The sequence below is a fragment of the Mitsuaria sp. BK041 genome (assembly GCF_014193085.1).
In the GTDB taxonomy this organism is placed as follows: Bacteria; Pseudomonadota; Gammaproteobacteria; order Burkholderiales; family Burkholderiaceae_C; genus Roseateles.
Genome location: NZ_JACHYT010000001.1, coordinates 1392844 through 1616685 on the forward strand (window position 1 = coordinate 1392844; position 223842 = coordinate 1616685).

General features: G+C 69.9%; 196 protein-coding genes, 1 tRNA gene and 1 pseudogene (1 of these 198 only partly in view). 104 read left to right on the forward strand and 94 right to left on the reverse strand.

Annotated elements, in window-relative coordinates; translation table 11 throughout:
* Positions 1–832: the 3' portion of a CobD/CbiB family protein gene (locus FHT38_RS06100; RefSeq protein WP_091723506.1), read on the forward strand. Its footprint begins 158 nt before the window's first position; 832 of the gene's 990 nt are visible here — the last part of the coding sequence; its start codon lies beyond the left edge, outside the window; it ends in the stop codon at positions 830–832.
* Positions 833–839: 7 nt separating this feature from the next.
* On the opposite strand, the gene FHT38_RS06105 is transcribed toward FHT38_RS06100, so the two are convergent.
* From FHT38_RS06105 to FHT38_RS06115, 3 genes are read right to left on the reverse strand one after another with little or no spacing between them, the layout of a single operon-like run.
* Positions 840–1643, reverse strand: a complete 804-nt coding sequence (locus tag FHT38_RS06105; RefSeq protein ID WP_091723509.1) for an SDR family NAD(P)-dependent oxidoreductase — start codon at positions 1641–1643, stop codon at positions 840–842.
* Positions 1644–1679: 36 nt separating this feature from the next.
* Positions 1680–2345 (reverse strand): RluA family pseudouridine synthase, encoded by a 666-nt coding sequence (locus FHT38_RS06110; protein WP_183490677.1) that lies wholly within the window; start codon positions 2343–2345, stop codon positions 1680–1682.
* A gap of 32 nt (positions 2346–2377) precedes the next feature.
* Positions 2378–2854 carry a tyrosine-protein phosphatase gene (locus FHT38_RS06115; protein WP_183490679.1) on the reverse strand — a complete coding sequence of 159 codons (477 nt, stop codon included), beginning with the start codon at positions 2852–2854 and terminating at the stop codon, positions 2378–2380.
* A 112-nt stretch (positions 2855–2966) separates the two neighbouring features.
* Between FHT38_RS06115 and FHT38_RS25260 the strand changes: the two are divergent.
* From FHT38_RS25260 to FHT38_RS06130, 4 genes and pseudogenes are all read left to right on the forward strand, one after another.
* Positions 2967–3371, forward strand: a pseudogene (locus tag FHT38_RS25260) (VOC family protein); the annotation flags it as partial.
* Positions 3372–3839: 468 nt separating this feature from the next.
* Positions 3840–4289, forward strand: a complete 450-nt coding sequence (locus FHT38_RS25265) for a questin oxidase family protein (RefSeq protein WP_255488748.1) — start codon at positions 3840–3842, stop codon at positions 4287–4289.
* Positions 4286–5539 (forward strand): MFS transporter, encoded by a 1254-nt coding sequence (locus tag FHT38_RS06125; protein ID WP_183478655.1) that lies wholly within the window; start codon positions 4286–4288, stop codon positions 5537–5539. The genes FHT38_RS25265 and FHT38_RS06125 overlap by 4 nt, the downstream gene beginning before the upstream one ends.
* Positions 5536–6282: a metalloregulator ArsR/SmtB family transcription factor gene (locus tag FHT38_RS06130; protein ID WP_183490683.1), complete on the forward strand. Its 747-nt coding sequence runs from the start codon at positions 5536–5538 to the stop codon at positions 6280–6282. The genes FHT38_RS06125 and FHT38_RS06130 overlap by 4 nt, the downstream gene beginning before the upstream one ends.
* Positions 6283–6317: 35 nt before the next feature.
* On the opposite strand, the gene FHT38_RS06135 is transcribed toward FHT38_RS06130, so the two are convergent.
* The gene (locus FHT38_RS06135) at positions 6318–6872 is read right to left on the reverse strand and encodes a thioesterase family protein (protein WP_183490685.1); all 555 of its coding nucleotides are present in this window, start codon (positions 6870–6872) and stop codon (positions 6318–6320) included.
* A gap of 126 nt (positions 6873–6998) precedes the next feature.
* Between FHT38_RS06135 and FHT38_RS06140 the strand changes: the two genes are divergently transcribed.
* From FHT38_RS06140 to FHT38_RS06160, 5 genes are all read left to right on the forward strand, one after another.
* Positions 6999–7550, forward strand: a complete 552-nt coding sequence (locus FHT38_RS06140) for a YbaK/EbsC family protein (RefSeq protein ID WP_183490687.1) — start codon at positions 6999–7001, stop codon at positions 7548–7550.
* Positions 7547–7828, forward strand: coding sequence for a DUF1289 domain-containing protein (locus FHT38_RS06145; protein WP_183490690.1), 282 nt, complete (start codon positions 7547–7549; stop codon positions 7826–7828). Before FHT38_RS06140 ends, FHT38_RS06145 begins: the two co-directional genes overlap by 4 nt.
* Before the next feature lie 111 nt (positions 7829–7939).
* A complete protein-coding gene (locus tag FHT38_RS06150) occupies positions 7940–8581 on the forward strand; it encodes a 2-hydroxychromene-2-carboxylate isomerase (RefSeq protein ID WP_183490691.1) in 642 nt (213 codons plus the stop codon).
* Between the two features lie 207 nt (positions 8582–8788).
* Positions 8789–10471, forward strand: a complete 1683-nt coding sequence (locus FHT38_RS06155; RefSeq protein ID WP_217648391.1) for an MFS transporter — start codon at positions 8789–8791, stop codon at positions 10469–10471.
* 256 nt (positions 10472–10727) lie between these two features.
* Entirely contained in the window at positions 10728–10949 is a 222-nt protein-coding gene (locus FHT38_RS06160; protein ID WP_147241729.1) for a hypothetical protein, read from the forward strand.
* Between the two features lie 49 nt (positions 10950–10998).
* On the opposite strand, the gene FHT38_RS06165 is transcribed toward FHT38_RS06160, so the two are convergent.
* The gene (locus tag FHT38_RS06165; protein ID WP_183478660.1) at positions 10999–12552 is read right to left on the reverse strand and encodes an ATP-binding protein; all 1554 of its coding nucleotides are present in this window, start codon (positions 12550–12552) and stop codon (positions 10999–11001) included.
* A gap of 67 nt (positions 12553–12619) precedes the next feature.
* On the reverse strand, positions 12620–13645 hold the full coding sequence (locus tag FHT38_RS06170; protein WP_183490693.1) for a GGDEF domain-containing protein: 1026 nt from the start codon (positions 13643–13645) through the stop codon (positions 12620–12622).
* Positions 13646–13991: 346 nt separating this feature from the next.
* Here FHT38_RS06170 and FHT38_RS06175 point away from each other — a divergent pair, with 346 nt between their 5' ends.
* The 3 genes from FHT38_RS06175 to FHT38_RS06185 all read left to right on the forward strand — a co-directional run bounded on the left by FHT38_RS06175 (position 13992) and on the right by FHT38_RS06185 (position 16262).
* A complete protein-coding gene (locus FHT38_RS06175; protein ID WP_183490695.1) occupies positions 13992–14927 on the forward strand; it encodes a DMT family transporter in 936 nt (311 codons plus the stop codon).
* 78 nt (positions 14928–15005) lie between these two features.
* Positions 15006–15794, forward strand: coding sequence for an SDR family oxidoreductase (locus FHT38_RS06180; protein WP_183490697.1), 789 nt, complete (start codon positions 15006–15008; stop codon positions 15792–15794).
* A 195-nt stretch (positions 15795–15989) separates the two neighbouring features.
* On the forward strand, positions 15990–16262 hold the full coding sequence (locus FHT38_RS06185) for a hypothetical protein (protein WP_183490699.1): 273 nt from the start codon (positions 15990–15992) through the stop codon (positions 16260–16262).
* Positions 16263–16283: 21 nt separating this feature from the next.
* Here FHT38_RS06185 and FHT38_RS06190 read toward each other — a convergent pair whose 3' ends face one another.
* Positions 16284–17201, reverse strand: coding sequence for a DMT family transporter (locus tag FHT38_RS06190; protein ID WP_183490701.1), 918 nt, complete (start codon positions 17199–17201; stop codon positions 16284–16286).
* 95 nt (positions 17202–17296) lie between these two features.
* Between FHT38_RS06190 and FHT38_RS06195 the strand changes: the two genes are divergently transcribed.
* Positions 17297–18280: a quinone oxidoreductase gene (locus tag FHT38_RS06195; RefSeq protein WP_147240877.1), complete on the forward strand. Its 984-nt coding sequence runs from the start codon at positions 17297–17299 to the stop codon at positions 18278–18280.
* On the opposite strand, the gene FHT38_RS06200 is transcribed toward FHT38_RS06195, so the two are convergent.
* Complete coding sequence (locus tag FHT38_RS06200; RefSeq protein WP_183490703.1) at positions 18260–20047, reverse strand: ATP-binding protein; 1788 nt, start codon at positions 20045–20047, stop codon at positions 18260–18262. The genes FHT38_RS06195 and FHT38_RS06200 overlap by 21 nt on opposite strands.
* Positions 20048–20376: 329 nt before the next feature.
* Positions 20377–20874, reverse strand: a complete 498-nt coding sequence (gene lspA, locus FHT38_RS06205) for a signal peptidase II (protein WP_091723555.1) — start codon at positions 20872–20874, stop codon at positions 20377–20379.
* A gap of 98 nt (positions 20875–20972) precedes the next feature.
* Between lspA and FHT38_RS06210 the strand changes: the two genes are divergently transcribed.
* The 6 genes from FHT38_RS06210 (at position 20973) to FHT38_RS06235 (ending at position 28505) form a co-directional block, all read left to right on the forward strand.
* Positions 20973–22391 carry a cache domain-containing protein gene (locus tag FHT38_RS06210; RefSeq protein ID WP_147240879.1) on the forward strand — a complete coding sequence of 473 codons (1419 nt, stop codon included), beginning with the start codon at positions 20973–20975 and terminating at the stop codon, positions 22389–22391.
* Positions 22388–23056 carry a response regulator transcription factor gene (locus tag FHT38_RS06215; protein WP_147240880.1) on the forward strand — a complete coding sequence of 223 codons (669 nt, stop codon included), beginning with the start codon at positions 22388–22390 and terminating at the stop codon, positions 23054–23056. Before FHT38_RS06210 ends, FHT38_RS06215 begins: the two co-directional genes overlap by 4 nt.
* Positions 23057–23250: 194 nt before the next feature.
* Positions 23251–25329, forward strand: a complete 2079-nt coding sequence (locus tag FHT38_RS06220) for a carbon starvation CstA family protein (protein ID WP_183490705.1) — start codon at positions 23251–23253, stop codon at positions 25327–25329.
* A gap of 49 nt (positions 25330–25378) precedes the next feature.
* Entirely contained in the window at positions 25379–25561 is a 183-nt protein-coding gene (locus tag FHT38_RS06225; RefSeq protein ID WP_091725110.1) for a YbdD/YjiX family protein, read from the forward strand.
* A gap of 225 nt (positions 25562–25786) precedes the next feature.
* Positions 25787–26605, forward strand: coding sequence for a hydroxypyruvate isomerase family protein (locus FHT38_RS06230; protein WP_183490707.1), 819 nt, complete (start codon positions 25787–25789; stop codon positions 26603–26605).
* Positions 26606–26723: 118 nt separating this feature from the next.
* Entirely contained in the window at positions 26724–28505 is a 1782-nt protein-coding gene (locus FHT38_RS06235; protein ID WP_183490709.1) for a serine protease, read from the forward strand.
* Positions 28506–28616: 111 nt separating this feature from the next.
* Here FHT38_RS06235 and ileS read toward each other — a convergent pair whose 3' ends face one another.
* From ileS to FHT38_RS06275, 8 genes are all read right to left on the reverse strand, one after another.
* Positions 28617–31460, reverse strand: a complete 2844-nt coding sequence (ileS, locus tag FHT38_RS06240; RefSeq protein ID WP_183490710.1) for an isoleucine--tRNA ligase — start codon at positions 31458–31460, stop codon at positions 28617–28619.
* A gap of 133 nt (positions 31461–31593) precedes the next feature.
* The gene (locus tag FHT38_RS06245; RefSeq protein WP_147240883.1) at positions 31594–32649 is read right to left on the reverse strand and encodes a bifunctional riboflavin kinase/FAD synthetase; all 1056 of its coding nucleotides are present in this window, start codon (positions 32647–32649) and stop codon (positions 31594–31596) included.
* A gap of 34 nt (positions 32650–32683) precedes the next feature.
* Complete coding sequence (locus FHT38_RS06250) at positions 32684–34594, reverse strand: ATP-binding protein (protein WP_183490712.1); 1911 nt, start codon at positions 34592–34594, stop codon at positions 32684–32686.
* A gap of 196 nt (positions 34595–34790) precedes the next feature.
* Positions 34791–35588 (reverse strand): pseudouridine synthase, encoded by a 798-nt coding sequence (locus FHT38_RS06255; protein ID WP_183490714.1) that lies wholly within the window; start codon positions 35586–35588, stop codon positions 34791–34793.
* A gap of 51 nt (positions 35589–35639) precedes the next feature.
* Positions 35640–36602, reverse strand: a complete 963-nt coding sequence (locus FHT38_RS06260; RefSeq protein ID WP_183490716.1) for a P1 family peptidase — start codon at positions 36600–36602, stop codon at positions 35640–35642.
* Positions 36599–37186, reverse strand: a complete 588-nt coding sequence (locus tag FHT38_RS06265) for a DUF3617 domain-containing protein (RefSeq protein ID WP_183490718.1) — start codon at positions 37184–37186, stop codon at positions 36599–36601. The genes FHT38_RS06260 and FHT38_RS06265 overlap by 4 nt, the downstream gene beginning before the upstream one ends.
* A 70-nt stretch (positions 37187–37256) precedes the next feature.
* Positions 37257–38378, reverse strand: a complete 1122-nt coding sequence (locus FHT38_RS06270; protein ID WP_183478676.1) for an acyl-CoA dehydrogenase family protein — start codon at positions 38376–38378, stop codon at positions 37257–37259.
* A gap of 15 nt (positions 38379–38393) precedes the next feature.
* On the reverse strand, positions 38394–39584 hold the full coding sequence (locus FHT38_RS06275; RefSeq protein ID WP_091723586.1) for an acyl-CoA dehydrogenase family protein: 1191 nt from the start codon (positions 39582–39584) through the stop codon (positions 38394–38396).
* A gap of 197 nt (positions 39585–39781) precedes the next feature.
* On the opposite strand from FHT38_RS06275, the gene FHT38_RS06280 reads away from it, so the two are divergent.
* From FHT38_RS06280 to FHT38_RS06295, 4 genes are all read left to right on the forward strand, one after another.
* Positions 39782–40822 carry an isoaspartyl peptidase/L-asparaginase family protein gene (locus FHT38_RS06280; RefSeq protein WP_183490720.1) on the forward strand — a complete coding sequence of 347 codons (1041 nt, stop codon included), beginning with the start codon at positions 39782–39784 and terminating at the stop codon, positions 40820–40822.
* A 23-nt stretch (positions 40823–40845) separates the two neighbouring features.
* Positions 40846–41754, forward strand: a complete 909-nt coding sequence (locus FHT38_RS06285) for a DMT family transporter (protein ID WP_183490722.1) — start codon at positions 40846–40848, stop codon at positions 41752–41754.
* A complete protein-coding gene (locus tag FHT38_RS06290) occupies positions 41751–42857 on the forward strand; it encodes an enoyl-CoA hydratase/isomerase family protein (RefSeq protein ID WP_183490724.1) in 1107 nt (368 codons plus the stop codon). Before FHT38_RS06285 ends, FHT38_RS06290 begins: the two co-directional genes overlap by 4 nt.
* A gap of 184 nt (positions 42858–43041) precedes the next feature.
* Positions 43042–43278, forward strand: coding sequence for a hypothetical protein (locus tag FHT38_RS06295; protein ID WP_183490726.1), 237 nt, complete (start codon positions 43042–43044; stop codon positions 43276–43278).
* A gap of 39 nt (positions 43279–43317) precedes the next feature.
* Here FHT38_RS06295 and FHT38_RS06300 read toward each other — a convergent pair whose 3' ends face one another.
* The gene (locus FHT38_RS06300) at positions 43318–45831 is read right to left on the reverse strand and encodes a penicillin acylase family protein (protein WP_183490728.1); all 2514 of its coding nucleotides are present in this window, start codon (positions 45829–45831) and stop codon (positions 43318–43320) included.
* Between the two features lie 156 nt (positions 45832–45987).
* Between FHT38_RS06300 and FHT38_RS06305 the strand changes: the two genes are divergently transcribed.
* The 3 genes from FHT38_RS06305 to FHT38_RS06315 all read left to right on the forward strand — a co-directional run bounded on the left by FHT38_RS06305 (position 45988) and on the right by FHT38_RS06315 (position 48310).
* Positions 45988–46347: a DUF3649 domain-containing protein gene (locus FHT38_RS06305; protein WP_091723602.1), complete on the forward strand. Its 360-nt coding sequence runs from the start codon at positions 45988–45990 to the stop codon at positions 46345–46347.
* 92 nt (positions 46348–46439) lie between these two features.
* Entirely contained in the window at positions 46440–48035 is a 1596-nt protein-coding gene (locus FHT38_RS06310) for a PepSY domain-containing protein (RefSeq protein WP_255488615.1), read from the forward strand.
* Positions 48032–48310, forward strand: coding sequence for a DUF3325 domain-containing protein (locus FHT38_RS06315; protein WP_091723607.1), 279 nt, complete (start codon positions 48032–48034; stop codon positions 48308–48310). Before FHT38_RS06310 ends, FHT38_RS06315 begins: the two co-directional genes overlap by 4 nt.
* Before the next feature lie 33 nt (positions 48311–48343).
* Here FHT38_RS06315 and FHT38_RS06320 read toward each other — a convergent pair whose 3' ends face one another.
* Positions 48344–48958, reverse strand: a complete 615-nt coding sequence (locus FHT38_RS06320; RefSeq protein ID WP_183490732.1) for a hypothetical protein — start codon at positions 48956–48958, stop codon at positions 48344–48346.
* On the opposite strand from FHT38_RS06320, the gene FHT38_RS06325 reads away from it, so the two are divergent.
* The 3 genes from FHT38_RS06325 to FHT38_RS06335 are packed head-to-tail and all read left to right on the forward strand — an operon-like array spanning position 48936 to position 51171.
* Positions 48936–49508, forward strand: a complete 573-nt coding sequence (locus FHT38_RS06325; protein ID WP_183490734.1) for a hypothetical protein — start codon at positions 48936–48938, stop codon at positions 49506–49508. The genes FHT38_RS06320 and FHT38_RS06325 overlap by 23 nt on opposite strands.
* A gap of 9 nt (positions 49509–49517) precedes the next feature.
* A complete protein-coding gene (gene dusA, locus FHT38_RS06330) occupies positions 49518–50564 on the forward strand; it encodes a tRNA dihydrouridine(20/20a) synthase DusA (protein WP_091723615.1) in 1047 nt (348 codons plus the stop codon).
* Between the two features lie 25 nt (positions 50565–50589).
* On the forward strand, positions 50590–51171 hold the full coding sequence (locus FHT38_RS06335; protein WP_091723618.1) for a methylated-DNA--[protein]-cysteine S-methyltransferase: 582 nt from the start codon (positions 50590–50592) through the stop codon (positions 51169–51171).
* Between the two features lie 225 nt (positions 51172–51396).
* On the opposite strand, the gene FHT38_RS06340 is transcribed toward FHT38_RS06335, so the two are convergent.
* The 6 genes from FHT38_RS06340 to FHT38_RS06365 form a co-directional block, all read right to left on the reverse strand.
* Entirely contained in the window at positions 51397–52413 is a 1017-nt protein-coding gene (locus FHT38_RS06340) for a recombination-associated protein RdgC (protein ID WP_183490736.1), read from the reverse strand.
* Positions 52414–52600: 187 nt separating this feature from the next.
* Positions 52601–53290, reverse strand: a complete 690-nt coding sequence (locus FHT38_RS06345) for a DsbA family oxidoreductase (RefSeq protein WP_183490738.1) — start codon at positions 53288–53290, stop codon at positions 52601–52603.
* A 22-nt stretch (positions 53291–53312) separates the two neighbouring features.
* On the reverse strand, positions 53313–54308 hold the full coding sequence (locus tag FHT38_RS06350) for a succinylglutamate desuccinylase/aspartoacylase family protein (protein ID WP_183490740.1): 996 nt from the start codon (positions 54306–54308) through the stop codon (positions 53313–53315).
* 125 nt (positions 54309–54433) lie between these two features.
* Positions 54434–55372 carry a PIG-L deacetylase family protein gene (locus FHT38_RS06355; RefSeq protein ID WP_183490742.1) on the reverse strand — a complete coding sequence of 313 codons (939 nt, stop codon included), beginning with the start codon at positions 55370–55372 and terminating at the stop codon, positions 54434–54436.
* 103 nt (positions 55373–55475) lie between these two features.
* Positions 55476–56516, reverse strand: coding sequence for a DMT family transporter (locus FHT38_RS06360; RefSeq protein WP_141225246.1), 1041 nt, complete (start codon positions 56514–56516; stop codon positions 55476–55478).
* Positions 56517–56569: 53 nt separating this feature from the next.
* The gene (locus FHT38_RS06365; protein ID WP_183490744.1) at positions 56570–57889 is read right to left on the reverse strand and encodes an aspartate aminotransferase family protein; all 1320 of its coding nucleotides are present in this window, start codon (positions 57887–57889) and stop codon (positions 56570–56572) included.
* 157 nt (positions 57890–58046) lie between these two features.
* On the opposite strand from FHT38_RS06365, the gene FHT38_RS06370 reads away from it, so the two are divergent.
* Positions 58047–58520: an Lrp/AsnC family transcriptional regulator gene (locus tag FHT38_RS06370; protein ID WP_147240108.1), complete on the forward strand. Its 474-nt coding sequence runs from the start codon at positions 58047–58049 to the stop codon at positions 58518–58520.
* A gap of 16 nt (positions 58521–58536) precedes the next feature.
* On the opposite strand, the gene FHT38_RS06375 is transcribed toward FHT38_RS06370, so the two are convergent.
* Positions 58537–59430: a DMT family transporter gene (locus tag FHT38_RS06375; RefSeq protein ID WP_147240107.1), complete on the reverse strand. Its 894-nt coding sequence runs from the start codon at positions 59428–59430 to the stop codon at positions 58537–58539.
* Positions 59431–59487: 57 nt separating this feature from the next.
* Positions 59488–60366, reverse strand: coding sequence for a ferritin-like domain-containing protein (locus FHT38_RS06380; protein ID WP_091723642.1), 879 nt, complete (start codon positions 60364–60366; stop codon positions 59488–59490).
* A gap of 29 nt (positions 60367–60395) precedes the next feature.
* Between FHT38_RS06380 and FHT38_RS06385 the strand changes: the two genes are divergently transcribed.
* Positions 60396–60965 (forward strand): gamma carbonic anhydrase family protein, encoded by a 570-nt coding sequence (locus FHT38_RS06385; RefSeq protein ID WP_147240105.1) that lies wholly within the window; start codon positions 60396–60398, stop codon positions 60963–60965.
* The gene (locus FHT38_RS06390) at positions 60962–61942 is read left to right on the forward strand and encodes an Hsp33 family molecular chaperone HslO (RefSeq protein WP_091723647.1); all 981 of its coding nucleotides are present in this window, start codon (positions 60962–60964) and stop codon (positions 61940–61942) included. The genes FHT38_RS06385 and FHT38_RS06390 overlap by 4 nt, the downstream gene beginning before the upstream one ends.
* Before the next feature lie 3 nt (positions 61943–61945).
* Here the strand turns inward: FHT38_RS06390 and FHT38_RS06395 are convergent, their stop codons facing one another.
* From FHT38_RS06395 to FHT38_RS06440, 10 genes are all read right to left on the reverse strand, one after another.
* Positions 61946–63715, reverse strand: a complete 1770-nt coding sequence (locus FHT38_RS06395; protein ID WP_183490746.1) for a bifunctional UDP-sugar hydrolase/5'-nucleotidase — start codon at positions 63713–63715, stop codon at positions 61946–61948.
* 103 nt (positions 63716–63818) lie between these two features.
* Positions 63819–64490 (reverse strand): AAA family ATPase, encoded by a 672-nt coding sequence (locus FHT38_RS06400; RefSeq protein ID WP_183490748.1) that lies wholly within the window; start codon positions 64488–64490, stop codon positions 63819–63821.
* A 40-nt stretch (positions 64491–64530) separates the two neighbouring features.
* Positions 64531–65196, reverse strand: a complete 666-nt coding sequence (pnuC, locus tag FHT38_RS06405) for a nicotinamide riboside transporter PnuC (RefSeq protein ID WP_091725116.1) — start codon at positions 65194–65196, stop codon at positions 64531–64533.
* Positions 65197–65225: 29 nt separating this feature from the next.
* The gene (gene ftsB, locus FHT38_RS06410; RefSeq protein ID WP_091723656.1) at positions 65226–65495 is read right to left on the reverse strand and encodes a cell division protein FtsB; all 270 of its coding nucleotides are present in this window, start codon (positions 65493–65495) and stop codon (positions 65226–65228) included.
* A 182-nt stretch (positions 65496–65677) separates the two neighbouring features.
* Entirely contained in the window at positions 65678–66964 is a 1287-nt protein-coding gene (gene eno / locus FHT38_RS06415) for a phosphopyruvate hydratase (RefSeq protein ID WP_091723658.1), read from the reverse strand.
* A 183-nt stretch (positions 66965–67147) separates the two neighbouring features.
* Positions 67148–67435: a DUF1330 domain-containing protein gene (locus FHT38_RS06420; protein ID WP_183490750.1), complete on the reverse strand. Its 288-nt coding sequence runs from the start codon at positions 67433–67435 to the stop codon at positions 67148–67150.
* Positions 67436–67498: 63 nt separating this feature from the next.
* Entirely contained in the window at positions 67499–69175 is a 1677-nt protein-coding gene (locus FHT38_RS06425) for a CTP synthase (protein ID WP_091723663.1), read from the reverse strand.
* Between the two features lie 71 nt (positions 69176–69246).
* A complete protein-coding gene (locus FHT38_RS06430; RefSeq protein WP_091723666.1) occupies positions 69247–70074 on the reverse strand; it encodes an alpha/beta fold hydrolase in 828 nt (275 codons plus the stop codon).
* Between the two features lie 36 nt (positions 70075–70110).
* Positions 70111–72711 carry a DNA mismatch repair protein MutS gene (gene mutS, locus FHT38_RS06435; protein WP_255488616.1) on the reverse strand — a complete coding sequence of 867 codons (2601 nt, stop codon included), beginning with the start codon at positions 72709–72711 and terminating at the stop codon, positions 70111–70113.
* Positions 72712–72951: 240 nt separating this feature from the next.
* Entirely contained in the window at positions 72952–73911 is a 960-nt protein-coding gene (locus tag FHT38_RS06440) for an inositol monophosphatase family protein (RefSeq protein WP_091723668.1), read from the reverse strand.
* A gap of 122 nt (positions 73912–74033) precedes the next feature.
* Between FHT38_RS06440 and FHT38_RS06445 the strand changes: the two genes are divergently transcribed.
* On the forward strand, positions 74034–74900 hold the full coding sequence (locus FHT38_RS06445) for an RNA methyltransferase (RefSeq protein WP_183490752.1): 867 nt from the start codon (positions 74034–74036) through the stop codon (positions 74898–74900).
* A gap of 109 nt (positions 74901–75009) precedes the next feature.
* On the forward strand, positions 75010–75777 hold the full coding sequence (cysE, locus tag FHT38_RS06450) for a serine O-acetyltransferase (RefSeq protein ID WP_091723672.1): 768 nt from the start codon (positions 75010–75012) through the stop codon (positions 75775–75777).
* 62 nt (positions 75778–75839) lie between these two features.
* On the opposite strand, the gene FHT38_RS06455 is transcribed toward cysE, so the two are convergent.
* The 3 genes from FHT38_RS06455 to yjgA all read right to left on the reverse strand — a co-directional run bounded on the left by FHT38_RS06455 (position 75840) and on the right by yjgA (position 77647).
* A complete protein-coding gene (locus tag FHT38_RS06455; RefSeq protein WP_091723675.1) occupies positions 75840–76343 on the reverse strand; it encodes a peptidylprolyl isomerase in 504 nt (167 codons plus the stop codon).
* A gap of 85 nt (positions 76344–76428) precedes the next feature.
* Positions 76429–77043, reverse strand: coding sequence for a molybdopterin adenylyltransferase (mog, locus tag FHT38_RS06460; protein ID WP_091723678.1), 615 nt, complete (start codon positions 77041–77043; stop codon positions 76429–76431).
* A complete protein-coding gene (yjgA, locus tag FHT38_RS06465; protein WP_147240269.1) occupies positions 77036–77647 on the reverse strand; it encodes a ribosome biogenesis factor YjgA in 612 nt (203 codons plus the stop codon). The genes mog and yjgA overlap by 8 nt, the downstream gene beginning before the upstream one ends.
* Positions 77648–77768: 121 nt before the next feature.
* On the opposite strand from yjgA, the gene pmbA reads away from it, so the two are divergent.
* On the forward strand, positions 77769–79136 hold the full coding sequence (gene pmbA, locus FHT38_RS06470) for a metalloprotease PmbA (protein ID WP_091723683.1): 1368 nt from the start codon (positions 77769–77771) through the stop codon (positions 79134–79136).
* A gap of 191 nt (positions 79137–79327) precedes the next feature.
* A complete protein-coding gene (locus FHT38_RS06475) occupies positions 79328–80410 on the forward strand; it encodes a TRAP transporter substrate-binding protein (protein WP_091723686.1) in 1083 nt (360 codons plus the stop codon).
* A gap of 396 nt (positions 80411–80806) precedes the next feature.
* On the opposite strand, the gene FHT38_RS06480 is transcribed toward FHT38_RS06475, so the two are convergent.
* The 4 genes from FHT38_RS06480 to FHT38_RS06495 all read right to left on the reverse strand — a co-directional run bounded on the left by FHT38_RS06480 (position 80807) and on the right by FHT38_RS06495 (position 82908).
* Positions 80807–81157: an RNA-binding protein gene (locus FHT38_RS06480; protein WP_183490754.1), complete on the reverse strand. Its 351-nt coding sequence runs from the start codon at positions 81155–81157 to the stop codon at positions 80807–80809.
* 121 nt (positions 81158–81278) lie between these two features.
* Positions 81279–81488 carry a hypothetical protein gene (locus FHT38_RS06485; RefSeq protein ID WP_183490756.1) on the reverse strand — a complete coding sequence of 70 codons (210 nt, stop codon included), beginning with the start codon at positions 81486–81488 and terminating at the stop codon, positions 81279–81281.
* A 134-nt stretch (positions 81489–81622) separates the two neighbouring features.
* Positions 81623–82597, reverse strand: a complete 975-nt coding sequence (locus tag FHT38_RS06490) for a PHB depolymerase family esterase (RefSeq protein ID WP_183490759.1) — start codon at positions 82595–82597, stop codon at positions 81623–81625.
* Positions 82598–82674: 77 nt separating this feature from the next.
* Positions 82675–82908, reverse strand: a complete 234-nt coding sequence (locus FHT38_RS06495; protein WP_183490760.1) for a hypothetical protein — start codon at positions 82906–82908, stop codon at positions 82675–82677.
* 303 nt (positions 82909–83211) lie between these two features.
* Between FHT38_RS06495 and FHT38_RS06500 the strand changes: the two genes are divergently transcribed.
* Positions 83212–83553 (forward strand): hypothetical protein, encoded by a 342-nt coding sequence (locus tag FHT38_RS06500; RefSeq protein ID WP_183490762.1) that lies wholly within the window; start codon positions 83212–83214, stop codon positions 83551–83553.
* Between the two features lie 103 nt (positions 83554–83656).
* Here the strand turns inward: FHT38_RS06500 and FHT38_RS06505 are convergent, their stop codons facing one another.
* Both FHT38_RS06505 and FHT38_RS06510 read right to left on the reverse strand, forming a co-directional pair.
* Positions 83657–84487 (reverse strand): serine protease, encoded by an 831-nt coding sequence (locus tag FHT38_RS06505; RefSeq protein ID WP_255488617.1) that lies wholly within the window; start codon positions 84485–84487, stop codon positions 83657–83659.
* The gene (locus FHT38_RS06510; protein WP_183490764.1) at positions 84477–84773 is read right to left on the reverse strand and encodes a CrpP-related protein; all 297 of its coding nucleotides are present in this window, start codon (positions 84771–84773) and stop codon (positions 84477–84479) included. Before FHT38_RS06510 ends, FHT38_RS06505 begins: the two co-directional genes overlap by 11 nt.
* Positions 84774–84986: 213 nt before the next feature.
* On the opposite strand from FHT38_RS06510, the gene FHT38_RS06515 reads away from it, so the two are divergent.
* The 5 genes from FHT38_RS06515 to FHT38_RS06535 all read left to right on the forward strand — a co-directional run bounded on the left by FHT38_RS06515 (position 84987) and on the right by FHT38_RS06535 (position 87497).
* A complete protein-coding gene (locus tag FHT38_RS06515; protein WP_183490766.1) occupies positions 84987–85220 on the forward strand; it encodes a hypothetical protein in 234 nt (77 codons plus the stop codon).
* A gap of 118 nt (positions 85221–85338) precedes the next feature.
* A complete protein-coding gene (locus FHT38_RS06520; RefSeq protein ID WP_183490768.1) occupies positions 85339–85572 on the forward strand; it encodes a hypothetical protein in 234 nt (77 codons plus the stop codon).
* 35 nt (positions 85573–85607) lie between these two features.
* Entirely contained in the window at positions 85608–85856 is a 249-nt protein-coding gene (locus FHT38_RS06525) for a hypothetical protein (RefSeq protein WP_183482776.1), read from the forward strand.
* A 115-nt stretch (positions 85857–85971) separates the two neighbouring features.
* Positions 85972–86346 (forward strand): response regulator, encoded by a 375-nt coding sequence (locus FHT38_RS06530; protein ID WP_183490771.1) that lies wholly within the window; start codon positions 85972–85974, stop codon positions 86344–86346.
* Positions 86343–87497, forward strand: a complete 1155-nt coding sequence (locus FHT38_RS06535; RefSeq protein ID WP_183490773.1) for a PAS domain-containing sensor histidine kinase — start codon at positions 86343–86345, stop codon at positions 87495–87497. Before FHT38_RS06530 ends, FHT38_RS06535 begins: the two co-directional genes overlap by 4 nt.
* A gap of 198 nt (positions 87498–87695) precedes the next feature.
* Here FHT38_RS06535 and FHT38_RS06540 read toward each other — a convergent pair whose 3' ends face one another.
* Genes FHT38_RS06540 through FHT38_RS06555 form a run of 4 tightly spaced genes read right to left on the reverse strand, consistent with a single transcriptional unit; the run spans position 87696 to position 93262 of the window.
* Complete coding sequence (locus FHT38_RS06540) at positions 87696–89720, reverse strand: hybrid sensor histidine kinase/response regulator (RefSeq protein WP_183490775.1); 2025 nt, start codon at positions 89718–89720, stop codon at positions 87696–87698.
* Between the two features lie 4 nt (positions 89721–89724).
* Complete coding sequence (locus FHT38_RS06545) at positions 89725–90183, reverse strand: response regulator (RefSeq protein ID WP_183490777.1); 459 nt, start codon at positions 90181–90183, stop codon at positions 89725–89727.
* An 11-nt stretch (positions 90184–90194) separates the two neighbouring features.
* A complete protein-coding gene (locus FHT38_RS06550) occupies positions 90195–92558 on the reverse strand; it encodes an ATP-binding protein (protein ID WP_183490779.1) in 2364 nt (787 codons plus the stop codon).
* A complete protein-coding gene (locus FHT38_RS06555; RefSeq protein ID WP_175538208.1) occupies positions 92555–93262 on the reverse strand; it encodes a biliverdin-producing heme oxygenase in 708 nt (235 codons plus the stop codon). Before FHT38_RS06555 ends, FHT38_RS06550 begins: the two co-directional genes overlap by 4 nt.
* A 292-nt stretch (positions 93263–93554) precedes the next feature.
* On the opposite strand from FHT38_RS06555, the gene FHT38_RS06560 reads away from it, so the two are divergent.
* Complete coding sequence (locus FHT38_RS06560; RefSeq protein ID WP_175538209.1) at positions 93555–93929, forward strand: response regulator; 375 nt, start codon at positions 93555–93557, stop codon at positions 93927–93929.
* Between the two features lie 319 nt (positions 93930–94248).
* Here FHT38_RS06560 and FHT38_RS06565 read toward each other — a convergent pair whose 3' ends face one another.
* Together FHT38_RS06565 and FHT38_RS06570 are read right to left on the reverse strand one after the other, a co-directional pair.
* Positions 94249–95589 (reverse strand): sigma-54 dependent transcriptional regulator, encoded by a 1341-nt coding sequence (locus FHT38_RS06565; protein WP_091723698.1) that lies wholly within the window; start codon positions 95587–95589, stop codon positions 94249–94251.
* Positions 95582–97474, reverse strand: a complete 1893-nt coding sequence (locus tag FHT38_RS06570; RefSeq protein ID WP_183490781.1) for an ATP-binding protein — start codon at positions 97472–97474, stop codon at positions 95582–95584. Before FHT38_RS06570 ends, FHT38_RS06565 begins: the two co-directional genes overlap by 8 nt.
* Before the next feature lie 283 nt (positions 97475–97757).
* Between FHT38_RS06570 and FHT38_RS06575 the strand changes: the two genes are divergently transcribed.
* From FHT38_RS06575 to FHT38_RS06590, 4 genes are read left to right on the forward strand one after another with little or no spacing between them, the layout of a single operon-like run.
* On the forward strand, positions 97758–98681 hold the full coding sequence (locus FHT38_RS06575; protein ID WP_091723702.1) for a branched-chain amino acid ABC transporter permease: 924 nt from the start codon (positions 97758–97760) through the stop codon (positions 98679–98681).
* A 10-nt stretch (positions 98682–98691) separates the two neighbouring features.
* Complete coding sequence (locus FHT38_RS06580) at positions 98692–99816, forward strand: ABC transporter permease subunit (RefSeq protein WP_183478700.1); 1125 nt, start codon at positions 98692–98694, stop codon at positions 99814–99816.
* A 22-nt stretch (positions 99817–99838) separates the two neighbouring features.
* Entirely contained in the window at positions 99839–100630 is a 792-nt protein-coding gene (locus FHT38_RS06585; protein ID WP_091723707.1) for an ABC transporter ATP-binding protein, read from the forward strand.
* A gap of 24 nt (positions 100631–100654) precedes the next feature.
* Positions 100655–101371 (forward strand): ABC transporter ATP-binding protein, encoded by a 717-nt coding sequence (locus FHT38_RS06590; protein WP_147242487.1) that lies wholly within the window; start codon positions 100655–100657, stop codon positions 101369–101371.
* A 112-nt stretch (positions 101372–101483) separates the two neighbouring features.
* Here the strand turns inward: FHT38_RS06590 and FHT38_RS06595 are convergent, their stop codons facing one another.
* The 3 genes from FHT38_RS06595 to FHT38_RS06605 form a co-directional block, all read right to left on the reverse strand.
* Entirely contained in the window at positions 101484–102077 is a 594-nt protein-coding gene (locus FHT38_RS06595; protein ID WP_091723711.1) for an N-acetyltransferase, read from the reverse strand.
* A 145-nt stretch (positions 102078–102222) separates the two neighbouring features.
* Positions 102223–103206: an alpha/beta fold hydrolase gene (locus tag FHT38_RS06600; RefSeq protein WP_183490783.1), complete on the reverse strand. Its 984-nt coding sequence runs from the start codon at positions 103204–103206 to the stop codon at positions 102223–102225.
* 159 nt (positions 103207–103365) lie between these two features.
* The gene (locus FHT38_RS06605) at positions 103366–103854 is read right to left on the reverse strand and encodes a MarR family winged helix-turn-helix transcriptional regulator (protein ID WP_091723715.1); all 489 of its coding nucleotides are present in this window, start codon (positions 103852–103854) and stop codon (positions 103366–103368) included.
* Between the two features lie 108 nt (positions 103855–103962).
* On the opposite strand from FHT38_RS06605, the gene FHT38_RS06610 reads away from it, so the two are divergent.
* The gene (locus FHT38_RS06610; RefSeq protein ID WP_183490785.1) at positions 103963–105012 is read left to right on the forward strand and encodes an SRPBCC family protein; all 1050 of its coding nucleotides are present in this window, start codon (positions 103963–103965) and stop codon (positions 105010–105012) included.
* A 151-nt stretch (positions 105013–105163) separates the two neighbouring features.
* Entirely contained in the window at positions 105164–106243 is a 1080-nt protein-coding gene (locus FHT38_RS06615; protein WP_183490786.1) for a substrate-binding domain-containing protein, read from the forward strand.
* A 12-nt stretch (positions 106244–106255) separates the two neighbouring features.
* On the opposite strand, the gene FHT38_RS06620 is transcribed toward FHT38_RS06615, so the two are convergent.
* The 3 genes from FHT38_RS06620 to FHT38_RS06630 all read right to left on the reverse strand — a co-directional run bounded on the left by FHT38_RS06620 (position 106256) and on the right by FHT38_RS06630 (position 109938).
* Entirely contained in the window at positions 106256–107155 is a 900-nt protein-coding gene (locus tag FHT38_RS06620) for a class I SAM-dependent methyltransferase (protein ID WP_183490788.1), read from the reverse strand.
* 107 nt (positions 107156–107262) lie between these two features.
* The gene (locus FHT38_RS06625) at positions 107263–109458 is read right to left on the reverse strand and encodes a TonB-dependent receptor (RefSeq protein WP_183490790.1); all 2196 of its coding nucleotides are present in this window, start codon (positions 109456–109458) and stop codon (positions 107263–107265) included.
* Between the two features lie 108 nt (positions 109459–109566).
* A complete protein-coding gene (locus FHT38_RS06630; RefSeq protein WP_183490792.1) occupies positions 109567–109938 on the reverse strand; it encodes a hypothetical protein in 372 nt (123 codons plus the stop codon).
* Between the two features lie 189 nt (positions 109939–110127).
* Between FHT38_RS06630 and FHT38_RS06635 the strand changes: the two genes are divergently transcribed.
* From FHT38_RS06635 to FHT38_RS06650, 4 genes are all read left to right on the forward strand, one after another.
* Complete coding sequence (locus tag FHT38_RS06635) at positions 110128–111870, forward strand: Hsp70 family protein (RefSeq protein WP_183490794.1); 1743 nt, start codon at positions 110128–110130, stop codon at positions 111868–111870.
* Positions 111870–113414, forward strand: coding sequence for a hypothetical protein (locus tag FHT38_RS06640; protein ID WP_183490796.1), 1545 nt, complete (start codon positions 111870–111872; stop codon positions 113412–113414). The genes FHT38_RS06635 and FHT38_RS06640 overlap by 1 nt, the downstream gene beginning before the upstream one ends.
* A gap of 158 nt (positions 113415–113572) precedes the next feature.
* Positions 113573–114274 (forward strand): signal peptidase I, encoded by a 702-nt coding sequence (gene lepB, locus FHT38_RS06645; RefSeq protein ID WP_183490798.1) that lies wholly within the window; start codon positions 113573–113575, stop codon positions 114272–114274.
* A 117-nt stretch (positions 114275–114391) separates the two neighbouring features.
* Positions 114392–115102: a glutathione S-transferase N-terminal domain-containing protein gene (locus FHT38_RS06650; RefSeq protein WP_183490800.1), complete on the forward strand. Its 711-nt coding sequence runs from the start codon at positions 114392–114394 to the stop codon at positions 115100–115102.
* Between the two features lie 71 nt (positions 115103–115173).
* Here FHT38_RS06650 and FHT38_RS06655 read toward each other — a convergent pair whose 3' ends face one another.
* The 4 genes from FHT38_RS06655 to FHT38_RS06670 are packed head-to-tail and all read right to left on the reverse strand — an operon-like array spanning position 115174 to position 119507.
* The gene (locus FHT38_RS06655) at positions 115174–115416 is read right to left on the reverse strand and encodes a SlyX family protein (protein ID WP_091723743.1); all 243 of its coding nucleotides are present in this window, start codon (positions 115414–115416) and stop codon (positions 115174–115176) included.
* A complete protein-coding gene (locus FHT38_RS06660) occupies positions 115413–117266 on the reverse strand; it encodes a DUF885 domain-containing protein (RefSeq protein ID WP_183490802.1) in 1854 nt (617 codons plus the stop codon). Before FHT38_RS06660 ends, FHT38_RS06655 begins: the two co-directional genes overlap by 4 nt.
* Positions 117267–117316: 50 nt before the next feature.
* Complete coding sequence (locus tag FHT38_RS06665) at positions 117317–119182, reverse strand: ferrous iron transporter B (protein WP_183490803.1); 1866 nt, start codon at positions 119180–119182, stop codon at positions 117317–117319.
* Entirely contained in the window at positions 119175–119507 is a 333-nt protein-coding gene (locus tag FHT38_RS06670) for a FeoA family protein (protein WP_183490805.1), read from the reverse strand. Before FHT38_RS06670 ends, FHT38_RS06665 begins: the two co-directional genes overlap by 8 nt.
* Before the next feature lie 310 nt (positions 119508–119817).
* Between FHT38_RS06670 and FHT38_RS06675 the strand changes: the two genes are divergently transcribed.
* From FHT38_RS06675 to dut, 11 genes are all read left to right on the forward strand, one after another.
* On the forward strand, positions 119818–120822 hold the full coding sequence (locus FHT38_RS06675) for a BMP family protein (protein WP_255488618.1): 1005 nt from the start codon (positions 119818–119820) through the stop codon (positions 120820–120822).
* A 25-nt stretch (positions 120823–120847) separates the two neighbouring features.
* The gene (locus tag FHT38_RS06680) at positions 120848–122443 is read left to right on the forward strand and encodes an ABC transporter ATP-binding protein (protein WP_147242224.1); all 1596 of its coding nucleotides are present in this window, start codon (positions 120848–120850) and stop codon (positions 122441–122443) included.
* Positions 122440–123573, forward strand: a complete 1134-nt coding sequence (locus tag FHT38_RS06685) for an ABC transporter permease (RefSeq protein WP_183478729.1) — start codon at positions 122440–122442, stop codon at positions 123571–123573. The genes FHT38_RS06680 and FHT38_RS06685 overlap by 4 nt, the downstream gene beginning before the upstream one ends.
* Positions 123566–124531: an ABC transporter permease gene (locus FHT38_RS06690; protein WP_183490807.1), complete on the forward strand. Its 966-nt coding sequence runs from the start codon at positions 123566–123568 to the stop codon at positions 124529–124531. The genes FHT38_RS06685 and FHT38_RS06690 overlap by 8 nt, the downstream gene beginning before the upstream one ends.
* A gap of 2 nt (positions 124532–124533) precedes the next feature.
* Positions 124534–124977: a cytidine deaminase gene (locus FHT38_RS06695; protein ID WP_183490809.1), complete on the forward strand. Its 444-nt coding sequence runs from the start codon at positions 124534–124536 to the stop codon at positions 124975–124977.
* 38 nt (positions 124978–125015) lie between these two features.
* On the forward strand, positions 125016–125873 hold the full coding sequence (locus FHT38_RS06700) for a purine-nucleoside phosphorylase (RefSeq protein WP_255488619.1): 858 nt from the start codon (positions 125016–125018) through the stop codon (positions 125871–125873).
* A 155-nt stretch (positions 125874–126028) separates the two neighbouring features.
* The gene (gene deoC / locus FHT38_RS06705) at positions 126029–126793 is read left to right on the forward strand and encodes a deoxyribose-phosphate aldolase (protein ID WP_091723764.1); all 765 of its coding nucleotides are present in this window, start codon (positions 126029–126031) and stop codon (positions 126791–126793) included.
* A gap of 166 nt (positions 126794–126959) precedes the next feature.
* Complete coding sequence (deoA, locus tag FHT38_RS06710; protein ID WP_183492408.1) at positions 126960–128279, forward strand: thymidine phosphorylase; 1320 nt, start codon at positions 126960–126962, stop codon at positions 128277–128279.
* A gap of 54 nt (positions 128280–128333) precedes the next feature.
* The gene (trmB, locus tag FHT38_RS06715; protein ID WP_183490811.1) at positions 128334–129095 is read left to right on the forward strand and encodes a tRNA (guanosine(46)-N7)-methyltransferase TrmB; all 762 of its coding nucleotides are present in this window, start codon (positions 128334–128336) and stop codon (positions 129093–129095) included.
* A gap of 125 nt (positions 129096–129220) precedes the next feature.
* Positions 129221–130450 (forward strand): bifunctional phosphopantothenoylcysteine decarboxylase/phosphopantothenate--cysteine ligase CoaBC, encoded by a 1230-nt coding sequence (coaBC, locus tag FHT38_RS06720; protein ID WP_183490813.1) that lies wholly within the window; start codon positions 129221–129223, stop codon positions 130448–130450.
* 128 nt (positions 130451–130578) lie between these two features.
* Positions 130579–131028, forward strand: coding sequence for a dUTP diphosphatase (gene dut, locus FHT38_RS06725; protein WP_183490815.1), 450 nt, complete (start codon positions 130579–130581; stop codon positions 131026–131028).
* Between the two features lie 140 nt (positions 131029–131168).
* Here the strand turns inward: dut and FHT38_RS06730 are convergent, their stop codons facing one another.
* Positions 131169–134546: an amidohydrolase family protein gene (locus tag FHT38_RS06730; protein ID WP_183490817.1), complete on the reverse strand. Its 3378-nt coding sequence runs from the start codon at positions 134544–134546 to the stop codon at positions 131169–131171.
* A gap of 259 nt (positions 134547–134805) precedes the next feature.
* On the opposite strand from FHT38_RS06730, the gene FHT38_RS06735 reads away from it, so the two are divergent.
* From FHT38_RS06735 to FHT38_RS06755, 5 genes are all read left to right on the forward strand, one after another.
* A complete protein-coding gene (locus FHT38_RS06735; RefSeq protein WP_183490819.1) occupies positions 134806–136956 on the forward strand; it encodes a peptidase domain-containing ABC transporter in 2151 nt (716 codons plus the stop codon).
* Between the two features lie 31 nt (positions 136957–136987).
* Positions 136988–138334, forward strand: coding sequence for an HlyD family type I secretion periplasmic adaptor subunit (locus FHT38_RS06740; protein ID WP_255488751.1), 1347 nt, complete (start codon positions 136988–136990; stop codon positions 138332–138334).
* A 98-nt stretch (positions 138335–138432) separates the two neighbouring features.
* Positions 138433–139233: a hypothetical protein gene (locus tag FHT38_RS06745; protein WP_183490823.1), complete on the forward strand. Its 801-nt coding sequence runs from the start codon at positions 138433–138435 to the stop codon at positions 139231–139233.
* A 10-nt stretch (positions 139234–139243) separates the two neighbouring features.
* Positions 139244–139876, forward strand: coding sequence for a hypothetical protein (locus FHT38_RS06750; protein ID WP_183490825.1), 633 nt, complete (start codon positions 139244–139246; stop codon positions 139874–139876).
* 127 nt (positions 139877–140003) lie between these two features.
* Positions 140004–141173 (forward strand): JmjC domain-containing protein, encoded by a 1170-nt coding sequence (locus tag FHT38_RS06755; protein ID WP_183490827.1) that lies wholly within the window; start codon positions 140004–140006, stop codon positions 141171–141173.
* Between the two features lie 60 nt (positions 141174–141233).
* Here the strand turns inward: FHT38_RS06755 and FHT38_RS06760 are convergent, their stop codons facing one another.
* Both FHT38_RS06760 and fusA read right to left on the reverse strand, forming a co-directional pair.
* Complete coding sequence (locus FHT38_RS06760; protein ID WP_255488620.1) at positions 141234–141611, reverse strand: hypothetical protein; 378 nt, start codon at positions 141609–141611, stop codon at positions 141234–141236.
* 101 nt (positions 141612–141712) lie between these two features.
* A complete protein-coding gene (gene fusA / locus FHT38_RS06765; protein ID WP_091723779.1) occupies positions 141713–143815 on the reverse strand; it encodes an elongation factor G in 2103 nt (700 codons plus the stop codon).
* A 358-nt stretch (positions 143816–144173) separates the two neighbouring features.
* Here fusA and FHT38_RS06770 point away from each other — a divergent pair, with 358 nt between their 5' ends.
* The gene (locus FHT38_RS06770; RefSeq protein WP_091723783.1) at positions 144174–144422 is read left to right on the forward strand and encodes a hypothetical protein; all 249 of its coding nucleotides are present in this window, start codon (positions 144174–144176) and stop codon (positions 144420–144422) included.
* A gap of 148 nt (positions 144423–144570) precedes the next feature.
* Entirely contained in the window at positions 144571–148575 is a 4005-nt protein-coding gene (purL, locus tag FHT38_RS06775; protein ID WP_183490829.1) for a phosphoribosylformylglycinamidine synthase, read from the forward strand.
* 268 nt (positions 148576–148843) lie between these two features.
* On the opposite strand, the gene FHT38_RS06780 is transcribed toward purL, so the two are convergent.
* The 4 genes from FHT38_RS06780 to FHT38_RS06795 form a co-directional block, all read right to left on the reverse strand.
* A complete protein-coding gene (locus FHT38_RS06780) occupies positions 148844–149836 on the reverse strand; it encodes an LLM class flavin-dependent oxidoreductase (protein ID WP_147241601.1) in 993 nt (330 codons plus the stop codon).
* Between the two features lie 78 nt (positions 149837–149914).
* Complete coding sequence (locus tag FHT38_RS06785; RefSeq protein WP_183490831.1) at positions 149915–150976, reverse strand: S1C family serine protease; 1062 nt, start codon at positions 150974–150976, stop codon at positions 149915–149917.
* Positions 150977–151184: 208 nt separating this feature from the next.
* On the reverse strand, positions 151185–152357 hold the full coding sequence (locus FHT38_RS06790) for a two-component system response regulator (RefSeq protein ID WP_183490833.1): 1173 nt from the start codon (positions 152355–152357) through the stop codon (positions 151185–151187).
* Complete coding sequence (locus tag FHT38_RS06795) at positions 152354–156079, reverse strand: response regulator (RefSeq protein ID WP_255488621.1); 3726 nt, start codon at positions 156077–156079, stop codon at positions 152354–152356. Before FHT38_RS06795 ends, FHT38_RS06790 begins: the two co-directional genes overlap by 4 nt.
* Before the next feature lie 242 nt (positions 156080–156321).
* Here FHT38_RS06795 and FHT38_RS06800 point away from each other — a divergent pair, with 242 nt between their 5' ends.
* The 4 genes from FHT38_RS06800 to pdeM are packed head-to-tail and all read left to right on the forward strand — an operon-like array spanning position 156322 to position 162588.
* The gene (locus FHT38_RS06800) at positions 156322–157473 is read left to right on the forward strand and encodes a ligase-associated DNA damage response exonuclease (RefSeq protein ID WP_183490835.1); all 1152 of its coding nucleotides are present in this window, start codon (positions 156322–156324) and stop codon (positions 157471–157473) included.
* Positions 157470–159224, forward strand: coding sequence for an ATP-dependent DNA ligase (locus FHT38_RS06805; RefSeq protein WP_183490837.1), 1755 nt, complete (start codon positions 157470–157472; stop codon positions 159222–159224). The genes FHT38_RS06800 and FHT38_RS06805 overlap by 4 nt, the downstream gene beginning before the upstream one ends.
* Positions 159221–161908, forward strand: a complete 2688-nt coding sequence (locus FHT38_RS06810; protein ID WP_183490839.1) for a ligase-associated DNA damage response DEXH box helicase — start codon at positions 159221–159223, stop codon at positions 161906–161908. The genes FHT38_RS06805 and FHT38_RS06810 overlap by 4 nt, the downstream gene beginning before the upstream one ends.
* Positions 161905–162588 carry a ligase-associated DNA damage response endonuclease PdeM gene (gene pdeM / locus FHT38_RS06815; protein ID WP_183490841.1) on the forward strand — a complete coding sequence of 228 codons (684 nt, stop codon included), beginning with the start codon at positions 161905–161907 and terminating at the stop codon, positions 162586–162588. Before FHT38_RS06810 ends, pdeM begins: the two co-directional genes overlap by 4 nt.
* Positions 162589–162702: 114 nt before the next feature.
* Here pdeM and FHT38_RS06820 read toward each other — a convergent pair whose 3' ends face one another.
* Positions 162703–162939: a hypothetical protein gene (locus FHT38_RS06820; RefSeq protein WP_091723810.1), complete on the reverse strand. Its 237-nt coding sequence runs from the start codon at positions 162937–162939 to the stop codon at positions 162703–162705.
* Positions 162940–163093: 154 nt separating this feature from the next.
* Between FHT38_RS06820 and FHT38_RS06825 the strand changes: the two genes are divergently transcribed.
* A complete protein-coding gene (locus tag FHT38_RS06825) occupies positions 163094–165223 on the forward strand; it encodes a hypothetical protein (RefSeq protein ID WP_255488622.1) in 2130 nt (709 codons plus the stop codon).
* 34 nt (positions 165224–165257) lie between these two features.
* Here FHT38_RS06825 and FHT38_RS06830 read toward each other — a convergent pair whose 3' ends face one another.
* The 7 genes from FHT38_RS06830 to FHT38_RS06860 form a co-directional block, all read right to left on the reverse strand.
* Positions 165258–165806, reverse strand: coding sequence for an MgtC/SapB family protein (locus FHT38_RS06830; protein WP_183478763.1), 549 nt, complete (start codon positions 165804–165806; stop codon positions 165258–165260).
* Positions 165803–167797: an ABC transporter ATP-binding protein/permease gene (locus FHT38_RS06835; protein ID WP_183490845.1), complete on the reverse strand. Its 1995-nt coding sequence runs from the start codon at positions 167795–167797 to the stop codon at positions 165803–165805. The genes FHT38_RS06830 and FHT38_RS06835 overlap by 4 nt, the downstream gene beginning before the upstream one ends.
* Before the next feature lie 121 nt (positions 167798–167918).
* A complete protein-coding gene (locus tag FHT38_RS06840; RefSeq protein WP_183490847.1) occupies positions 167919–168395 on the reverse strand; it encodes a hypothetical protein in 477 nt (158 codons plus the stop codon).
* A 221-nt stretch (positions 168396–168616) separates the two neighbouring features.
* Positions 168617–169792 (reverse strand): FAD-dependent oxidoreductase, encoded by a 1176-nt coding sequence (locus FHT38_RS06845; protein WP_183490849.1) that lies wholly within the window; start codon positions 169790–169792, stop codon positions 168617–168619.
* A 90-nt stretch (positions 169793–169882) separates the two neighbouring features.
* A complete protein-coding gene (locus FHT38_RS06850; protein WP_183490851.1) occupies positions 169883–170968 on the reverse strand; it encodes a serine hydrolase in 1086 nt (361 codons plus the stop codon).
* A 62-nt stretch (positions 170969–171030) separates the two neighbouring features.
* Positions 171031–171597: a hypothetical protein gene (locus FHT38_RS06855; RefSeq protein WP_183490853.1), complete on the reverse strand. Its 567-nt coding sequence runs from the start codon at positions 171595–171597 to the stop codon at positions 171031–171033.
* A gap of 216 nt (positions 171598–171813) precedes the next feature.
* Positions 171814–173904, reverse strand: coding sequence for an ATP-dependent helicase (locus tag FHT38_RS06860; protein ID WP_183490855.1), 2091 nt, complete (start codon positions 173902–173904; stop codon positions 171814–171816).
* A 103-nt stretch (positions 173905–174007) separates the two neighbouring features.
* On the opposite strand from FHT38_RS06860, the gene FHT38_RS06865 reads away from it, so the two are divergent.
* Complete coding sequence (locus FHT38_RS06865; protein WP_183490857.1) at positions 174008–174835, forward strand: hypothetical protein; 828 nt, start codon at positions 174008–174010, stop codon at positions 174833–174835.
* A gap of 29 nt (positions 174836–174864) precedes the next feature.
* Here FHT38_RS06865 and FHT38_RS06870 read toward each other — a convergent pair whose 3' ends face one another.
* The 7 genes from FHT38_RS06870 to FHT38_RS06900 form a co-directional block, all read right to left on the reverse strand.
* Positions 174865–175932 (reverse strand): ABC transporter ATP-binding protein, encoded by a 1068-nt coding sequence (locus FHT38_RS06870; protein ID WP_183490859.1) that lies wholly within the window; start codon positions 175930–175932, stop codon positions 174865–174867.
* 13 nt (positions 175933–175945) lie between these two features.
* Entirely contained in the window at positions 175946–176833 is an 888-nt protein-coding gene (locus FHT38_RS06875) for a carbohydrate ABC transporter permease (protein WP_183490860.1), read from the reverse strand.
* Positions 176834–176858: 25 nt separating this feature from the next.
* Entirely contained in the window at positions 176859–177737 is an 879-nt protein-coding gene (locus FHT38_RS06880; protein ID WP_183490862.1) for a carbohydrate ABC transporter permease, read from the reverse strand.
* A 223-nt stretch (positions 177738–177960) separates the two neighbouring features.
* On the reverse strand, positions 177961–179214 hold the full coding sequence (locus FHT38_RS06885) for an ABC transporter substrate-binding protein (RefSeq protein ID WP_183490865.1): 1254 nt from the start codon (positions 179212–179214) through the stop codon (positions 177961–177963).
* A gap of 94 nt (positions 179215–179308) precedes the next feature.
* Positions 179309–180514, reverse strand: coding sequence for a carbohydrate porin (locus tag FHT38_RS06890; RefSeq protein ID WP_183490867.1), 1206 nt, complete (start codon positions 180512–180514; stop codon positions 179309–179311).
* Positions 180515–180776: 262 nt separating this feature from the next.
* Positions 180777–182276, reverse strand: a complete 1500-nt coding sequence (locus tag FHT38_RS06895; RefSeq protein WP_183490869.1) for a sensor histidine kinase — start codon at positions 182274–182276, stop codon at positions 180777–180779.
* Between the two features lie 61 nt (positions 182277–182337).
* Positions 182338–183024, reverse strand: a complete 687-nt coding sequence (locus FHT38_RS06900) for a response regulator transcription factor (RefSeq protein ID WP_091723842.1) — start codon at positions 183022–183024, stop codon at positions 182338–182340.
* A gap of 167 nt (positions 183025–183191) precedes the next feature.
* Between FHT38_RS06900 and FHT38_RS06905 the strand changes: the two genes are divergently transcribed.
* From FHT38_RS06905 to FHT38_RS06975, 15 genes are all read left to right on the forward strand, one after another.
* Positions 183192–183410 carry a hypothetical protein gene (locus FHT38_RS06905; RefSeq protein WP_091723845.1) on the forward strand — a complete coding sequence of 73 codons (219 nt, stop codon included), beginning with the start codon at positions 183192–183194 and terminating at the stop codon, positions 183408–183410.
* Positions 183411–183506: 96 nt separating this feature from the next.
* Positions 183507–184757, forward strand: coding sequence for an acyl-CoA dehydrogenase family protein (locus FHT38_RS06910; protein ID WP_183490871.1), 1251 nt, complete (start codon positions 183507–183509; stop codon positions 184755–184757).
* Between the two features lie 11 nt (positions 184758–184768).
* The gene (locus tag FHT38_RS06915) at positions 184769–185614 is read left to right on the forward strand and encodes a methionine ABC transporter ATP-binding protein (protein ID WP_255488623.1); all 846 of its coding nucleotides are present in this window, start codon (positions 184769–184771) and stop codon (positions 185612–185614) included.
* Positions 185607–186281 carry a methionine ABC transporter permease gene (locus FHT38_RS06920; protein WP_091723853.1) on the forward strand — a complete coding sequence of 225 codons (675 nt, stop codon included), beginning with the start codon at positions 185607–185609 and terminating at the stop codon, positions 186279–186281. The genes FHT38_RS06915 and FHT38_RS06920 overlap by 8 nt, the downstream gene beginning before the upstream one ends.
* 68 nt (positions 186282–186349) lie before the next feature.
* Positions 186350–187159 carry a MetQ/NlpA family ABC transporter substrate-binding protein gene (locus FHT38_RS06925; protein WP_091723855.1) on the forward strand — a complete coding sequence of 270 codons (810 nt, stop codon included), beginning with the start codon at positions 186350–186352 and terminating at the stop codon, positions 187157–187159.
* The gene (locus tag FHT38_RS06930; RefSeq protein ID WP_183490875.1) at positions 187156–188727 is read left to right on the forward strand and encodes an LLM class flavin-dependent oxidoreductase; all 1572 of its coding nucleotides are present in this window, start codon (positions 187156–187158) and stop codon (positions 188725–188727) included. Before FHT38_RS06925 ends, FHT38_RS06930 begins: the two co-directional genes overlap by 4 nt.
* Positions 188724–189752, forward strand: coding sequence for an aliphatic sulfonate ABC transporter substrate-binding protein (locus FHT38_RS06935; protein ID WP_183490877.1), 1029 nt, complete (start codon positions 188724–188726; stop codon positions 189750–189752). The genes FHT38_RS06930 and FHT38_RS06935 overlap by 4 nt, the downstream gene beginning before the upstream one ends.
* Before the next feature lie 20 nt (positions 189753–189772).
* Entirely contained in the window at positions 189773–190669 is an 897-nt protein-coding gene (locus tag FHT38_RS06940) for an ABC transporter permease (protein WP_183490879.1), read from the forward strand.
* On the forward strand, positions 190666–191466 hold the full coding sequence (locus tag FHT38_RS06945; protein ID WP_183490881.1) for an ABC transporter ATP-binding protein: 801 nt from the start codon (positions 190666–190668) through the stop codon (positions 191464–191466). The genes FHT38_RS06940 and FHT38_RS06945 overlap by 4 nt, the downstream gene beginning before the upstream one ends.
* 170 nt (positions 191467–191636) lie before the next feature.
* Positions 191637–192206, forward strand: coding sequence for an NADPH-dependent FMN reductase (ssuE, locus tag FHT38_RS06950; RefSeq protein ID WP_183490883.1), 570 nt, complete (start codon positions 191637–191639; stop codon positions 192204–192206).
* Between the two features lie 52 nt (positions 192207–192258).
* A complete protein-coding gene (locus FHT38_RS06955; protein ID WP_183490885.1) occupies positions 192259–193254 on the forward strand; it encodes a sulfonate ABC transporter substrate-binding protein in 996 nt (331 codons plus the stop codon).
* A gap of 26 nt (positions 193255–193280) precedes the next feature.
* Entirely contained in the window at positions 193281–194462 is a 1182-nt protein-coding gene (gene ssuD / locus FHT38_RS06960) for an FMNH2-dependent alkanesulfonate monooxygenase (protein ID WP_183490887.1), read from the forward strand.
* 1 nt (position 194463) lies between these two features.
* Positions 194464–195342: an aliphatic sulfonate ABC transporter permease SsuC gene (gene ssuC, locus FHT38_RS06965; RefSeq protein ID WP_183490889.1), complete on the forward strand. Its 879-nt coding sequence runs from the start codon at positions 194464–194466 to the stop codon at positions 195340–195342.
* A gap of 13 nt (positions 195343–195355) precedes the next feature.
* A complete protein-coding gene (locus FHT38_RS06970) occupies positions 195356–196258 on the forward strand; it encodes an ATP-binding cassette domain-containing protein (protein ID WP_183492411.1) in 903 nt (300 codons plus the stop codon).
* Positions 196259–196451: 193 nt separating this feature from the next.
* Positions 196452–197783, forward strand: a complete 1332-nt coding sequence (locus tag FHT38_RS06975) for a DUF4010 domain-containing protein (RefSeq protein ID WP_183490891.1) — start codon at positions 196452–196454, stop codon at positions 197781–197783.
* A 52-nt stretch (positions 197784–197835) separates the two neighbouring features.
* Here FHT38_RS06975 and FHT38_RS06980 read toward each other — a convergent pair whose 3' ends face one another.
* The 4 genes from FHT38_RS06980 to FHT38_RS06995 form a co-directional block, all read right to left on the reverse strand.
* A complete protein-coding gene (locus FHT38_RS06980; protein WP_183490893.1) occupies positions 197836–198966 on the reverse strand; it encodes an alpha/beta hydrolase in 1131 nt (376 codons plus the stop codon).
* Between the two features lie 72 nt (positions 198967–199038).
* Positions 199039–200007, reverse strand: a complete 969-nt coding sequence (locus FHT38_RS06985; RefSeq protein WP_310737353.1) for a lysylphosphatidylglycerol synthase domain-containing protein — start codon at positions 200005–200007, stop codon at positions 199039–199041.
* Positions 200004–201356: a cardiolipin synthase ClsB gene (gene clsB, locus FHT38_RS06990; protein WP_183490897.1), complete on the reverse strand. Its 1353-nt coding sequence runs from the start codon at positions 201354–201356 to the stop codon at positions 200004–200006. Before clsB ends, FHT38_RS06985 begins: the two co-directional genes overlap by 4 nt.
* Positions 201353–202090, reverse strand: a complete 738-nt coding sequence (locus FHT38_RS06995; protein ID WP_091723885.1) for an endonuclease/exonuclease/phosphatase family protein — start codon at positions 202088–202090, stop codon at positions 201353–201355. The genes clsB and FHT38_RS06995 overlap by 4 nt, the downstream gene beginning before the upstream one ends.
* A 626-nt stretch (positions 202091–202716) precedes the next feature.
* Between FHT38_RS06995 and FHT38_RS07000 the strand changes: the two genes are divergently transcribed.
* From FHT38_RS07000 to FHT38_RS07010, 3 genes are read left to right on the forward strand one after another with little or no spacing between them, the layout of a single operon-like run.
* Positions 202717–204132 (forward strand): HD domain-containing phosphohydrolase, encoded by a 1416-nt coding sequence (locus FHT38_RS07000; protein WP_183490899.1) that lies wholly within the window; start codon positions 202717–202719, stop codon positions 204130–204132.
* Positions 204125–204688 (forward strand): response regulator, encoded by a 564-nt coding sequence (locus FHT38_RS07005; protein WP_091723890.1) that lies wholly within the window; start codon positions 204125–204127, stop codon positions 204686–204688. The genes FHT38_RS07000 and FHT38_RS07005 overlap by 8 nt, the downstream gene beginning before the upstream one ends.
* A complete protein-coding gene (locus FHT38_RS07010; protein ID WP_183490901.1) occupies positions 204685–206862 on the forward strand; it encodes a PAS domain S-box protein in 2178 nt (725 codons plus the stop codon). The genes FHT38_RS07005 and FHT38_RS07010 overlap by 4 nt, the downstream gene beginning before the upstream one ends.
* Positions 206863–207033: 171 nt before the next feature.
* Here FHT38_RS07010 and FHT38_RS07015 read toward each other — a convergent pair whose 3' ends face one another.
* Together FHT38_RS07015 and FHT38_RS07020 are read right to left on the reverse strand one after the other, a co-directional pair.
* Positions 207034–208740 (reverse strand): jacalin-like lectin, encoded by a 1707-nt coding sequence (locus tag FHT38_RS07015; protein WP_183490903.1) that lies wholly within the window; start codon positions 208738–208740, stop codon positions 207034–207036.
* Between the two features lie 135 nt (positions 208741–208875).
* Positions 208876–209370, reverse strand: a complete 495-nt coding sequence (locus tag FHT38_RS07020) for a heme-binding protein (RefSeq protein ID WP_091723902.1) — start codon at positions 209368–209370, stop codon at positions 208876–208878.
* Between the two features lie 171 nt (positions 209371–209541).
* Here FHT38_RS07020 and FHT38_RS07025 point away from each other — a divergent pair, with 171 nt between their 5' ends.
* The 5 genes from FHT38_RS07025 (at position 209542) to FHT38_RS07045 (ending at position 217115) form a co-directional block, all read left to right on the forward strand.
* Complete coding sequence (locus FHT38_RS07025; protein WP_183490905.1) at positions 209542–211056, forward strand: ATP-binding protein; 1515 nt, start codon at positions 209542–209544, stop codon at positions 211054–211056.
* Positions 211046–211672 (forward strand): response regulator transcription factor, encoded by a 627-nt coding sequence (locus FHT38_RS07030; protein WP_183490907.1) that lies wholly within the window; start codon positions 211046–211048, stop codon positions 211670–211672. Before FHT38_RS07025 ends, FHT38_RS07030 begins: the two co-directional genes overlap by 11 nt.
* A 191-nt stretch (positions 211673–211863) precedes the next feature.
* On the forward strand, positions 211864–214884 hold the full coding sequence (locus tag FHT38_RS07035) for a two-component regulator propeller domain-containing protein (protein ID WP_183490909.1): 3021 nt from the start codon (positions 211864–211866) through the stop codon (positions 214882–214884).
* A gap of 303 nt (positions 214885–215187) precedes the next feature.
* Entirely contained in the window at positions 215188–216222 is a 1035-nt protein-coding gene (locus tag FHT38_RS07040) for a DGQHR domain-containing protein (RefSeq protein ID WP_183490911.1), read from the forward strand.
* 2 nt (positions 216223–216224) lie between these two features.
* Entirely contained in the window at positions 216225–217115 is an 891-nt protein-coding gene (locus FHT38_RS07045) for a hypothetical protein (RefSeq protein ID WP_183490914.1), read from the forward strand.
* 782 nt (positions 217116–217897) lie between these two features.
* Here FHT38_RS07045 and FHT38_RS07050 read toward each other — a convergent pair.
* Positions 217898–219100, reverse strand: coding sequence for a hypothetical protein (locus FHT38_RS07050; protein WP_183490916.1), 1203 nt, complete (start codon positions 219098–219100; stop codon positions 217898–217900).
* 269 nt (positions 219101–219369) lie between these two features.
* Between FHT38_RS07050 and FHT38_RS07055 the strand changes: the two genes are divergently transcribed.
* The 3 genes from FHT38_RS07055 (at position 219370) to FHT38_RS25725 (ending at position 220460) form a co-directional block, all read left to right on the forward strand.
* A complete protein-coding gene (locus tag FHT38_RS07055; RefSeq protein ID WP_183490918.1) occupies positions 219370–219519 on the forward strand; it encodes a transposase in 150 nt (49 codons plus the stop codon).
* 247 nt (positions 219520–219766) lie between these two features.
* Positions 219767–220006 carry a hypothetical protein gene (locus tag FHT38_RS07060; protein ID WP_183490920.1) on the forward strand — a complete coding sequence of 80 codons (240 nt, stop codon included), beginning with the start codon at positions 219767–219769 and terminating at the stop codon, positions 220004–220006.
* Between the two features lie 193 nt (positions 220007–220199).
* Entirely contained in the window at positions 220200–220460 is a 261-nt protein-coding gene (locus FHT38_RS25725) for an integrase core domain-containing protein (protein ID WP_404935695.1), read from the forward strand.
* Between the two features lie 268 nt (positions 220461–220728).
* Here FHT38_RS25725 and FHT38_RS07070 read toward each other — a convergent pair.
* From FHT38_RS07070 to FHT38_RS25730, 3 genes are all read right to left on the reverse strand, one after another.
* A tRNA-Ala gene (locus FHT38_RS07070) sits at positions 220729–220804 on the reverse strand.
* 91 nt (positions 220805–220895) lie between these two features.
* Entirely contained in the window at positions 220896–222374 is a 1479-nt protein-coding gene (locus tag FHT38_RS07075) for a hypothetical protein (RefSeq protein ID WP_183490924.1), read from the reverse strand.
* Positions 222375–222506: 132 nt separating this feature from the next.
* A complete protein-coding gene (locus tag FHT38_RS25730; protein WP_404935696.1) occupies positions 222507–223655 on the reverse strand; it encodes an NlpC/P60 family protein in 1149 nt (382 codons plus the stop codon).
* Between the last annotated feature and the right edge of the window lie 187 nt (positions 223656–223842).

The following is a 223842-nucleotide window of genomic DNA, read 5'->3' on the forward strand; positions in this document are numbered from 1 at the left end:
CACCGTCGTCGGCCCGGCGCTGCTGGTCGGCGCGATCTACGCGCTGGTGCGCCCCTACAGCCTGCTGCTGTCGCTGGCGCTGGACGTGCTGGTGCTCTACCTGACGCTGGGCTTCCGCCAGTTCAGCCACTACTTCACCGACATCCGCGACGCGCTCGAGCGCGGTGACGAGCTCGAGGCCCGTCGCCTGCTGGCCGAGTGGCGCCACCTGGATGCCAGCGAGCTGCCGCGCACCGAGCTGCTGCGGCATGTGCTGGAGCACTCGCTGCTGGCGGCGCACCGGCATGTCTTCGGTGTCTTCTTCTGGTTCGTGCTGTTCTCGACACTGGGCCTGGGGCCGGCCGGCGCGGTGCTGTACCGGATGGCCGAATTCGCCGGCCGCTACTGGGCCTTCAAGAGCCGCACGCTGGACGCGCCGACCAACGAGCGCCTGATGGCGCTGTCGCGCAAGCTGTTCGGCATGATCGACCACATCCCGGCGCGCCTGACGGCGACCGGCTTCGCCATCGTCGGCAACTTCGAAGAGGCGGTGAACGCCTGGCGTCGCGACGCGGCGCTCTGGGCGCATGACAACGAGGGCATCATCCTGGCCTCCGCGGCCGGCGCCGTCGGCGTGCAGCTGGGCGGCAGCGCCGCGCCGGGCGTGACCCCCGACCGCAGCAAGACCTTCGAGTCCGGCGGCGACATGGACGCCACCCGCGCCGAGGGCTCGACCGGCGGCGTGCCGCCGCAGCTGGGCCACCTGCAGAGCGTCGTCGGCCTGGTCTGGCGCTCGGTGGTGCTGTGGATGATGCTGCTGGCGCTGCTGACGCTGGCGAACCTGGTCGGCTGAACGACGCTCAGGCGTCGCGCACGTCGGCGAGCACCTGCTGGCCGAAGTCGTCGCGCGCCAGGAAACGCAGCACGCGCGTCGCGGTGTCCTCGGCGCTGACGAGCTGGCCCTCGGCCTTGAACGCGGCGAAGCGGTCGCGGTCCGGGAACTTCGACGCATCGCCACCGCGCAGCTGCGCCTGCATGTCGGTGTCGATGATGCCTGGCGCCAGTGACACGACACGCGCCGCCCGCTCGCCCTGCGCGGCCTTGTGTTCCTCGTCCAGCGCCATCGCGCGGCTGAGGTTGTCCATGCCGGCCTTGGCCGCGCAGTACAGGGCGCTGCCGGCCATCGCGCGGCGACCCAACCCGGACGAGATGTTCAGCACCTTGCGCGCCGCCGGCCAGTCGCGCGTGGCGTCGAGGAAGGCGGCGCTCAGCAGCACCGTGGCCTCCAGGCCGACGCGCAGCGCGGCGGACAGCACCTCCAGCGATTCCCCGTCGATCGGTCCCGGCGGCGTGACGACACCGGCGTTGTTGATCAGCGTGGCCGAGCGCCAGTCGCGCGGCTGCGTGCGCAGCCAGTCGGCCAGGTGCCGCGCGATCGCCAGCGGCGCGGACAGGTCCGCCTGCCATTGCTGCAGCGGCAGGCCGCGCTCGTGGGCGAAGCGCTCCAGCGCCTCGCTGCGCCCGCGGGCGATGCCGACCACCAGGTGACCGGCCGCTAGCGACTGGCGCGCCAGCGCTTCGCCCAGGCCGCGGGAACTGCCGGTGATCACGGTGAGGGCGGTGGGGGCGTTCGGGACGCCGGGGGCGTCGGGGGAAGGGGACATGACGAGGACTCCTGGGTCGGACGGCGCAAGGGGCGCTCAGAACGCGGGGGGCGAATGCAGCGACAGCGGCGGCGCGTCGAGCACCGCCGGCAAGCGCAGGTCCCGCGCGTGCAGCAGCAGGCGCGGCGCGCGGGCAAGGATCTCGGGCGGCGCGTACAGCGCGTCGCCGAGGATGGGGTGGCCGGCGGCCAGCAGGTGCACGCGCAGTTGGTGCGAGCGCCCGGTGACCGGCTCCAGCTCGACGCGTGTGGTGCCCGCGGCGAGGTCGCGATGCAGCACCCGCACCCGTGTGAGGCTGGGTTTGCCGCGCTCGGCATCGACCATCTGGCGCGGCCGGTTGGGCCAGTCGACGATCAGCGGCAGGTCGATCTCGAACGCATCGCGCGCGACCAGGCCGTGCACCACGGCCTCGTAGCGCTTGTCGACGAGCCGGGCCGCGAAGGCCTCGCTGAGCGCACGCTGCATCGCCTCGCCGCGGGCGAAGACGATCAGCCCGGAGGTCGACTGGTCCAGTCGATGGACGATCAACGCATCGGGCCAGCGCGCCGCGACACGGGCCCAGGCGCAATCCTGCTTGTCCTCGCCGCGACCCGGCACCGACAGCAGGCCCGACGGCTTGTCGACGACGACACGATGGTCGTCCGCGTGCAGCAACTGCGGGTCGAGGTGGGCGAAGGCCGAGGGCGAGGGCAAGGGCGACATGAGGGGAATCGGGACGCCGGTTCCGGCGCGCGTCAGAACTGGTGGATCCAGCCGGACTGCAGCGCCGATTGGGGATTCGATCCAGCGGCGCTGACCGCGGCGAGCGCTTCCGCCGCCGGCATGCCCAGGCGCTTGAGCACGCAGGCCGCCATCGTGCCGGTGCGGCCCATGCCGGCGGCGCAATGCAGCAGCGCGCGGTCGCCCATGCGCAGGCCCTGCGCGATCTGCTCCACCCCTTGCCGGAAGGCGGCGGCATCCGCGGCGAGGCCGAAGTCGCGCATCGGCACATGCAGCCAGCGGAACGGCATCCGGCCCTGCGCGACCGCCTTGTGATACGCCGGCGACAACTCGGCCACCTCCTCCAGCGGATTGAGGCAGACCAGCATGTCGAGCCGGTTCAGCCGCGCCTCGTCGAGGAAGGCGCTCCAGGGCTCGCGGCGGCCCGGCATCGACTGCAGCCAGAGCCGGCCGGGGACGTCATCGGGAAGGGGCAGGGGTCGGAAAGCCATGGGCGCGATTGTCGGGTCTCCCTGCGGTGAAGAGTGTTAATAAACAAACTGTTTATTAAATCGATGAGCGGCGCGATCATGGCGCAACGACAGCAAGCACAAGGAGCTCGCCATGATCAAGATCCAGGGCCTCGACCACCTCGTCCTGCGGGTGCGGGACCTGTCCGCCTCGCTGCACTTCTACGTGGACCTGCTTGGCTGCACGGTCGAGCGCCGCCAGGACGCGATCGGCCTGGTGCAGCTGCGCGCCGGCGCGCAGCTGATCGACCTCGTGCCGCTGGACGGCAAGCTCGGCAGCGCCGGGGGCGCGGGGCCGGGCGCGGAGGGGCGCAACGTCGACCACTTCTGCCTGCGGGTCGAGTCGCTGGACGAGCCCGCGCTGCGCCGCTGGCTGACCGAACGCGGCGTGCGCGTCGATGCCTACGGCTCGCGCTACGGTGCCGAGGGCGACGGCCCGTCGCTGTACCTGTTCGATCCGGACGACAACGAGCTCGAGCTCAAGGGGCCGCCCTGGCCGGCGGGCCTGCACGAGGCGCTGGACCAGTCGGTCCGTTTCGGCCCGATGTACGGCACCGAGGCGATGCCGCTGTTCAACCACCTGCCGATGGCGCTGGGCGCGTTGGCGCGGCTCGGCGCGCCGCGCGCGGCGTTGCAGCGGCAGATCGACCACTGGGCGCCGCTGTCGCGCCCCGCCGTGGCGGACGACACGCCCGTCCCGACGGTGGAGGAGGCCTTGCTGCGCGTGCTGGACGCGCCCGAGGCGCAGGCCTTCCATGTCGCGATCCGGCTGGCCTACGCGCTGCAGTCGGGGCATGCGAAGGAACTGGACGCGGCGCTGCGGACGACGGTGGGATTGACGTCGCCGCTCGGCGCGCCGGTGCCCTCGGGCCAGGGCAGCGCGCGCCTGCGCGACGTGATCGACGCGGTGCGCGCCGATCCGGCGATGGCCATGCCGGCGATGCCGGGCAGCCTGATCACGACCCGCATGCAGCACGCGGCGGCGCTGCCCGGCTTCGCCGCCTACGTCGAGCGTCCGCGCCTGACGCTGGACGACCTGGCCGAGGCCTCGCTGGCGGTCTACCTGGCGCGGCACCAGTTCGCCGCCTTGCACCTGGTGACCGGCACCCATGCGCTGCGGGTGCTGCTGGCGGCGGTGGCCTCGCGCGGTCTGGTCGTCGACGAAGGCCAGGTCCTGCGCAGCGTCTGGCGCGCCTGGCTGGGCACCTACCTGTCGGACCAGCGGCCGGCGCCGGCCTGGGCGCTGGTGCATGCGGGCAGCGCGTCCGAGGACGACTGGACGCGCGAGCTGCCCGCGCTGCAAGGGTCCATGAACGACCACCGCATCAAGGTCGCCGACGCCGCCCGCGAGGAGTGGCGCCATCGCGGCTGGCCCGGCTATGCCTTGTGCCTGCGCCGGGAAGGGGCCGCACAATGAGCGCCGTGCTGTCCTCGTCCGCGTCCCCTTCCGCCTCACCGGCGCCGCTGCGCCATCCGCACCTGCTGCTCTGGGCCGTCTGCGCGCTCGCGCTGATGAGCACCGCCGGCGTCGCGCTGCCGTATCCCATCCTGGCGCCGATCTTCGTCGGCGGACCGGTGGATGACTTCACCCACTTCCTCGGCCTGCGGCCCGAGCTGTTGATGGGCCTGGCGCTGGCCGTGAATCCCGCCGGCATCCTGGTCGGCAGCCTGTTCGTGGGGCCGATGTCCGACCGCTACGGGCGCCGCCGCGTGCTCGGCATCACCATCACCGCGACGCTGGTCGGCTACGGGTTGAGCGCCTTCGCGCTGGCCTCGCGGGACTATCCGCTGTTCGTGCTGTCGCGCTTCGCGACCGGGCTGACCGAGGGCAATGTGGCGGTGGTGCGGGCGCTGCTGGCCGACTGGCATCCGCAGCTGGAGCGCACCCGCAGCTTCGCCTGGCTCAACGCGAGCCTCTACATCGGCTGGCTGGTCGGCCCGCTGCTGGGTGGCCTGACGCTGCCCTGGGGCGAGGCGGTGCCCTTCATCGTCGCCGCGGTCGTGCTGGTGCCCTGCCTGGTGCTGCTGGGCCTGGGGCTGCCGGACGACCGGCCGGCGGCGCGGCCGCAGGGCGGCCTGCTGGCGGCGATGCGGCGCCAGCAGTCGCTGGGGCTGGTGGTGCAGGACCCGGTGCTGCGGCATCTCGCGCTGCTGCAGCTGGCCTACACGCTGGGGGTCAATGCGCTGTACGAGTTCGCGCCGTTGTGGATGCTGCAGCAGGCCGGGCTGGGCAGCCGAGGGATCGCGCTGGTCACGGCGGTGCAGTGCGCCGCGATGACCGCGGCCAGCCTCTTCGCGGCCCGCATCGGCTCGGGGCCGACGCCGCTGCATCGCGCGGCGCGCTTCGCGGTGGTGGCGGCGATCGGGCTGCTGGCGCTGAGCCTGGCGCCGTCGTGGCTGGGGCTGGCGCTGATCCCGCTGCTGGGCGTGCCGCTGTCGTTCTACAACGCGCTGATGCCGGCGTGGATGTCGGAGCGCTTCGCCGCGCATGGCCAGGGCCGCGTGATGGGGCTGCTGACGACGGTGTTCTGCCTGTCCAACACGCTGATCGCGCTGATCGGCGGCGCGCTCGGGATGCTCTCGGCGCGCTGGATCATGCTGCTGGGCGGTGCGACCTGCCTGCTGGCGGCGATCGGTTTCATCCGCTTCGCGAGGCGCCATTCATGAGCCAGGGCAACGAGGACCGGCTGCTGTTCGAGCTCAAGAGCCGCGGCCCGCAGCCGGCAGCCGCGCTGGCGGCGGCGCTGGCGATCACGCCGATGGGCGCGCACAAGCTGCTTGCGCGGCTCCAGGAGCAGGGGCTGGTCGATGCGCGCGACGAGCGCCGCGACATGCGGCTGTTCGGCGAGGGCGTGGAGGAGGGCGAGGGCATGGCCGGGACCCTTCGCGGCGTTGAGGGCAGCGGCACCGACGAGCCGGGCGCCGCGCCGCGGCCGGGGCGGCCGCGCAAGCTCTGGGCCCTGACGGAGGCCGGGCACGGCCGCTTTCCTGATCGACATGCCGACCTGACGCTGCAACTGATCCAGCAGGCGCGTGCGGTGTTCGGCGACGCGGGGCTGGACCAGCTGATCTCCGCCCGCGAGCGCGACAGCGAGCAACGCTATCGCGCCGCGCTCGCGCGCTGCCGCACGACCGGCGACAAGGTCCGGGAGCTCGCCCGGCTGCGTGCGGAGGAGGGCTACATGGCGCGCGCCGAGCGCGCGGGCCGCGACTGGCTGCTGGTGGAGGACCACTGCCCCATCTGCGCCGCGGCGCGGAGCTGCCAGGGCTTCTGCCGCTCGGAACTGGCGCTGTTCCAGCGCTGCCTGGGACCGGCGCTCGCGGTCGAGCGCACCGAGCACCTGCTCGCCGGCGCGCGGCGCTGCGCGTATCGGATCAAGGCGGTCAAGGAAGAGGTCGCGGCGGATTGATCCGAGGACTGCCACGGCAGTCCTCGAATCGGTGTTCACGACACGATGTACGCCGCCGCTCCGGCGGCCAGCAGCCGCCCCTGTTCATCGGTGAAGGCCATGCGCGTGTTGGCGACGCGGCTGCCCAGCCGCATGACCTCGGCCTCGCAGCGGAAGACGGCGCCGATGGCCGGGCGCAGGTAGTCCACGCGCAGGTCGATCGTGCCGAGCTTGGCGAAGCGCTGCAGCCGCTGCTGCGGCGCCTCGTCGAGGTGGCGCGCGCCGGTGGCGGCCATCACCGCCAGACCGCCCATCGCGTCCAGCGTCGCGCTGATCACGCCGCCGTGGAGCCGGTTGTGGGCGTAGTGGCCCACCAGATCCGGCCGCATCCGGATGTGGGCCCGCACGATCTCATGCTGCAGCTCGTCGACCTTCAGCCCCAGCACCTGGTTGAAGGTGATCAGCCGCTCGAAGATCTCGCACAGCGCCTCGGTGAACTCCGGCTCGAACGGGCTCTTCACGCCAGTCGGCGCGGCGCCCGGGTCGTCGTGGATCGCGTCGGACGCGGTCCCGGCGGGGCCGGCCTTCGATTCATGCTTCGCATCGGTCATGAGCGCGGACCATAGCGCAAGCCCGCCCGCCGCAGGAGAGCGCTCCCCCTAGCCGCGCCTGACGCCGAGGTGACACGGCGACCCCGGCCCGCATCGGGTCGTTGACGCTTCGGCACAATGCGCGCCATGAGTGACCTGAGCGACTCCACTTCCCCCGCGACGTCCGCCGATGCCGGCACGGCCCGCCCCGACGGCTTCCAGCGCGTGTGTGCCGCCTTGCGCGCCCTGTCCCACGAGCACGAGCCGCGCTGGCTCGAGGTCTCGGCCCGCAGCTCGCAGGAAGCGGCCGACGCGCTGGGCGTGGCGCTGGGCCAGATCGCCAAGAGCGTCGTGTTCCGGCGCAAGGCCGACGACGCGGCCGTGCTGGTGATCGCCTCGGGCGACAAGCGCGTCGACGAGCGCAAGCTCGAGGCCCACACCGGCAAGCTCGGCCGTGCCGATGCCGACTACGTGAAGGCGCGCACCGGCTTCTCGATCGGCGGCGTGTCGCCGCTGGGCTTCCAGCCGAGCTACGCCGCCGACGGCGACCCCGCGCCGCCGCTGCTCTTCATCGACCAGGAACTGTTCCGCTTCGATGCCATCTGGGCCGCGGCCGGGCATCCGAATGGCGTGTTCCTGATGTCGCCGCCGCAGCTCGTGGCGCTGACCGGCGCGCCGGTGATCGAGGTGACGCAATGACCGCCCCGACCGCGCTGCCAGCGGGCGTCGACGCCCCGGTCACCGCCGAGAACGCGCGGCGCACGCCGGAAGGGCGGGTGGCCTCGCCCTGCATCAACATCTGCAAGATGCATGAACCCACCGCGCTGTGCCGCGGCTGCGCGCGCACGATCCCCGAGATCGCCGGCTGGAGCAAGTCCGACGACGCGGACCGGATCCGGCTGCTCAACCTGTTGCCGCAGCGCCGCGCGCTGCTGGCCGCGCACGGCGCGCTCGCGACCGAGCCGCCGCGCGGCTGATTCCGCGGGCCGCCGCGCCCGCGCGCTCCCCGATCCGCGCCCGCGCCGCCAGCGACGGGCCCTCGATCCCCACGACGGCGACCGGCATCGGCGCCAGCAGGAGACCTGACCGTGCACACGATCGACTTCTACTTCGACCCGATCTCCCCGTACGCCGCGCTGGCCTTCGAGCGCCTGCCCGAGGCGCTGGCCGGGCGCAGCGTGGCGGTGCGCTACCTGCCGATCGTGTTCGGCGCGATGCTCAAGTCGCTCGATCACAAGGGCCCGGCCGAGATCCCCGGCAAGCGCGACTGGACCTACCGCCAGGTGCTGTGGCAGGGCCACCGGCTCGGCGTGCCGCTCGATCTGCCGGCGGCGCATCCGTTCAACCCGCTGCCGCTGCTGCGGCTGCTCTGGGCCACCGCACCGGCCGGACAGACGCCGGGCCGCCACGCCGTCGAGCAGGTGCTGCGCCACGTCTGGCGCGGCGGCCAGGACGCGGCCGACCCGGCGCGCCTGGCGGCGCTGGCGGCGGAACTCGCGCCCCAGCGCGATCCGGCGTCCGACGAGGTCAAGGCCGCGCTGCGCGAGGCCACCGACGCCGCCCTGGCGCGCGGCGTCTTCGGCGTGCCGACGATGGCCGTCGCCGACAAGCTGTTCTGGGGCCTGGACGCGATGGACATGGTGACCGCGTACCTCGACGGCGACGCCTGGTTCGACGGCCCCGCCTGGACGGCCGCGGCGACGCTGCCGGTGGGGGTCCGGCGCAGCTGATTCGAGCTAGCAAACATGGGTAGGGACATACCCTTTGATGCGGCGCACAGGCTTCGAAATTCCGCATCGAGAAATCCCGACTCCGGGTTACGCCGGAGTTTGTCAGCCTGAGGCAAGGATGCCGTCAGAAACGGGTCAGAGCGCGCTCGGATAGTCCCGCCCCAAGGGCCATCGGTCGATGGTTCTGGGAATCGAGGAGACAACCCCATGGCAACTGCAAGCGCAGTGACCACCAATGCGCCGATGACAGCGGAGGAGAAGAAGGTCATCTTCGCCTCGTCGCTGGGTACGGTGTTCGAGTGGTACGACTTCTACCTGTACGGCTCGCTCGCCGCGATCATCGGCAAGCAGTTCTTCACCGGCCTGGATCCCACGGCCCAGTTCATCGCCTCGCTGATGGCCTTCGCCGCCGGCTTCATCGTGCGTCCGTTCGGCGCGCTGGTGTTCGGCCGCCTGGGCGACATGATCGGCCGCAAGTACACCTTCCTGGTGACCATCCTGATCATGGGCCTGTCGACCTTCATCGTCGGCGTGCTGCCCACCTATGAAACCATCGGTCCCGCCGCCGCGGTGATCCTGGTCGGCCTGCGCCTGCTGCAAGGCCTGGCGCTGGGCGGCGAGTACGGCGGTGCCGCGACCTACGTCGCCGAGCACGCCCCGCACGGCAAGCGCGGCGCGTACACCTCGTGGATCCAGACCACGGCGACGCTGGGCCTGTTCCTGTCGCTGATCGTCATCCTGGGCACCCGCACGGCGCTCGGCGAGGCGACCTTCGCGGCCTGGGGCTGGCGCATCCCGTTCATCGTCTCCATCCTGCTGCTGGCCATCAGCGTGTGGATCCGGCTGTCGATGAACGAGTCGCCCGCCTTCCAGAAGATGAAGTCCGAGGGCAAGACCTCCAAGGCGCCGCTGTCCGAGTCCTTCGGCCAGTGGAAGAACCTGAAGATCGTGCTGCTGGCGCTGTTCGGCCTGGTCGCCGGCCAGGGCGTGGTCTGGTACACGGGCCAGTTCTACGCGCTGTTCTTCCTGCAGAGCGTGGTCAAGGTCGACCCGGCCGCGGCCAACATCATGGTGGCCGTCGCGCTGCTGATCGGCACGCCGTTCTTCGTCGTGTTCGGCACGCTGTCGGACCGCATCGGCCGCAAGCCCATCATCATGGCCGGCCTGCTGCTGGCGATCCTGACCTACTTCCCGCTGTTCAAGGCGCTGACCAACGCGGCCAACCCGGACCTGGCCAAGGCCCAGGCCACCGCGCAGATCACGCTGACGACCGACCCGGCGCAGTGCTCCTTCCAGGGCAGCCCGGTGGCGCGCGACGTGGACTTCACCACGCCCTGCGACATCGCCAAGCGCGCGCTGGCGCAGGCCGCGGCGAACTATGAGACCGTGCCCGGCGCCGCCGGCTCCGGCCAGGTGAAGGTGGGCGACAAGGTCATCGAGGCGCCCAGCGCCACGCTGACCGCGGGCGGGCACAAGTTCGACGAGGACAGCACCAAGAAGATCGCCGCGTTCAAGAAGGAACTGGGCGAGGCGATGAAGGCGGCCGGTTATCCGTCCAAGGCCGATCCGGCCAAGATCAACACGCCGCTGGTGGTCGCGATCCTGAGCGTGCTGGTGCTGTACGTGACCATGGTCTACGGCCCGATCGCCGCGATGCTGGTCGAGCTGTTCCCGACCCGGATCCGCTACACCTCGATGAGCCTGCCGTACCACATCGGCAACGGCTGGTTCGGCGGCCTGCTGCCGTCGATCAGCTTCGCGATGGTGGCCCAGAACGGCAACATCTATCACGGCCTCTGGTACCCGATCGGCATCGCCGCGCTCACCCTGGTGGTCGGCCTGCTGTTCGTGCGCGAAACCAAGGACGTGGACATCTACGCCCGCGACTGAACGCGCGGCACGGACGAGGGACGCGGCGCGCGGCGCCCGTCCCCTCGACGACCAGGGCGGCCTTCGGGCCGCCCTTTTTCATGGCGCCGGCGGCCGGTCCGGTCGCCCCTGCGATGGCCTTTGCGATCGCCTTTGCGATGGCCCGCATCGGCGCGGCCGAAGCGGCGCTCAGCCTGATGTCAGGCTGGCTTTCCACAATGGCCGCCAACCCGGTCGACCGTCGTGACCGGCAACCTCAAGAAGGAAACTCGCAGCCATGTGGAAACTCGTCCTTGGATTCATCGTCTTCGCCGCGGTGGCCCTGTTCGTGCTGATGAAGAGCGGCGGCAACATCGACCTGACGGGCGAGAAGCACGATGTGACCGGCGGCCACGTCGATCAGGCGGCGAGCGACGCGGCCTCGGCCGCGATCGCGGCGGCGTCCGCCGCGCTGCCCACCCAGGCGGCTTCGGCGGCCGCGTCGGGCGCTTCGCAGTAAACGTAGGCGGCGTCGGCGACGTCCGCGACGTCCGCGAACGGAGGACGGATCAGGCGATCCGTTCCTCGCCGGTGGCGCGCAGCGGCGCGTCGACCGGCAGGCGCATCACCATGCGCGTGCCTTCCTCGGGCTGCGAGATCACCTCGATCTGCCCGCCCAGCACATTCGTCACGATGTTGTGGACGATGTGCATGCCCAGGCCCGAGCCGCCCTTGCCGAGCTTGGTCGTGAAGAACGGATCGAAGATGCGCCGCACGACCGAGGCGTCCATGCCGCGCCCGTCGTCGCTGACGCTGAGCTCCACCTGGCCGTCGTCGAGCCGGTGGCAGCTGACGGTCACCTGGCCGCGCTCGCTGCCCTCGAAGGCATGCACCAGCGCATTCATCAGCAGGTTGGTCAGCACCTGGCCGAGCGCGCCGGGATAGCTGTTCATGCGCAGGTCTTCCCGCAGCTCGGTGACGATGCGCAAGGGCGTGTGCTTGAAGCTGGGCTCGACCATGACAAGCACGTCCTCGACCACCTGGCTCAGCTCGAAGTCGCGGCGCGTGTCGCTGGTCTGGTCGATGGCGACCTGCTTGAAGTCGCGCACCAGGTCGGCGGCCTTCTGCACGTTGCGGTGCAGGATGTCCTGGCCGCGGCGCGTGTCCTTGACGAGTTCCTCGAGCTGGCTGCGGCGCATCGGCGTGTTGTCGGCCAGCATGCGGTCGAGCTTGTTCCAGCGGTCCTCCAGCGCGGAGACCACGGTCAGCGCGTTGCCCAGCGGCGTGTTCAGCTCATGCGCGACGCCGGCCACCAGGCGGCCCAGCGAAGCGAGCTTCTCCGACTCCACCAGCTCGCGCTGCGCGGTCTTGAGGTTGGCCAGCGCCTGCGTCAGCTCGGCGTTGGCCTCGGTCAGCTGCGCGGTGCGCTGCGCCACCTGGTCCTCGAGCGTGCTGGCATGGCCGCGCAGGTCGTCGAAGGCCTTGAGCAGCGCCAGCCGCATGCGCTCCATCGCCTTGCCGACGCGCGCGATCTCGTCCTCGCCGCCGAGCTCCAGCGGCTTGTCGAGCTGGCCGGAGGCCAGTTCGTCGGCCGCGCCGGACAGGCGATCGATCGGGCGCAGCACGCGGCGCTGCATGACGACCAGGATCAGCGCCAGCGACACCGTCAGCGTCAGCAGGCTGCGCCACAGCGCGTTCCACAGGTCGGCGCGCTTGCGCGCCATCAGCGGCTCGGCGCTCATGACGACGGTGAGCTTGGCGATCTCGCGGCCGTCGCGCATCACCGTGCGGGTCTCGCTGAGCGTCATCGCGTCGTCGGGCGAGCCGCGGTGGAACTCGACGAAGGCCTGCTGGGCGGAGTTCTCGGTCACGACGACCGAGACGAAGCGCGGGTCCTCCACTTGCGCCTTGACCATGGGTTCGGCCAGGTCGGGCGAGACCTGCCAGATCGGCTCGGCCAGCGACAGCGCCAGCACCTCCGACACGCGCGACAGGTCGCGCTGCAGGTCCTCCATCACGACGCGGCGGCTGAGCTGCTGCTCGTACAGCAGCACGCCGCCGGTCGGCAGGGCCAGGCCCACCAGCAGCGCCAGGATCACGGCGCTGCGCAACGAAGTCTTCATCAGGGCCACGTCCGTCCCTCTGTCCCACCCTTGTGACGGCCGATGATACGCACCGGGGAAGGCGGCCTCATGCGGCGAAACGCTCATCCGCGGCCAGCACGGTGACCCGGTTGCGGCCCTGCGCGCGGGATGAGCGCAGCGCCTGGTCGGCGCGGCCGAGGAAGTCGCGCGCCGTCTCGCCGTCGCCCAGCTGCGTGACGCCCAGCGAGAGGCTGAGCCGGCGCTCCGCGTCCGCCTGCAGCTGCCCGACGCCGTGCCGCAGCTGCTCGGCCAGGGTGTAGGCCTCGTGCAGGCCGGCGCCCGGGATCAGCAGCGCGAACCCGTCGTCTTCCAGGCGCGCGGCCAAGTGGTGGCTCTGCGCGATGCTGCGCACCGTGTTGGCGACCTGGCGCAGCGCCTCGTCCAGGCGCGCCGGGCCGAGGCGCTCGCGCAGGGCGGCGAAGTCGTCCACGTCGCCGAGCAGCAGGCAGGGCGCGGTCGGCGTGCCGGCCTCGGGGCAACGCACGCAGTCGGCCAGGGCGCGGTCGAAGCCGCGGCGGTTGCTCAGCCCGGTGAGCGGATCCAGCAGTGCCTCGCTGCGGGCGCGGTGGACCTCCTGGCGCAGCGTGGCCACCTCCTGGCGGCTGGCCTCCAGGCGAGTCGCCAGGCTGTCGACCGCGTGGCGCATGTCCCGCGTGCCCTGCAGCGCGGCGGCCAGCACCGCCACGTGCTGGCCCGGCGCGGCCTCGCGCAGCGCGCGCTCCCAGCCCTGCAGCGCGCGTGCGTAGTGCTGCACCTGCTGGCCGGCCTGGTCGGTGCAGTCGGACACGCCGCGCAGCACCTCGCCGACGTCCCGCGCCAGCGTCGCGGCCATCTGCTCGTCCAGCTCGGCGATGTGCCGGCGATAGAGCGCCCAGGTCTGCGGCTCGTCCAGCGTCGCGCCGTCCTGGGTGAGGTTCATCAGTTCGCGGCTCAGCGCGCCGTTCATCGCGGTCACGTGCTCGTACCAGACCGCGTAGGTGACGGGGTGCAGCGCCGCGCGCTGCCTCGACATCAGCGGCAAGGCGGCGCGCAGCGCCTGCGCGCTGGCGGCGATGCTCTCGGTGTATCTCATGCAGGGTCCCTCTCAGGTCCGAGGCCTTGTCGCGCCCGTCGGCGCGCTGCCCCTTGTCGTTGCCATCCCCACGGCGCTCCCGCTCGATGGCGGCAGGCGCTTCCGGTCATCGGCGTGCGGGGGCAGGTCTTGAGCACGCCACCGCACGGCGGCGGCAGGCGGCACAACTATTCACGCGGGAAGGGACAGGGGAGGGGACACGAGCGCGGCGCGCGTGGCACCAGCGGCTCGGCGAGGGCGAAGGGCGAGGACGACGGGCGCGGTGCGGACAGGGACGAACGGCTGGCAATCATCCATTGCCCCTTCGCGAAAGCGGGGCCGGCCTCGATTCCTAGAATCGTCCGCCATGAGCAGTCCCACACCGGCGGTCCCGGTCGCCCGTCCCGATCCCCACGGCGCGCGCGCGCCGCTGCCGGGCCTGATGCTGGCCGTCGGCGGCGCGATCGGCTTCTCCGGCAAGGCCATCATCGTGAAGCTCGCCTACCGCCATGGCGTCGACGCGATCACGCTGCTGATGCTGCGCATGCTGCTGGCGCTGCCGCTGTTCCTCGCGCTGGCCTGGTGGGCCGGCCGCGGCAAGCCCGCGCTGACGGGGCGCGAGAAGCTCGCGGTGCTGGGCCTGGGCTTCAGCGGCTACTACCTGGCCAGCTTCCTGGACTTCGCCGGCCTGGCCTACGTCAGCGCCAGCTTCGAGCGCCTCATCCTCTACCTCAACCCGACCCTGGTGCTGCTGCTGTCGTGGGCGATGTTCGGTCGCCGCGTGACGCTGCGCCAGGCCGGCGCGCTCGCCGTGAGCTACGCCGGCGTGCTGCTGGTGTTCGGGCATGAGCTCCAGGTCGCGGGCGCCAACGTGTGGCTCGGCGGCGCGTTGGTCTTCGGCAGCGCGGTGTCCTATGCGCTCTATCTGGTCTACAGCGGGGAATGGGTCCAGCGCCTCGGTGCGATGAGGCTCACCGGCCTGGCGACCTCGGTGGCCTGCGGCTTCTGCATCGCGCAGTTCCTGCTGACGCGGCCGGTGTCGGGTCTGGCGGAACTGGCGCCGGCGGTGTGGTGGCTGTCGGCGCTGAACGCGCTGGCCTGCACCTTCGCGCCGGTGCTGATGGTGATGATGGCCATCGAGCGCCTGGGGGCGGGTGTCGCCGCGCAGACCGGCATGGTGGGGCCCATGTCCACGATATTGATGGGCGTGCTCATCCTCGACGAGCCGCTCACCGGCTGGGTCGTCGCGGGCACGGTGCTGGTGCTGGGCGGCGTGTGGCTGCTGGCGCGCCAGCGTCGGTGACTCTCTTCCCCTCTCCTCTTGGGGAGAGGAAGTTCTCGGCACAATCGCGCCGGCATCGATACGACGACGGAGATCGACATGGACTTGGGACTTTCGGGCAAGTGGGCCCTGATATGCGCGGCCTCGAAGGGCCTGGGCGCGGGCTGCGCCGAGGCGCTGGCCGCTGAGGGCGTCAATGTGGTGATCACCGCGCGCGGCGAGGAAGCCCTGCAGGCGCAGGCCGCGCGGCTGCGCGCGATCAACCCGGCCGTGCAGGTCGTGGCCGTCGCGGGCGACATCGCCACCGAGGCCGGCCGCGCCGCCGCGCTGGCCGCGGCGCCGCGCGTCGACATCCTGGTCAACAACGCCGGCGGTCCGCCGCCCGGGGATTTCCGCGACTGGGACCGCGAACAGTGGCTCGCCGCGCTGGACGCCAACATGCTGACGCCGATCGCGCTGATCAAGGCGACGGTCGACCAGATGGCCGATCGCGGCTTCGGCCGCATCGTCAACATCACCTCCGGCGCGGTGAAGGCGCCGATCGACGTGCTGGGGCTGTCCAACGGCGCCCGCTCCGGCCTGACCGGCTTCGTCGCGGGCATCGCGCGCCAGCCGCGCATCGCCGGCCGCAACGTCACGATCAACAACCTGCTGCCGGGCGCCTTCGATACCGAACGCCTGCAGAAGACCCTGGCCGCCGGCGCGCAGAAGTCCGGCCAGCCGATCGACGACGTGCGCGCCAAGCGCATGGGCGCGATCCCGGCCCAGCGCTTCGGCAGCGCCGCGGAGTTCGGCGCGATCTGCGCGCTGATGTGCTCGGCCCACGCCGGCTACCTGACCGGGCAGAACATCCTGCTGGACGGCGGTGCCTATCCGGGCACCTTCTGAAGCGGGAGTGATTCGGCCCCGTCTGGAGCGGGGGGCCGCGTATCGAGTGGCGGACTAGCAAGCCATTGCTAGTCGCCCACCTAGAGAGGTGGGTAGATCGCGCATTTGGCGCATGAAGGGGATGGAACCGATCCGGTCGGCGCCGAAGAATGGCCCGGTCGTCACCACCCCGCCTTTCGGCGTCGGATCGTCCCCATGCCCCCCGACCGGATCGAGATCGTCGAGCGCATTGAATGCGTCGAACGCGTCGAGCGTGTCGAACGCATCGTGCGTTTGGAGCGCGTCGAGCGCCGCGCGCGCGTCGGTGCCGGCGATGCGATCGGCAGGTCGACGCGCCTGATGGGGCGAGCGGAGCGGGACGTCGTCGACGTCGAAGCGCGGGACGTGAGCGCGGTGCCCCGTGAACCGGCCCGGACGGCGCCGCGCGGTCTGGTCCTCAACGGCGTGTGGGTGCCGCTGGCGCCGTGACGCCGCGAGCGGCTTCCGACTTCAGCGCCGGCCCGAGGACACCACGATCCCCGCCGCGATCAGCGCGAAGGCCGCGCCGTGGAACCAGGCCGGCCATTCGCCCAGCAGCGCCGCCGACATCAGCGCCGCGAACACCGGCGTCAGGTTGCCGAAGAAGGCGGCCAGCGTCGGCCCCGCTTGCGCGACGCCCAGCCCCCAGCAGCGGTAGGCGATCAGCGACGGCCCGACCGCCACGTAGACCAGTGCCGCCGCCATCGGCCAGCCCCAGCGCACCGGGGGCACGCCGATGGCCTGCTCCGCGCCGGCCGAGGCCCAGCTGAAGACCAGCCCGAACAGCATCTGCGCCATCAGCAGCGCGGACCAGTCCCAGTCGGGCCGGCGCTCGCCCTGCATGTGGGCGGGCGGCCGCGCCAGCAGCCAGCTGTAGAAGGCCCAGGTCAGCACGGCCAGCAGCATCAGCAGGTCGCCCCGCACGAACTGCACCTGCGCCAGGCGATCCAGGTGCCCGCGCGAGATCACCAGCGCGACGCCGCCGAGCGACAGCAGCGCCCCGGCGAGCTGGCGGCGCGTCGGCCAGACGCGATAGAGCAGCGCGCCCACCGCCAGCATCCACACCGGCAGGCTGGCGGCGATCAGCGTCACGTTGAGCGCGGTGGAGCTGTGCAGCGCCTGGTACTGCAGCGCGTTGTAGCAGCCCATGCCCAGCAGCCCGGTCAGCGCGAAGTAGCCCCAGCGGGCCCGCAGCGGGGCCAGGTCTTGCAGCAGCGCGCGCGCCGGGCGGGCGATCAGCAGCAGCAGGGCGAAGGCCAGCGTCCAGCGCATCGCGTTGAGCAGCAGCGGCGGCACCAGCGGGCCGACCGAGCGCCCGACCACGGCGTTGCCGGCCCACAGCAGCGGGGGCAGGGTCAGCATCAGGGCCAGGCGTGGGGTCAAGCTCATCGCGGCGATGCGCGTCGGTCGGGAGGCTGGCACGATAGCCGCAATCGACGCGTCGGGCGACGCGCGAGCGACATCCCCCCATGAGGAGAACCCCGATGAGCGACAGAGCCGTGCGCATCTCGCAAGCTGGTGGACCGGAAGTCCTGACGATCGAGCCGGTCCAGGTCGGCGACCCCGGCCCGGGCGAGATCCGCATCCGCCACGCGGCCTGCGGCCTGAACTACATCGACATCTACCACCGCAGCGGCGTCTATCCGCTGCCCTTGCCCAGCGGCCTGGGCATGGAAGGCGCGGGCATCGTCGAGGCGGTGGGCGAGGGCGTCACCCACCTGCGCCCCGGTGACCGCGCCGCGTATGCGAGCCAGCCCATCGGCGCCTACGCGACCGCGCGCGTGATGCCGGCCCGCTGCGTCGTGAAGCTGCCGGACTTCCTGAGCTTCGAGCAGGGCGCCGCGATGATGCTCAAGGGCATGACGGTGCAGTACCTGTTGCGCCGCACGCTGCCGCAGGGCGGCTTGCAGCCGGGCGACCACGTGCTCTTCCACGCGGCGGCGGGCGGCGTCGGGCTGATCGCCTGCCAATGGGCCAAGGCGCTGGGGCTGCGGCTGATCGCCACCGCCGGCAGCGACGCCAAGTGCCGCCTGGCGCTCGACCACGGCGCCGAGTTCGCGATCAACTACGCGACCGAGAACTTCGCCGAGCGGGTCAAGGAGATCACCGGCGGCCGCGGCGTGAAGGTGGTCTACGACTCGGTCGGCGCCTCCACCTGGGAAGGCTCGCTGGCCAGCCTGCGGCCGTTCGGGCTGATGGTGAGCTTCGGCAATGCCTCGGGCGTGGTCCCGCCGGTGGCGCTGGGCGCGCTGTCGGCCAAGGCGCTGTACCTCACGCGGCCCTCGCTGTTCGTGCACCTCGATTCGCTCGAGACCACGCAGGAGATCGCCGGCGACCTGTTCGCCGCGGTCGAGCGCGGCGCGGTGCGGATCGAGGTCGAGCAGCGTTATCCGTTCGACGAGGTCCAGCGCGCCCATCGCGAGCTGGAGGCCCGCACGACCACCGGCTCAGGCGTGCTGCTGGTTTGAACCGGACGCGGTGATCGGGCCGTCGAGGTCGGCGGCCACCGTCTCCGCGTCGAGCAGCGCCTCGTTGGCGCTGCGCTCGTCCCGCGCGTCGGTCCGCGTCGGTGTCAGCGTGGCCCGGCGCTTGTCCGCGAGCGCCTGCGGACCGCCCGCGTCGGTGACGACGCGGCGCGGCGGCGGCAGCTCGTCGAGCCCCGCCGGCACGGTGTCCGCGCCGAAGTCGGTGGCGGTCTCGTCGTCGAGCGCCCCGGCGGTCGTCTCGTGGACATCGACGTCCACGGTCTCGGTGCGCAGCACCTCGTCCAGCACCAGCGGCTGCGAGACCTTGACCTCGAAGCTGAAGCAGGAACCGGCGCCGGGCTGGCTTTCCACCTGCACCTCGCCGCCCATCAGCTCGACCAGGCGCTTGACGATGGTCAGGCCCAGGCCGGTGCCGCCGTAGCGGCGCGTGATGCTGCCGTCGGCCTGCGTGAAGGGGCTGAAGATCTGCGCGATCTGCTCGCGCGTCATGCCGATGCCGGTGTCATGCACCGCGATGCGCAGCCGCAGCGGGCCGGCGTGGAGCGGCTCGTCGGCGTCGATGCGCTGGATGTCGACGCGGACCTCGCCGCGCTCGGTGAACTTGAGCGCATTGCCGACCAGGTTCACCAGGATCTGGCGCAGCCGCAGCGCATCGCCCAGCAGGTGCTGCGGCACGCCGGGCTGCACCCGCGCATGCAGTTGCAGGCCCTTCTCGTGCGCCTGCAGCAGCAGCGGATGCAGCGCCTCGCGCAGGCAGTCGTGCAGGCTGAACGGGGCCTGGTCGATGATCACGCGGCCGGCCTCGATCTTCGCGATGTCCAGCAGGTCGTTGATGATGACCATCAGGCCCTTGGCCGAGCTGTGCGCGAGTTCGATGAACTTGCGCTGGCGCTCGTTGAGCTCGGTCTGCAGCACCAGCTCGGTCAGGCCCAGCACGCCATTCATGGGCGTGCGGATCTCGTGGCTCATGTTGGCCAGGAAGGAGCTCTTGGCCTGGCTGGCGGCCTCGGCGGCTTCGCGCGCGGCCTCCAGCTGCGCCTGCGTCGCCTTGAAGTCGCCGATGTCGCGGGCGTTGAGCTGCAGCACCACCTCGCCGCTGACGGGATCGCGCATCGGTCGCGCGTCGACGGCATGCCAGCGTCGGCCGTTGGCGGTGTTGATCTCGAGTTCGGCGCCGAAGGTCTGGCCGCCACGCACCTGCGCCATGATGCGGCGCGCCAGGTCGGGCTCGGGGAAGATGGCGCTGAAGTCGGTCGCGCCGATGGTCTTGCGCAGGCCGTTGAAGCACATCGCCGCGGCCGGGTTGCGCATCAGCACGCTGCCGTCTCGCAGCGAGAACACGGCGATGCGCACCGAGGTGTGCTGCAGCGCCTCGACGCCGCGCAGCAGGCTCTTGTCGACGCCGCTCACCAGCGAGTCGGCGGCGAACAGCATCACCTGGCGCTTGTCGGGGGTGCGGATGCCGCGGGAGACCAGCATCACCGTGGTGGGCTGGCCCTTGGGGTAGAGCGTCCACTGCTCGCGCACGAGCTTGCCCTGGGTGTGGTCGGCGGCGGTCACGGCCAGCCGCTCGGCCACCGAGGGGCTCATGTCGCTGAGGTCGCGGGAGAGGAACTCCTCGGCGTTGTCCGCCCGCCAGAAGGCCAGCGCCGCGGCGTTGGCCCACAGGTTGCGCTGACGCTCCTGGTCGTAGACCCACATGGGCACATCGAGCCAGTCATAGTGGGTCAGGCAGGAGAAGTCGAGCATGGGGGCGAGGCCCTGTTCTGGTTACGTTTGGTCGCAGCGGATTGTCGCCGCCGGCCGTGTCCTGTCCATGGTCGCGATGTCCACTTCGTCACGTCCCCCGCGCGGCCGTGCGCGGCCCCGCGCCAGTGCGTGAAGAGCGCCCGCCGTCGCGTCGCGCGCGCACTGCCGCGGCGCTCGCCGGATGGCGGGCCGATGTCGCCCGGTGGAGTCCCTCCGAGCCGCGCATGCGTGACGCGGCCCTCGATGTCGACAAGGCTACGCAGGCGGGCGCCGGAACGCCAGCCTCGTTTCTCCGGAGGAACCCTGGGGTGGAGGGGGCAGGGCGCGGATCAGCCGCGCTTGACGCGGCGCAGCTCGTCCCAGATCAGCAGGACGGCGCCGATGGTGATGGCGCTGTCGGCGATGTTGAACGACGGGTAGTACCAGCCGGCCCAGTGCAGCTGGATGAAGTCGACGACGTAGCCATGCAGCAGCCGGTCGACGATGTTGCCCACCGCGCCGCCCAGGATCAGGCTGAGGGCCCAGGCGAACTGGGTCTGGTGGCCGTGGCGGCGCAGCATCCAGATGATGAAGACCGCGGCGGCCACGCCCAGGCCGACGAAGAACCAGCGCTGCCAGCCCGAGGCGCCGGCCAGGAAGCTGAAGGCCGCGCCGGTGTTGTGGACCCGCACCAGGTTGAAGAAGGGCAGGACGTAGTGGCTGTCCCCGTACTGGAAGCTGTGCAGGATCAGGACCTTGGTGAACTGATCGGCCACGATCACCAGCAGGGCGATGGCCAGCCACTGGATCAGGCGGTTGTTCGACGAGGACGGGGACTTGGTGGCCATGGCTGCTGCGGGAGGGAAGGCGCGGGCGCGAAACCCGCAACTGTAGCGTCCGCCACGGGCGCGCCGTGCGGCTACAGTGCGGGCCCGAAGAGGACCCGATGAGACTCCGCCTGAAGATCCTGCTGCTGGCGCTGCTGCCGCTGGTTGCCTCGCTGCTGCTGATCGCGGTGGCGGTGCGCCAGCAGGAGCGCGAGCTGCTCCAGCGCGAGCATGCCGCCGTGCAGCGCGCCTACATGGACGCCCGCCGCGACGAGCTGCGCCATTACGTCGAGCTGGCCGTGAGCACGCTGCAGCCGCTGTACGAGCGCTCGCCCGCGCTGGCCGCCCGGACCAGCGACGCCGACGTCGAGCGCGACAAGCGCGAGGCGCTGCGGCTGCTGTCCGCGCTGGACTACGGCGAGGACGGCTACTTCTTCGTCTATGACCTGCAGGGCCGGGTGCTGATGCATTCGCGGCAGCCGGAACTGGTCGGGCGCAACCTCTGGGGCCTGCGCGACGCGCAAGGGCGGCCGACCATCCAGCAGCTGGTCGCGCAGGCCAAGGCCGGCGGCGGTTATGTCGACTACGAATGGCGCAAGCCGTCCAGCGGCGAGCGCGCGCCCAAGCTCGGTTACGTCGTGGCGATGGAGCGCTGGAACTGGATGCTGGGCACGGGGCTCTACCTGGACGGCATCCGCGCGACGCTGGAGCAGCTCGACCGGGAGGCGCAGGCCAACATCGCCCGCACGATGTGGGGCATCGCGGCGATCGCGCTCTTCGGCGTGGCGCTGATCAGCGCCTGCGCGCTGGCGCTCAACCTCAGCGAGCACCGCCAGTCCGAGGCCAAGCTGCGAGCGCTGGCGCACGAGGTGGTGCGCTCGCAGGAGGAAGAGCGGGCCCACCTCTCGCGCGAGCTGCACGACGGCGTCAGCCAGACGCTGGTGTCGACCAAGCTGCTGATCGAATCGGCGCAGCAGGCCGGCTCGACCGCGCTGCTGCCCCGCGCGCTGGAGCGCCTGAATGCCAGCCTGACCGAGGTCCGCGGCCTCTCGCACCGGCTGCGGCCGGCGCTGCTGGACACACTCGGCCTGCCGGCCGCGCTCGAACACCTGGCGCGCGAATTCGACGAGGGCGGCGCGGTGCCGGTCTCGATGCGCGTGTCGGGCGAGCCGCGCGAATTGCCGGAGCTGCTCAACACGGTGCTGTTCCGGGTCGCGCAGGAGGCGCTGACGAACGTGGCCAAGCATGCGGGCGCGGCGCGGGTCGAGATGGCGCTCGAGTTCGCGCCCGAGGATCCGCGCGGCGAGCCCGGCGGCGTCCTGCTGCGGGTGCTCGACGACGGGGACGGCTTCGACCCCGAGGCGGCCGAGCGCGCCGATCCCCGGCTGGGCATCGGCCTGCGCAACATGCGCGAGCGCATGGCCTCGGTCGGCGGCGCGCTGGACCTGCAGACCAGCCCGGGACACGGCACCCAGATCGAGGCGCTGGTGAGCGCCGCGGCGATCCGGCGTCTGGCGCGCGACAATCCCGCCCCATGAGCCCCGAGCGCCTCTCCGCCCCCGGCACGGCCACGCCCGTGCGCCTCCTGCTGGTCGACGACCATCCGCTGGTGCGCGAGGGCGTGCGCTCGCGGCTGCAGGGCGAGCCGCGCTACCTCGTCGTCGGCGAGGCCGGCAACGCGGAGGAGGCCATGATGATGCTCATCGCCACGCAGCCCGAGGTCGTGCTGCTGGACGTCGGCCTGAAGGGGCACAACGGCATCCAGCTGGCGCAGACCATGCTGGAGCGCGCGCCCGAGCTGCGCGTGCTGATGTACAGCATGTACGACAACCCCGAGTACGTGCAGCGCGCGCTGCAGGCCGGCGCCCGCGGCTACGTGCTCAAGGACGCGCCGGCCGGCGAGATCGTCGCCGCCATCGACGCCGTGGCGGCGGGCGGCACCTTCCTCAGCCCGGGCGTGTCCAAGCGGATGTTCCGCAGCCAGCAGCCGCGGCCCATCCTCTCGCCGCGCGAGAGCGAAATCCTCTCCGCGCTCGGCCGCGGCGAATCGAGCAAGCAGATCGCCAAGGCGCTCGACCTCTCCGTGAGGACCGTCGAGACGCACCGCCAGAACATCAAGCGCAAGCTCGAGCTCGAGGGCCAGGCCGAGCTGATCCGCTACGCGGTCGAGCACGCCCGCGGCCCGCATCGCGACGAGGTCTGACGGGCTGCGCGGGCCTCGCCCCGAGGGGCGATCGCCGCGCCGCCGAGGGTTTCCACTTAAGCGCTCCTACGCCGGTGGACTAGTCCGCTCGACGGATGTGGGGAAGCGCACGGGCATGGAAACTGCCGCGGCAAACAGAGCTCGCGTGCCAGGTCCCACTCGTCCGTCGGTGCGCGCCCAATAAGGAGACATCGATGTCGAACTTGAGTCGCCACCTCGCCTGGGCGGGCGTGGCCATCCTCGGGGCGTTCGCCCTGGCCACCGTGGCGCTCGCCAACGGAGAAGCGGTGAGCGCCCTGTGGGTCGTCGTCGCCGCGATCTGCGTGTACCTCATCGGCTACCGCTACTACAGCCTCTTCCTGGCGACCAAGGTCCTGGGCCTGGACCCGACCCGCCAGACGCCCGCCTGGAAGTACAACGACGGGCTGGACTTCGTCCCGACCCACAAGTACGTCCTGTACGGCCATCACTTCGCCGCCATCGCCGGCGCGGGCCCGCTGGTCGGCCCCGTGCTCGCGGCGCAGATGGGTTACCTGCCGGGCCTGCTGTGGATCCTGGCCGGCGTGATCTTCGCCGGCGCGGTGCAGGACTTCATCGTGCTGTTCATCTCCACGCGCCGCGACGGCCGCTCGCTGGGCGACCTCGTCAAGCAGGAGATGGGCACGGTGCCCGGCGTCATCGCGCTGTTCGGCGCGTTCATGATCATGATCATCATCCTGGCGGTGCTGGCGCTGATCGTGGTGAAGGCGCTGGCGCACTCGCCCTGGGGCACCTTCACCGTCGCGGCGACGATCCCGGTCGCGCTGTTCATGGGTGTGTACCTGCGCTTCATCCGTCCGGGCCGCATCGGCGAGGTCTCCGTCATCGGCTTCGTGCTGCTGATGCTGGCGATCGTCGCCGGCCAGTGGGTGCATGAGAGCCCGACCTGGGCGCCGATGTTCACCTACGACGGCAAGGTGCTGACGTGGATGCTGATCGGCTACGGCTTCGTCGCCGCCTGCATCCCGGTGTGGCTGCTGCTGGCGCCGCGCGACTACCTCTCCACCTTCCTGAAGATCGGCACGATCATCGCGCTGGCGATCGGCATCGTGGTCGTCGCCCCGCCGATGCAGATGCCGTCCTTCACCCAGTTCGCGGCCGGCAACGGCCCGGTCTGGTCGGGCAACCTGTTCCCCTTCCTGTTCATCACCATCGCCTGCGGCGCGGTGTCGGGCTTCCATGCGCTGATCAGCTCGGGCACCACGCCCAAGATGCTGGACAACGAGGTCAACGCGCGCTTCATCGGCTACGGCGGCATGCTGGCCGAATCCTTCGTGGCGGTGATGGCGCTGGTGGCGGCCTCGTGCATCGAGCCGGGCGTCTACTTCGCGATGAACAGCCCGGCCGCGCTGGTCGGCAGCACGCCCGAGACGGTGGCGGCGACGCTCTCCACCTGGGGCTTCGTGATCACGCCGGAGATGCTGGTGCAGACCGCCAAGGACGTCGGCGAGAACACCATCCTGGCGCGCGCCGGTGGCGCTCCGACGCTGGCGGTGGGCATGGCGCACATCCTGCATCAGGTCGTGGGTGGCAAGGCGATGATGGCCTTCTGGTACCACTTCGCGATCCTGTTCGAGGCGCTCTTCATCCTGACCGCGGTCGACGCCGGCACCCGCGCGGGCCGCTTCATGCTGCAGGACCTGCTGGGCACCTTCGTGCCGGCGCTCAAGCGCACCGAATCGCTGCCGGCCAACCTGATCGCCACGGGCCTGTGCGTGTCGGCCTGGGGCTACTTCCTGTACCAGGGCGTGGTGGATCCGCTGGGCGGCATCAACACCTTGTGGCCGCTGTTCGGCATTGCCAACCAGATGCTGGCGGCGGTGGCGCTGCTGCTGGGCACGGTGGTGCTGTTCAAGATGAAGAAGGACCGTCACGCGTGGACCACGATCGTGCCGGCGGCCTGGCTGCTGGTGTGCACGATGACGGCGGGCTGGCAGAAGATCTTCAGTGCCGATCCGAAGGTGGGCTTCCTGGCGCATGCCTCGAAGTACGCTGACTCCCTGGCGGCGGGCAAGGTCCTGGCGCCGGCCAAGAGCCTGGAGGCGATGGAGCGGGTGATCTTCAATGACCGGCTGGATGCTGCGCTGTGCGGCCTTTTCATGTTCGTCGTGATCAGCGTGCTGGTGTACAGCGTGAAGGCGGTGCTGAAGGCGCGTGCCGAGCGCAAGCCCACGGTGCAGGAGACGCCGTTCGAGCGCATGCCTGAGGGCGCGGTGGCGGGCGGCCATGCTTAAGCAGGTGGCTGCGGACGCCGCGCAGGCGGCGTTGTCCGCTGCGTCGGACATGCTGCAGGCGGGCCGCTACATGGCCCGTGGCGTGCGTCAGCAGCTGATTGGCGCGGACTATGGTGCCTACCTGGCGCACATGGCGCGCACGCATCCTGACGATGAGCCCCTGAGCTACGAGGCCTTCTTCCTCGAGCGCCAGGAGGCTCGCTACAGCGCCCGCACGGGCCGCTGCTGCTGACGCCAACGCCCGACGCACTTTTCCAGAACGGCCCTTCGGGGCCGTTCCTCGTGGAGTGGGCGCAGAACTGCCCGAGGCCGGCGGCGGAGCCCGCTTCCATAACTGACCAGGCGCGTTCTGTTTGAGCGTCGCGAGCCGAAGGTGAGCAGAGCGAGTTGAGCGCCGAAAGCGGGCTCCGCCGCCGGCCTCGGGCAGTTTTGCGCGGGCTCGGTGACACTACGCCGCATGCCTCGATTCGCTGCCAACCTTGGATTCCTGTACCAGGATATCCCGTTCCTCGACCGTTTCTCTGCTGCAGCCCGCGACGGGTTTGCGGCAGTGGAGTGCTTGTTCCCGTATGACATGCCGGCTGCTGAGTTGCGAGCCCGGGCGGATGCGGCGGGTGTTGAGGTCGTGTTGATCAATGCGCCGCCGGGCGACTGGGCGGCGGGTGAGCGTGGTTTGGCGTCGCTGGCGGGGCGGGAGGCTGACTTTCGAGATTCGATCGAGCGCGGGCTGGATTACGCGAGCCGGGTGGGGGCGCCGCGGTTGCACGTGCTGGCGGGGGTGTTGCCGCCGGATGTTTCGCGCGATGCCGCGCTCGCGCGCTACGAGGCGAGTCTGCGCTGGGCTGCCGAGCAGGGTGCGCGCGCGGGCGTGACGCTGATGATCGAGCCCATCAATCCGCACGACATGCCGGGCTACCTGCTGCAGCGGCAGGAGGAGGCGCATGCGATCGTCGATCGCATTGGCGCGGCGCATCTGAGGGTCCAGATGGACCTGTACCACTGCGCGCGTGTCGAGGGGGATGTGGTCGCGCAGGTGCGGCGCTGGCTGCCGACGGGTCGTGTCGCGCATTGCCAGATCGCCGGCATGCCGGGCCGGCATGAGCCGGACGTGGGCTCGCTGGACTGGCGCGGCGCGCTGGCTGCAATCGACGAGATCGCGGCGGCCACCGGCTGGGACGGCTGGATCGGCTGCGAGTACCGGCCGCGGCGGGGCGATGTCGCAGGTGGCACCTCCGACGGTTTGGTCTGGATGCGAGGGTTGAGTAGCAAGGATTGATGGCCAGACCCACCTAACGAGGTCGGCGCCTGAGCCGCCACGACCTCCAATAGCGATCCCGGTTTAGAAGGGGTCTCAACACGATCGCTGCCTCTCTCCAAGAGCACAGGCAGCGACGATGACCCCCAGGATCAAACGAGCGGCGATCGCGATCGCCACGGCAGCGGCGGCCACCAAGGCCCTCGCCATCGGTATCAACGAACAGCGGTTCGAGGCCCTCGGTGGCCGGCTCGACGAGCCGCTGTCCTTCCTGCACCTGGTGCAGACCCCCCTGGAGCGGGAGAGCCTCCAGCCCAGGTTCCGCAACGTGGGTCAGTTGCGCTTTCCCGGCACCGACCGCGACTGCACCGCGACCTGGCTCGGCGAAGACGAGCAGCATGCCTTCGTCATGACCGCGGCGCATTGCGTGGCCAGTGATTTCCGGCACGCCCCCTGGGCCCGGTCCCTGGGGCCGGTGACGTTGAGCAGCCGTCTCCCGTCGAGGCATGAAGGGCGAGGCCTGGCCTTCATCCCGATGCCGCGCCCGTCGCAGGACGGCGACGCGGTCGAGCAGGACGGCAGCGCCAGCGACAGCGACCTGGCGATCCTGCGGCTGCCGCGCCGGACGGCTCGCCCGCTGGCGTCGGAAACGCCGCCATTGCTCGACGACCTCGACGACGACCCCGTCGCCAGCGCCCATCCCGTGGGGGCAGTCACCGAGTTCGTCGGTTATGGCGCCTGGCATGTCGGCACCCGGTCGATTGACCGCGCCGGGCGCCTCTGGGCCCGTGCGCCCGGCCGCGCGACCGGGCGCGCGCGGCAGCGGTTCACCGTCGGCTATCAGCCGACCGGCGACACCGATCGCTGGTTCACGCTGACCTCGGGCGACAGCGGCGGTGCCTTCTGGCAGGCGCGCTGGGGTTACTGGCATGTCGTCGCCACGGCGAGCGCCCGTGACAAGGGCTGGCGTGGCTCGGAAGGCCCTCGCATGGCGGCGCTCGTCCACTGGGTGAAAGGCGTCTTCCCCGGCATCCGCACCTTGAGCGACCGCCTCAGCGTCGGCGCCGGCGCCCCGTTCGTTTCCCGCGATCACTCGGAAGACGTCTCGAGCGGCACGGTGGTCTATCTCGTGCCGGCGCAGACCGGGGCCACCGGGCCTGCCGAGCCCGCCACTTCCGGCGCCTCGGGCTACAGCGTCATCCAGGCCGTCGTGGAGGACGAACTGACGCGCCACCGGGCCGAGATCCGTCTGCGCGGCCAGCGCGAGACCGGTTGCGGCTGGGCCTCGCGGATGGAGGACGACACCACGTGCGGCGAGCGGCGGGGCGCCCGCCTGACGGTGTCCTTCCATGCGGAAGACAACCCCGGACTGATGCGAGGCAGCTATGTCGGCCAGATCGAGATCGAGGCGGTCGGCACGAGCGACGGGCGTTATCGCGAGCGCTTCCCGCTGCGGTTGCGGATCGGGCACCTGACCGCAGGCACCGTCACGGCGAGCCGTGGCTACGAGTCGCCGGATCTGGCGGGGCTGCTTTCCGCGCAAGACGGCTCGCCAGTGCGTGTCGCGCTGCCCGTCCAGGCGCGTGCGCATCGCGATGGGGAGGCGTCCGGCGGCGTGCAGCCCTCGAGTCGCGTCATCGTCACGGTGAGGGATGTGCTGGAAGGCCGGGACCGAACCCTCGTGCTGCGCGCGTTCCGGCGGCCGGCGACTGCCGGCGCCTGCGCGCCGATGCCGATGGCAGCGACGGTTGATTGCGAGGGGCGCCGGCTGCCTCGTGTGAGCCTGCAGTTCGTCGAGGGCGACAATCCGGGCCTGCCGGCGGGGCTCTATCGGGGACGCGTGTTCCTGGAGGCGCGCGGCGGACCCGGCGGCACACGCCGTGAGCTGATCGGTGTCGGGTTGAACGTCGACACGCTCTGACCCCACGCCGATCCCGAGGGATCGCCCGCGGCGACGCGCCGACCCGCGCGACCATGAGAAAGGCCGCCGGCCCGCAGGGGCTCGGCGGCCTTGCCGTCGATGCGCGCAGGCTCAGGCCACCGTGCGCGTCTCGCCGTCGCCGTGGAGGTTGCTCTCGCAGCGGCCGCAGATCGTGGGATGCGCCGGATTGGCGCCGACGTCCGCGCGGTAGTGCCAGCAGCGCTCGCACTTCTGGTGCGTCGACGGCGTCACGGTGATGCTCAGTTCATCGGCCAGCACCGCGTTCGCGGCCGAGGTGATCAGCACGAACTTCAGGTCGTCGCCCAGGCTGCTCAGCAGCGCCAGGTCCTCGCCGTTCACGCCCAGCGTGATCTCCGCCTGCAGCGACGAGCCGATCGCGCCGGTCGTGCGCACCGCCTCGATCGCCTTGTTCACCGCGTCCCGGACCTCGTGGATGCGGTTCCACTTGGCGATCAGGCCGTCGTCATGCGCGACGCCGAAGGACCAGAAGGTCTCGGTGAAGATCGTGTCGCCGGCCTGCTTGCCGGCGAAGACCTTCCAGGCTTCCTCGGCGGTGAAGCTCAGGAACGGCGCCATCCAGCGCAGCATCGCGTGGGTGATGTGCCACAGCGCCGTCTGCGCCGAACGGCGCGCGGCCGACTTCGGCGCGCTGGTGTACAGGCGGTCCTTCAGCACGTCCAGGTAGAACGCGCCCAGGTCTTCCGAGCAGTAGACCTGCAGCTTGGCCACCACCGGGTGGAACTCGTAGCGCTGGTAATGCGCCAGGATCTCCTCCTGGAACTGCGCGGCGCGCGCCAGCGCATAGCGGTCGGCCTCGAGCAGCTGGTCCATCGGCACGGCGTCGCGGGCGGCGTCGAAGTCCGAGGTGTTGGCCAGCAGGAAGCGCAGCGTGTTGCGGATGCGGCGGTAACCGTCCACCACGCGGTCCAGGATCTTCTTGTCGCCGGCGATGTCGCCCGAATAGTCCGACGCCGCCACCCACAGCCGGATGATCTCGGCGCCCAGCGACTTGCTGGTCTCCTGCGGATCCACGCCGTTGCCCAGCGACTTGCTCATCTTGCGACCCTGGCTGTCCACGGTGAAGCCGTGGGTCAGCAGGCCCTTGTAAGGCGCGCGGCCGTTGAGGGCGCACGAGATCAGCAGCGACGAGTGGAACCAGCCGCGATGCTGGTCATGGCCTTCGAGATAGAGGTCGGCCTCCGGGCCGGTCTCGTGCGCCGCGCCGGCATGCGAGCCCTTGAGCACATGCTGGAAGGTGGAGCCCGAGTCGAACCACACGTCCAGGATGTCCTGGCCCTTCGAGTACTGCTCGGCCTCGGCGCCCAGCCACTCGGCCGGGTCGAGCTTGGACCAGGCCTCGATGCCGCCGGCCTCGACCAATTGCGCGGCGCGCTCGATGAACTCGAGCGTCTTCGGATGCGGCTGGCCGCTGTCCTTGTGCAGGAAGATCGGCAGCGGCACGCCCCAGCTGCGCTGGCGCGAGATGCACCAGTCGGGCCGTCCGGCGATCATGTCGTGCAGCCGGGTGCGGCCGTTCTCCGGATAGAAGCTGGTCTGCTCGATGGCGTCCAGCGCCAGCTGGCGCAGCGTCTTCTCCGCCTTGTCGACGGTGAACACGCCGTCGCCTTCGTCCATGCGCACGAACCACTGCGCCGCGGCGCGGTAGATCACCGGGCTCTTGTGGCGCCAGCAGTGCGGGTAGCTGTGGCTGATCTTGCTCTGGGCCATCAGGCGGCCGGCATCCTGCAGCGCCTGCGCGATGACCGGGTTGGCCTTCCAGATGTGCTGGCCGCCGAACAGCGGCAGCTCGGCCTCATAGACGCCGTTGCCCTGCACCGGGTTCTTGATGTCCTTGAAGGTCATCCCGTGCGCCATGCACGAGTTGAAGTCGTCCACGCCGTAGGCCGGCGCCGAGTGGACCACGCCGGTGCCGTCGTCGGCGGTGGCGTAGTCGGCCAGGTAGACGGGGCTTTCGCGGTCGAAGCCCGGGTGCACGTGCGCCAGCGGGTGCTTGAACTTCAGCAGCTCGAGCGACTTGCCCGGCGTCACGGCGACCTGCCGGCCCTCGATGCCCCAGCGGGCCAGGCACTTCTCGACCAGCGCCTCGGCCACGACGAAGTAGCCGCGCTCGGTGTCCACCAGCGCATAGGGCAGCTCGGGGTTCAGGTTCAGCGCCTGGTTGGCGGGGATGGTCCAGGGCGTGGTCGTCCAGATGACGGTGAACGCGTCCTTGTCGAGCTTCTGCAGGCCGAAGGCCGCCGCCAGCTTGTCCGGCTCGGCGCTCAGGAAGGCCACGTCGACGGCGGGCGACTGCTTGTCGGCGTACTCGATCTCGAATTCGGCCAGCGAGGAACCGCAGTCGAAGCACCAGTACACCGGCTTGAGGCCGCGGTACACGAAGCCGCGCTCGAACAGGCGCTTGAGCACGCGGATCTCGCCGGCCTCGTTCTTGAAGTCCATCGTGCGGTAGGGGTGGTCCCAGTCGCCCAGCACGCCCAGGCGCTTGAAGTCGGCGCGCTGCTGGTCGATCTGTTCGCCGGCGTACTTGCGGCTCTTGGCCTGCACCTCGTCGCGCGGCAGGCCGCGGCCGAAGGTCTTCTCGATCTGGTTCTCGATCGGCAGGCCGTGGCAGTCCCAGCCCGGGATGTAGGCGGCGTCGAAGCCCTCGAGCTGGCGCGCCTTGACGATCATGTCCTTCAGGATCTTGTTGACCGCGTGACCCATGTGGATCTGGCCGTTGGCATAGGGCGGGCCGTCGTGCAGCACGAATTTGGGCTTGCCCTGGCGCGCCACGCGCAGGCGCTGGTAGATGCCCTGGTCCTCCCATTCCTTGACCCAGCCCGGCTCGCGCTTGGGCAGGTCGCCGCGCATGGGGAAGGGCGTGTCGGGCAGGTTGAGCGTCGAGCGGTAGTCGGGCTTGGACGTGTCGGTCATGGCGGGGGCAATCGAAGAGGGCGGACCCCGGCGTGCGCGGGGCGGCGAGGCATGAAGTGAAGGGCGCGGAGGCGGCGAGGTGGGGTGCACAAGGCCGCGCGCCGGCTGAGCGCGGGAGAGGGCGGTCAGCCCTTCAAATTCGGTCGCGGGTGGTCTGACGGCGGACGGCGGCGTGGGTGGCCGCCTGTTGCGCGAAGTAGTCGCGCGCCTGACGGACGTCTTCGCGGATCGCGGCCGTCAACGAATCAAGCCCGTCGAAACGGGCTTCATCGCGCAGTTTTTGGAGGAGTTCCACGCGCACGAGTTTACCGTAGGCCTCCGCGGCCCCCAGGCGGGCGGCCAGGTCCGCCGGCCAGTCCAGCGCGTGGACTTCCAGCAGCACCCGCCCCGCGTCCTCGACGGTGGGGCGCACGCCCAGCGAGGCGACGCCGTCCAGCGCCGGGCCGTCGTCCCCGTCGATGCCATGCACCCGCACCGCGAAGATGCCGTGCGCCGCCGGCTTGTCGTGGTCGAAGCGCAGGTTCAGCGTGCGGAAGCCGTCGCCGCGGCCGGGCGCGGTCTCGGCCAGCTGGCGGCCCAGCTTCTGGCCGTGGATCACATGGCCGGAGATCGCGTACGGCCGCCCCAGCAGCCGCGCCGCGCCGTCCATGTCGCCGGCGGCCAGCGCCTCGCGCACGGCCGAGCTCGACACCCGCAGCCCATGCACCTCGTAGCTCATCATCCGGGCGACGTCGAAGCCCAGCCGCTGCCCGGCGGCGTCCAGGGTCGCGTAGTCGCCCTGGCGCTTGGCGCCGAAACGGAAGTCGTCGCCGACCAGCACGTATTTCGCGCCCAGGCCCTCGACCAGCACCTGCTGGATGAAGTCCTGCGCCGGCAGCGAGGCCAGCGCCTCGTCGAAGCGCAGCACCACGACCTGGTCCACGCCGCAGCGCTCGAGCTCCTGCAGCTTGTCGCGCAGCGTGGCGATGCGCGCCGGCGCCAGTTCGGGCTTGCCGAGCTTGCTGGCGAAGAAGTCGCGCGGATGCGGCTCGAAGGTCAGCACGCAGGTCGGCAGGCCGCGGTGGCGGGCCTCGGACAGCAGCAGCGCCAGCATGGCTTGATGACCGCGGTGGACACCGTCGAAGTTGCCGATCGTCAGCGCGCAGTGCGCCGCGACGCCGGGATGGTGGAAGCCTCGGAAAACGTGCATGGGCCGGGATTATCTGCCGGCCGGGCGCCGCCCGTCAGGCCGCGGCGGCGGCCGGCGGTGCGGCTTGCGCCGAGGGCGAGGCCGCCGGGCCAGGCAGGTGCTGCGTGACGACGGCCAGCAGCTCGTCCATCTCGAACGGCTTCACCAGGTAGCCGTCCATGCCGCTGGCCAGGCAGCGGGCCCGGTCGTCGTCGACGGCGCTGGCGGTCAGCGCGACCACCGGCGTGCGCGGCAGCAGCCGGCGCGCCTCCTCCTGGCGCCAGGCGACGGTGGCCGCATAGCCGTCGAGCTCCGGCATCTGGCAGTCCATCAGCACCAGGTCGAAACGCTGCGCGCGCAGCTGCTCGAGCGCGTCGCGGCCGTGTTCCGCCGGCGTCACGCGCAGGCCGCAGCGCTCCAGCATGGTCGTGGCGACAAGCAGGTTGACCGGGCTGTCGTCGACCAGCAGCACGCGGCCTTCGAGCCGCGGCAGCGGCGCCGCGGTCGAGGCCGCGGGCTCGGTCGATGCGGCGGGCGCGTCCGATCCAGGCAGCGCGGCGGACGGGGCGAGCGCCGTCGAGGACGGCGCCGGGGAGACCACCTGCAGCGGCAGGGTGAACTCGAACACCGAGCCCTGGCCGGGCGCCGATGCGCAGCGCAGGTCGCCGCCCATCGCGCGCGCCAGTTCGCGCGAGATCGTCAGCCCCAGCCCCGCGCCATCGCGGCGCGCGCGGTGGTCGCCGGCGCGGCCGGCCTGCTCGAACGGGGCGAAGATGCGCTCGAGCTGGTCCGCCGGGATGCCGTCGCCGGTGTCCTTGACCGCGAAGCGCAGCAGCGTGCCCGCGCGCATGTCCAGCACCGACGAGACCTCGACGTCGACGCTGCCTCGGTCGGTGAACTTGATCGCGTTGCCGACCAGGTTGTGCAGCACCTGCTGGATGCGCGAGGCATCGCCCATCGCGCGCGCCGGCAGCTGCGGCGCGACGGTCAGCGAGAAGGCCAGGCCCTTGGCGCGCGCCGTCTCGCCCAGCAGGCGGCCGACGTCGCCGGCGACCTCGCGCAGGTCGAAGGGGCGGGCCTCGACGACCAGCTTGCCCGACTCGATGCGCGCCAGGTCCAGGATGTCGTTGACCAGCGTCATCAGGTGGCGGCCGGAGCGGCGCACGATCTCCACCTGCTCGCGCTGCTGCGGGCTGAGCTCGCCGCGCTCCAGCAGCTGGGCCATGCCGATGATGCCGTTCAGCGGCGTGCGGATCTCGTGGCTCATCACCGCGACGAAGCGGCTCTTGCTGCTGCTGGTTTCCTCCGCCGCGTCCAGCGCGAGGCGGCGCTGCTCGGCCAGCCGGGCCTGCTCGAAGCGCAGCCGCAGCAGCTCCAGCGTGCGCGCCTCGATGCGGCGCGACTCGAGCACCGTCAGCAGCCAGAACATCGTCAGCCCACCGGCGCTGAGCCAGCCGGTGGTGCCGCCTTGCAGCGCCAGCCGGATCGCCAGCGGCGCGATCACCAGCGAGGCGAACAGCGCCTGCCCGCGCGCCCAGTGGCCCAGCGACACCATGGTGAAGGCGACCAGGCCGACCAGCGTGGTCATGACCGCGCCGTCGATCTCCGGCAGGTTGGGCGTGGCGAAGAGGGCGCCGATCACGCCCCAGGCCAGGCCGTCCAGCCCCAGGCCGACGAGGTAGCGCCGCTCCCGGCCCGGCGAGGCGCGCTCGACCAGCGGCAGCCGCAGGAAGCTGCGGGCTTCCAGCGCGCGCCAGGCCGAGATGCCCCAGCGCGCCGCCAGCCAGCCGAGCAGGTCCACGGCCGGCAGGTGCGACCACAGCAGCGCCACCGGCAGCAGGCTGAACAGCCCGCCGACGCAGGCCGGCATCGCCACGCGCGCCTGCAGGCTGGTCAGGCGTTCCGCCCGCACCTGCATGGCCACGCTGGCGCCGCCAGGATCCCCGTGATGTTTGATTTCAGGCACTCCCATACGACCCGGCCGTCGAGGATTCCGGCCGACCGCCCTCCAGATCGGTGGCGCCGCTTCGCGGGCGGCGTCCAAGTGGGGCGTTTCTACCGAAGGTCGTGAGCGGCGAGGCTCGGGGACTTCCCGGGGACCGTCCGGTCCTCGTGCGCAGGCGCGGTGCCGGTGGGCGCCTGACGCCCATCCGGCTCGAGGTCTAGGCCGAAGCCGGTCCCGATCCTGATCCCGACGCCGGATCTGTCATCGCCAGTTCGCGTTGGTGCTCGTCGAGCCAGATCCAGCCGCCGGACGGCAGCTCGGCCGGCAGGTCCAGCGCGCCGATGCGCTGGCGGTGCAGCGCCAGCACCCGGTTGCCGACCGCGGCGACCATGCGCTTGGCCTGGTGGTAGCGGCCCTCGGTGAGCGCCATCTGCAGGCGGCCGTCGGGCAGGCGCTCGGCGGACACGGCGCGCACCGGCTCCTCGGCCAGTTTGGGATTGCGCTCCTCCAGCAGCACGCCCTCGACCAGGCGGCGCAGTTGGCCCTCGTCCAGCTCGGCCTTGCAGCTCGCCTGGTAGAGCTTGGGCACGTGGTACTTCGGGCTGGTGAGCTTGTGCTGCAGCGGGCCGTCGTCGGTCAGCAGCAGCAGGCCGGTGGTGTCCTCGTCGAGCCGGCCCACCGGCTGGATGTCGCGGTTGCGCAGCGGCTCGGGCAGCAGCGAGAACACGCTCGGATGGTGGCTGGGCTTGCGCGAGCACTCGTAGCCCGCCGGCTTGTGCAGCAGGATCAGCGCCTTCTCGTGATACGGCCAGGCCTGGCCTTCGACCTCGAAGACCAGACCGGCGGTGTCGAAGGCCTGCCGCGGGTCCTCGATGACCTCGCCGGCGACCGACACCAGGCCGTGCTCGACCAGCGCCGCGCAATGCCGGCGGGTGCCGAAGCCCTGGCTGAAGAGGATCTGCGCGATGGCGACCGGCTTGGCGGCCTTGGCGGGGGTGGGGGAACTCGAACTCATGGGGCGGGATTGTCGCCGCGGCCGCGGGGCCGCCCGCCCTCCGGTCGTCCGTCAGCCCGGCCGGACCGCGTCCACCACGGCCCGGGCCACGACCTCGGCGGCCAGCGCGCCGAGCAATGTCATGTCGCCGTCGACCTCGGCGGCGCCGGTCGCCAGCGCGAACAGCACGTCGCCGTCCATCACCGTGTGCACCGGCTGGATCGCGCGGGCCAGCCCGTCGTGCGCGATCTGCGCCAGCTTGGTCGCCTGGGGCTTGCTCAGGCGGGCATCGGTGGCGATGAGGCCGATCGTCGTCGCGCTGCCTTGCAGCGCGCGGCCGGGACGCTCGCCGTCCAGCAGGGCCTGAACCGTCGAGCAGGCGCGGCCGTCCGGGCCGCGCGGGCCGGCGAGCACCTGGCCGCCGCGCGGGTCGACGACGTCGCCCACCGCGTTCACCACGACCATCGCCGCCAGCGTCACCTCGCCCAGGCGCAGCGAGGCCATGCCCAGGCCGCCGGACATCGCGCGGTCCACGCCCAGCAGCTTGCCCACCGTCGCGCCGGTGCCGGCGCCGACCGGGCCGCGCGCATGCTCGGCCGCGGAGGCCGCATCGCAGGCCGCGCGGCCCGCGGCGGCATCTGGCGCGGTCGCCGCGTCGTGGCGCCACAGGTCGAAGATCACCGCCGCCGGCACGATGGGCACGCGCACCTGGCCGACCGGGAAGCCGTGGCCGCGTTCGGCCAGCCAGCGCATCACGCCGTCCGCGGCCGCCAGGCCGAAGGCGCTGCCGCCGCTCAGCAGCAGCGCGTGGACCTGCTGGACCGTGTTCTCGGGACGCAGCAGGTCGGTCTCGCGCGTCCCGGGCGCGGCGCCGTGCACATCGACGCCGGCGGTCGCGCCGGCCTCGCACAGCACGACGCTGCAGCCGGTGGGCGCCGTCGGATGGGTGTAGTGGCCGAGCTTCAGCCCGGCGACGTCGCACAGGCTGCCGGCGTCGGCGCGCGCGGCGCCGGCGGGGACGACCGGCTCGCTCAAGGCTTGCCGCCCTGACTCGGCGCCTGAGGCTGCGGTTGCGGTTGCGGCTTGAGGCTGCCGCAGTCGGCGCCGAGGTAGCGCGCCTCGCCGGTGGAGCGCAGCACCTCGGTCTTGCCGTCGCGCTGCACGCGGACCTCGCTCCTGGTCCGGTAATGGTCGGTGCCCAGGAACGTGATTTCGTTCGTGCCCTCGGACGCGGGGTTGGTGCAGCGGAAGTTGACCAGCATCCGGTCGCCGGTGCGCTTGCTGTCGTGCTCGCACTTGCCTTCGGTCTTCGGGATGCCGGCGCGGTCCGCCTGTTCCCGCGTCACGCAGGACTTGAGCGTCAGCTCGCCGCCCTGGAAGTTCATGCTGACGCCGTTCTTCGACATCATCGATTCCAGCTGCTTGCGCTGCTCCGGCGGCAGCGCGGCCATCTGCTTCTGCATCTGCTCCATCTGCGCCTGGCGCTGCGGATCGAGCTCGGGCTTCTGCTTGATCTCCCACAGCCCGGGCTTGAAATCCTGGGCGGCGGCGGTCATCGCCGCGCCGGCCAGCAGCAGGCCGGCGAGGAAGGAGGCGGCGGCGGAGGTCGCGTTCGACATGGCGTTCTCCCTGCTGCGAAGGCAGCGAGGCTCGCCGAGTGTAGGGGCCGCCGCCGGGCGGTGTCAGGTGTCAGGCGAAGACGCCGGCCGTGTCCTGCATGCGGCGGCTGACCTCGCCCAGGTGATGCAGCGAATCGCCGTACTGCATCTCCATGAGCGTGAGCCGCTTGAAGTAATGGCTGCCGACATACTCGTCGGTCACGCCGATGCCGCCATGCAGCTGGATGCACTGCTGGCCGACGAAGCGCATCGCCTGGCCGAGCTGCACCTTGGCCTGCGAAACCGCGCGGCGGCGTGCCTCGGCTGGCTCGCCCAGCTTGAGCGTGGCGAAGTAGCTCATCGAGCGCGCCAGCTCCAGCTGCATCTTGATGTCGGCCATGCGATGGCGCAGCGCCTGGAAGCTGGCGATGGCGACGCCGAACTGCTTGCGCGTGTTCAGGTATTCCGCCGTCAGCGCGACGAAGCGGTCCATCGCGCCGACCGCCTCCGCCGCCTGCGCCGCGATGGCGATGTCGACGGCGTGTTCCAGCACCGCAAGGCCACGATCGGGACCGACCAGCAGCGTGGCGGGCGTGTCCTGCAGCGTCAGCTCGGCGGCGCGCGAGCCGTCGTGCAGCGCATAACCGCGCAGCGCGACGCCACTTGCCTCCTTGGCGACCAGGTAGAGCGCGATGCCTGCGTCGGCGCCGCCGGCGCGCGCCGGCACGATGAAGGCGTCGGCCGCGTCACCGGCCGGCACCACGCTCTTCAGGCCGGTGAGCCGGTGATCCGCCGTGGCCAGCGTGTCACAGACCTCGAGCCGGTAGCGCGCGCGACGCTCCTGGTGCGCGAGCACGACCAGCGCCTCGCCGCCCGCGATGCGCGGCAGCCACTCGCCCTGCGCGTCCTCGCCGGACTGCGCCAGCACCGCTGGCGCGACCAGCCCGCCCTGCGCATAGGGCTCCATCACCAGGCCGCGGCCCAGTTCCTCCATGACGACCATCGCCTCGACCGGGCCGAAGCCCAGGCCGCCGTGGGCCTCGGGCACCGCCAGCGCGGTCAGGCCCAGGCCGGCCAGGGCGTTCCAGACCTCGCGCGAGAAGCCGCCCGCGCGCACGATCGCGCGGCGCTGCTCGAAGCCGTAATCCTTGTCGACGTAGCGCCGCACCGCGTCGCGCAGCGAGTTCTGGTCTTCGGTGAAATCGAAATCCATGTCGTGTCTCCTGCCTCAGCCCAGCACGGTCTGCGCGACGATGTTGCGCTGCACCTCGTTGGAGCCGCCGTAGATCGTCGTCTTGCGATAGTTGAAGTAGTGGCTCGCGAGCGGCGCGCAATGGGCCGCGCCGACGTGGTCGCCCTGCCAGCCGGCCTCCATGGCCTCATGGATGAAGGGCGTCGCGTAGGGGCCGGCGGCCAGCATCATCAGCTCGGTGTAGCGCTGCTGGATCTCGCTGCCGCGGATCTTCAACAGGCCCGCCACGTCCAGCGACTGCTTGCCGCTGCTCTCGGCCGAGAGCACGCGCAGCACCATCATCTCCAGCGCGACGATGTCCACCTCCAGCAGCGCGATCTGGTCGCGGAAACGCGCGTCCTCGCGATCGCCGCCGAGCAGCCCTTCGGCCTTGGCGATGCGCTTGAGCCGCTCCAGCTCGCGCTTGGCGCGGTTCACGTCGGCGATGTTGGTGCGCTCGTGCGCGAGCAGGTACTTGGCGTAGGTCCAGCCCTTGTTCTCCTCGCCGACCAGGTTCTCCGCGGGGACCTCGACGTTGTCGAAGAACACCTCGTTCACCTCGTGCTCGCCGTCGAGCATGATGATCGGCCGCACGGTCACGCCGGGCGACTTCATGTCGATCAGCAGGAAGGAGATGCCGGCCTGCGGCTTGACCGAGGCGTCGGTGCGCACGAGGCAGAAGATCCAGTCGCCGTACTGGCCCAGCGTGGTCCAGGTCTTCTGGCCGTTGACGATGTACTTGTCGCCCCGGCGCTCGGCGCGGGTCTTCACCGAGGCCAGGTCCGAGCCCGAGCCCGGTTCGCTGTAGCCCTGGCTCCACCAGACGTCGCCGCTCATGATCCCCGGGAGGTGGCGCTCCTGCTGCTCGCGCGAGCCGAAGGCCATGATCACCGGCGCCACCATCACCGGTCCGAAGGGCACCACGCGCGGCGCGCCGGCCAGGGCGCATTCCTCTTCGAAGAGATGGCGCTGCACCGCGTTCCAGCCCGGCCCGCCGAACTGCCTGGGCCAGGCCCAGCCGTGCCAGCCCTGCTTGCCCAGGATGCGGGCCCAGCGCTGCAGATCGTCCTTGTTCAGGCGCAGCGCGTTGTGCACCTTGTGGCTGATGTCCTGAGGGAGGTGCTCGGCCACCCAGCGGCGGATGTCGGCCCGGAAGGCCTGCTCCTCGGGCGTGAAGTTGAGGTCCATGCGTGTCTCCTGCGGTCTTCGATGTCGGGCCGGCGCTCTGGCGCGTGGTGGGCGCGGTCGGCGCTGTCGGTGAGCTGCGCGGGGTTTTAGCACGAGCGTTCGCTTTTGCCCTGTCCCGACCGGGACAAGCCCAGGGACATGCCCGAGCCGCGCGAGAATGCGCGGCTTCCCGGTTCCCGCTCCGCCGCCGCCACGCCATGACCGCTGCCTTCCCGACCGCCCTGCCGCGCCCCGTGCTCGCCCTCCATGGCGGCGCCGGGACCCTCCGCCGCGACCGCATGAGCGCCGCGATGGAAGCGGCCTACCGCGCCGCGCTGACGGCGATCCTGGCCGACGGTGCCCGGCAGCTCGCGCGCGGCGACGCCGCGATGGACGTCGCGGTCGAGGCGGTGCGCCGGCTCGAGGAGTGCGAGCTGTTCAACGCCGGCAAGGGCGCGGTCTACACCGCCGACGAGCGCCATGAACTGGACGCCAGCGTGATGGACGGGCGCGACCGCGCGGCGGGCGCGGTCGCCGGCGTGACGCGGGTGCGCAACCCGGTGCTCGCGGCGCGAGCGGTGATGGACCACAGCGGCCATGTGCTGCTGATCGGCCCGGCCGCCGAGACCTTCGCGTTCGACCAGGGCCTGGCGCGCGTCGAGCCGACCTGGTTCGGCACGCCGCAGCGCCTGGCGCAGCTGCGGCAGGCGAGGGCGCTCGCACAGGGACAGGTGCTGGATCACGACGGGCAGTCGGCCATGGCGGACGATGCGCCGGCCACCACGCCGGCCACGCCTGGTGCTGCGCCGGAGCCCGGCGGCCCGATCGACGACCGGACCAAGTTCGGCACCGTCGGCGCGGTCGTGCGGGACGCCGCCGGCCACCTGGCCGCCGCGACCTCCACCGGCGGCATGACCAACAAGCGGCCCGGACGCGTGGGCGACTCGCCCATCCCGGGCGCGGGCTGCTATGCCGACGATCGCAGCGTGGCCGTCTCGTGCACCGGCACGGGCGAGGCCTTCATCCGCGCCGCCGCCGCGCACGAGGTCGGCGCGCTCATGCGCATCGGCGGACTGCCGCTGGCCGAGGCCTGCGCGCGCGTCGTCTTCGACGAGCTGCCCCAGGTCGGCGGCGACGGCGGCCTGATCGCCGTCGACGGGCTGGGCAATGTCTGGCTGGGCTTCAACACCGAGGGCATGTACCGCGGCTGGGTCGAGGCCGGCGGCGAGCCGCTCGTGGGCATCTACCGCGACGAATGACGCGCCCGCGCCTGGAACGACCGATGCGCCATCGATCCGCCGTCCTGCTGATGCTGCTGGTGACGCTGCTGTGGAGCAGCGCCGGCGCGGTGTCGCGCCACCTGGACTCGGCGCGCGGCTTCGAGGTGACCTTCTGGCGCAGCGCCTTCAACGCGCTGGCGCTGACGCTGCTGCTGCCGATGCTGCGCGGGCGCGACTACTGGCGCCAGGCGCTGCCGCGGCTGCGGCGCTCGCCGTCGGTGCTGGGCTCGGGCCTGTGCTGGGCGGTGATGTACACCGCCTTCATGCTGGCGCTGACGATGACCGGCGTGGCCAACGTGCTGGTGACGATGGCGCTGGGGCCCTTGCTGACGGCGCTGTTCGCGCGCGTGTTCCTGCATCAGCGCCTGGCGGCGCGGACCTGGGTCGCGATCTGGATCGCGAGCGCCGGCATCGCCTGGATGTTCGCGAGCGAGATGCGCGCCGGCGCCCACGCCTGGCTGGGCATGGGCGTGGCGCTGGCCGTGCCGGTGGCGGCGGCGAGCAACTGGACGCTGCTGCAGGCGCGGGCCGGCGACGGCGCGACGGACCTGCTGCCGGCCGTGTGGCTGGGCGCGATGCTGTCCGCCGCCGCGACGCTGCCGCTGGCCTGGCCCTTCGAGGCCTCCGGCCGCGACCTGCTGCTGCTGGCCGGGCTGGGCGTGTTCCAGCTCGCCGTGCCCTGCCTGATCGTCGTGCGCCTGACGCGGGTGCTGCCGGCGGCGGAGGTGGCGCTGCTGGGCCTGATGGAAGTGCTGCTGGGGGTGCTCTGGGCCTGGCTGATCGCGGGGGAGGCGCCGTCCCCGGCGGCGCTGCTCGGCGGTGTTATGGTGCTGGCCGCGTTGATTGGCAATGAGCTGCTGGGCGCCTGGCGCCGCCCGGCCGCTTCCAAGAGTGGAGAGATGTCGTTGTGATTCCGTCGCTGCAATCCGAAGGACTGGTCCTGGCCGAGGTCAATGGCTGCCTCGGCCTGATCACCTTGAACCGTCCGCAGGCGCTCAACGCGCTGTCGCTGGCCATGATCCGCGACATGACCGTGCTGCTGAGCGCCTGGCGCGACGATCCGCGCATCCAGGCCGTGGCGGTGCTGGGCGCGGGGCGCGAGGGCAAGCCCGCGGCCTTCTGCGCCGGCGGCGACATCCGCTTCTTCCACCAGGCCGCGCTGGCGGGCGACGCCGCGCTGGACGCGTTCTTCACCGAGGAATACGCGCTCAACCACCTGATCCACCAGTTCCCCAAGCCCTACATCGCGCTGATGGACGGCGTGGTGATGGGCGGCGGCATGGGGATCAGCCAGGGCGCCAAGCTGCGGGTGCTGACCGAGCACTCGAAGCTGGCGATGCCCGAGACCAACATCGGCCTGTTCCCGGACGTGGGCGGCGGTTATTTCCTGTCGCGCTGCCCGGGGCACAGCGGCGAATGGCTGGCGCTGACCGGCCAGGTCATCGGCGCGGGCGATGCGATCGAGCTGGGCCTGGGCGACGTGTTCGTGCGCAGCAGCGAGCTGCCGGCGATCATCGCGGCCTTCAAGACCGGCGCGCAGGACAGCGCCGAGCATGTCGTGGCGACGGTGATGGAGCGCGTGGACCTGGCGCCGGTGGCCGAGCACTGGAACGCGCGGGCGCTGATCAACCGCCATTTCTCGGCGGCGTCGGTGCCGGCGCTGTTCGCGTCGCTGGCGGCGGATGCGGATCCCTGGGCGCAGCAGGTGCTGGCGACGCTGGGCAAGCGCTCACCGCTGATGATGGCGGTGACGCTGGAGCAGATCCGGAGGGCGCGCGCGATGAGCCTGGCGGACGACCTGCGCATGGAACGCGACCTGGTGCACCACTGCTTCCACCTGCGGCCCGGCCCGGCCAGCGAGACGGTGGAGGGCGTGCGCGCGCTGGCGGTCGACAAGGACCATGCGCCGAAGTGGAATCCGGCGCGGGTCGAGGACGTGTGCCGTGCCGACGTCGAGGCCTTCTTCCGCAGCCCCTGGCCGGCGGCGGAGCATCCGCTGCGGGCGCTGGACTGAGCGCCCCGGCCGCCGCCGACTGACGCTGCGCTGACGCGCCGGGACGGCCCGTCAGCGCAGGGGGGATGGCCTACTCGTCTGAGTCCCCCCAACGAAACGCTCTTCCGAGGGAATCGACAAACGCGTCTTCGCGCCGAAACTGCTGGCCTTCCCGGGATGAGTCCCGCAAGCAGGAGTTGCAGCGATGACGATGAACGAGCAGTTGGCGCGGGCGCGATCCGTGGTGGCGAATCTGCCGCAGGAAGTCGCCGACACCTTGAACGACGCCGTGCGATCGCGCTGGATCGATCTCGATCTCTGCCGGGACGGTTTTCTCTTCTCGTTCATTGGGCAGGAGGACGAGGGGGCCCTCGCCGAGGGCCCCGAAGTCGCCGGGGACGGCGTTCACGAAGGTGCAATCCATGGGCATCACCACGCATGACCTGCTGGCGCAGGCCAGGGGGACAGCTCTCCGGCGCCGTCACTCGCTGATGGTCTTCGTCACCAAGGCCGGGTCCTTCGTGATGTCAGCCTCGGAGAACGGCATCCGCTGCCACTGTCCCGCGCTGTAGGCGCGCGTGTAGTCGCTGAAGTGCGGGGACGCCGGATCGTCGCTCTGAGAGAAGGTGAGGAAGGTGTAGGCCTCGACGCCCTCACTCGGGAAACGCACCACCTGCATGTAGCTGTTGGCGCTGGTCGCCGTGTTGAGGTCGTAACCGCCCTGGTCGAGCCGGCTGAGCGCGCAGGCCACGGTGAAGTAGCCCTGCGCGCCGCAGCCGCCGAACATCGGGATCTTTTCGGTGCCGCGGGTCGCGAACAGCGTCTCGCCCCGGGTCGCCGTCAGCGCGAAGCCACTGGCCTGCACCCGCAGGATGGCCGCGCCGAAGGCCTGCAGCAGCGTGGACCGCAGCGCGGGATTCAGGTCGCGCGGCGTGCGCAGCGGATCGGCGCTGCTGAAGGGCACCTGGAACAGCGAGGCCTCGGGCACCCGCGACGCGCGGGTCCAGAACTCGTCCCACAGGTGCGCGCCGCGCGAGTCCACCAGCCCCTTGCCATCCCAGGCCTGCAGCGCCGCGCAGGCCTCGGCGGGGTCGACGTTGCGCGCCGGGCTGAAGGTCTCGCCGGTGGCGGAGTCGCCAGTCACCGCGATCGTCGTCGCCGGCGCGCAGAACATCGCCAGCGCCTGGTCCTTGAACAGCTCCGCGGTGAGCGCGCGGCTGTTGATCACCATCGCGCGCACGGTTTCGCTGGTGGCCTTGTTGCCGGCCAGGCCGTCGCTGCCGGCCAGCCGGTCCTGGACCAGCAGGTGCGCCAGCCGCGAGCGGAAGCTGATCGACGCGGTGCCGGCCGGCCCGAGGATGTCCGGATAACCGGTGAGCGGCGCGGCCGCGTTGGCGAGCCAGTAGCTGTCGTTGCTGTTGAGCACGTAGTCGTCACGCAGCAGGCTGGGCATGCGGGAGGTGCCAAGCGCCCCCGGCTGCTTGGAATCGGCATCGGTCTGCCAGTCGCAAATGCTCTGCGATCCGTCGAGCACCGGTGTGCGGGGCAGGGCCGCGCTGAGCGCTGTCGTCAGCGCGGTCGCGCAGCTGCTGAGCTGCGACGGCGCGACGTTGGGCATCGCGCCGATGTCGGCGTACCAGGCCTGAGAGCCGCCCCGGGCCACGGCCACCGTGTTGACCCAGGGGATGGCCGATTCCTCGCGCTGGATGGTCGCCACCTCGTCCAGCGTCCTGGCCTGGCTCCAGCGCAGCCAGACGCGGAACACGCGGAAGTTCTCCGCGTTGATGTCGCGGATCGCGAAGACGGTGTTGCTGTTCCAACCCAGCGCCGCGTTGAGCGCGCCGAGGTTGACGATCGGGCCGTACTGGGACTCGTAGAGCGTGCGCGTGACCGGCGCGACGCTGCCGTCGGCCTGCTTCACCTGCACGGTGATCTCGCGGGCGGTCATCTTCGTCGCGACGCCGTCGCGCAGGTAGCTGGTCGGGTCGCCGGGCACCAGCGTCAGCTGGAACAGGCCGTAGCGCCGCGCCGTCGACACGGTGTGGCTCCAGGCGATGTGGTCGGTGTAGCCGATCTGGATGACGGGCACCGCCAGGAAGGAGGTGCCGGCGACGTCGAGTTCACCCGGAATGGTGAGGTGCGCCTGGTAGAAGCGATCCGGGCCGCGCCAGTACCAGTGGGGATTGCCGAACAGCAGCGGGCTGCCGTCGCCGGTGGCCGCGGTGCCGAAGCCGATCATGTTGCTGCCCACGCCGTCATGGCCGCCGACCTGGAAGGTCGGCAGGCGGTCCATGGCCAGTTGCAGCCGCCCGGAGGGGCGCGCCGCCTTCGTCGCCGTTGCTGTCACCGCAGCCGTCGCCGGACTGGCCGCGGCCGGCGGCGTCGCGTTGGCGATCGGCGCGACGAAGTTGCTGTAGCCCGCCGCGAAGTGCGCCGCGTACAGGCGCCGGAAGACGTCGGTGTCGCTGATCGGCACGACCCAGGCCTCGTTGCGGCAGGCCGCGTGGGCGCCAGACTCGGCGCCGGCCTTGATTTCGCGGACATAGCGGTTGTAGCCGGCGGCGAAACCCGCCACGAGCTGCTTGAGCTTGTCCGGCTGCGCGGCGATGAGCCGCTGCATCACCGCGTCGTTGAGCACGTGCCGGTGATAGAAGTCGGCATCGAGGTTGCGCGGCTGGCCGATGGTGCCCTGGAAAGGGATGGTCGCGTCGGCGCCGAAGTGGCGGGAGCGCTCGCCGCGGAAGGTCAGCATCGAATTGGCGATCGTGCACAGGTCGTCCTGGGCCTGCGCATAACCGTAGCCGTAGCCGGCACCTCCCCAGTCCGGCGCCTTGATGTGCGGCACCCCCATCGTGGTGCGGCGGATTTCCGCGCGGTAGGTGGCGGCGGGCTCGCCGCCGTCGTCGCCGTCGCCGTTGCAGCCGGCCAGCAGCGCGGCCATTCCCAGGGTCAGCGCGAGCAGCGGCCGCCGGCCGCCTCGAACGGAAATTCGCATGTCTTGTCTCCCTTGTGCCTGTCTCGGCCCGGGCGGGTCGGAGCGCCACAAGGATAGGGCGAGGAGCGCCAGTCGAGCCGACCGCACCGCGTTTCCAGGCGTTTCCGCCACTATGATGCGAGGAATTCTCATTTGAGAACTGTTCGCACTGATGACATGAACGTCACCGTCTCACCGACCCCCTCCGCGCGCCGCGTCGGCGCCTCTTCCGCCGGCGGGCTGGCGCGGCTGCGGGCCGTGCTGCCCTTGATCTCGCGCATCGTCGCGGCGGTGGGCGGCGGTTACGCGCTCGCGGCGCTGGCCAGCGTCGCCGTGCTGGCGCTGCCCGTCAGCCGCATCCAGGCCGTCATCGGCGGCATGCTGGGCAGCTTCGCGGTCTACGCGGCCGCGGTCGTGTGGGTCTTCGCGGTGCGCAGCGCCACCCGCGCCTGGATCGGCCTGCTGGTGGCCGCGCTGCCGCTGCTGCCGTTGGCGTGGTCCGTCTGGCATGGCGCCGCGCCGGCCGTCTCGCCATGAGCGCCCCTGACCTTTCCCCTCACGCCACGCCCGACGCCGCCAGCGGTACCGGAGCGCGCGTCCCGCCCGCGCCACGCGGCCTCCGGCAGACGATGTCCGACCTGCACATCTGGACCGGATTGCTGCTCGGCTGGCTCCTGTTCGCGATGTTCCTCACCGGGACCGTCAGCTATTTCAAGGAAGAGCTGTCGCAATGGATGCGGCCCGAGATCGCGCACCAGGCCGACCAGCCGGAAGCGGCCGTCGTGGCGGGACGCATCGCCAAGACGCTGGAGACCGTCGCGCCGGGCACGACCCAGTGGAGCCTGCGCCTGCCCGACGAGCGCCACCCGATCGCGAACGCCTTCTGGCGCGTGCCGCCCAAGGATGGCGCCAAGCGTGCCTTCAAGGACGCCAACTTCGATCCGCAGACCGGCCTCAAGGTCGCGGCCCGCGAGACGCCGGGCGGTGAATTCTTCTACCGCTTCCACTTCCAGTTCCATTACATGCCGGTGGCCTGGGGGCGCTGGCTCGCCGGGCTGGCGGCGATGTTCATGCTGGTGGCCATCGTCAGCGGCGTGATCACCCACAAGAAGATCTTCACCGACTTCTTCACCTTCCGATGGGGGAAGGGCCAGCGGTCCTGGCTGGACGCGCACAACGCGCTGTCGGTGTTCGGGCTGCCCTTTCACCTGATGATCACGTACACCGGGCTGGTGACGCTGATGACGCTCTACATGCCGTGGCCTGAAATGGCCGGCATCGAGTCGCCGGCGATGAAGCGGCAGCTGACCTCGGAGATGAATGCCTTCCTCCAGCCGGCCAAGCCGTCCGGCGAGGCGGCGCCGCTCGCGTCGATCGAGGCGATGGTGCGCGAGGCCGAGCGGCGCTGGGGCCCGGGCAGCGTGGCGCGGGTGACCGCGGCCAATCCGGGCGACGCGGCGGCGCGCGTGGCGATCGCGCGCGGCGAGGGCGGGCGCTTGTCGATGAGCCCCCAGTACCTGCTGTTCGACGGCGTCTCCGGTCGCGTGGTCGAGGAGAAGCAGGGCGTGGGCGCGGCGGCGGAGACGCGGGGCGTGATGTACGGGCTGCACCTGGGGCGCTTCGGCGATGGCGCGACGCGCTGGCTGTATTTCCTCGTCAGCCTGGCCGGCACCGCGATGGTGGGCACTGGCCTGGTGATGTGGACGGTCAAGCGACGCCAGAAGCTGGCCGATCCGGAGCGGCCTCACCTGGGCTTCCGGATCGTGGAGCGGCTCAACATCGCCGCGATCGCCGGCCTGCCGCTGGCGATGGCGGCCATGCTCTGGGCCAACCGCCTGCTGCCGCTGGACCTGTCGCGGCGCGGCGAGTGGGAGATCCACGTCGTCTTCATCGTCTGGGCACTGGCGCTGGCGCATGGGGTGCTGCGGCCGCCCCGGCGCGCCTGGATCGAGCTGTTCGCGCTGGGCGCCGCGGCCCTGGCGCTGCTGCCGGTGCTCAATGCGCTGACGACGGATCGCCCGCTGTGGCGCAGCCTGGCGCAGGGCGACTGGGCCTTCGCCGGCGTCGAGCTCGTGGGACTGGCCTTCGCGGCGCTGCTCGCCGGGCTGGCGAGGCGTGTGGCGCGGCATCGGCTCAAGGGCGCGCGGCCAGGCCGGGCGAGGGCCATCGGAACGCCGGCACGACCAGCGGCCGACACCACCGCGGCGGTGGAGGGCGCGCGATGACGCACTTCGCCAGCCTGCTGATCTGCGTCGGGGCCTTCGCCGCGCTGGCGATGGCGACGGAGCGCGCCCAGCAGGACGTCCTTGAGCGGACGTTGTCGCGAGACGCGACGCGCGCGCTGCGGATCATCGGCTGGGCGCTGCTGCTCGCGAGCCTGGCGGTCGTCGTCGGCGCGCAGGGGTGGGGCCTGGGACTGGTGAGCTACAGCGGCCACACGAGCGTCGCGGCCGGCCTTGTCTTCCTGGGCCTGATCGCGCGTCAGCGGCGCAAGGGCTGAGGGCGACCGGGCGGGCCTTGGGCCGGTGAGGCGTCAGCGAGCCGGTGCCGATGCCGGCGTCGACACCGCCGCCGCAGCGGCGGCGGCCGGCAGCAGCGTGGCGCGGGCCTCGGCCTGGCGCAGGAAGTTGTCGTAGGCGCGGGTGGCGTCGTCGGCGTCGCGGCTGCGCAGCATCATGACCACCGTGCTGTGGCGGGTGAGGGCGGCGAAATATTCCTGCGTCTCCGCGCTCCAGACCAGGCGCACGACCTCGTCACCGAAGCGCTGGCGGCGCAGGGTCTCCACCGCGCTGCCGAAGAAGCGCAGGTCCGGGCCGTCGGAGATCGGCGTCAGCGGCACGGCCGGCAGCAGCGGCTCGGGGAGCGCGGCCTCGGTCATCCGGCCGAGCAGCACCGGGCGCCCGACTTCACCGGCGGCGGCCATGCGCCGGAAACTGTCGAAGCGTCGCCAAGCCTCGGCCTCGTCGGACGACACCAGCGTGCGCCGCAGCTCGCCGTGCTGCAGGACGGCCACGTAGAAGCGCCGAGGCATGGCGTTAGACCAGACCTCGATCGAGACATCGTCGACCTCGACGCGCCGCATCAGCAGCACCGTGCGAGCGGCCAGACGTGCGCGCAGTTCGTCGATGTCCGCAGCCTCGGCGTTCACCGCCGGCGCGGCGGTGGCGACCGTGGAGATGGATGCCGTCGCCGCAGCCGTCGCCGCCAGCGCCGTCGCTGTCGAGGCGGCGCCCGGCTTGGCGATGCCGGTCGACGTCGAGCGTCTGGCGGCCTTCGAGCCCGTCGAGGCCTTCGAAGCCTTCGAGGCTTTCGACGGCTTCGAAGCCTTTGATGTCTTCGGGGCTTTCGGGTCCGTCGACGTCTTCGCGACGCTCGTCGTTTTCGCGACTGGCGCGGCTTTCGAGGTTTTGGGAGTCCGCGTGGACGACGCCGAGTTCCGCTTGGACGACTGGGCGCTGGTGGTCTTCGCGCTGTTCGCCACCTTCGCCGGCACCGCGGTCTCGGTCGCGGCCAGGGCCCGCGGCAGGGGCAGCCACGCCGAGATCAACAGCGCGAGGACGAAGCCGCGGAGACGCCGAAGGCTCCGGAGCGGGCGAGGGGACGGGTACATGAGCGGTCGGCATGGTACGACGGCGGCGTGCTTCCTTGGCAAGGCGGGCGCAGCGCCCGGGCGTGTGGGGATTCGCGCTCCGGGATAATCCGCGCCCATGTCCCCGACGTTCTCCCCTTGGCGCCTGTCCGTCGCTCCCATGCTGGACTGGACGACCGCCGATTGCCGTTTCCTGCATCGGCTGCTGACGCGCCACACGCTGCTCTACACCGAGATGGTGACCACCGGCGCCATCCTGCACGGCGACCAGCCGCGCCACCTCGACTTCAATCCGGAGGAGCATCCGGTCGCGCTGCAGCTGGGTGGCTCCGAGCCGGCCGACCTGGCCGCCTGCGCCCGGCTGGCCGAGCAGTGGGGCTATGACGAGGTCAACCTGAATTGCGGCTGCCCGAGCGAGCGCGTGCAGCGCGGCGCGTTCGGCGCCTGCCTGATGGCCGAGCCGGCGCTGGTCGCCGATGGGGTCAAGGCGATGCGCGATGCCGTCTCCATCCCGGTCACCGTCAAGCACCGCATCGGCATCGACCGGATCGAGAGCTACGACTTCGTGCGGGACTTCGTCGGCCAGGTCGCCGAGGCCGGCTGCGAGGTCTTCATCGTCCATGCGCGCAACGCCTGGCTGCAGGGGCTGTCGCCGAAGGAGAACCGCGACATCCCGCCGCTGCGCTACGAGCTGGTTCATCGGCTCAAGCGCGAGTTCCCGCGGCTGACGATCGCGATCAACGGCGGCTTGAAGTCGGACGACGAGATCGCCGAGCAGCTGAACCATGTCGACGGCGTGATGATCGGCCGCCAGGCGTATCACGAGCCCTGGCAGATGGCGCACTGGGACCAGCGCTTCTTCGGCGAGGCGCAGCCGCGGGTCACGCGCCGCGAGGAGGTCGAGGAGCAGTGGCTGGCCTACCTGGACCGCCAGGTCGCGCTCGGTCGGCCGTGGTCGCAGGCGATGCGCCACGCGCTGGGACTGTGGAACGGCCTGCCCGGCGCGCGCCGCTGGCGCCAGGTGTGGTCCGACCACAAGCTCAAGGCGATGGCGCCGCGCGAGGTGGCCCGCCTCGCCACCGAGGCCCGGCTGCAAGCCGCCGAGATCGCCAGCCAGCATCCGGCGTTCAAGCCGCCCGTCGAGTCCGCTCCTGCCACGGGCTGACCGCGACGCGGATCAGGATCGCGCCATGGCTCCGCAGGTGTTCTTCCATTGCTATCCGACGGTGCTCGGCCACTGCGGCATCGCGTGGACCGAGCGCGGCGTCGTCGGATCGCAGCTGCCGGAGGAGACGCCGTCGCTGACCCGCGATCGCATGTGGGTGCGCTTTCCGGCGGCGCGCGAGGTGGCGGCGTTCGGGGAGTTGCCTGCGGCGGTGCAAGCGGCCTGCGAGGGCGTACGGGCGCTGCTCGCGGGCGAGGCGCGCGACCTGCTCGAGGTCGAGCTCGACGACAGCGCGGTGCCGGCCTTCGATCGCGAGGTGCTGGCGCTGACGCGCCGCATTCCGGTCGGGCAGACGCTGACCTACGGCGAGGTCGCGATGCGGCTGGGCCAGCCCGGCGCGGCGCGCGCCGTCGGCCGCGCGGAGGGGCACAACCCGTTCGCGCCGATCGTGCCCTGCCATCGCGTGATGGGCGCCCCGTCGGCGGGCAAGGCGGCGAACCTCACGGGGTTCTCCGCGGCAGGCGGCGTGGCGACCAAGCTGAAGATCCTGGCGATCGAGGCCCGGGCCACCGGTCAGCAGGCGGGCGAACAGCAGGACCTGTTCTGAGCGGCGTTTCCCTGCGGACCACCGTTCCCGCTTGAGGGAGAGCCCCCTCACCCTAACCCTCTCCCCCTCCGGGGGCGAGGGGATGGCTCGCTGACGAGGGGAAATCTGGTCGAGGGCTGCTCCCTGAGAGTTAACTTGGGAGCGGGCGGCGGACTGCGCGCTGAACACTCCCTCTCCCGCTTGCGGGAGAGGGCAGAGGTGAGGGTCGTCGCAGCGCGCGGTGCCTCAATCCCAGGGCGCCGCTTCGGTGGCCAGGTCCTCATCCTTGGCCGGCGAAGCCGACGCGGGCGCGGGCGCCTTCGCGCCGCCCGGCGCGTGCTCGGCCGCGATCTTGGCCGACTGGCCGATGAAGTCCAGCTCGCCGCCCAGGCCCTCGATCATGTCGGGGATCAGCTGCGCGAGCTCACCGGTCGCCAGCGCCGCGTCCACGTCGAAGGCTTCGTCCTTGGCCGGCTTGTCCCGCCCGTCGAAGACCACGTCCAGGAACTTGATGCCCTTGATCTGCATCGTGTCCGTCAGGGTGAAGGACACGCGCTCCTTCCAGGTCATCGCCAGGCGCGTGGGCATCTTGCCGCTGGTCAGGTGCGCCTTGACCTCGTCGGTGTCCAGGTTGTGGCGGGCGTAGCGCACCGCCGCCTTCATCTCGTCGGCGGCCTTGAGCTCGCAATCGCGGTCGATCACGAAGTCCTTGGGCGGCACGCCGTCCATCAGCCACGCCGCCATGCAGGCGGCCGGCGATTCGGCGCTCTGCAACAGGTGCAGGTTGATCGACGAATCGGCCTTCACCAGCAGCGTGATCAGCTCGTCGGCCTTGCCGATCGAGCCCGCATCCACCATCAGCAGGCCCTGCTTGGGCGAGATCCACACCCGCAGGTGCGATTGCAGCGTGAACGCGCGCGGCAGCAGCTCCAGCGTGGCCTGCTCCTTCATGTCGCGCTGCTGCTTCTTGCCGGGCCGGCGGCCGGTCTCGAGCTCGATCCGCTCGACCATCTCCTCGACCTTCTCCCGCACCACCGAGCCGGGCAGCACCCGCTTCTCCATGCGCAGGCTCAGCAGCCAGTGGCCGTCGATCTCCTCCAGCAGCCGGGCGCCGGGCTCGCCGCGCGGCGGCACCCAGCCGGCAGACAGGGCTTCCGTGGCGCCGCAGGGCGCGAAACGCTCGTTCTCGAGGGCGTCCTCGAGCTTCTCGGCATTGGGCTGCCAGTCGTTGGACAGGCGGTAAACGATCAGGTTCTTGAACATCTGGAAACTGCGTCAGGCGGTGACGGCGCGCGCACGCGCCAGGAATGACAACGGGGCCAAGCGGACGACGCGTGGCCCCGTTCAAACGATGGGCGGATTGTCTCAAATCCGGCGGCCGGTCCGGACGCGGATCAACCCCCTTGCGTGACGACCCGTGCGCGTGCTCCAGGACGACGGGGCGTGCCGGTCAGGCCTGCCCCGCTTCGGCGGCGATCTGGCGCAGCGCCTGTTCGAAGGCCTCCGGCGGCTGGCCGCCCTGGATCAGGTACTTCTCGTTGATCACCACCGCCGGCACCGAGCTGATGCCGCGGCCCAGCCACAGCGACTCCGTCTCGCGCACGTCCTCCGCGAACTCGCCGCTGTCGATGACGCGGGCGGCCTCGGCGGCGTCCAGGCCGATCTCGCGGACCGCCGCCAGCAGCGTCTCGCGGTCACCCGGATTGCGGCCATGGGTGTGGTACGCGGTCAGCAGCGCCAGCTTCAGGTCGCGCTGCGCCTGCGCGGACTGCAGGCCCGCCCAGTGCAGCAGCCGGTGCGCGTCGAAGGTGTTCCAGACGCGGCTGCGCGCGCCCTCGGTGAAGGTGAATCCCACGTCGGCGCCGCGCTGGCGCAGGTGCGCCCGGATCTGCTGGCGTTGCTCGCTGGTCGAGCCGTACTTGCGGGTGAGGTGCTCCTCGATGTCCTCCCCCTCCGGGGCCATCTGGGGGTTGAGCTCGAAGGGCTGGAAGTGCAGGTCGACGGCCACGTCCGGCAGGCGGGCGAGGGCGGTCTCCAGCGACTTCAATCCCACCGCGCACCAGGGGCAGGCGACGTCGGAGACGAAGTCGATGCGCAGCGGGGGGAGGGTGGCGGCGGTGGCGGCGGGGGTATCGTTCATGCCGGCGACTCTAGCCAGAAGCTCAAGTCAACACGCGGTCGCTGGGCTTTGCCAGGTAGAACCACTCGTGGCCGGGCTCGGCGTTGTTGTTGGGGAACACGATGCGGCCGCCGAAGGGCGCCAGCACCGGCGTGCCGTCGGCGCGCGTGCCGATGCGCTCGCCTTCCGCGATCGGGTCGAAGCTGGCCCACTGGCGCTCGAAGCGGTCGTCGACGCTTTCGCGGTCGATGACCTCGTAGAGTTGCAGCAGCTCGACCGGCCGCTTCGGATCGGCCGGATCCACCGCCTCCGGCGCGACCATGCCCAGCAGCGCCAGCGTGCGCAGGATCGCCTTGAAGGCGACCTCCGGCCCCTGGGGATCGGCGTGCTGGCCGCACTCCAGCGTGATGCAGTAGCCGCCGGTGCTGCGCATGTACTCGGTGGTGCCGACGCCGTAATGCGGATCCTGCTGCAGCGCCATGCGGCGCGAGCCGTCGGCGGCCTTCTCGGCGCGGCGCTTCAGGCCGAGCGCATACGTCGAGAGCCAGCCCTCGACGATGCGCGACGTGCCCACCGCCAGCGCCAGCGCGCTCTCGGCGGCCTGGTGGCGGAAGGGCTCGAGCTCGCCGTCGTTGTCGCGCGGGCCGAGCATCGCGAAGGCCGGCCCGGGATTGTTGAAGCTGTGCAGGTCCAGCATCACGTCGCTGGCCGCGATCCAGGGGCACAGGCGATTGGCGATGCGGTCCTCGAAGTCCTGCGGAATCGGGTTCACGCGCAGGTTGCGGTTGAGGTTGCGCTCGCCCTCGCGGCGCTGCAGCCGGTGCGCCAGCGGGTTGACGATGGGGATCATCGTCAGCGTGCCCTTGAGCAGCGTGAGCCGGCCCTCGTCGAGCATCCGCATCACGCGCTCGATCGCGCCGACGCCGGCGACCTCGTTGCCATGCACGGCGGCTGTCACCAGCAGCTTCGGGCCGGGTTTCAGGCCGGCGAACTGGTGGACGCGGAGGTGGGTCGGGGGGGCGGTGCGGGCGTCGCTCATGGGGTGAGGGAGGGAGCTCGAAAGAGGGAAGCATCGAGCATAGGCCCGCCGCGTGGACGCGCGTGCGCGCCGCGCATGCCGAAAGCGCGACCGGCGATGAGTTCAGGTTGGGGCGCGGACGGCGCTCAACCGCCGAGCAGCGCCTTCGCGTCGAGCGGCGTGTCGCAGGACCAGTGCGTGCTGGGCAGGTCGCCGGCGGGCGCGCCGTCGACCCAGCGCGTCAGCCGGTACAGCGTGCCGAAGGCGAAGTCCGGCGGCGCCTCGCCCGCGCCGGCGAGCAGCTCGCCGCCGCGGCGCACGTTGTCGGCCATCCAGGCGGGCAGGCGCAGGTGATACGGATTGCGCGCGATCTCGCCGTGGTGGCAGGCCAGCGCGCGCACCAGCCGGGCGGTGTCGCGCTGGCCGGTCTCGATCAGCGTGGTCGGCGCCGGCTGTGTCGCCCAGAACTCGGTGTGGGCGAAGACGGTGGAGATCCGCGCCTGGGTCAGCGCCTCGGTGACCAGCAGGTGGACGCCGATGTGGGTCGGAATGCCGTCGCCCGCATGCGGCACGAGGATCAGCGCCGGCTGCTCCGCCGCCAGCAACTCGGCGACCAGCCTGACCTGTTCCTGCCACAGCGCCGTGCGCGCGGCCGCCGCTTCGGGCTTGACCTGCTCGAAGCCGTCGGCGGCCAGCAGGCGCAGGTCGAAGCCCAGCACGTCGCAGGCGGCGCCCAGTTCGGCCCAGCGCTCGGCACGGCGTTGCTGCTTGCTGCCCAGGGTCACCGCGATGTTGGTCACCCGCCAGCCGGCTTCCTGGCGCAGGCGCAGCGGCAGCGCGCCGACGATGCATTCGTCGTCCGGATGCGGTGCGAAGACCAGGACGTGCGGGGACGGATGGGCCGAGGCATCGGCAGCGCCGCGGGCGCCCGAAGGCGCCAAAGGACTGACACCGGTACGCAGTGGCTGCCCCAGGAGGGCATACCAGCTGCTGATCCAGGACTCCCAGTCCGCCTGGCTGGCGGTGGCGGCGACGACGGTCGGAAGCGGAGGCGTGAGGGCCGGGGAAGGGGCGTTCGCGTTCATCGGCGGGGATGGGCGGTTCGGAAGCGAGCGCTTCCGGCAAGTTCGATCAGCCCATCTTAGCGGGTGAATCCCTAAATGGTATTACATTGGTAGTAAAACTGGACTAAGACCGGTGGAATCCCTGGGTTCGACTGGTCTGGCGCGCCGGCCAAGTGGCGAGCATCACGCCGCCAAGCGCCAGCGCATAGGCCACCAGCTGGATGGCGTTCATGCGTTCGCCGAGGAAGACCAGCCCCACCAGCGCCGTCGACACCGGCAGGAACACCATGAAGACGCCGGCCTTGGCCGCGCTGACGTGCTGCAGGCCCTTCATCCAGAGCCAGACCGTGATGGTGCTGGCGGCGATCGCGTAGAAGAGCAGCAGGCCCCAGTCCTTCACCGCGACGGCGCCGAAGTCGAAGTCCATCGCCTGCCACAGGCCCAGCGGCGTGACCAGCACCAGGCCCCAGAGGTTGATCAGCGCGCTGATGCGGCGCGGCGGCAGGTCCGCGGTCAGGCGCTTGCCGATGACGACGTAGCTGGCCTCGCAGCACATCGCGCCGACCAGCAGCAGCGCGCCCCAGCCCGAGGTCGGCGCGCCGGCGCCGTCGCCGTGCTTGCTGAGCGCCACCAGCGCGATGCCGCCGACCGCCATCGCGATGCCGGCCAGCGTGCGCGGGGCGATGCGCTCGCGCAGGAAGAGCCAGCTCATCAGCGCGACCGTGGCCGGGATGCCGGCCATGATCACCCCGGCCACGACCGCCGAGCTGTGCTTCATCCCGAACAGCAGGCAGATCGAGAACAGGAAGTTGCCGAAGAAGGATTCGAGGAAGAGCAGCCATCGGGTGCGGCGGGAGAGCGGTGCCTCGGCCGGCCCGCGACGCAGCCACGGCAGCATGAACACCGCGGCCATGCCAAAGCGCAGGAAGGCCAGCAGGAAGACCGGAAAGACCAGCACCAGCAGCTTGGACAGCCCGACGTAGCTGCCGATCACGCTGGTGCTGGCGGCCAGGCTCAGGTAGGAGAGCCAGGGGACGTGATGGCCCGGATGGCCGGGAAGGCCGTGAGGGTCGTGTGGGCCGTGTCGGCCGTGCGGCGCGGGGCTGTCGGGCGGTGTGAGCGCCGCGGCGGGCGCGGCAGGCGTATCGGTCGTGACGCTGGACATGGGGCGGGATGATGCCCGAGGCCGCGGCGGGCGCGCCCGGCCTCGGGGCGGGGTTACTTCAGGCGTCGCAAGGCCACGCGGATCGCGTCGATCATGCGGTCCAGGTGCTCGCGCTCCGCGATCAGCGGGGGCGACAGCGCCAGGATGTCGCCCGTGGTGCGGATCAGCACGCCTTGCTGCCAGCAGTCGAGGAAGGTCTCGAAGGCGCGTCGGGTCGGCTCCCCGGCGCGCGGCGACAGCTCGACGCCGCCCACCAGCCCGAGGTTGCGCACGTCGATCACATGCGGCTCGCCGCGCAGCGCATGCAGCTGCTCGGCGAAGTAGCCCTGGAGCTCCGCGGCCCGCGTCAGCAGGCCGTCCTCGGCATAGGTGTCCAGCGTCGCCAGTCCCGCCGCGCAGGCCAGCGGATGCGCCGAGTAGGTGTAGCCGTGAAAGAACTCGATCAGGTGGTCCGGCCCGGTCATGAAGGCGTCGTGGATGCGCTGCTGCGCCAGCACCGCGCCCATCGGCACGCAGCCGTTGGTCAGGCCCTTGGCGACCGTCATCAGGTCCGGCGTCACGCCGAAGGTCTGCGCCGCGAAGGCCTGGCCGGTGCGGCCGAAGCCGGTGATGACCTCGTCGAAGATCAGCAGGATGCCGTGCCGGTCGCAGATCTCGCGCAGGCGCTGCAGGTAGCCCTGCGGCGGGATCAGCACGCCCGCCGAGCCGGCCACCGGCTCGACGATCACCGCCGCGATCGTCGACGCGTCATGCAGCGCCACCAGGCGCTCCAGGTCGTCGGCCAGTTCCGCGCCATGCGCCGGCAGGCCGACGCTGAAGGCATTGCGGGCGATGTCGTGGGTGTGGCGCAGGTGGTCGACGCCCGCCAGCAGCGTCCCGAACATCTTGCGGTTGGCGACCATGCCGCCCACCGACATGCCGCCGAAGTTGACGCCGTGATAACCGCGCTCGCGGCCGATCAGGCGGGTGCGCTGGCCTTCGCCGCGGGCGCGGTGGTAGGCCAGCGCGATCTTCAGCGCCGTCTCCACCGACTCCGAGCCGGAGTTGGTGAAGAACACCTTGTTCATGCCTTCGGGCGCGATGCCCGCCAGCCGCGAGGCCAGCTCGAAGGCCTTGGGATGGCCCATCTGGAAGGGCGGGGCGAAGTCCAGTTCCGCCGCCTGTTCCTGGATCGCCCGCACGATGCGCGGCCGGTTGTGGCCTGCGTTCACGCACCACAGGCCGGCGACGCCGTCCAGGATCTGGCGCCCCTGGTCGTCGGTGAAGTACATGCCGTCCGCGCGGGTCAGCAGGCGCGGCGACTGCTTGAACTGCCGGTTGGCGGTGAACGGCATCCAGTAGGCGTCGAGGTCGGGACGGGTGGGGGTGGACATGGCGGGGCTCCCGGGGCGGCGCATTCGGCGCGGGTGATCGATCGGGGCAGTCTAGGCAAGCCGGCGCGCAATCGGTGAGCGTTCCGGCGGCGGGTAAACCCGCGACGGCGCAATCCAATGCGGCCGCGAACGCCATTCGTCGAACACAATGCCGCCCATGCTCAAGGAAGTGCAATTGGATGCGATCGACCGCGCGATCCTCGCGGTCTTGCAGCGCGACGCGCGGATCTCCAACCAGGACCTCGCCCAGCAGGTCCACCTGTCGCCGTCGGCCTGCCTGCGGCGCGTGAAGCGGCTGGAGGACAGCGGCGTCATCGACCGCGTCGTCGCGCTGCTGAATCCGAAGGCGATCGGCAAGCCCGGCACCAGCTGGACCATCGTCAACCTGGAGCGCATGACCCCGGCGGCGCTGGCCGAGTTCGAGCAGGCGGTGAAGGATGCGCCGGAGCTGCTCGACTGCTTCTACGTCGCCGGCACCAACGATTACCTGCTGCGCTTCGCCTACAAGGACGCCGAGGACCTGGAACGCCTGCACACCCACGTGCTGATGCAGCTGCCGGGCGTGGCCAAGGCCAACTCGATGCTGGTGCTGCGCACGGTGAAGAAGACCAGCGCCTTTCCGCTGGACTGAGCGCGACGCCGGGCGTTCAGGCAGCGCGCGGCCGCAGCACGCGCAGCATCGGCAGCAGCTGGATCAGCAGCATCGCGCCCAGGATCAGCGCGCAGCCCAGCAGGCCGGCGGCATTGAGCCGGTCGCCCATCATCAGGTAGCCGAAGACGGCGGCGAACAGCGTCTCGGACGACAGGATGATCGCGGCGTCCGCCGCATGGGCATAGCGCTGCGCCACCACCTGCCCGGTGAAGGCGATGCCCACCGACAGCACGCCGGTGTAGAGGATGGGCCCGGCGGCGGCCTGGATGCCGGCCCAGCTCCAGGACTCGAAGGCGAGGGCCCAGGCCAGCGCCACCACGCCGCAGAACAGGAACTGGCCGCCGGCGACGGTGAACGGCGCGTTCATCCGGTCCGCGACCATGCCCACCAGCAGCACGTGTACCGCCCAGGGCAGCGCGGAGGCGATCACCCAGGCGTCGCCCAGGCCGATGTCCAGTTCATGCGCGCCCGACAGCAGGAAGGCGCCGACCAGGCAGGCCAGCGCGCCCGGCCACACCGACCAGTGCGGCAGGTGGCGCAGCAGCAGCCAGCCCAGCAGCGGCACCAGCGGCACGTACAGCGCGGTCAGGAAGCCGGCGTTGGTGACGGTCGTGTACTGGATGCCGATCTGCTGCAGCGCCGCGCCGGTGGTCAGCAGCGCGCCCAGGCCCATGATCTTCAGCGCGTCGCCGCCGCGCAGCACCGTCGCGCCGGGCGCGCGGCGTTCCCGCACGATCAGCGGCAGCACCACCAGCGCGCCGATCAGGAAGCGGATGCCGGTGAACATCATCGGCCCGATGCTCTCCATCCCGTGGGCCTGGGCGACGAAGGCCGAGCCCCAGATCATCGCGATGAGGGTCAGCAGCAGGTTGGCTTGGATGCGGGTCATGGGGCGGAGTGTCGACGATGGCGGAGGACGGGCCGGGGCGCAGCTTCGCGCCAGCCTTCATGAGCGGAGATAGGCCAGTTCTTCGTCGCTGAAGCCGGCGGCGCCGCGGGCCTCGAGGTTGAAGGGCGGGCGCAGCTTCGGGGCCTCGTGGCGCTCGACCAGCTCGGGGTAGAGCGCGACCGGATCCAGGCCGCGCTCGCGGCACAGGTGGCGGTACCAGTGGTTGCCGATGCGCACATGGCCGACCTCGTCGCGCAGGATCACGCCGAGGATCTCCACCGCGCGCGCGTCGCCGGCCTTGGCGAACTTCGCCTGCAGCGGCGGCGTCGCGTCCAGCCCGCGCGCTTCCAGCGTGCGCGGCACCAGCGCCATGCGGGCGAGCACGTCGCCAGCGGTGCGCATCGCCATCGTCCACAGGCCGTCGTGCGCGTCGAAGTCGCCATAGGCGCGGCCCAGGCCGCGCAGGTGCTCGTCGAGCAGCGTGAAGTGCAGCGCCTCCTCGGCCGCGACCCGCAGCCAGTCGAGGTAGTAGGCGCGCGGCATGTCGGGGAAGCGCCAGACGGCGTCCAGCGCCAGGTTGATCGCATTGAACTCGATGTGCGCGATCGCGTGCAGCAGCGCCGCGCGACCCTCCGGCGTGTAGGGCGACCGCGAGGCCACCTGCAGCGCGGCCACCAGCCGGGGCCGGGCCGGACGGCCGGGGGGCTCGGTTTCCGGGACCAGGATGGCGCTGGTGTCGAGCCAGACCTCGGGCGCGAGGGCGGGGCTGGTGCCGCAGTCGGGGCTGGGGGTGATGGGCGCGCCGTCGGCGGCGGGCGAGGCGGACGGTGTGCCTGTCATGGCCGTCGCGGCGGCGTGCAGCTCGCGAGCCGCGGCCGCCTTGGCCTGCGGGTCCGCGATCAGAAGGACCTGCAGCGCGCGGGTTCGAAGTTCCATTCGTAGAATTATCCCTTTTGGAGAAACGCATGGCCGTCTACCGCCTCGGCGAGCACACGCCGGAACTCGGCGCCGGCGTCTGGGTCGCCGAGAGCGCGCAGGTCATCGGCCGCGTCACGCTCGAGGACGAGGTCAGCATCTGGTTCAACGCGGTGCTGCGCGGCGACAGCGACCACCTCACCATCGGCGCCGGCAGCAACATCCAGGACGGCAGCGTGCTGCACGCCGATGCCGGCATGCCGCTCACGCTCGGGCGCAACGTCACGGTGGGCCACCAGGTGATGCTGCATGGGTGCACCGTCGGCGACAACGCGCTGATCGGCATCGGCGCCGTGGTGCTCAACGGCGCGCGCATCGGCGCGAACTGCCTGGTGGGCGCCGGCTCGCTGGTCACCGAGGGCAAGACGTTCCCCGACGGCAGCCTGATCATGGGCTCGCCGGCCAAGGTCGTGCGTGAGCTCACCCCGCAGCAGATCCAGGGCCTGGCCATGAGCGCGGCCCATTACGTGCGCAACGGGCGGCGCTACGCCGAAGAGCTGGTCCGCATTGACGATCCGCGTTCCGCCCCCAGATCACCCGAATTCAAAGGAGTCCCATGACCACGTCGACCAAGCCCGCGCCCAGCGAGCTCCACAAGTTCCTCTTCGAAGGCCTGCCGGTGCGCGGCATGCTGGTCCGCCTGGACGAGAGCTGGAAGGAGCTGCTGGGCCGGCGCAAGGAGCCGCTGACGCCGGCGGTGCGCGACCTGCTGGGCCAGATGACGGCGGCGGGTGTGCTGATGCAGGCCAACATCAAGTTCAATGGCGCGCTGGTCTTCCAGGTGATGGGGGACGGGCCGCTGAAGCTGGCGGTGGTCGAGGTCCAGCCGGACATGAGCTTCCGCTCGACGGCCAAGACGCGCGAGGCCGTGCCGGATGACGCCACGCTGCAGCAGATGCTCAACGTCCACGGCCAGGGGCGCTGCGCGATCACGCTCGATCCCAAGGACCGCCTGCCGGGCCAGCAGCCTTACCAGGGCGTGGTGCCGCTGAGCGGGCCGGACGGCCAGCCGCTGGAAAAGCTCAGCGATGTGCTGCAGCACTACATGCGCCAGTCGGAGCAGCTCGAGAGCACGCTGGTGCTGGCGGCCAACGACCAGCTCGCGGCGGGCCTGCTGATCCAGCGCCTGCCCATCGAAGGCGAGGGCAACCTCGAGGCGGGCGCCAGTTCCGGCGTCGTGCGCGAGGAGATGGAAGAGGCCTACAACCGCATCAGCATGCTGGCCGCCACCTTGACGGCCGAGGAGCTGCTGACGCTGGACAGCGACACCATCCTGCGCCGGCTGTTCTGGGAGGAGACGGTGCGCCGCTTCGACCCGCAGTACCCGCGCTTCGCCTGCACCTGCTCGCGCGAGCGCGTCGGCCGCATGCTGCTGGGACTGGGCCGCCAGGAAGTGGACGAGGTGCTGGCGGAGCTGGGCGGCGTCGAGATCGGCTGCGAGTTCTGCGGCAACCACTACGTCTTCGACGCGGTCGATGTCGGCGAGCTCTTCACCGACCCGCAGAACCAGGCTCCGGGCTCCAGACAGGTCCAGTGAGCGTCAGCGCGGATCCTGGTCCACGCGGATCACGCGATCCAGCGCGGTGGCCTTCACCCGCCCATTGCCCTGCGCCTTGAAGTAGGCCTCCAGGGCCTCGACGTCCATCGGCCCGGTCTGCAGGAAGCGGGCTTCGGTGAAGGTCTTGAAGCTGTCCCCACCGACCTGCAGGAAGTTGTTGATGGCGACGCGGACCTTCTGCTCGGGCGCGATCACGCGGCCGTCCAGCGTCATGCTGCCGGGCACCACGCGCGACCCGACCGGGCGGCGCTTGTCCCAGCGGTAGCTGAAGCCCTGCGAGGTCTGCAGCGGCAGCCACTTGGCGTCGCCGGCCCACCACTGTTCCTCGAGCGCCCGCTGCAACTGGGCGCCCGACATCTCCACGACCACCAGCGCGTTCGAGAACGGCAGCGCCGCGAACAGGTCGCCGAAGGTGACGCTGTCGTCCGGGCGATGGATCAGGCCGGTGCGCACGCCGCCGACGTTCTGGAAGGCGACCTGCGCGCCGCCGTTCTCCGGCGCGCGCGTCGCGGCCAGCATCGCATCGGCCACGAGCTGGCCCATCGTGGTGCCGCCGCCGTCGCCGCGGTCATCGCCTTCCTTGCTCAGCGCCTGCGCCAGGAAACCGACCCGGCGCTCGATCAGCGGCTGCGCCACCTGCTGGTAGCTGCCGATCAGCAGGGTCTGGCGCGGGTCCCTGGCGGTGTCCGGACGCACCACCACGTTGTTGGCGCGGGCCTCGGTCAGGGTGCCGGTGGCGCGGTCCAGCGTCAGGTCGATCTCGGTGACCAGGGTGCCGTACTTGTCGCCACTGGTGACCAGGCGGCCGTCGATGCGGCAGTTGTAGGCGCGGTGCGTGTGGCCCGACACGATCAGCCCGACGCGCTTGTCCAGCTTCTTGACGATGTCCACGATCGGCCCGGAGATCTCGGGGCAGTCGTTGATGCCGCCGCTCGGGTAACCGCCCTCGTGGATCAGCACGACGATCGCATGCACGCCCTGGCGCTCGAGTTCGGGCACCAGGCGGTTGATGGTCTCGGCCTCGTCGTCGAAACGCAGCCCGCGGATGCCGGTGGGGCTCACCAGTTCCGGCGTGCCCTTCAGCGACAGCCCGATGAAGCCCACCGGCACGCCGTCGAAGCGCTTGATCGCGTAGGCGGGCAGCACCGGCTGGCCGGTCTTCTCGTCGATGGTGCTGGCGGCCAGGTACTGGTACTTCGCGCCCTTGAACTCGGTCGGGCCCTTGCAGCCGTCCTTCGGGTGGCAGCCGCCGCGCTGCTTGCGCAGCAGTTCGGTGATGCCCTGGTCGAACTCGTGGTTGCCGACCGAGGAGATGTCCAGCCCCATCAGGCCCAGCGACTCGATCGTCGATTCGTCATGGAACAGCGCCGACAGCAAGGGGCTCGCGCCGACCAGGTCACCGGCGGCCACGAACACGTGATTGGGATTCTTCGCCTTGAGTTGCGCGACCAGCGTCGCCATGCGTTCGGCGCCGCCGGCCTGCAGGGTGACCGTCTTGGCCGGATCCTGCGGGTCCGGCAGCTTGATGCCGCCGGCCGGGGGCAGCAGGTTGCCGTGGAAATCGTTGATCGCCAGCACCTTGACGGCGACCGTCCCGGTGGCGGCCTTGGCCGGCGTCACCGGCGCGTCCAACGTGGGCGGCAGCGGCGCCTGGGGGGCGGTGGAACTCAGCGAGCCGCAGGCGGCGAGCAGCGCCGCGCTCAGCAGCATCGACAGCGCGCCCAGCGGGCGGCGCACGGAAGGACGGGTCATCGGGAAGGCTCCTGGGGCGCCGGATCAGAGGATCGCAAATGTTTGCGGTCCGGAACGCGGCGGATTGTGCCTCGCCGGCATGGCCCGATCGTGAGGGCCGCGTTCAGGCGCGCGGCTGGCGTTCCAGAAGGCGGGCGGCGTGCTCGCAGGCCGGGTCGTCGCAGCGTTCGCAGCGCCAGTCGCCGCCCAGCTGTTCGCCGCGCTGCAGCAGTCGGCCGAAGAGTCCGTCCTCGCGACCGAGGTGCGGGCGCAGCAGCGGCCCGAGCGCGTTGAGCGCCTGCCGCAGCCGCTCCGGACCGGCGCCCGACACCAGGCTGTAGCCCAGTCCCGCGTCCCGCAGCGCCCGCCGCAGCAGGCGATCGGTGGGTTGCTGTGCATGGGGACCGTCGCGCAGGTCGTCGCCGACCCACGGCAGGTCCAGCGCCATCAGCAGGGTCGCATCCATGCGGGCCTGGATGCGCAGCGCGAAGGGATGGAGCGAGGTGTCGCCGAAGAGCTGCTCGCTGTAGACCGCGGTCATCAGCGGCGTGGTGTCATGCAGGACCAGGTCGTGGTCGGCGGCGGCGGCCTCGGCGCGGCGCCACTGTTCCTCGGCGATCGAGCGCTGCTCGTCGGGGCGCGGGGTGCGGCCCTCGCGCTCGCACCACTCGCGCAGGAATTCGCCCACCAGCGCGCAGCGCAGCCGCGTCTGTGACCGCAGGTGATCGAGCAGGTCCACGCCGAGCTGGCTTTTGCCGGTGCTCTCGGCGCCGACCAGGGCGATGTGCAGCGTCATGGGGGAGGGCCTGCGAGGACGGCGGTGGTCGTCCGCGGGATCAGGCGGCGACCGTCGCCGGCCGCAGCTGTCGCTGCCACGCGCGCCAGCCGGCCACCGACATCGGCACGAACACCGCGTACAGCACCACCGTCAGCCAGTAGCCCTTCAGCGCGAAGAGCCCGATGCTGACCAGATTGACCATCACCCAGACGGGCCAGTTCTCCTGGTACTTCCGGCCCAGCAGCCACTGGCCGGTGATGCTGGCCACCGTGGGGAGGGCATCCCAATAGGGGAGGGGGGAATCGGTGCGGTGCTGCAGGAACAGCCCCAGTAGCGGCCAGGCGGCCAGCGTGACCAGCAGCGCGGCGAGGCGGCCCTTGGGGCCGAGCGTGCGCACATGCAGCGTGTCGCCTTCGGCGGTGCGGCCGCGCAGCCATTGCCACCAGCCCCACAGCGCCAGCGCGGCGAAGAGCAGCTGCAGCGAGGCCTCGCCGTAGAGCTTGCCGCTCCAGAACAGCAGGAAGTAGAGCAGCGAGCTGGTCAGCGCCAGCGGCCAGGCCAGCACCTGCACCCGCATGTTGCACACGACCATCCAGATCGCGAGCACGAAGGCGACCAGCTCCAGCCAGCTGATAGGGCTGCCCAGCGCGGTGAACGCCGGCGCGAGGGCCAGGTTGAGCGATTGATCGAGGGCGGCCGACAACGGCCCGAGCAGCGCATCCATCCGCGAGAGCATGCAGGAAGTGGGGAAGTTCAGCGGCGCAGCGGGACGAAGACCTCGTCCGGCTTGACCATGCCCAGTTCCATGCGGGCCTTTTCCTCGACCATCTCGAGGCCTTCGCGCAGGTCGAGCAGTTCGGCCTGCAGCTGCGCGTTGCGCGCGCGGGCCTTCTCATTGGCCTCGGCCTGCTCGCGCAGTTCGGCGCGCAGCTGGACACCACGGGCCAGACCGCCCTTGCCGAACCAGAGCTGGGCCTGGATGGCGACAAGGAAGGCGGTGAGGACGATGGCCAGGGCTTTCACAGGCCGCGAGTGTAGCCGCCTCGCGTGGCGGCCCGTGCCCAGGCCGCCCGCGCGAGCCCCGGATTCACGGGGATCCGTGGCGTTCGCGACGCATCCGGCAATGCAAAAGGGCGAGCCCGATGGACTCGCCCTTCTTCGTCGCCAGGCGGCCGGACCCCGAGGGGGTCAGGCCGCGCACAGGCTCAGCGCAGGTTGTAGAACGCGGCGCGGCCGGGGTAGACGGCGACGTCGCCCAGGTCTTCCTCGATGCGCAGCAGCTGGTTGTACTTGGCCATGCGGTCCGAGCGCGACAGCGAGCCCGTCTTGATCTGGCCGGCGTTCAGGCCGACGGCGATGTCGGAGATGGTCGAGTCCTCGGTCTCGCCCGAGCGGTGCGAGATCACGGCCGTGTAGCCGGCGCGCTTGGCCATCTCGATGGCGGCGAAGGTCTCGGTCAGCGTGCCGATCTGGTTGATCTTGATCAGGATCGAGTTGGCGATGCCCTTGTCGATGCCTTCCTTCAGGATCTTGGTGTTGGTGACGAACAGGTCGTCGCCCACCAGCTGCACCTTGTCGCCCAGCTTCTCGGTGATGTGCTTCCAGCCGTCCCAATCGCCTTCGGCCATGCCGTCCTCGATCGAGATGATCGGGTACTTGTCGACCCAGGTGGCCAGCATGTCGGTCCACTGCTCGGCCGTCAGCTGGATGCCGCCTTCGCCTTCCAGCACGTACTTGCCGTCCTTGTAGAACTCGCTGGCGGCGCAGTCCAGGCCCAGCGCGATCTGCTCGCCGGCGGTGTAGCCGGCCTTGTCGATCGCCTCCAGGATCATCTGGATCGCGGCTTCGTGGTTCTCGACGTTCGGGGCGAAGCCGCCTTCGTCGCCGACGGCCGTGGACATGCCCTTGGCGTCGATGATCTTCTTCAGCGCATGGAAGACCTCGGCGCCCCAGCGCAGCGCTTCGCGGAACGACGGCGCGCCCACGGGGATGATCATCAGCTCCTGCAGGTCGATCGAGTTGTTGGCGTGGGCGCCGCCGTTGATGACGTTCATCATCGGCACCGGCAGCTGGTTGCCGGCCATGCCGCCGAAGTAGCGGTACAGCGGGAGGCCCGACTCTTCCGCGGCGGCGCGCGCCACGGCCATCGACACGGCCAGCATCGCGTTGGCGCCCAGGCGGCTCTTGTTCTCGGTGCCGTCCAGGTCGATCAGGGTCTTGTCCAGGAAGGCCTGCTCGGAGGCGTCCAGGCCCAGCACGGCTTCCGAGATCTCGGTGTTGATGTGCTCGACGGCCTTGAGCACGCCCTTGCCCAGGTAGCGCGACTTGTCGCCGTCACGCAGTTCGATGGCTTCGCGCGAACCGGTCGACGCGCCCGACGGCACGGCGGCACGGCCCATCACGCCGGATTCCAGCAGCACGTCGCATTCCACGGTGGGGTTGCCGCGGCTGTCGAGGATCTCGCGGCCGACGATGTCAACAATGGCGCTCATGGGAACAGTCTCCAGAAGTGAAAAAACTCGGTCGGCGCGCATGGTGCCAGCAACGGGTTACCTGTGCTGAACAAGCTGCGGCCTGAATGGGGGACGAAAGAGGGGCGAAAAAAAGCCACCGGGCCGCATCGCCCGTCTGGACGGGGAATGGGCGCGATGGCTGGTGCGGGGCATGGCGAAGGGTCAGACGCCGTCGACGACGACCATGCGCATCACGCCGGCCTGCTGGCGCAGCGACTTCGCATGCTGGTAGGTCTCGGACTCGTAGAAGCGCCGGGCCGCCGCGCGGTCCGGGAACTTCAGCACGACCAGCCGGCTCGGCGTCCAGTCGCCTTCCAGCACTTCGATCGTGCCGCCGCGCACCAGGACCTCCGCGCCATGCTCCTGCATCGCCTTCGTGCTCCATTCGCGGTACTTCGCCATCTGGTCGGCGTCGGTCACGGTCACGTCGGCAATGATGAAGGCGGGCATGGGCGGTGTCTCTTTCGTCGTGGATCGGGAAGTCGCCGGAGGCACGGCCTCTGACGTCAGGCGTCAGGCGGCCGCGGGAGCGCTGACCTCGTGGCCGACCTTGGCCTTGTGTTCCAGCGCGGCCTTGATGAAGGCGATGAACAGCGGGTGGCCGTCCCACGGCGTCGACTTGAACTCGGGGTGGAACTGCACGCCCATGTACCACGGGTGCACGTTGCGCGGCAGCTCGACAATCTCGGTCAGCTTCTCGCGCTGGGTGATCGCCGAGATCACCAGGCCGGCATCCTGCAGCTGGTCCAGGTACTGCTCGTTGGCTTCATAGCGGTGACGGTGGCGCTCGTTGACGACCGGGCCGTAGATCTCGTAGGCCAGCGTGCCGGGCTTGACGTCCGAGCTCTGCGCGCCCAGGCGCATCGTGCCGCCGAGGTCCGACTGCGCGGTGCGCTTCTGGATCGAGCCATCCGCGTCCTGCCATTCGTCGATCAGCGCGATCACCTTGTGCGGCGCGTCGGGTTCGAACTCGGTCGAGTTCGCACCGTCCAGCTGCGCCTTGTGGCGCGCGTACTCGATGGTCGCGACCTGCATGCCCAGGCAGATGCCGAGGTAGGGCGTCTTGTGCTCGCGGGCGTACTGGGCGGCGAGGATCTTGCCCTCGACGCCGCGCTTGCCGAAACCGCCGGGCACCAGGATCGCGTCGTACTTGTCGAGCTGCTTGACGTGCTCGGCGTCCAGCGTCTCGGAGTCGACGTATTCGATGTTGACGCGGGCGTGGTTGTGGATGCCGGCGTGGCGCAGCGCCTCGTTCAGCGACTTGTAGCTGTCCGACAGGTCGGTGTACTTGCCGCACATCGCGATCGTGACTTCGGTCTTCGGGTTCTCGACCTCGTTGACCAGCATGTCCCAGCGCTTGAGGTCGGTGGACTTGGTGTTGAGCTGCAGCTTGGTGCAGATCAGCTGGTCCAGGCCTTGCTCATGCAGCACGCGCGGGACCTTGTAGATCGTGTTCACGTCCCACATCGAGATCACGCCGTACTCGGGCACGTTGGTGAACAGCGAGATCTTCTCGCGCTCATCGTCGGGCACGCGGCGGTCGGCGCGGCACAGCAGCGCGTCGGGCTGGATGCCGATCTCGCGCAGCTTCTGCACGGTGTGTTGGGTGGGCTTGGTCTTGAGCTCGCCCGCGGCGGCGATCCACGGCACGTAGGTCAGGTGCACGAACGCGACGTTCGTCGGACCCATCTTCAGGCTCATCTGGCGGGCGGCTTCCAGGAAGGGCAGCGATTCGATGTCGCCGACGGTGCCGCCGATCTCGACGATCGCCACGTCCACCGCGTCGGCGGTGCCGTGACCGGCGCCGCGACGGATGAATTCCTGCATCTCGTTGGTGATGTGCGGGATCACCTGGACGGTCTTGCCGAGGTAGTCGCCGCGGCGCTCCTTCTCCAGGACCGACATGTAGATCTGTCCGGTCGTGAAGTTGTTGGAGCGCTTCATCCGCGTGGTGATGAAACGTTCGTAGTGGCCCAGGTCCAGGTCGGTCTCGGCGCCGTCGTCGGTGACGAAGACTTCGCCGTGCTGGAACGGGGACATCGTGCCCGGATCCACGTTGATGTAGGGATCCAGCTTGATCAGGGTGACTTTGAGGCCGCGGGACTCGAGAAGGGCCGCGAGAGAGGCCGATGCGATGCCCTTGCCGAGGGAGGACACGACACCGCCGGTGACGAAGACGTACTTGGTCATTGTCTTGCAGCGCCTGATTGCGTCCGGATGCGTCGTACCGGACCTCAAAACGCCGTGGTGGTAAAGCGCGATTATAGCGACGCCGTCCTGCCCTTCATTTCGTCGATCAACTCGAGCACCAGCCGGGCCGTGTCGTCGGGACGCTCGAAGGGGTAGAGGTGGGTGCCCTCGAACCAGCGGAACAGGTCCTTGGCCAGGGCCTTGGAGCCAGCGGCCGTGGCCTGGCGCAGTTCCTCGGATTGCGTGCCCGCGACGAAGGCCACCGGGCACTTCGGCGCGTGGCGTCTGAGGATGCGCGGCAGGTTGTGCGGCAGCGTGTTGTAGATGCGGGTCTCGATCTCGCGGGTGAAGCCCAGTCGCACCTGGCCGTCGGCGTGGTCGTCGAAGCCGCTGTCGACATAGTCCTTCAACACGCGCGGATCCCAGCGCGCGAACTTGCTCTTGGACGCGAAATGCGCATGCACGTCCTGGCGGCTGGGCCATTCGTAGCGGCGCTGGTGCGAGATCTTGCCGGGCGACACCTTCTTGATGAGGCCGGCGGACTTCGCCACCCGCAGGCTGTGCGCGCGCCATCCGTCGACGACCGGTGAATCCAGCATCACCAGCCCCTGGGCCAGCGCCGGCTTGCGACACGCCGCCAGCAGCGACAGCAGGCCGCCGAGCGAATGCCCCACCAGCATCACCGGTCCGGTCGGCTTCACCTGGTCCTGGATGAACTGCAGCAGTTCGTCGCGCAGGTGCGGCCAGTTGCTGGTGACCGGATAACGCGGGTCGTGGCCGATGCGCGGCAGCGCGTGCACGGTCCAACCCGCGTCGCGCCACACCTCGAAGAGCACGCGGTAGCAGCCGGAGGGGAAGCCGTTGGCGTGCGAGAAGACGAGGGTGCGGGAGGGTGCCATGGCGTGGGGCGACGGGGCGTTGCGGCGGCCGGCGGCTCAGGCGCGCGTCGTCGCCAGCGTCTTGAGCTGGTAGAGCGCCGCGAGCGCCTCGCGCGGGCTGAGCGCGTCGGGATCCAGGTCCCGCAGCGCGTCGAGCAGCTCCGAGGGCTCCGCGGCCGAGGCGCCGGGCGCCGGCTCGGGCGGCGGGGCGAACAGGTCGATCTGCGTCTCGCCTTCGGTGGCGCGGGCCTCCAGGGCCTCGAGCGCGGCGCGGGCCTGACGCACCACCGGCGAGGGCATGCCGGCGAGGCGCGCGACCTGCACGCCGTAGCTGCGGCTGGCCGGGCCGGGCTGGATCTCGTGCAGGAAGATGATGTTCTCGCCGCTCTCGACCGCCGACACATGCATGTTGACCGCCTGCGGGTGCTTGGCCGGGAACTCGGTCAGCTCGAAGTAGTGGGTCGCGAACAGGGTGAAGGCGCGGCACTTGTCGTGCAGGTGGGTCGCGATGGCTCCGGCCAGCGCCAGGCCGTCGAAGGTCGAGGTGCCGCGGCCGATCTCGTCCATCAGCACCAGCGATTGCTCCGTGGCCGCGTGCAGGATCGCGGCGGCCTCGGTCATCTCCAGCATGAAGGTCGACTGCGCGTTGGCCAGGTCGTCCGCGGCGCCGATGCGGGTGTGGATCGCATCGATCGGCCCCAGCCGGCAGGCGGTGGCCGGCACGTAGGCACCGATTGCCGCCAGCAGCGCGATCAGCGCGACCTGCCGCATGAAGGTGCTCTTGCCGCCCATGTTCGGGCCGGTGATGACCAGCAGCTTGGTGCGGGCGTCGAGCCGGCAGTCGTTGGCCATGAACTCGCCGGCGCCGGTCTCGCGCAGTCGTGCCTCGACGACCGGGTGGCGGCCGCCCTGGATGTCGATGCAGGGATGCGAGACGAACTCCGGGCGGCACCAGTTCAGCGTGGCGGCCCGCTCGGCCAGCGCGGCGAGCACATCCAGCGCGGCCAGCGAGCGCGCCAGCCGGCCCAGCGCCTGCATTTCCTCGGACAGCTGGTCGATGACCAGCTCGTACAGCATCTTCTCGCGGGCCAGCGCCCGTTCGTTCGCCGACAGCGCCTTGTCCTCGAAGGCCTTGAGCTCCGGCGTGATGAAGCGCTCGGCGTTCTTCAGCGTCTGGCGGCGGGTGTAGTCGGCCGGGATCTTCTCCAGGCCGCTGTTGGTGACCTCGATGTAGAAGCCATGCACCTTGTTGTACTGGACGCGCAGGTTGGCGATGCCGGTGCGGGCGCGCTCGCGGGTCTCCAGCGCGATCAGGAAATCGTCGCAGTTGGTCTGGACGGCGCGCAGGTCGTCGAGCTCCTCGTCGAAGCCCTTGGCGATGACGCCGCCCTCGCGGATCAGCGCGGCCGGTTCCTCGGCGATCGCGCGCGTCAGCAGCTCGGCGATGTGCGGCGAGGCGCGCAGGCCTTCGCCCAGCTGATCCAGCAGCGCGGCGCCGGCGGGCACCGTCTGCGCCAGTTCCGGCAGGATCTGCAGCGTGGCGCGCAGGCCGGCCAGTTCGCGCGGACGCACCTGGCGCAGCGCGATGCGCGCCGCAATGCGCTCGACATCGGAAACTTGCCGCAGCGCTTCGCGCAGCGGTTCGAAGCCTGTCGTCATCAGCTCGGCGATCGCGTCCTGGCGCGCATGGGCCGTGGCGCGCTCGCGCTGGGGATGCAGCAGCCAGTGGCGCAGCGCGCGGCTGCCCATGCCGGTGCGGCAGGTGTCCAGCAGCGACAGCAGCGTCGGCGAGGTCTCGCCGCGCAGCGTCTGCGTCAGTTCCAGGTTGCGCTGGGTGGCGGGGGGCAGGTCCAGCAGGTCGGTGGCGCGCAGCACCTGCAGCCGCTTCACATGCGTCAGCGCGCGGCTGCCCTGGGTGCTCTCGGCATAGGCCAGCAGGCAGGAAGCGGCCGCGTGCGCGGCGGGCAGGTCCTGGGCGTTCAGGCCTTGCAGGCTGGCCACGCCGAGCTGCGTGCAGAGCTTGCGCAGGCCCAGCGCCGCGTCGAACTGCCAGGCCTGGCGGTTGGTGATCGGCAGCCGCGCGGCGAGCACCGCCTGCGGATGCTTCTCGCGGTCGACCAGCACCTCGGCCGGCGACAGGCGCGCCAGCCACGCGCCGAGTTCGCGCTCGCCACATTGCGCCAGGCCGATCTCGCCCTGCGTCATCGACAGCCAGGCCAGGCCGATGGTCTTGCCCTGGGTCGAGAGCGACAGCAGGATCGCGTCCTGCTTGTCGGCCAGCAGCTCCGAATCGGTGATGGTGCCGGGCGTCACGACGCGCACCACCTTGCGCTCGACCGGGCCCTTGGTCGCGCCGACCTCGCCGACCTGCTCGGCGATCGCCACCGATTCGCCGAGCCGGATCAGCTTGCCCAGGTAGGACTCGAGCGCATGCACCGGCACCCCGGCCATGACGACCGGTTCGCCGCCGCTCTGGCCGCGCGTGGTCAGCGTGACGTCCAGCAGCGCATTGGCCTTGCGGGCATCGTCGAAGAAGACCTCGTAGAAGTCCCCCATGCGATAGAACACCAGCGTGTCGGGATGCTCGGCCTTGATGCGGAAGTACTGCTGCATCATCGGCGTGTGCTGGCTGAAATCGTCGGTCGCGGCGCTGCTCATCGGAGGAGGGAAATGGACAACGCCCTCGGTGGGAGGGCGTCGCGTTGGGTGGCTGGGAAGGGAGTGTAGGGCATGGCCGCACGCGGCGAGAGAGGCAGGAGGCCATGCTAGGTCCGATGCGGCGCGGGCGGCTCGATGCACTTGCGCCAAAAGCGACAAAGCCCTCCAAGGGAGGGCTTCGCGAGACTGGCGTCAGAAACGCCGCGGCGGCTGTTCAGGCCGATGGCATCGGGGATGGCGTCAGGCCTCGGCGCCGTCGTCCGACTTCTTGATCCGGACCGGGCCCCGCTTCTTGGGGGCGTCGCCTTCCGCGGCGGCCTTCTTTTTGGGGGCGGGTTTGTCGGCCGGCGTCTCGGTGGCCGCCGCGTCGGCGTCCAGGTCGTCCTGCGAGATCACGCGGGAGTAGGGCGCCAGGATCTGCACCAGCGGGCCGTAGATGCGCGGCGTGCCGGCGACGATCTCGCGCTGGTGCAGGAAGTCCGGCTCACCGGTGAAGTTGCCCACCAGGCCGCCGGCCTCGGTGATGATCAGCGAGCCCGCGGCCACGTCCCACGGGTTCAGGCCGGTCTCGAAGAAGCCGTCGTAGTGACCGGCCGCCACGTAGCAGAGATCCAGCGCCGCGGCGCCGGGGCGGCGCACGCCGGCGACCTGCTGCGAGATCTCCTCGAACATCTTCAGGTAGCGCTTGAAGTTGTCGCCGCGGCGGAACGGGAAGCCGGTGCCGATCAGCGCATCGCTCATGCGGGTGCGCTTGGACACGCGGATGCGCTTGTCGTTGAGGAAGGCGCCGCGGCCGCGCGTCGCGTAGAACAGGTCGTTGCGGGTCGGGTCGTACACGACGGCCTGCTGCACGACGCCGCGGTGCGCCAGCGCGACCGACACGCAATAGAAGGGCAGGCCGTGAATGAAGTTGGTGGTGCCGTCCAGCGGGTCGATGATCCACTGGAACTCCGAGTGCTTGGCGCCGTGTTCGCGGCCGGACTCTTCGGCCAGGATGCCGTGGTCGGGGTAGGCCTGCAGCAGCGTCTCGATGATCGCCTGCTCGGCGGCCTGGTCCACTTCGGTCACGAAGTCATTGGGCGACTTGGTGTTGATCTTCAGGATGTCCAGGTCCAGCGACGCGCGGTTGATGATCGCGCCGGCGGTACGCGCCGCCTTGATGGCGACGTTGAGCATGGGATGGAGGGCGGCTTGCGTCATGCGGGACGATTCCTGTGGAAGAAGTGGACTGGCGAAGGGAAAGAGCAAGCGCCGGACGTCGATGTCGACCAACGTCCGGCGCGGATAATGCGCGATTTTGGCACAGACTCGTGGTTTCCCCTATGCCCCCGGCTGACTCCGGCCTGAACGCAACCCCCCTGGCGTCCGATCCGACACGCTTCGTGCTGATCGAGACCAGCCATCCCGGCAACGTCGGCTCGACCGCCCGGGCGATGAAGGTGATGGGCTTCCGCGACCTGGTCCTGGTGCGTCCCCGCTTCGCGGACGTGCTCAGCCAGGAGGAGACCGTCGCGATGGCCAGCGGCGCGGCCGACATCCTCGCCCGCGCCCGCATCGTCGACCGGCTGGAGGACGCGCTGGACGGCTGCACCTTCGTCTGCGCCACCGCGATGACGCCGCGCGATTTCGGTCCGCCGACGCACCAGCCGCGCGAGCTCTTCGCGCGACTCGCCAATCCCGCCGACCCCGCCGACCCCGCCGACCCCGCCGACCCCGCCGACCCCGCCGACCCCGCCGACCCCGCCGGCCACCCCCATCGGGTGGCCTTCCTGTTCGGTTCCGAGCGCTACGGCATGAGCAACGAGGATGTCTATCGCGCGCATGCGGTGCTGTCGATCCCGACGCATCCCGACTACGGCTCGCTGAACCTGGCCCAGGCGGTGCAGCTGCTGGCCTACGACTGGCGCCAGGCGCTGGGCGGCTACGAGGTCGCGGCGCGCACCGCCGATCCGCAGCTGGCCGACGCGCGGGCGGTGCAGGGCCTGCTCACCCATCTGGAGGGCAGCCTGATTCACCTGGGCTACCTGGATCCCGCCGCGCCGAAGAAACTGATGCCGCGGCTGAACCAGCTCTTCAACCGCGCCGGGCTGACGCAGGAAGAGGTCCACATCCTGCGCGGCATCGCCCGGGCGATCGAGAAGACCCGCCCCGCGGCGGACACGCCCCCCGCACTCGGGGGAGACGAGTAGCCGGACGCGCTCCCCATAAGGCCTGAGGCGGGCAAGGTTGAGGCCCGCCGCTAAACTGGCCGACCCTCATCACCGAGCCCCACGCGGGCTTGCATCGGGTTCCCCCACCATGTTCCAGCGTCTTCGCGAAGACATCGCCTGCATCCTCGAACGCGACCCCGCCGCCCGCTCGGCCTGGGAGGTACTGACCTGTTATCCGGGTCTGCATGCGCTGATGGTGCATCGCTGCGCGCACTGGTTCTGGACCCGTGGTTTCCGGTGGCTGGGGCGCTTCACCTCGCACATCGGCCGCTTCCTGACCGGGATCGAGATCCACCCCGGCGCGACCATCGGCCGGCGGGTCTTCATCGATCACGGGATGGGCATCGTCATCGGCGAGATGACCGAGATCCACGACGAGGTCACGATCTACCAGGGCGTGACCCTGGGCGGGACCTCGCTGGTGAAGGGCGCCAAGCGGCATCCGACGCTGGAGCGCGGCGTGATCGTCGGCGCCAACGCCTGCATCCTCGGCGGCTTCACGGTCGGCGAGGGCGCGCGGGTGGGTTCCGGCGCGGTCGTGACCAAGCCGGTGCCGCCGGGCGCGACGGCGGTCGGCAACCCGGCCCGGATCATCGAAGCCAAGGTCGAGGCGCAGCGCGAGGAGGCCGCGGCCCGCATGGGGTTCTCGGCCTACGGCGTGACGCAGGGCGACGACCCGGTCGCGCAGGCCATGAAGGGCCTGATCGACAACGCGGCGGGGCACGAGCACCAGATCGCGCTGCTGTGGCAGGCGATCGCGAAGCTGTCGGAGGCGGAGCGCAAGGACTGCGTGCCGCAAGAGGCCCAGCAGGCCGAGAACTTCGACGCCGCCGAGCTGTCGAGATTGGTGAAGTGAGTCGCTGACGCGGCTCTCTCCAACTCCCTCTCCCCCTCGCGGGGGAGAGGGAATGAGAGAGATCAGTGGTGATGGCCGTGATCGCCGTGGGCGTGACCGTGCTCGATCTCTTCCTGCGTGGCGGCGCGCACGTCCTTGACCTTGACGCTGATCTTCAGGTGCTGGCCCGCCAGCGGATGGTTGCCGTCCAGGTGCACGGTGTCGCCCTTGATCTTCACGACGGTGAAGACGTGGAAGCCGTCGTCCGCAGCCGGTTCCTCCTCGCCCTCCTTGGCCTGCCGGATCTGCAGCTGGCCGCCGACCTTCACGCCGGGCGGGAAGTCCTTCTTGGGGATGGTGATCAGCAGGCTTTCGTCGCGCTCGCCGAAGCCGGTCTCCGGCGTCAGTTCGATGGTGGTGGCGAAGCCCTTCTCCTGGCCTTCCAGCGCGGTCTCGATGGCCGGCAGCGTGTTGCCGTAGCCACCGATCAGCAGCGCCATCGGCTCGTCGGTCTTCTCGATGACCTGGCCGAGCTTGTTGGCGACCTTCAGCTCGACGGTGGCGATGGTGTCCTTGGTGATCTTCATGGGGTGTCGTTTCTCGTTGGGGCTTCTCGTGGAAGCGGTTGAAGCGTCGGCGGGGCGGGGCCTGCGGCGGCCGCCGTCGTCGCGGTCACGCCGGACGCGGTGGGCGCTGCGCGGTCTTGGGACGGAACGCGGCGCAGACCGCGTCGCGGGTTTCCAGATAGGGGCCGCCGAGCAGATCGATGCAGTAGGGCACCGCGGCAAAGATGCCGCTGGCCGCGGCGTGGCCGGCCAGCGTCTCGGCGATTGCCTTGGGCTGGCCGGGCAGGTTGATGATCAGCGCGCGGCCGCGGATCACCGCGACCTGCCGGGAGAGGATGGCCGTGGGCACGAAGTGCAGCGAGATCTGCCGCATCTGCTCGCCGAAGCCCGGCATCACCCGGTCGGCGACGTCCATGGTCGCCTCGGGCGTGACGTCGCGGATCGCGGGGCCGGTGCCGCCGGTGGTCAGCACCAGGTCGCAAGCGGCCTCGTCGACCAGGTCCCGCAGCGTGGCGGCGATCTGCTCGCGCTCGTCGGGGATCAGCCGCGGCTGGAACTCGATCGGATTGATCAGCGCGGAGCGCAGCCAGTCCTGCAGCGCGGGCAAGCCCTTGTCCTCGTAGACGCCGCTGGAGGCGCGATCGCTGATCGAGACGATGCCGATCCGTACCGGCTCTGGCGGGGGCAGCGCGGCGGCGTCGACCGGGGCGGCGTCACTCATCGTCGCCCTCGTCGTCACCATCGTCCGCGGTGTCTTCGTCGCGCGACCCGCCCTTGGCGGCCAGCAGGTGCGCCTTGATGAACTGGAACAGCTCGCGCCAGGCGCGGCCGTTGCGCTGCTCGACCGCCTGCGCGCGGTCCTTGCGGGCGGCGCGGATCAGGCTGCGCAGCTGCTGGACGTCGACCGCTTCGAAGCTGTCGATGAAGCCCTGCAGCGCGTTGTCGTCCTCGACGAGGCGGTCGCGCCAGCGCTCGGCCTGGTGCAGTTCGAGCGAATCCTGCGCGCGACCGAGCTTGAACTCGGCCACGGCCTCCCTGATCGGCGCCGGATCGACCTGGCGCATCAGCTTGCCGATCAGTTGCAGATGGCGCTTCTTGCCGCTGCGGGCGGTGCCGGCCACGATGCGGCGGCCTTCCTTGATCGCGTCCATCAGCGCCTCGGGCAGGTCGAGCGCGGCCACGCGCTTCTCGGGCAGCGTCAGCAGTTCGGCGCCCAGCGCCTGCAGCGCGTCCATGTCGCGCTTGAGCTGGCTCTTGCTGGGGCGGTCGTCTTCGAAGTCGTCGAAGTCCGCGCGGTCGTCGTGGTCGTCGTGATCGGGGTGCATGGGGGAAGAAAGCGAGAAGCCCCGACCGGAAGGGGCGGGGCACAGCGCCCGTATGATAGTCGCCACCCCGCCGCGGCCTCGGATCTCCCCAGGCCGCGCTGCTTTCACAGAGACCGCATTCATGAGTCAAGCCGAGCAAGGATTCGCCTACAGCCAGGACCATTTCCGCCAGTTGATCGAGGACGTCCTGGCCGAGGCCAAGCGCCTGGGCGCCAGCGACGCCGGCGCGGAAGTGTCCGAGGGCAGCGGCATGTCGGTGTCCGTGCGGCGCGGCGCGCTGGAGAACGTCGAGCGCAACCGCGACAAGTCGCTGGGCATCTCGGTCTACCTGGGCCAGCGCAGAGGCAACGCCAGCACCTCGGACTTCTCGCCGCAGGCGCTGCGCGACACCGTGCGCGCCGCCTACGACATCGCCCGCTTCACCGCCGAGGACGAGTTCGCCGGCCTGCCCGACGAGCAGGACCTGTCGCTGGACGAAGCCGCGCGGCCGTCGCTGGACCTGTTCCATCCTTGGGCGATCACCGCCGAGCAGGCGGCCGAGCTGGCGCTGCGCTGCGAGGACGCGGCGCTGAAGACCGACCCGCGCATCACCAATTCGGAAGGCGCGGCGGTGTCGGCGCAGCAGTCGCACTTCTTCTCGGGCAACTCGCGCGGTTTCCGCGGCGGTTATGCGAGCTCGCGGCATTCGGTGTCGGTGGCGCCGATCGCCGGCCGCGGCGCCGGCATGGAGCGCGACGCCTGGTACAGCTCGATGCGCGACGCGGCCGAGCTGTCGTCGCCCGAATCGATCGGCCGCTACGCCGCCGAGCGCGCGCTGGCCCGCCTCAAGGGCCGCAAGGTCAGAACGGCGAGCGTGCCGGTGCTGTTCGAGGCGCCGGTCGCCGCCGGCCTGCTGGGCGCGCTGGTGCAGGCCACCAGCGGCGGCGCGCTGTACCGTCGCGCGAGCTTCCTGCTCGACAGCCTGGACCAGCAAGTCCTGGCACCGCACGTGGAGGTGGTCGAGGACCCGCATGTGCTCAAGGGCAAGGGCAGCTCGCCCTTCGACGACGAAGGCGTGACGACCAAGGCCCGCACCGTGGTCGAGGCGGGCGTGCTCAAGGGCTACTTCCTGTCGACCTACTCGGCGCGCAAGCTGGGCATGCGCACGACCGGGCACGCCGGCGGCTCCCACAACCTGACGATGCGCAGCAAGGCCACCGCGCCCGGCGACGACCTGCCGACAATGCTGCGCCGGTTGGGCACCGGGCTGTTCGTGACCGAGCTGATGGGGCAGGGCGTCAACTACGTGACCGGCGACTACTCGCGCGGCGCGAGCGGCTACTGGGTCGAGAACGGCGTGATCGCGCATCCGGTTCACGAGATCACCATCGCCGGCAACGTCAAGGAGATGTTCCAGCAGATCGTCGGCATCGGCGCCGATACCTACACGCTGGGCAGCAAGACGGTGGGATCGATCCTGATCGAGCGCATGAAGCTGGCCGGCGCCTGAACGGCCCGGGCTGCTCCGTTTTCCGATGAAGCGGCGCCTCGGCGCCGCTTCTGTTTTTTCGCGCCGCCGTCCTGGGCGCCCCCCGGGCTTGTCAGGTTGACGCCAGCCCGGCGGTGGTTAATCCTGCGTGCGCCCAAGGCCGCCCCGGGAGGGTGGTCCATACCAACGAAAGCAGCGAAACAGGAGACTTCATGGAGCGTCGTTCCTTCGTCAAGAATGCCGGCCTGGCCGGCGTGCTGGCCGCCGGTGCGGCCCCGGCCATCGTGCATGCGCAGGCCAACATCCGCTGGCGCATGGCTTCGAGCTTCCCCAAGCAGCTCGACACGATCTACGGCGGCGGCGAGGTCTTCGCCAAGAAGGTCAGCGAGCTCAGCGGCGGCAAGTTCCAGATCAGCGTGCATGCGGGCGGCGAACTGATGCCGGCCTTCGGCGTCGTCGACGGCGTTCAGAACGCGACGGTGGAGATCGCCCACACGGTGCCGTACTACTTCTTCGGCAAGGACGAGACCTTCGCGATCGGCGCGTCGATCCCGTTCGGGCTGAACTCGCGGCAGATGACCGCGTGGACCTTCCACGGCAACGGCCTGAAGCTGATGCGCGAGTTCTACCGGAACTACAACATCATCAACTTCCCCGGCGGCAACACCGGCGCGCAGATGGCGGGCTGGTATCGCAAGGAGATCAAGTCGGCGGCTGACTTCAAGGGCCTCAAGTTCCGCATCGGTGGCTTCGCCGGCCGGGTGATCGAGCGCATGGGCGGCGTGCCGCAGAACCTGCCGGGCGGCGAGCTCTATTCGGCGCTGGAGAAGGGCACGATCGATGCGGCCGAGTGGGTGGGGCCGTATGACGACCTGAAGCTGGGCTTCAACAAGGTCGCGCCGTTCTACTACTACCCCGGCTGGTGGGAAGGTGGCCCGCAGGTCGACTTCTACATCAACACCAAGGCCTACGAGGGCCTGTCGGCGGAGTACAAGGCGATCGTCGAGGCGGCCTCGGCCTACACCCACGTGGACATGCAGGCCAAGTACGACGTGCTGAACCCGCAGGCGCTCAAGCAGCTGGTGGCGGCCAAGACCAAGCTGATGCGCTTCCCGAAGGATGCGATGGACCTGGCGTTCAAGGAGTCGATGGCGCTGTACAGCGAGCTGTCGGCGAAGAACCCGAACTGGAAGAAGGTGTACGAGGATTACGCCAACTTCCGGCGCGACCAGAACCTGTGGTTCCGCTTCGCGGAAGCGGGCTTCGACGACTTCATGCAGTCGCAGCGGTTCTGAGCGAGCTCAGGCCTGATTGAAGCGAGCCGTGTCCGGGAGGGCACGGCTTGTTGTTTTTGGAGGGGGCGTGTCGCTGACCAGCCGGAAGCGGACCGTCGCGGGCGGCCGGATCTGGTCGTCAGTTTCGTCCCGAATCCGCGTCTTGCTTGGCCGCGCGCACCATCGCGCGATAGTCCATCAGTCTTCGAAGTAGATCCTCGTCCCGAGCGTGAAAGACCTCAGGGCAGGGGTCGATGGGACGAACGGCGTTGACGATCAACTGCCCAAGGCGTAGGTCGGGTGACTCTTTCCAGGCGGCTCGCAACGCTGACAGGATCTCGTCGATTCGGGCGGGATTTCGCATGGAGCAAAGCCTACTCGAAGCCGTCCTTGGCCAGCACGGGATGAGAGGTCGATTCAGTAGCGACCGCCGCCGAATCCGCCCGTCCCATATCCGGTGACGGGACGTTTGGTCGCGCGGAACTCTCCCCGTGGCGACGGCTCCGCACGCTTGTCCGCGTCGCGTGGGCGTGCCAAGCTGACCACGATCAAGCGTCCGTGTACCGACACACCGTGCAACCCCGCGATGGCCGCCGCGGCACCTTCGGCGGACTTCATTTCCACGAACCCAAAGCCCTTTGAGATGCCCGTGTCACGGTCCATCATCACCTTGGCCGAGGAAACATCGCCAAACTCTGAGAAGTTGCTTCGGAGGGCGGATTCGGTCACCGAGTAGGGCAGGTTGCCCACGTAGATCTTGCTGCTCATGCAAAGAGCCTTTCCTTGTTTTTGATCGATTCACCGATGGGATCTGCCCCATCGTTTCGGTGAAGTGCGGGCGACCGGCTTGGAGCCTGCGCTGAGGCAGGAACGGCATTCGGTCGGAGGTTCAGCGGGCCTGCTGGCTCTCGCCAGTGGACTCGATCCAGCCCTGGGTCACCGCGAAGAGCTGGGCGGCATGACGGGACGCAAAGGTCCTGTCGAAACGGAAGACCCGGCAATACGTGCCGTTGCCGTCCGCACGCTTGATCGCGAAGGCGGCACTGAAGCGGCCGCCGCCGGCGGCGTGTGTCGTGGGCGAAACGACGTACTTGCCCATGGGGATGAAGTTGTTCGGAATCTCGTTCGATCGGTTAACAGGCCAGCGTGCGGCCTGCCGCAGCAAGGCTGCAGGGGGTTGCCAAAGTCGGCGCAATTGAACTCGGGTCCGCGGCGTCCGCAAAAGCCGCAGGCTCAGTGCGAGGCGGGGTGGCGTATGAAGAAGCACAGCATCTGCTCGGAGGCGGCGGGGCCCTGCCAGTCGGCTTGCAGACCTTGCGGATCCCCACCCGACCAAGCGTGGCCGGCGCCCTCGATCAGCCACAACTCGGCGTTGGTGCGGCCGTCGGGAGCGACGTGGGTGCGGCGCGTGTAGGCGCGTCCGCCCTCGCGACCGTTCTCGAAGCGATGCTCGCCTGGCCGCCCGGCAATGGCGTTCTCGTAGATGCGCACGCCGTTGCTGGGATGGACGGTCATGTCTCTCATGCCGTGAAAGACGATGGTGGGCGGCGCGCCATCCCTCAGCGAGCGTTCGACGCGTGGCTGCTGATCCGCGCGCCCGTACCGCTGGAGCGAAGGCGCGCCGCTGGCGTCGTCGACGGCGCCGTAAGGAAGCCCCGAGTGAATGCCCACGGAGGCGAACAGGTCAGGATACGTCTGGCCAAGGACTGCCGCCATGGCCCCACCCGCCGACAGCCCGGCGACGTGCACGCGCTGTGTGTCGATCCGATGCTGCGCGATGACGCTGCGCGTGAGGCTGGCGAGCAGGGCGGGCTCGCCGCGTCCCCGCTGCTGATGGCTGTACATGTACCAGCTCCAGCTTGCCTGATCGCCGTTGCGTGTCGGCTTCTCGGGGTACAGCACCATCCAGCCCAGCCGCCCGGCCGCTTCATTCATCTGGCTGCTCAGGACGAAGTCCTCGAGTCCCTGCTTGCCACCATGCAGCATCACCAGCAGCGGTCGAGCCACGCGCACGTCGCCCGGGGGGGTGTAGAGCTTGTAGCTCATGACGGTCTGTCCATGCACGTGGGTGCCGGAGACGAAGCGCTCCGAGCGCTCCCGCTGCGCGTAGGCCCGGCCGACGTGCCGCGGGACCGAATCGATGTCAGCGGGAAGCGCTGGATCGCGAAGCTCTGAAAGGTGAGTGGCGCGTATGAATTCTGCGGTCATGAAGTGTCCTTGTGACTCGCGCGGCGCCGGCGCACGGGGCGCAGAGGGACTCGCGGGCATGGTGGAGGCGGGGCTGCTCACGGGAGCCATTCGTCCTGGAGGTGCCGGGGGTCGAGCTCATCACGGATGAACTGGACCAGACCAGGCGACGGACAGCGGGGAAGTTCGATGAACAGGGCGCGTCGCGGCGGGGTGTGGCGCCTGCGAAAGATGAGCGTTCCAAGTTCCGAACGATGAGGGCAGATGTAGATCACGTCGAATGACGCAAGGTCGACACTGCAGATATTGGCCAGTTCGGCCTTGACGAACATATCGCATCCTTCGATCCAGCTCCGCAGGGGAACGTGCGGGCGCCGGGGCGGCCACAGGTGCTCGCTGACGCGAAAGTCGGACTACCGAGGGACGCGAATGTCAGTGCTCGCCATTGAAGCACGGATCCGAAGGCTGCGCGGTTTATCTTTTCGGGCCGAAGACGCTGCTTGGAGCTTGACCGCGCCGCGAACCGAGCATCGCACGCGACGTGGCGGTAGATCGTCCGGCTCATGGCGCAACTCGCGCGGAGCGCGATTTGCCAGAGGACAGCGGGCCATCCCGCCCTACATCAAGGCGCCATCATGAACAGCAGTACATCGGCTTCCGAGTCCACTCGTCCTACGGCCTCGAAGCATGAGAACGAGAACGACGATCCCGTCGGTGATTCCATTGCGAACCAATCGCCGGAGGGCGTTCGCACCGGCGATGCATCGGACGAATCGAACTCCGGCGCCGAGCGAACCGGCAATGACGGCAAGAAGCGTTCGACGCAAGAAGACATTGAGGGCAAGCCGCACGAGCTGCCTGAAGGCAGCGACGTGCCTCCCGACGACGATGCCACTGCACGTCCTGTACCAGATGCGGCCGGTCAGGCGCGGCGTGGAATCTCAGATGCGGATCTGCCGCAGTCCGCGCGCGGCTGACCGGCGCTGCCGCAACGCATCTCCTCTTCCAGCCAAGCCAGGGGCGAGGGCGACCGGTTCCCTTGTGCATCGCGCGTGCACGTGCCGATATGGCCATCTGCGGTCAGCCGGTCGTGAGCACGCGCAGGATGTCCGGATACCAGCTGCAGTTCAGTCCAAGGGTCTCGTCAAAGGCCGCCTCCCTGTTTCGCCCTTCCAGACGAGCGGAGTGGATGCCCAGCAGCCGCCAGGGAAACCCCGGCTGGGACGCATCCCGCGTCACGACCGGGGCTCCGCTGAGACCTCGATGCGTCCGCGCATCCGTCAGGAAATATCCCTCTCCGCCGAAGCGCCAGCCGTAGGGGGAGGCCACGATGCCGGATCGAGCCACCGGTAGGTGATGCAATTCATCGTGAAACCCCATGGGGAACCCGACGATCAGCACCGGCGTACCCAAGCCGATGTCCCGTTCCAGCTCCGGCATCTCTTCAGAGGGAAAGGCGTGCCAGACCGCCTTGTCCGGCATCTGTTCCCGTCGGAGCTTGAGAGTCGCGACGTCGACGTCTCCCGCCGCGTCCCTTCCCTGTCTCCACGCTGCGGTGCCCGCTTCATACAGAGGAAGGGCAGCACTCGCGACTGTCGCCAGATTGTTGCCGTCCGTGTGGAAATCAACCTGTATCAGATCGGGATAGTGACCGCTCGACGGATCGATGAACACGTGCCGGCAGGTGACCAGAAAGACCTCCTCGCCGCGTTGCTGCAGGAAGCCCGTGGCGCGCGTCAAGGCTCGACCGCCCTGCAAGGTGCTAAGCCGGACCACAGCGAGCAGCAGCGGATCAACGGACTTCATCGCGGGTCGTAGAGGCGGGCGCCAGGCATCGAGGGTGTGCTCGGCCGCCCTGATTTCGCGCTTGACCTGCGCAAGGCGCAGAACTGATTCGGCTTCAGTGCTCATCACTCTCTTCCTGTCTGGAGGAATGGGAACTCGCCTGATCGTCAGCTTGGGACTGCACATCGTGCCCCTGCTGCCAGGCGTCCTTTCGCTTCTGCCACAGGTCCAGGCACTCCCCTGTTGCCGAGGGGCGATTCACCTGTTTGTCCATGGGATTCACATCACGCTCCTCACCTCGCGCGGCGGCCTTGGCTCCTTGCCGTTGGAGTTCGGCGCGCTCGGCAGTGGGGAGGCTGTCCTTCTGATCGCGTCCGGCGGCGTGCTGCTTGGGTTTGGACCTGCGCTTCATGGTCGCCTCCCGCTCCGGTAGAGCCATGTCGTGAAACGCAGCAAGTGACGATCCAAGCCTAGGCCGGGATCAGAAACATATTTCCCGCCGGCTCGCCATCCATGCTTGAATGCTCAGCACTGACATGCGCGCGGCGTCGCGTCGGCCAGCTTGCGTGGCCGCCATCAACGACGACCAGGTCGCTCCGCCAGGGAGCTCTTTCGAAAGCGCGACATGTTCGTCAAAGCCGGACTTGCCCACATTGGCGGGCTGCAGATTTCGTCCTTCGATGTCATCTACGTCTGCCCGTCCCATTCCGAGCTGGGAACACTGATCTTCAGGCGGCGTCACGCCCCACCGAGGCGCGCGCTCTTCATCGACCTGCCCAACGATCCGAAGCACGGAACGATCGAGCGGATCCGTGACGCGCTGGACCCACTGCGGCATTCCGAGGATTGGCTGCCATGATCGGATTCGATCATCGGCGGCCGCGGTCAAGTCATGGCCTGTTGCCCCATCGCCCGCCCGATCGAAGCATCGCCCCACCCCTCGCCGTGCCGCCGGGAATGCCGTGAGGAAGGCGCTGATGAACCAACTCACGACTGTCGACTTCAAGCACACGGTGCCTGTCAGCGGCCGCGTCATCAGGGTATGTGCCGACTTTGGCGCGAGCGGGAAGTTCCTGAGTTGGAGCGCCACCTTCTACATCGCGCCTCAGTTCTTCGAGATGACGGGATGCGTTCAAAGAGCTCAAGGCGAGACCGAATCCCAGACCGTCGTGTCGTCGATCGGTCAGGCGCTGAACGCAAGGTTCCGCTGATCCCGCACGCCGACGTCACAAACAGGGAGCAACCAATGCGACTCTTCAAGTCCGTGGATTTCCGGCACGAGTGTCGGGTGAGCGCCTCCGCCACAGGGCTGGCGAAGGCGTGCGTTGACTTCAGCGCGAGCGGAGCACTGCTGGTTTGGAATGCAACGATCAATCGCTCCGAGCGGGTTTTCGAACTGGAAGGTTCCACCTACCGCGCAGACGACGAATCCGAGCGCGAGGCCGTGATACGGGCGGTCTCGATGGCAATCGATGCGGCAATCGCGGCCGCTTGAAAGCGCTCGGAGTACGTGCTTTTCCGTGTCTTTCCCAAGGCAGCTCGGAGTCTGAGCATGGCCGGGGTCGCGGCATGCCCGGGGGCCGGCGTATCTCGTTCAACAAGGAAGTCGGATGACCATCCCACCGCCTCCACGGTCCGTCCTGGTGGTCGACGACGTACCTGACATGTCGACGTCGCTTGGCTTGCTGCTCGCGGGGCTCGGATTCAGCGTGCGGACGGCGCTATCGGGGGAGCAAGCGCTCTGCTTGATCCGGGACGACCCGCCAGACGCAGTGATCTCGGACATCGAGATGCCAGGCATCGGAGGTATCGGACTCGCTCAGGCGATCAAAAGGGACTCGAGCATCAACGCGTTGCTGATCGGGATCTCGGGTTCGGCTCAGAGCTTGCGCGACGCCGCCGACCTCTTCGACCACACGCTGCTGAAGCCCGTGTCGATCGAGGCCTTGGAGGAGTTGCTCCCTCATGAGGACTGGAACATATGACACTGCTTCGCACCGCGCATGGCGCATGGAACGCTGAAGAGGTCGGTGAACTCGTGGATGGCTTTGCCAAGCACATCTCCCAATATGGGATCGTTCTGCTGGATCCCTTGGGGCGAATCACCGGATGGAGCGAGGGGAGCTACTGCATCACCGGCTATTCGGCTGAGGAGGTGCTGGACCGCGGCTTCTCGATGTTGTTTGTTGACGACGACGTGAGGGCGGAGCTGCATCGCCACGAACTCAATGCCGCAGCAATGCTGGGAGCCGTTGAGGATGAGCGATGGCACGCGCGCAAGGATGGATCGGCCTTCTGGGCCAGCGGCATGACCTTCTCCAGGCGTCAGCACGGCCGTCATCTTGGATTCGCCAAGCTGTTTCGTGATGCCACCCACCTACGCCTTCGAACTCAATGGCTCGAGAATGAAGTGCAGCGCCTGGAGCGACAGCATCACGATCAAACGGTCTTCATCGGGACGATTGCGCACGAGTTGCGCAATCCGCTGCAGCCGATCGGCCTTGCCACAAGACTGCTTGCGTTGTCGGTCGATCCCAAGCAGATCGAACAGGCAGCGAAGGTGATCCGTCGGCAGGTCGCGTTCGTCGAGAGACTGGTCGAGGATCTGGTCGACATGACGCGAGTGGGCGAAGGCCGGTTGAATCTGCGCTACGAAGACGTGCTGTTGCAGCCGTTGGTGGAGGAGGCGATCGAAGCATGTCGCCCGTCTGCGGTCGCCGCCAGCGTCGAGCTTCTCAGCGTTCTTCCGCCGGTGATGGTGCGAGTACAGGTCGACAGTGGCCGTATCCATCAGGTTGTCACCAACTTGTTGAACAACGCGATCAAGTTCACTCCTCGTGGTGGTCGTGCGTCGGTGCTGGTCAACGTCGACGGAACTCACTTCCTGATCAAAGTGCTGGACACAGGCTGCGGTATTGGGCCGGAGCTTCAGCCTCGCATCTTTGACATGTTCACGCAGGCTGACGGCGCGGACTCCGGGCGGGGGCATGGCCTGGGAATCGGCCTCGCCCTCGTGAAGGAGATCGTCTCCCTGCACGGAGGAACCATTGAGGTCAGAAGCGAAGGCCGCGGCCGTGGCAGCGAGTTCATTGCGAGACTACCGATCCTGAGACAGGCGCCGCGAACACCAAATTAGAAGGAGCAAGTCCGCCCATCGCGGCGAAGCGCCAACTTTGACGGCCTCCATCAAGGGCATGCGCAGGTGATAACCGACGCCCGGCGCCAGCACCACGGCGGGGTGCGGACCGCTTCCGCGCGGCATGTCGACCAGGATCGAGCGAGGTGCGGGCGAAGGGGAGGGCGCTTGCATGGCGAGTGATTCTCCTCGCACCCCTCAATCCGCCCCTGTCCTTCGCCCCAACACCTCCTGGATCGTCCGCGTCAGCGCGCCGAGTTCGATCGGCTTGGCGACATACCCCTGGAACCCCGCCGCCAGCCCCTCCTGCCGGTCCGCGACCATCGCGAAGGCCGTCAGCGCCAGCGCCGGCAACTCCTCCGCGCTGCCGCCCGGCAGCTGCCTCACCGCCCGGATCAGCGAGCGGCCATCCATCTCCGGCATGCCGATGTCGGACACCAGCAGGTCGAAGCGCTCGCCGTCCGTCAGGCGCGACAGCACCTCCGCCGCGCTGCCCGCGACGCTGACCTTCGCGCCCAGCCGGCTCAGCGCCACCTGGCCCACTTCGCGCGCATCCTCCTCGTCGTCGACCAGCATCACCCGCACGCCCGACAGCGTCTCCTCCGACAGCTCCACCGGCGCCGCGCTCGGCGGCGGCGGCAGGGCCTGGTCGGCCAGCATCGGCAGGCGCAGCTCGAAGCAGGCGCCGCCGCCCGGGCCGGGACTGGCGGCGCTGATGCGGCCCTTGTGCAACTGCGCGATCGCGCGCGCGATCGCCAGGCCCAGGCCCAGGCCGCCGACCTTGCGCGTCGACGAGCCGTCCTCCTGCCGCAGCCGGTCGAAGACGTAGGGCAGGAACTCCGGCGAGATGCCGCGCCCGGTGTCCTGCACGCGCAGCAGCGCCTCGCCGTCCGCGACCTCGACCTGCACGTCCACGCGTCCGCCGCCGTCGGTGAACTTGATCGCATTGCCGATCAGGTTGGTCAGCACCTGCGCCAGCCGCTGCGCGTCGCCGGCGATCCACACCGGCTCGGGCGCGGCGCAGTTCAGCGCGACGCCCTTGCCCTGCGCCTCGTGCAGCGCGCCCAGCACCGACTCCGAGGCCAGCGCCGACAGGTCCAGCGGCGCCGTCTGCAGCACCAGCTTGCCGGCGGCCACCGCGCTCATGTCGAGCAGGTCGTTGATCATCCGGCCCTGCAGCTGCGCATTGCGCCGGATCACCGCCGCGGCCTTGCCCAGCATCGGATGCGCGTCCGAGAAATTCGACAGGATGTCCGCCCAGCCGGTGATCGCGCTCAGCGGCGAGCGCAGCTCGTGCGACAGCACCGCCAGGAACTGGTCCTTCAGCTCGTTGGCCCGCTCCGCCTCCTCCTTGCCCTGACGCAGCGCCTGCTGCGCCTCGTAGGCCGGCGTGGAGTCGCGGATGATCTTCGAGAACCCGGTCAGCGCGCCCGACGCGCTGAACAGCGGCGTCACCACGCCCTCGGCCCGCAGCCGCGTGCCGTCCTGGCGCATCAGCCAGCGGTCATCCCGGGCCGCGCCCTGCGTCAGCGCGAGCGCCAGTTCGTTCTCGAGCACGTCCGCGGCGCGGTCCTCCGGCGTCAGCAGGATCTCCGCCGACATGCCCTGCACCGCCTCCAGCGCATGGCCGAAGATCGTGCCGGCGGCGCGGTTCCAGTCGCGGATCCGGCCCTCGGCGTCGAGCAGGATGACCGCATGGTCCTGCAGCGAATCCACCACCCGCGCATACAGCGCGTCGGCCTCGCGCAGCTGCGCCTCGACCTGGCGCTGTGCGTCGCGCTGGCGCACCTCGCGCAGCGCGCGGTCGATGGCCACCGGCAGCCGCGCCAGCCGGCCCTTCATCACGTAGTCGGTGGCGCCGCGCTTGAGCAGCTCCACCGTGTTCTCCTCGCCGATCACGCCCGACACGAAGATGAAAGGCGTGCCCGGCACCAGCCGCTGCGCCAGCGCCAGCGCCTCCGCGCCGGTGAAGCCCGGCAGCTGGTAGTCCGACAGGATCAGGTCGAAGCGCTGCGTCTCCAGCGCGCCCAGCAGTCCCGGCTCGTCCTTCACCCAGGTCACGCGCGCCCGCGGATGCGTGGTCTCCAGCGAGGCCAGCAGCAGCTCCGCGTCGAAGGTGGAATCCTCCAGCAGCAGGATCTCCAGCGGCGGCGCGTCAGCCGCGACGGCGGCTGCGGCGCTGGTCGGCGCGCCGGGCGGGGGAAGGGGCGCGGAATCTGCCATCGGTTCATTCATAACGCCGCGCGGCGCGCAGCGAGCCCGGTGGCGGCTCGTTCAGCACCGCCCAGAACACGCCCAGGTCGGCGATCGCGGCGACGAACTGCTTGAAGTTCACCGGCTTGACCACGTAGGCATTCACCCCCAGCGCATAGCTCTGCACCACGTCCGACTCCGTCTGCGACGAGGTCAGCATCACCACCGGGATGCTCTTGAGCGCCTCGGTGGCGCGCACCGCCTTGAGCACCTCCAGCCCGTTGACCTTGGGCAGTTTCAGGTCGAGCAGGATGACCGCCGGATTGCCCTCCGCGCGGTCGGCATGGGCGCCTTCGCGGTTGAGGTAGTCCAGCGCCTCGGCGCCGTCGCGCACGATGATCACCTCGTTGGCGAGCTGGCTGCGTTCGAGCGCGACCAGCGTCAGCTCGAGGTCGCGGGCGTCGTCTTCGACAAGCAGGATGGGCTTGAGCATGGCGTTCGGCTTCAGGAATCAGGAGAGAGGGAATCGGCGGCGCGAGGCGCCCCTGCGCCGCCGGGGGACAGTGATCCGTGGGTGTCGGTGTTGGTCTCGGCCGCCGCGTCGCCCTCGGGCGCCTGGGCCTCCTGCATCGCGCGCGTGGGCAGGGTGAAGCTGAAGCGGGCGCCGCGCTCGGGCTCGCCCCAGGCGTCGACCTGGCCGCCATGGCGCTCGACGATGCGCCGCACGCTGGCCAGGCCGATGCCGGTGCCCTCGAAGCTCTCGCTCTGGTGCAGCCGCTGGAACACGCCGAACAGCTTGCCCACGTACTTCATCTGGAAGCCCACGCCGTTGTCGGCGATGCTCAGGCCCACGCCGGTCTCGTCCTCGACGGCGCTGATCTCGATGCGCGCGACCTCGCGCGGACGCGTGTACTTCACCGCGTTGGCCACCAGGTTGCGCACGGCCACCTGCAGCAGCACCGGGTCGCCCCACAGCCGCGGCAGCGGCCGCTGGATCACCCAGTCGATGCGGCGGTCCTTGTTCATCGCGTTCTGCTCGGCCACCAGGTCGTCGATCATGGGGCCGGTGTGGATGGACGCGTGCTTGATCGCCGAGCGTCCCATCCGCGAGAAGTCCAGCAGCGCGTCCACCAACTGCCCGGCATGGGCGGAGGCCTCCTTCACATGCGCGAGGTAGCGCTGCGAGCGGGCCGACAGCCCCTGGCCCTCCATCTCCAGCACCAGGTCGACGAAGCCCGCGATGTGGCGCATCGGCGCGCGCAGGTCATGCGACACGGTGTAGGAGAAGGCTTCCAGCTCCTTGTTCACGCGGCCGAGCTCCATGGCCACCTCGGCCATCTCCTCGGCGCGGCGCAGCACCACGCCGATCAGCGCCTGCCGCAGTTCCTGCACCGCATGGACCTCGCCCGAGGTCCAGGGCAGGGAACGGCCGCCGACCTGCTCCTTCCAGCTCGAGAAGCTGCGGCGCGGATGCAGCCGCGTGTCGCGCTCCGTCGTGGGCGTCTTGTGCGGATTGCCGGCCCACACCACGGTCTGCACGATCTCGGGACGGAACCACACGATGTGATGGCGATGCAGCCGGGAGATCGAAATCGCCAGCACGCCCGCGGTGCCGGCCAGCGCCGTCGCCAGCGACGGCGGCACGTCCAGCGCCAGGCGGTCGCTGTGCCAGACCGGGTCGGCGCGATTGGCCAGCCACTGGCCCAGCGTCAGCAGCGTCTCGCGGTCCGGCGTCTCGCCCACCGACCAGCAGCTGTCGTTCAGGATCACCGCCGCGCCGCAGGCCCGGCCCAGTCGCAGCAGCGGCCCCGGTTCCTCCACCAGGCGCTGCAGCGTCGCGTCGCTGTCCGCCAGGTGCGCGACGATCGCCAGCGTCAGCTGGCGCAGGCGCAGCTGCTCGGTGACCTGCTCGTTCTCTTCCTTCGCCTCGATCTGCAGCGACAGCAGCTGTCCCAGGTGCTCGCAGGCCATGCGCGTCTGCCAGGACAGCTGGCGCGGCGCGTGGTCGTGGCAGGACACCAGCCCCCACAGCTGTCCGCGCACGATGATGGACACCGACATCGACGCCAGCGTCCGCATGTTGCGCATGTATTCGAGGTGGACCGGCGACACGCTGCGCAGCGCGGCCTGGGACATGTCCAGCGCCGTCCCGTCGCGGCCGTCGACGAAGCGCACGGGCACCGGCTCGTAATGGGCGTCGGCGATCAGGCGGATGTGATTGAGGCGGTACAGCTCGCGCGCCTGCGGCGGGATGTCCGAGGCCGGAAAGCGGTGGCCGGCATAGGCGTCGTAGCCGCCGTCGAGCGCCTCGGCGAGCACCTCGCCATGGCCCTCGGCATCGAAGCGGTAGGCCAGGCAGCGGCCGAAGCCGGTCAGGCGCTTCATCTCCGCGACCACCACCCGGCACAGCTCGTCCACCGCGGCGGTGCGCTGCATCATCGGCACCAGGTGCCGGGCCAGGCTGTAGATCGGCGCGCGGTTGCCGCTCTCCTCGACGTCGGCCTCCAGCTCGAAATAACCGCGCTCGCCGAGCCGATGGCCCGACACATGCAGGCGACGCCCCCCGATCACCAACGTGCCGCAGGACACCGGGCCCTCGCCGTCGATCCACGCATGGCGGGCCGCGCGTACCGGATCGAGCACGCCCTCGATGCGCGCCGGCAGCAGGTCGCCCGACTCCGGCAGCAGCGTGCGCCAGTTCTCGCTGTAGGCGACCAGCGCGCCATCGCGCCAGTCCACCGCGGCCAGCCAGCCGTGGGGCTGGATCGCGCCGGGGATGCGGATCGGCTCATTGGCGCACTGCGCCATCTGGCGGTCCATCGACGTCGGCGACGGCCCCTGGCCCAAGGTGGCGACGTCCCCGTTCATTGCGGGGTTGCGACCGACGTGGCCGCGGCGGTCGAAACGAATGACATCGACGGAGCGGTCGGAGCGGTCGCTGCGACCGGCAGGTCCGGCGCCGCGGCGCCCACGGACTCGAAGGTCTCGATCAGCGCCTGGAAGGTCTGGACGGCCGCGCGGCAGGCGGCGTTGCGATCTGTCTCCTCGGCGCCGGCCTGCGCATCGGCGAGCTGTCGGAACTCGCGCCACATCGCGCCGGTGCGCTCGCCGAAGCCGTGGAAATAGGCGGCGCCGCGCTCCGGGGTCAGGCCGTGCCGCGCGAGCAGCATCGGCGTCAGCACCTGGCCGCCCAGCGCCGAGCCCTCCAGCACGTACAGCGAGCCGAAGGCGGCGGCCGGGCTGTCCAGTCGCAGCCGGTGCTGCGAGGCCCGGGCCGCGGCGCGCATCGTGTCGTCGTGGGGGAGCGCGAGCACGGCCAGGTCGTGCGCGGCGAACGGGGCGCGCCGGCGCGCGTCGAACCACGGCCGCAGCGACTCGGGCAGCGCGTGGCGCACGCGCTGTTCCCAGAGCTGAAGGAATTCATGGAAGCCGCGCAGGATCCGACCGTAGCGTGCGAGCGGCATCGGCGCCCCGAGCCGGAGCAGCGCCTCGATCTCGTCGTGCAGGGGGGCGGTGCAGCGGCGCAGGCGGGGCAGCAACTCGGTGGAAATGGGAGCGTCGGTCGTCGTCATGGAACTCGGCGGGCGGTCGGGCGCGCGGACGGCGGGGGCGGCGCGAGGGCCGGACCCGGTCGCCAAGGCGCGGATTATGGTCAGAAAGGCGCAGGGCAAAGATCCGTCCCGACCCGGGGTGGAATCGCCGTCCCCCCATTCCGGTGGCAGCCTGAAGCGTCGTTCGTTCCTCGGCGCGCCGAAGACGGCGAGGGCACGGGAATTGCCAACAGAGGGCCATGCCTGCCCGTCGAGCGCCGCTGGCGCGCATGTACGGGAACTTCTCCATGGACCTCTTGCCGCAGGGTTTGCCATGCAACCGTACGCCGTCATCGTCGACGACAACCTCGAATCCAGCGAGACGCTGGCCATCCTTCTGGAGCTGGAGGGCTACACCGCCGCCACCGCCGCGACCCTGGCCGAGGCGCGCGCCCGCATTGCCGCGCGGCGGCCGGACGCGCTGATCCTGGACCGGGCACTGCCGGACGGGCAGGGCATGGACTTCGTCAGCGAGGCGCTCAGCGGTGGTCCGATGACGATCGTCATGCTGACCGGTACCTCGGATCCGGGCGATGCCGCCGAGGCGATCCGGCGCGGCGCCAGCGCCTACCTGGTCAAGCCCGCCACCATCCAGCAGCTCAAGGCGGTGCTGGACGAGGCGCAGCAGGGCGTGCGTCAGGCTGCCTGAACCTGGCGCGACGCCGTCTGGGAAGGCCTCGGTGCGGGGCCGTCGCAGGACGGTGACGTGTCGGGGTATGGGGGAGGGGTTTTCGCGGCCTGCCGGGAAAATCTCTCCCCCATGCTGGCGCAGAGAGATGGCAGGAAGGGAGCGCTTCAACAAGCACCGAGCGCCGTGGGGAGTGAGAAGACCCTCACCCCTCCCTCTCCCGCAAGCGGGAGAGGGTGAAACTCCCCCCGTCCTCTCGCACGCACAAGGGGCACATTCATCCCCTCGCCCCCAGAGGGGGAGAGGGTTAGGGTGAGGGGGTTCCCCCTCGTTCGACGTGTCAACGGAAATCGTCGAGCTGGATCCCGTGCCGGTGCAGCTTGTCGTACAGCGTCTTGCGCGGCGTTCCCAGCAATTCCATCGCCGCCGGCACCTTGCCGCCGGAGCGGCGCAGTGCCTGCTCGATCAGCGCCTTCTCGACCATCTCCATCTGGCGCGCCAGCGCCAGGTTGGGCACCGCCTGGATCGCGGCGGTGGAGTCCAGGTCGTCCAGCGCGAGCACGAAGCGGTCGGCCGCGTTGCGGATCTCCCGCACGTTGCCGGGCCAGTCGTGGGCCATCAGCTCGCGCAGCTTGTCCGGCGTGAGCTCGGGCGCCTCGCGCTCATAGCGCTTGCAGGCCTGCGCGACGAAGTGCTCGAACAGCAGCGGGATGTCCTCGCGGCGCTCGCGCAGCGGCGGCAGCACCAGCGTGGCGATGTTGAGCCGGTAGTAGAGGTCGCTGCGGAACTGCCCGCGCTCGCCCATTTCCTTGAGGTCGGCCTTGCTCGCGGCGATGAAGCGCACGTTGATGACCTGCTCCTCGTTGGAGCCCAGCCGCTCGACGCGGCGTTCCTGCAGCACGCGCAGCAGCTTGATCTGCAGTGGCACCGGCATGGTCTCGATCTCGTCGAGCAGCAGGGTGCCGCCGTTGGCATGCTCGATCTTGCCGATGCGGCGCTTGCCCGCCGAGGTGAAGGCGCCGGACTCGTGGCCGAACAGCTCGCTCTCGAACAGCGCCTCGGGCAGGCCGCCGCAGTTGATGGCGACGAAGTGCCGGTCGCGGCGCGGGCTCTGGTCGTGCAGGCAGCGCGCGACGAGCTCCTTGCCGGTGCCGGTCTCGCCGAGGATCATCACGTCGGCCGAGGTGGAGGCCAGGTTCAGCACCTGGCGCCGCAGCTGCTGCATCGCCGGGGACTTGCCCAGCAGCGCCGCCTCGATGCCGCTGGCGGCCGAGAGCTGCGCGCGCAGTTCGTCCGCGGAGTGGCGCAGCATCCGCAGGTCCAGCGCACGGCGCGCGGTGTCCAGCAGCCGCTCCGGCGCGAAGGGCTTCTCGATGAAGTCGTAGGCGCCGTTGCGCATCGCCTGCACGGCCATGTTCACGTCGCCGTGCGCGGTGATCAGGATCACCGGGATCTGGGGATCGGTCGCCTGGACGTGCGCCAGCAGCGCGCGGCCATCCATGCCGGGCAGCCGCACGTCGGTGATCACGATCACCTGCGCGCCGGGCTGCACGTGCGGCAGCGCCTCCTCGGCCGAGCGGCAGGGCACGACGCTCAGCCCCTCGAGCTCCAGCGTCTGGGTCAGGCTGACCCGCACCGGCAGGTCGTCCTCGACGAACACGACCTTGTAGCCCTCAAACATACTGACCCTCCTCGGCCTGCCAGGTGTCGACCTCCAGGTCGAATTCGAAAATCATGCCCTGGTCCAGCCGGTGCGCCCGCAGCGCGCCGCCGAACTCGTGGACGATCTTGGACGAGATCACCAGCCCCAGCCCCAGGCCTTCGCCGGCGGGCTTGGTGGTGAAGAACGGCTCGAACAGCCGCGGCAGCAGCGTCTCGCTCAGGCCCGGCCCGCTGTCCTGCACCTGCACGAGCACGCGCCGGCCCTCGTCCGCCGGCACCGCCGCCACGCGCAGCCGGCGCGGGTCCTCGGGGCCGTCGGGCGGTGGCTCCGACGCGATCGCGTCGATGCCGTTGCCCAGCAGATTCACCAGCACCTGCTCGAGCCGGTTGGACTCGGCGCTGACGCGCAGCCCCGGCGGCACGTCGACCTCCACCGCCAGGTCCAGCGCGCGGGTGCGGTGTTCCAGCAGCAGCCGCGCGTTGTTCACGCAGGCCAGCAGCGACACGGCCGTGCGCGCCGGCTCCGCCTTGCGGGCGAAGCTCTTGAGCTGGCGGGTGATCTGTCCCATGCGCTCGACCATGTCGTCCATCGTCTGCAGGTTGTCCGCGACCGCTTGCAGGCGGCCGGCCTCCAGCAGCCGTTGCGAATTCCGTGCCAGCGCGCGCAGGGCCGTCAGCGGCTGGTTGACCTCATGCGACAAACCGGCCGACATCTGCCCCAGCACCGCGAGTTTGCTGGTCTGCAGCAGCTCGCCCTCGGCCTGTCTGCGCTGGGCGATCTGATCGAGCAGCTCCTCGTTGATCTGGCGGAGTTCCGCCGTGCGTTCGTCGACGATTCTTTCCAGCTGCGCGTGCGCGTTCTGCAATTCGGTCTTGGCCTGGAAGAGTTGTCGCAGCGCGCGCCGGCGCGACGCGAGGTACAGCAGCAGCATCCCGATCGCCGCGCCGAAGGCGGCGCCGCTCCAGGCCGCCAGCCGCGCCTGGCGCCGCACCTCGGACAGGTCGGACAGCGCCAGCAGCCGCAGGCCCAGCGGCAACAGTTGGCGCTCCTGCGCCAGCAGCGTCGTGCTGGCCGGCGCCGGCGCGCGCACCAGCAGGCTGTTGTAGGCCTCCAGCGCGCCGGGCAGGCCCAGGTCCGGACCAACGCGTGGATAACGCGCGCTGGCCTGCAGCCGGTCGCGCTCGGACGCGTCGGCGCGGTTGAGCACGGCGTAGCGCCATTCCTCCACCGAGCTCATGATCACCACGCCCTGGTCGTCGGAGACCAGGATGCGCTCCCCCTGCGAGCGCAGGCCCAGGTCGACCCAGGTCGATTCCAGCGGCGCCAGGTTGAGCTTGACCACGATCACGCCCTGCAGCTGCTGGTGGCGGCGCAGCGGATGCAGCAGGAAGAAGTTGGTCGAGCCGCTCAGCCCCGCCTGGCCGGCGTCGGAGGCGAAGAAGTGGTGGCGGTCCTGCTCGATGGCCTGCTGCAGGCGCAGCGGCGGGGTCAGCGGCTCGCTGGAGGCGAGCACGCGGCCCTCGGGATCGGCGACGAAGATCTGCGTCGTGCCCGCGCGCACGTTGACCCGCGCCAGCGCCAGGCTGGCCGACTTGCGCAGGGCCTCGTCGTCGGGATGCTCGACCAGCCGGGTGACGTCGCCGTCGATGGCCAGCAGGCTGGGCAGGTAGGCATGGCGGCCCAGCTCGGTCTGCAGGTTGGAGGCGTAGAGCTCCAGCCGCTCGGTGGCCAGGGCGCTGAGCTGGTCGAGGCTGGCGCGCTCGCTGAGGCGGTGGCCCAGCAGCAGCCCCAGCAGCATCAGCACGCCGGTCAGGTAGAGGTAGAAGGTCGGCCGGCCCAGGAAGTACGCCAGCCGCTGGCGGGCGGAGGAGGTGGCGAAGGAGGAGGTGACGACCGGTTCCATGGGAGACGAAAAATCGCCGTCCAGTGTGCCCAAGTTGGCGCGCGCCTTGCACCCGGCGCACCGGCTTTTTTGCGACTGGCGAGGATTCGCCCGGCTGGCTAGGCGGTTTGTGCGGATTTCCGCACTTCGTTGCGTCGCCGAGACTGGGGAGACATGCCCGGCGGGTGCGCATGGTGGCGCCCGCGTCGGTGAATACCCTTGAAACGGACGGATTGGCACGCGGGTTGCACCCGCAAGCGCCGTCACGCGGCGCGAGCCGTGTCCAACAACATGCTGGGGCCTTATGGAGATACTTTTTCAGCAGATCATCAACGGGCTGGTGCTCGGGAGCATGTATGCCCTCGTCGCGCTGGGCTACACGATGGTTTACGGGATCATCAACCTCATCAACTTCGCGCACGGCGAGGTGCTGATGGCAGGCGCCCTGGTGAGCTGGACCGTCGTCACGGCGCTGGCTGGCCTGGGCCTGCCGGGCTGGCTGCTGATGATCATCGCGCTGGCCTGCGCGATCGTCGTCTGCACGCTGCTCAACTTCGCGATCGAGAAGATCGCCTACCGGCCGCTGCGCAACGCCCCCAGACTCGCGCCGCTGATCACCGCCATGGGCATGTCGCTGCTGCTGCAGACGCTGGCCATGATCATCTGGAAACCGAACCCCAAGCCCTTCCCGCAGCTGCTGCCCACCGACCCGATCCAGATCGGTGGCGCGGTGATCACGGTGACGCAGGTGCTGATCCTGGTCACCACGGTCGTGATCCTGGGCGGCCTGCTGTTCCTGGTGAACCACACCAAGATGGGCCGCGCGATGCGCGCCACCGCCGAGAACCCGCGCGTGGCCGCGCTGATGGGCGTCAAGCCTGACGCGGTCATCTCGCTGACCTTCATCATCGGCGCCGCGCTGGCCGCGGTGGCCGGCCTGATGTGGGCCGCCAACTACGGCACCGTGCAGCACTCGATGGGCTTCATGCCCGGCCTGAAGGCCTTCACCGCCGCGGTGCTGGGCGGCATCGGCAACCTCGCCGGCGCGATGGTCGGCGGCGTGCTGCTCGGCCTGATCGAGGCCATCGGCGCCGGTTACCTCGGCGACCTGACCGGCGGCGTGCTGGGCAGCCATTACGCCGACATCTTCGCCTTCATCGCGCTGATCCTGGTGCTGACGCTGCGTCCGTCGGGCCTGCTGGGCGAACGCGTCGCCGATCGCGCCTGAGGAGCCTCACATGCACAACAAATCCAAGCTGATCACCTTCCTGATCGCCGGCGTGCTGCTGCTGGTGCTGCCGCTGTTCGCGCAGTCCTTCGGCAACGGCCCGGTGCGCATCATCGACCTGGCGCTGCTGTACGTGCTGCTGGCGCTGGGCCTGAACATCGTCGTCGGCTACGCCGGCCTGCTGGACCTGGGCTACGTCGCGTTCTACGCGGTGGGCGCGTATCTCTTCGCGCTGCTCAACAGCCCGCACCTGGCGGAGAACTTCGAGCACATCGCCGCCGCCTTCCCCAACGGGCTGCACCTGCCGCTGCTGCTGGCCATCGCGCTGGCGGCGCTGCTGGCGGGGCTGTTCGGCGTGCTGCTGGGCGCGCCGACGCTGAAGCTGCGCGGCGACTACCTGGCCATCGTGACGCTGGGCTTCGGCGAGATCATCCGCGTGTTCCTGAACAACATGGAATACCCGCTGAACATCACCAACGGCCCCCGCGGCATCGGCCAGATCGACGGCGTCCACTTCCTGGGCTTCCAGTTCAGCCAGAACCACACCTTCTTCGGGATCGAGGTCAACTCGGTGTCGATGTACTACTACCTGTTCCTGGCGCTGGTGATCGCGTCGGTGGTGATCTGCTACCGGCTCGAGAACTCCCGCATCGGCCGCGCCTGGATGGCCATCCGCGAGGATGAGATCGCCGCCAAGGCCATGGGCATCAACACCCGCAACATGAAGCTGCTGGCCTTCGGCATGGGCGCGACCTTCGGCGGCGTGGCCGGCTCGATGTTCGGCGCCTTCCAGGGCTTCGTCTCGCCGGAGTCGTTCAGCCTGCAGGAGTCGGTGATGATCGTGGCCATGGTCGTGCTGGGCGGCATCGGCCACATCCCGGGCGTGATCCTGGGCGCGCTGCTGCTGGCGGCGCTGCCGGAAGTGCTGCGCTACGTTGCCGGTCCGCTGCAGGAGATGACCGACGGCCGCCTGGACGCGGCCATCCTGCGCCAGCTGCTGATCGCGCTGGCGATGATCGTGATCATGCTCATGCGTCCGCGCGGCCTGTGGCCGTCGCCCGAGCACGGCAAGTCGCGGCCGCTGCCGCCCGGGGCGCAGCCGCCCGCGAACGCCGGCAGCGCCATCAACGCCTGATCCGTGCCAGGAGCCAGAAAGAATGACTGAAACCGTACTGAAAGTGGCCGGCGCGTCCAAGCGCTTCGGCGGCCTGCAGGCGCTGTCGGATGTGGGCATCGAGATCAAGAAGGGCCAGGTCTATGGCCTGATCGGTCCCAACGGCGCCGGCAAGACGACCTTCTTCAATGTGATCACCGGCCTGTACGTGCCCGATGGCGGCACCTTCGAGCTGGGCGGCCAGGCTTACAAGCCGCAGGCCGTGCACCAGGTGGCCAAGACCGGCATCGCGCGCACCTTCCAGAACATCCGGCTGTTCGCCGAGATGACCGCGCTGGAGAACGTGATGGTGGGCCGCCATGTGCGCACCCATTCGGGCCTGATGGGCGCCGTGTTCCGCACACCCGGCTTCAAGAAGGAAGAGGCCGAGATCACCGCCCGCGCCCGCGAACTGCTGGCCTATGTCGGCATCGAGCGGCATGCCGACTTCAAGGCCCGCACGCTGTCCTACGGCGACCAGCGCCGGCTGGAGATCGCGCGCGCGCTGGCGACCGATCCCAAGCTGATCGCGCTGGACGAACCCGCCGCCGGCATGAACGCGACCGAGAAGGTGGTGCTGCGCGAGCTGATCGACCGCATTCGCAACGACGGCCGCACCATCCTGCTGATCGAGCACGACGTGAAGCTGGTGATGGGCCTGTGCGACCACGTGTCGGTGCTGGACTACGGCAAGCTCATCGCCTCCGGCACGCCGGCGGAAGTGCAGCGCAACCCCAAGGTGATCGAGGCCTACCTCGGCGCCCACGCGGCGCAGGAAGCGCACGCGGCCCCCTGATCCCGACCTACGGAAATCGAAAAGATGGCAGACAACATCCTCCTCCAGGTCGAGGGCCTCAAGGTGGCCTACGGCGGCATCCAGGCAGTCAAGGGCGTGGACTTCGACGTGCGCGAGGGCGAGCTCGTCTCGCTGATCGGCGCCAACGGCGCAGGCAAGACCACCACGCTCAAGGCGGTCACCGGGCTGCAGCCGGTGGCCGTGGGCGACATCAAGTTCCTGGGGCGCTCGATCAAGGGCCAGGGCGCCTGGAACCTGGCCAAGCAGGGCCTGGTGATGGTGCCGGAAGGTCGTGGCACGTTCACGCGCATGACCATCACCGAGAACCTGCAGATGGGCGCGTTCATTCGCAACGACAACGAGATCCAGGCCGACATCGAGAAAGTGTTCGGCCTGTTCCCTCGCTTGAAGGAGCGCCGCGCGCAGCTTGCCGGCACGATGTCCGGCGGCGAGCAGCAGATGCTGGCGATGGGCCGCGCGCTGATGGCGCGCCCCAAGCTGCTGCTGCTGGACGAGCCGTCGATGGGCCTGTCGCCGATCATGGTCGACAAGATCTTCGAGGTCGTGAACGACATCCACCAGCAGGGCGTGACCGTGCTGCTGGTCGAGCAGAACGCCAGCCGCGCGCTGGAACTGGCCACCCGTGGCTACGTGATGGAGTCGGGCGCGATCACGATGAAGGGCGACGGCAAGGCGCTGTTGAACGATCCGAAGGTGCGCGCGGCCTACCTCGGCGAGTGAGCGACCTCGCGACGGGACCTTCCCGTCGCCGCCAACGACACAGGGCCCCACTGGGGCCCTGATTCATTGGTGGTCAGCGCGCCGCTGTCAGCGCCGTCGGCGGCGCCGCACCTCAGGCCTCGCCCGGGCGGTCGCGCGGCACCATCTCGAGGTAGTCGGCAATGCGGCCGCCATCCAGCGGCTTGACCATCACCCGCAGCGAGTTGACGCGCTGGCCCATGCTGATGCCATCGCGCCGGCGCACCTCGGCAAAGCCCTGGCGCTCCCAGAAACGTTCCGCGCGGTCGTTGCCGACGACCACCCCCAGCCGCACCCACGCGGCGCCGCGGCGCCGCATCCAGCGTTCGAGTTCGGCGTAGATCTCGCGCGCGGCCGGCGAGCCATGCAATTCGGTGGCGACGATGAACAGTCCCACCAGCCAGACCCGCGGCGCCATCAGGTCGGACACCAGCGAGGCCATCGCGACCAGTTCGCCCTGGTCGTCCGCATAACCCAGCAAGCGCTTGGCACTGAAGCTCCATCCTTCGGGGGGAAGGTCGCGGATTTCCTCGCGGGCCTCGTCCGGACGGGGTGGGGCGCCGTTGACCTGCTCGAAGTAGAGGGGGTTCCGTTCATAGAACCGCTGCAGCAGGTCCTCGTCGCTGGCCTGGAGTTCGAGCACGTGAACGCGGGGCAGCGACAAGGAGGGGGGAAGGGGGATCGGCATCGGCGAGGTCCACGAGCCGGCGCCTCGCGGCGCCGTCCATCGGAAAGATCACCGAGCGTACCAAACGTCACGCCAGCCGAAATCCCGCGTGGCCCTTCCCCCGAAGGTGGGGGAAGGGCAGCGGCGGGTCACGCCGCGTCGAGGATCACTGGCGGATGAAGGCCAGCAGGTCGGCGTTGACGCGCTCCTTGTGCGTGTCGGTCAGGCCATGCGGCGCGCCGGGGTAGACGATCAGCTTCGCGCCCTTGATCAGCTTGGCCGACGCGCGGCCGGAGATGTCGATCGGCACGATCTGGTCGTCGTCGCCATGGATGACCAGCGTGGGCTTGTCGAACTTCTTCAGGTCCTCGGTGAAGTCGGTCTCGGAGAACGCCTTGATCGAGTCATAGGTGTTCTTGTGGCCGCCTTGCATGCCCTGGAACCACCAGTTGTCGATCAGGCCCTGCGAGACCTTGGCGCCGGGGCGGTTGAAGCCGTAGAACGGACCGCTGGGGATGTCCTTGTAGAGCTGCGAGCGGTTGGCCAACTGCGCCGCGCGGATGCCGTCGAAGACCTCCTTGGGCACGCCGTTGGGGTTCTTGTCGGACTTGACCATGATCGGCGGCACGGCCGACACCAGTACGGCCTTGGCCACGCGCGCCGTGCCGTGGCGGCCGATGTAGCGGGCGACCTCGCCGCCGCCGGTGGAGAAGCCGACCAGCACCGCGTTCTTCAGGTCCAGCGTCTCGATCACGGCGGCCAGGTCGTCGGCGTAGTGATCCATGTCGTTGCCGTCCCAGGGCTGGCTGGAGCGGCCGTGGCCACGGCGGTCATGGGCGATCACGCGATAGCCCTGGTCGGCCAGGAAGATCATCTGCGACTCCCAGCTGTCCGAGTTCAGCGGCCAGCCGTGGCTGAAGACGACGGGCTGGCCGTTCTTCGGACCCCAGTCCTTGTAATAGAGCTGCACGCCGTCCTTGGTCGTGATGAAACTGCCGGACGGCTGCGCGCTCGCCACCGGCGCGGGCGCGGCCTTGGCGCCGGCGGCCAGCGCGGGCGTGGCGACCGCGCCGGCGGCGGCGATGGCCAGGGTCGAGAGCGCCAGCAACTGGCGGCGCGATTGACGGGCGAGGGTGGAGAGGGCGTTCATGGTGGTGGCTCCTTCAGGGGATCGCGACAAGGCGCGGTGGTGGGATGCGGAGGGCAATCGGGTGGATGTCTGATTGCTTGCTAATAGTTTGTGTGCGAATTAAATGGTGAGCATGCGGACGGTTGTTGACGGTGAGAGAAGGGTGAGATGAGGGCGGCTTCAGCCGGATTTGCGGGCCATCCGCTCGCGCAGGGCGAGCAGGCGGTCGCGCAGGTCGATGAGCTCGGCCAGTTCGGTGTCCGAGGCATCGACGATGCATTGGGGCAGGTGGCTCGCGCGCTGGCGCAGGCCGCGGCCGGCAGGGGTCAGCGTGATCAGCACCTGGCGCTCGTCCTGCGGCGAACGATCGCGGCTGACCAGGCCGGCGGCCTCCAGGCGCTTGAGGAGCGGCGTCACCGTCGGGGAGTCGAGGAAGACCCGCTCCGCGATCTCGCCGACGGTCAGGCCGTCGCGCTCCCACAGCACCAGCATCACGAGGTATTGCGGGTAGGTGATCTCGAGGTCCTTCAGCAGCTCGCGGTAGACCTTGTTCAGCCCCAGCATCGTCGAGTAGATCGCGAAGCAAAGCTGTTCGTCGATCTGCTGCGGGACACAGACGGCGGACGTGCCGGTCGTGGTCTGCTGCTTGGTGGAGGTGGTGCGTGCCATGGAGACGAAATTTACTTTGCATGCGAATGAATTGCAAGCGAAAAGATTTGCCGGGGTTAGAGGGAGGGGCTTCGGCTGGGCAGAATGCGCCGCGGGAGGAAATGAACGATGCAGGACCAACAGAATGAGCCGGCGCCCGGCGCCGGCGCGACAGCACTGGATGCGATCACGCGTCATCCCCACACCTGGGGGCGCCGTGGCTGGGTGGCGGTGCTGGTAGGGGCGTTGTACGGGCTGCTGATGCGCGTGCTGTTCGGGAAGGTCCAGGTCTGGGCGCCATGGCTGGGGCTTTCCCGGGACGACGGCTACGTGATGAGCCTGGGCTTCGTGCACCTGACGCCGATGGTGGTGGGCGCGATCACGATCTACGGCATGCGCGCGTCGCGGCCCACCTGGACACAGGCGGCCTTCGCGCCCTGGGCGGCCACGGCGCTGATGATGATCGGCGCGATGGTGACGCTGCTGGAGGGCGCGATCTGCGTGGTGCTGATGACGCCGCTCTTTCTCGCGATGGCGTCGATCGGTGGCGTGGTGATGAACCTGGTCCTGCGCAACACGCGCCTGGGGACACTGCAACTGGGCGTGCTGGCGGTCCTGCCCTTGCTGGTCGCCGCGTTCGACGGCCCCTTGACCGCGGAGCGCTGGCAGCGCATCGACCGGTCGGTGGTCGTCGAGGCGCCGCCGGAGCGTCTCTGGGCGGAGATCGTCGCCGCGCGGGACATCCGGCGCGATGAGTTTCCCCGCACCTGGATCCATCTGATCGGTGTGCCGCGGCCCGTCGAGGGCATCCAGCAGATGACCCCGCACGGCGAGGTCCGCGTGTCGCGCTGGGAGCGCGGCGTGCATTTCCTCGGCCATGTGACCGAGCGCGTCGAGGGACGGCGGCTGGCGTGGCGCTACGAGTTCTCACCGGACTCGTTCCCGCCGGGCACGATGGACGAGCATGTCGTCATCGGCGGACGTTACTTCGACCTCGGCGAGACACGCTTCACCCTGACGCCGCTGCCGGCCGGCCGCACGCGGCTGGACATCGAGTCCCACTTTCGCGTCACCTCCAGCTTCAACGGTTATGCGGTGGCCGTGGCGGAGTTCCTCGGGCGGGACTTCGTGGACGGCTTGCTCGCGCTCTACAAGCGCCGCGCCGAGACCCCGGCCTGAGCGCGGTCGCAGGGGCAGCCCGAGGTGCGGTCCGGCGCGCGGTCCGGGCGTGGCGAGCGGGCCTTGCTTGAACCGCGCTCAGCCCCCCTCGCTTGCCCGATGGCGCGACGGTCCCGACGGGAGCAAGATCGCGCCCCGAGGAGACCTATCGATGAACGTCCGCCGCCCTGCCGGGTTGCGCCGCCGCACCCTGTCGGTCGCGGTGGTGGCCGGTCTCGCACTGGCCGCCGCGGCGCAGGCCTCGTCCGGCCCGACCGCCTCGCCGGGGGCGAGCAAGGAAGCGCCGCGCCGGGTGACCTTCATCGCGCAGGATTTCCGCAACGGCGGCATCGCCGCCGTCTTCCGCGGTTTCGAGGAGGCCTGCCGCGAACTGGGCTGGACGCTCACCGTCAGCAACGGCAACGGTGAACGCGCCAAGGTGCGCGCGCATTTCGAGCGCGCGGTCGCCAGCAGCGCCGAGGGCATCGTGCTGGGCGGCTTCAACGAGACCGACATCGCGGACCTGATGCCGACCGAGGCCAGCGCCGCCAGGCCCATGCTGGTGGGCTGGCACGCAGCCGCCCGCCCGGGCGCCACGCCGCTGCTGCAGGCCAACGTCACGACGGAACCGGCCGCCGTCGCGGAGAAGGCGGTGGAGCTGGTGGTCCAGTCCGAGCGGGCGCGCGTGGGGGTGGTGATCTTCAGCGACAGCCGCTTCGAGATCGCCAACGTCAAGACGCGGCGCATGGTCGAGGTGCTGCAGCGCTGCGCGCGCTGCGAGGTGCTTGGCGTCGAGGACATGCCGATCTCCGACGCCTCGCGCGCGATGCCGGCGGCGCTGACGCGGCTGCAGCAGCGCCATGGCGCGCGCTGGACCCATGTGCTGGCGATCAACGACGTCTACATGGATTCGCTGAGTTTTCCGCTGCGCGCGATGGGGCGGTCGGACATCGTCGGCATCGCGGCCGGGGACGGCTCGCGCACCGCGCTCAGCCGCATCCGGTCGGGCCGCTCGATGCAGTTCGCCACGATCGCCGAACCGACCGGGTTGCAAGGCTGGCAACTGGCCGACGAGCTGCGGCGGGGCTTCGCCGGTCAGCCGCCGAGCGGTCGCGTCGCGCAGCCGGTCGCGGTGACGACCGCGCTGCTGCAGGGGCTGTCGGCGACGGCCGGCATTGACGACGCGCTGTCGTACCGCGAAACCTATCGGCTGGAGTGGTTCGGCGCGCCGGGGGGCTCACCGCGTCCCTGAGCGGCCACGCGCTCATGCATCGAGCGCGGGCGAGGGCAGCGCATCCATCTCGCCGTGATCACGCTTGCGGCGGCAGAAGAACTCCCACACCGACTTCGGTCTGCCGTAGCGGCTCAGCGTGCGCTTGTCCAGGTGCTCGATCTCAAAGCAGGCCGTGAGCACCTCCTCGAGTTTCGCGCGAGTGAAGAACTGCTTGGCGACACCATCGACCGGCGTCAGCGCCCAGCTCGAGGCATCGTCCGGCGCGCCGTAGTGCCAGTCATCCTCCGCGTTCACGCAGCCAATGAGCTTGCCCTCCGGCGCCAGCACGCGCGCAATCTCGCACAGCGCGCGGCGGGTGTCCTCGCGGTCGAAGTAATGCAGCGACAGCTGTGCAACGGCCAGGTCAAACTCACCGTCACGCAGCATCGGCATCGCCCTCACATCCGCCAGCAGGTGGCGCGCCCGCGGCGAATGCCGCCGGCAACGCGCCAGCGCCTCGGCGGAAATGTCGATGCCAGTGACGTCGACGCCCAGCTCCAACAAGGCAGCCGTCTCCCAACCATCGCCACAGCCGATGTCCAGCGCGCGTCGCACGCCCGGCAACCGATGCTGCCAGCCAGTGAGCCACGCCTCCTGACGACTCAGCGGGTGGGCGGCGTAGCGGCGGTCCCAGACGGCGGAAGGAGGATCGTCGCTCGTCGGCTCGTCGGCTTCGGTTGGGGGCGGCTCCAAGGCCTCCTGCGGCGACCGAGCACCAGCGGAAGGCGCCGGGGCCCCTTTCCGCTCAATCGCCTCCTCACGCTCGGCATTCGCTTCAAGGGGCCCCGGCGCCTCCCGCTTCGAGACACCCAGCATGTCGTCGTGAGGGCGGGGGGAGGGCGCGGTGGCTGTCGCGCTGGCGGCGGTGCGGTCGGGCGGCGGTGCAGTCATGCACCGCAGCCTACCAAGACCACGACCGCTTCGCCGTGCGCCAAACCACCTTCGCCCGATCCAGGCGACAGGGGCCGCGCCCGGCGGCGCGGGCGCGGCCCGTGGGCTCAGAACTCCTTTGTCAGGCTGACGTAGACGGTGCGGCGCTGGCCGTACTGCGGCGCGCCGACGCCGATGCCGGAGCCGTCACGCAACTGGTAGACCTTGTCGAACAGGTTCACCACCGACAGCCGCGCCTCCACCGGACCGCCGCCGCCCAGGTCCAGGCGCTTGCTGAGGTCGGCATTGACCGTGGTGTAGGACGGCAGGTGCGTGGTGTTGGCGAAACCGTTACGCAGGCCCGACCCGAACAACGCGCTGGCGCCGACCGCATAACCGTCGCCGACCCGCACATTGACCCCGGCCGAAGCGCTCAGCTTCTGCTCGTGGTCCAGGTGCACCCAGTTGCTGGCGATGAAGTCGAGCTCGTCCTGCTCGAAGTTGAACTGGCCCGTCTCGACCTGCTTCGCCCGCGCGTGCGTGGTGCCCAGGTTGGCGTAGGCGGACCAGTCCTTCTCCTTGTAGTTCGCCGTCAGGTCCACGCCGTAGATGCGGCCATGCGCGTAGTTGAAGGCGGAATAGATCAGCGCGTTGCCGAACTGGCCCTCGTCCTGCAGGTGCTGCACCGCGCGGTAGTAGCCGTCCACGCCGAGGGTGAGCTTGGGCGTGACCTGCCAGACCGCGCCGGCATCGTAGTAGTTCGAGCGCTCGGAGCGCACCGCGGTGTTGGCGTCCGACGGCAACGCGTTGGTCGTGCCGGCGAAGGCGCTGACCGAGGTGGTGTCGATCTTCTCCGTCGGCGGCGGCGTGAAGTAGCGCGCGTAGCCGGCATGCAGGCGCAGCGCGGGCGTGGCGTCCCAGACCAGGCCCACGCGCGGGCTCAGCTGGTGTTCCTTGGTGACGGTGTCGACCTGGTCGTAGCGCGCGCCGTAGTTCAGCGTCAGCGTGCGGTCCAGCTTCCATTCGTCCTGCAGGTAGGCGCCCCAGAGGTGGCCGCCCAGGCGGCCGCTGTCGGCGATGCCGATCGGCGTGGCGCTGGTGGCGTTGCCGTCGTCGTCGGCGGGGAAGACCAGCGCGTCGTTGCGCGTGCTGGCGTGCTCGCGCTGGGCGAAGAGGCCGCTGCGCAGCGTGTGCGCGCTGTCCAGGCGCCAGCTCATGTCGGCCTGCACGCCGTTGGCCTCGTTGCGGCGAAGGATGTCCGCCGCGACGCCCAGGTACTGCAGGTCGCCGACGGCGTCGGGCGAGTAATGCACGTCGGTGTAGCGGTGGAAGAGCGAGACCTGGTAGTCGACCGTGTCGCCGATCGCGGCCTGGTAGCTCACGACGGCGAAGCGGTTGCGCTCGCGCTGGTGCGCGTCGAGCGTGCTCGAGTCCTTGTCCGGCGTGCCGTCCAGCGCGAACGCGGTCGACTGCCCCGGCGAGTTGGGAATCTGGAACCGGTTGTTGGTGACGCCGGCCATGGCGGTGATGCGGCTGTCGTCGCCCAGCAGGTAGGACACGAGGCCGAAGGCCTTGCCTTGGTGCGTGCGGTCGTGGAGCGCGTCGCGCGAGGCCGTCGGGTTCTCGATGCCCAGGTCGTTGCCGAGGAAGGAGCCGCTGAACTCGTAGCTGAGCCGGCCCTGCGTGCCGTGGACCGAGAGATCGAGCTCCCGCGAGCGCTGCGTGCCCAGCGTGATGCCGGCGCTGCCGGCGAAGGGCTTGTCGTCGTCGCCGACGCCCTGGGTGGTGATGTCGACGATGCCGGCGGTCCGGTAGCCGTATTGCGCCGGCAAGGCGCCGGTGAGCAGGCTGATGCGGTCGGCGAAGCGGGTCTCCAGCGTCTGGCCGAAGCCGCTGATCGCCTCCGGAATGACGACGCCGTTGATGCGGTACTGCAGGTTGGCATGGTCGCCGCGCACGTGCAGGCCGCCATAAGAGTCCTGCACCACGCCCGGGGCCTGCAGCAGAACCTGGTTCAGCGGCGTGTCGTCGCCTTGCGGGAGGCGGCCGATGTCGGCCTTGCTGAACTTGTAGATCGTGCTGCCGGTGTCGGGCGACAGGCCGTTGCGCGCGGCATCCAGGCGACTGCGCGCGCCCTGGACCTGGACCGTGGGCAGCGCCTGGCCGGCGGCGGGCGTCGCATCGGCGCTGGCGGAGGAGGGCGAGGAGGAGGGGATGGGAGACGCGGCGGGGGCAGCGTCGTCGGCACGTGCGGGCAGGGCCAGCAGCAGCGGATAGGCGAGCGACAGGGACAGCGCGAGGACGCGCAGCGGAGGTTGAGTCATGGTGTTTCTCTGGAAATCTGGAATCGGTCGAGCGCGCGCCGGGCGCCCCGCCTGCGCTTCAAGAAAGCGTTCAGGCGCGGGCGACGGGCGTCGCAGTCAGGCGGGGATTCAGATCGCCAGGGGCGGGCCGCGGCTGCGCGGCGGCGGCGCGGGGAGCGCGCGCGGGGCGAGCTCGGCGGGCGCCGTCTGGACGTGGGTGGCCTCGGCGAGCGCGAACACGGGCGCTTCGGCGCGCGCCGAGGCGGCCAGGTCGTCGAAGGCCAGGCAGGTTTCGCACAGCGGGTCGACGGGCAGCGGCTCCGCGTCGGCATGGGGCTGGCCGTCCTGCGCGTCGGTGCCATGCGCGACCGTCGCGGCGGTGGCGCCGGCCGGCGCATGCCCCCGCGCATCGGTCAGGTGACCGATGCCGTGCCACACCGCGCCCTGCTGCGACAGCAGCATGAGCAGCGGGAGCAACCAGTGCAGGAGGTGCTTGCGCATGGGGCGCGATTATGGGGCCGCCGCGATCCGCGCAATTCGTCACGCGCGCTGTCGCCTTGTCCCGTCAACCCCCCGCGAGGGCGATGGGGCGTCGCCTGGCCGGTGGATAGTGTGGCGCGTCGCTCGCGGACTACCGCGTGCACGGCGGCACGGCCCGCACCGATTTCCCCCTTGTCTCGTCCTCGATCCATGACCGCCTCTGCGTTCGTCCCCGACCTCGTCGGCATTGACCTCGGTACCACCCACTCGCTGGTCGCCTACTGGCGCGACGGCGCCTCCCACCTGATCCCCAACGCGCTGGGCCAGACGCTCACGCCGTCGGTGGTGAGCCTGGACGAGGACGGCAGCGTGCTGGTCGGCGTCGCGGCGCGCGAGCGGCTGCAATCGCATCCGGACCGCACGGTGGCGAGCTTCAAGCGAGGCATGGGCACGGCGACCAGCTACGCATTGGGCGACCGGAAGTTCCGCGCCGAGGAGCTCTCGGCGATGGTGCTGCGCGCGTTGCGCGCCGACGTGCGGGCCTGCTTCGGACAGGACGTCGACCGCGCCGTGATCACCGTGCCGGCCTACTTCTCCGACGCGCAGCGGGCGGCGACGCGCAACGCCGGCCTGATCGCCGGCTTCGTCGAGGTCAGCCTGCTCAACGAGCCGACCGCCGCCGCGCTGGCCTACGGCCTCAACGAGCAGGAAGACAGCCAGTTCCTCGTGTTCGACTTCGGCGGCGGCACCTTCGACGTGTCCATCCTCGAGCTGTTCTCCGGCGTGATGGAGGTGCGCGCCACGGCGGGCGACAACCAGCTCGGCGGCGACGACGTGGACGCCTGCCTCGAGCGCTGGGTGATGAGCGCGGCCGGCCTGCCCGATGCGCTGCTGCGCGATGAGCGCTTCGTCTCCAGGCTCAAGGCGCGCTGCGAAGCGGCCAAGCGCGCGCTGGGGCCGTCCGGCGCGGTGCCGATCGCGTTCCAGCACGAGTCGCACACCGTCGACCTGACGCTGCACGCCGAGGAGTTCGAGCGGCTGATCCAGCCCGTGCTGGAGCGCCTGCGCCAGCCGGTGGAGACCGCGATCCGCGACGCCCGCATCGGCACCGCCGACCTGTCGGCGATCGTGCTGGCCGGCGGCAGCTCGCGCCTGCACGCGGTGCGGCAGCTGGTGACGCGGATGTTCGGCAAGTTCCCGAACGCCAGCATCAACCCGGACGAGGTCGTCGCGCTGGGCGCGGCGGTGCAAGCCGGGCTGAAGGCCAATGCGGCGGAACTGGCCGAGCGGGTGATGACCGACGTCTGCCCGTATTCCCTGGGCATCGAGAGCGCCAGGCAGGTGAGCGCCGACCGGCTGACGGCCGGCTTCATGTCGCCGATCCTGCCGCGCAACACCGTCGTGCCGGCCAGCCGCGTCGAGTCGTTCTCGCCCATCCATCCGCAGCAGAAGTCCATCCAGGTCCGCGTGTACCAGGGCGAGGCGCGGCTGGTGAAGGACAACATCCTGCTCGGCCAGTTCGACGTGGACCTGCCGCGCTTCAGCGCCGAGCACCGGCCCCACATCGACGTGCGCTTCACCTACGACATCGACGGCCTGCTCGAGGTCGAGGCCACGCCGATGCTGGCCGATCGCTCCGCGGGCGAGCCGCAGCGCCTGGTGATCCAGAACTCCGACGAGCGGCTGTCGCCGCAGGAGGTGGCGCAGCGGCTGAAGGCGCTGTCCGAGCTGAAGCTGCATCCGCGCGAGCGCATGGAGGTGCGCGCGCTCGTCGCCCGCGCCGAGCGCCTGTTCATGCAGGTCGGCCGCGAGGACCGTGAGCAGCTGGGCACGGCGATCACGCGCTTCGAGCTCGACCTCGACTCGCAGGAGCCGCGTCGCATCGAGCAGGGCGGCGAGATGCTGCAGCGCCTGGTGCGCGCGATCGAGGCGGACTCGCCGCTGGGGGTCTGATGCCGGTCTTCCTGCCCAGCTACTTCGTCGCGCTCGGCCTGGACGAGCGGGCCACGGAGGCGGACGTCAAGGCCGCCTACGCCGCCCGGCTCAAGCGCCTGGACCGCGCGCGCGACCCCCAAGGGTTCCAGGCCTTGCGGGGTCACTACGAGGCGGCGATCGCGCACCTGCGCGAAGGGCGCGGGTTCCACGAGATCGAGCCACCCCAACCCCAACCCGACCTGGAGGTGGATCCGGAGCGGGTCGCCGGGGGCGCCTATGAGGACTTCCTTGCGGCGTTCTGGCGCGTCGACGCCCGCGCGCTGGCCGCCGCGGTCGGCTTGCTGCGGAATGCGCTGGCGTCGCAGGCGCTGGCCTCGCTGGCGGTCCGCGAGGCGTTTGAACGCCGCGTCGTCGGCGCGCTGTTGAGCCGCAGCCTGCGCCGCCGCTCCGGCCTGCTGCTCTTCGCCGCCATCGAGGCCTTCCGCTGGTCGGAACGCCAGCCGCTGCTGCCGGCGGGCGGTGATGAAGCCGGCATGCATCGATGGATCGACGCGGCCTTGCTGCTCGACGAGCGCACCCGCACGATCTGGCTGTGGCTGGCGGAGGAGCCGCGCCCGGCGCTGATCGACGCGGTACCGCTGCATCGCGAGTTCGACTGGAACAGCGCCGTGCGCGAGATCTGCTGCCAGCCGGGCGAGCTCGGACGCTGGCACGCGCTGGCGGTCGGCGAGCCGGCCGCGCCGGCGCCGCGGGAAGCGCCGCCGCCCCGGCTCGGCGATCCACCGCCGCCGTCGCGCACCACCTGGCGCGAGTGGCTGCAATGGTTGAGGTCCCCAGCCTTCCTGCTGCTGATCGCGCCGCTGCTGACGGCGGGCCTGGTCATGTCCCTGCTGTGGATGCGCGGCGAGGATCCCAACGCGCCCAAGCCGCTGAGCTGCGCCGACCGTTTCGCCGCCGCGTCGCAGGCGCACTGGAAGGCGCTGAGCATCGGGCAGGTCGAGCTGCTGAACCGCTGCGCCCACGAGGCGCCGCCACCCAAGTGCCAGGACCGCGAGCACCTGAAGCGCCTGACCCGACTGGCGGTGGTGATCGTCAGCTCGCGTGACGGCGGCTCCGCCGACATGACGTATTTCTTCGGCAAGGACGAGGTGGTGCTCGACCCGGAGGATGGGCTGCTGGTCGCGACGCGCGGGGAGCCCTGCGACCGGGCGGCCTGGGAGCTCTATCGACAGGGCAGCTGGCTGCGGATGGGGCATGGGCCGACGGCGGAGGCGATCGTGCGCCGGGCTGCCGTCTGCACGCAGATGGCCGGGCCGACGCGGGGCGACGCCGCGCCGTCGATGCTCAGCCTGGCGAGCGAGTGGTCGGCCGACGACTGGGCCTTCAAGCTGCTGAGCCGGACCGATGTCTGGCAGGTGGCCACGCACCCGAACGGCTTGGCGGGCCTCCCGCCGGCGCCGATCAAGCTGGATTCGCTGGTCACCACCGACCCCAAGCTCACCGAGGCGAGGGTCGAAAGCTGGGAAGACAAGGCACCGGCCTGCGTGGCCGGCGGCCGCTGACGCTGGCGGTCGAGCGCGTGCTGTCGAGCGCGTGCTGTCGATCGCGCGCTCACCGCCATCCGCCCGCGATTTCCCGCCATCCACCGCAGCGCGGGCGATGGCGGCGATCGGCGCGACCCACACTGGGCGCTCATCCACCGAGACCCGGAGCGTGCCGCATGTCGTCCCCGAAGCATCCCCCGATCGCCCGTCTGCGCGAGCTGCTGCGCGAGAACCGTGGCTTCCTGCTGTTCCTGGTCGGCTTCCTGTTCTTCCGCACCGCGATCGCGGACTGGAACCCGGTGCCCAGCGGCTCGATGCGGCCGACCATCCTCGAAGGCGACGTCGTCTTCGTCGAGCGCGTGGCCTACGACTGGAAGCTGCCGCTGACCGACATCTCGCTGCGGCGCACCGGCGAGCCGCGGCGCGGCGACGTGGTCACCTTCGGCTCGCCGCGTGACGGCACCCGGCTGATCAAGCGCATCGTCGCCGTGCCCGGCGACACGGTCGAGCTGCGCGGCGACCGGTTGATCCTCAACGGTCAGCCCGCGACCTACGCGCCGGTCGAGGAAGTGGACGAGACGCTGGTGCCCGGCGTGGCGGTGCGCGGCCTGCGCGAGATCGAGCAATGGGGCGACCAGCGCCGCGTCGTGCAGTTCCTGCCGGAGGTCCGCGCGCGGCGCGACTTCGGCCCGGTGGTCGTGCCCGCCGACCAGTTCTTCATGATGGGCGACAACCGCGACAACAGCGAGGACTCGCGCTTCATCGGCTTCGTGCCGCGCCGGCTCATCATCGGGCAGGCGCACCGCGTGCTGGTCTCGGCCGACATCACCGGCCGCTGGGCGCCGCGCTGGGACCGGTTCGCCGCGCCGCTGCGCTGAGGCGCGTCAACCACGACGGCCCTGCAGCACGGTCCGCATTGACCTGTGTCGCGCAGGGTCTCTGAGGCCGCGCCGAGAATCGCCCGTCCCCTTCATCCAACGATCGACGGAACCCTCATGACGGACCTCTCCCGCTTTCCCATCACGAAGAAGTGGCCCGCGCAGCATCCCGAGCGGCTGCAGCTCTACTCGCTGCCCACGCCCAATGGCGTGAAGGTCTCGATCGCGCTCGAGGAACTGGGCCTGCCGTACGAGCCGCACCTGGTCAGCTTCCAGACCGACGACCAGCTCTCGCCCGAGTTCCTGTCGCTGAACCCGAACAACAAGATCCCCGCGATCATCGATCCGGACGGCCCCGGCGGCGCGCCGCTGCCGCTATTCGAGTCGGGCGCGATCCTGGTCTACCTGGCCGAGAAGACCAGCCGGCTGATCCCGCAGGACCCGGCACGCCGCTACGAGACGCTGCAGTGGGTGATGTTCCAGATGGGCGGGATCGGGCCGATGTTCGGCCAGGTCGGCTTCTTCCATAAATTCGCCGGCAAGGACTACGAGGACAAGCGCCCGCGCGATCGCTACCTCAACGAATCGAAGCGCCTGCTGGGCGTGCTCGAGCAGCGCGTGACCGGCCGCGGCTGGATCATGGGCGACGAGTACACGATCGCCGACATCGCGATCTGGCCCTGGGTCAACAACCTGGTCGGCTTCTACGGCGCCGGCGAGCTGGTGGGCTTCAGCGAGTTCAAGGAAGTCCAGCGCGTGCTCGCGGCCTTCCTGGCCCGCGACGCGGTCAAGCGCGGCCTCAACATTCCCGCGCGCCCGACCGCCTGAGCACGCTTTTTGACTCCCTCTCCCGCTTGCGGGAGAGGGCAGGGGTGAGGGTCAGCGGCCGTCGAAGGACCTCAGTAGTGCGGCGGCAGCTCATCGCGCAGCGAGCCCGCGCCATCGCCTCGTCCCTCGGGCACCTGCTTGCGCAGCTGCGCGATCTCGCGCACCAGCGCGTCGATCTGCTCCTGCTGCCGCGCGACCTGCGCGTTGAGGTGATCGACCAGGTCCTCGGCGAAGCTGGCCTTGATCTCGAGCTCGGTGACCCGGGCCTCCAGGACCCGGACCTCCGCGGCCGCATCCGCTCCGCTCGCGCTCATGGCTGTGCCTTGGGCGCCGCGGCGTCCGGCTGCGACATCAGTTCCGCGATCACCGACACCGGCGCGCTGCCGTAGCTCAGGAACTGCTCGTTGAAGGCCTTGACGCTGAAGTCCTTGCCCAGCGCCTGCCGGCGCCGCTCGCGCAATTCCATGATGTCGCTGTAGCCGCTGAAGTAGCTCGTCAGCTGCACCGAGCTCAGCTGCACGCGGCGCCACTTCTCGCGCGCCTCGCGCTCGGTCTGGAAGGCCTGGCGCTGCAGCAGGTCCAGCGCCTGCGCCTCGGTCATGCCCAGCACGTGCACGCTGTAGTCCAGGATCGTGTTGGTGACGCTGCGCAGGTTCCACTTGCCCCACATCAGCCACATCTCCGGCGCGTTCCCGCCGTAGCCGGACTCCAGCATCATCCGCTCGCCGAAGACGGCCCAGCCCTCGACCATCGCGCCGTTGCCGAACAGGGTCTTGACCAGCGACGGCGACTTGTTGGCGTAGACCAGCTGCGTGTAATGGCCGGGCACGGCCTCGTGGATGTTGAGGATCTGCAGGATCCAGTGGTTGTATTCCCGCAGCGAGCTCTCGGCCTGCTCGGGCGTGAGGTCGTCCAGCGGCGTGACGTTGTAGTAGGTGCGGTCCTGCGGGCGATAGGGCCCGGGCGCCTCGATGCCGGCGCCGGCGACACCGCGCTGATACACCGGCGTCTCGCGCACGATCAGCGGCTTGCTCGCGTCCTGCGTCAACAGGTCGTGGTCGTTGATCCAGCGCTCCAGCTGCGGGATCTGCGCGCGGATCTCCTTGACGAAGTCCTCGCGCTTGACGTGCCGCTCGCTGAGCTTGCCGATCACCGCGCCGATGCGCGCGAAGCGGTCCTCGGGCTTGGGCGCGTCGCCCATCGTCTGCGTCCAGAGCTGGTCCGACAGCTGCGCCATCTGCGTCAGCAGCGCCTCGCGCGCCTGCAGCGCCCGCTGGTACATCTGCTCGGCCGAATGCGTGGACTGGATGTCGTAGCCGAACTTCTTCTCGTACAGCGCCTGGCCGAGCCGGAAGCTGCGCGCCTTGCCGCTGGCCTTGCCCTCGGCCAGCCATTGCTTCAGCCGCGCGGTATAGCCGTTGACGGCCGCCTTCGCCGCGGCGATGCGGACGGTGAGTTGCTGGCGCTCGGCCGCGGTCAGCGACGCGGCGTCCGGGCCTTGCGCGGCCTTGGCCACTTCGTCCAGCACGCTCAGCACGCCCGGCGCCTGGTCGATCGCCAGCTGCGTGTGCTCCAGCGTCGGTTGCTTCAGCAGCGCCGCGCCGGCCCGGTAATAGGCCGGCACCTGCGTCAGTCGCGCCGAGATCGTCTTCAGGCGCGCCGGCAGCGGCGCGTAGTCGGTGGCGAGGATGTAGTCGATCGGCCCGGCGATGTTGAGGAAGGACGGGTTCCACTCGTACTCGCGCAGCTCGGTCAGCTGAAAGCGGTCGCTGCGCAGCTTGTTGAGCAACTGGCCCAGGTCGGTGCGCGAGGCCGCGCTCAGCGTCGCCGCGTCGACGGCCTCGAAGCGCCGGAGCCAGTCCGACGCGAAGGCCAGCGTGCGCGCGCGCATCGCGCTGTCTGGCGCGGGCAGGCGGTCGGCGTATTCATAACGGCCCGCGGCGATGGCGGCGTCCGGATCCAGGCGCCACAGCGCCTCGATGTAGTCGTTGGCCAGGCGCTGGAAGCGCGCGTCGGCGGTAGCCGACGCGTCGGGTTCGGGGCGCAGGACGTTGCGGGTCGGCTGGGCGGCGGGATCGGCCGCGAGCGCGGGCAGGGCGTTCCAGGCGCCAACGGTGGTCAGCGCGGCCACGGCCAGCGCGCGAAGGGTGGGGCGGTGCGTCATGGGGCGCGAGCATAGCCCGCCCGGGCCCGCAGGGCGCGCGCCGGCCGCCCTCAGGCCAGCAGCCAGCGGCTGATGTGGAAGGTCAGCCAGGACGCCAGGTAGGCCAGGCCGAACAGGTAGGCCAGCATGACGGCCGGGATCTTGTAGCCGCCGGTCTCGCGCTTGACCGCGGCCAGCGTCGAGATGCACTGCGGCGCGAAGATGAACCAGGCCAGCAGCGAGAACGCGGTCGGCAGGCCCCAGGTCGACGAGATCAGCGGCGTCAGCGCCTGCGCGGTGGCGTCGTCGCCGGTGGCCGACAGCGCGTACACCGTGCCCAGCGCGCTGACCGCGATCTCGCGCGCCGCCATGCCCGGCACCAGCGCCAGGCTGATCTGCCAGTTGAAGCCGATCGGCTCGAAGATCGTCGCCAGGCCGCGGCCCAGGTAGCCGGCGAAGCTGTACTCGATCGCCGGGCCGGTGGCGCCCTCGGGCGCGCCGGGGAAGGTCGACAGCACCCACAGCAGCAGCGTCAGCGCCAGGATGATGCCGCCCACGCGCTTGATGAAGATCTCCGCGCGCTGCCACAGCCCGATGGCGACGTTGCGCGCATGCGGCCAGTGGTAGCTGGGCAGTTCCATCATCAGCGGACGCACTTGGCGGCCCGCGTCGGTGAAGCGCTTGAGCACCCAGGCCACCGCCATCGCCGCGAGGATGCCGGCGAAGTACAGGACGAACAGCACCAGCCCCTGCAGCTCGATGCCGCCCCACAGCTCGCGCTGCGGGATGAAGGCGCCGATCAGCAGCGCATACACCGGCAGCCGCGCCGAGCAGGTCATCAGCGGCGCGATCAGGATGGTCACCAGCCGGTCGCGCGGATTGGCGATCGAGCGGGTGGCCATGATCCCGGGGATCGCGCAGGCGAAGCTCGACAGCAGCGGGATGAAGCTGCGGCCCGACAACCCCACCGAGCCCATCAGCCGGTCCAGCAGGAACGCGGCGCGCGGCAGGTAGCCGGACTCCTCCAGGATGAGGATGAAGAAGAACAGGATCAGGATCTGCGGCAGGAACACCAGCACGCCGCCGACGCCCGCGATCAGGCCGTCGACGACCAGGCTGCGCAGGTGGCCTTCGGGCAGCAGCGCGCCGGCCTGCCCGCCGAGCCAGCCGGTGGCGGCCTCGATCCAGCCCATCGGCGCTTCCGCCCACGCGAACACGGCCTGGAACAGGAAGAACAGCAGCACCGCCAGCAGGATCGGCCCGAAGACCGGATGCAGCACGACGCGGTCGACCTTGTCGCTGGGCAGCTCGCCCTGCAGCGTGTCCAGGCCGAGTTCCTTGAGGATGTGGCCGATGCGGGCGTTGTCCTCGCCCTCGGGCACGGGGCTGGCGGTCTTCCACAGCTCGGGCTGGTCCAGCACCGCGCGCAGGTCGTCCAGGCCGTGGCCGTCGGTGGCGACCGTGCGGATCACCGGCACGCCCAGCAGCGCGGACAGCCTGGCCGTGTCGATCTCGATGCCGCGGCGCTGGGCCAGGTCGGCCATGTTCAGCGCGACCACGCAGGGCAGGCCCTGGCGCTGCACCGACAGGAACAGGCGCAGGTTGCGGCGCAGGTTGGTCGCGTCCAGCACGCAGACGATCAGGTCGGGCCGCTTCTCGCCCTGCGCGCGGCCGGCGAGGACGTCGACGGTGACGCGCTCGTCCGGCGAGCGCGGGTACAGCGAGTAGGTGCCTGGCAGGTCCAGCACCCGCAGCAGCTTGCCGGCGGCCGTCTTGAGCCGGCCTTCCTTGCGCTCGACCGTCACGCCGGCGTAGTTGGCGACCTTCTGGCGGCTGCCCGTCAGGCGGTTGAAGAGGGCGGTCTTGCCGCAGTTCGGATTGCCCACCAGCGCCAGCAGCGGCCCGGCCGGATGAATGTGGACGACGGCCTCACGCATGGGCGGCCCCCGCCTGGCCGGTCGCGGCATCGGTCGCTGCGTCGATGGGCGCGGTGAGCCCGCCGCTCGTGCCGCCCTCGAGCAGCACGCAGTCCGCCTCCGCCCGGCGCAGCGCGAAGGTCGACTGGCCGATGCGCACCACCAGCGGGTCGGCGCCGGGCATCGCGTGGGCCAGCACGGCGACGTGCTCGCCGGCGACGAAGCCGAGCTCCTCCAGCATCTGCTTCCATTCCGGCGCATGGGCCGGCGCCTGCAGCGACTTGACGCGGTGCGCCTGGCCGAGGACGGCCTGCGCGAGGGTGGGGACGGGAAGGACAGCGCTCATGTCGTGGGGATCTCGGGAGGAGCCTGCGGGCTTGCGAAGCGAAACATTCTAAATGATAGTAATTCTCAACTTGCTCGACCGAGCCGGGGTGATGTTTCGGTCAATCCGAGGGCGTTTGGCGATCCGCGCGAGCCGGCACGGGAACTGCTAGCCACTAGCCCGCGTTTCAGCTGGACGCAATGGCCTGACTTAGTGAGGCGGCCCCTGATTTGATGAGCCCGCAAACGTTTAGCGTTTTCCTTGACGTGGCTTACACTCGCGCCTTCTTAGAATGCCCGGCTGCTCCTCACCCCTTCGCATCGAGATCGCAATGATGAAGTCCTTCCTGTCGTTCGCCCCGACCGTCACCTCGATCGCCGCCGGCCTGGTGCTGGCCCTGGCGACCGGCGCCGCGGCCGCGCAGACCACCCCGGCGGTGATCTTCGACATGGGCGGCAAGTTCGACAAGTCGTTCAACGAGGCCGCCTACCGCGGCGTCGAACAGTGGAAGAAGGACACCGGCGGCAAGTACCTCGAGTTCGAGATCAGCAACGAGACCCAGCGCGTGCAGGCGATCCGCCGCATGGCCGAGCGCGGTGCGAGCCCCATCATCTCGGTGGGCTTCGCCCAGGCCTCGGCGCTGAACCAGGTGGCCAAGGACTTCCCCAAGACCAAGTTCGTCATCATCGACGAGAAGGTCAACCAGCCCAACGTGCAGTCGGTGCTGTTCAAGGAGCAGGAAGGCAGCTTCCTCGTCGGCGCGCTGGCCGCGCTGACCAGCAAGACCGGCAAGGTCGGCTTCGTCGGCGGCATGGACATCCCGCTGATCCGCAAGTTCGAGTGCGGTTACGAGCAGGGCGCCAAGGCCGCCAACGGCAAGGTCGAGGTCTTCAAGAACATGACCGGCACGACCGCCTCGGCCTGGAATGATCCGACCCGCGGCGGCGAGTTGGCCAAGGCGCAGTTCGCCAAGGGCGTGGACGTGGTCTTCGCCGCGGCCGGCGGCACCGGTGTCGGTGTCTATCAGGCCGCCAAGGACGCCGGCAAGTTCGCCATCGGCGTGGACAGCAACCAGAACCACCTGCAGCCCGGCACCATGCTGAGCTCCATGGTCAAGCGCGTGGACGTGGCCGTCTACAACGTGCTCAAGGAATGGAAGCCCGGCATCAGCGTGCTGGGCCTGAAGGAAGGCGGCGTGGAGTACGCCGTCGACGCCAACAACGCCAAGCTGATCGCGCCCGCGGTCAAGGCCAAGCTCGACGGCTACAAGGCCGACATCATCGCCGGCAAGATCAAGGTCGCCGACTACATGGCCGACAACGCCTGCAAGAACTGACCCCTCGCGAGCGAGCGTCCCTGACATGACACAGTCCCCACGCGGCGCCGCCGCGCCCGCGGTCCGTCTGTGCGAGATCTCCAAGCGCTTCGGCGCGGTGCAGGCCAACCGGGCGGTGAGCCTGGCCGTCGAGCGCGGCACGGTGCATGGCCTGGTCGGCGAGAACGGCGCCGGCAAGAGCACGCTGATGGCGATCCTCTACGGCTACTACCACGCCGACGAGGGCCACATCGAGGTCGACGGCCAGCGCGTCTCGATCGCCAATTCGCATCAGGCCATCGCGCTGGGCATCGGCATGGTGCACCAGCACTTCATGCTGGTGGACACGCTGTCCGCGCTGGACAACGTCATGCTGGGCGCCGAGCCGGCCTTCTTCCTGTCGCGCGCCAAGCGGCAGGTGCGCCGCGAGCTCGAAACGCTGATGCGCGACACCGGCCTGACGGTGCGCCTGGACGCCACCGTGGCCGACCTGCCGGTGGGCGAGATGCAGCGGCTGGAGATCCTCAAGGCGCTGTACCGCGGCGCCCGGATCCTGATCCTGGACGAACCGACGGCGGTGCTGACGCCCCAGGAGACGGACCAGCTCTTCGAGGTGCTGCGCCGCCTGCGCGAGCGCGGCACGACCATCCTGCTGATCACGCACAAGCTGCGCGAGGTGATGGCGCTGTGCGACGCGGTGACCGTGATGCGCGCCGGCACCGTGGTCAAGACCACCGCGATCGGCGACACGAGTCCCGAGGACCTGGCCGAGAGCATGGTCGGCCGCAAGGTCAACCTGGGCCGTGACGGCGGCGCGGCCAAGCCGCAGTCGGAGCAGCCGGTGCTCAAGGCCGAGGGCCTGACCGTGGCGAGCGACACCGGCTCCGGCGTGCATCTGCTGAGCAACGCCACGCTGGCGCTGCGCCCGGGCGAGATCGTCGGCGTGGCCGGCGTGTCGGGCAACGGCCAGAGCGAGCTGCTCGAGGTGCTGGCCGGCATGCGCGCGCCCGACGCCGGCGCGCTGCATGTCGCGGGGCGCGATTTCCAGGCGGCCGCGTGGATGGACCCGCGCACCGCGCGCGAGCTCAAGCTGGCGCACGTTCCCGAGGACCGCCACGCGCTCGGCATGGTGCTGAGCTTCCCGGCCTGGGAGACGGCCGCGCTCGGTTACCACGAGCAGGACCAGTACTGCGCCGGCCCGCTGGGCCTGGGCATGGACCAGCGCCACCTGCGCGCGCAGACGGCCGAGATGATGGAACGCTTCGACGTGCGGCCGCGCAATCCGGAACTGGGCTCGTCCAAGTTCTCCGGCGGCAACCAGCAGAAGCTGATCCTGGCGCGCGAGATCGGCCAGCAGCCGGCGGTGCTGCTGGTGGGCCAGCCCACGCGCGGCGTGGACATCGGCGCGATCGAATTCATCCACAACCAGCTGCGCCGCCTGCGCGACGCGGGCTGCGCGATCCTGGTGGTGTCCAGCGAGCTCGACGAGATCCTGGCGCTGGCCGACCGCGTCATCGTCATGAACGCCGGCCGCATCACCGGCGAGCTCGCGATCGATGCCTGCACCGAGAAGAACCTGGGCCTGCTGATGTCCGCTTCCCCCTCCCACGAGAACGCCGCGGCCGCGGCGACCGCCGCATGAGCGCCCAAGCCTTGCAGATGCCGCGCTGGATGGACCTGGTCCTGCTGCCGCTGTGGAACCTGCTGATCGCGCTGGCGGTGGCCGGCGGCGTGGTGCTGCTGATCGGCGCCAGCCCGGTGCAGGCGCTGTCGGTGCTGCTCGAGGGCGCGCTGGGCAGCGCGCGCGGCCTGGGCTACACGCTCTACTACACGACCACCTTCGTCTTCACCGGCCTGGCCGTGGCGGTCGCCTTCCACGGCGGGCTGTTCAACATCGGCGGGGAAGGGCAGGCGACGCTGGGCGGCATCGGCGTGGCGCTGCTGTCGCTGTGGCTGGCGCCCAAGCTGCCGGGCTTCGTGATGATCCCGCTGGCGATTCTCGCGGCGGCGCTGTTCGGCATGGTCTGGGCCGCGGTGCCCGGCTACCTGCAGGCCTGGCGCGGCAGCCATGTGGTCATCACGACCATCATGTTCAACTTCCTCGCCGCCGGCCTGAACGGCTACCTGCTGGTGAACTGGCTGCGTCCGGCGGGTTCGATGTCGGTGGAGAGCGATGCCTTCGCCGACTCGGCGCGCATGCCGGCGGTCCATGAGCTGCTCGCGAAGCTGGGCATCGAGTGGCCGTCCTCGCCGCTGAACCTGTCCATCCTGCTGGCGCTGGCCGCCAGCGTCTTCGTCTGGTGGTTCCTGTGGAAGAGCCGCGCCGGCTACGTGCTGCGCGCGGTTGGCTCCAACCCGAGCGCCGCGCATTACGCCGGCATCCGGCCGCGCTGGCAGGTGCTGGCGGCGATGGGTCTGTCGGGCGCGCTGGCCGGTCTGGTCGGCGTCAATGAGATCGCCGGCGTGCAGGGCAAGCTGACGCTGGACTTCGTCGCCGGCGCCGGCTTCACCGGCATCGCCGTGGCGCTGATGGGCCGCAACCACCCGGTGGGCATCGTGCTGGCGTCGCTGCTGTTCGGCACGCTGTACCAGGGCGGCGTCGAGGTCTCCTTCGAGGTGCCCGGCTTCAGCCGCGAGATGGTGGTGACGGTGCAGGGCCTGATCGTGCTGTTCGCCGGCGCGATGGCGATGGTGAGCGCGCCGATGTTCGCGAAGCTCTACGCGGCGTTCGCGCGCAAGCAGCGCGCGGCGGAGGGGAAGTCCCATGGATGAGGTGCTGATCGGCTCGGTGCTGGCGTCGACGCTGCGCGTCACCACGCCGCTGCTGTTCGCCGCGCTCGCGGGCCTGCTGTCGGAGCGCTCCGGCGTGGTCGACATCGGCCTGGAAGGCAAGATGCTCTCGGCCGCCTTCGCCGCGGCCGCGGTGGCCAGCGTGTCGCACTCGACGACGCTGGGCCTGCTGGCCGCGATCGGCGTGGCGATCGCGATGTCGATGGTCCACGGCTTCGCCACGGTGACGCATCGGGGCGACCAGGTCGTCTCCGGCGTCGCGCTGAACATGGTGGCCGCCGGCCTGACGGTGGTGCTGGGCATCGCCTGGTTCGCGCAGGGCGGCCAGACGCCGCCGATCGCCGCCGAGCAGCGCATCACCGGCCTGCTGCCGCAGTGGGCCGAGCCCACCCCGGGGAGCTGGGCCGCATCGGTCATCGGCCACGGCCTGCTGAGCCACAACGCGCTGGTCTACCTGGCCTTCGCGCTGGTCGTCGTGGTGTGGTTCTTCCTGGAGCGCACCCGCCCGGGGCTGCGCCTGCGCGCGGCCGGCGAGAACCCGGCGATGGTCGACGCCGCCGGCGTGTCCGTGCCGCGGCTGCGCTACACCGCGCTGGCGCTCAACGGCATCCTGTGCGGCCTGGGCGGCGCCTACCTGACGCTGGCGCAGAACGCCTCGTTCTCGCCCAACATGACCGCGGGCCGTGGCTTCATCGCGCTGGCCGCGATGATCTTCGGCAAGTGGAAGCCGGTGCCGACGCTGTGCGCCTGCCTGCTGTTCGGCTTCCTCGACGCCGTCGCCATCCGCCTGCAGGGCGTGTCGCTGCCGGGCATCGGCGAGGTGCCGGTGCAGCTGATCCAGGCGCTGCCCTACCTCCTGACGGTGGTGCTGCTGGCCGGCTTCATCGGCCAGGCGATCGCGCCCAAGGCGCTGAGCAAGCCCTACGTGAAGGAGCGCTGAACATGAGCGCGCAGAACCTCATCGCCTCGATCCCGCTGCCCGCCGACGTCATCGAGCGCCTGCTGAAGGCCGCGCTCGACGCGCGCCAGCATGCGCATGCGCCGTACTCGAAGTACTTCGTCGGCGCCGCGGTGCTGGACGAGCACGGCCGCATCCATGCCGGCTGCAACATCGAGAACGCCGCTTATCCGCAAGGCTGGTGCGCGGAGACCAATGCGCTGGGCCACATGATCATGGGCGGCGGGCGCATCGCCCGCGCGGTGATGGTGACCGGCGCCGGCTCGGAAATCATCACGCCCTGCGGCGGCTGCCGCCAGAAGCTGCGCGAGTTCGCGCGGCCTGAGGAGCTGATCGTCATCGCGGGCGACGCCTCGGGCGTGCGCGCGCACTGGACCCTGGAGCAGCTGCTGCCGGCGAGCTTCGGTCCCGACCATCTGAAGAACTGACATCGACGCGGCCATGCCGGCCGCGACAGGAGAGAACCATGTCCATGCCCCTGCAAGGCGCCGAGCTCGACGCCGCCATCACCACGTCCATCGCCACGCTGAAGGCCACCTTCGGCGAGCAAGGCCCCGAAGTGGCCGTGGTGCTGGGCTCCGGCTGGGCCGGCGCCGTCGACCAGCTGCAGGACGCGAAGCACCTGCCGTATGCGCAGCTGCCGGCCTTCCCCCAGCCCAAGGTCGAGGGCCACGTGGCCGAGATCGCCGTCGGCCGTGTCGGCCAGCAGCGCGTGGCGATGCTGCGCGGTCGCGCGCACACCTACGAGAGCGGCGACTGCACCGGCATGGCCGGCGCGATCCGCAGCCTGAAGGCCTGGGGCGTGAAGGTGCTGGTGCTGACGAATGCGTCGGGCAGCCTGCGCTCGCACCAGCCGCCGGGCAGCCTGATGCTGATCTCGGACCACATCAATGCGCCGCAGCGCTCGCCGCTGACCGGCCTGCCGGGCAGCGACCGCTTCTGCGACATGAGCGTCGCCTACGACGCCGAGCTGCGCCAGCAGGGCTTCAAGGTCGCGCGCGACGTCAACATGGTGCTGACCGAGGGCGTGTACGTGTGGGCCGTCGGTCCGCACTTCGAGACGCCGGCCGAGATCCGCATGTTCGCCGCCTGGGGCGCCGACGCGGTGGGCATGAGCACCGTGCCGGAGACCATCCTGGCGCGTCATGCCGGGCTGCGCGTCGCAGGTCTGGCGCTGATCACCAACATGGCCGCGGGCATGTCGGACGAGGCGCTGACGCACGCGCTGACGCTGCAGCAGGCCAAGGCCTCGGGCGAGCGCGCGGCGGCCTTCCTGGGCCAGTACTTGGCCTCGTTGGCGACGCTGGCATCGCTCAAGGGCTGATCCGCCCGGAAGGCGCAAGATCGGGCCGGCGGTCCGGCCTCGCGAGGCCGTGATCGCCCCTCCGTCCGGAGCACGGGGCGCGCGGCGCCGTGCGCCGGTCAGCCAACGCCGCGCGCTGCGTGACGCAGCCCTGGGAGCAGTAGATGAAGACCGAGATGAGTCTTGAACAAGCGGCGCGACTGGCGCTGCAATGCCTGGACCTGACCAGCCTGAACGATGGCGACACCGCGGCCGACATCGACGCGCTGTGCGCCCGCGCCATCGGCGCGCCGGAGCGCGGCCACGTCGCCGCGGTCTGCGTCTGGCCCCGCTTCGTCGCGCAGGCGCGTGCCGCCTTGCCCGCGGACATCCGGGTCGCGGCGGTCGCCAATTTCCCCGACGGCAGCCTCGACCTGCCGCGCGTGCTGGCCGAGGTCGACGCGATCGCGCAGGCCGGCGCGCAGGAGGTCGACGTGGTGCTGCCGTACAAGGCGCTGATGGCGGGGCAATCGACCGAGGTGGCGGAGTTCCTCGCGGAGGTCCGTCACGCGACGCGCCCGCTGACCTTGAAGGTGATCATCGAATCGGGCGAGCTGGGCTCGCCGGCGCGCATCGCCGAGGCCACGCGCCAGGCGCTGATGGCCGGGGCCGACTTCGTCAAGACCAGCACCGGCAAGAGCCCCGTATCGGCCACGCCGGAGGCGGCCGCGACGATGCTGCGCGAGATCGCGGCGAGCGGGCTGGGCAACGCGGGCTTCAAGGCCTCGGGCGGGATCCGCTCGGTGGCGGATGCGCGCGGCTACCTGCAGCTTGCCGCCGATGCGCTGGGCGTGAGCGCGCTGACGGCCCAGCGCATGCGCTTCGGCGCCAGCGGGCTGCTGGGCGACATCGAGGCGGTGCTGGCCGGGCAGGACAGCGCGGCCGTCAGCGCGGCCTACTGACGCGGCGACGCACGGGCGCAGAAGCGGCAAAGACGCGACAAAGAAGCGGCTCGGCGAGCGGCGCATCGCGACGAAGCCGCGACCTTGCCGCGATGGCCATCACGAAGCGACGCCCCGGCCGACAAGGGGCGCTGAGACAACGACCACACATCGAAGGGACGCGGCGATCATGCTGGCGCAGGAAATCATTCGGGCCAAGCGCGAGGGGCGCGCGCTGGACGAGGCCCAGATCCGGCACTTCGTGCGCGGGCTGGTGGACGGCAGCTGGAGCGAGGGCCAGGTGGCCGCGCTCGGCATGGCGGTGTTCCTGCGCGGCATGGGACGGGACGAGGCGGTCGCGCTGACGCGCGCGATGATGGACAGCGGCCGCGTGATGCGCTGGCCCGACATGCCGGGGCCGGTGCTGGACAAGCATTCGAGCGGCGGCGTGGGCGACAAGCTGAGCCTGATGATCGCGCCGATGGTGGCGGCCTGCGGCGGCTACGTGCCGATGATCGCGGGCCGCGGCCTGGGGCACACCGGCGGCACCGTCGACAAGCTCGAGGCCATCCCCGGGTACACGACCACGCCGGCGCCGGCGGATTTCGACCGCATCGTCCGCACGCTGGGCTGCGCCATCATCGGCCAGACCAGCGACCTGGCGCCCGCCGACAAGCGCTTCTACGCGGTGCGCGACATCACCGCCACCGTCGAGAGCGTGCCGCTGATCACCGCGAGCATCCTGTCGAAGAAGCTGGCGGCCGGCCTGCAGGGCCTGGCGATGGACATCAAGTGCGGCAACGGCGCCTTCGCGGCGACCCCCGAGTTCGGCCAGGAGCTGGCGCGCAGCATCGTCGAGGTGGCTGGTGGCGCAGGCCTGCGCACGCGGGCGCTGATCACCGACATGAACCAGGTGCTGGGCCGGGAAGTGGGCAACGCGCTGGAGGTGCGCGGGGCCATCGACTATCTGAAGGGCGACGGGCCGCGCGAGGCCCGCACCCATGAACTGACGCTCGCGCTGTGCGCCGAGATGCTGGTGCTGGGTGGGCTGGCGCCTGACACGGCGGCCGCGCGCCTGAAGCTGCAGGCGGCGCTGGACAGCGGCGCGGCGGCGGAGCGCTTCGCGAAGATGGTCGCGGCGCTGGGCGGGCCGGCGGACCTGATGGAGAGGCCGGATGCGTATCTCGCGGCCGCGCCGGTCGTGCGCGCGGTGCCTGCGCCGCGCGCGGGGCGGGTCGTCGGGATGAAGACGCGGGACATCGGGCTGGTGATCGTGGAGCTGGGCGGCGGCCGGCGCCTGCCGGGCGACGCGCTCGACATGCGGGCCGGGCTGGATCGCTTCGCGCAATCGGGCGACCTGGTGTCGGCGGGCGATCCGATCGCCTTCGTCCACGCGGCGGACGAGGCCTCCGCTGAACGCGGGATCGCGCAGGTGCTGGCGGCAGTCACCATCGAGGACGCGCCGCACTGGACGCCGGCACCGCTCGTCATGGCTGAGTTGGGCTGACTGCGGGGCGATGCCGATCGGTAGAATCCCGCCCCTCGTTCCCTGATTCCCGCCATGCCCGATTCCATCGACCCCATCGACGATCCCATCGACAGCGACGACGCCAGCGAATCGCCGGCGGGCGAGGGCGCCAACCACCCGCGCGCCCGCATCCGCAGCTTCGTCGTGCGCGCGGGCCGCATGGGCACCGGGCAGATCAAGGCGCTCGCGGAACTCGGCCCCAAGTTCGTGCTGCCGTTCAAGCCCGAAGCGCTCGACTACGAAGCCACCTTCGGCCGCAAGGCGCCTGTGGTCTTCGAGATCGGCTTCGGCATGGGCGGCCCGACCGCGCAGATCGCCCGCACGCTGCCCGATGTCGACTTCATCGGCTGCGAGGTCCACGAGCCCGGCGTCGGCGCCTTGCTGAAGCTGATCGGCGAGCAGGACATCCCCAACATCCGCATCTTCCAGCACGACGCCGTCGAGGTGCTGGACCAGATGATCCCCCCGGGCTCGCTGGCCGGCGTGCACATCTACTTCCCCGATCCCTGGCACAAGAAGCGGCACAACAAGCGCCGCCTGGTGCAGCCGCCGTTCGTCGCCAAGCTGGTGAAGCACCTCGCGCCGGGCGGCTACCTGCACCTGGCCACCGACTGGGAGCCCTACGCCCAACAGATGCTGGAAGTGCTGAGCGCCGATCCGGACCTGGTGAATGCCTCGTCCCGCGCCGACGGCTACGCCGACAAGCCGGACTACCGCCCGCTCACCAAGTTCGAGCACCGCGGCCTGAAGCTGGGTCACGGCGTCTGGGACCTGGTCTTCAAGCGCAAGGGCTGAATCGCGCCGCTGGCCCCGCGACCGCGCGGCCGCGGTGCATCGCTGCGTGACCAAGGTCAGGCGTGGACCGGCCCGCAAGGCCATTCAAGGCCGTCAAAAGGGGCGCGCTGGTAGAGTTCCGCCCCATGTCCGAATCCAACTCCCTCGCCGGTCGGCACATCCTGCTGGGCCTGTCCGGCGGCATCGCCTGCTACAAGATCGCCGAGCTCACCCGGCTGCTGGTCAAGGCCGGCGCCACGGTGCAGGTCGTGATGACCCAGGCCGCCGAGGCCTTCATCACGCCGGTGACGATGCAGGCGCTGTCGAACCGGCCGGTCTTCACCAGCCAATGGGATGCGCGGCCCGAGAACAACATGGCGCACATCAACCTCACCCGCGAGGCCGATGTGATGCTGATCGCGCCGGCCAGCGCGGACATGATCGCCAAGCTGGCCCAGGGCCGCGCCGACGAACTGCTGTCGCTGACCGCGCTGGCGCGCCCGGCCCAGCGCTGCGCGCTGCTGCTGGCGCCGGCGATGAACCGCGAGATGTGGGCCCATCCCGCCACGCAGCGCAACCTGGCGCAGGTCCGGGCGGACGGCGCGCAGGTGCTGGGCGTCGGCAGCGGCGACCAGGCCTGCGGCGAGGTCGGCGATGGCCGGATGCTGGAGCCGCAGCAGTTGCTCGAGCACGTCGTCTCGCACTTCCAGCCCAAGGTGCTGGCCGGCCGCAAGCTGCTGATCACCGCGGGCCCGACCTACGAGGCGATCGATCCGGTGCGCGGCATCACCAACCGGTCCAGCGGCAAGATGGGATTCGCCATCGCGCGCGCGGCGGCGGAGGCCGGTGCCGAGGTGACGCTGGTGGCCGGTCCGGTGCACCTGCCCACGCCGCTGGGCGTGAGCCGCATCGACGTGCAGAGCGCGCGCGAGATGCTGGACGCGGTGCTGCCGCGCGCGGCGACGCACCAGGTCTTCGTCGCCACGGCGGCGGTGGCGGACTGGCGGCCGGCGCAGGCGGCCGAGCACAAGATCAAGAAGAACGCCAAGGCCGGCGAGGCGGTCGCGCCCGCGCTGGCGCTGGCCGAGAACCCCGACATCCTGGCCACGGTGGCCGCGCTGCCGCAGCCGCCGCTGTGCGTCGGTTTCGCGGCGGAGAGCCAGGACCTGATCAAGCACGCGCGCGAGAAGCGCCAGCGCAAGAACGTGCCGCTGATCGTGGCCAACGTCGGGCCCGCGACCTTCGGCCAGGACGACAACGCGCTGACGCTGGTCGACGCGCGCGGCGAGCGCGAGCTCTCCCGCGCCGACAAGCTGACGCTGGCCCGCGAGCTGGTGCGCGAGATCGCGCAGCGGCTCACCACCTACACTGCCTGACTTTCCGCCGCGCGCGGTGCGCCGTCCGACGCGCGCGTCGCCCGAAGCGCTCACGCTGCCCCGGCCCTTCCGGGGGCGAGGGCCGCGATGGGCCGTGGCGGCATCCGACTCTCTTCCCCGTTGACCCCATGACCACCATCGATCTCAAGGTGCTCGACCGCCGCATGGCCGAGCAGCTTCCCGCCTACGCGACGACCGGCAGCGCCGGCCTGGACCTGCGCGCCTGTCTGGACGAGCCGATCACGCTCGCGCCGGGCGACACGGTGCTGGTGCCGACGGGCCTGGCGATCCACATCGGCGACGCCGGCCTGGCGGCGATGATCCTGCCGCGCTCGGGGCTGGGCCACAAGCATGGCGTGGTGCTGGGCAACCTGGTGGGCCTGATCGACTCCGACTACCAGGGGCAGCTGATGGTCAGCGTGTGGAACCGTGGCAAGGACAGCTTCACCATCCAGCCGATGGAGCGCATCGCGCAGATGGTGATCGTGCCGGTGGTGCAGCCGACCTTCCGCGTGGTCGATGACTTCGATGCCTCCTCGCGCGGCGAGGGCGGTTTCGGCTCGACCGGCAAGGCCTGACCCGCGCCACCACCCCGCGCAGCCCACGCTGCGAATCGCAGGCCGGAGTCAGCGAGCGTGTGTGGGGCCGGAATGGGGCTTGGGGTTCCCGGACGGGAGGCCCCATGCCCCGTGGAGAGCCCGCGCCTGGCCGTCCGAGGTCAATCCTCGTGACCGTGCCCGTGCTCCACGCCCGCCGCCTCGGCGTCGACGGGCACGCTCGCATTGGCGCCATCGAAGAAGAACGGCTTGCGCGCCTTCTTCGCGGGCCAGACCTCGTTCATCGACGGGATGTCGAAGACCTTGCCGCCTTGCATGACCTGCGAGATCCGGTCGCTCTGCCGGATGTCCTTGAGCACATCCCCGTCGAGGATCACCAGGTCCGCGAGCTTGCCCGGCTCGAGTGAGCCGATGTCCTTGTCCAGCCCGAGGTAGCGCGCCGGATTGAGCGTCGCGGTGCGGATCGCCTCGAGCGAGGACATGCCGCCCAGGCCCATCATCCACATCTCCCAGTGCGCGCCCAGGCCTTCGCGCTGGCCGTGCGCGCCGATGTTCACCGGCACGCCGGCGCGCTGCAGCTCGGTCGCGGTCTTCGCGACCTGGATGACGTTGAAGTCCTCCTCCGGCGCCGTCTCGCGGCGCACGCTGCGCGGCTCGAGCACGGCCTTGGGCACGAACCTGCTCAGCAGCGGATGGCGCCACACGTCGGTGCGCGCGTACCAGTAGTGCTCGCCGTCCAGGCCGCCGTAGGCGACGTTGAGCGTCGGCGTGTAGCCGACCTGCGTCTGCGGCCACAGCTGCTTCACGTCGTCGTAGACCTTGGCCACCGGCAGCGCATGCTCGATGCCGGTGTGGCCGTCGATGACCATGTTCATGTTCATCTGGAACAGCGAGCCGCCTTCCGGCACGACCATCATCTGCGTCTCGCGCGCGGCCTCGAGCACCTGCTGGCGCTGGTCGCGGCGCGGCTGGTTGTAGCTCTTGACGCTGATCGCGCCGGCGGACTTGAGCCGCTTCAGATGGGTGAGGGCGTCGTCCAGGCTGTTGATCACGGCGGAGAAGTCGCCTTTCGCGCCGTACAGCACCGTGCCGGTCGAGAAGATCCGCGGCCCCACCACGCGGCCGGTGCGCTGCATCTCGGACTGGGTATAGATGTCGCTGGTGCGGTTGGACGGGTCGTGCAGCGTGGTCAGGCCGAAGGCCAGCGACGCGTAGTTGATCCAGCTCTGCTGCGGGATGATTTCGCTCTCGGCCATCGTGCCGTGCCAGTGGGCGTCGATCAGGCCGGGGATCACCGTCTTGCCGGCGGCCTGGATCGTCTCCGTCCCCGCCGGGATCGTCACCGAAGCGCGCGGCCCGATCGCCGCGATGCGGTCGCCGTCGACCAGGATGACGCCGTCCTCGATGACTTCATCGGGCCTGGCCGCGTTCATCGTGACGACGCGCGCGCCGACGATGGCGATGCGGCCCTTGGGCTTGTCGGCGCTCAGCGTCAGCTGGATAGTCGCACCGCGCTCGGCCGGCTTGAAGCCCGGCTGCAGCGCCTGCGCCAGCGGCACGGTGAACAGCTCGTTGCCGAGCGCGTAATGCAGCGCATAGGGCCGCGACTTGCCGTCGCCGGACCACTGCAGGTCGTCGCCGGCATTGACGTCGAGCTTGCTGACCGGCATCGCCTCGGCCTTGGGGCCGACGGTCTGCAGCTTGCCGGCCGGCGCGAGCGGCGTCACGTAGGTGTGGAAGCGTTCGGTGAAGCCCAGCCACTGGCCGTCCGGCGACACGGTGAAGCGCGTCGCGAATTCGCTCTTGGCGACCGCGATCTCGCTGCGTTCGACGAGGTTCAGGCGGATCAGCTGGCGATTGGCATCGACCTCGCCGGTGGTCTGCTTGCGGGTGACGTAGAGCGTGTCGTTGTCGGCGCCGAACTGCGGCGCCTCGCCGTCCTTGGTGACGCGGCGCGCCTGGCCCTTGCCATCGGCCGGTGCGACGTAGATGCCGGGCTCCAGGCTGTTCCAGGGCGAGGTCAGGTAGCCGCCCTTGGCCTTCTGGTACGCGATGGTGCGGCCGTCGGGCGAGAAGGCCGGCGCCAGGTACTTGCCGGGCTCCGGCGTGACGACGGTGTCGCGGCCGCTGGCCAGGTCGAGCACGCGCACGCGGCCCTGGTCGGCGTCGCTCCAGCCGAGGTAGACCAGCTGGCGGCCGTCGCGCGAGAAGGCCGGGAAGTATTCGAAGCGCTCGGTCTGCGAGGTCAGGCGCTTGGCTTCGCCGACCGGCTGGCCGTCGCGCAGCTCGCTCGTGTAGAGGTAGCCCGCGGACGAGAACACCACCCGCCTGCCGTCGGGAGAGACCTTCACCCAGCGCAGCATCTTCGATTCGAAGCTGGCCGGCGCGACCTCATGCGAGAAGCGGACCGCGGGCGTGAACTGGCGTTCGTCCTTCACATGGAAGGGGATCTCGGCGGCCGAGCCCTTGAACGGATCGATGCGCCAGAGCTTGCCCTGCGCCCAGGCGACGAGCTGGCGGGCATCGGGTGTCCAGGCGATGCCGGGGTAGACGCCGTGCACGGACCAGGACTCCTGCAGGTCGCGCTCCATGCCGGTCCAGGCGGGGAACTCGCGGCCGGTCTTCAGGTCCTTGAGGAACAGCGTGGTGCGGCTGCCCGAGGCGTCGCGCAGGCGGCGGATGAAGGCGAGGTACTTGCCGTCGGGAGAGGGCGTGGGGCGGATCGCGCCGCCGGGGCCGGTGACGAAAGGCTCGCTGGTGCCGTCGGTCAGGTCCTGGCGGTAGATCCGGAAGATCTCGCCGGTGCTGTCCTTGTTGTATTCGAACTGGCGGCCGGGCGTGCTGTCCTGCGAGTAATAGAGGAACTTGCCGTCGGGCGAGAGCGCGGGCTCGCCGAGGTCCTTCTGCCAGTTCGGCTTCTCGTTGAGCTGCTGGCCCTTGCCGCCGTCGACGTGATAGAGCCAGATCTCGCCGCTGCCCAGCGAGCGGGTGCCGGTGAAGTGCTTGCGGGCGGCGATGTATTTGCCGCTGGGGTGCCAGACGGGGTTGTTGAGCAGGCGGAAGTCTTCGGTGGAGATCGCGCGGGCGTTGCTGCCGTCGGCGTTCATGACCCAGATGTTGTCGCCGCCGCCGGCGTCGGAGACGAAGGCGATCTGCTGGCCGTCGGGGGAGAAGCGGGGTTGCATCTCCCAGGCGACCGAGTGGGTGAGGGCGGTGGCCTCGCCGCCGTCGATCGGCATCACGTACAGGTCGCCGAGCAGATCGAAGACGATGCGCTTGCCATCGGGGCTGACGTCGACGGACATCCAGGTGCCGGAGCGGACGTCGAGTTTGGCGATGCGCTGCTCGCCGCGGGGCTGGTTGACGTTCCACTTGGGGGCGGAGGCCGCGGCGGCGGGCGCTGGCGCTGCGGCGGGGGCATCGGCGGCGAACGCCGCGGCCTGCAGCGCGAGCCCGAAAGCAATCACGCCCGCGCGGGCGGGCGTGACGGGGAAGAGGCTGGTGAGCGAGGTCGGCTTCGTGAGCGTCTTGGTCGGCATTGGGGCACCCTGGGATGAGAGTGCCGGGAGCATATTCGTCGACCCCTGGCAAACCCGGGAGGGTTTGCGAGGGCATGACGAATGGACGTGCGAGGGGCGGAAAAAACATGGACACGTCAGGTGCCCCCCAGTTCCTGAAGGGGGTGTTGCCACCCATTTTTGGCGTTTGACTGACTTGAGTAAGCTAAGTATCAGTCCGAAGAGAAATTTCTAATGTCATTGCGTAGATTTCGTCCGACTCGGAATTCAAATTCAGGGCATGACGAAACTGGCTCTCACGGACGCGCAATATTCAGCGCTCTCCTGCTTCTGTTACCTCGCTCAAAAATACCGCATGCGGGTTGCGGTTTCAGATCTCGCTCAAGCGAAGAGCTTTGATACGAGCCTTGCGCCTTCTGAAATGGTGCGTGTCCTCGCGCCCGATCATCATCTGAAAATCCAGTCATTCAAACTGACGGGAGTTGAGTGGAAGAAACTGCACCTCCCGGTGATGGCAGAGCGTCTCGGAGGCACTTGGACGGCACTGGTCGCGCGCAATGAGTTTGAGTTCATCGCCGTTGATAGCGTGTCAGGAGGCGTCCATCGCTTTCAGATTGATGGTTTTTCCGACGCTTTTACTGGGCGCGTCTTGGCGCTGAAGGAGCGGCGCGACATGCCCGAAATCCATCGGGTTTTTGGATTGTCGTGGTTGACCCGTCGGGCGAACCAGATGCGAGGGTTGCTGGTTCAGATACTCGTCGCCTCGCTCGTCATGCAGATATTCGCGACGGCGATGCCGTTGTTCAGCCAGGTCGTCATCGACAAGGTTCTGGTCCACCACAACATCTCCGCCTTGTACGTGCTGGGAGTGGGCATGGGCATCCTCACGGTCTTCGAATTCGTGCTCATGCTGCTGCGAACCCAGCTCCAGGCCCACGTCGCGAGCAAGGTGGATCTGGAGCTGGGCGTTCGCATCAAGCAGAAGCTGCTGCGTTTGCCCATGCACTATTTCCAGAGCCGCAGCAGCGGGCACGTGCTCGGGCTGTTCAAGGAACTCGACACCGTTCGCCAGTTCATCACTGGCCCGTCGGCGACCAGCCTCGTGGATGTCACATTTCTGGTGGTATTCCTGCCGCTGATGCTTTGCTACAGCCCGACCCTCACCGGCATCACGGTCGTCACCGCGTTGGCAATGATGGCGGTGTCCTTCCTGACGAAGCCTGGACTTACCCGCCGCATGTCAGAGCATTCCAGGGCGGCCACCGAGTGCCAGAGTGCCTTGGTCGAGAACCTTGCTGGGATCGGCACCATCAAGGCCCTGGCGGCTGAGCCCGTCATGCAGCGGCGTTGGGAATCGGCATTCGCCCTCAACGTACTGGCGACCTTGCGCTCGGCGAACGCGCAAGGCGCATCCGCCGCGGCCAGCACATTCATTCAACGTGCGTCGACGCTGGGCATCCTCTGGGTCGGGGCCGATCTGGCACTGCAGAACCGGATCAGCGTCGGGCAGATGATTGCCTTCCAGATGCTATCCGCTCGTGTCCTGCATCCGATGATGCGGATGTCGCAGCTATGGCAGGACCTGTGCCAGGTCCAGCACTCGATGTCGCGCCTGGGGGACATCATGAACGCTCCCGGCGAGGAGACGTCGGGTGATCGCGCGTTGATCCTTGCGCCTCGGCCGGGCAGCATCGAGATTGCCGACCTCCGTTTCGCTTACCCCGGCAGCCAAACGCCGGTACTTCGGAACCTGTCGGTGCACATTCCGTTCGGCCAGACCGTGGCGTTGGTGGGCCGGAGCGGCTCCGGCAAGAGCACCCTCGTCAAGCTGCTCCTGCGGTTGCACATCGCGGAGCAGGGCCGGATCCGTTACGGCGACGTCGACATTCGCAACATCGATTTGTCCGCGTTGCGACGTCGCGTGGCGCTGGTGCCTCAGGACACTGAGCTCTTCAATGGAACGATCGCCCAGAACATTGCGATTCATTCCCCTTGGGCGAGTCTTGAGCGCATCGCCGAGGTCGCACGCGCCGCGGTGGCCGACGTGTTCATCGCTGAACTGAAAGAGGGCTATCAAACGCTTGTCGGCAGTGCTGGTGTTCAGCTGTCCGGAGGGCAGCGCCAGCGCATCGCCCTGGCCAGGGCGCTTCTGCACGAGCCGGACGTCCTGATCCTCGACGAGGCCACAAGCGCCATTGACTACGCCACGGAACTCCAGATCCACGACAACCTCTCACGCCTGTTGAAGGGGCGAACCCTGATCCATATCACCCACCGTCTGCGGTCGATACGACACGTCGACATGGTTCATGTCCTGGCAGGGGGACATCTTTCGGAGAGCGGCACGCATGCGGAACTGATGGAGCGTGGGGGCTCCTATCGCGCGCTCTACGGTCAAGTAGAAGAGACCGTGCTCGCCGCCGTCGCCTGAGCACCGTGAAACTTAAGCTGGCGTGGATCTGATGCAAGCCAAGGGCGATTGGGCCGTCGCACCCGCGGACGTCGATGGAGTGGATGTAGAGCAAGTCGAAGGCCTGCAGTTGCCGCAATCGCACAGGGTGCTACTCACGAGCATCCTGGTCGTGTCGCTGATGCTGTTGGTCTGGCTGTGGCTGAGCGAAGTCGACATCGTGTCGACAGCATCCGGCAAGGTCATGCCAGAAGGCCGATTGAAGGTCGTTCAGGCGGCGGAGGCGGGCGTCATCGTTGGCATCCATGGCACGGAAGGCCAGTCGGTGCGGAAGGGGGACCTGCTGTTTGAGTTCGACCCGACGATCAGCGAGTCGGAACAGCGCTCCGTCGGTGCCCGGCTCGCCCTCGCGACGCTCGAATTCGCCCGTATCGAGGCGGAGATCGCTGGCCGCGATCCCGTCTATCCGGAAGGTGACCAGCATCCTGAGGCGGTTGCCCTGCAGGAGCAACTGCGCATGGCCCGCGTGTCGAGCTTTGGGAGCCGGATCGCCCAGGCTGAGGTCAACGTTGACAGCGCTCGCAACAGCTTGGCTTCGGCCCGGGCGATGGTCGGCAATCTCGAGGAGATCGCGGCCTATACCCGCGAGCAGGAACAGATGCTCAGGCCGCATGTGGGCAAGGTCGTCTCCCGATTCAACTACGAATCGACGCGGCAATCGCTGCTCGACAAGGAGAACGACCTTGCGATGCAGCGAAGCAAGGCCGCAGCCGCTGAGGGCGAACTGCAGGTGGCGCAGAAGCGGCTGCGGCTCGTCAAGGACGAGCACCAGAGTCTGTTGGTCGAAGAGCTCAATGGCAAGCGCAATGAGTTGACGCTGCTGCGGGCCGAGGCCAGGAAGATCGAACGCATTCAGGGATTGAAGGAACTGCGATCACCGATTGATGGGCAGATCCAGTCGGTGGGTGTCACCACCGCAGGCGGTGTGGTGACTGCCGCGCAGACGCTCGCCACCATTGTCCCGGAAGGCATGCCGCTCGTGATCGATGCGAACCTGTCCAGCGCCGACGTGGGTTTCGTGCAGGCGGGCCAGGTGGTGAAGATCAAGTTGGACGCTTATCCGTTCATGCAATACGGCGCGCTGTCGGGCGTCGTGGATCAGATTAGTCCGGACTCCGAGAACGCCGTGGGGAGCGTCATGGGCAGCGGCGCCACCCCGTCGGCCTATTACCGAGTACGCATCACGACGGAGCTTCAACAGGGCGGGATCGATCCGCGGATTCGTGTCAAGCCAGGCATGACGGTACAGGCCGACATCACGACGGGACGCCGTCGATTGATCCAGTTCTTCATTCAGCCGCTGGTCCGCCATTGGGAAGACACGCTGACCATGCGCTGAAACAGGGCGATGGCTCGAGGCCCATCGGAGCCATTTGAAGCAGCCATTTCTCAAACCTCGCTCTGCAAGCAGAGCCTCACCATGCAGGAGATGACGAGATGTCCAGTCCAAAGAACGGAAAGCGGCGAATTGCCGCGCTGATAGCGCTTGCCGCGGGCGCCCCCTTGTCGGGGACTGCCGGCACAAGCGCTCAACTTGGCGGCTACCGGATTCAGTTCAAAACGCAATCTCAGGAGCGCAGCACCAAGGCCGCGGATCTCATGCCCCAGTCGGTGATCGAGATTACGCGAGCAGGTAGCGGAGCGCCGATATACAAGGAGCAGTCGCTATTGGAGCCCGGCTGCGGGAAAGTGCCAGCCGCTGCCTTGGTCACGGATCAATATGTGGCTTTATGCGGGCACCTGGGCGGCCGCCATTACACCCACCGCGTCTTCCGCATCGGGAGCGCCGGGCCGGAAAGCGCCACGCTCGACGCCTTTGACGACCCGGCGCCGATGAAGGCAGATGCGCGAGGTGTCCTCACCGCGCTGGTAGCCCGCCGGGACCAGTTCCCGGGCGAGCTCGTCGGTCCGCTGTACTTCCCCTACGTGTATGCACTGCGTGCTGACGACAGCACCTTTGGATTCGTCCCGACCTTTGGCCTCGGCGTGAAGCAGCAATACCTGGACTACTACTCCGGAATCAGGGCAAGTCAGGACTTGTCGCAGTTCCTTCCAGTCTTGTTGGCCGCTTTGATCGCAACGCAAGACCCGGAGCTAATTTGCCAGGAAGTGCAGCAGTGGAGGAGGGATCAATTGGAAGCGAAAGGGAACACGAACGCCTTTGACAGTGCCATCCGCCACTGGGTCGCAAAGCTGCCAGTGGTCGGCTACCCGGCCTTCGACTTGACGCGCTGCTGAGGACCTCGCCATGGCATGCCCCAACGCATCGAATCTGAGCGCGGCCCAAAAGGACATTGCTGCCCGCATCATCACAGCAGGAGACAAACGAGGCTTCAGCGACGAGATGATCAACTTCGCCCTGAAGGCCGCATTCATCGAATCCAGCATGGGAACCAACTTGGGCGCTTCCCGTCCAGGTGGGGACCACATCGGGCTCTATCAGTACGACACGGTGACTTGGAATGGGTTGAACCATGTCGGGAGCCGCAACAGCATCGACGCGCAAATCAACGCGTTCTACGACGACATCAACAAGTACTCGGGACGCTACAACGCATTGCAACCGGCAGAGCGCGGTTACCTGACGCAAGAGCAGTACATCTATTTGAAGCACCACGACGGAAACAATTACACCAACTGGTCTGGCTCTCCGGGCGTGAAGATCTTCAACAGCACCTGCTTCGATATGCAGGTCAAGACCCCTGACGGCGGAGGGGGCGGCGCAGGCGCTGGAAGCGGCGAAGCCGTGGAGATTCCGCCCTGGGTGGGCTGGGATCACATCGAGGCGGGCATGCGCGGCGGCTCTGTGACCGTATCGGAGCCTACTTTGGCGCTTCCCAAGGATCCGCCACCGGGCGAAGACGGTGATGGCGAGTACTGATTGCCCCCATTCTTGATCGCCGTGTGGTCGGGTCTCGACCGCCATGCTTGCAGCCGCCATCTGGCCTGCGGCTGTTGCCTAGCATGGCGGTCTGAGGAGTCGACCGCCGCTCACTCAGAACACCGTCATGATCGATCTGAACCTGACTCGTGAAGAGTTTTTCGCGCGATGCTTCGAAACCCGCTTCCACCACCAGCGCGCAGCATTGCGCGAGGTCGTGTTCGGTTGGAAGGACGTCAACGAGTTGCTGTACGTCATGGACCCGGGCGCGCATGGTGTCCGGCTGTTCCGGAACGGCCCGGTGGACGAGACGAAATTCGTCGAGACCTACTCCGAACTCGGTGTTAACCGCCGACGGATCAACAAGGAGGCTCTCTATCGCCTCATGGGCGAAGGCGGAACCCTGGTGATGAATCGGTTGGAGCTCGTGTCGTCGACGATTCGGCGCTTATGCATGAGCGTGTCCGAGCTCTGCGGCGCTCCCACCATTGCGAACGGCTACGTGGCGTTTGATGGCAATGGCAGTTTCGGCAAGCATTGGGACACGCACGATGTCTTCGCCGTGCAGTTGTTCGGGCGCAAGCGTTGGAAGCTGTACGAGCCGACGCATCCCTTGCCGACGCGGCATCAGACCAGCCGCCACCTCAAGGAGTTCTGTCCGCCCATGCCGGTTTTCGACGACGTCCTTGAGGCAGGAGATGTCCTCTACGTTCCCCGTGGCTGGTGGCACGAGGCCTTGCCGATGGGCGAGGAAACCTGCCACGTCGCCATCGGAACCCATGGACCGACTCTGGCCGACTATGCCGTCTGGTGCTGTCAGAGGCATTTGCGGGATCACTTCGTCTGTCGCAAGTCCGCCCGCTTGGACGATACGGCAAGCAACAACTTGGTGGGTGTCGGCGACGTCGTGGCGGAAGTCATCGCCAATCCAGTGACGTTCGAAGAGTTCCAGCGCGACCTCGTCGCGAGCGAGCGCCTGTCTACGCCGTTCCACCTGGAGCATTTCGTCGCACCGCGTCGTTACCCGATCGACGATGAGACGGAGCTTCAGATCAATTCGATGCTGCGCGTGGATGTTGATCGGCAGTTTCTTTCCGTCAATGGCGCGGAGGCCCCTCGCGATCTCCGCATCCGCGAGGTTCTCGGCTGCTTGACCGTCCGGTCGCACATGACGATCGCCGACATGATCATCGCGCTGCCCCATTTATCAGCGGAAGAAGTGCGAGCCGCCGCTTGTGCGCTGGTGATGGGGAATCGCGCGCTGATTCGTAGCGGCTCACTCGGGCCGATCTCTTGATGAAGGGGCGTGCCTGGCGCAGCGCGCCAACGCGGTGGGATATCCAAAGCGACGTGACCGTCAGTCGTCGTCATCCCGTGCGAAGCGTTCCGCCAACTCTTCCATCGTCGGCATCCCCGCCTTCTCAAAGCGGATGCGCAGGCCGAGCGCCCGCGTGACGCACATGAGCGAGCTCACGGAGGATTCCTGACCCGCTTCGAGTCGATAGATCACTTCCCGAACTCTGAAGGCATCTCGCGCGAGCGCCGATATGGACATGCCGCGCGCTTCGCGGCGTGCCTTCAGGATCAGTCCGACGTCTTCGGGGAAGCTTGCGGTCTCGAGCATGACTCTCGCTTTCGGTTGCATCGACTCATTCTGCAAGCGTTGGCGAACACCAGATTCATTGAGCGTGTCAGCCATGCCTTGCAAAACAGGCCGGAAATCGAGAATTTGCAAGCCATGGCTGGCATGTTGGGTGGCAAAGGCGAGATCAGGCGCAGAAATGAAATCGGGCCGCGAATGCGGCCCGTCCCTTTACTGCAACGCGCGTGGCGCGTTCACTTGGCTCGCGCCGTCATGATCGCGTCCGCGACGTTCTTCGGCGCCTCGGAGTAGTGCTTGAACTCCATCGTGTAGGTCGCGCGGCCCTGCGTGGCCGAACGCAGCGAGGTGGAGTAGCCGAACATCTCCGACAGCGGCACCTCCGCCTTGATGATCTTGCCGCCGCCGACCATGTCGTCCATGCCCTGCACCATGCCGCGGCGGCTGGACAGGTCGCCCATCACCGTGCCCGCGTAGTCCTCCGGCGTCTCGACCTCCACCGCCATCATCGGCTCCAGGATCACCGGGCTGGCGCGCCGGCAGGCTTCCTTGAAGCCCATCGACGCGGCCATCTTGAACGCGTTCTCGTTCGAGTCCACGTCGTGGTACGAGCCGAAGGTCAGCGTCACCTTCACGTCCACCACCGGATAACCCGCCAGCACGCCGTTGGGCAGCGTGTCGATCACGCCTTTCTCCACAGCGGGGATGTACTCGCGCGGCACCACGCCGCCCTTGATGGCGTCGACGAACTCGAAGCCCTTGCCCGGCTCCAGCGGCTCCACCGTCAGCACCACGTGGCCGTACTGGCCCTTGCCGCCGGACTGCCGCACGAACTTGCCTTCGACGTCCTCCACCTTCTTGCGCACCGTCTCGCGATACGCCACCTGCGGCTTGCCGACGTTGGCCTCGACGCTGAACTCGCGCTTCATCCGATCGACGATGATCTCCAGGTGCAGCTCGCCCATCCCCGAGATGATGGTCTGCCCCGATTCCTCGTCGGTGCGCACGCGGAAGGACGGATCCTCCGCCGCCAGCCGGCCCAGCGCGATGCCCATCTTCTCCTGGTCGGCCTTGGTCTTGGGCTCCACGGCCTGGGAGATCACCGGCTCCGGGAACACCATCTTCTCGAGCGTGATGATCGCCTCCGGATCGCACAGCGTCTCGCCCGTGGTCACGTCCTTCAGGCCCACGCAGGCCGCGATGTCCCCGGCCAGGATCTCCTTGATCTCCTCGCGCTGGTTCGCATGCATCTGCAGGATGCGGCCGATGCGCTCCTTCTTGCCGCGCGTCGGGTTGTAGACCGAGTCGCCCGACTTCAGGATGCCCGAATACACCCGCACGAAGGTCAGCTGGCCCACATACGGATCGGTCATCAGCTTGAAGGCCAGGGCGCTGAACTTCTCGTTGTCATCGGCCTTGCGGGTCGTGTCCCGCTCGTCGTCATCGGTGCCGTGCACCGGCGGGATGTCGATCGGCGAAGGCATGAAATCGATCACCGCATCCAGCATCCGCTGCACGCCCTTGTTCTTGAACGCGGTGCCGCACAGCATCGGCTGGATCTCGCCGGCGATGGTGCGCTGGCGGATCGCGCGCTTGATCTCGTCCTCGCTCAGCTCGCCGCTCTCGAGGTACTTGTTCATCAGTTCCTCGTCCGCCTCGGCGGCGGCCTCGACCATCTTCTCGCGCCATTCCTCGGCCTTGGCCTTGAGGTCGGCGGGGATCTCCTGGTACTCGAACTTCATGCCCTGCGAGGCCTCGTCCCAGACGATGGCCTTCATCTTGAGCAGGTCGATCACGCCCTTGAACTGGTCCTCGGCGCCGATCGGCAGCACGATGGGCACCGGGTTGGCCTTGAGCCGGTCCACCATCATCTGGCGCACGCGGTAGAAGTCCGCGCCGATGCGGTCCATCTTGTTCACGAAGGCCAGCCGCGGCACCTTGTACTTGTTGGCCTGGCGCCAGACGGTCTCGGACTGCGGCTGCACGCCGCCCACCGAGTCGTACACCATCACCGCGCCGTCCAGCACGCGCATGGACCGCTCCACCTCGATCGTGAAGTCCACGTGCCCGGGGGTGTCGATGATGTTGATGCGGTGCTCCGGGTAGGACAGGTCCATGCCCTTCCAGAAGCAGGTCGTCGCGGCCGAGGTGATCGTGATGCCGCGTTCCTGCTCCTGCTCCATCCAGTCCATCGTCGCGGCGCCGTCGTGCACCTCGCCGATCTTGTGGTTGACCCCGGTGTAGAACAGGATGCGCTCCGTCGTCGTCGTCTTGCCGGCGTCGATGTGCGCCGAGATGCCGATGTTGCGGTAGTGCTCGATGGGGGTCTTGCGGGACATGGTGGTCTCCAGTGGCGATGAACGACCCGGGGACGCCAGCTTCATGGGAGGCGGCCGTCGGGTCCGAAAGCCGATCAATGTAGCGACAAGCCATGACGGCCGCCATCCGCCGCATGGAAGAGCCCCGGCGCCCTGGGGATGAGCCTTCCGGCCCCGTCGGGGGGGCACGGCGGCGTCACTTTTTCCTCCGGCGCGACCGGCATCCCCTGAATGAGGGGCACCGCCGCGGGCGAATTCCGGAGTTTCTGGGCGGTTACGTCACGTCACATCGATACATTCGCTCACTCGAACGAGATATCAGGGAGTTGCGGTGAGATCGAATGTTTTTGTCAGCCTGTTGGCATCAGGCGCCCTGGGCATGAGCGTCATGGCGGGCCCGGTCGTCGCCCGGGCCGCCCCGGTGGTGGAAGTCGGCATGAACTGCACGGTGGCCGATGGCTGGTGGTCGCTGGACCGTGAGCGGCCGGTGCAGCCCGAGCCGGTCAAGGTGGTGGCGATCAAGGCGCTGACCACCGGCGCGCCGGGGGCCTGGGTGCAGCCCTCGCGGGGCAAGCTGACCGAGCACCAGCTGCACATCGCGCTGGACCGCCTCAGCGAGTGCCGCTGAAGGCGGACGGGGAGGGCGCTCCAAGGTCGGTCCGGGAGGGCCGCCGAAGGCGCGCGCCGGCCGGGGTAAACCCGGGTCGTCCGGCGGCGCTGGCTAGAATGCCGGGCTTCACCGCCGCGGCGCGCGCGGCGCAACCCCCTGGGATCCCATGGCCAGCACCACCTCCTCCAAGCATCTGATTCACTTCGAGGGGGGCAATGCCCTCTCGTCCTTCCGGGCCGCGGCGCTGCTGGCGCGTCTGCAGGCCGTCAGCGACCGCATCACCGCGGTGCATGCCCGTCATGTCCACTGGGTCTGGACCGACGCGGCGCTGGACGCGCAAGGCCGCGACAAGCTGGCTTCGCTGCTGGACTACGGCGACCGCTACGACGGCGCCACCGAGGGCGCGCTGATCGTCGTCGCCCCGCGCCTGGGCACGCTGAGCCCCTGGGCGTCCAAGGCCACCGACATCGCCCACAACTGCGGCCTGGCCCTGCACCGGGTGGAGCGCGTCACCGAGTTCCGCCTGACGCTCAAGTCCGGGCTGCTGGCCGGGCTGACCGGCGGCGCCAAGCCGCTGACCCAGGAGGAACTGCTGGCCTGCGCCGACCTGCTGCATGACCGCATGACCGAAAGCGTGCTGCTGTCGCGCGAGGACGCCGCCCACCTCTTCGACGACAAGCAGGCCCAGCCGCTCGCGCACGTGCCGGTGCAGGCCCGCGGCCGCGCGGCGCTGGAGGAAGCCAACGGCGCCTGGGGCCTGGCGCTGTCCGACGACGAGATCGACTACCTCGTCGCCGCCTTCCAGAAGCTGGGCCGCGACCCCAGCGACGTCGAACTGATGATGTTCGCGCAGGCCAACAGCGAGCACTGCCGCCACAAGATCTTCAACGCCCAGTTCACCATCGACGGTGAAGCGCAGCCGCTGTCGCTCTTCGGCATGATCCGCAACACCGAGAAGGTGTCGCCGCAGCACACCGTCATCGCCTACGCCGACAACGCCGCGGTGATGGAAGGCCACGCGATCGAGCGCTGGATGGCGGCCGGCGATCGCCGCGCGCCGAAGTACGAGGCCCGTGCCGAGACCGCGCACGTGCTGATGAAGGTCGAGACCCACAACCACCCGACGGCCATCTCCCCGCATCCGGGCGCGTCCACCGGCGCCGGCGGCGAGATCCGCGACGAGGGCGCCACCGGTCGCGGCGCCAAGCCCAAGGCCGGCCTGACCGGCTTCTCGGTCTCCAACCTGCATCTGCCGGGCCTGAGCGAGCCGTGGGAGAAAGACCCGGTCGGCAAGCCCGCGCACATCGCCAGCGCGCTGCAGATCATGACCGAGGGGCCGCTGGGCGGCGCGGCCTTCAACAACGAGTTCGGCCGGCCCGCGCTGGGCGGCTACTTCCGCGTCTTCGAGCAGGACGTCGACGGCATCCGCCGCGGGTACCACAAGCCGATCATGATCGCCGGCGGCCTGGGCGCGATCCGCGCCGACCTCACCAAGAAGATCCAGTTCCCCGCTGGCTCGCTGCTGATCCAGCTCGGCGGCCCCGGCATGCGCATCGGCATGGGCGGCAGCGCCGCCAGCTCGATGGCCGCGGGCACCAACACCGCCGACCTGGACTTCGACTCGGTCCAGCGCGGCAACCCCGAGATCCAGCGCCGCGCGCAGGAAGTCATCAACCATTGCTGGGGCCTGGCCGAGCGCAACCCCATCCTGGCGGTCCATGACGTCGGCGCGGGCGGCATCTCCAACGCCTTCCCGGAACTGGTCAACGATGCCGGCCGCGGCGCCATCTTCGACCTGCGCAAGGTCCCGCTCGAGGAAAGCGGCCTGGCGCCCAAGGAGATCTGGTGCAACGAGAGCCAGGAGCGCTACGTCCTGGTGATCGCGCCGGAAAGCCTGCCGCTCTTCACCGCCATGTGCGAGCGCGAACGCTGCCCCTTCGCCGTCGTCGGCGTCACCACCGAGCAGCGCGAGCTGGTGCTGGAGGACGGCCCGCAAGGCGAGCGCGCCATCGACATGCCGATGGACGTCCTGCTGGGCAAGCCGCCCAAGATGCACCGCGACGTGACGCGCGTGGCGCGCTCGGGCGGCGCGCTCTCGCTGGACGGCGTCGACCTGGCCACGGCCGCGCGCACCGTGCTGCGCCACCCGACGGTGGCCAGCAAGCGCTTCCTGGTCACCATCGGCGACCGCACCGTCGGCGGCCTGAACCACCGCGACCAGATGGTCGGCCCCTGGCAGGTGCCGGTGGCGGACTGTGCGGTCACGCTCTCCGACTTCAAGGGCTTCAGCGGCGAGGCCATGAGCATGGGCGAGCGCACCCCGCTGGCCGCCGTCGATGCGCCCGCGTCCGGCCGTGTCGCGGTCGCCGAGGCCATCCTCAACCTGCTGGCCGCGCCGATCGAGCTGCCGCGGGTGAAGCTCTCGGCCAACTGGATGGCGGCCTGCGGCGAGCCCGGCGAGGACGCCGCGCTCTACGACACCGTCAAGGCTGTCGGCATGGACCTGTGCCCCGCGCTGGGCATCTCCATCCCGGTGGGCAAGGACTCCTTGTCGATGCGCACCCGCTGGTCCGAGGACGGCGTCACCAAACAGGTCACCGCGCCGGTCTCGCTCATCGTCACGGCCTTCGCCTCGCTGGCCGACGTGCGGGGCACGCTCACGCCGCAACTGCGGGACGGCGACACCACGCTGGTGCTGGTCGACCTCGGCCAGGGCCGCATGCGCATGGGCGGCTCGATCCTGGCGCAGACCCTGAACCAGTTCGGCCCCGAGGTGCCCGACCTCGATGATCCCGCGCTGCTCAAGGCGCTGGTGGCCGCCGTCAACGAGCTGCGCGGCCAGGGCCGCCTGCTGGCCTACCACGACCGCAGCGACGGCGGCCTCTTCGCCGCGGCGCTGGAGATGGGTTTTGCCGGCCAGCGCGGCGTCAGCCTCAACGTCGACATGCTGGTCACCGAGGGCGACGGCATCAGCGACAGCCGCGCCGAGATGGGCGACTCCAAGAACTGGGCCTCGCAGGTCAGCGCGCGCCGCGAGGAACTGACGCTCAAGGCCCTGTTCAACGAGGAACTGGGCGTCCTGCTGCAGGTCCCCACCGCCGACCGCGACGCCGTCCTGCAGACGCTGCGCGCGCACGGCCTGTCGAAGATCTCGCATGTCGTCGGCAAGACCAACGACACGAAGCAGGCCGAGGTCTGGCGCGACGCCAAGAAGGTCTTCGCCGCGCCGCTCAACGAGCTGCAGCAGGAATGGGACCAGGTGTCCTGGCGCATCGCCCGCGATCGCGACAACCCTGCCTGCGCGGACCAGGAGCATGCGCTGGCCGGCACGCCCGGCAAGGGCCTGCACTGGCTGCCGACCTTCGACGTCAAGGAGGACGTCGCCGCCCCCTTCATCGCCAGCGGCGTGCGCCCCAAGGTCGCGATCCTGCGCGAGCAGGGCGTCAACTCGCATGTCGAGATGGCCTACGCCATGGCGCAGGCCGGCTTCGACGCCTACGACGTGCACATGAGCGACCTGCAGGCCGGCGCGGTCGACCTGAAGGACTTCAAGGGCTTCGTCGCCTGCGGTGGTTTCAGCTACGGCGACACGCTGGGCGCGGGCGAGGGCTGGGCGCGCTCCATCCTCTTCAACCCGGTGCTGAAGGCCGCGTTCGAGGCCTTCTTCGCCCGTCCGGACAGCTTCGCGCTGGGCGTCTGCAATGGCTGCCAGATGCTGGCGGCGCTGTCGCCGATGATCCCGGGCGCCGAACACTGGCCCAAGTTCGTCCGCAACCGCAGCGAGCAGTTCGAGGCCCGCCTGGCGCAGGTCGAGATCGTCGACTCGCCGAGCATCTTCTTCACCGGCATGGCGGGCAGCCGCCTGCCGATCGCGGTCGCGCACGGCGAGGGCTTCGCGGACTTCTCGCAGCGCGGCAATCCCGACCAGGTGCTGCGCGCGATGCGTTATGTCGATGGTGACGGCCAGCCGACCGAGCAATACCCGCTCAACCCCAACGGCAGTCCGCAGGGCCTGACCGCGGTCACCACGGCGGATGGTCGTTTCACTGCGCTGATGCCGCACCCGGAGCGTGTCTTCCGCAACATCCAGATGAGCTGGACCGGTGGCGACGCTGGCCAGTTCAGCCCCTGGATGCGGATGTTCCGCAACGCCCGCAAGTGGGTGGGCTGAACACGCCCCCTGAACCCCACGCGCCAAACGACGCATCAATCGACGCATCAATCGACGCGCAAGACAAAGGGCCACGCTCACGCGTGGCCCTTTTCATTGGCTGCTCCGACCTGCGCGTCACGCCTTCCGGGCTCTCCCGCACGCCCCTACCGCCAAACCGTGGAAGTAGGCTGATGTGTCGGTGTATGGGGGAAGGGTTTTCGCGGCGGAGCCGGGAAAATCTTTCCCCCATGCGGACCCAGAGAGAGGGCAGGCGGAGAGCGTCCTCTCACCCCGCCACCACCCCCGCCAGCAGCTCATACGACCGCCTGCGCGCCGCCGCATCGTGGACTGCGCAAGCGACGATGAACTCGTCCGCCCCGGTGCGTTCGAGCGTCGCCGCGAGTCCTTCACGCACTGTCCGCGGCGACCCGACGATGGATTCCGACAGCATGCGTTCCACCGCCAGCTGCTCGCCCGCGGTCCACAGGTCGGCCATCTGGTCGACTGGCCGCGGCAGTGGTCCGCGCTGCCCGCGCTGCATGCCGAGGAAGCGCTGCTGCAGCGAGGTGAACAGGCGCTGCGCCTGGGCATCGGTATCGGCCACGATGACGTTCAGCCCGACCGCTGCGTAGGGCTGGGGATGCCGGGCGCTGGGCCGGTACTGTGCCCGGTACATTTCGAGCGCCTGCATGAGCATCGCCGGCGCGAAGTGTGACGCGAACGCGAACGGCAGGCCCAGGTAGGCCGCGAGCTGCGCGCCATAAAGGCTCGACCCCAGCAGCCAGATCGGCACTTCGGTGCCCTGACCCGGGATCGCGCGCACGACCTGGCCCTCCTGCTCGGGCGCGAGGTAGGCGGTCAGTTCCAGCACGTCCTCGGGGAAGCGGTCTTCGTGGGCCGTCGACAGGTGACGGCGCAGCGCGCGCATCGTCGGGCCATCGGTGCCGGGCGCGCGGCCCAGCCCCAGGTCGATGCGGCCGGGGAAGAGCGTCGCCAGCGTGCCGAACTGCTCCGCGATGGTCAGCGGTGCGTGGTTGGGCAGCATGATCCCGCCCGAGCCGACCCGGATCGTCGAGGTCGCTGCCGCGATCTGCCCGATCAGCACCGCGGTGGCCGAGGACGCGACGCCGTCCATGTTGTGATGTTCGGCGACCCAGTAGCGCGTGTAGCCGAGCCGCTCGGCGTGCTGCGCGAGCGCGATGCTGTCGTGGAGCGCCTGGGCGGCGGTGCCGCCCTCGACGATGGGGGCGAGGTCGAGGATCGAGAGACGGGGATGCATGGCCGCGGAGTCTAGGCGTGGGTCCCGGACCGGGGCGGCGGCAGGGTTATCGCCGGATGGGGTAGGGGCGGTGGCCCGTCAATCGCTGCCGAGCTCCGCCTGCACCTGCCGCGTCTTGCCGCCGTTCCACACCGTCAGCGTGACCTTGTCGCCGACCCGGCGCTCCTCGAGCTCGCTGAGCAGCTCGTCGAGGTCGGCCACCGGCTTGCCGTTCACCGCGGTGATGACGTCGCCACCGACGATGCGCCCGTCGCGCCCCCGCATGAAGGGCTGCAAGCCCGCCCGCTGCGCGCCACCGCCGGCCTGCAGGCCGATCAGCACCACGCCCTTGGGCAGGCGCAGCACCTGGCGCAATTGCTCGGTGCCCGCGGTCAGCCCGAGCGCCGGGCGGATCACGCGGCCATGCTGGATCAGCTGCGGCACGACGCGGTTCACCTCGTCGGCGGGAATCGCGAAGCCGATGCCATTGCTGCCGCCGCTGGGGCTGAAGATCGACGTGTTCACGCCGATCAACCGGCCCGCCGAATCGAGCAGCGGCCCGCCCGAGTTGCCTGGGTTGATCGCCGCATCGGTCTGGATCGCGCCGCGGATCGTGCGCTGCGTCATCGACTCGATCTCGCGATTCAGCGCCGAGACGATGCCGCGGGTGAGCGTCTGGTCCAGCCCGAACGGGTTGCCGATCGCGTACACCGTCTGGCCCACCAGCAGCTCGCGGCTGCTGCCCATCGGCACCGGCTGCAGTTTCTCCCGCGGCGCGGCGATGCGCAGCACCGCCAGGTCGCGGTCGGGATCGACACCGACCAGCGTCGCGTCATACGCGGTCTGGTCCGACAGCGTGACCTTCGCCGCCGAGGCGCCGCGGATCACATGGAAGTTGGTGACGATGTGACCACGCTCGTCCCACAGGAAGCCCGAGCCGGTGCCGCTGGGCACCTCGGTCACGTTGCGCGAGAAGAAGTCGCGTTGCTGCGCCAGCGTCGTGATGTGCACCACCGATGGCGACACCTTGCGGAACACCGCGATGTTGTTCTGCTCCTGGGCGTCGAGCGGGCCGCGCGGCGTCACCGGGCGCGGTTGTTGGGCGAAGGCCCCGGTGGCGAGGAAGAGGGTGGCAAGCAGGAGGATGGGCGTGCGGCGCATGGCGCGGGATTATGGAGCGCTGGCGCGTTTGCGGGACGCTCCCGTCCTGCGGAGGCCCGGGCGTTGGCCGCCGATGCATGGGGCACCGGCGGCAAGCGCCGGTACCCCACGCATCACCGTCCCCGATCACCGAGATTCTTCGACGACATGCGATGGCGGACTGCGGCAGGGGACTGCGGTGGGGCGGACTGCGGGGGCAGATGTCGGGTCATTCGGGCGCGGCCATCGTCGATTCGATCCAGTCCTGCTTGCGGCGCAGCGTCTCGTCGTCGTCGGCGAAACGGCGCGCGATGTCCTGGAACTCGTCCTGGATGCGCAGGAAGGCGTCGACGACCTCCGGATCGAAATGGCTGCCGCGGCCCTCGACGATGATCGCGGCCGCGTCGCCATGGGGCATCGCGTCCTTGTAGACGCGGCGGCTGATCAGCGCGTCGTAGACGTCGGCCAGCGCCATCAGCCGCGCCGACAGCGGGATGGCCTCGCCGCGCAGGCCCTCCGGATAACCGGACCCGTCCCATTTCTCCTGGTGGCCGTAGGCGATGTCCTTGGCCGTGGACAGGAAGGCGACCGGCGTGCCGAGCTGGGCCTCGGCCTGCGCGATCGCGTCGCGGCCCAGCGCCGGGTGGGACTTCATGATCTCGAATTCGTCCGGCGTGAAGCGTCCCGGCTTGAGCAGGATGCGGTCGGGGATGCCCACCTTGCCGATGTCGTGCAGCGGCGCCGACTTGAACAGCGTGGCGATGTACTCCGGCGTGAGCAGCGCCTGCCAGCGTGGATGCCCGCGCAGCGCCTGCGCCAGCGCCTTGACGTAATGCTGGGTGCGCCGGATGTGGTTGCCGGTGTCGCTGTCCCGCGTCTCGGCCAGCGAGGCCATCGCCAGGATGGTCACGTCCTGGATCGCCGCCAGCTCCTCGGTGCGGCGCGCGACCTCGGCCTCCAGGTAGGCCGCCTTGTCGCGCAGGAAGTCCGCGCTGGCCTTGAGCCGCAGGTGTGTGCGCACGCGCGCCATCACGATGGGCGGGCTGATCGGCTTGGTGATGTAGTCGACCGCGCCCAGCGCCAGTCCGCGCGTCTCGTCGGCCACGTCGGAGCGGGCGGTGAGGAAGATGACCGGCACGTCGCGTGTGGCCGGGTCGGCCTTGAGCCGCTCGCAGACTTCGTGGCCGTCCATGCCCGGCATCATCACGTCGAGCAGGATCAGGTCGGGCCGCGGCTCGGCGCCGGCGATGCGCAGCGCCTTCTCGCCGTTGTTGGCGATCTTGACGCGGTAGCGGTCGCGCAGCAGCTCGCTCATCAGCGCGAGGTTGTCGGGCGTGTCGTCGACGACCAGCACGGTGGCGCCGTCGGTCGGGTCGGAGGGCGGCGCGGGGTGCGAGGTCATGCGGGGCTCCCGGACGACGTGGGATCGGTGTCGGCCTGGCTCGCGGGACCGCGGCGGCCGGTGGCATCGGCGCGGACCAGCACGAGCGCGCCATCGAAGTCGAAGCGCTGCGCGGCGTCGGCCGCGCGGCGCAGCGTCCGCAGCCGGGCGGTCGGCAGCGGCAGGCGGTCGAGCAGGGCGCCCAGTTCCTGCCCCGCGTCAGCGGCGCCGGAATCGCTGTCCTCCAGCAGGGCCTCGAGCCGCGCCAGCAGCGCGTCGAGCCCGGCCAGCGCCGCCGCGTCGAGCACCGCCGGCGCCGTGGCCGAGGGGGCAACCGGTGGGGCAGCCTGCAGCATCGCCTCGCGCGCCAGGTGGCGACCCAGCGAGACCAGCAGCGCGGCCAGCAGCGATTGCGCGCGGATGAGCAGCGGGTCGCGTTCGGCCGCGGGCTGGCGCTGCGCGCAGGCCTGCTCGAGCGCCCCGGCCGCCGCCGCCAGGGGCCGCGCGCCCAGCGTGCCCGCGGCGCCGCGCAGGGAATGCGCCAGTCGCGTCATCGTCGTGTGGTCGCCGGCACTGGCCGCCTCGGCGAAGCGCGCGGCGAAGTCGCTCTGCGAGTCGTGGAAGGTGCGCAGCAGCTTGCGGTAGAGCGTGAGGTGGCCGCCGGCGGTCGCCAGTCCCGCCTGCACGTCGAGTCCGGCGATCTGCGGCAGGCCGTCGGCTCGCCCGGCGACGGTGGCGGCCGCGGCGTTGGGCGAAGCGGCGGCGGCTGCGGCGGAGGTTGAGGCGGTGGACGAGGAGGCCGCGGACGCGGGGGCGGATGGGGCGTCCGCATCGCGGCCCGCCGGACGATCGTTGCCGCGAGGGTCCCGTGAGCCGTCCGGCGCGGCCTGGCCGCCCGGGCCTTCCTCGGCAGTCCCCAGCGTCTGGCTGAGCGCCCGCCGCGTGTCGATGCGCCGGCCCGCGCCGGAGCGGGTGTCCATCGGCAGGTCCGAGGCCGGCATGGCCGGGCGGACCCAGCGCGCCAGCACCTCGAACAGCAGGTCGACATTGAGCGGCTTGGGGATGTGGTCGTTCATGCCGGCGGCCAGCACCTTCTCGCGGTCGCCGCTCATCGCGTTGGCCGTCATCGCGATGACCGGCAGCGTGCGCCAGCGCGGATCGGCCCGCAGCGCACGCGTGGCGGCGTAGCCGTCCAGCACCGGCATCTGGCAGTCCATCAGCACGCCGTCGAAACCGTCGGGCGTCGCGGCCAGCAGGTCCAGCGCGACGCGTCCGTTGGCGGCCAGGGTGACATGCAGCCCCGCGTCCTCGAGCAGCGCGGCCGCGAGTTCCTGGTTGAGCTCGTTGTCCTCGGCCACTAGCACGCGCGCGCCGGCGAGCCGGCGCATCGCCTCGCGGGCGGTGTCGCGGCGGCGCTGCGCCGCGGGCGCGGGCAGGTCGGCATGGCCCAGGGCCTCGCCGATCGCGCTGAGCATCGACGAGGCGGTGACCGGCTTGGTCAGCAGCACCGGCCGGCGCTGGGTGCCGGCCCCGGCCAGTGCCGCGGTCAGCGAGTCGTCGCGGCCGAAGGAGGTCACCAGCACCACCGCCGGCGGCGCCTGCAGCCGGCCGTCGCCGAGCTGGCGCGTCGCCTCCAGGCCGTCCACCACCGGCATCTGCCAGTCCATCAGCACCAGCGCGAAGGGCTGGCCCTCGGCCTGGGCCTGTTCGGCGTCGCGCACCGCCTCCGCGCCGTCGGCGGCGGTGGTGACGTCCAGCCCGAAGCTCGCGCCCAGCGTGGAGAGGATCTCGCGCGCGGCGCGGTTGTCGTCGACCACCAGGGTGCGCAGCCGCGCCAGTTCGTGCGCCATCAGCGCGCGCCGCGCCGGCAGGTCCGAGCCCTCGGGCTGGAGCGCGAAGCGCGCGGTGAAGTGGAAGGTCGAGCCCTGGCCCGGCGCGGACTCGACCCAGATGCGGCCGCCCATCATCTCGACGAGCTGCTTGCAGATCGCCAGCCCCAGGCCGCTGCCGCCGTAGCGGCGGGTGGTGGAGCTGTCGGCCTGGCTGAAGCTCTGGAACAGCCGCGCCTGCTGCTCGGGCGTCATGCCGATGCCGGTGTCGCGGACGCGGAAGTGCAGCTCGACCTCCGGCGTGGCGAGGGCGTCCAGCGCCGCCGCCTCACGCGCGCCGAGCGCGACCGACTCGATGCCGACGATGATCTCGCCGCGGTCGGTGAACTTGGCGGCGTTGTTGCCCAGGTTGACCAGCACCTGGCCCAGCCGCAGCGGATCGCCGATCAGCGCGGTCGGCAGGTCCGGCGGCACGTTCAGCAGCAGCTCCAGCCCCTTGTCCTCGACGCGGAAACCGATCAGGTTGACCAGGTGGTCCAGCACGTCCTCCATGCGGAAGGGCACCTCCTCGAGGCTGAGCTTGCCGGCCTCGATGCGGCTGAAGTCCAGGATGTCGTCGATGACGCCCAGCAGGTTCTCGGCCGAGCGGTGCACCTTCTCGATGTAGTTGCGCTGGCGCGCGTCCAGCCCGGTCTGCAGCGCCAGGTGGGACATGCCGATGATCGCGTTCATCGGCGTGCGGATCTCGTGGCTCATGTTGGCCAGGAAGTCCGACTTGGCCCGGGTGGCCTCCTCGGCATCCTCCTTGGCCTGGCGCAGCGCGTCCTGGGCGCGTTCGCGGTCCTCCAGCAGGGCCTCGAGCTGGCGGTGGTGCGCCTGCAGCTCGAGGTCCTTGCGGTCGCGCGCCGCGCCGTGGGCCAGGCTGCGCAGCGAGGCCGCCAGCAGCCCGAAGGCCAGCAGCGCCACCAGCGCCGCGATGCCCACGCGGGTGGCGGTGGGCTCCAGCGCGTCCAGGTCGCCCAGCAGCACCAGCCGCCAGGGGCCAGAGGGGTCGTTCCAGGCGACCTCGGCCTGGGCGGTGGCGTGGCGGGCGCCACCGACCGAGACCGTCGGCGCGCGCGGCTCGAAGGGCAGGCTGTGCGCGCGCGCCGGATCCTCGAAGAGCTTGCCGTACTGGCCGCTGGCGGTCAGCGTCTTCGAGCGCTCGGCCGTCGCGGCGCCGTCCAGGCTCATGCGCCATTCCGGCCGGCTGGCGGCGAGCACCACGCCCTGCGGCGAGACCAGCAGCGCGCCGGCGTAGCTGCGGGTGTCGAGGAAGCGGTCGAGCGTGTCGGCGTACTGGCGGGCGGCGATCACGCCGATGATCTCGCCGCTCTGGCCGGGCTGGCGATAGACCGGCGCGGCCAGCCAGAAGGCGCGCTGGCCGGTGGTGATGCTGATGCCGGCGAAGACGTTGGGCTGGCCGCGCATCGCCTGGCGGTAGTACTGGCGGAAGGCCACGTCCAGGCCGATCGGGGACACGCCCTCGTCGTCCCAGGCCGCGATGATGCGGCCGTGCGTGTTGACGACGTAGGCCAGCTGCGCGCCGACGCTGGTGCCGATGACCTCCAGCGTCTCGAAGGCGGGGCGGTTGCGGCGGGCGGCGTCGGTGTCGGTGAGCGCGGCGGCGTTCTTGAGGTCGGGATTGAGCTGGCCGGCCAGCACGACCGCGCCCATGCCCTTGCCGGTCAGGGTCAGGCCCTGCAGGGCGAGCGCCTCGCGCTGGGCGGCATTGGCCAGGGCGTGCCGGAAGTCGTGTTCGAGCGAGCGCCGGTGCGTCTCGCTCGCGGCGATGCCGAGCCCGAGCGCCACGACGGCCGCCAGCAGCCACGCGGTCCGGCGATGTCTCAGCAGCCAGTCGGACACACGACCCATCCCTTTCCCTCCCTGGAAGGCCCGGTCGGAGGCCGCCGGGCCGTGATGGATGAACGCCGGGGCAGTGTAGGGGAGGCGGCGCGGGGCGCAAGCCCTGAACTGGCGCGGGAAGGCCGGGCTTTCACCGACGTGCGGCGCAGGACGCAGCGCCGCGCCCGGATGGCGGGCGGGTGATGGCCGTCGGGCCGGACGCGGGCTCGTCCTACAGCGGCCGGCGCCGGTCCTGGCTAGCATCGGCCGACATGGGCCTGCCATCCAGCATCGAAGCGACCGGCGACGGGTCGGGGCAGGGCGACCTGGTGGTCGCCCGCCCCGAGGGGCTCTACTGCCCGCCCGGCGACTTCTACATCGACCCGTGGCGGCCGGTGGACCGCGCCGTGATCACCCACGGCCACAGCGACCACGCGCGCTGGGGCCATGCCCATTACCTGGCCCACCACGACAGCGCCGCCATCCTGCGGCGCCGGCTCGGCGAGGACATCACCCTGCAGACCCTGGCCTACGGCGAGGCCGTGGTGCACCACGGCGTGCGGCTGTCGCTGCATCCGGCCGGCCATGTGCTGGGCTCGGCGCAGCTGCGGCTGGAACATGGCGGCCGGGTCTGGGTGGCCTCGGGCGACTACAAGCTGGAGGCGGATGGCACCTGCGCGCCGTTCGAGCCGGTGCGCTGCGACACCTTCATCACCGAGTCCACCTTCGGCCTGCCCATCTACCGCTGGCCGTCGCAGGCGGCGCTGTTCGCCGAGATCGACGACTGGTGGCGGCGCAATGCCGCGGCGGGACGCGCGTCGGTGCTCTACGCCTATGCGCTGGGCAAGGCGCAGCGGCTGCTGCATGGCGTGGATGCCTCGATCGGGCCGATCGTCAGCCATGGCGCGGTCGAGCCGCTGAATGCCGTCTACCGCGCCGCCGGCGTGCCCCTGCCGCCGACCTTCCATGCGGCCGACCCGGCGCTCGACAAGGCGGCGCTGTCGCGCGCGCTGGTGATCGCGCCGCCGTCGGCCGCGCGCTCGCCGTGGATGAAGCGCTTCGGCGCGGATCCGGCGGACGCCTTCGCCAGCGGCTGGATGCAGCTGCGCGGCACGCGCCGGCGGCGCGGCGTGGACCGCGGCTTCGTGGTCTCCGACCATGCCGACTGGCCGGGCCTGATGGCCGCGATCCGCGGCACCGGCGCCGAGCGCGTCTTCGTCACCCACGGCAGCGTGCCGGTGCTGGTGCGATGGCTCAACGAGCAGGGCCTGCAGGCGCAGGCCTTCGCGACCGAATACGGCCAGGAGGACGATGCCGTCGCCGACACCGCCGACACCGCCGACACCGCCGACACCGCCGACACCGCCGAGCCAGCCGACACTGCCGAGCCAGCCGAACCCGCCGACGGAGCCCCGCCGTCATGAAGGCCTTCGCCGCGCTGTACCGCGAGCTGGATGCCTCGACGTCCAGCCTGGCCAAGCAGGCCGCGCTGCAGGCCTACCTGCGCGAGGCGCCGCCAGCGGATGCGGCCTGGGCGGTGTACTTCCTGGCCGGCGGCAAGCCGCGGCAGCTGGTGCCGACCCGCTTGCTGCGCGAGCAGGCGCGGCTGGCGGCCGGCCTGCCGGAGTGGCTGTTCGACGAGAGCTACGAGGCCGTCGGCGACCTGGCCGAGACCATCGCGCTGCTGCTGCCCGAGCCGACGGACGTGGTCGAGCGCCCGCTGTCCGTCTGGATGACCGAGCACCTGCTGCCGCTGCGCGGCCAGCCGCCCGAGGCGCTCGCGCTGGCGCTGCAGAGCCAGTGGGCCTCGCTGGCGGTCGAGCAGCGCTTCGTCTACTTCAAGCTGATCACGGGCGCCTTCCGCGTCGGCGTGTCGAAGCTGCAGGTGACGCAGGCGCTGGCGGCGGTCGGCGGCGTGGATGCCAAGTTGGTCGCGCAGCGGCTGATGGGCTACACGCATGTCGGCGCGCGGCCGACCGCGGCGGACCATGCCGCGCTGGTCGCGCCGGCGCAGGCCACGGCCGGCGAGGGCGGCGCGCGCGGCCTGCAGCCGTATCCGTTCTTCCTCGCGCATCCGCTGGCCCTGCCGGTCGAGCAGTTCGACGCGGCGATCGGGCCGGCCGCGGACTGGCTGGTCGAGTGGAAGTGGGACGGTATCCGCGCGCAGCTGGTGCGGCGCGGTGGCGAGGTCGCGATCTGGTCGCGCGGCGAGGAGCTGGTCACCGAGCGCTTTCCCGAGCTCGCCGCGATGGGCGCGGCGCTGCCGGAGGGCCTGGTGCTCGACGGCGAGATCCTCGTCTGGCGCGACGGCCGCGCCATGCCCTTCGCGGAGCTGCAGCGGCGCATCGGCCGCAAGACGCTGGGCGCGAAGCTGCTGCGCGAGCTGCCGGTGGCGCTGTGCGTGTACGACCTGCTCGAGCAGGATGGCCAGGACCTGCGCGAGCTGCCGCAGCATGAGCGCCGCGCGCGGCTGGAGCGCCTGGTGGCCGAGCATCCGCTGCCGGGGCTCGAGCTCAGCCCGCTCGTGAGCGGCGCGGACTGGGCGGCGCTGGCGCGCCAGCGCGAGCAAGCAAGGGCGCTGGGCGTCGAAGGGATGATGCTCAAGCGGCGCGACGCGCGCTACGGCGTCGGCCGCACCAAGGACGTCGGCGTCTGGTGGAAGTGGAAGATCGATCCGCTGTCGGTGGATGCGGTGCTGATCTACGCGCAGCGCGGCCATGGCCGGCGCGCGAGCCTCTACACCGACTACACCTTCGCCGTCTGGAACGGCCCGCAGGAGGATCCGGCGCGCCAGCTGGTGCCGTTCGCGAAGGCGTATTCGGGCCTCACCGACGCGGAGATCCAGGCGGTCGACGCGGCGATCCGCCGCACCACGATCGAGAGCTTCGGCCCGGTGCGCAGCGTCACGCCGACGATGGTGTTCGAGCTCGGCTTCGAGGGCATCGCCCGCAGCGGCCGGCACAAGAGCGGCATCGCGGTGCGCTTCCCGCGCATGCTGCGCCGGCGCGAGGACAAGCCGGTCGAGGAGGCGGACACCTTGCAGACGCTGCAGGCGCTGCTGCCCGCTGGCGGCGGCGACGCGGCCCTCGTCCGCGCGGCGCCGCGGACGCCGCCGGCAATGGGCGCAGCGCCGGAGCAGGGCTTGCTCGAGGACGCCGACGAGGCCGCACCGTGAGCGTGTCGATCGACGCCTGGCTCGCCGAGCAAGGCTGGCGGTCGTTCCCGTTCCAGCGCCAGGTCTGGGACGAGATCGCGCGAGGCCGCAGCGGGCTGCTGCATTCGAGCACCGGCAGCGGCAAGACACTGGCGATCTGGCTGGGCGCGCTGGCCACGCTGCGCGAGGCCATCGGCGGCGAGGCGCGCCAGCACGGCGGCAAGGCCGTCGCGCCGCCGCTGACGGTGCTGTGGATCACGCCCATGCGCGCCCTCGCCGCCGACACGCTGCGAGCCCTGACGCGACCGATGGCGGCGTTCTGCCCGGGCTGGACGATCGGGCTGCGCAGCGGCGACACCAGCTCCGCGCAGCGCGCCGCGCAGGACCGGCGGCTGCCCACCGTGCTGGTGACGACGCCGGAAAGCCTGTCGCTGCTGCTGTCGCGGGCCGACGCGCGGGAGCAGCTCGGCCAGGTGCGGCTGGCGGTGGTCGACGAATGGCACGAGCTGATGGGCAACAAGCGCGGCGTGCAGACGCAGCTGGCGCTGGCGCGCCTGCGTCGCTTCCGGGCCGAGCGCGGCGCCGGGCGCGACGCGGCCCTGATGACCTGGGGCCTGTCCGCGACGCTGGGCAACCTCGACGAGGCGCTGCGGACGCTGCTCGGCACGGCCGCCAAGGGCGCCGAGGGCGCCGCCACGGACGCCGTGCTGGTCCACGGCGAGACCGACAAGACCCTGGTCATCGACACGCTGCTGCCCGCCACCGCCGAGCGCTTCGCCTGGGCGGGCCACATGGGACTGCGCATGCTGCCGCAGGTGGTCGAGGCGATCGAGGCCAGCGCCAGCTGCCTGGTCTTCACCAACATGCGCTCGCAGGCCGAGCGCTGGTATCGCGCGCTGCTGGAGGCGCGCCCCGACTGGGCCGGCGTGCTGGCGCTGCACCACGGCTCGCTGGACCGCGAGGTGCGCGAGTGGGTGGAGCTCGGCCTCAAGGAGGGCCGCGTCAAGGCCGCCGTGTGTACCTCCAGCCTGGACCTGGGCGTGGACTTCCTGCCGGTCGACCGCGTGCTGCAGATCGGTTCGGCCAAGGGCGTGGCCCGGCTGGTGCAGCGCGCGGGGCGCTCCGGCCACGCGCCGGGCCGGCCGTCGCGGATCACGCTGGTGCCCACGCACAGCCTCGAGCTGGTCGAGGCCGCCGCCGCGCGCGCGGCGGTGCGCGCCGGCCGCATCGAGGCCCGGCACAGTCCGCGCGAGCCGCTGGACGTGCTGGTGCAGCACCTGGTCACGGTGGCGCTGGGTGGCGGCTTCGAACCGGACGCGCTGCTGGCGGAGGTCCGCGGCACCGTCGCCTACGAGGCACTCGACGACGCGAACTGGCGCTGGGCGCTGGACTTCGTGCGCCAGGGCGGGGCCTCGCTGACCGCCTACCCGGACTACCACCGCGTCGTGCCCGACGAGCACGGCGTCTGGCGCGTGCCGGACGCGCGGCTGGCGCGACGCCACCGCGTCAACATCGGGACCATCGTCAGCGACGCGTCCATCAGCGTGCAGTACCTGGGCGGCGGCAAGCTGGGCAGCGTCGAGGAAAGCTTCATCGCGCGGCTGCGCCCGGGCGATGCCTTCATGTTCAGCGGCCGCCTGCTGGAGCTGGTGCGGGTCGAGCAGATGACGGCGCTGGTGCGGCGCGCCACCGCCGGACGGGCCGCGCTGCCGCGCTGGAACGGCGGCCGCATGCCCTTGTCCAGCACGCTGGCCGATGCGGTGCTGCGCGAGCTGGCCGAGGCCGACGCGGGTCGCTTCGATTCGCCCGAGATGGCCTGCGTGCGCCCGCTGATCGACATCCAGCGGCGCTGGTCCGGCGTGCCCGCGCCCGACGTGCTGGTGGCGGAGACCTTGAAGTCGCGCGAGGGCTGGCACCTCTTCCTCTACCCCTTCGCCGGCCGGCAGGTGCACCTGGGCTTGGCCGGCCTGATCGCCTGGCGCGCGGCGCAGCCGGAGACCGGCACCTTCTCGATCGCGCTGAACGATTACGGCATCGAGCTGCTCAGCGCCAAGCCCATCGACTGGGCCGAGCGGCTGCCGGGCCTGCTCAGCGTGCCGCCGCTGGAGACGCTGCTGCACGAGGTGCTGGCCAGCCTGAACGCGACCGAACTGGCGCGCCGCCGCTTCCGCGAGATCGCGCGCATCGCCGGGCTGATTTTCCAGAGCCATCCCGGCGAACGCCGCAGCAACCGGCAGCTGCAGGCCTCCGCCACGCTGTTCTTCGAGGTCTTCCAGCAGCACGACCCCGGCAACCTGCTGCTGGCGCAGGCCGAGCGCGAGCTGCTGACGCAGGAGCTCGACGTGCGCCGCCTGGCCGAGGCGCTGGGCCGGATGGCGGGGCAGACCCTGCAGGTGCATGCGCTGCGCAAGCCCACGCCGCTGGCGTTTCCGCTGATGGTCGAGCGCTTCCGCGAGAAGCTCAGCAACGAGTCGCTGGGGGATCGCATCGCGCGGATGGTCTCGGAGCTCGAGCGCAGCGCCGGCGGGGAGGCGGTCGGCACCGCGCGCGAGCCGGCCGAGCGCGCGTTGGCGGTGTTCGCGAAGCAGGATTCGCCGCAGTTCGCGATCGCGACGGTGCAGGAGTCGCTCGCGCTGGAAGCTCGCGGCGAGGCGCCGCCGGCGCGTCGGCGGCCGCGCGGCGAGCGCGCGAGGCGAGGGCGATGACGCCGGACATCGATGCGCCGGCGGGGGCGCTCGCGACCACGCTGGCCGGCGAGCGCGTCTGGCTGCTGCCCGAGCGCGCGCTCTGGTGGCCGGCGGCGCGCACCGTCTTCGTCGCCGACGTGCATCTGGGCAAGGCCGCGAGCTTTCGCGCGCTCGGCCAGCCGGTGCCCGCGGGCACCACGCGCGACAACCTCGATCGGCTGAGCACGCTGGTCGACGGCGTGCGGGCCGCCCGGCTGGTGGTGCTGGGCGACTTCCTTCACGCGGCGGCCGCGCGGCAGGCCGGGGTGCTGGATCCGGCGCACCGCTGGCGCGAACGCCATGCGGGGCTCGACTGCCTGCTGATCCGCGGCAACCACGACAGCCATGCGGGGGATCCGCCGGCGACGCTGCGATTCGAGCTCGCGGATGAGCCGCATCGCCTCGGGCCCTTCGCGGCCTGTCATCACCCGCGGCGGGTGGCGCAGGCCTATGTGCTCGCGGGTCACCTGCATCCCGCGATGACGCTGCATGGCCGCGCGCATGAACGTCAGCGGCTGCCGTGCTTCTGCGAGGTGGAGGGGCTCATGATCCTGCCGGCGTTCGGCGCGTTCACCGGGACCACCGTGGAGGGGCTGCCGCCTGGGGCCAGGTGTCATGCCGTCGGGGGGGGCGCGGTGTGGGCCGACCCTCACCCCTGACCCTCTCCCGCAAGCGGGAGAGGGAGCCTTCAGCGGCGCGGCGCGCGCGAGGCGGATGACGCCCGGGGTGGCGAGGGGGTGATGAGGGGGTGATGAGGCAGGCGACGTGGCGTGTCAGGGCTGGAAGCCGCCGACGTCGGTGTGGAAGTCGCCGATCTCGGTCCATTCCTGCAGGTTGGCTGGCACGGCGAAACGCTCGGCCAGCGCTTTCGCGGCTTCCTCCGCCGTCGCGAAGGAATCCCCCCACGGCATGCTGTCGTGCTTCACCCGCCAACGCCGTGACAGCCGCGGCTTGATCGTGAATGTGCCCTCCAGACTCTGGAAGACGTATGAGACGGTATCGAGGTCCATGCTGAGCTCCGGAGCGCCTCCGACCCGGCGACCCTAACCCACCGGGCGGCAACTGTCATTCCCGAGTCGCGGATGCGGGGGACGGTCCGGCACTCGCACGGGCGCAGGGCGGCGTGCCGGCGGCGGCATGTCGCTTGCCGCATCCTGCGCACCCATGACACACCCCTGGCGATTCTTCCGGGCGGGCGGCGCCGATCAGGCACGCATCGATACCGCCGACGACCTCCTCCATCTCCGTGACCTCGACCAGAAGCGCTGGGTCGCGCTGGCCTGTCCCACGCGCGGCCTCGAATTCGACGAACGCACCCTCGACCTGATCGATCTCGATCGCGATGGCCGCATCCGCGCGCCGGAGCTGATCGCCGCCTGCGAATGGGTCGGCGCGCGGCTCAAGGACTGGCAGCCGCTGCTGCGCGGCGAATCGCGGCTGGCGGCGGCGTCGCTGTCCGACACCGAGGAGGGACGGGCGCTCGCCGAGGAACTGCAACGTACGCTGGCGCTGGCGGGACAGGCCGCACCGGCCGAGCGGTCCGACATCGGCCTGGACGAGATCCGCGAGCGCCAGTCGCACCTCGTCGCGGAGCGGCACAACGGCGACGGCATCGTGCCGGTCGCGGCCTTCGAGGACCCGACCGACCGCGCGCTGGCGCAGGCCGTCGCCGACGCGCTGGGCGCGGTCGCCGATGCCGGCGGCGAGCCCGGGATCGACGAGACGCGCATCCAGGCCTTCTTCGACCAGGCCGCCGCGGTGCAGGCCTGGCATGCCGAGGGCGAGGCTGACTGCGCCGGTCGACGCGCCGCGGCCATGGCGGTGCAGGCGGTCCACGACAAGGTGGAGGACTTCTTCGCCCGCTGCCGGCTGGCGAGCTACGACGCCAGCGTCGCCGCGACGCTCAACGCCACCGAACCCGAGCAGCTCAAGCAGCATGCGGCCGGCCTGCTGTCGCTGGAGTCGGGACCGCTGAAGCAGCTGCCGGCGGCGCCGGTCGCGGCGGGCGCGGCGCTGCCGCTCGACGCGCGCGCGAATCCCGCCTGGCGCGCGGCGCTGGCGGCCTTGCGCGAGCAGGCGGTGCGGCCCTTGCTCGGACGCGATGCCGACGAACTCGTCGAAGCGGACTGGCGCGCGCTGAAGGAGCAGGTCCAGGCCTGCCGCGAATGGCTCAAGCGCCAGCCCACCGGGCCGGTGGCCGCGCTCGGCGTGGAGGTGCTGAGCGCGCTGGCGGGCGCTCAGCCGGAGGCGGCCCGCGCCCGGCTGCTGGCGCAGGTGGTGGAGGACCGCGCGGCCGCGCCCCGGCACGCGGCGCTCAACGACCTCGAGAAGCTGCTGCTGCTCCAGCGCGATCTGCTGCGGCTGGCGCGCAACTTCGTCTCCTTCGAGGACTTCTACGAAGGGCGCGGCGCGGTCTTCCAGGCCGGCACGCTGTTCATCGACGGTCGCGCTTGCGAGCTCGCCGTGGAGGTCGTGGATCCCGCCCGGCACGCGCCCATCGCGGGCCTGGCCAAGGCCTACCTCGCGTACTGCGAGTGCGTGCGGCTCAACCAGAAACGCACCATCGTCGCGGTGGTCAGCGCGGGCGACGTCGACTTCCTCTTCGTCGGCCGCAACGGGCTGTTCTACGACCGCGAGGGCCACGACTGGGACGCGCGCATCGTCAAGGTGATCGAGAACCCGATCAGCGTCGGCCAGGCCTTCCTGTCGCCCTACAAGAAGCTGGTGCGGCTGGTCGAGGAGCAGGTGGCCAAGCGCGCCGCCGCCAGCGATTCGACGCAGCAGGGGCGCCTGGGCCAGTGGGCCGGGCGCATCGCCACGGTGGACCAGCCCGCGGCCGCGCCGGCGACGACTGGCGCGGCGGGCGTTCCGCCGGCCGGACTGCCGGCCGGGCTGCCGGTGCCGGGGCGGCGGGTGGACGTCGGCACCGTCGCCGCGATCGGGGTCGCGCTGGGCAGCATCAGCACGGTGATCGTCGGCATCTTCGGCCGCTTCGTCGACCTGGGCTGGTGGATCCCGCTCGCGGTGCTGGGCATCGTGCTGTCCATTTCGGGGCCGAGCATGCTGATCGCCTGGCTCAAGCTGCGCCAGCGCAGCCTCGGGCCCATCCTGGATGCCAGCGGCTGGGCCATCAACAACCGCATGAAGCTGAGCACGCGCCTGGGCGGCTCGCTGACGAAGCGGCCGCAGCCGGTGCCGCACGCGGTGAAGCTGCCGGAGATGCGGCGCACCGCGCGCGACGAGGGGGCGCCAGCGGGCGCGCCGGCGGCAGCGGTGTCGGAACCCTCGCTGTAGCGCCAGCCGCCGCGTCCCCGGTCCGTGGCGACGATCAGTCGTCACGCGGCGACGCTCGCCGGTCGTCGCCGCGCGCGTCTTCGCGACGCCCACCGTCATCGCGGGGATACGGCCGGGTGAACAGCGGCAGCACGGCCAGGATCAGCAGCGCCAGCAGCATGCTGAACACCGCGGTGGCCTCGCGCCCGAGGCCGCAGGCGATGCCGATGGCGGCCGTCATCCAGATGCTGGCGGCGGTGGTCAGGCCGTGGACCTGTTCCTCGTCCTTGAGCTTGAGGATGGCTCCCGCGCCCAGGAAACCGATGCCCGCGATGACGCCTTGCAGCACGCGGCTCATGTCGGGCATCGGCATGCCTCCCTGTTGCGGCACCAGCACGAACAGCGCCGCGCCCAGCGAGACCAGCATGTGCGTGCGGATGCCCGCGGCCTTGCCGTGGTGCTCGCGCTCGTAGCCGAGGATGCCGCCCAGCAGCGCCGCCAGCAGCAGCCGCACGGCGATGCGGGTGATCTGCGCGGCATCGGGCAGGTCCGAGAACTCGGACCGCAGCGTGTCGACGATCTCGGTCCAGGTGTCGGCGCTCATGGCGGCTCCTTGGCGCACGGCGCCGAGGCGGGCCGCGTCGCGGTCACGGCGTCCGACGCGGGCGCGGCGACCGGGACGGCGGCCGGGGCGCTCCGGGCGGCCTGCGCGGCGGCGGCCTCGGCTTCGGCTTCAGCGGCATCGAAGTCGTAGCCCTCGGCCGCGTGCAGCTGCCAGGCGCCGCCGCCGGTCAGGCGCAGCACGTGCGTGTGATGCCGCAGCACGCCGTGGCGGTGGGCGATGCTGACCAGCGTGACACCGTCGCGGCACAACCGCTCGTAGAGGCGGCGCTCGTTGCCGCTGTCCAGCGCGCTGGTCGCCTCGTCGAGGATCACCATCCGCGGCCGGCGCACCAGCACGCGCGCGAAGGCGAGCCGCTGCTGCTCGCCCATGGACAGCAGCTTGTCCCAGTCCTGCGTGGCGTCCAGGCCGCCGACGCGCTCGGCGAGCTCCGGCAGGCCGACCTCGTCGAGGATCGCGCGCAGCGCCTCGTCGTCCAGCTCGGTCGCCGTGTCGGGATAGATCATCTGGCTGCGCAGCGTGCCCGGCTGCAGGTAGGGGCGCTGCGGCAGGAAGAAGACCTCCTCCAGCGGCGGATGCTCGATGGTGCCCTCGCCGCAGCGCCACAGGCCGGCGATCGCGCGCAGCAGCGAGCTCTTGCCGCAGCCGCTGACGCCGGTGATCAGCAGGCTCTCACCGGGCTGCAGCGCGACGTTGAGCTTCTCGACCAGCAGCCGGTCGAAGTGCGGCGTGTACAGCGTCAGGTCGCGCAGCGCGAGCTGGTCCGCGTGGCTCGTCACGATGCGTTCGCGCTGGCGCTCCGCCCGGGGCTTGCGCTGATGCATCACGTCCGACAGCGCATGCAGCCGGTCGATGCCCGCGACGAAGCGGCTCAGGCTCTCGAAGTTGTCGACGATCAGGGACACCGCCGTCAGCACCGCCGCGAAGGCGCCGGCGGCCTGGACGGCGGCGCCCACCTCCAGGTCGCCCGACAGCACGCGCTCGGCCAGGATCACGCTGGGCACGACCAGCGTCAGCTGGCTGAAGCCGCGCTGGAAGAGGTTGAGCGAGCGCTGCTTGCGGATCAGCTTCCAGTAGTTCTGGTAGACGGACTCGAAGCGGCCTTCGATGTGGGCGCGCTCCTGCGGCTCGCCGCGGTAGAAGGCGATGGATTCGGCGTTCTCGCGCAGCCGCATCAGGCCGAAGCGGAAGTCGGCCTCGCGGCGCAGCTGCCAGAAGTTCAGCTGGATCAGCGGCGAGCCGAAGACATACAGCGCCAGGAAGGTGCCCACCGTCGCGTACACCGCCAGGAAGGCCACCAGCACCTTGGACAGCGACCACAGCACCGCGCAGAAGGCCACCAGCTGCATCGCCGAGCCCAGCATCAGCAGCAGGAAGTGGGTGGAGCGGCCGGTGAAGGTGTTGATGTCCTCGGAGATGCGCTGGTCGGGGTTGTCGATGTCGCCGGCGGCGCCGGTGCCGATCTCGTAGTACTTGCGACCGTCGAGGTAGCCGTCGAGGAAACGGCCGGTGAGCCAGCGGCGCCAGTGGTTGGAGAAGGCGTCCCGCATGTAGTAGTAGAAGGCGTACACCGGCACGGCGAAGGCCAGGACGATGAGGCTGTCGCGCACCGCGGTCCAGAAGCGGGAGTGGTTGCGTTCGGCCAGGGCCGAGGTCAGCTCGCCGGTCTTGGCGTTGAGCAGCACGGCGAGCTGGGTCTCGCACAGCATCAGCACGATCAGGAGCAGCAGCAGTCCCCAGGCGGCCTTGCGCTGGTCGCCGAGCCAGTAGGGCTTGGCGATCTGCAGGAACTGGCGCCAGGCGGCCGCGGAGAGACGCGGGGGCCGACGGCGCCGGCGCTTGGGCGCCGCCGTGGTGGAGGGCGCGGGAGCGGTCGTCGCGGAGGCGGTCGCCGCGGAAGGTGAACGGGCGCTCGAAGCACCCGGAGGGCCGGACGGCGGCAGGTCCGTCGCGGGAGTGGAGGGAGACGCCATGAGGTCGGAACCCGGTCTGCCGAGATGGTTAGACGGTAGCTCCGACGGGTCATGGGGCGGGTAGGACGAAGCCTACTGGCGGTGACGGAGGAGGGCGCGTGGCGTCGGGCCGCGGGCGGGCTCACGAGAGCATCCGGGAGACGATGATCGCCAAGCCCGAGGAGCTGGCCGCCGAGCCGGCGAACCACTTCAGCAGGCGCGCGTCCGACGCGAGCCCGGCGTTGTTGACGCGCTCGTTCAGCGTGTTGAAGCGCTCGCAGAGCGGAGCCACCGCCGCGGTCACGCAGGAGTGGACCGTGCTGACGATCTCGGCACGCAGCTCCTGGAGGCTCTGCTGTGTTTCCCTGCGGAAGGCGTCGAGTTGCTGCTGCGACTCCCTGCGGAAGGTGTCGAGCTGCTGCTGCGAATCCTTGCGGAACGTGTCGAGTTGCTGCTGCGACTCCCTGCGGAAGGTGTCGAGTTGCTGCTGCGAATCCTTGCGCAGCGCATCCACCTGGTCGCGCGACTCGATGCGCACGGCGTCGATCGAGGTCTTGAGCTCACGGACGTCGCCGCGCAGTTCGTGGATGTGGACCGAATGCTCATCCAGACGATGCATGAGCAGCGGGAAATCAGGCTGCCAAGAGGGCTGTGGCTTGGCGGTCGGATGGGGAGAGCGGTGATGCATGCGCGGGTTCCTGTTGAGAGGGGAGGAACCAGCGATGCTAGGTTGGCGTCGGCACAGCCCGGTGTGGCGGCGAGGTCAAAGGTCCGAGGTCCTTGATCGACCTCAACGCATCACGTCACGAACGCGTTTCATGGGAACGTCCGCGACGCGGCTCAGACGAACAGAGCGGCCAAGCGCGCGACGGCGGCCTCGCTCATCGCGCGATCAATGCTGCGGTCCGGGTTGTTGAAGTCGTGCTCGCCCTGGGCCTGGACCAGCAGGCCGTCACGCCGCGGCACGACCATCAGGTTGTGCCCGCGCCAGGCGACCATGTAGTCCACCTCCGGTTGCGGCACCAGCCGCGCGATCTGGCCGCGCACCGGGATCAGCGTGTCATCGCGGAACAGCGCCCGCGCGCCGTAGCCGGTGCAGTTGACGATCGTGCGCTCGGGCAGGCCGGCCAGATCGCGCGCGTCGTTGAAGTCCCGGGTGACGATCTCGCCGCCTTCGCGGAAGAAGTCTTCCATCAGCAGCCGCTGGTAGGGGCGGATGTTGAAGGTCATCTGGGTGAAGCGGCGCGCATGCGGCACCGAGAACGGGTGCTGCGCCGGGCTCAGCGGCGCGGAGCGCGGATGCAGGTCGGGGATGAGGTCCAGCAGCTCGGGATAGTCGGGCTCGGCCGGGCCGCCATGGCCGCCCTGTCCGGCGGGCAGCGGTTGGTCGAAGGGCAGGTCGGACAGCACATAGCCGTCGCGCCATTCGACCGGCGCGCCGGGCAACCCGAGTTGGTCCTGCCAGGCCCGGAAACTGTGGCGGGCCATGCGTTCCCACATCGCGTTGAAGGCCGGCGTCGCATGCTCGGCCGTGACCACGCGCGAGTCGGGCGACCACATGCCGGTAGCGAAGGTGGAGGCCACCTCGGGCGGACGCTCGCGGCAGTAGATGCGCACCCGCAGTCCGGCGCGCTGCGCGACGCGCGCGGTGGTCAGGCCCACCGCACCGCAGCCGATCACGGCGATGCGCCGCTCCCCGGTGCGGCGGATCAGCGGCAGCGCGCCCAGCGTCGCCGAGCCCCAGGAGAGCGACCAGCCCGCCCCGCCGTGGCCGTAATGGTGGATGACGGTCTTGCCGTGCAGTCGCTGCGCCTCGATGCGCGGCCCCTGGGCCCGGAACGGGCGGGTGCAGACGGTGATGTCGACGATGCGGTCCGCCGACACCCGCATGCGCGCGGGCCTTGGCGGCTCGGCGAAGGGCAGGCGATCGGCGGGCGGTGGCGCGTCCGCTTGCGCGGCGAGCGGCCATGCGGCGGCCCAGGCGCTGGCGGCGCCGAGCCAGTGGCGGCGATTCATGGGAACTCCTTGTATCGCCGGTCCCAGCCGGCGGAGGCGATCGAATGCGGCGGTGAACGACTGGCCAGCGTCCGCAGGGACGCGGCCTCGTCAGACCGCGGCGATCTTGGCGAGCGACTTGCGGATCGCGGCGGCGTCGCGCAGGCGCTGCGCGGAGCCGTCCGCGTCGAGCAGCACGACGGTGATGGTCTGGCCGCCGCTCTTCATGCGCATCGCCAGGCAGCGGCCGGCTTCTTCGGTGTAGCCGGTCTTGGACAGGCGGATGTCCCAGCCCTTGGCGCCGACCAGGTGGTTGGTGTTGCGCAGCTCGCGCGGCCGGCCGTTGACCTCGACCTCGCTGGACTTGTCGCTGCTGATGCGCGCGATCGCCGGGTAGCGGGCCGCGGCGGCGGCGATGCGGGCGACCTCGGCGGCCGTCGAGGTGTTGTGGGGCGACAGTCCGGTCGGATCGGCCAGCGCCGTGTGCGACAGGCCCAGCGCCCGGATCTTGGCGGCGACCGCCGCCTCGTAGGCCGGCAGCCCGCCGGGGAAGTGGCGCGCCAGCGCCGAAGCCGCGCGGTTCTCGGACGAGATCAGCGCCAGCTCCAGTGCCGCCTCCCGGCTCATGGTCGCGCCCACGCGCACCCGCGAGCGGCTGTGCTTGAGGCGGTCGACGTCGGCGTCGTCGATGCGGATCTCCTCGTTCATGTCCTGCTTGGCGTCCAGCACCACCATGGCCGTCATCAGCTTGGTCAGCGAGGCGATGGGCACGACGGTGTCGGCATCCTTGGCCATCAGCACGCGGCCGCTGTCGTCGATCACCAGCATGTGGCGGGCGTTGACCGGCAGCTTCATCAGCGGTTCGTCGACCGGCGTGGCGGGCGACACCGGAGCCGCGGCGGTCTGCGGTGCCTGGCCGGCCGACGGCGCCGAGGCCGTCGGTGCCGGCACCGCGGGCGTCACGACGCCGGTCGGTCCGATTGCGGCCGAGGTGGGCGCGGTCGTGGGGACGACGACCTCGGGGTCGTCGCTGGCGGCCTGCACGATCAGACTGCCGCAGGTCAGGGCCAGGGCCGGCAGCGCGAGGCGCCAGTTGGTGTGGGCGAGGGTGCGGAGGACGGTGTGGCGGATCGACACGGCGGTGGACGGCAGGCGTGACAGGCGGGCGGGGCCGGGGAGGGCGTCGGGGTCAGGCATTGACCGGCGGGAAGTTTAAGTGCTGCGCGCCGGGCGTCCATCGGCGCCTGCCGTAACGTGCGTTACGCGTGCGCCGCGCCTTTTGTCCTGCGACGGACCAGCCGCTCGCGGGCGCCCAGAAGGTCCCGCCAGTAGAAGCGCTCCAGGAACGAAAGCCAGAGGCGTTGAAGCCAGGCCCGTCGGCGCCTGTGCTTGAACATCGCGCTGGAGGGCACCATGAATGGAGATCGATGCAGGCCAGCATACCGTCGGAGGGTGTCCGGCTCGATCAAGGTCTTCAGGACCTCGTCGATGCGCAGCACCTGGCTGCTGACGGCCCGGTGCAGATGGCTGACGCCGAGGAACGCATCGGCGGCGTGCCAGAGTTCGCGTCCCTGCTCGTCGTACATCGCGAGCACATGGCGCTTGAGCCAGACGTCGGTGCCCAGGTCCGGATGCAGCCGGTGCTGCTCCTCCTCGAAAAGCAGGAAACGTGCGCCCTTGTGGACCACCTCGAACTGGCTGGGACTGGCCACGGCTCCGGGGGCAGGCTGGATGGGCGACTGCACGAGGCGCCAGTCCAAGGCCCGGGCGGCGGTGAGGTCGTGCAGCGTGGCGACAAGGGCCAATGAGAGATCTTCCATTCGCATGGTCATGTCCAGTTCACGTGTTGATGTCCTGTATCCATGACGGGATCAGGCTGGGTGGGCACGCGGTCGAAAAGACCGCGGCTGCGGCGGCGAGGGGGTACGGCATGCCACCATGCTAGGAGCACGTCGGCAGGGCGACGTCGAGCCAGTGGCCTGCGCGCGACGTCGCCGACGGGGGCGCACCGATGAGGGATTGCAACCCCCACGAGGAGGAACTCAGTCCCAGACCTTGCGCAGCCTCGCCGCGACGTCCATCGCGGGCTTGACCAGCTCCGGCAGCGCCGCCTGCGTCTGGTTGGCCGGCCCCAGCTTGTCGAAGTGGCGCACCACCTTGCCGGGCAGGAAGCGCGACACGCTCGCGTAGAGGTGGCGGTCGCCGTGCCGCGTCTGCTGCGTGACGTAGAAGCGCTGCGGCACCATCACCGCCAGGTGCTCCTTCGCCCGCGTCATCGCGACGTACAGCAGCCGCCGTTCCTCCTCGATCTGCGCCTGCGCCCCCGTGCTCAGGTCCGACGGCAGGCAGCCGTCCACGCAGTTCAGCAGGTAGACCGCATTCCATTCCTGCCCCTTGGCCGAGTGGATGGTCGACAGGATCAGGTAGTCCTCGTCCTTCAGCGGGACGCCGGATTCGTCGCTGCTCGCCTCGGGCGGGTCCAGCGTCAACTCGGTCAGGAAGCGCTCCCGCGAGCCGTAGCCCTGCGCGATGCGCGCGACCTGCTCCAGGTCGGCCAGGCGCACCGGCGCGTCGTCGTGCAGCCGCTCCAGGTGGGGCGCGTACCACTCCACCACCGACTCCAGGTCCATCGGCCACTGCGGATCGCCGATGAGCCCGGCCAGCAGATCGCGCAGCGCCGACCATGACGCGGCCGCGGCGCGGGGCGGCTCGAATGCGCGCAGCACCTGCACCGGGTCCGCCGCGGGCGACATCGCGTCGATCAGCCGACGCGCGCTCGCCGGCCCGAAGCCGGGCAGCAGTTGCGCGACGCGGAATCCCGCCAGCCGACCGCGCGGGTTCTCGGCCCAGCGCAGCACGCTCAGCACGTCCTTCACATGCGTGCTCTCCAGGAATTTCAGGCCGCCGAACTTGACGAACGGGATGTTGCGCCGCGTCAGCTCCAGCTCCAGCGGCGCGGCGTGGCTCGAGGTCCGGAACAGCACCGCCTGGCGCTTCAGCCGCAGGCCCTGCTCGCGGCGCTCGAGCACCTTGTCGGCGACCCATTGGGCCTGGCGCGCCTCGTCGTCGACCGTCACCAGCTGCGGCCGCTCGGTCGAGGCCTTGTCGGTCCACAGCCGCTTCTCGTGCCGCTCGCGGGCCATCGCGATGACCGCGTTGGACGCGTCCAGGATCGGCTGCGTGGAGCGGTAGTTGCGCTCCAGCGCGATCACCCGCGCGGGCGGGTCGAACTGGACCGGGAACTCGAGGATGTTGCGCACCTCGGCCGCGCGGAACGAGTAGATCGCCTGCGCGTCGTCGCCCACCACCGTCAGGTGCTCGCCGCGCGGCTTGAGCCGGCGCAGGATCGTCGCCTGCAGCCGGTTGGTGTCCTGGTACTCGTCGACCAGCACATGCTGGAAGCGCTCCCCGAGCTCGGCGGCCAGGCCGTCGTCGCTCATCAGCTCGGCCCAGTAGAGCAGCAGGTCGTCGTAGTCCAGCAGCTGCTGGCGCTGCTTGTCCTCGACGTAGGCCTTGAACAGGCGCTTGAGCCCGTCATGCACCGGGAAGCACCAGGGGAAGTGGTCCTGCAGCACCTGGTCCAGCCGTGCCTCGCTGTTGACGACGCGCGAATAGATCGTCAGGCAGGTGGCCTTGAGCGGGAAACGCTCGGTGGTCTCGGCCAGGCCGAGGGTCTGGCGCTGCAGGCCCATCAGGTCCTCGGCGTCGGCGCGGTCGAGGATGGTGAAGTTGGGCGCGAGGCCGATGCGATGGGCGTATTCGCGCAGCAGGCGCGCGCCCACGCTGTGGAAGGTGCCGGCCCAGGGGAAGCGCGGCGGCGCCTGCGTGGCGCCCAGGCCGAGCGCGCGATGCAGCACGCGGCCGGCGCGGCGTTCCATCTCGCCGGCGGCGCGGCGGGAGAAGGTCAGCAGCAGCAGGCGCTGCGGGTCCGCGCCCGACTGGATCAGGCGCGCGACGCGCGCCGCCAGCGTCTTGGTCTTGCCCGAGCCGGCACCGGCGATCACCAGCAGCGGGCCGTGCCCGGGAACGCCGTGTTCATCGAGGCCGTGCTCGACCGCCGAGCGCTGCTCGGGATTCAGGTCGGCGAAGACGTCGGCCGCGCGGGGCGGGGCGTCGGCAAGGGCGGCACACATGGGGCGGCATCATAGCTGTATGCAAAAACAGTGAATGGCCGGGGCCACGTGGTCCCGGGGGTACGCGCATTGCCCGAGCGGAGCAAACTCCCCGCCTACTGCCATGCATCAAGTGCTTGTCCTCCTCGCCGCCCTGGCCATGCCCCTCGTGGCCTGGGCCACGCAGCGCGGCGTCTTCGGCCCCGACAACGGCACGATCTCGGATCGTTATCCGACCCTGCTCGTCGCCGACGGCTACGCCTTCTCCATCTGGGGCGTGATCTTCCTGCTCGACCTCGTCGCCGCGGCCTGGCTGCTGCGCGGCCGGCCGGTGCCCGACCGGGAAGGGCATCGCGATTCCCATCGCTGCCACTGGCTGGTGGTCGCCGGCTTCGCGCTCACCGCGAGCTGGATGATCGTGTTCTCCCGGCAATGGTTCTGGCTGGCGCTGGCCATCATCTGGCTGGCGCTGATCAGCCTGCTGTGGGCGCTGATGCTGCTGGCGCGGGCGGTGCCGCGCGGCGCGCCCTCATGGCTCGCGGTGCTGCCGCTGGCGCTGCATGCCGGATGGCTGTCGCTGGCGGCGTTCCTGAACACCGCGCAGGTGATCGTCGCGCAGCAGTTGCTGCCCACCGTCGATCAACTGCCGTGGACGCTGGTGCTGTGGGCGCTCGCCGCCTTGCTGCTGCTGGTGGCGAATGCGCGGTTGCATGCGCCCGGCACCGGACCCGCGGCGCTGGCCTTCGCCGCGGCGGCGGTCTGGGGCCTGGTCGGGGTCTACCTGAAGCAGCGGGCCTCGCCGATGACGGGGGCGGACACTTCCGCCTGGGTCGCGCTGGGGCTCGCCGCGGCGCTGGTGGCGCAGACGGTCTGGCTGCGCCTGCGGCCGCCGGGTCCGAACAGCCCGAGCCGCTCCAGCGACCCGAACGCCCGGACGACCGGAGCGGCTTGAACGGCTGAACGGCCGGCCCGCCGGACCGATCACGCCAGACGGCGCTCGTCCTTCGCGTCGAACAGGTGCGCCGACTCCGCCGTCCATTGCAGCCGCACCGCGTCACCGACATTGAGGTGGGGATTGCCCGCCACGCGGGCGGTCATCGGGCCGGTCGGGGTGTCGACCAGCAGGTAGGTCTCCGGGCCGGTGGGCTCGCTCATCTTCAGCACGCCGGGCAGGCCGCCATCGTTGCCGTCGGCGAGCCGGATGTGTTCCGGGCGCACGCCGTAGAGCACCTCGCCGGTGGCGCCGATCGCCGCCTGCTGCGCCGCGTTCACCGGCATGGCCTGGCCGCTGGCCGCCAGGCCGGCGGCGCCGCGCTGCGCGCTGACGAAGTTCATCGTCGGCGAGCCGATGAACTCGGCCACGAAGCGGTTGGCCGGCCGCGTGTAGATCTCCTCCGGCGTGCCGAACTGCTGCACCAGGCCGTCGCGCATCACCGCGATGCGGTCGCCCAGCGTCATCGCCTCGACCTGGTCGTGGGTGACGTAGACGGTGGTGGTCTTCGTGCGCTGGTGCAGCAGCTTGATCTCGGCCCGCATCTCGATGCGCAGCTTGGCGTCCAGGTTGGACAGCGGCTCGTCGAACAGGAAGAGCTTGGGATCGCGCGCCAGCGCCCGGCCCATCGCCACGCGTTGGCGCTGGCCGCCGGACAGCTGCCCCGGCTTGCGGTCCAGCAGGTGGCCGATCTGCAGCATCTTGGCCACGCGCTGCACCGTCTCGTCGCGCTGCGCCTTGGGCACCTTGCGCATCTCCAGGCCGAAGGCGATGTTCTGCGCGACGTTCATGTTGGGATAGAGCGCGTAGCTCTGGAACACCATCGCGATGTCGCGGTCCTTGCTCGGCGCGTAGGTGACGTCGCGGTCGCCGATGTGGATCGAGCCCGAGGTCGGATGCTCCAGCCCGGCGATCATCGCCAGCAGCGTGGACTTGCCGCAGCCCGAGGGGCCGACCAGGATCAGGAATTCGCCGGCCTCGATCGACAGATCGATGCCCTTGAGGATGTCGGCCGAGCCGTAGCTCTTGCGGACCTGAGAAATGGCGAGCGCGCCCATGCGTTGACTCCTCTTAACCCTTGACGGCGCCGGCGGTGAGCCCGCGCACGAAATACTTGCCCGCGACGATGTAGACCACGAGCGTCGGCAGCGCGGCGATCAACGCCGCGGCCATGTCCACGTTGTATTCCTTGACCGAGCTGGACGTGTTGGCCAGGTTGTTCAGCCCGACCGTGATCGGCTTGCTGTCCGCGCCGGAGAACACCACCCCGTACAGGAAGTCGTTCCAGATCGAGGTGAACTGCCAGATCAGCGTCACCACGAGGATGGGCGTGGACAGCGGCACGACGATGCGCCAGAAGATCTGCCAGAACGAGGCGCCGTCCAGCGTCGCCGCCTTGATCAGCTCGTCGGGCAGGCCGGCGTAGTAGTTGCGGAAGAACAGCGTGGTCGAGGGCATGCCGGCCAGGATGTGGACCAGGATCAGGCCCCACACGGAGCTCGCGATGCCCAAGGCGCCCAGCACCTGGCTCATCGGCAGCAGCACCACCTGCATCGGCATGAACACGCCGAACAGCAGCAGCCCGAACAGCAGCTCGCTGCCGCGGAAGCGCCACTTGGTGAGCACGTAGCCATTGATCGCGCCGAGCGCCGTCGAGATCAGCACGGCCGGCACCACCATCAGCACCGAGTTCATGAAGAAGGGCTTGAGCCCGCCGCAGTCGGTGCCGGTGCAGGCGCTGTGCCAGGCCTTGGACCAGGCGTCCAGCGAGGGGCTCAGCGGCACCGAGAGCAGCGTGCCGCTCCGCACCTCGTCCATGCTCTTGAGCGAGGTGCTGACCATCACGTACAGCGGCAGCAGGAAGAAGAAGGCGAAGACCAGCAGCACGGCCCACAGCAGCAGGCGCTGCGCGGTCAGGTGCCGGGATCCGGCCGGGGAGGGGGAAAGGGTGTGGCTCATGTCGCGTCGCTCGTCCCGTGCGGGATCACTGCTTCGAGCGGAGCTCGGAATAGAGGTAGGGAACGACGATGGCCGCGATCGTGGCCAGCATCACCGTGGCGCTGGCCGCGCCCAGGCCGATCTGGCCGCGCGAGAAGGCCATCGTGTACATGAAGGTCGCCGGCAGGTCGGTGGCGTAGCCGGGGCCGCCCGCGGTCAGCGCCATCACCAGGTCGAAGCTCTTGATCGCGATGTGCGCCACGACCATCAGCGTCGAGAAGAACACCGGGCGCAGCGTCGGGATGATGATGCGCCAGTAGATCCGCGGCAGCGATGCGCCGTCCACCTGCGCGGCCTTGATGATCGAGTCGTCGATGCCGCGCAGCCCCGCCAGGAACAGCGCCATCACGAAGCCCGCCGACTGCCACACGCCTGCGATGACCACGCAGTAGATGGCCATGTCCGGGTCGACCAGCCAGCCGAAGCTGAAGGACTCGAAGCCCCACTGCTGCATCAGGTGCTCGATGCCCAGGCCGGGGTTGAGGATCCACTTCCACGCGGTGCCGGTCACGATGAAGGACAGCGCCATCGGATACAGGTAGACCGTGCGCAGCACGCCTTCGCCGCGGATCTTCTGGTCCAGCAGGATGGCCAGCAGCAGGCCCACGGCCATCGCGCCGCCGATGAACAGCGCGCCGAAGAGGCCCAGGTTGCTCAGCGCGAGCCACCAGCGCTCGTTGTCGAACAGCGCGCGGTACTGGTCCAGGCCGACGAACTCGTAGTTCGGCAGCAGCCGCGACGCGGACAACGACAGGTAGCCGTTCCACGCCATCAGGCCGTAGATGAAGAGGAAGGAGATCAGGAAGGTCGGCGCGACCACCAGCTTGGGAAGCCAGGGACTGCGGGGGGCTCGGGAGGCGGACATGCGGTGCGGACCTGCAGGGCGCCGGCGTGGCGCGTGGGAAGGATGGAAGGCAAACGGCCAAAGATCAAGGCCCGAGGACCGAGGACCGAGGATCAGGACCAGGGACCAGGGACCAGGACCAAGGCCCAAGGCCCAAGGCCCAAGGCCCGACGAGCGGAGCCGGAAGACTCCCTCTCCCGCTTGCGGGAGAGGGCAGGGGTGAGGGTCTTCGCGGCCCCCCGGCTTACTTGGTCTTCGCCGCCGCGGCCAGGCGCGCCTGCGCGTCCTTGGCCGTCATCTTGTCGCTGTTCCAGAACTGGCTGACGACGTCCTTCATCGCGCCCTCGGCGGCCGCGGGCACCGCCATGCCGTGCGCGATCGACGGCACCAGGGTGCCGGACTTGGCATCGGCGGCGAAGTCGGTGGCCGACTGCTTGGCGCAGTCGTCGAACTTGTCCATCTTCATGCCGGTGCGCACCGGGATGGAGCCCTTGTTCAGGTTGAACAGCTCCTGGAACTCCGGCGACATGATCGCGGTGGCCAGGTCCTGCTGGGCCTTCTCGTTGGCGGCGTTCTTCAGCTTGAACAGCGCGAAGGAGTCGATGTTGAAGGTGAAGGCCTTCTGCGTGCCGGGGGCGGCGGTGCAGGTGAAGTCCTTGCCCGGCGCCTTGCCCGCGGCGATGAACTCGCCCTTGGCCCAGTCGCCCATCAGCTGCATGCCGGCCTCGCCCTTGATCACCATGGCGGTGGCCAGGTTCCAGTCACGGCCGGGGGCGTTCTTGTCGGTGTAGTCCTTGATGCGCTTGAAGGTGGTCAGCACCTTCTCCATCTGCGGCCCGGTCAGCGTGGCCGGATCGAGCTGCACCAGCGCCTTCTTGTAGAAGTCCACGCCGCCGACGCCCAGCGCCACCGATTCGAAGACGGTGAAGTCCTGCCAGTTCTGGCCGCCATGCGCCACCGGGATGATGCCGGCCTTCTTCAGCGCCTCGGCGGTGACGAAGAACTCGTCCCAGGTGGTGGGCAGCTTGGCGCCGGCCTTCTTCAGCGCCTCGGGGTTGGCCCACAGCCAGTTCACGCGGTGCACGTTGACCGGCGCGGCGATGTAGTGGCCCTTGTACTTCATGATGTTGGCCACCACCGGCGGGATCACCTCGTCCCACTTGCCGGCCGCGGCGACGGCGTCGATGTTGGTCAGCACGCCTTCGGCCGCCCATTCCTGCAGCGACGGGCCCTTGATCTGCGCGGCCGCCGGCGCGTTGCCGGACACCACGCGCGACTTCAGCACCGTCATGGCCGAGTCGCCGCCGCCGCCGGCCACCGCGAAGTCCTTCCAGGTGTGGCCCTGCTTCTGCAGCGTGGCCTTGAGCGCGGTGGCGGCCTTGGCCTCGCCGCCGCTGGTCCACCAGTGCAGGACCTCGACCTCGCCGGCCTGCGCCGCGCCGGCGGCCATCAGCGCGCACAGCGCCGCGGCCTGGGAAAGTTGCTTGAGCTTGGTCATTCTGTTGTCTCCGTGTCGTCGGGAAGTTGGAGCGAATGTTGTCATGCCAGGCCGGGAGCGGGCTGCCGCCCCCGGGCGCGTCATCGGTGGGGTGTCAGAACCAGACTTCGACCTGCGCGCCGAAGCTGGTGCCGGAGGTCTCGCCGTCGTAGCCGGCCACGCCGGTCACGTTGCCGGCGGCCTTGTTCCACTTGGCGTGGGTGACATAGAGGCGGAACTCGGGGCGATCCATCAGCGCCGGGCCGGTGGACAGCGTCGGCGCGAAGGTCACCTTGGTCAGGCGGGCGCGCTGGCCGCCGTCGGGCTTGTACTGCGACACACCGGCTTCGGTGAGCAGCTTGAAGTTGCGGGTGACCCCATAAGACACGCGACCGCCGATGGAGGTGGACACCGTCGCCTTGCCGGCGTTGTCCTTCTCGTTGGCCCACAACAGCATGCCCATGCCGCCCCAGGCGCCCTGCTGGAAGTTGACCGACTCGACGACGCGGAACTTCTTCGCGGCGGAGGTGTCGGTCTGGTTGCCGAAGTTGGAGTTCAGCCCGGTCGAGCCCTGCGCGTACTGCACCCACAGCACGTTGTTCAGCGAGGTACCGAACAGCTTGCTCTGCACATGCTTGGCGGCCAGGCCCCAGCCGTTGGTGCCGCCGGCGAACTGCGACTTGGTGGCCGTGCCGAAGAAGGCCAGCGTGCCGTCGGTGTTGGTCGGGATGTCGACGTACTCGACGTTGCCGCGATGGCCGGGGCGCTGGTTGGTGTCCTTGTCGTTGGTGTAGTAGGCGACGCCGAGCTTGCCCGGGCCGACCGGGATGCCCTTCATGCCGGCGCCGATGCCGGCCATCTCGGTGAAGTAGGTGTCGACGATGTGGACGTCGCCGCGGCGGCCGCGTTCCTTGCCGGCCCAGACGGTGGCCTCGGGCAGGAAGTCGAAGCCCTTGGCCTCGACATACATCTGCGCCAGGCGCAGGTGCTTGGCGTCGTCGGCGTCGGAATGCGGGTTCCAGTAGTCGGTCATCAGCACGACCTTGTAGTCGATGCCGTCCTTCTTGAAGCCTTGCGCGAGTTGGAACTCGCCGTAGATGTCGCACTCGTTGCCGAGGCGGTACTTCATGCCGCTGGTGCCGCCATTGAGGGCGTAGCAGGCGCGGCTGGCGCCGCCGTCGGTGGTGCCGCCCGGGCCGGCGCGCAGGTAGCCGGTGTAGTCCAGGGCCTGGGCGGAGCCCGCGGCCAGCAGCAGGCCGGCGGCGGTGGAGAGCGTGGCGCGAACGCCAGGGATGCGCGCGGCGCGCGGGGTGCAGGTCATGTTCAGTCTCCGGTGTGGGTTCGAGGAACGGCGCTCCGGGCGTGCTCCGTTAATCGGACGTTTATCTTTCTTGCATGCGGGCTGAACTTTAATTTTCCATTAATGAAACTATATTGGTGCTTACCACTAGCGCCGTGGTGCGTGAAATCCGTGTAGGCGGGCGAACAGCGCTCGGCGGGGCCGGGCTGGTGCGTGGGGGCGGATGGCGGTGCGGCCGAGGCGCCTGAGACGCCTGAGGCGGTCGCAGTGGCTGCCGTGGCCGTCAGGCCGCGATCGGCAGCTGGATCGAGACGCGCAGTCCGCGCGGTCGGGCGGTGGACAGCCCGATGCGGCCGCCGTGGCGCTCGACGATCTCCTTGACGATCGCCAGGCCCAGGCCGCAGCCATTGCCCTCGTGGGTGGCGCGGAAGAAGCGCTCGAAGACCTGCTCACGCAGGGCCTCGGGGACGCCCGGGCCGTTGTCGGTGACGACGAGTTCCGCGTGATCGCCCGCCTCGTGCACCTGCACCGTCACCCGCGCGCCGCGGCCGGCGTAGCGCAGGGCGTTGTCGATCAGGTTGACCAGCGCCTCGCGCAGCAGCAGCGGGATGCCGACGACCGCCACCGGCCGCCCGGGCGCGCCGTCGGCGTCGTCGGTCTCCGGCCCCGCGCCATGCCGATCATCGAGCTGCGATGGGGAGGTGCACTCCGGATCGCTGTCCGGCCCGTCGTAGCCCAGGTCCACGTTCTGCTGCAGCGCGCGCGGCACCAGCTCGGCGGTGACCTCGCGGGCCAGGCGGCCCAGGTCGAAGCGCACCGGCGTCTGGCGCTGCAGCGACTCCGGCTCGGTGCGCGCGAGCGCGAGCAGCTGGTTCACGAGATGCGCGCTGCGGGAGGCGCCTTCATGCACGCGCGCCAGCCGCATCGTCAGCGGACCGGGCGGCGCCTCGGCGAGGGCGAGTTCGCTCTGGCTCTTGAGGCCCGCCAGCGGCGTGCGCAATTGATGGGCGGCGTCGCTGATGAAGCGGCGCTGGGCCTCGACGTTGTGGCTGACGGCCTCGAGCAGATCGTTGATGGCCTGCGCGAGCGAGCGCAGTTCCTGCGGCGCGGCATCGAGCTCGATGGGCCGCAGGTCGTTGGGCTTGCGGCCCTCGACCAGCCGGCGCAGCCGCGCGATCGGCGCCAGGCCTGCGCCGACGCCGGCCCACACGATCATGCTCATCAGCACGATCAGGACCGACAGCGGCAGCATCGTGTCGATCAGCAGCCGGCGCGCGAGCAGCTCGCGGTTGGCGCTGGAGCGCGCCACCTGCACCAGCATGGTCTGCTGGGCGCGGGGGTTTTCGCCGAACTGCAGGTACAGCGCGGCCACCCGCACCGGCGAGACGGCGCGGGCGCCGTCGGATTCGATCTCGCCGTCGTAGAACTGGGCCTGGCCCAGCGGCGGGCTGGCCGGCATCGCCGGCGGACTGGGCAGGTTGCGGTTGCCCAGGATGAACTGGCCCGGCGGCGAGCTGACGGTGTAGAGCAGCTTGTCGCTCGGGTCGGCCTCGAGTACGTCCTGCGCGGCGCGCGGGAAGTCGATCAGCAGCCCGTTGCCCATCGGCTTGACCTGGCGCGCGAGCGAGCGCGTGGCCTGCAGCAGCGTCGCGTCGACGGCCTCGTTGGCGTAGCGGCCGGCGAGCCGGTAGCTGAAGACCGCACCGGCCAGCCACAGCACCACCTGCGGCAGCAGCAGCCACAGCAGCAGCTGGCGCTTGAGCGAGAACCGCGAGGGGCTCATGGCGCGCGGGTGGTGGCGGACGGCGGGCGAGGCACGGGTCAGGGCAGGGCGGGGCGGGACCTCAGGCCCGCTCCAGCTCCAGCAGGTAGCCGAGCCCGCGCACGGTGCGGATCGCCACCTGCGCGCCCTCGAGCTTGCGGCGCAGGCGATGGATGTAGACCTCCACCGCGTTGGTCGCCGCGCCGTCGCTCGCGCTGGGCGCGGCGCGGTCGCCCGACCAGGCCTGGTTGATCTGCTCCTTCGTGATCACGCGGCCCTGGTGGGTCAGCAGCAGGTCCAGCAGGTCGAACTCGCGCGGGCTCAACTCCAGCATCTCGCCGCGCACCTGGGCGCTGCGGGTCTCGCGCTGCATGCTGAGCTGGCCCAGCTCGGTGCTGGCCTTGAGCGCGCGGCTGCGGCGCAGCAGCGCGCGCAGCCGGGCTTCCAGCTCGGGGAAGTCGAAGGGCTTGGTCAGGTAGTCGTCGGCGCCGGCGTTGAGGCCGGCGACCCGGTCCTCCAGGCTGTCCAGCGCCGTCAGGATCAGCACCGGCAGCGACGCGTCGGTCTGGCGCAGCTGGCGCAGCACGTCGATGCCGCTGACCATCGGCAGGCCCAGGTCCAGCACCACCACGTCGAACTGCTGCTTGGCCAGCAGGTATTGGGCGACGGCGCCATTGGGCGCGTGCTCCACGGTGAAGCCGCTGGCGCGCATCTGTTCGCACAGGGCGTCGGCCAGGATCGCATCGTCTTCGGCGAGCAGCAGGTTCATGAATGGCAGATTAACAGCCCGCGCGGACGCACTGCCCTGGGGCAAGCCCGGGGCGCCACTTCCGCACGCCGCGCCCCGTTGTCGGGCGATTGTCGGGCGATTGCCGACAGGCGCTGGCGGCGATGGCCTCTGCCGCGAGGGGGGACGGTGTCGGAATACTGCGCGCCATGAATGCCAGCGACCTCAAGCAGACGCTCTGGCGCGTCGTCTACACGAAGAACGCGAACCTGCAGAGCAGCGGGAGCGCGGCGGGGCCCTGGCATCCCGACCGCCGCCACATCGAGCGCTGCGCCCAGGCCATGCGGGCGATGGCGCAGGAGGTCGGCATCCAGAGCAACGCGGAGGCGGCGAAGACGGCCTGCACCTGGTTGAGCGGCGCGGCCTGAGCGCCGCATAAGCACAGACGAATTTCTCGCTTCGGTCCGCACGGCCGGACGGGAACACTCGGCGCCATCGCGCTAGCCGCGCCCCGAGTGCCCCCGATGACCGCTCCCGTGCTCCGTCGTCCCGACGACCTTCCCCCGACCGCCGCCACCGCCACGACCGTCCCCGCCGCGGCCTCGCTCGCCCAGGTGCTGGGTCCGGGCCTGGATCAAGTGGTGCAGCAGCTCGCCGCCACGGCGGTGCGACGCGACCGCGAAGGCGGCCACGCCGCCGAGCAGCGCGAGCTGATCCGCGCCAGCGGCCTGCTCGCGCTGACCATCCCCGAGGCGCACGGCGGCCTGGGCGGCGGCCTTCCCGAGTTCTACGAGGTCGTGCGGCGGCTGGCCCGCGTCGACAGCGCGCTCGCCCATGTGCTGGCCTTCCACCACCTCCAGCTCTATGGCGTGTCGCTGTACGGCGGGCCGGCCGCGACGGCCCACGGCGCGCGCCACCTGCGCGAGACCGTCGAGCAGCGCCTGTTCTGGGGCAACGCGCTGAACCCGGCCGACACGCGGCTGACCGCCGTGCGCGAGGGCGGCGGCTGGCGCCTCCAGGGCGCGAAGGGCTTCTGCTCCGGCGCGCTCGGCTCTGACCGCCTGACCGTGTCGGCGACCACCGCCGACGGCGGCTTCCTGATCGGCATCGTGCCGACGCGGCGCGAGGGCGTGCGGGTCGAGCAGGACTGGGATGCCTTCGGCCAGCGCCAGACCGACAGCGGCACGGTGCGCTTCGACGCGGTGCGCCTGGACGACGAGGAACTGCTGCAGGTCCCCGGCCAGGGACCGACGCCGCGCGCCACGCTGCGCTCCCAGATCGCGCAGCTGATCATGGCGCAGCTCTACCTGGGCCTGGCGGAAGGCGCCTTCGACGAGGCGCGCCGCTACACCGCGACGCGCGCCCGGCCGTGGTCCGCCTCCGGCGTGGCCCGCGCGGTCGACGATCCGCTGGTGCAGCACCGCTACGGGGACCTGTGGTTGAAGGTCCGCGCGGCGCAGGCCGTCGCGGCCGATGCGGTCGACCTGCTGCGCCGCGCCCTGGAGTGCGGCGAGGCGCTGACGGCGCAGGAGCGGGGCGAGGTCGCGCTCGCCGTCGCGGAGGCCAAGGTGCTGGCGCATCGCGCCGGCGTCGAGGTGGGCAGCCAGCTGTTCGAGTTGACCGGCGCGCGCAGTACCGCCGCCGAGTTCGGCCTCGACCGCTTCTGGCGCAACGCGCGGGTGCACACGCTGCACGACCCGGTCGACTACAAGCTGCGCGACCTCGGCCGCTTCTTCCTCGACGGCCGGATCCCCGATCCGACGGCCTACTCCTGATCGAGATGCCCATGAGCGAGCCGCTGATCCGCCTCGACGGCGTGTCCAAGTCCTTCGCGCTGCCGGACGGCCGGCGCTTCGAGGCCGTGCGCGAGGCCAGCCTGTCGGTGCACGCCGGCGAGGTCCTCGGCCTGATCGGCCGCAGCGGCGCCGGCAAGTCGACGCTGCTGCGGCTGATCAACCTGCTGGAGCGTCCCGACGCCGGACGGGTGCATCTGGGCAGCCGCGAGCTGACGGCCCTGAAGCCGGTGGAGCTGCGGCGCGAGCGCCAGCGGCTGGGGATGATCTTCCAGCACTTCAACCTGCTGCAGAACGCGACCGCGGCGGAGAACGTCGCCTTCCCGCTGCGGCTGCACGCGGGGCACTCGCGCCGCGAGATCGATGCGCGCGTGGCCGAGAGCCTCGCGCTGGTGGGGCTGGCCGACAAGGCCGACCACTACCCGGCGCAGCTGAGCGGCGGACAGAAGCAGCGGGTCGCGATCGCACGGGCGCTGGCGCCCCGACCCGACGTGCTGCTGTGCGACGAGCCGACCTCCGCGCTCGACGCGGCGACGACCGGCGAGCTGCTTGCCACGCTGCGCGACATCAACACGCGGCTGGGCGTGACGATCGTGATCGTCACGCACGAGCTGGAGGTGGTGCAGGCGCTGTGCCAGCGCGCCGCGGTGATCGCGGACGGTCGCCTGGTCGAGCAGTTCGACGTGGCCGACGCGTCGCGCCACGCGACATCGGCGCTCGGGCTCGAGCTGGTGCGGCTGCAGCGGCGCGAGACCAGGCTGGCCGCGCTGGACCAGTCGGCGCTCGAGACCTCCGCGGTGATCGCCGCCCTCGGGCGCCGGGAGGTCCGCCATGCTTGAGAACCTCGTCGGCCTGCTGCCGGAGATCGGGATCGCGCTCGGCCAGACCGCGCTGATGCTGGCGATCGGCCTGAGCGCGGCGGTGCTGCTCGGCGGGCCGCTGGGCGTGCTGCTCTTCCTGCTGAGCCCGGGCCAGTCGCTGTCCGGCCATCGCGGCGCGGCGCTCGTGCACCGGATCGTCAACGCGCTGGTGAACACCGTGCGCAGCTTCCCGTTCATCATCCTGCTGGTCGCGCTGGTGCCGATCACGCGCGTCATCGCCGGCACCTCGATCGGACCGCTGGCGGCGGCGGTGCCGCTGTCCTTCGCCGCGATCCCGTACTTCGCGCGCCTGGTCGAGCAGTGCCTGCGCGAGGTGCCGCGCGGCGTCATCGAGGCGGCGCAGGCGATGGGCGCCTCGGAGAGCCAGATCGTGCTGCGCGTGCTGGTGCGCGAGGCCCGCGCCGGCCTGGTGGGCGCGCTGACGGTGCTGGCGATCAGCTTCCTGTCCTACTCGGCGGTGGCCGGCGTGGTCGGCGGCGGCGGCATCGGCGACCTCGCGATCCGCTACGGCTACTACCGCTTCCAGACCGACGTCATGGTGCTGACCGTGGCCATCCTCGTCGCGCTCGTGCAGCTGATCCAGTTCACTGGCCACCGCGTCGCGCGGCGGCTCGACAAGCGCTGAGCGAGCCCGCGCCAGGGCGCGGCCGTCCCCATCCCCATTCACTTCACGTCCACTTCCAAGGATTCCCGATGACCGTTGCCCGCCGCACGCTGCTGGCCCTCGCGCTGAGCGCCGCCGCGCTGTCCACGCCCCTCGTCCACGCGCAGGACAAGAAGGAACTGACGATCGGCGCCACCGCCGGCTCCAACATCGAGGTGCTGCGCCAGGGCATCAAGCCGCTGCTGGAGAAGCGCGGCTACACCGTCAAGCTGGTCGAGTTCAACGACTACGTGCAGCCCAACATCGCGCTGGCCCAGGGCGCGCTGGACGCCAACTTCTTCCAGCACATCACCTACCTCAACCGCTTCCGCGAAGACCGCGGGCTGGACATCGTGGACGTGGTGCAGGGGCCGATGGCGCCGTTCGGGATCTATTCGAAGAAGCGCAAGAGCCTGGCCGAGGTGAAGCCGGGCGACCGCATCACGCTGGCCAACGACCCGGCCAACCTGGCGCACGGCCTGGCACTGCTGGCCGAGCAGAAGCTGCTGACGCTGAAGCCGGGCGCCGATCCGATCCGGGTGACCGAGAAGGACATCGCCTCCAACCCGCTGCAGCTGAAGCTGCAGCCCATCGAGGCGGCGCAGATCCCGCGCACGCTGGACGACGCGGAGTACGCGATCGTCAACGGCAACTTCGCGATCTCCAGCGGGCTCAAGCTGAGCGACGCGCTGCTGCTGGAGAAGACGCCCGACCACTACATGCTGGTCGTCGCGGTGAAGGGCAAGGACAAGGGCCAGCCCTGGGCGAAGGCGCTGAACGACGCATTCCGCGCACCGGAGTTCAAGACGGTGCTGTTGCAGAAGTTCCCCGGTTACGCGCGGCCCGCGTTCCTGCAATGAGCGCGCACGCGAAGGGCGCCGCGCCGGACCCTGGCGCGCCCAAGCCGGTGCGCTTCAACGCCTTTGCGATGAACACGGTCGGGCACCAGTCCCCGGGCCTGTGGACGCATCCGCGCGACGAGTCCCATCGCTACACCGATCCGGACTACTGGCTCGAGCTGGCGCGCCTGCTCGAGCGCGGCGGCTTCGACAGCGTCTTCCTGGCCGATGTGCTGGGCGTCTACGACGTCCATGGCGGCACGCCCGACGCGGCGCTGCGCCATGCGGTACAGGTGCCGCTGAACGATCCGCTGGCGCTGGTGCCGCTGATGGCCTCGGTGACGCGGCGGCTCGGTTTCGGCGTCACGGTCGCGCTCACCTACGAGCCGCCGTACAGCTTCGCGCGGCGCATGTCGACGCTGGACCACCTGACCCGGGGTCGCATCGGCTGGAACATCGTCACCGGCTATCTCGACAGCGCGGCGCGCAACCTCGGGCAGGACGGCCAGCGCGCGCACGACGAGCGCTACGACCTGGCCGACGAGTACCTCGACGTCGTCTACAAGCTCTGGGAACTGAGCTGGGCGGACGACGCGGTGCGGCGGGACAAGACGGGGCGGGTCTACACCGACCCCTCCAAGGTCCGTGCGATCCACCACCGCGGCCCGCACTACCGCGTGCCCGGCGTGCATCTGTGCGAGCCGTCGCCGCAGCGCACGCCGGTGCTGTTCCAGGCCGGCACGTCGAGCCGCGGCCGCACCTTCGCCGGCCGGCATGCGGAGTGCATCTTCGTCAGCGGCCCCAGCAAGGCGGTGGTGAAGGGCTACGTGGACGGCCTGCGCGAGGCCGTCGTGGCCGCCGGCCGTGCACCGGGCGACGTGCTGATCTACGGACAGGCGCTGATCGTCACCGCGCCGACGGCCGAAGCGGCGCAGGCCAAGCTCAAGGACCTGGAGCGCCATGTCGACATTGAGGCCGCGCTGGCCCTGCTGTCGGGCTGGACCGGCGTCGACTTCAGCCGCTATCCGCTGGACGCGACCATCGACTACCTCGACACGCAGGCGGGTCGCACGGCGCTGGCCTCGTTCAGCAGCGCGGACCCGACGCGGCGCTGGACCGTCGGCGAGGCCGCCGCGTTCATCGGGCTGGGCGGGCGGGGACCGGTGTTCGTCGGCGATCCGGCGCAGGTCGCCGATCAACTGCTCGACTGGCAGGCGGCCACCGGCCTCGACGGCTTCAACCTGGCCTATGCGCTGGCGCATGAGACCTTCCGCGATGTCGTCGAGCTGGTGGTGCCGGAGCTGCGCCGGCGCGGGCGCTACCCACCCGAGCACGGGCCCGGTGCCGACGACGCCGACGCGACGGCGCCGACGCTGCGCGCCCGGCTCTTCGATCGCGGAGACCGGCTGCCGGCGAATCACGCGGGGCGGCAGGTCCGGCTCGGTGCGCCGCAGGACGGGCGTCCGACTGCGGGCCACGACACCGCGGGCCACGACACCGCCCGCCACGCCGCTGCCCCCGCTGTCGATGCGGCCGCCGATCTGTCTCTCACTTCCCTGACCATTCCCTTGACGGAGCCTGCCGCATGAGCCGAAGGAACGATTCAAAGCAAGCGCTGCCGCCGACACGGCGCGACGCCCTGGCGCTGGGCGCGGGCCTGGCCGCTGGCCTCGCCGGGCTTACCAGCGTCGGCGCGCGCGCGCAGGGCACCGCGGCGCCGAAGGAGTTGCGGCTCGACTACGCCTACTACTCGCCCACCAGCCTGGTGCTGCGCCGCTTCGGCTGGCTGGAGGAGGACCTGGCCAAGGACGGCACCGCGGTGCGCTGGGTGCTGAGCGCCGGCAGCAACCGCGCGCTGGAGTACCTGAACGCGGGCAGCCTGGACGTCGGCTCCACCGCCGGCCTGGCCGCGCTGCTGGCGCGAGCGAACGGCAATCCGATCCGCACGCCCTATATCTTTTCGCGGCCGGAATGGACGGCACTGGTGGTGCGCGGCGACTCCGGCATCCGGTCCCTCGCCGACCTGAAGGGACGCCGTATCGCGGCGACCAAAGGCACCGACCCCTATCTGTTCCTGCTGCGTGCGCTGCACACCGTCGGCCTCAAGCGCGGCGACATCGAGCATGTCGCCCTCCAGCATGCCGACGGCCGCGCGGCGCTGGAGCAGGGGCGCGTCGACGCCTGGGCCGGGCTGGATCCGCTGATGGCGGCGAGCGAGCTCGACGCCGGCTCGAAGCTGCTGTACCGCAACGTCGGCTTCAACACCTATGGCTTCCTCAACGTGCGCGAGGAGTTCCTGGCCCGGCACCCGCAGACGGTGCGCCGCGTGATCGCCGCGTACGAACGCGCGCGGGCCTGGACGCTGGCGAATCCGTCGGACGCCGCGAAGATCCTGTCGGAGGAGGCCAAGGTCAGCCTGCCGGTGGCATTGCTGCAGGTGAAGCTGCGCAGCGATTTCTCGCGTCCCCAGCCGTCGGACGAGCATCTGAAGGCGCTGCAGGCGGCGGCGCCGATCCTGACGGCGGAGCAGCTGGTCAAGCCGGGCGTGGACCTGAATCGCACGATCGCCGATCTGGTCGACACGCGCTTCGCCACCGGGCTGGTGAAGGCGTGAGCGGGCGCGAGCGGGCCGCGATGAGCGCCGATCCCGACCTGATCGCGCGGGCCGTGGCCTCGCTCGGACCGGTGTTGCCGGAGCAGCCGGCGGCTGCGGCAGTTGCGGCGAATGTTGCGAATGCGGCGGGCGGGACGGATGCGGCCGCCGGCCGGTGGCCGGCCTGGCTGCTCGGCGCCTTGCCGCCCGTGGCGCTGCTGGTGCTGGCCGAGGCCGCGGTGCGGCTCGGCTGGATCGCGCCGCACCTGCTGCCCGCGCCGAGCGATGTCGGCGCCGCGCTGGCGCAGATGGCGCGCGATGGCCAGCTCGTCCCGCATGTGGTCGCCAGCAGCCTGCGCGTGGCTGGCGGCTTCGCACTGGGCGCGGTCCTCGCGGTGCTGCTGGGCGCGCTGGTGGGCCTGTCGGCCACGGCGGCGGCGGTGCTGACGCCGAGCTTCCAGGCCCTGCGCGCGATCCCGTCGCTGGCCTGGGTGCCGCTGCTGCTGCTCTGGCTGGGCATCGACGAGGCGTCCAAGCTCGCGCTGATCGCGATCGGCGCGTTCTTCCCCGTCTACATGGGCGTGTCCGCGGGTTTCCGCGACGTGGACCGCAAGCTGGTCGAGGTCGCCCGGCTGCGCGGGTTCTGCCGCGCGGCGCTGGCGCGGCGCGTGCTGCTGCCCGCGGCGCTGCCGGCGCTGCTGACCGGCCTGCGCAACGGGCTCAGCCTGGCGTGGATGTTCATGGTCGCGGCCGAGCTGATCGCGGCGAGCCGCGGCCTGGGCTACCTGCTGACCGATGGTCGTGAGACGGGGCGGGCCGACCTGGTGCTGGCGGCGATCGTGCTGCTGGCCCTGCTGGGCAAGCTCACGGACAGCCTGATGGCCACGGTGGAACAACGCGCGCTGCACTGGCGCGACAGCTTTGGAGGCCCGGCATGAGCGTGCTCGAAGTGCAGGTGAGGGCGAAGCGATTCGCCGGTGCGGCCAGCGTGGTCGGCTCGGCCGGCAAGGTTCGCGGGAATGGCCAAGGTGGCGGGGCACAGGCCTCGCCGCGCGAAACGCCGGTGCTGTCCGACGTCCGCTTCGCGTTGGCGGCGGGGGAGGTGCTCGCGCTGGTCGGCGCGAGCGGCTGCGGCAAGAGCACGCTGCTGCGCATCGTGGCGGGGCTGGATCCCGATTTCAGCGGCGAGGTCCGGCTCGGTGGGCGGGCGCGGCAGGGGCCGGATCGGGACATCGGGGTCGTCTTCCAGGAACCACGGCTGTTCCCGTGGCTGACCGTGGCGGAGAACGTCGGGTTCGATCTCGGGCAAGGGCATGACGAGGCCTGGGTGAGGCGGCTGCTCGAGGAGGTCGGCTTGGCCGGACTGGAGGACGCGCTGCCGCGCCAGCTGTCCGGCGGCCAGGCACAGCGGGCGGCGATCGCGAGGGCGCTCTACACGCGGCCGCGCGTGCTGCTGCTGGATGAGCCGTTCTCGGCGCTGGATGCGTTCACGCGGATGAAGCTGCAGGACCTTGTGCGGGAGGTGGCGCGGGCTCATGGCACCAGCCTGCTGCTCGTGACGCATGACATCGAGGAGGCGGTGCTGCTCGCCGATCGGGTGCTGGTGCTCGGGGCAGCGCCGGGGCGCATCGTGCGGGAGATTCCCGTCGGGGTGCCGCACCCCCGGGGGCGTGGGAGCGCCGAACTGGGGGCGCTGCGGGGGCAGGTGTTGTCGGCGTTGGCACCACCGGGGTGATCGGCCCTGACCCCCACCGCTCTCCCGCAAGCGGGCGAGGGGCTTCGGTGCGTCGTGCCCGGGCGTCTGGCGATAGCCGTTTTACGCCTATCCATCGGCGTTCTGCTTCGTTCAGGGAATGACGGCCGATTCGCAGAATGACCCGGTCCCTGCTTCATCCCCCGACCGCCATGTCCGTCCTGCTCATCGCCGCCAGTCCCAGTGTCCACTCGCGCTCCGGCGCCTTGCTGAGCGCCGCGGCGCAGCGCCTGCATCACCACGGGCTCCCGACCCGCACCCTCAAGCTGCGCGATCTGCCCGCGCAGGCGCTGCTTCATGCGGACATCGGGGACGCGACCCTGCGCGAGGCGCTCGCCTCGGTCGCCGAGGCGAAGACCATCGTCATCGCGACCCCCATCTACAAGGCGGCCTATAGCGGGCTGCTGAAAGTCTTCCTCGACCTGCTGCCGCAGGACGGCCTGGCCGGCAAGACGGTCTGGACGCTCGCGACGGGCGGCAGCCTCGCCCATCTGCTGGCGCTCGACTACGGCCTGCTGCCGGTGCTGTCCGCGCTCGGGGCCCGCTCGCACATCGATGGCGTCTATGCCAGCGACGCCCAGATCGCCAAGGATGCCGCCGGCGAGTACCGCGTCGGCGATGACATCGCCCGCCGCCTGCTGGTGGGCGCCTCGCAGGTGATCGATCGCGTGCCCGCGCCCGAGCGCGCGGCGCCCGTCGCGCGTCCCGCCCTGGTCCTCTGAACGTCGGCCTTGGCCGGCGCTCTCCAACAACCTTCCACTCCGCGACCTCCTCATGACGCTGTTCCTTGACCGCCGCGCGGCGCTGATCCGCGCCGTCACCTTCTCCGCCGCGCTCGCCGCGACGCTGGGCCTGCATGCCGGCGCCGCGCACGCGCAGGCGCCGGCCAATCCCACCGAGCTCCGCATCGGCTTCCAGAAGTACGGCACGCTGACCGTGCTGAAGGCCAAGGGCGACCTGGAGAAGCGCCTGGCGCCGCTGGGCATCACGGTGAAGTGGACCGAGTTCCCCGCCGGCCCGCAGCTGCTCGAGGGGCTGAACGTCGGTTCCATCGACTTCGGCACCGTCGGCGAGGCGCCGCCGATCTTCGCGCAGGCCGCCGGCGCGGACCTGGTCTATGTCGCCAACCAGCCGCCCGCGCCGGCGGCCGAGGCGCTGGTCGTGCCCAAGGACTCGCCGGTGCGCACGCTGGCCGATCTCAAGGGCCGCAAGGTGGTGCTGAACAAGGGCTCCAACGTCCACTACCTGCTGGTCAAGCTGCTGGAGAAGCAGGGCCTGAAGTACAGCGACATCCAGGTCGTCTACCTGCCGCCGGCCGACGCGCGCGCCGCCTTCGAACGCGGCGCCGTCGACGCCTGGGTGATCTGGGATCCCTTCCTCGCCGCGGCCGAGCGGCAGCTCGGCGCGCGCGTGATCGCCGACGGCAAGGGCGTGGTCGCGAACCACCAGTTCTACCTGGCCGCGCGCGGCTACGCGGAGAAGCATCCGCAGGTGGTGCAGGCGATCGTCGACGAACTGGCGCGGCTGGACCGCTGGTCCGAGGCCAACACCGCCGCCGTGGCGGCCTTGCTCGCGCCGCAGATCGGCCTGGACGTCGCGACCACCGAGCTCGCCGCCGCGCGCTTCGCCTACGGCATCCAGCCGATCACGCCGGCGATCGCCGCCGAGCAGCAGAAGATCGCCGACGCCTTCCATGCGCTGAAGCTGATCCCCAAGCCCATCCGCATCGCCGACGCGCTGCCGAAGTCGGTCCGCACCGCCGCCAAGTGAGCGGCACGACGAGAGAAGGTCCCCCCATGAAGATCCTCTGGTTCATCCCCACGCACGGCGACTCGCGCTACCTCGGCACCTCCAGGGGCGCCCGCGTCGCGGACTTCGACTACTACCGCCAGGTCGCGATCGCGGCCGACAGCCTCGGCTACGAGGGCGTGCTGCTGCCCACCGGCCGCAGCTGCGAGGACAGCTGGATCGTCGCGGCCAGCCTGATCGAGGCGACGCGGCGCCTGAAGTTCCTCGTCGCGCTGCGGCCGGGGCTGGTGCAGCCGGTGCAGTCCGCGCGGATGGCGGCGACGCTGGACCGGCTCTCCGGCGGGCGACTGCTGGTCAACCTGGTCACCGGCGGCGATCCGGACGAACTGGCCGGCGACGGCCTGTTCCTGCCGCATGAAGAGCGCTACGCGCTGTCCACCGAGTTCCTGACCGTGTGGCGCGAGGTGCTGCGCGCCAGTCACGAGGGCGAGGCCGTCGACTTCGACGGCGACCAGCTGCGGGTGAAGGGTGGCAAGCTGCTGTACCCGCCGGTGAGCCGGCCCTATCCGCCGGTGTTCTTCGGCGGCTCGTCGGGACCGGCGATCGAGCTGGCGGCCGAGCAGGTCGACACCTACCTGACCTGGGGCGAGCCGCCAGCTGCCGTCGCCGAGAAGCTGGGCGAAGTGCGCCAGCGCGCGCAGGCCAAGGGGCGCCGCCTTGAGTACGGCATCCGCCTGCATGTCATCGTCCGCGAGACCGAGGAAGAGGCCTGGGCCGCCGCCGGCGACCTGGTGAAGCACCTCGACGAGGACGTGATCGCGGCGGCGCAGGCCAAGTTCGCCGCGATGGATTCGGTGGGGCAGCGCCGCATGGCCGAGCTGCACCAGGGTCGGTTCAACAAGGACGACATCCGCAGCGGGCTGGAGATCTCGCCCAACCTGTGGGCCGGCGTGGGCCTGGTGCGTGGCGGCGCGGGCACGGCGCTGGTCGGCAATCCGCAGCAGGTGGCCGATCGACTGAAGGAATACGCCGCGCTGGGCCTGGAGTACTTCGTGCTCAGCGGCTATCCGCATCTGGAGGAGGCCTACCGCTTCGCCGAGCTGGTGTTCCCGCTGCTGCCGCTGGCGCTGCGCGAGAAGCTCAGCGCGCCCAAGCTGACCGGCCCCTTCGGCGAGATCGTCGCCAACAGCTACGTCCCCGGTCCGGCCAAGCTGGCCGCCGCGAGCTGACATGGGGGCGGCCGTGATCGAGGCGCCACGCGCGCCGGGCAGGGTGGGTGCCGCGATCGGAGACAGCGCCGGCGGGCGGGCAGCGCCACGCCAACCGCAGGCGTGGCGGGCCGCGTCCGCCGCGGCGCTCAGGCGATTGCTCCCGTGGCTGGTGCCGCTGGCGGTGCTGGCGCTCTGGCAACTGAGCGCGCAGGCGGGCTGGCTGTCGACGCGGGTGCTGCCGGCGCCTTCGGCGGTGGCGCGGGCGGCGTGGGAGCTGGCGCTGTCGGGCGAGCTCTGGCGGCACCTGGTGGTGAGCACCGGCCGGGCCTTCCTCGGCTTCGCGATCGGGGGCGGCCTGGGGCTGCTGCTGGGCCTGCTGACCGGCTCGCAGCGCTGGGCCGAGACGGCGCTGGACACGACGCTCCAGATGCTGCGCAACATCCCGCCGCTGGCGCTGATCCCGCTGGTGATCCTGTGGTTCGGCATCGACGAGACGGCCAAGCTGTTCCTGGTGGCGCTGGGCGTGTTCTTCCCGGTCTACCTGAACACCTTCCACGGCATCCGTGGCGTGGACCGCGACCTGATCGAGATGGCGCGCTCCTACGGCCTGCGCGGCGGGGCGCTGTACCGGCGGGTGATCCTGCCGGGGGCGACGGCCTCCATCCTCGTGGGGCTGCGCTTCTCGCTGGGGCTGATGTGGGTGCTGCTGATCGTGGCCGAGACCATTTCGGCGCAGAGCGGCATCGGCTACATGACGATGAACGCGCGCGAGTTCCTGCAGACGGACGTGGTGCTGGTGGGCATCCTGATCTACGCGCTGCTGGGCAAGCTGGCCGACGTCGCGGCTCAGGCGCTGGAGCGCGCCTGGCTGCGCTGGCATCCGGGCTATCAGACATGACGGGCAAGACATGATGAGCGTCACCGAGATCGACATCCTGGCCGATGCGCAGGACTCCCAGCCCGCGGCGCTGCCGGCCGAGGCGGACGCGCCGCTGCCGCCGCTTGCGCGCCGCAACCTGGCCGGGCCGCGCGACGCCGCGGCCGGTGGCGAGGCGGTGACGCTGGCGGGCCTGGGCAAGTCCTTCGGCGAGCGCCAGGTCTTGCGCGGCGTGGACCTGCGGGTCGAGGCCGGCGAGTTCGTCGCGGTCATCGGCCGCAGCGGCTGCGGCAAGAGCACGCTGCTGCGGCTGCTCGCCGGGCTCGATCAGCCGAGCGCGGGGACGCTCGCGGCCGGCGAGGCGTCGGCCACGCGCTTCATGTTCCAGGAGGCGCGGCTGCTGCCGTGGGCCAAGGTGGTCGACAACGTCGCCCTCGGCCTGGAAGGCGAGGACGCCCGCGAGCGCGCGCTGAAGGCGCTCGCGCAGGTGGGCCTGGCCGACCGCGCCGGCGAATGGCCGGCCCGGCTGTCCGGCGGTCAACGCCAGCGCGTGGCGCTGGCCCGGGCGCTGGTGCACGCGCCGAAGCTGCTGCTGCTGGACGAGCCGCTGGGCGCGCTGGATGCGCTGACCCGCATCGACATGCAGCGGCTGATCGAGTCGCTGTGGACGCGGCACGGCTTCACCGCGCTGCTGGTGACGCACGACGTGGCCGAGGCGGTCGCGCTGGCGGACCGGGTGCTGCTGATCGAGGACGGCCGGCTGGCGCTGGACCTGCGCATCGACCTGCCGCGACCGCGCCGTCGCGATGCGGCCTTCGCGGCGCTGGAGCAGCGGCTGCTCGATCGCGTGCTGAGCGCGCCGGACCGCGAGCCCGAGACACCGCCCGACCACGCGGCGGTGCCGGTGCCCGCGCCGATGTTGCGCTGGGCGGTGTAGGGTGCCGCGCGCATCACCGCCGTAGAGTTCCACGAGGCTTCCCTGAAGCGATTCGGAGCGAGGGTCCGCGAACACATGACAGCGCGGCGGGGACCGGGCAAGGCGGCGGGGCAGGGTGAGGCGGCGGGGCAGGGTGAGGCGGTCCCCGCGCTGGAGGCTTGAGGCCCGTTCAGTCCTTGGGTACCCTGGCCCGATGACACTGCCGCTGCCCATCGCCACGCCACTGCCCAACGCGGAGTGGCCCTACCTCGAGATCCTCCTGCGCCTGGCGCTGGCCCTGTCGCTGGGCCTGCTGCTGGGCCTGGAGCGGGAGCGGCGCGGCAAGGAGGCCGGGCTGCGGACCTTCGGCTTCATCGCCTTGCTCGGCGCGCTGGGCGGCTCGCTGGGCGAGCATTACGCGCTGCTGAGCCTGATCCTGGCCGCCGGCCTGGCGATCCCGCTGAACGTGCACACGATGCGCGGCGGCCATGGGCCGGAGCTGACGACCTCCGCCGCGATGCTGGTGACCTGCATGGCGGGCGTGCTGTGCGGGCTCGGCCACACGGTGACGCCGGCGGCGGTGATGGTGAGCACCACCGCGCTGCTGGCCTGGAAGGAGCGGCTCTCGGGCCTGTCGATGGGCCTGACCGAGGGCGAGGTGCGCTCGGCCCTGCTGCTCGCGATCCTGGCCATCGTCATCTACCCGGCGCTGCCGGCCGGCGCGGTCGGTCCGTGGCGGCTGATCGAGCCGCGCGCCGCCTGGGTCACCGTGATCCTGATCGCCAGCATCGGCTTCGTGAACTACATCCTGTGGAAGATGTATGGCTCCAAGGGCGCGGAGCTGTCGGCCTTCTTCGGCGGCCTGGTCAACAGCAACTTCACCGTCGTCGAGATGGCCACGCGGGTCCGCGAGACGGCTGGCCGCTTCGCCGAAGGCGCGTACCGCGCGGTGCTGGTGGCGGTGGCCGCGATGGTGCTGCGCAACGCGGTGCTGCTGCTGATCCTCACGCCGCTGGCCTTCGTCAACGCGGCGGCGGCCTTCGGGATGATGGTGCTGTCGGCGGCGGGCTTCGTGGTGCTGAGCCTGCTGCAGCGCAACGGCACGCCGACCGAGGATGTCTCGGACATCAAGCTGGAGCTGCCGTTCTCGCTGCCGGTGGCGCTGCGCTACGGGCTGCTGTTCCTGGCGCTGCACATCGTGGGCCGGCTGATGCAGCGCGAGTTCGGCGAGGCCGGCTTCTATGCGGTCACCGTCATCGGCGGGCTGCTGTCCAGCGCCAGCGCGGTGGCCGCCGCGGCGAGCATGGCGGCGCAGGGCGCGATCGGCTTCGACGTCGCGGCCAACGGCGCGGTGCTGGCATCGCTCACCAGCCTGGTGTTCAGCCTGTCCTTCATCGTGCGCACCGGGCATCGGCCCCTGATCGCGCGCCTGGCGATCGCGATGGTGGGCATCGCGCTGGCGGGCGGACTGGGCCTGCTGCTGCGCGAGCTGGTCAAGCCGCTGGTCGAGGCCTTGCTGCCCTACGCCAACGGCAACGGACCCTGAGCAGGGCGGGCCTTATCGGCCGCGTCTTCCGTGGACCGGGCCCGCCCGGTCTTCAATTCCCGAAAGCCCGGCGCAGGCGCTCGCCTGCAAAGGTCTGCGCGTTGCGCGCCTTCTCCACGACCGCGGCGGCGCCGAAGAACTCGTGGGTCACGCCTTCATAGTCGCGGCGCTCGACCAGGACATCGGCCCGCTTGAGCGCGTCCTCCATCTTCGCGCTGTCGGATCGCAGTGGATCCACCCGGGCGCTGATCAGCGTCACCGGCGGCAGGCCAGCGAGCCGGGCGTCGATCAGGTTCAGGCGCCAGTCCTTGAGCTGCGCCTTGTCCTCCAGGAGCTGGTCCAGGAACCACTGGACCATCGCCCGGTTGAGCGGCTGCGCGAGCGCGTTCTCCAGGTAGGACTCGGTGTTGAGGCTGCTCTGCGTCAGCGGATAGATGGCCAGCACATGAGCGGGCTTTTGCAGGCCGGCGTCGCGCGCGGCGATCGCGGTGGCGAGCGCGAGGTTGCCGCCGGCGCTCTCGCCGGCCAGCGCGACGCGGCTGGTGTCGCCCTTGCGATTGGCTGCGTTGGCCAGCGTCCAGCGGTAGGCGGCCAGCGCGTCGTCCCAGGCGGCGGGGAACCGGGCCTCCGGCGCGCGGCGGTAATCGACGGAGATGACCAGCGCCTGGGCCTGCTGCGCGATGGCGCGCGCGCTGGCGTCGTAGACCTGCTTGTCGGCGAGGACCCAGCCACCGCCGTGGAAATAGACGACGACCGGGAAGGGCCCGGGCCCGGCCGGCGTGTAGAAGCGCGCCGGCAGCGGACCGGCCGCGCCCTGCACGGTGGCGTCGACGCTGGTGATGCCGGGCGCCAGCTGCGCGGGATCGGTGCTGCGCTGGTTCTGGCGCAGCAGCGCCTGGACCGCATCCGCCACGGTCGGATTCGCGCGGGCGGCGCGGACGTCGAGCTTCTCGATCGCCTTGGGCTTCAGCCCTTCATGCGCCTTCAGCAGCGCCAGCATGTCGCCATCCAGCCGGATCTTGCCCAGGCCCTTGGCGATGGCGGTGCTGACCTTGCCGGGCCGCTCATTGCCAGTGCCCTTGCCGGCGTCGTCATCGGCGCGGGCGGGGGACAGCGCCGTCAGCAGCAGCGCAATCGCGCCGATGGCCCCGACCCTGACGGTGAAGTGCGAGGTGGCAGACATGACAGGCTCCTGGTCGATGAGGCGGCATCCGCTCGGATGCCTGGACAGAGGCGGCATCGTTCCGGCGGCGGTTCAGCGCCGCGCCTTCGCCTCCAGCACGAAATACGCGATCGCCGCGACCGCCAGCGGCGCGAGGTAGTACAGCGCGCGGTAGGCGATCAGCGCCGCCAGCACCTGGCCGTCGCCGAGCGTGGGTCCGAGGAAGGCGACGAACACGCCTTCCAGCACGCCCAGCCCGGCCGGCACATGGGTGATGACGCCGGCCACCGCCGCGACGAGCAGCACCGCCAGGGTGTGGCCGTAGTCCACGTCCTGCTGCAACAGCACCCACAGCACCGCGCCGATGGTCAGCCAGTTGGCGGAGGCGATCAGCAGCTGCATCAGCGCGATGCGCAGGCTGGGGACGAAGAAGTGGTGGCCGCGCAAGCGGAACTCGCGGCGCGGCGAGAAGGCGCACAAGGCCAGGTAGCCCAGCACGACGGCCCACATCAGCGCGCCCAGCCCGCGCAGCGCGGCTGCGCCGATGCGCCAGTCCGCCGGCGGGGCCAGCCAGCCGAAGAGAAACAGGCCGCCCGCCAGCAGGCCATAACCGAGCCAGTTGGAGGCCATGCTGAGCGCCAGGACCTTGGCCGGGACGGGATGCCTCAAGCCCTCGCGGGCATAGAGCCGCAGCCGCATCGCGACGCCGCCGACCAGCGAGCCCAGGTTGAGATTGAACGCATAGCTGATGAAGGTGATCAGCATGACGCGCCGCGCCGGCACCGGGTGCCGCGTCCAGCGCTTGCCGATCAGGTCGTAGCCGCTGTAGATCAGGTGGCTGAGCGCGCACAGCGCGCCGCCCGCGGCCAGCACGCCCACAGGCAGCTGCCGCAGCGCGTCGCCGACCTCGTGCCAGTCGATCTGGCGCGCCGCCCAGGCCAGCAGCGCCACGACGGCGATCGCGAAGGCGGCGCTGAGCCAGCGCCCCCAGCCGCGCCAGCCGCCCAGGCCGCGCCAGCGCCGGCGCGCCGGCGCCGCGTGGCCGCGGCCGTTCCGGCTCACTCCGCGGTTTCCTTGCTCAACTGCTTCGTGGCGTGCCATTGCCAGGCCTCGATCGCCGGTGTCTGCGGCGCGCTGACCACCACCGGCGTTTCCGCCACCGGCAACAGCGGCTGCGTCTGTCGCGGCAGCCGCGCCAGCCAGCGCGGGAAATGCCGCATCACGTGAAAGACCAGCGCGCCCATGCCCAGTCGCCACCACCAACGGTGCGCGTTGGTCTCCTCCAGCTTCAGCAGCCGGCAGTGGCTGCGCATCAGCGGCTGCAGCTTGTCGCGCAGCGCGCGGTTGAACTCGCGGTCCTCGACGATGAGGTTGGCCTCCAGGTTCAGCGACAGGCTCAGCGGATCCAGGTTGCTGGAACCCACCGTCGCCCAGGCGCCGTCCACCAGCGCGACCTTGCCGTGCATCGGCCGCTCGCAGTACTCGTGGATGTGGACGCCGGCGCGCATCAGCTGGTCGTAGACCATGCGCGCGGCCCAGCGCGCCCAGGGGATGTCGGGCTGTCCCTGCAGGACCAGGTGGACCGCCACGCCGCGCCGCGCCGCGCGCTGCATGCTCCGCAGCAGCAGGAAGCCGGGGAAGAAATAGGCGTTGGCGATGATCACCTCGTGCCGCGCCGCATGCAGGGCCATGCGGTACATGCGCTCGATGTCGTCGCGATGGCGATGGTTGTCGCGGGTGACGACGACCGCCTTGGCCGGGCCCGCGCGCGCGGCGCGGTCTCCGGGCGTAGCTGACGACATCGCGCGCGGCTCGCGGGCCCGGCCGGGCCACCAGCGTCGCTGCGCGGCGGGGCCGGCCGACGGCGCCGTCGTCGTCTCCGTTGTTGCAGTCTTCGTCGTCGTCGTGCCGAGGATCTCGAGCGTCGCGCGGCGCAGCTGCGTCACCACCGGGCCGTGGACGCGCACCGCGTAGTCCTGCTTGGCCTCGGGACCGAAATCGATCAGGTGGTCGGCCGAGAAATTGATGCCGCCGATGAAGCCGGTCGTCCCATCGACGACGACGATCTTGCGATGCAGCCGCCGGAACGGCTTCAGGCGGCGCGACAAGCGCGGTGGCGGATCGAAGACGTGCAGCCGCACGCCGGCCTCGGTGAGGCCGCGGACGAAGCCTTCGGACAGCTCCGGCGACCCGAAGCCGTCCACCGTCATGTCCACGCGCACGCCGCGCCGGGCGGCGGCGATCAGCACCTCGCGCAAGGCCAGGCCGACCTTGTCCTCGAACAGGATGAAGGTCTCGATCAGCACTTCCTCGCGGGCCGACTCGATCGCGGCGAAAACGGCGGGGAAGTACTCCTCGCCGTTCTCGAGCAGCTCGATGCGGTTGCCCTCGGTCCAGTCCGGACGCTTCATAGGCGGATCTCCGCGGCCAGCGGCGCATGGTCCGACAGGTGCGACCAGGGCCGGCGCGGCAGCACGATCGGATGCTGCACCGAGGCGCCGCGCACGTAGATGCGGTCCAGCGGCAGCAGCGGGAAGCGCGCCGGGAAGGTGCGCGCGGCCGCGCCGTAGGACTTCACGAAGACCTCGGCCAGTCCCGCGCAGCGGCTCAGCATGCGGTGGGCGCGCTGGCGCCAGTCGTTGAAGTCGCCGGCCACGACCACCGGGTCTTCCGGCGGCAGGCTGTCGATCAGCTGGCACAGGCGCTCGACCTGGCGCTGGCGATGCGACTCGCGCAGGCCCAGGTGGACGCAGATCGCATGCAGCTGGCGGCCGCCTTCCAGCTTGAGCACGCTGTGCAGCAGGCCCCGGCGCTCTGGCCCTTCCACCGACACGTCATGGTTGGTGTGATGGGTGATGGCGAACTTCGACAGCAGGGCATTGCCGTGATGCCCCTGCGGATAGACCGCGTTGCGGCCGTAGGCGAAGTCGCTCCAGAGGCTGTCGGCCAGGAACTCGTAGTGGGGCGCCTGGGGCCAGGTCGGGACACGGGCCGCGTGCAGTTCATGCTCGCCGAGCACTTCCTGCAGGAAGACGACGTCGGCGGACACGGCCCGCACCGCTTCCCGCAACTCGTGCAGGATGAAGCGGCGGTTGAAGAAACCGAAACCCTTGTGGAGATTGACGGTGAGGACGGTGAACTTCATGGCCTGCCCAGCGGCAAGCCCTGTGCCCGTCAGGGTTTACTGGTCGTCAGACTGCAGCACCATGGGGCCCACGCACAGGACCCCGAAGGTGAGCGCGAAGGCGCCCACCAGAATCGCGCCGATCAGTTCAAGCATGGGGTGCTCCTGTTGGCGGTTGGCCGCAGCTCGCGGCGGGCTCCCGGCTCGGAGCGCGAGGCTCGCGGAGGCCGGGTGGGAGCGGCCAATACTAGACCCCTCGCGGCCGTCGTCGCAATCGCGCGGCGCGGAGTCCCACCGCTGATTCAGGGGATTCCCCGGGCCCGGTTGCGCAACGCTGCACGCCGTGCTCAGGAACGCGCGGCGCTGATGACGACGCTCGCGCTGGCGAAGTGCCGCTTCAAGTCTTTCGTTCAAGTCATTGAACAGGCATGGCTTTTGCCGCCCGCCCGGGCAGGTGTCGATGCGCCTGGGGGTGCGGCGACGCTGTGGCGTGCGCGCGCAGGGCGGCGGTGCGACTTCCGCTGGCCCCCACGCCCCAAGCCCCGGATGACGTCGGGGTCATCGCACGGCGGCCGACGGCTCGCGACGCAAGACCCGGCCTAAACTCGTCGGGCGTTCGGCGACAGGTCACATCAGGGAGACGACAGATGACCGAAGAGACCGCGCAGCCCGTCGTCCTGTTCGTGGACGACGAGCCGTCGATCCTCAGCGCATTGCGCCGGCTGGTCCGGCCCCAGGGCTATCGCGTGCTGCTCGCGTCCGGCGGGGCGGCCGGGCTGGAGATCCTCGCCCAGGAACCCGTCGATGTCGTGGTGTCGGACATGCGCATGCCGGAGATGGACGGCGCGATGTTCCTCGAGCAGGTGCGGGAGCGCTGGCCCTCGGTGGGCCGCATCCTGCTGACCGGTTATGCCGACATCCAGGCCACGGTCGCGGCCGTCAACCGCGGCCAGATCCAGCGCCACATCGCCAAGCCCTGGGACGACCGCGAGCTGCTCCTGGCGATCGACGACGCGCTGGCGCGCCGCCGGCTCGAACTCGAGAATCGCGCGCTGCTGCAGCTGACCAAGACCCAGAACGCCGAGCTGCAGTCGCTCAACGCCGACCTCTCGCAGCGGGTGCGCGCCCGCACGCAGGAGATCGAGCAGGTCAACGCGATGCTGGAGAAATCCTTCGAGCAGGTGAAGGAGAACTTCCTGCTCTCCATCCAGGTCTTCTCGGGCCTGCTGGAGCTGCGCGAGGGCGGGCTGGCGGGCTACTCGCGCCAGGTCGCCGACCTGGCGCGGCGCACGGCGCGCCGCATGGGCCTGGGACCGCGGGTGGAGGAAGACGTCCACAGCGCCGGCCTGCTGCACGAGATCGGCAAGATCGGCTTCCCCGACGCGCTGCTGCGCAAGCCGGTGTCGACGATGAACGCCGAGGAGATCGCGCGCTACCGCCGCCACACGCTCAACGGCGAGGCCGCGCTGCTGCCGCTGGGCCAGCTGCAGCATGTGGCGCGACTGGTGCGCTCGCAGCATGAGCGCATCGACGGCAAGGGCTTCCCCGACGGCCTGTCGGGCAACGCGGTGGGTCTGGCCTCGCAGGCGCTGAGCGTGGCCAGCGACTACTGCGCCGCGCAGTCGGGCCGCATGGCCGAGCAGCACTTCTCCCCGGCGCAGGCGCTGCAGCTGATCCGCGGCGGCGCGGGCACGCGCTACGAGCAAGAGATCGTCGAGGCCTTCGAGCTCGCCCTGACCGACGAGCCCGAGGACAAGCCGCGCGACCGCCAGGTCAGCCCGCAGGACGTGGAGCCCGGCATGGTGCTCGCGCGCGACCTGCTGACGCCCAAGGGCACGCTGCTGCTGGCGGCGGGGCATGTCTTCGACGCGCGCCTGGTGCGTCAGATCCGCGAGTTCGCCGGCCGCGAGGGGGTGCGGCTCGCGCTCTACATCCGGCTGCCGGATGAGGACGCCGGGCCGGTGCGCGCGCGGCCGGCCGCCGCGCCGAGCGCGCCGACCGCACCGAATGCGCCTACAGCGCCGACCGCCCCGACCGTCCCGCAAGGAGCCTCCCATGGCTGAACGCATCCTGATCGTGGACGACGAGCCCGGCATCCTCCATGCGCTGCAGCGGCTGCTGCGCCATGGCCTGAGCGCGCCCGACGGCAGCCGCTACCAGGTCGACGAATGCGCCAACGGCGCGCTGGCGCTGGAGCAGGCGCGGCGCCAGGTCTACGCGCTGGCGATCTCCGACTACCGCATGCCCGAGATGAACGGCGTGGACTTCCTGACGGCGCTGCGCACGCTGCAGCCCGACTGCGAGCGCATCATCCTGTCGGGCTACGCCGACCTGAACGCGCTGGTGCGGGCCGTCAACGAGGCCGCCATCGCGCGCTTCATCGCCAAGCCCTGGGCCGACTTCGAACTGCTCAGCGCGGTGCGGCAGGTGCTGCAGGTCCGCGACCTGGTCATCGAGAACCGCCGCCTGGCCGACCTGGTCCGCACCCAGCAGGGCCAGATCAGCGCGCAGGAGGCGGAGCTGCGCCGGCTCGAGCGCCTGGAGCCCGGCATCACCCATGTCAACTGGGCCGACGACGGATCCTTCATCCTGGAGGATCCGGGCGACGTGAAGCTATGAGCGCCGCCATCCCCGCGTCGATGCCTGCGCCGATGGCAGCGCCGCTCGCCGAGCCGGCGGCGGCCGGCGAGCTGCCGGCCGACTTCTCTGCCGAGCTGGCGGCCGCCTGGGAGGCGGTGACCACGCCGGTGCTCGTGCATGACCTGGCGGGCATCGTCCACGCCAACGCGGCGATGCTGCGGCTGCTGGGCTACGACGCGGCCGCGATGGCGGCGATGCCGTTCGAGGGCTGGGCCGCGCCCGAGCAGCGCGAGGCGCTGCGCCACTACGGCCTGCAGGCCATCGCGCAGGACGATCCACCGCCGGCCATCGAGATCGAGGCGTTGACGGCGAGCGGCTCGACGCGGTCGCTGGAGCTGACCGCGCGACCGGTCAGTCTGCGCGGACGCCGGCTCAACGTGATGACGGTGCAGGACCTGAGCGACATGCGCCATGTGCAGACCAGCCTGCTCGACGTGGGGCGCGTGCTGCACCAGATCATCGAGAACAGTCCGGTCGCCAGCTTCGTGCTCGACGCCGAGCACCGGGTCACGCACTGGAACGCCGCCTGCGCCAAGCTCACCGGCCGCGACCGCTTCGACATGCTGGGGCGGCAGGACGCCTGGTCGGCCTTCTATCCGGACGAGCGCCCGCTGCTGGCCGACCTGATCATCGCCGGCACCATCGAGGCGGAGGGCGTCCCGCTGTACGAGGGCCGCTGCCGCCGCTCGGAGACCGTGGACGACGCCTATGAGGTCGAGTCCTTCTTCCCGCAGATGGACGGCGGCGGGCGCTGGCTGTTCTTCACCGCCGCGCCGCTGCGGGATGCGCATGGCAGCGTCATCGGCGCGATCGAGACGCTGCAGGACGTCACCCAGCGGCGCCGCGCCGAGGAGGAACTGCGCCGCCATCGCGCCGAGCTCGAGGAGCTGGTCAGCGAGCGCACCGCCGAGCTGCTGCTCACGCACCATGAGTTGGAGGCCTTCCTGGAGAACGCGTCGGTGGGCATCGTCACCACGCTCAACCAGCGCATCGTGCGCGGCAACCGCAAGTTCAACGAGATGTTCGAGCTCGACGGCGCCTCGCCCAGCGGCATCCCGACGCGTTCCTTCTTCGCCAGCGACGAGGACTTCCAGTCGCTGGCGTCGATCGCCTATCCGGTGCTCACCCGCGGCGAGTCGCTGCAGCACGAGATGCCCATGGTCTCCGCGCGCGGCCGGCCGCTGTGGATCCAGATGATCGCCTACGTGGCCAATCCGCATGACCGCCTGGCCCAGACCTGGTGGTTGCTGCAGGACCGCAGCGAGGTGCGGCGCGTGCAGCGCGAGCTTGAGGAAAACTACCAGCGCATCAAGTCGACCAACACCCGCCTGGAAGAGGCGCAGAACCAGCTGCTGCAGTCCGAGAAGATGGCCTCCATCGGCCAGCTCGCGGCCGGCGTGGCGCATGAGATCAACAACCCCATCGGCTTCGTCAGCTCCAACATGAGCACGCTGCGCGGCTACGTGGAGCCGCTGTTCGAGCTGCTCGACACGATGCAGGCGCAGGCGCCCGGCACGCTGCCCGAGGCCGTCGACCGCGCGCTGCGCGAGCTGGACCGGCGCATCGACCTGGCCTTCGTCAAGGAGGACCTGCCGCAGCTGCTCGACGAGAGCGACGACGGCCTGGTGCGGGTCAAGAAGATCGTGCACGACCTCAAGGACTTCTCGCGCGTGGACCATGCCGAGTGGCAGGACGCCGACCTCAACGCGGGCCTCGAGTCGACGCTCAACGTCGTGATGAACGAGGTCAAGTACAAGGCCGACGTGAAGAAGGACTACGGCCAGCTGCCGCCGGTGCGCTGCATCGCGGCGCAACTGAACCAGGTCTTCATGAACCTGATCGTCAACGCGGCCCATGCCATCCCGCAGCGCGGCGAGATCCGCCTGCGCACGCGGGCCGAGGGCGATTGGGTCCGCGTCGAGGTGCAGGACACCGGCACCGGCATGAGCGAGGAGGTGCGGCGCCGCATCTTCGAGCCCTTCTTCACGACCAAGCCGGTGGGCAAGGGCACCGGGCTGGGGCTGTCGCTGTCCTACTCCATCGTGCAGAAGCATGCGGGGCGGATCGAGGTGCGCAGCGTGCCCGGCGAAGGCACGACCTTCGAGGTCTGGATTCCCGTCAAGCCACCGGAAGACGTGGCCGCGCCGACGTGACCGGCGCGCGGCCTACCTGCATTGCGAGCCGTCCAACGGCTACCAGACCGCCTACGTCCGGCTGCTGGCCCGCTCCGTGAAGTAAGGCGCCCGAGCGCCTGTCGCGGCCGTGTGCCCTCGGGCCGTGGCCGCGTGCCTCGTCGTGGCGAGGCGCTCGAGCGCCTCGGGCGCTCAGGGCTTCTGTTTCCAGAGCTGGTTGCTGGCGCCCTGGTAGCGGCTGGTCTTGAGGGCGCTGCCCGCCGTGCCGGTGCCATCCACCGCCTGGTCGGGCGCGGTGCGCAGCGTGAAGCGGCCACTCGCGGCGTCGAAGCTGAAGCGCTGGTTGGCGCTGCCGGTGCACTGCGCCACCACGAGGGCGGCGCCGTCGGCATAGCCGCCGCCGTTGTCCAGGCAGAAGTGCGGGTCGAGCATGCTGCGCACCAGGCCCGTGGTGGCGTCGTAGTTCCAGGTCTGGCTGACGCTGCCGCTGCAGCTGGACTGCAGCACGGCGTTGCCGTCCGCGGCCCGCGACTGGTTCAGGTCCATGCACAGGCCCGACTGGACGTTCACCAGGCGCGTGGCCGCGGCCTTGGCGCCGGTGTTCGAGACCACCGGCGCGTATACCGCGCCCAGCTTGTCCACCTCATCGCCATCGCGGCCATGGAAGCCGACGATGGCCCAGCCCGACGGCGCGGTGAAGGTCGTGCAGCTGCCGCTCGTGCTGCCACCGGCCAGCGTGCGGTGCGCGCTGGTGGTGAAGGCGGCCGAGAAGATGCGGGTCTGGCCCTTGTACTGATCGGCGCACAGGCTGGCCGAGGTCAGCACCTCGCCATCGGCCAGCGTGAGCGCCTGCTCGTTGCCGCCGGTGCCGCCGTGTCCGAGCGGGAAGCCGTTGGACAGCACCACCTCGACCCGGTCCACGCGGCTGCCGCTGCGGATCTTGAGCTGGCGCACCGCCGGGCTGGCGGGCAGCAGGTTCACGTCGTTGAAGCTGGTGCCGTGCGGGCCGCCGACGGTGTCGCTCAGGCGGCGGTTGTCGGCGGTGCTCCACTTCCACTGCGTGGAGACCGGACGATGGTCCGACAGCTCGGTGCCGTTCGCGTCCACAGCATCGGTGCGTACCGCGTAGCCGGACGGCGTGAGCGTGATCAGGCCATTGCCGCGGAACAGCACCTTGTCCACGACCTCGCAGCTGGCGCTGGTGACGGCCGGCTCGCACAGGAGCGCGTCGCCCACCGGCGGCACGCTGCCACCACGCACGCCCTGGATCCAGGCGTCGGTGAAGCCATGGCGCAGGAACTGGCCCATGTTGTCGCCACCGCGCGTGTAGCGGGTGTTGGTGTCGCCGAAGACGATCACCGCGTTGCCGGCCGATTCCGACTCGATGTAGGCGAGCATCTGCTCGACGTTCTTGCGGCGCGCGGCCAGGTCCGCGGTCTCCACCTGGGCCTGCGCGTGCAGGTTGTAGATGTCGACGTAGACGCCTTCGGCCAGGCGCGTGCGCGCCATCGTGAAGCCCTTGGGCGTGAGGCAGTCGACGCCGTTGCAATCGCTCCAGCGCACGCGCGCCAGATCGTCGAACGGGAAGCGGCTCATCGTGTTGAGGCCGCTGCCGACGCCGGCGCCGCCGCTGGTCGGGGTGCGGAAGGCGTGGTCGTCGCAGGCGTCGTACAGGTCGGCGTGGTAGTTGAAGTCCTCTTCCACGTTGACGATGTCGAAGGCCTTGACGTAGCAGCTGATCTTCCTGGTCGCGGTGGCGCGGTCGCCCGCCGCGCTGGAGGCGCCCTGGGGCAGGCCCGCGACGTTGTAGGCGAGGGTGCTGAAGCTGCCGCTGGCGGCGAAGGCGCCGCCGCAGGCGAGCAGCGAGGCGAGGGCGAGGGGAAGCAGACGAAGGTGCATGGGGAGTCCTTGGTGGATGCTCGGAAAGCCGGCGCATCTTCTTCACGCCAGGTGACGCCCCAGTGGCGGAATCCTCTCCAGGACATCACCGATGCCCGCCGCGTCGCCATGTGGGCAGAGTGGCGGGTCCCTGGCTCAGCGGTCCAGGCGCGAGGCCTTGGCGATGCCCGCCAGGGCGCATTGCTCGTCCAGTTGGCCGCCGGGGGCGCCCCCCACGCCCACGGCGCCGATGACCTCGTCGCCCACCTTCACGGGCACGCCGCCGCCCAGCAGCAGGAAGCCGGGGATGTGCGCGAGGTTCGCTGCCGCGGGGACCCGTTGCGCGCGCTCCATCATCGTCAGCGTGTTTTCCCGGGCCGACGCCGCGGTGTAGGCCTTCAGGCGGCTGGAATCGATCGTGTGAGGGCCGCTGCCGTCGGCGCGCTGGACGGCGCGCACGGTGCCCGCGCGGTCCACCACCGTGGCGCTCACGGCATAGCCGTTGGCGCTGCAGGTGGCCACGGCCTGCGCCGCGATCTGCGTCGCGAGCTCCAGCGACATGTCCTTGCGATCGCGCAGGCCTTCGGCATGGGCGGCGCCGACGGCGATCAGCGACAGGGTGACGGCGACTTTGGCGAGGGAATGCTGCATATGTTTTCCGGTAACGACCTTCTGCGGTGGGGGCCGGCACCACCCGTTGTGGCGCCGTGAGCGGACTGTAGAAAGGCCGCCTCTTCCCGCCCATTCGGTCGGCCACGCGCGCGCCTCCGTACAACTACGCAGTGCGCGACGGCGGCCGCCCCCGGCCCCAGAATGCCGGCCATGATCGGAACTGGACGCGGTGGTCCCGCAAGGCTTGGTGTGGCGGCCCTGCTCGTGTGGATGGTGGTGGCGTGCGCGGGCGCGGCCTTCCTCGCCCATGCGCGCCTGCAGGAACTGCGGGCCGATTTCGAGACCGACGGGCGGATCGCACACCGCCGGATCAGCCAGCGGGTGGTCCAGTACGACGCGGTGATGGCCACGCTGACCCTGTTGCAGCCCACGGCCGTCGAAGGCGGGGCGCCGGTCACGCGCCTCGCGTCGGTGTATCCGCAGATCCTGACCGTCCTGCAGCGGACCGCCGCCGGTGCCTGGCCCGCCCTGCTGGCGGCCCCGCTGGCGGCCGCGGAGGCGGCTTCGCGCGCGTCGGGCCGGCCCGAGATGGCCTTGGCCGATCTGCGCTCGGGCCGTTATTACCTGGTGATGGCGGGGTCCCCGGCGAGCTACGCGCTGCAGATCGACCTGAAGGCCACGGTGCCCTATGACGAGTGGCCCATGGATGTCGCCTCCAGCCCGGTCCGCGTCACGCTGGAACTGGGGGACGCGGCCTTCGTGGTGCAGCCGGGCCGCCCTCGGCAGGCCAGCGTGGGATGGACCTACGACTTCCACAAGCGCCTCATGGTGCGGAGCCAGCCCCTGGACGTCGTGGCCCACCGCACGGTTGAACTGCGCGAGCTGCCCTGGCTGGCCATCCTGGCCTGGTGCGCGCTGACGGCGGGCGTGGGGGCCGGCGGCCTGGCCGCATGGCGCCAACGCGCATCGCGTCGGCGGATGGAGGAGCTGCTGCGCCTGGGCCAGGTCGCCCGCCTCAATGCGCTGGGCGAGCTGGCGGCGGGGATGGCGCATGAGCTGAACCAGCCGCTGACGGCGCTGCTGTCCAGCACGCAGGCGGCGAAACGGCTGCTGGTCGAAGATCCGCCCGAACTCGACGCCGCCCGGACCGCCATGGTCCGCGCCGTGGAGCAGGCCCATCGCGCCTCGGCGGTGGTGGGGCGGCTGCGCCGGCTGGTGGAACGCCCGGACCTGGCGGCCGACGTGCAGCCCTTGTCGCTGGCCGCCGCCACGCAGGACGTGCTGCGCCTGCTCGAGCCCGACCTGGCGGAGCGCCGGATCGCGACCACGGTCTCCACCGACCCCGGGCTGCCTTCGGTGCTCGCGGAGCCGATCTCGCTGCAGCAGATCATCCACAACCTGCTGATGAACGCGCTGCAGGCGCTGGAGCAGGTGCCGCCTGGCGAGCGTCGCCTGAGCATCGCCATGACGGCGGCGGAGCACGGACAGGCCACGCTGTCGGTGCGCGATCAAGGTCCCGGCATCGCGCCGGAGGCGCGTCGGCGCCTGTTCGAGCCGTTCTACTCCACGCGTCCGGGCGGGCTCGGGCTGGGCCTGACGCTGTGCGAAAGCCTGGCGCAGGCCATGGGCGCGCGCCTGACCATGGCGCCCCAGGCGCCGTCGGCACCGCGCGGGGCCGAGTTCATCCTGACCCTGTCCAGCGCCGCGGCTAGCCATGACCGATAACGCCTCGTCCCTCTCTCCGCTGATCCATCTGGTGGACGACGATGCCGCGGTGCGCGACGGCCTGAGCCAGCTCATCGGCACGGTGGGACTGCGCGTGCGGGCCTGGGCGGATCCGCAGGTGTTCCTGGCGGAGTTCGATCGCGTGGGCATCGGCGCCATCGTCCTGGACCTGCGCATGCCGGTGATCGGCGGGATGACCGTGCTGGAGCGCTTGCTGGCGGGCGGCGTGGACCATCCGGTCATCCTGCTGACCGGCCACGGCACCGTGGAGATGTGCCGGCGTGCCTTCAAGGCCGGTGCCGCCGAGTTCCTGGAGAAACCCGTCGACGACGAGGTGCTGATCGAGGCCTTGCAGAGTGCCGTCCGGCAGCACGTGCGCTCGCGCGAGCGGCACCGGGCCGATCGGCAGGCGCGCGAGTGCTACGCCCAGTTGTCGCCGCGCGAGCGCGAGGTGCTCGGGTTCATCGTCGAAGGCTTGACCAACAAGGAGATCGGGCGCGCGTTGACCCTGTCGCCGCGCACGGTGGAGGCCCACCGGGCCAACCTGTTCGCCAAGCTCGGGATGAACTCGCTGGCGCAACTGATACGGCGGTTCGCGTCCATCGCGCAAGCCTGATCCGCGCCGGATCCTGACGACGTCCTGTCCAAGGCATCACCAATGAATCACGCACGATCGGCCGTCGCTGAATGGCCGACAACGATGCCAAGTTCAGGCGCAGGATTGAAGGTTTTCGCGCTTCTTCGTCCATGCGACCCCCGGATTCCTGCAGCCGTTCCGTCAGCCCGGACCCGTCCAAGGCCCCCGCGATGCGCAGGCGCATCGCGGGGTGGGCCCTTGCCGCCCTGGCCGCGGGGCTCGTGCTGGCCGGCGCGGGCGCGCGGGCCGAGCGCATCGTGCTCGAGTCCTACCAGGAAGACCAGGGCCTGACCAACCTCACCTCGCAGTGCCTGGTGCAGGACCCGCGGGCGAGGCTGTGGATCTGCACCGCCAACGGGCTGTTCAGGTTCGACGGTTTCCGCATCCATGCGGAACCGCTGCCGAAGGAGGCGGGAGGGTATTCGTACGGGGCTCGCGTGGACGTCAGCGGCCGCCTCTGGCTCCTGACGGAAGGGGGCGTGTTCGTGCGCGACGACGGGCGCAAGGACGGGCAGGACGGCCCCGCCTGGACGGAGCTTCTCAAGCCCGACGGCAAGCACCTGCACGTCACCTCCGGCCAGCAGCTGGAACTGGACCGGCAGGGCAGGGTCTACGCCATCGATGAAGACCGGCTCCTCTGGACCGCCACCGCCGCGGGTGCGCTGGGCAGCTCGCTGATGGTTCAGCGGATGGCCATTCCCCAGCTGCAGTCCCGCCCCGAGCAACTGCTCCCGATGCGGCAACGCGGCGAGGCGCTCTGGTTCGGCTGCGGCTCGCAGCTGTGCGAGTGGCGCGATGGCCGCGTGCAGCAGTGGGGGCCGGTGCAGGGTCTGCCGCAAGACGTGTGGGGCCAACTCCTCGTGTCGCGCGATGGCAGTCTCTGGGCCCGCAGCAGCCGGCGCCTGGCCCGGCTGGCGCCCGGCTCGACGCGCTTCGCCGTCGTGGCGGCGCCACCGCGGCAGTGGGTGTATGGCGACAACGGCCTGGCCGAGGACGAGCACGGCCTCATCCTCGTCCTGACGACCCGCGGCCTTGCCGCCTGGAACGGTGAACGCTGGCGCGAGTGGACCCAGGACGACGGCCTGCCGGAGACACCGCTGCGCGGGCTGATGTTCGACGCGGAAGGGTCGTTGTGGCTGGGCACCAATGCGCGCGGCGTCCATCGCTGGGTCGGCTACGGCCGGGCGGAGCATTGGACCGGTGCCTCGGGCCTGCCCGCGCCGGCCGTGCTCGACGTGGCGCGCGACGGAAAGGGCCGGCTCTGGGCGGCGACCGCGAACGGCGTGGCCTGGTTCGACGCCGCGGCCCGCAGGTTCCGCAAGGTGAAGCTGCCGACGACCCGGCCGTCCGGCCTGGTCCATCGCCTGGCGGTGGACCAGGCGGGGGACCTGTGGTGGGTGGACGCCGGCCAGGTGATCCGCGTGAAGGCCGGAGAGGACCAGGGGCGCGTCGTTGCCGGCGATACCGGACTGCAGACGATCTCGCAGGGGGCGGGCCGGGTCTACGCATCCGGCAGCGACGGCCTCGAGCTGATCGAGCTGTCCGAGGGGCGCCTGCGCCGCCACAAGATCGGCGCCGGGCGCTTCGATCCGCGTTATGACATCCGCGTCCTGTCGGACGGCGCGCGGGAGGACTTCGTCGTCAGCGGACGGGATCTCTGGCGGCACCAGCCGGAGGGCTGGACCCCCGTGGCGGACGCGCAGGGCGATTGGATCGACGCGCTGCAGGCGATGGTGCTGGACCACACGGTGTGGGCGGGAGGCACGTCGGGACTGGGCATCCACGCGCTGTCGGGGGCCACGGCGCGCCAGTTGCAGTTCCTGCCCAAGTCCGCCTTCGGGGGCGCGGCCGCGGCCAGCCTCCACGCGGACCTCGACGGGCGGCTGTGGATGGGCACCGACCAGGGGGTCTTCATCCGCTCAACCGGGGGCGACTGGTCGCGGCTGGATCGCCGCACCGGCCTGGTCTGGAACGACGTGACGCCGGCCTTCCTGGCCGACGCCGACGGCAGCATCTGGATCGGCACCGGCGCCGGGTTGACGCACCTGCTGCCGGGGAACACGCAAGCGCCATTGCCCGCGCTGCGGCTGGAGGACATGGTGTTCGGCAGCACGAGCACCCGGGTGCCGCCGTTGGAGCCGGTGCCGTGGCGGGACCGCACGCTGCGCATCGCGGTGGGGACGGCTGGCTTCTCCCGGGCGCGTTCGCTGCGGATCGAATACCGCCTTGGCGCGGAGTCGCCCTGGCGGACCTCGCAGAGCGCCGTGATCGACCTGGGCGCGCTCGAGTCCGGCGAGCACACGTTGGAGGTGCGCGCCGGCGGGCTGACGAGCGTGGAAGCACCGGGGCCGGTGATGCGCCTTGCGTTCGACGTGCTTCCTCCCTGGTGGAACTCGCGCGAGGCACGCGCCGCGGCCGCCGTGTCCTTGATGCTGCTGTGGTGGCTGTCCATCCGATGGTCGCGCCGGCGCGATCGCGAGCGGCAACGGCAACTGGAAGCCGCCGTCGCGGAACGCACCGCGGCCCTGGCGGACTCGGAGGCGGCGCTGCTCCGTCTGGGCGAGTACAACGCGCATGCCCTGGAGGAGGAGCGATTGCGCGTCTCCCGCGAGCTGCATGACGAGCTGGGCCAGCAACTGGCCGCGCTGAAGATGGAAGTGTCGGTGGCGAAGATGCGGCAGAACGCCGGCGGTTCGGCGCATTCCCTGGATCCGGACCTGTTGCTGGGTCGTGTCGACCGGCTGGTGAGCACGGTGCGCGGTCTGGTGTCGCAGTTGCGGCCTTCGGCGCTGGATGGTGGTCTCGAAGCGGCGCTGCAATGGCTGGCGGCTGAGTTCACGTCCAACACCGCGTTGCCCTGCAGCCTGCAGGTGGATCCGGACACGCGCGAGATCCCGTTGCCGATGGCCACGATGGTGTTCCGCATCGCCCAGGAGTCGCTCACCAACGTGCGACGCCATGCCCAGGCCAGCCGCGCCTCCCTGCGCTTGGCGCGCGAAGGCGCCGGCTGGCTGTTGAGCATCGGCGACGACGGCATCGGCTTCGATCCGCTCGCCCGCCGGGACGGCTTCGGGGTGCTGGGCATGCAGGAGCGCGCCCGGCTGCTCGGTGGCAGCCTTCAGGTGCAGAGCGAGCCGGGGGCGGGGACGCGGGTGATGCTGGGCTTTGCGGCGGTGCCGGCGGTGGGTTGAGCGCGGCGGGGGCGAGCGTCGCCGCGGCGATTCAGACGATGCGCTTGCGCGGCTGACGCTCGTCGCCATCGAACTTCGCGCGCGCCGCCTTCCCTTGGAGCTTCGTGGCTGCCGGCGCGCGCAGGGTGGAGGCGCCACCCTTACTGAAATACGCAGCCTCCGTCAGAAAAAGGAACTAGCAATATAGGAAGGTCTGTGCAGCGAGACCCCAAGTGGCGCACTCTATGCCTTCGGCGCACAACACGGCGCTTTTGGTTCCATCAGAATGGTAATCTCACGGCACGCAGCTACGCGGAGGGAAAGATGGTTACAGGACGACGAGTCGCAGGTAAAAGGGCTGTTGCGAGAAAGGCGTTCGCCGCCTTCAACCTTTCACACGGGGAGGTTGGCTTGTTTTCTCTGGCACTTAAGCCAAGTGAAATATTTCCATTTACGCGCGTATCTCGCGTGGATGAGGATCAGGAAGCTGGTTTTCAAAGAGCGTTAGACGCCCATCGAGTAAAAAGAATCGCTGAATACATTAAGGAAGGGAAGGTTGTTCCCGGTGCCATAATTTTGAGCGCACAGGATCCTGAAAGAATTAACTTCAATGCGGACACTGGAAAGCTTTCTTTTCCCGCTGAAGAGGGGTTCTTCTTGGTTATTGACGGGCAGCATCGCTTATATGGGTCTGTGAAAGCTGAAGCCGACCATGGTTGCCAGATCCGCGTCCCCGTATGCATTCTCACTAATCTAACTCATCCCGAAGAAGTTCAATATTTTATTGATATCAACGGAAATCAAAAAGGGGTTTCAAAGACGCTGCGCATCGAGTTGACGAAGTTTTTGGTCGAGGAGGAATCCTCTGATGCTATTCGTCTACGTCTGTTTGAGGACTTTAATTCGGACCCAGAATCGCCTCTCTTCGGTCACCTGTCTGCAACCCAGCGCAGTGTTGGATATATCTCCCACGTGCCTTTCAAGGCGGCTCTTGATCGAATATTGGATAAGGACCCGCTTAAGAAGTTTGATTATGACAAAAAGAAGAAGCTTCTTAATAACTACCTCGCGGGGGTTGCCGATAACTTGTTTGAGGTTGATCAGGGTAAACGGTTGTATCAATCTGCATTCTTTCAGGCAATATTTCGAGTCTTTGAGAAGGCCTGCGAGATTGCTCTAATGTATCATCGAAATTATAGCGAGAATGCGTTCTCACAAATTTTCAGGTTTTTGCAGGATCTTAATTTTGAGACGCACAGTGGAAGTAACGAAGATGCAATTGCCATGCTTGCCAAGGAAATATCATTGATGCTAGACGTTTCGCTCACGACGGCTAAAGTGTCTGACGATCTGCTCTAAAAATGCGTAGCGCCGACGCATTGGGAAGAGTATTGCGAGCGAATCTTGCGTCGATATTGCAGGAGGCCGGGCAACTATACATCAAGGATCTTCAATTCGAAGACTCGTTAAAAACACGAATATTGGAAGATCCCCTTTTTTGCATTCAAGCGATCTCCAATGACTCTTTCAAAGTGGTGGCCTTGCCGCATGATGTGTGTCGTTCAATTGTGCGAGACTATTATTTTGGGTATGAACGTGTAAAGGCTCAATGGGAAAGTACCACAGTGTTGGTAAACGAGGGGAAGGTTGCTTGGGCTGTGGTCTCTGCATACTATTGTTCGTTCTTTGCAGCTATTGAGGCGCTGCGTCTATGCCGTAGTCATGCTCTGTCACTTACGAGCGACGAAGCAAGAACGGTTTGCGGAAAAATGGCCGGACCATACGTGGCAAAGCTATTTGAGAGGCGAAATTTCAAAGGTGTAATTTCTGCAGATTATTCGGAGATCGGATATACATCGTCGGGTGAAAGGCCACACCAGGCTGCGTGGCGATTGCTCAACGATCAAGTGCTACCAAGCGTTCCAAAGTCTAGTGCGGCGTGGCTCGAAATACTTAAGTTCTCCAATATGTGCGAAGGTAGGGGCGGATGGGAGATTCCGAGTGATATTAGAAATCGCTGGAACTACCGGGACTCCGCATACTTTGGCAATCACGGAAGGATATCTTCGAACCCCTTTTTGAAATTGATCCGTGAGGAATCGGCGGCATCAAGTTGGATTCGCGGACAAGTGGGGGTTCGGTCGGAGAACGATGCCGCTGCTTCGATGGGTGCTCTCGCAAAGTTGCTGCACTTGGCCATCTGTGATTCGTTCGACTACGGTTTCATGTCGTCGCGTAACGTGCTGGGCTAGTTACCTTGCTGTGCTGGCGACGCTTCTCAATCGCCCAATTCCCTAGTTTTCCCACGCACTCTTGGTCATCGGGAGATTGCTCGATATTGCCCCCGGGTACAGGGCCGCCATGTATCACCGATGCAGTTCGGTCGGTGATGCTGACCAGCGTCGAGGCCCGCAGTTGAGTCGGGCGCCTTAACCATAAGGCCGCTCTTGTTCCGGTGGTAGGCGCGGATGTCTTCCCAGATCTTCTGGATGTTCTCAGCAGCCAGCGCGGCTCACGCCTTCCCAATATTTTCGTGGCTCACCGGTCCGGTAGGCGATGTCCACCATGATCGCGCGTGGGAATCCCGTCATTCGCGTCCAGAGGGTCAGCGCGGTTGCCTCTGCGGAATTGCTCCGGACTTTTTGCAGGGCGGTGCCGCGACCTCAATGAGGCGCTTCACTCGGGTCCGACGTAAGGGGCTTACCTTGATGGGCTTCACGCTGCTGGTCATTGGAACGCCGGCTCGCTTCAGTTCGCTGCCCATGGTGGTTGTGTGCTCGCGCAGGTTGTAGCCCGAGCCGAAGTTAATGCCGGCTCTGATTGGTTATTGATAGGCCATGGGTGACACTCCTCTCGCATAGCGATGAGGAAATTGGCGGGGAGACCACATGCTCGACGCCCTTGCCGGTCACCGGGGAAGCGGCCAACATCAGCTGCGAGTTGAAGTCGAAACTCGGAGCACGGGAGCTTGATATCTGGATTCTGAAGGCAGGCGGGGGTAACGTAGTAGGTAGGTTGAAGGTCGTCGCAATGACTATTTGGACTGGATCGAGCCGCTTAGGCTCGGTGCGCACACTGAATCTGGCTCGTCTCTGCAATCATTGCAGTAAAGATTTGCGTCGCGATAGCAAACCTTTCGATATCCATCCAGTGGAAGATTGCATGCCTGCGTCTGACACCACGCGCCAGGATAACTTAAGAGGTCTTTCGCAAAAATACTCTTATTAATAATATTCGAGCTCGGTCGGGTCCCCGGTAGCGCAGCTTTGAAAGTAACAACGGAAGATTTTTCGTTGCTGCCTAGCGAAGTGGTTGTCGAACGAATTCGTATCTCCTCGCTTGGAGTTGTTCCTTGACAGTCTGCCACAGTGGGTTCGTATTGCGACTGGGTAACCTTTCCTGCAGTTGCCGCCTCAACTGTAATGTACCCTTCGAAAGGGAACGTCCTCAAGCTCGGGTCTGGCAGAAGATCAGAAGCCTTGAATAAGTTTGAGAGATTAGGTTCTAATTGACCGTCGGCAATCATTTTGGCTGAAAATGGTAATCTCAATTTCCTAACCAACGTTCGATATTCTATTTTCAGTTTAGTTTTTGCGGGTACTGAAGCGGATATGGTTTGGGACTGATTTGTTGTCTCGGATCGTGATTCCTGCGTGGCATTGGCGGTTTGGATTTGTGCGGTAAAAGTCGAACTGCCGCCGATGGTTGTGTCGCCAGGCAGTTTAATGCTTAGCGAGCCTTGCAGTGCTTTTGCGGCGGAGGTGGTTTTAGTCACCGTAACTGCAAATCCCGTTTGAATAGTCTGAGTTAAGGTCCTTTGGGCGCTATATTGGACGCTTGAGCAATTTATCAAGTCATCGGAAGTAATAATCACCTTGTCTGGGAGTGAAGTGATAAGTTCTTCTTGTATGGATAGGTCATCAAGTCTCTGAATCTCTGCGCTAGAAACACTCGCTGGTGTCGAAAAATTTTCAATACGACGCTCTTCAATTTCGACACATTCGCGGCAGCGTGCGCCCGATGGTTCTGGTGTTGTGGAAAGAAACTTATTGAAGCACGGTTCGCTATAGCAGACTGTCTTCTTTTCTGAAATGGTTCGTTGCTTCGTTACAGGAAAGCCAGCTAACCTTTTATTTAGTTCAGAAGCGGCGTCTGTGATAGAGGTTGTATTAGATTGGGCGATTGCTGCGCTTGGCAGCAAGATCGTCAACATCATACAAATGGACTTGATGTACATGTCGATCCTCTCAAGTCGAAAGGGGGCATGACAGCAGGTTTGCTTAGGTGTGTAAAGCTGGAGGGCGCTCAAATCTAATCAAAATTGATGAGAGGGGCTTTGTTCAACTCTGTTCTCTTGTCCCAGTGGCGTGCAAATGCTTTATCAGCTTGGCGGCCACCTGATGGGGGCACATCAAGGCTCGTGCAGGAATAGATACTGGTGCGCTGAAGGCTCCTCAAAATCTTGGTCCAGCTGGAAGTAGCGATCCAACCCCATGGAGCCTCTGCATGAAGAAATCCAGATTCACTGACAGCCAGATCGTTGTCATCCTCAAGGAGGTCGAGCTTGGCAAGGTTGGCGAGACGTGTCGCAAGCACGGCATCAGCGAACCGACGTACTACAAGTGGAAGAGCCGCTTCGCCGGCATGAACGTATAGAGCCTGGCGCAATTGCGGGAGTTGTAGGGCGAGAACGCGCAGTTCAGACGCATGTACGCGGAGCTGGCGCTGATGCACAGCGCGCTCAAGGATGTCGTCGAGCGAAAGCTCTAACCCCGGAGCGTCGCGAGCAGGTGGTGCAGGCGCGGATGTCCGACCGCGGCTTGAGTCAGCTTCAAGCCTGTCGAGCAAGCGGGATCGCCAGATCCAAGTTGCGCTACGGGCAGTGGCTGGCGACGATTCCGGGGTGATCGAGTTTCTCGAACGGCACATCGCGATCAACCTGCGGCATGGCTTCGGGTTGATCTACAACGGTGCTCGTCACCAAGGCAAGCCTTGGGGAAAGGCGGTGATGTGGCGCGTGTACTGTGATCTGCAGCTCAATCTGCCCAGACGTGGCAAGAAGCGATTGCCGGCGCGCACCAAGCGGCCCTTGAGCGGCTCGCGCGAACCCAACCAGCATATTGGGCTGCGACTTCATGGCTGATGCGCTCGCTCGGGCCGGCGCTTCAGGACGTTCAACGTCATCCACGAGTTCAACCGCGAGACGTTGCACATCGAGGTCGACACGAGTCTGCGGCAGCACGCGTGATCCGGGCCTTTAGCGAACTGGTCGAGGTGCGCGGCGCGCCGTCGTCGATCCGGCTGGACAACGCGCCAAAGTTCATCGCCCGGGCTTTATGCGACTGGGCCGCCGCCAACGGCATCGAGCTGCGTCACATCCAACCCGGCCAGCCTACCCAGAACGCCTATGTCGAGGCCTCAACAAGACCTACCGCACCGTGGTGCTGGACTGCTACGTCTTGGTTTTGCTGGCCGAAGTGCGGGCCGTGACTACCGTTTGGCTTCAGCGCTACAACCACCATCGGCCGCATGAGGCGCTGGGTCGCGTGCCGCCGGTCGAGTACCGTATGAAACGATTGCCCGACCTTTACTTCTGACTGGCACAGGAAGTCAAGGACGCTTCAAGCCTAATTTAGGCCGCGAAGCGCGACGCTGAAGTGCTTTTTCTGACCGCCCGTCAAAGCTCCTTCGGCGCGGCGTTCGGGATTAGTGGCGACCACCTTTGGTCACTAGATGCCAGTGTTCTTCGGCGCTTCCGCCGCGTCGTGATTAGCCCGAACGGCCGGTTAGATTGCCTTTGGAGGAAAAGGCAATGAGCCCTCAAAGACAAAAGCCCCAGAGGTTTCCCTCTGAGGCCGGATCTGTTGGTGGAGAGGAGGAGGATCGAACTCCCGACCTTCGCATTGCGAACGCGACGCTCTCCCAGCTGAGCTACCCCCCCAACGAAGACTCGGACTATAGCAGAGATTCCAGGGCGGACTGCAAGTGGGCGGGGACTGGCGCGGCATTCGCACCGCCGCCGGCTGCGGAGGTCACCAGCGGCAGCCCTTGTCGCGCGCGGCGTCGCGGACCAGGGGGACGACCGCCAGCAGCCCCTTGTCCGCGTATGCCTTGCGGCAGTCCTGCTGCCCGGCCTTGCGCATCTCCTCGGCCAGCGGGTCCTTGTCCTCGGGCGGCTTGGGCAGCGCCTGGATCACGCCGGACGGCGAGCCGCGCGGCCGCATCGGGCCGCGCGAAGGATTCATGTCGAGGTTCAGCTTGGGAGCGTTCGGCGGCGTCGAGGCGGGCGTCGCCACGTCGTGACCGACGCGCGCGCCAGCGTCTGGCGCGCCGACGCTGGGCTGCGTCGTCGTCGCTGTGGTCGAGCCGTCCAGCGAGACGCGGTTGGCCGGAGTGGGCGACGGCGTGGTCGCCGCTCTTGGCTGTGGAGGCGTCGTCTGGGCCGACGGCGTGGACGTTGCCGCGGGCGCCGGGGTCGGCGTGGGCGTGGGCGTGGGCGTGGGCGTGGGCGGGGCCGTCGGCGTTGGCGCAGGAGTCGGCGGTGCGGTCGCCGTGGGCGTTGCCGCGGCGGCCGGCGCCGGCATCGGCGGCGGTGCGGGCGCGGGGCTGGGTGCCGGTCGCGGGACCGGCGCTGGCGCGGCGGTCAAGGGCGGCAGTTCGGCAGGTGCCTTCAGTTCCGGCGGGAGCGGCGCGGGCGCCGAGCGCTCGATCGGCGCGCGCTCGATCCGCCGCACCGTGGTCGGCGTCTCGCTGAGGATCGGGGCCGGCCGCTCTGGCAGCTGCAAGGTCGGCGAGGGGGCCTGGAGCGCGTCCGTCGGTGCCGCGGGGCGCAGTGGCGTGGCCTCGCGGGCCGGCGCGATCGGCGTCGGTGCCGCGGTCATCGCCTCGCCGGGCGTCGTGAGCGTGGTGATCGCCGGGGCCGGCTCGGGCAAAGGCGCAAGCGCCGCGGCCGGAGAGGGGGGCGGAGCGGGCGGCGGGGCCGGTGTGGGCGAGGGCGCCGGCACGCGCGCCGGAGTCGGTGCGGGCGTCGTGAGCGTGGGCGGCGGTGGCGCCGGTGTCGGGGCGGGCTTTGGTGTCGGTGTCGGTGCCGGTGCCGGTGCCGGCGCCGCGGGCGGTGCGCTGCGATCCGCGGGGGCGTCCCCCGTCAATTCATCGCCGGGCTGTTGCCGCCACTGGCCCTGGCGAGCGGCGCCTGGGGCTTTCCGCTGCTCGGGCGTCGGCGGCGTCTCCCGGACCGCGCCGCCGGAGCGCGGCTGCTTCGCATCGCCGACCGGACCCCGCTCGGGCAGCACGACCGCGGGTGCGCCGGAGCCCGGCTCGTAGCGGTCGCCCTGCAGGCGCACGTTCAGCGGGCCCCAGATGCCTTCGCCGGGCTTGGCGGCGCCGCCCGGCGCATTGCCCACGACCAGCAGCAGCAGCACGTGCAGCAGCACGGCCAGCAGCAGGGCCTGCCCCATCTGGTCGGGTGCTCGCAGCAGCGGTGTCGAGGCGGGATCGAGGACGGCGGACAAGGTGGATCGCGGCGGTCAGCGCTGGGGCGCAGCATAGCCGGGATCCCAAAGGCGCCGTGTCAGGGCTTGCCTTCGGGGAAGCGTCGTTGGGAAGCGGGCGCAAGAACCGCCGCGACTGCGGCGGGTGCGGGTTCAGGTGCCTGCGTTGGCCTGGTTCAGGTCGGCGCGACGGGCGCCGGTGAAGCGCTTGGCCCAGTAGGCCTCGCGCATGTCCTCGACGCGGACCGCGCCGCCGACGCGCGGCGAGTGGATGAACTTGCCTTCGCCGACATAGATGCCGACATGCGAGAAGGTCGCGCGCATCGTGTTGAAGAAGACCAGGTCGCCCGGCTTCAGGTCTTCCTTCTTGATCGGGACCAGGCTGGACAGCTTGGCCTGCTCGTCGGCGCGGCGCGGCAGCACCAGGCCCACGCTCATCTCGAAGATGTGGCGGGTGAAGCCGCTGCAATCGAAGCCGTTGCTGACCGAGTTGCCGCCGCGCTTGTACGGCACGCCCAGGAAGTTCATCGCCGACAGGACCAGGTCGGAGGCCTTGTCGCGCACCTGGTTCAGCAGGCCTGGCGCGGCCGGATCGGCGCTCGGCGACATCTGCTGCGCCTGCGCGACGATGCCCCGCTGCTGCAGGAAGCGGGCGACCGAGTCGCTGGCATTGGCGTTGGCGTTGCCGACCGCGGCGCCCATCAGGGCGGTGGGCGGCAGCGCGGACGCGTTGGTGGTGGCGACGGGGGCAGGCGTTGCCGGTGCGGTGGCAACCAGCGCCGCGGTCGCGCCAGCGACGGCGGTCGTGGCGGCGGCGGTGCCTGCCGGCGTGCGCATCAGGCTCTGGCCGTAGGCGCCCATCATCGTGCCGGCCGGCGGCGCGGCTTCGGCGCGGGCATCGGCCTTGGCGTCCGGCGTTTTCGCCTCGGATCTGGCCGGCGCGGTTTTCTCCGAAGTCTTCTCTGCGGCTTTGTCTGCGGTCTTTTCCGCGACCTTCGCCTCCGGCCTGGCCGCGATGGCCTTGTCCGTGACAGCCTCGGAGGCGGTCGACGCCTTGTCGTCCTCGGCCTTGGCCTTGGGATCCTTGGCGCCGTTCTTCGACGCGACCGGCTTGGCGGCCTTCGTGTCCTTCGAGGCCTTGGCGGCGGTCTTCGCGCTCTTCGCTTCGGGCTTCTTCTTCGCGGCCGGCTTGGCCGGCGCCGCCTTGGCTTGCGCCTTGGGCTTGTCGGTGGTGGACGAGGTCGACTGTTGCGCCCAGCAACTTCCGCTCGCCAGGACGCAGATCAGCCCCAGTGCGGCCATGGCGCGCTGGAGCGAATTGCGAGAGGGAGCCGAGCGGGAGGGACGAACAGTTCTCATCGTTGTTGGGCGCGGAGACTAGGCACCATCTCCGTACCGGTCAAGCGCGAATGCCCGTGGGGCAGCGCCTGGCTAGGGAAAGTCCGGGCGTGGCCACGAGACCCTTCCCAGGAAAAACCCGGATTGGACC

What these genes read in the sequence shown, in the direction of transcription:
- FHT38_RS06525 (WP_183482776.1), top strand. Translation starts at nt 85,608, where the DNA reads ATGCGACTCTTCAAGTCCGTGGATTTCCGGCACGAGTGTCGGGTGAGC.
- FHT38_RS06980 (WP_183490893.1), bottom strand. Translation starts at nt 198,966, where the DNA reads ATGTCTGCCACCTCGCACTTCACCGTCAGGGTCGGGGCCATCGGCGCG.
- FHT38_RS06945 (WP_183490881.1), top strand. Translation starts at nt 190,666, where the DNA reads ATGAGCGTGCTCGAAGTGCAGGTGAGGGCGAAGCGATTCGCCGGTGCG.
- FHT38_RS06700 (WP_255488619.1), top strand. Translation starts at nt 125,016, where the DNA reads ATGTCCATGCCCCTGCAAGGCGCCGAGCTCGACGCCGCCATCACCACG.
- trmB (WP_183490811.1), top strand. Translation starts at nt 128,334, where the DNA reads ATGCCCGATTCCATCGACCCCATCGACGATCCCATCGACAGCGACGAC.
- FHT38_RS07040 (WP_183490911.1), top strand. Translation starts at nt 215,188, where the DNA reads ATGGTTACAGGACGACGAGTCGCAGGTAAAAGGGCTGTTGCGAGAAAG.
- FHT38_RS06730 (WP_183490817.1), bottom strand. Translation starts at nt 134,546, where the DNA reads ATGCCGACCAAGACGCTCACGAAGCCGACCTCGCTCACCAGCCTCTTC.
- FHT38_RS06630 (WP_183490792.1), bottom strand. Translation starts at nt 109,938, where the DNA reads ATGCGCAAGCACCTCCTGCACTGGTTGCTCCCGCTGCTCATGCTGCTG.
- FHT38_RS06855 (WP_183490853.1), bottom strand. Translation starts at nt 171,597, where the DNA reads ATGCGAATGGAAGATCTCTCATTGGCCCTTGTCGCCACGCTGCACGAC.
- FHT38_RS06570 (WP_183490781.1), bottom strand. Translation starts at nt 97,474, where the DNA reads ATGGAACCGGTCGTCACCTCCTCCTTCGCCACCTCCTCCGCCCGCCAG.
- FHT38_RS06445 (WP_183490752.1), top strand. Translation starts at nt 74,034, where the DNA reads ATGCCCCCGGCTGACTCCGGCCTGAACGCAACCCCCCTGGCGTCCGAT.
- mutS (WP_255488616.1), bottom strand. Translation starts at nt 72,711, where the DNA reads ATGAGCAGCGCCGCGACCGACGATTTCAGCCAGCACACGCCGATGATG.
- FHT38_RS06830 (WP_183478763.1), bottom strand. Translation starts at nt 165,806, where the DNA reads ATGAGCGCCGACACCTGGACCGAGATCGTCGACACGCTGCGGTCCGAG.
- ssuE (WP_183490883.1), top strand. Translation starts at nt 191,637, where the DNA reads ATGTCCGTCCTGCTCATCGCCGCCAGTCCCAGTGTCCACTCGCGCTCC.
- FHT38_RS06575 (WP_091723702.1), top strand. Translation starts at nt 97,758, where the DNA reads ATGGAGATACTTTTTCAGCAGATCATCAACGGGCTGGTGCTCGGGAGC.
- FHT38_RS06325 (WP_183490734.1), top strand. Translation starts at nt 48,936, where the DNA reads ATGTCCGCAGCCTCGGCGTTCACCGCCGGCGCGGCGGTGGCGACCGTG.
- FHT38_RS06840 (WP_183490847.1), bottom strand. Translation starts at nt 168,395, where the DNA reads ATGCATCGTCTGGATGAGCATTCGGTCCACATCCACGAACTGCGCGGC.
- FHT38_RS06125 (WP_183478655.1), top strand. Translation starts at nt 4,286, where the DNA reads ATGAGCGCCGTGCTGTCCTCGTCCGCGTCCCCTTCCGCCTCACCGGCG.
- FHT38_RS06485 (WP_183490756.1), bottom strand. Translation starts at nt 81,488, where the DNA reads ATGGGCAAGTACGTCGTTTCGCCCACGACACACGCCGCCGGCGGCGGC.
- FHT38_RS06805 (WP_183490837.1), top strand. Translation starts at nt 157,470, where the DNA reads ATGAAGGCCTTCGCCGCGCTGTACCGCGAGCTGGATGCCTCGACGTCC.
- FHT38_RS06235 (WP_183490709.1), top strand. Translation starts at nt 26,724, where the DNA reads ATGACCCCCAGGATCAAACGAGCGGCGATCGCGATCGCCACGGCAGCG.
- FHT38_RS06480 (WP_183490754.1), bottom strand. Translation starts at nt 81,157, where the DNA reads ATGAGCAGCAAGATCTACGTGGGCAACCTGCCCTACTCGGTGACCGAA.
- FHT38_RS06935 (WP_183490877.1), top strand. Translation starts at nt 188,724, where the DNA reads ATGAGCCGAAGGAACGATTCAAAGCAAGCGCTGCCGCCGACACGGCGC.
- yjgA (WP_147240269.1), bottom strand. Translation starts at nt 77,647, where the DNA reads ATGCACCCCGATCACGACGACCACGACGACCGCGCGGACTTCGACGAC.
- FHT38_RS06255 (WP_183490714.1), bottom strand. Translation starts at nt 35,588, where the DNA reads ATGAGTTCGAGTTCCCCCACCCCCGCCAAGGCCGCCAAGCCGGTCGCC.
- FHT38_RS06885 (WP_183490865.1), bottom strand. Translation starts at nt 179,214, where the DNA reads ATGACCAAGCTCAAGCAACTTTCCCAGGCCGCGGCGCTGTGCGCGCTG.
- FHT38_RS06105 (WP_091723509.1), bottom strand. Translation starts at nt 1,643, where the DNA reads ATGTCCCCTTCCCCCGACGCCCCCGGCGTCCCGAACGCCCCCACCGCC.
- FHT38_RS06565 (WP_091723698.1), bottom strand. Translation starts at nt 95,589, where the DNA reads ATGTTTGAGGGCTACAAGGTCGTGTTCGTCGAGGACGACCTGCCGGTG.
- FHT38_RS06510 (WP_183490764.1), bottom strand. Translation starts at nt 84,773, where the DNA reads ATGAAGCGCAGGTCCAAACCCAAGCAGCACGCCGCCGGACGCGATCAG.
- FHT38_RS06650 (WP_183490800.1), top strand. Translation starts at nt 114,392, where the DNA reads ATGACGGACCTCTCCCGCTTTCCCATCACGAAGAAGTGGCCCGCGCAG.
- eno (WP_091723658.1), bottom strand. Translation starts at nt 66,964, where the DNA reads ATGAGCGCCATTGTTGACATCGTCGGCCGCGAGATCCTCGACAGCCGC.
- FHT38_RS06140 (WP_183490687.1), top strand. Translation starts at nt 6,999, where the DNA reads ATGAGTGACCTGAGCGACTCCACTTCCCCCGCGACGTCCGCCGATGCC.
- FHT38_RS06540 (WP_183490775.1), bottom strand. Translation starts at nt 89,720, where the DNA reads ATGGCAGATTCCGCGCCCCTTCCCCCGCCCGGCGCGCCGACCAGCGCC.
- FHT38_RS06230 (WP_183490707.1), top strand. Translation starts at nt 25,787, where the DNA reads ATGCCTCGATTCGCTGCCAACCTTGGATTCCTGTACCAGGATATCCCG.
- pmbA (WP_091723683.1), top strand. Translation starts at nt 77,769, where the DNA reads ATGAGTCAAGCCGAGCAAGGATTCGCCTACAGCCAGGACCATTTCCGC.
- FHT38_RS06635 (WP_183490794.1), top strand. Translation starts at nt 110,128, where the DNA reads ATGACCGCCTCTGCGTTCGTCCCCGACCTCGTCGGCATTGACCTCGGT.
- FHT38_RS06160 (WP_147241729.1), top strand. Translation starts at nt 10,728, where the DNA reads ATGTGGAAACTCGTCCTTGGATTCATCGTCTTCGCCGCGGTGGCCCTG.
- FHT38_RS06115 (WP_183490679.1), bottom strand. Translation starts at nt 2,854, where the DNA reads ATGGCTTTCCGACCCCTGCCCCTTCCCGATGACGTCCCCGGCCGGCTC.
- FHT38_RS06735 (WP_183490819.1), top strand. Translation starts at nt 134,806, where the DNA reads ATGACGAAACTGGCTCTCACGGACGCGCAATATTCAGCGCTCTCCTGC.
- FHT38_RS06335 (WP_091723618.1), top strand. Translation starts at nt 50,590, where the DNA reads ATGGCTCCGCAGGTGTTCTTCCATTGCTATCCGACGGTGCTCGGCCAC.
- FHT38_RS06220 (WP_183490705.1), top strand. Translation starts at nt 23,251, where the DNA reads ATGTCGAACTTGAGTCGCCACCTCGCCTGGGCGGGCGTGGCCATCCTC.
- FHT38_RS06870 (WP_183490859.1), bottom strand. Translation starts at nt 175,932, where the DNA reads ATGGGCGCGCTCGCCATTTCTCAGGTCCGCAAGAGCTACGGCTCGGCC.
- FHT38_RS06995 (WP_091723885.1), bottom strand. Translation starts at nt 202,090, where the DNA reads ATGAAGTTCACCGTCCTCACCGTCAATCTCCACAAGGGTTTCGGTTTC.
- FHT38_RS06820 (WP_091723810.1), bottom strand. Translation starts at nt 162,939, where the DNA reads ATGGACCTCGATACCGTCTCATACGTCTTCCAGAGTCTGGAGGGCACA.
- FHT38_RS06685 (WP_183478729.1), top strand. Translation starts at nt 122,440, where the DNA reads ATGAGCGCCCAAGCCTTGCAGATGCCGCGCTGGATGGACCTGGTCCTG.
- FHT38_RS06600 (WP_183490783.1), bottom strand. Translation starts at nt 103,206, where the DNA reads ATGAACGCCCTCTCCACCCTCGCCCGTCAATCGCGCCGCCAGTTGCTG.
- FHT38_RS06655 (WP_091723743.1), bottom strand. Translation starts at nt 115,416, where the DNA reads ATGAGCGCGAGCGGAGCGGATGCGGCCGCGGAGGTCCGGGTCCTGGAG.
- FHT38_RS06180 (WP_183490697.1), top strand. Translation starts at nt 15,006, where the DNA reads ATGGACTTGGGACTTTCGGGCAAGTGGGCCCTGATATGCGCGGCCTCG.
- FHT38_RS25730 (WP_404935696.1), bottom strand. Translation starts at nt 223,655, where the DNA reads ATGGCCGCACTGGGGCTGATCTGCGTCCTGGCGAGCGGAAGTTGCTGG.
- FHT38_RS06915 (WP_255488623.1), top strand. Translation starts at nt 184,769, where the DNA reads ATGAGCGAGCCGCTGATCCGCCTCGACGGCGTGTCCAAGTCCTTCGCG.
- FHT38_RS06835 (WP_183490845.1), bottom strand. Translation starts at nt 167,797, where the DNA reads ATGGCGTCTCCCTCCACTCCCGCGACGGACCTGCCGCCGTCCGGCCCT.
- FHT38_RS06110 (WP_183490677.1), bottom strand. Translation starts at nt 2,345, where the DNA reads ATGTCGCCCTTGCCCTCGCCCTCGGCCTTCGCCCACCTCGACCCGCAG.
- FHT38_RS06740 (WP_255488751.1), top strand. Translation starts at nt 136,988, where the DNA reads ATGCAAGCCAAGGGCGATTGGGCCGTCGCACCCGCGGACGTCGATGGA.
- FHT38_RS06890 (WP_183490867.1), bottom strand. Translation starts at nt 180,514, where the DNA reads ATGACCTGCACCCCGCGCGCCGCGCGCATCCCTGGCGTTCGCGCCACG.
- FHT38_RS06545 (WP_183490777.1), bottom strand. Translation starts at nt 90,183, where the DNA reads ATGCTCAAGCCCATCCTGCTTGTCGAAGACGACGCCCGCGACCTCGAG.
- FHT38_RS06930 (WP_183490875.1), top strand. Translation starts at nt 187,156, where the DNA reads ATGAGCGCGCACGCGAAGGGCGCCGCGCCGGACCCTGGCGCGCCCAAG.
- FHT38_RS06495 (WP_183490760.1), bottom strand. Translation starts at nt 82,908, where the DNA reads ATGTTCGTCAAGGCCGAACTGGCCAATATCTGCAGTGTCGACCTTGCG.
- FHT38_RS06615 (WP_183490786.1), top strand. Translation starts at nt 105,164, where the DNA reads ATGAACGTCCGCCGCCCTGCCGGGTTGCGCCGCCGCACCCTGTCGGTC.
- FHT38_RS06625 (WP_183490790.1), bottom strand. Translation starts at nt 109,458, where the DNA reads ATGACTCAACCTCCGCTGCGCGTCCTCGCGCTGTCCCTGTCGCTCGCC.
- FHT38_RS06595 (WP_091723711.1), bottom strand. Translation starts at nt 102,077, where the DNA reads ATGCCGATCCCCCTTCCCCCCTCCTTGTCGCTGCCCCGCGTTCACGTG.
- FHT38_RS25725 (WP_404935695.1), top strand. Translation starts at nt 220,200, where the DNA reads ATGCGACTGGGCCGCCGCCAACGGCATCGAGCTGCGTCACATCCAACC.
- FHT38_RS06275 (WP_091723586.1), bottom strand. Translation starts at nt 39,584, where the DNA reads ATGGACCTCAACTTCACGCCCGAGGAGCAGGCCTTCCGGGCCGACATC.
- FHT38_RS06860 (WP_183490855.1), bottom strand. Translation starts at nt 173,904, where the DNA reads ATGTGTGCCGCCCTTGCCGACGCCCCGCCCCGCGCGGCCGACGTCTTC.
- FHT38_RS06365 (WP_183490744.1), bottom strand. Translation starts at nt 57,889, where the DNA reads ATGTCCACCCCCACCCGTCCCGACCTCGACGCCTACTGGATGCCGTTC.
- FHT38_RS06505 (WP_255488617.1), bottom strand. Translation starts at nt 84,487, where the DNA reads ATGAGCACTGAAGCCGAATCAGTTCTGCGCCTTGCGCAGGTCAAGCGC.
- deoC (WP_091723764.1), top strand. Translation starts at nt 126,029, where the DNA reads ATGAGTCTTGAACAAGCGGCGCGACTGGCGCTGCAATGCCTGGACCTG.
- FHT38_RS06265 (WP_183490718.1), bottom strand. Translation starts at nt 37,186, where the DNA reads ATGTCGAACGCGACCTCCGCCGCCGCCTCCTTCCTCGCCGGCCTGCTG.
- dusA (WP_091723615.1), top strand. Translation starts at nt 49,518, where the DNA reads ATGTCCCCGACGTTCTCCCCTTGGCGCCTGTCCGTCGCTCCCATGCTG.
- mog (WP_091723678.1), bottom strand. Translation starts at nt 77,043, where the DNA reads ATGAGTGACGCCGCCCCGGTCGACGCCGCCGCGCTGCCCCCGCCAGAG.
- FHT38_RS06530 (WP_183490771.1), top strand. Translation starts at nt 85,972, where the DNA reads ATGACCATCCCACCGCCTCCACGGTCCGTCCTGGTGGTCGACGACGTA.
- FHT38_RS07055 (WP_183490918.1), top strand. Translation starts at nt 219,370, where the DNA reads ATGAAGAAATCCAGATTCACTGACAGCCAGATCGTTGTCATCCTCAAG.
- FHT38_RS06500 (WP_183490762.1), top strand. Translation starts at nt 83,212, where the DNA reads ATGAACAGCAGTACATCGGCTTCCGAGTCCACTCGTCCTACGGCCTCG.
- FHT38_RS06770 (WP_091723783.1), top strand. Translation starts at nt 144,174, where the DNA reads ATGAGCGTCATGGCGGGCCCGGTCGTCGCCCGGGCCGCCCCGGTGGTG.
- ssuC (WP_183490889.1), top strand. Translation starts at nt 194,464, where the DNA reads ATGGGGGCGGCCGTGATCGAGGCGCCACGCGCGCCGGGCAGGGTGGGT.
- FHT38_RS06190 (WP_183490701.1), bottom strand. Translation starts at nt 17,201, where the DNA reads ATGAGCTTGACCCCACGCCTGGCCCTGATGCTGACCCTGCCCCCGCTG.
- FHT38_RS07050 (WP_183490916.1), bottom strand. Translation starts at nt 219,100, where the DNA reads ATGTACATCAAGTCCATTTGTATGATGTTGACGATCTTGCTGCCAAGC.
- FHT38_RS06750 (WP_183490825.1), top strand. Translation starts at nt 139,244, where the DNA reads ATGGCATGCCCCAACGCATCGAATCTGAGCGCGGCCCAAAAGGACATT.
- ileS (WP_183490710.1), bottom strand. Translation starts at nt 31,460, where the DNA reads ATGACCGACACGTCCAAGCCCGACTACCGCTCGACGCTCAACCTGCCC.
- FHT38_RS07030 (WP_183490907.1), top strand. Translation starts at nt 211,046, where the DNA reads ATGACCGATAACGCCTCGTCCCTCTCTCCGCTGATCCATCTGGTGGAC.
- fusA (WP_091723779.1), bottom strand. Translation starts at nt 143,815, where the DNA reads ATGTCCCGCAAGACCCCCATCGAGCACTACCGCAACATCGGCATCTCG.
- clsB (WP_183490897.1), bottom strand. Translation starts at nt 201,356, where the DNA reads ATGAAGCGTCCGGACTGGACCGAGGGCAACCGCATCGAGCTGCTCGAG.
- FHT38_RS06345 (WP_183490738.1), bottom strand. Translation starts at nt 53,290, where the DNA reads ATGAACGATACCCCCGCCGCCACCGCCGCCACCCTCCCCCCGCTGCGC.
- FHT38_RS06295 (WP_183490726.1), top strand. Translation starts at nt 43,042, where the DNA reads ATGACGATGAACGAGCAGTTGGCGCGGGCGCGATCCGTGGTGGCGAAT.
- FHT38_RS06905 (WP_091723845.1), top strand. Translation starts at nt 183,192, where the DNA reads ATGAATGCCAGCGACCTCAAGCAGACGCTCTGGCGCGTCGTCTACACG.
- FHT38_RS06620 (WP_183490788.1), bottom strand. Translation starts at nt 107,155, where the DNA reads ATGACTGCACCGCCGCCCGACCGCACCGCCGCCAGCGCGACAGCCACC.
- FHT38_RS06380 (WP_091723642.1), bottom strand. Translation starts at nt 60,366, where the DNA reads ATGGAACTTCGAACCCGCGCGCTGCAGGTCCTTCTGATCGCGGACCCG.
- FHT38_RS06370 (WP_147240108.1), top strand. Translation starts at nt 58,047, where the DNA reads ATGCTCAAGGAAGTGCAATTGGATGCGATCGACCGCGCGATCCTCGCG.
- FHT38_RS06825 (WP_255488622.1), top strand. Translation starts at nt 163,094, where the DNA reads ATGACACACCCCTGGCGATTCTTCCGGGCGGGCGGCGCCGATCAGGCA.
- FHT38_RS07000 (WP_183490899.1), top strand. Translation starts at nt 202,717, where the DNA reads ATGACCGAAGAGACCGCGCAGCCCGTCGTCCTGTTCGTGGACGACGAG.
- lspA (WP_091723555.1), bottom strand. Translation starts at nt 20,874, where the DNA reads ATGGCCACCAAGTCCCCGTCCTCGTCGAACAACCGCCTGATCCAGTGG.
- FHT38_RS06560 (WP_175538209.1), top strand. Translation starts at nt 93,555, where the DNA reads ATGCAACCGTACGCCGTCATCGTCGACGACAACCTCGAATCCAGCGAG.
- FHT38_RS06350 (WP_183490740.1), bottom strand. Translation starts at nt 54,308, where the DNA reads ATGAGCGACGCCCGCACCGCCCCCCCGACCCACCTCCGCGTCCACCAG.
- FHT38_RS06130 (WP_183490683.1), top strand. Translation starts at nt 5,536, where the DNA reads ATGAGCCAGGGCAACGAGGACCGGCTGCTGTTCGAGCTCAAGAGCCGC.
- FHT38_RS06300 (WP_183490728.1), bottom strand. Translation starts at nt 45,831, where the DNA reads ATGCGAATTTCCGTTCGAGGCGGCCGGCGGCCGCTGCTCGCGCTGACC.
- FHT38_RS06215 (WP_147240880.1), top strand. Translation starts at nt 22,388, where the DNA reads ATGAGCCCCGAGCGCCTCTCCGCCCCCGGCACGGCCACGCCCGTGCGC.
- FHT38_RS06425 (WP_091723663.1), bottom strand. Translation starts at nt 69,175, where the DNA reads ATGACCAAGTACGTCTTCGTCACCGGCGGTGTCGTGTCCTCCCTCGGC.
- FHT38_RS06865 (WP_183490857.1), top strand. Translation starts at nt 174,008, where the DNA reads ATGCATCAAGTGCTTGTCCTCCTCGCCGCCCTGGCCATGCCCCTCGTG.
- FHT38_RS06175 (WP_183490695.1), top strand. Translation starts at nt 13,992, where the DNA reads ATGAGCAGTCCCACACCGGCGGTCCCGGTCGCCCGTCCCGATCCCCAC.
- FHT38_RS06375 (WP_147240107.1), bottom strand. Translation starts at nt 59,430, where the DNA reads ATGACCCGCATCCAAGCCAACCTGCTGCTGACCCTCATCGCGATGATC.
- FHT38_RS07025 (WP_183490905.1), top strand. Translation starts at nt 209,542, where the DNA reads ATGATCGGAACTGGACGCGGTGGTCCCGCAAGGCTTGGTGTGGCGGCC.
- FHT38_RS06475 (WP_091723686.1), top strand. Translation starts at nt 79,328, where the DNA reads ATGGAGCGTCGTTCCTTCGTCAAGAATGCCGGCCTGGCCGGCGTGCTG.
- FHT38_RS06610 (WP_183490785.1), top strand. Translation starts at nt 103,963, where the DNA reads ATGCAGGACCAACAGAATGAGCCGGCGCCCGGCGCCGGCGCGACAGCA.
- FHT38_RS25265 (WP_255488748.1), top strand. Translation starts at nt 3,840, where the DNA reads ATGCAGCACGCGGCGGCGCTGCCCGGCTTCGCCGCCTACGTCGAGCGT.
- FHT38_RS06850 (WP_183490851.1), bottom strand. Translation starts at nt 170,968, where the DNA reads ATGCCTGACCCCGACGCCCTCCCCGGCCCCGCCCGCCTGTCACGCCTG.
- FHT38_RS06200 (WP_183490703.1), bottom strand. Translation starts at nt 20,047, where the DNA reads ATGCTCGACTTCTCCTGCCTGACCCACTATGACTGGCTCGATGTGCCC.
- FHT38_RS06690 (WP_183490807.1), top strand. Translation starts at nt 123,566, where the DNA reads ATGGATGAGGTGCTGATCGGCTCGGTGCTGGCGTCGACGCTGCGCGTC.
- FHT38_RS06170 (WP_183490693.1), bottom strand. Translation starts at nt 13,645, where the DNA reads ATGAGATACACCGAGAGCATCGCCGCCAGCGCGCAGGCGCTGCGCGCC.
- FHT38_RS06790 (WP_183490833.1), bottom strand. Translation starts at nt 152,357, where the DNA reads ATGACCTCGCACCCCGCGCCGCCCTCCGACCCGACCGACGGCGCCACC.
- FHT38_RS06605 (WP_091723715.1), bottom strand. Translation starts at nt 103,854, where the DNA reads ATGGCACGCACCACCTCCACCAAGCAGCAGACCACGACCGGCACGTCC.
- FHT38_RS06845 (WP_183490849.1), bottom strand. Translation starts at nt 169,792, where the DNA reads ATGAATCGCCGCCACTGGCTCGGCGCCGCCAGCGCCTGGGCCGCCGCA.
- FHT38_RS06695 (WP_183490809.1), top strand. Translation starts at nt 124,534, where the DNA reads ATGAGCGCGCAGAACCTCATCGCCTCGATCCCGCTGCCCGCCGACGTC.
- FHT38_RS07035 (WP_183490909.1), top strand. Translation starts at nt 211,864, where the DNA reads ATGCGCAGGCGCATCGCGGGGTGGGCCCTTGCCGCCCTGGCCGCGGGG.
- FHT38_RS06340 (WP_183490736.1), bottom strand. Translation starts at nt 52,413, where the DNA reads ATGTTCAAGAACCTGATCGTTTACCGCCTGTCCAACGACTGGCAGCCC.
- FHT38_RS06515 (WP_183490766.1), top strand. Translation starts at nt 84,987, where the DNA reads ATGTTCGTCAAAGCCGGACTTGCCCACATTGGCGGGCTGCAGATTTCG.
- pnuC (WP_091725116.1), bottom strand. Translation starts at nt 65,196, where the DNA reads ATGGATGCGCTGCTCGGGCCGTTGTCGGCCGCCCTCGATCAATCGCTC.
- FHT38_RS06880 (WP_183490862.1), bottom strand. Translation starts at nt 177,737, where the DNA reads ATGTCCGCCTCCCGAGCCCCCCGCAGTCCCTGGCTTCCCAAGCTGGTG.
- FHT38_RS06195 (WP_147240877.1), top strand. Translation starts at nt 17,297, where the DNA reads ATGAGCGACAGAGCCGTGCGCATCTCGCAAGCTGGTGGACCGGAAGTC.
- FHT38_RS06455 (WP_091723675.1), bottom strand. Translation starts at nt 76,343, where the DNA reads ATGAAGATCACCAAGGACACCATCGCCACCGTCGAGCTGAAGGTCGCC.
- dut (WP_183490815.1), top strand. Translation starts at nt 130,579, where the DNA reads ATGACCACCATCGATCTCAAGGTGCTCGACCGCCGCATGGCCGAGCAG.
- FHT38_RS06585 (WP_091723707.1), top strand. Translation starts at nt 99,839, where the DNA reads ATGACTGAAACCGTACTGAAAGTGGCCGGCGCGTCCAAGCGCTTCGGC.
- FHT38_RS06355 (WP_183490742.1), bottom strand. Translation starts at nt 55,372, where the DNA reads ATGAACGCGAACGCCCCTTCCCCGGCCCTCACGCCTCCGCTTCCGACC.
- FHT38_RS06955 (WP_183490885.1), top strand. Translation starts at nt 192,259, where the DNA reads ATGACGCTGTTCCTTGACCGCCGCGCGGCGCTGATCCGCGCCGTCACC.
- FHT38_RS06675 (WP_255488618.1), top strand. Translation starts at nt 119,818, where the DNA reads ATGATGAAGTCCTTCCTGTCGTTCGCCCCGACCGTCACCTCGATCGCC.
- FHT38_RS07005 (WP_091723890.1), top strand. Translation starts at nt 204,125, where the DNA reads ATGGCTGAACGCATCCTGATCGTGGACGACGAGCCCGGCATCCTCCAT.
- FHT38_RS07015 (WP_183490903.1), bottom strand. Translation starts at nt 208,740, where the DNA reads ATGCACCTTCGTCTGCTTCCCCTCGCCCTCGCCTCGCTGCTCGCCTGC.
- FHT38_RS06680 (WP_147242224.1), top strand. Translation starts at nt 120,848, where the DNA reads ATGACACAGTCCCCACGCGGCGCCGCCGCGCCCGCGGTCCGTCTGTGC.
- FHT38_RS07010 (WP_183490901.1), top strand. Translation starts at nt 204,685, where the DNA reads ATGAGCGCCGCCATCCCCGCGTCGATGCCTGCGCCGATGGCAGCGCCG.
- FHT38_RS06440 (WP_091723668.1), bottom strand. Translation starts at nt 73,911, where the DNA reads ATGACGCAAGCCGCCCTCCATCCCATGCTCAACGTCGCCATCAAGGCG.
- FHT38_RS06580 (WP_183478700.1), top strand. Translation starts at nt 98,692, where the DNA reads ATGCACAACAAATCCAAGCTGATCACCTTCCTGATCGCCGGCGTGCTG.
- FHT38_RS06550 (WP_183490779.1), bottom strand. Translation starts at nt 92,558, where the DNA reads ATGAACGGGGACGTCGCCACCTTGGGCCAGGGGCCGTCGCCGACGTCG.
- FHT38_RS06135 (WP_183490685.1), bottom strand. Translation starts at nt 6,872, where the DNA reads ATGACCGATGCGAAGCATGAATCGAAGGCCGGCCCCGCCGGGACCGCG.
- coaBC (WP_183490813.1), top strand. Translation starts at nt 129,221, where the DNA reads ATGTCCGAATCCAACTCCCTCGCCGGTCGGCACATCCTGCTGGGCCTG.
- FHT38_RS07045 (WP_183490914.1), top strand. Translation starts at nt 216,225, where the DNA reads ATGCGTAGCGCCGACGCATTGGGAAGAGTATTGCGAGCGAATCTTGCG.
- FHT38_RS06245 (WP_147240883.1), bottom strand. Translation starts at nt 32,649, where the DNA reads ATGCACGTTTTCCGAGGCTTCCACCATCCCGGCGTCGCGGCGCACTGC.
- FHT38_RS06755 (WP_183490827.1), top strand. Translation starts at nt 140,004, where the DNA reads ATGATCGATCTGAACCTGACTCGTGAAGAGTTTTTCGCGCGATGCTTC.
- FHT38_RS06910 (WP_183490871.1), top strand. Translation starts at nt 183,507, where the DNA reads ATGACCGCTCCCGTGCTCCGTCGTCCCGACGACCTTCCCCCGACCGCC.
- FHT38_RS06800 (WP_183490835.1), top strand. Translation starts at nt 156,322, where the DNA reads ATGGGCCTGCCATCCAGCATCGAAGCGACCGGCGACGGGTCGGGGCAG.
- FHT38_RS06385 (WP_147240105.1), top strand. Translation starts at nt 60,396, where the DNA reads ATGGCCGTCTACCGCCTCGGCGAGCACACGCCGGAACTCGGCGCCGGC.
- FHT38_RS06590 (WP_147242487.1), top strand. Translation starts at nt 100,655, where the DNA reads ATGGCAGACAACATCCTCCTCCAGGTCGAGGGCCTCAAGGTGGCCTAC.
- FHT38_RS06280 (WP_183490720.1), top strand. Translation starts at nt 39,782, where the DNA reads ATGACCGCTGCCTTCCCGACCGCCCTGCCGCGCCCCGTGCTCGCCCTC.
- FHT38_RS06305 (WP_091723602.1), top strand. Translation starts at nt 45,988, where the DNA reads ATGAACGTCACCGTCTCACCGACCCCCTCCGCGCGCCGCGTCGGCGCC.
- FHT38_RS06920 (WP_091723853.1), top strand. Translation starts at nt 185,607, where the DNA reads ATGCTTGAGAACCTCGTCGGCCTGCTGCCGGAGATCGGGATCGCGCTC.
- FHT38_RS06895 (WP_183490869.1), bottom strand. Translation starts at nt 182,276, where the DNA reads ATGAGCCCCTCGCGGTTCTCGCTCAAGCGCCAGCTGCTGCTGTGGCTG.
- cysE (WP_091723672.1), top strand. Translation starts at nt 75,010, where the DNA reads ATGTTCCAGCGTCTTCGCGAAGACATCGCCTGCATCCTCGAACGCGAC.
- FHT38_RS06975 (WP_183490891.1), top strand. Translation starts at nt 196,452, where the DNA reads ATGACACTGCCGCTGCCCATCGCCACGCCACTGCCCAACGCGGAGTGG.
- lepB (WP_183490798.1), top strand. Translation starts at nt 113,573, where the DNA reads ATGTCGTCCCCGAAGCATCCCCCGATCGCCCGTCTGCGCGAGCTGCTG.
- FHT38_RS06400 (WP_183490748.1), bottom strand. Translation starts at nt 64,490, where the DNA reads ATGACGCTGCACATCGCCCTGGTCGGCGCCGAGAGCACCGGCAAAAGC.
- FHT38_RS06970 (WP_183492411.1), top strand. Translation starts at nt 195,356, where the DNA reads ATGAGCGTCACCGAGATCGACATCCTGGCCGATGCGCAGGACTCCCAG.
- FHT38_RS06785 (WP_183490831.1), bottom strand. Translation starts at nt 150,976, where the DNA reads ATGCGCCGCACGCCCATCCTCCTGCTTGCCACCCTCTTCCTCGCCACC.
- FHT38_RS06420 (WP_183490750.1), bottom strand. Translation starts at nt 67,435, where the DNA reads ATGCCCGCCTTCATCATTGCCGACGTGACCGTGACCGACGCCGACCAG.
- pdeM (WP_183490841.1), top strand. Translation starts at nt 161,905, where the DNA reads ATGACGCCGGACATCGATGCGCCGGCGGGGGCGCTCGCGACCACGCTG.
- FHT38_RS06875 (WP_183490860.1), bottom strand. Translation starts at nt 176,833, where the DNA reads ATGAGCCACACCCTTTCCCCCTCCCCGGCCGGATCCCGGCACCTGACC.
- FHT38_RS06270 (WP_183478676.1), bottom strand. Translation starts at nt 38,378, where the DNA reads ATGGATTTCGATTTCACCGAAGACCAGAACTCGCTGCGCGACGCGGTG.
- FHT38_RS06395 (WP_183490746.1), bottom strand. Translation starts at nt 63,715, where the DNA reads ATGACCCGTCCTTCCGTGCGCCGCCCGCTGGGCGCGCTGTCGATGCTG.
- FHT38_RS06925 (WP_091723855.1), top strand. Translation starts at nt 186,350, where the DNA reads ATGACCGTTGCCCGCCGCACGCTGCTGGCCCTCGCGCTGAGCGCCGCC.
- FHT38_RS06640 (WP_183490796.1), top strand. Translation starts at nt 111,870, where the DNA reads ATGCCGGTCTTCCTGCCCAGCTACTTCGTCGCGCTCGGCCTGGACGAG.
- FHT38_RS06780 (WP_147241601.1), bottom strand. Translation starts at nt 149,836, where the DNA reads ATGCATCCCCGTCTCTCGATCCTCGACCTCGCCCCCATCGTCGAGGGC.
- FHT38_RS06390 (WP_091723647.1), top strand. Translation starts at nt 60,962, where the DNA reads ATGACCACGTCGACCAAGCCCGCGCCCAGCGAGCTCCACAAGTTCCTC.
- FHT38_RS06660 (WP_183490802.1), bottom strand. Translation starts at nt 117,266, where the DNA reads ATGACGCACCGCCCCACCCTTCGCGCGCTGGCCGTGGCCGCGCTGACC.
- FHT38_RS06670 (WP_183490805.1), bottom strand. Translation starts at nt 119,507, where the DNA reads ATGAGCGCTGTCCTTCCCGTCCCCACCCTCGCGCAGGCCGTCCTCGGC.
- purL (WP_183490829.1), top strand. Translation starts at nt 144,571, where the DNA reads ATGGCCAGCACCACCTCCTCCAAGCATCTGATTCACTTCGAGGGGGGC.
- FHT38_RS06940 (WP_183490879.1), top strand. Translation starts at nt 189,773, where the DNA reads ATGAGCGCCGATCCCGACCTGATCGCGCGGGCCGTGGCCTCGCTCGGA.
- FHT38_RS06520 (WP_183490768.1), top strand. Translation starts at nt 85,339, where the DNA reads ATGAACCAACTCACGACTGTCGACTTCAAGCACACGGTGCCTGTCAGC.
- FHT38_RS06490 (WP_183490759.1), bottom strand. Translation starts at nt 82,597, where the DNA reads ATGACCGCAGAATTCATACGCGCCACTCACCTTTCAGAGCTTCGCGAT.
- FHT38_RS06360 (WP_141225246.1), bottom strand. Translation starts at nt 56,516, where the DNA reads ATGTCCAGCGTCACGACCGATACGCCTGCCGCGCCCGCCGCGGCGCTC.
- FHT38_RS06145 (WP_183490690.1), top strand. Translation starts at nt 7,547, where the DNA reads ATGACCGCCCCGACCGCGCTGCCAGCGGGCGTCGACGCCCCGGTCACC.
- FHT38_RS06310 (WP_255488615.1), top strand. Translation starts at nt 46,440, where the DNA reads ATGTCCGACCTGCACATCTGGACCGGATTGCTGCTCGGCTGGCTCCTG.
- FHT38_RS06210 (WP_147240879.1), top strand. Translation starts at nt 20,973, where the DNA reads ATGAGACTCCGCCTGAAGATCCTGCTGCTGGCGCTGCTGCCGCTGGTT.
- ssuD (WP_183490887.1), top strand. Translation starts at nt 193,281, where the DNA reads ATGAAGATCCTCTGGTTCATCCCCACGCACGGCGACTCGCGCTACCTC.
- FHT38_RS06430 (WP_091723666.1), bottom strand. Translation starts at nt 70,074, where the DNA reads ATGGCACCCTCCCGCACCCTCGTCTTCTCGCACGCCAACGGCTTCCCC.
- FHT38_RS06315 (WP_091723607.1), top strand. Translation starts at nt 48,032, where the DNA reads ATGACGCACTTCGCCAGCCTGCTGATCTGCGTCGGGGCCTTCGCCGCG.
- FHT38_RS06795 (WP_255488621.1), bottom strand. Translation starts at nt 156,079, where the DNA reads ATGGGTCGTGTGTCCGACTGGCTGCTGAGACATCGCCGGACCGCGTGG.
- FHT38_RS06900 (WP_091723842.1), bottom strand. Translation starts at nt 183,024, where the DNA reads ATGAACCTGCTGCTCGCCGAAGACGATGCGATCCTGGCCGACGCCCTG.
- FHT38_RS06665 (WP_183490803.1), bottom strand. Translation starts at nt 119,182, where the DNA reads ATGCGTGAGGCCGTCGTCCACATTCATCCGGCCGGGCCGCTGCTGGCG.
- FHT38_RS06165 (WP_183478660.1), bottom strand. Translation starts at nt 12,552, where the DNA reads ATGAAGACTTCGTTGCGCAGCGCCGTGATCCTGGCGCTGCTGGTGGGC.
- FHT38_RS06555 (WP_175538208.1), bottom strand. Translation starts at nt 93,262, where the DNA reads ATGACGACGACCGACGCTCCCATTTCCACCGAGTTGCTGCCCCGCCTG.
- FHT38_RS06185 (WP_183490699.1), top strand. Translation starts at nt 15,990, where the DNA reads ATGCCCCCCGACCGGATCGAGATCGTCGAGCGCATTGAATGCGTCGAA.
- FHT38_RS06225 (WP_091725110.1), top strand. Translation starts at nt 25,379, where the DNA reads ATGCTGCAGGCGGGCCGCTACATGGCCCGTGGCGTGCGTCAGCAGCTG.
- FHT38_RS06745 (WP_183490823.1), top strand. Translation starts at nt 138,433, where the DNA reads ATGTCCAGTCCAAAGAACGGAAAGCGGCGAATTGCCGCGCTGATAGCG.
- FHT38_RS06285 (WP_183490722.1), top strand. Translation starts at nt 40,846, where the DNA reads ATGCGCCATCGATCCGCCGTCCTGCTGATGCTGCTGGTGACGCTGCTG.
- FHT38_RS06535 (WP_183490773.1), top strand. Translation starts at nt 86,343, where the DNA reads ATGACACTGCTTCGCACCGCGCATGGCGCATGGAACGCTGAAGAGGTC.
- FHT38_RS07020 (WP_091723902.1), bottom strand. Translation starts at nt 209,370, where the DNA reads ATGCAGCATTCCCTCGCCAAAGTCGCCGTCACCCTGTCGCTGATCGCC.
- FHT38_RS06155 (WP_217648391.1), top strand. Translation starts at nt 8,789, where the DNA reads ATGGCAACTGCAAGCGCAGTGACCACCAATGCGCCGATGACAGCGGAG.